Origin of the sequence: Paraburkholderia sp. GAS334 (genome assembly GCF_050436625.1) — a bacterium.
GTDB lineage: Bacteria > Pseudomonadota > Gammaproteobacteria > Burkholderiales > Burkholderiaceae > Paraburkholderia.
Map to the genome: position 1 here is coordinate 1 of NZ_JBNDMO010000010.1, position 230,686 is coordinate 230,686.

195 protein-coding genes, 7 tRNA genes and 1 pseudogene (1 of these 203 cut by a window edge) are annotated in these 230,686 nt (G+C 62.8%); 71 read left to right on the forward strand and 132 right to left on the reverse strand.

The features are described 5' to 3' along the window. Positions 1 to 210: 210 nt before the first annotated feature. A pseudogene (locus tag P3T21_RS19240) lies at positions 211 to 663 on the forward strand (IS6 family transposase); the annotation flags it as partial. A 232-nt stretch (positions 664 to 895) separates the two neighbouring features. On the opposite strand, the gene P3T21_RS19245 reads toward P3T21_RS19240, so the two are convergent. Further along, entirely contained in the window at positions 896 to 1,687 is a 792-nt protein-coding gene (locus P3T21_RS19245; RefSeq protein ID WP_429257542.1) for a FadR/GntR family transcriptional regulator, read from the reverse strand. Positions 1,688 to 1,897: 210 nt separating this feature from the next. Between P3T21_RS19245 and P3T21_RS19250 the strand changes: the two genes are divergently transcribed. The 13 genes from P3T21_RS19250 (at position 1,898) to P3T21_RS19310 (ending at position 17,136) form a co-directional block, all read left to right on the forward strand. Continuing rightward, the gene (locus P3T21_RS19250) at positions 1,898 to 2,365 is read left to right on the forward strand and encodes an acyl-CoA thioesterase (RefSeq protein ID WP_429257543.1); all 468 of its coding nucleotides are present in this window, start codon (positions 1,898 to 1,900) and stop codon (positions 2,363 to 2,365) included. Between the two features lie 59 nt (positions 2,366 to 2,424). Next, positions 2,425 to 3,750: an MFS transporter gene (locus P3T21_RS19255; protein WP_429257544.1), complete on the forward strand. Its 1,326-nt coding sequence runs from the start codon at positions 2,425 to 2,427 to the stop codon at positions 3,748 to 3,750. Positions 3,751 to 3,900: 150 nt separating this feature from the next. After that, positions 3,901 to 5,610 (forward strand): alkyl sulfatase dimerization domain-containing protein, encoded by a 1,710-nt coding sequence (locus tag P3T21_RS19260; protein WP_429257545.1) that lies wholly within the window; start codon positions 3,901 to 3,903, stop codon positions 5,608 to 5,610. Between the two features lie 11 nt (positions 5,611 to 5,621). Further along, positions 5,622 to 6,089 carry an SDR family NAD(P)-dependent oxidoreductase gene (locus P3T21_RS19265; RefSeq protein WP_429257546.1) on the forward strand — a complete coding sequence of 156 codons (468 nt, stop codon included), beginning with the start codon at positions 5,622 to 5,624 and terminating at the stop codon, positions 6,087 to 6,089. Positions 6,090 to 6,291: 202 nt separating this feature from the next. Continuing rightward, positions 6,292 to 8,019 carry an alkyl sulfatase dimerization domain-containing protein gene (locus P3T21_RS19270; RefSeq protein WP_429257547.1) on the forward strand — a complete coding sequence of 576 codons (1,728 nt, stop codon included), beginning with the start codon at positions 6,292 to 6,294 and terminating at the stop codon, positions 8,017 to 8,019. A 29-nt stretch (positions 8,020 to 8,048) separates the two neighbouring features. Beyond that, positions 8,049 to 8,960 carry an alpha/beta fold hydrolase gene (locus P3T21_RS19275; RefSeq protein WP_429257548.1) on the forward strand — a complete coding sequence of 304 codons (912 nt, stop codon included), beginning with the start codon at positions 8,049 to 8,051 and terminating at the stop codon, positions 8,958 to 8,960. 248 nt (positions 8,961 to 9,208) lie between these two features. Continuing rightward, a complete protein-coding gene (locus P3T21_RS19280) occupies positions 9,209 to 10,033 on the forward strand; it encodes an SDR family NAD(P)-dependent oxidoreductase (RefSeq protein WP_429257549.1) in 825 nt (274 codons plus the stop codon). 43 nt (positions 10,034 to 10,076) lie between these two features. Further along, positions 10,077 to 12,263: an alpha-ketoacid dehydrogenase subunit alpha/beta gene (locus P3T21_RS19285; RefSeq protein ID WP_429257550.1), complete on the forward strand. Its 2,187-nt coding sequence runs from the start codon at positions 10,077 to 10,079 to the stop codon at positions 12,261 to 12,263. A gap of 50 nt (positions 12,264 to 12,313) precedes the next feature. Continuing rightward, a complete protein-coding gene (locus tag P3T21_RS19290) occupies positions 12,314 to 12,802 on the forward strand; it encodes a VOC family protein (RefSeq protein WP_429257551.1) in 489 nt (162 codons plus the stop codon). Between the two features lies 1 nt (position 12,803). Continuing rightward, the gene (locus tag P3T21_RS19295) at positions 12,804 to 14,060 is read left to right on the forward strand and encodes a pyruvate dehydrogenase complex dihydrolipoamide acetyltransferase (RefSeq protein ID WP_429257552.1); all 1,257 of its coding nucleotides are present in this window, start codon (positions 12,804 to 12,806) and stop codon (positions 14,058 to 14,060) included. A 10-nt stretch (positions 14,061 to 14,070) separates the two neighbouring features. Continuing rightward, positions 14,071 to 15,471, forward strand: a complete 1,401-nt coding sequence (lpdA, locus tag P3T21_RS19300) for a dihydrolipoyl dehydrogenase (protein ID WP_429257553.1) — start codon at positions 14,071 to 14,073, stop codon at positions 15,469 to 15,471. A gap of 41 nt (positions 15,472 to 15,512) precedes the next feature. Then, complete coding sequence (locus P3T21_RS19305; RefSeq protein WP_429257554.1) at positions 15,513 to 16,253, forward strand: SDR family NAD(P)-dependent oxidoreductase; 741 nt, start codon at positions 15,513 to 15,515, stop codon at positions 16,251 to 16,253. Between the two features lie 49 nt (positions 16,254 to 16,302). After that, the gene (locus P3T21_RS19310) at positions 16,303 to 17,136 is read left to right on the forward strand and encodes a shikimate dehydrogenase family protein (protein WP_429257555.1); all 834 of its coding nucleotides are present in this window, start codon (positions 16,303 to 16,305) and stop codon (positions 17,134 to 17,136) included. 275 nt (positions 17,137 to 17,411) lie between these two features. Here the strand turns inward: P3T21_RS19310 and guaA are convergent, their stop codons facing one another. From guaA to guaB, 3 genes are all read right to left on the reverse strand, one after another. Beyond that, positions 17,412 to 18,995, reverse strand: coding sequence for a glutamine-hydrolyzing GMP synthase (guaA, locus tag P3T21_RS19315; protein WP_429257556.1), 1,584 nt, complete (start codon positions 18,993 to 18,995; stop codon positions 17,412 to 17,414). A gap of 209 nt (positions 18,996 to 19,204) precedes the next feature. Next, positions 19,205 to 19,969, reverse strand: a complete 765-nt coding sequence (locus P3T21_RS19320) for a hypothetical protein (RefSeq protein WP_429257557.1) — start codon at positions 19,967 to 19,969, stop codon at positions 19,205 to 19,207. 14 nt (positions 19,970 to 19,983) lie between these two features. Further along, the gene (gene guaB, locus P3T21_RS19325) at positions 19,984 to 21,444 is read right to left on the reverse strand and encodes an IMP dehydrogenase (RefSeq protein ID WP_429257558.1); all 1,461 of its coding nucleotides are present in this window, start codon (positions 21,442 to 21,444) and stop codon (positions 19,984 to 19,986) included. Between the two features lie 327 nt (positions 21,445 to 21,771). Here guaB and P3T21_RS19330 point away from each other — a divergent pair, with 327 nt between their 5' ends. Further along, on the forward strand, positions 21,772 to 22,746 hold the full coding sequence (locus tag P3T21_RS19330) for a DMT family transporter (protein ID WP_429257559.1): 975 nt from the start codon (positions 21,772 to 21,774) through the stop codon (positions 22,744 to 22,746). 84 nt (positions 22,747 to 22,830) lie between these two features. On the opposite strand, the gene P3T21_RS19335 is transcribed toward P3T21_RS19330, so the two are convergent. Continuing rightward, positions 22,831 to 23,154 (reverse strand): RnfH family protein, encoded by a 324-nt coding sequence (locus P3T21_RS19335; protein ID WP_429257790.1) that lies wholly within the window; start codon positions 23,152 to 23,154, stop codon positions 22,831 to 22,833. A gap of 5 nt (positions 23,155 to 23,159) precedes the next feature. Beyond that, entirely contained in the window at positions 23,160 to 23,597 is a 438-nt protein-coding gene (locus P3T21_RS19340) for a type II toxin-antitoxin system RatA family toxin (protein ID WP_429257560.1), read from the reverse strand. Between the two features lie 100 nt (positions 23,598 to 23,697). Here P3T21_RS19340 and smpB point away from each other — a divergent pair, with 100 nt between their 5' ends. Continuing rightward, a complete protein-coding gene (gene smpB, locus P3T21_RS19345) occupies positions 23,698 to 24,144 on the forward strand; it encodes an SsrA-binding protein SmpB (protein WP_429257561.1) in 447 nt (148 codons plus the stop codon). A 67-nt stretch (positions 24,145 to 24,211) separates the two neighbouring features. Here the strand turns inward: smpB and P3T21_RS19350 are convergent, their stop codons facing one another. The 3 genes from P3T21_RS19350 to ppsA all read right to left on the reverse strand — a co-directional run bounded on the left by P3T21_RS19350 (position 24,212) and on the right by ppsA (position 28,125). Continuing rightward, complete coding sequence (locus P3T21_RS19350; RefSeq protein WP_429257562.1) at positions 24,212 to 25,147, reverse strand: SPFH domain-containing protein; 936 nt, start codon at positions 25,145 to 25,147, stop codon at positions 24,212 to 24,214. A 41-nt stretch (positions 25,148 to 25,188) separates the two neighbouring features. After that, the gene (locus P3T21_RS19355) at positions 25,189 to 25,632 is read right to left on the reverse strand and encodes an NfeD family protein (protein WP_429257563.1); all 444 of its coding nucleotides are present in this window, start codon (positions 25,630 to 25,632) and stop codon (positions 25,189 to 25,191) included. An 87-nt stretch (positions 25,633 to 25,719) separates the two neighbouring features. After that, complete coding sequence (gene ppsA, locus P3T21_RS19360; protein WP_429257564.1) at positions 25,720 to 28,125, reverse strand: phosphoenolpyruvate synthase; 2,406 nt, start codon at positions 28,123 to 28,125, stop codon at positions 25,720 to 25,722. A gap of 490 nt (positions 28,126 to 28,615) precedes the next feature. On the opposite strand from ppsA, the gene ppsR reads away from it, so the two are divergent. Continuing rightward, on the forward strand, positions 28,616 to 29,431 hold the full coding sequence (gene ppsR, locus P3T21_RS19365) for a posphoenolpyruvate synthetase regulatory kinase/phosphorylase PpsR (RefSeq protein ID WP_429257565.1): 816 nt from the start codon (positions 28,616 to 28,618) through the stop codon (positions 29,429 to 29,431). Between the two features lie 33 nt (positions 29,432 to 29,464). Here the strand turns inward: ppsR and P3T21_RS19370 are convergent, their stop codons facing one another. The 16 genes from P3T21_RS19370 to rpsB all read right to left on the reverse strand — a co-directional run bounded on the left by P3T21_RS19370 (position 29,465) and on the right by rpsB (position 45,489). Further along, entirely contained in the window at positions 29,465 to 30,247 is a 783-nt protein-coding gene (locus tag P3T21_RS19370; protein WP_429257566.1) for a TrmH family RNA methyltransferase, read from the reverse strand. A gap of 53 nt (positions 30,248 to 30,300) precedes the next feature. Next, on the reverse strand, positions 30,301 to 31,077 hold the full coding sequence (gene rnhB, locus P3T21_RS19375) for a ribonuclease HII (protein ID WP_429257567.1): 777 nt from the start codon (positions 31,075 to 31,077) through the stop codon (positions 30,301 to 30,303). Then, positions 31,074 to 32,243: a lipid-A-disaccharide synthase gene (lpxB, locus tag P3T21_RS19380; RefSeq protein ID WP_429257568.1), complete on the reverse strand. Its 1,170-nt coding sequence runs from the start codon at positions 32,241 to 32,243 to the stop codon at positions 31,074 to 31,076. Before lpxB ends, rnhB begins: the two co-directional genes overlap by 4 nt. A 3-nt stretch (positions 32,244 to 32,246) precedes the next feature. Then, the gene (gene lpxA / locus P3T21_RS19385) at positions 32,247 to 33,035 is read right to left on the reverse strand and encodes an acyl-ACP--UDP-N-acetylglucosamine O-acyltransferase (protein WP_429257569.1); all 789 of its coding nucleotides are present in this window, start codon (positions 33,033 to 33,035) and stop codon (positions 32,247 to 32,249) included. A 48-nt stretch (positions 33,036 to 33,083) separates the two neighbouring features. Beyond that, complete coding sequence (gene fabZ / locus P3T21_RS19390; RefSeq protein ID WP_429257570.1) at positions 33,084 to 33,548, reverse strand: 3-hydroxyacyl-ACP dehydratase FabZ; 465 nt, start codon at positions 33,546 to 33,548, stop codon at positions 33,084 to 33,086. 201 nt (positions 33,549 to 33,749) lie between these two features. Next, the gene (gene lpxD / locus P3T21_RS19395; RefSeq protein WP_429257571.1) at positions 33,750 to 34,826 is read right to left on the reverse strand and encodes a UDP-3-O-(3-hydroxymyristoyl)glucosamine N-acyltransferase; all 1,077 of its coding nucleotides are present in this window, start codon (positions 34,824 to 34,826) and stop codon (positions 33,750 to 33,752) included. A gap of 20 nt (positions 34,827 to 34,846) precedes the next feature. Next, positions 34,847 to 35,377, reverse strand: coding sequence for an OmpH family outer membrane protein (locus tag P3T21_RS19400; RefSeq protein WP_429257791.1), 531 nt, complete (start codon positions 35,375 to 35,377; stop codon positions 34,847 to 34,849). Positions 35,378 to 35,418: 41 nt separating this feature from the next. Then, positions 35,419 to 37,731, reverse strand: a complete 2,313-nt coding sequence (bamA, locus tag P3T21_RS19405; protein ID WP_429257572.1) for an outer membrane protein assembly factor BamA — start codon at positions 37,729 to 37,731, stop codon at positions 35,419 to 35,421. A 67-nt stretch (positions 37,732 to 37,798) separates the two neighbouring features. Continuing rightward, entirely contained in the window at positions 37,799 to 39,187 is a 1,389-nt protein-coding gene (gene rseP, locus P3T21_RS19410; RefSeq protein ID WP_429257573.1) for an RIP metalloprotease RseP, read from the reverse strand. Positions 39,188 to 39,194: 7 nt separating this feature from the next. Next, a complete protein-coding gene (locus tag P3T21_RS19415) occupies positions 39,195 to 40,397 on the reverse strand; it encodes a 1-deoxy-D-xylulose-5-phosphate reductoisomerase (RefSeq protein WP_429257574.1) in 1,203 nt (400 codons plus the stop codon). Positions 40,398 to 40,407: 10 nt separating this feature from the next. Beyond that, positions 40,408 to 41,229, reverse strand: a complete 822-nt coding sequence (locus P3T21_RS19420) for a phosphatidate cytidylyltransferase (RefSeq protein ID WP_429257575.1) — start codon at positions 41,227 to 41,229, stop codon at positions 40,408 to 40,410. Next, positions 41,223 to 42,005, reverse strand: coding sequence for a polyprenyl diphosphate synthase (gene uppS, locus P3T21_RS19425; protein WP_429257576.1), 783 nt, complete (start codon positions 42,003 to 42,005; stop codon positions 41,223 to 41,225). The genes P3T21_RS19420 and uppS overlap by 7 nt, the downstream gene beginning before the upstream one ends. A gap of 63 nt (positions 42,006 to 42,068) precedes the next feature. Beyond that, a complete protein-coding gene (frr, locus tag P3T21_RS19430) occupies positions 42,069 to 42,629 on the reverse strand; it encodes a ribosome recycling factor (protein WP_429257577.1) in 561 nt (186 codons plus the stop codon). Between the two features lie 97 nt (positions 42,630 to 42,726). Continuing rightward, positions 42,727 to 43,440 (reverse strand): UMP kinase, encoded by a 714-nt coding sequence (gene pyrH / locus P3T21_RS19435; RefSeq protein WP_429257578.1) that lies wholly within the window; start codon positions 43,438 to 43,440, stop codon positions 42,727 to 42,729. 222 nt (positions 43,441 to 43,662) lie between these two features. Next, a complete protein-coding gene (tsf, locus tag P3T21_RS19440; RefSeq protein WP_429257579.1) occupies positions 43,663 to 44,544 on the reverse strand; it encodes a translation elongation factor Ts in 882 nt (293 codons plus the stop codon). Between the two features lie 192 nt (positions 44,545 to 44,736). After that, complete coding sequence (gene rpsB, locus P3T21_RS19445) at positions 44,737 to 45,489, reverse strand: 30S ribosomal protein S2 (RefSeq protein ID WP_429257580.1); 753 nt, start codon at positions 45,487 to 45,489, stop codon at positions 44,737 to 44,739. 414 nt (positions 45,490 to 45,903) lie between these two features. Here rpsB and map point away from each other — a divergent pair, with 414 nt between their 5' ends. Genes map through P3T21_RS19460 form a run of 3 tightly spaced genes read left to right on the forward strand, consistent with a single transcriptional unit; the run spans position 45,904 to position 51,103 of the window. Continuing rightward, the gene (map, locus tag P3T21_RS19450; protein ID WP_429257581.1) at positions 45,904 to 46,713 is read left to right on the forward strand and encodes a type I methionyl aminopeptidase; all 810 of its coding nucleotides are present in this window, start codon (positions 45,904 to 45,906) and stop codon (positions 46,711 to 46,713) included. A gap of 31 nt (positions 46,714 to 46,744) precedes the next feature. Beyond that, positions 46,745 to 49,321 carry a [protein-PII] uridylyltransferase gene (locus P3T21_RS19455; RefSeq protein ID WP_429257582.1) on the forward strand — a complete coding sequence of 859 codons (2,577 nt, stop codon included), beginning with the start codon at positions 46,745 to 46,747 and terminating at the stop codon, positions 49,319 to 49,321. A gap of 6 nt (positions 49,322 to 49,327) precedes the next feature. Then, entirely contained in the window at positions 49,328 to 51,103 is a 1,776-nt protein-coding gene (locus P3T21_RS19460) for a pseudouridine synthase (RefSeq protein WP_429257583.1), read from the forward strand. A 121-nt stretch (positions 51,104 to 51,224) separates the two neighbouring features. Here P3T21_RS19460 and def read toward each other — a convergent pair whose 3' ends face one another. From def to P3T21_RS19485, 5 genes are all read right to left on the reverse strand, one after another. After that, entirely contained in the window at positions 51,225 to 51,758 is a 534-nt protein-coding gene (gene def / locus P3T21_RS19465) for a peptide deformylase (protein ID WP_429257584.1), read from the reverse strand. Further along, positions 51,755 to 53,806: an NAD-dependent DNA ligase LigA gene (gene ligA, locus P3T21_RS19470; protein ID WP_429257585.1), complete on the reverse strand. Its 2,052-nt coding sequence runs from the start codon at positions 53,804 to 53,806 to the stop codon at positions 51,755 to 51,757. Before ligA ends, def begins: the two co-directional genes overlap by 4 nt. Positions 53,807 to 54,249: 443 nt before the next feature. Next, a complete protein-coding gene (locus P3T21_RS19475) occupies positions 54,250 to 55,494 on the reverse strand; it encodes a cell division protein ZipA C-terminal FtsZ-binding domain-containing protein (protein ID WP_429257586.1) in 1,245 nt (414 codons plus the stop codon). A 117-nt stretch (positions 55,495 to 55,611) separates the two neighbouring features. Beyond that, the gene (gene smc, locus P3T21_RS19480; RefSeq protein WP_429257587.1) at positions 55,612 to 59,130 is read right to left on the reverse strand and encodes a chromosome segregation protein SMC; all 3,519 of its coding nucleotides are present in this window, start codon (positions 59,128 to 59,130) and stop codon (positions 55,612 to 55,614) included. A gap of 147 nt (positions 59,131 to 59,277) precedes the next feature. After that, positions 59,278 to 60,231, reverse strand: coding sequence for a DMT family transporter (locus tag P3T21_RS19485; protein WP_429257588.1), 954 nt, complete (start codon positions 60,229 to 60,231; stop codon positions 59,278 to 59,280). A gap of 290 nt (positions 60,232 to 60,521) precedes the next feature. On the opposite strand from P3T21_RS19485, the gene dapC reads away from it, so the two are divergent. From dapC to cls, 6 genes are all read left to right on the forward strand, one after another. Then, complete coding sequence (gene dapC, locus P3T21_RS19490; RefSeq protein ID WP_429257589.1) at positions 60,522 to 61,739, forward strand: succinyldiaminopimelate transaminase; 1,218 nt, start codon at positions 60,522 to 60,524, stop codon at positions 61,737 to 61,739. Between the two features lie 68 nt (positions 61,740 to 61,807). Next, positions 61,808 to 62,635: a 2,3,4,5-tetrahydropyridine-2,6-dicarboxylate N-succinyltransferase gene (gene dapD, locus P3T21_RS19495; protein ID WP_429257590.1), complete on the forward strand. Its 828-nt coding sequence runs from the start codon at positions 61,808 to 61,810 to the stop codon at positions 62,633 to 62,635. Further along, complete coding sequence (locus P3T21_RS19500) at positions 62,635 to 63,000, forward strand: ArsC family reductase (RefSeq protein ID WP_429257591.1); 366 nt, start codon at positions 62,635 to 62,637, stop codon at positions 62,998 to 63,000. Before dapD ends, P3T21_RS19500 begins: the two co-directional genes overlap by 1 nt. Positions 63,001 to 63,101: 101 nt before the next feature. After that, positions 63,102 to 64,241 carry a succinyl-diaminopimelate desuccinylase gene (gene dapE / locus P3T21_RS19505; protein ID WP_429257592.1) on the forward strand — a complete coding sequence of 380 codons (1,140 nt, stop codon included), beginning with the start codon at positions 63,102 to 63,104 and terminating at the stop codon, positions 64,239 to 64,241. 13 nt (positions 64,242 to 64,254) lie between these two features. Next, entirely contained in the window at positions 64,255 to 65,139 is an 885-nt protein-coding gene (prmB, locus tag P3T21_RS19510; RefSeq protein WP_429257593.1) for a 50S ribosomal protein L3 N(5)-glutamine methyltransferase, read from the forward strand. A 168-nt stretch (positions 65,140 to 65,307) separates the two neighbouring features. Further along, positions 65,308 to 66,756 (forward strand): cardiolipin synthase, encoded by a 1,449-nt coding sequence (gene cls / locus P3T21_RS19515; RefSeq protein WP_429257594.1) that lies wholly within the window; start codon positions 65,308 to 65,310, stop codon positions 66,754 to 66,756. 84 nt (positions 66,757 to 66,840) lie between these two features. Here cls and P3T21_RS19520 read toward each other — a convergent pair whose 3' ends face one another. Then, complete coding sequence (locus P3T21_RS19520) at positions 66,841 to 67,320, reverse strand: glutathione peroxidase (RefSeq protein WP_429257595.1); 480 nt, start codon at positions 67,318 to 67,320, stop codon at positions 66,841 to 66,843. Positions 67,321 to 67,442: 122 nt separating this feature from the next. Here P3T21_RS19520 and P3T21_RS19525 point away from each other — a divergent pair, with 122 nt between their 5' ends. Together P3T21_RS19525 and P3T21_RS19530 are read left to right on the forward strand one after the other, a co-directional pair. Next, on the forward strand, positions 67,443 to 69,383 hold the full coding sequence (locus tag P3T21_RS19525; RefSeq protein ID WP_429257596.1) for an ATP-binding cassette domain-containing protein: 1,941 nt from the start codon (positions 67,443 to 67,445) through the stop codon (positions 69,381 to 69,383). A 63-nt stretch (positions 69,384 to 69,446) separates the two neighbouring features. Then, a complete protein-coding gene (locus P3T21_RS19530) occupies positions 69,447 to 70,484 on the forward strand; it encodes a CaiB/BaiF CoA transferase family protein (RefSeq protein WP_429257792.1) in 1,038 nt (345 codons plus the stop codon). Positions 70,485 to 70,528: 44 nt separating this feature from the next. Here the strand turns inward: P3T21_RS19530 and P3T21_RS19535 are convergent, their stop codons facing one another. From P3T21_RS19535 to alr, 3 genes are all read right to left on the reverse strand, one after another. After that, complete coding sequence (locus tag P3T21_RS19535; RefSeq protein WP_429257597.1) at positions 70,529 to 70,795, reverse strand: DUF2866 domain-containing protein; 267 nt, start codon at positions 70,793 to 70,795, stop codon at positions 70,529 to 70,531. Positions 70,796 to 70,939: 144 nt separating this feature from the next. Next, complete coding sequence (radA, locus tag P3T21_RS19540; protein ID WP_429257598.1) at positions 70,940 to 72,316, reverse strand: DNA repair protein RadA; 1,377 nt, start codon at positions 72,314 to 72,316, stop codon at positions 70,940 to 70,942. A 48-nt stretch (positions 72,317 to 72,364) separates the two neighbouring features. After that, a complete protein-coding gene (alr, locus tag P3T21_RS19545) occupies positions 72,365 to 73,435 on the reverse strand; it encodes an alanine racemase (protein WP_429257599.1) in 1,071 nt (356 codons plus the stop codon). Positions 73,436 to 73,653: 218 nt separating this feature from the next. On the opposite strand from alr, the gene lplT (P3T21_RS19550) reads away from it, so the two are divergent. Next, a complete protein-coding gene (lplT, locus tag P3T21_RS19550; RefSeq protein ID WP_429257600.1) occupies positions 73,654 to 74,961 on the forward strand; it encodes a lysophospholipid transporter LplT in 1,308 nt (435 codons plus the stop codon). Between the two features lie 82 nt (positions 74,962 to 75,043). Next, positions 75,044 to 75,850: a bifunctional hydroxymethylpyrimidine kinase/phosphomethylpyrimidine kinase gene (gene thiD / locus P3T21_RS19555; protein ID WP_429257601.1), complete on the forward strand. Its 807-nt coding sequence runs from the start codon at positions 75,044 to 75,046 to the stop codon at positions 75,848 to 75,850. Between the two features lie 163 nt (positions 75,851 to 76,013). Here thiD and P3T21_RS19560 read toward each other — a convergent pair whose 3' ends face one another. From P3T21_RS19560 to tsaB, 4 genes are read right to left on the reverse strand one after another with little or no spacing between them, the layout of a single operon-like run. Then, complete coding sequence (locus P3T21_RS19560) at positions 76,014 to 77,000, reverse strand: DUF1853 family protein (RefSeq protein ID WP_429257602.1); 987 nt, start codon at positions 76,998 to 77,000, stop codon at positions 76,014 to 76,016. After that, a complete protein-coding gene (locus P3T21_RS19565) occupies positions 77,000 to 77,908 on the reverse strand; it encodes a uracil-DNA glycosylase (protein ID WP_429257603.1) in 909 nt (302 codons plus the stop codon). The genes P3T21_RS19560 and P3T21_RS19565 overlap by 1 nt, the downstream gene beginning before the upstream one ends. Further along, positions 77,895 to 78,389, reverse strand: a complete 495-nt coding sequence (gene rimI, locus P3T21_RS19570) for a ribosomal protein S18-alanine N-acetyltransferase (protein ID WP_429257604.1) — start codon at positions 78,387 to 78,389, stop codon at positions 77,895 to 77,897. The genes P3T21_RS19565 and rimI overlap by 14 nt, the downstream gene beginning before the upstream one ends. Next, a complete protein-coding gene (gene tsaB / locus P3T21_RS19575) occupies positions 78,386 to 79,249 on the reverse strand; it encodes a tRNA (adenosine(37)-N6)-threonylcarbamoyltransferase complex dimerization subunit type 1 TsaB (RefSeq protein WP_429257605.1) in 864 nt (287 codons plus the stop codon). Before tsaB ends, rimI begins: the two co-directional genes overlap by 4 nt. 168 nt (positions 79,250 to 79,417) lie before the next feature. Between tsaB and P3T21_RS19580 the strand changes: the two genes are divergently transcribed. The 3 genes from P3T21_RS19580 (at position 79,418) to aceA (ending at position 83,426) form a co-directional block, all read left to right on the forward strand. Then, positions 79,418 to 79,687 carry an acyl-CoA-binding protein gene (locus P3T21_RS19580; protein ID WP_429257606.1) on the forward strand — a complete coding sequence of 90 codons (270 nt, stop codon included), beginning with the start codon at positions 79,418 to 79,420 and terminating at the stop codon, positions 79,685 to 79,687. Positions 79,688 to 80,087: 400 nt separating this feature from the next. After that, positions 80,088 to 81,683, forward strand: a complete 1,596-nt coding sequence (locus tag P3T21_RS19585; RefSeq protein WP_429257607.1) for a DEAD/DEAH box helicase — start codon at positions 80,088 to 80,090, stop codon at positions 81,681 to 81,683. Between the two features lie 438 nt (positions 81,684 to 82,121). Continuing rightward, positions 82,122 to 83,426, forward strand: a complete 1,305-nt coding sequence (aceA, locus tag P3T21_RS19590) for an isocitrate lyase (protein WP_429257608.1) — start codon at positions 82,122 to 82,124, stop codon at positions 83,424 to 83,426. Positions 83,427 to 83,704: 278 nt separating this feature from the next. Here the strand turns inward: aceA and P3T21_RS19595 are convergent, their stop codons facing one another. Together P3T21_RS19595 and P3T21_RS19600 are read right to left on the reverse strand one after the other, a co-directional pair. Beyond that, complete coding sequence (locus tag P3T21_RS19595; RefSeq protein WP_429257793.1) at positions 83,705 to 84,139, reverse strand: universal stress protein; 435 nt, start codon at positions 84,137 to 84,139, stop codon at positions 83,705 to 83,707. Positions 84,140 to 84,323: 184 nt separating this feature from the next. After that, a complete protein-coding gene (locus P3T21_RS19600) occupies positions 84,324 to 85,226 on the reverse strand; it encodes a LysR family transcriptional regulator (protein WP_429257609.1) in 903 nt (300 codons plus the stop codon). Between the two features lie 151 nt (positions 85,227 to 85,377). Between P3T21_RS19600 and P3T21_RS19605 the strand changes: the two genes are divergently transcribed. After that, positions 85,378 to 86,187, forward strand: a complete 810-nt coding sequence (locus tag P3T21_RS19605) for a haloacid dehalogenase type II (RefSeq protein WP_429257610.1) — start codon at positions 85,378 to 85,380, stop codon at positions 86,185 to 86,187. Positions 86,188 to 86,243: 56 nt separating this feature from the next. Further along, a complete protein-coding gene (gene aceB, locus P3T21_RS19610; RefSeq protein ID WP_429257611.1) occupies positions 86,244 to 87,848 on the forward strand; it encodes a malate synthase A in 1,605 nt (534 codons plus the stop codon). 244 nt (positions 87,849 to 88,092) lie between these two features. Here aceB and P3T21_RS19615 read toward each other — a convergent pair whose 3' ends face one another. After that, complete coding sequence (locus P3T21_RS19615; protein ID WP_429257612.1) at positions 88,093 to 88,494, reverse strand: gamma-glutamylcyclotransferase family protein; 402 nt, start codon at positions 88,492 to 88,494, stop codon at positions 88,093 to 88,095. Between the two features lie 18 nt (positions 88,495 to 88,512). Further along, a complete protein-coding gene (gene rraA, locus P3T21_RS19620) occupies positions 88,513 to 89,007 on the reverse strand; it encodes a ribonuclease E activity regulator RraA (RefSeq protein ID WP_429257613.1) in 495 nt (164 codons plus the stop codon). Positions 89,008 to 89,171: 164 nt separating this feature from the next. On the opposite strand from rraA, the gene P3T21_RS19625 reads away from it, so the two are divergent. Then, positions 89,172 to 90,065: an AraC family transcriptional regulator gene (locus P3T21_RS19625; protein WP_429257614.1), complete on the forward strand. Its 894-nt coding sequence runs from the start codon at positions 89,172 to 89,174 to the stop codon at positions 90,063 to 90,065. Between the two features lie 22 nt (positions 90,066 to 90,087). Here P3T21_RS19625 and P3T21_RS19630 read toward each other — a convergent pair whose 3' ends face one another. The 7 genes from P3T21_RS19630 to gltX form a co-directional block, all read right to left on the reverse strand. Continuing rightward, positions 90,088 to 90,555 (reverse strand): GNAT family N-acetyltransferase, encoded by a 468-nt coding sequence (locus tag P3T21_RS19630; RefSeq protein ID WP_429257615.1) that lies wholly within the window; start codon positions 90,553 to 90,555, stop codon positions 90,088 to 90,090. A gap of 207 nt (positions 90,556 to 90,762) precedes the next feature. Further along, positions 90,763 to 90,839: transfer RNA gene (locus P3T21_RS19635), tRNA-Asp, on the reverse strand. A gap of 80 nt (positions 90,840 to 90,919) precedes the next feature. Next, positions 90,920 to 90,995 (reverse strand) — tRNA-Glu (locus tag P3T21_RS19640). A 60-nt stretch (positions 90,996 to 91,055) separates the two neighbouring features. Continuing rightward, positions 91,056 to 91,132: transfer RNA gene (locus tag P3T21_RS19645), tRNA-Asp, on the reverse strand. Between the two features lie 80 nt (positions 91,133 to 91,212). Then, positions 91,213 to 91,288, reverse strand: a tRNA-Glu gene (locus P3T21_RS19650). A gap of 152 nt (positions 91,289 to 91,440) precedes the next feature. Next, positions 91,441 to 91,516, reverse strand: a tRNA-Ala gene (locus tag P3T21_RS19655). Positions 91,517 to 91,647: 131 nt separating this feature from the next. Beyond that, on the reverse strand, positions 91,648 to 93,057 hold the full coding sequence (gene gltX / locus P3T21_RS19660) for a glutamate--tRNA ligase (protein WP_429257616.1): 1,410 nt from the start codon (positions 93,055 to 93,057) through the stop codon (positions 91,648 to 91,650). A gap of 395 nt (positions 93,058 to 93,452) precedes the next feature. On the opposite strand from gltX, the gene P3T21_RS19665 reads away from it, so the two are divergent. Then, positions 93,453 to 94,442: a patatin-like phospholipase family protein gene (locus P3T21_RS19665; RefSeq protein ID WP_429257617.1), complete on the forward strand. Its 990-nt coding sequence runs from the start codon at positions 93,453 to 93,455 to the stop codon at positions 94,440 to 94,442. A 91-nt stretch (positions 94,443 to 94,533) separates the two neighbouring features. Here P3T21_RS19665 and P3T21_RS19670 read toward each other — a convergent pair whose 3' ends face one another. From P3T21_RS19670 to P3T21_RS19690, 5 genes are all read right to left on the reverse strand, one after another. Beyond that, positions 94,534 to 95,202, reverse strand: a complete 669-nt coding sequence (locus tag P3T21_RS19670; RefSeq protein ID WP_429257618.1) for a C40 family peptidase — start codon at positions 95,200 to 95,202, stop codon at positions 94,534 to 94,536. A gap of 125 nt (positions 95,203 to 95,327) precedes the next feature. After that, entirely contained in the window at positions 95,328 to 96,959 is a 1,632-nt protein-coding gene (locus P3T21_RS19675; protein WP_429257619.1) for an ABC transporter ATP-binding protein, read from the reverse strand. Further along, a complete protein-coding gene (locus P3T21_RS19680) occupies positions 96,956 to 98,050 on the reverse strand; it encodes an ABC transporter permease (protein ID WP_429257620.1) in 1,095 nt (364 codons plus the stop codon). Before P3T21_RS19680 ends, P3T21_RS19675 begins: the two co-directional genes overlap by 4 nt. A 1-nt stretch (position 98,051) precedes the next feature. After that, positions 98,052 to 99,089, reverse strand: coding sequence for a microcin C ABC transporter permease YejB (locus tag P3T21_RS19685; RefSeq protein ID WP_429257621.1), 1,038 nt, complete (start codon positions 99,087 to 99,089; stop codon positions 98,052 to 98,054). Positions 99,090 to 99,182: 93 nt separating this feature from the next. Next, the gene (locus tag P3T21_RS19690) at positions 99,183 to 100,994 is read right to left on the reverse strand and encodes an extracellular solute-binding protein (RefSeq protein ID WP_429257622.1); all 1,812 of its coding nucleotides are present in this window, start codon (positions 100,992 to 100,994) and stop codon (positions 99,183 to 99,185) included. A 308-nt stretch (positions 100,995 to 101,302) separates the two neighbouring features. Between P3T21_RS19690 and fabI the strand changes: the two genes are divergently transcribed. After that, positions 101,303 to 102,094, forward strand: a complete 792-nt coding sequence (fabI, locus tag P3T21_RS19695) for an enoyl-ACP reductase FabI (protein WP_429257623.1) — start codon at positions 101,303 to 101,305, stop codon at positions 102,092 to 102,094. 133 nt (positions 102,095 to 102,227) lie between these two features. Here the strand turns inward: fabI and P3T21_RS19700 are convergent, their stop codons facing one another. The 8 genes from P3T21_RS19700 to cysS form a co-directional block, all read right to left on the reverse strand. Beyond that, positions 102,228 to 102,593: a hypothetical protein gene (locus tag P3T21_RS19700; RefSeq protein ID WP_429257624.1), complete on the reverse strand. Its 366-nt coding sequence runs from the start codon at positions 102,591 to 102,593 to the stop codon at positions 102,228 to 102,230. 240 nt (positions 102,594 to 102,833) lie between these two features. Further along, a complete protein-coding gene (locus P3T21_RS19705; protein WP_429257625.1) occupies positions 102,834 to 103,013 on the reverse strand; it encodes a DUF2934 domain-containing protein in 180 nt (59 codons plus the stop codon). Between the two features lie 206 nt (positions 103,014 to 103,219). Further along, positions 103,220 to 103,313 (reverse strand) — tRNA-Ser (locus P3T21_RS19710). 214 nt (positions 103,314 to 103,527) lie between these two features. Beyond that, positions 103,528 to 104,778: an aspartate kinase gene (locus tag P3T21_RS19715; RefSeq protein ID WP_429257626.1), complete on the reverse strand. Its 1,251-nt coding sequence runs from the start codon at positions 104,776 to 104,778 to the stop codon at positions 103,528 to 103,530. Between the two features lie 372 nt (positions 104,779 to 105,150). Further along, entirely contained in the window at positions 105,151 to 106,578 is a 1,428-nt protein-coding gene (gene tilS / locus P3T21_RS19720) for a tRNA lysidine(34) synthetase TilS (RefSeq protein WP_429257627.1), read from the reverse strand. A 40-nt stretch (positions 106,579 to 106,618) separates the two neighbouring features. Then, a complete protein-coding gene (locus P3T21_RS19725) occupies positions 106,619 to 107,590 on the reverse strand; it encodes an acetyl-CoA carboxylase carboxyltransferase subunit alpha (protein WP_090530526.1) in 972 nt (323 codons plus the stop codon). A 106-nt stretch (positions 107,591 to 107,696) separates the two neighbouring features. Next, a complete protein-coding gene (locus P3T21_RS19730) occupies positions 107,697 to 108,746 on the reverse strand; it encodes a DNA-3-methyladenine glycosylase family protein (RefSeq protein ID WP_429257628.1) in 1,050 nt (349 codons plus the stop codon). 47 nt (positions 108,747 to 108,793) lie between these two features. Further along, the gene (gene cysS / locus P3T21_RS19735; protein WP_429257629.1) at positions 108,794 to 110,191 is read right to left on the reverse strand and encodes a cysteine--tRNA ligase; all 1,398 of its coding nucleotides are present in this window, start codon (positions 110,189 to 110,191) and stop codon (positions 108,794 to 108,796) included. 241 nt (positions 110,192 to 110,432) lie between these two features. Here cysS and P3T21_RS19740 point away from each other — a divergent pair, with 241 nt between their 5' ends. The 4 genes from P3T21_RS19740 to P3T21_RS19755 all read left to right on the forward strand — a co-directional run bounded on the left by P3T21_RS19740 (position 110,433) and on the right by P3T21_RS19755 (position 113,253). Beyond that, positions 110,433 to 111,143, forward strand: coding sequence for a tetratricopeptide repeat protein (locus P3T21_RS19740; RefSeq protein ID WP_429257630.1), 711 nt, complete (start codon positions 110,433 to 110,435; stop codon positions 111,141 to 111,143). Positions 111,144 to 111,185: 42 nt separating this feature from the next. Continuing rightward, positions 111,186 to 111,773: a peptidylprolyl isomerase gene (locus tag P3T21_RS19745; RefSeq protein WP_429257631.1), complete on the forward strand. Its 588-nt coding sequence runs from the start codon at positions 111,186 to 111,188 to the stop codon at positions 111,771 to 111,773. A 93-nt stretch (positions 111,774 to 111,866) separates the two neighbouring features. Beyond that, complete coding sequence (locus P3T21_RS19750; protein WP_429257632.1) at positions 111,867 to 112,361, forward strand: peptidylprolyl isomerase; 495 nt, start codon at positions 111,867 to 111,869, stop codon at positions 112,359 to 112,361. Between the two features lie 82 nt (positions 112,362 to 112,443). Continuing rightward, positions 112,444 to 113,253, forward strand: a complete 810-nt coding sequence (locus P3T21_RS19755) for a UDP-2,3-diacylglucosamine diphosphatase (RefSeq protein WP_429257633.1) — start codon at positions 112,444 to 112,446, stop codon at positions 113,251 to 113,253. Between the two features lie 57 nt (positions 113,254 to 113,310). Here P3T21_RS19755 and cysE read toward each other — a convergent pair whose 3' ends face one another. Both cysE and P3T21_RS19765 read right to left on the reverse strand, forming a co-directional pair. Continuing rightward, complete coding sequence (gene cysE, locus P3T21_RS19760) at positions 113,311 to 114,102, reverse strand: serine O-acetyltransferase (protein ID WP_429257634.1); 792 nt, start codon at positions 114,100 to 114,102, stop codon at positions 113,311 to 113,313. Positions 114,103 to 114,319: 217 nt separating this feature from the next. Then, the gene (locus tag P3T21_RS19765; protein WP_429257794.1) at positions 114,320 to 115,138 is read right to left on the reverse strand and encodes an RNA methyltransferase; all 819 of its coding nucleotides are present in this window, start codon (positions 115,136 to 115,138) and stop codon (positions 114,320 to 114,322) included. 305 nt (positions 115,139 to 115,443) lie between these two features. On the opposite strand from P3T21_RS19765, the gene P3T21_RS19770 reads away from it, so the two are divergent. The 4 genes from P3T21_RS19770 to P3T21_RS19785 all read left to right on the forward strand — a co-directional run bounded on the left by P3T21_RS19770 (position 115,444) and on the right by P3T21_RS19785 (position 121,724). Then, positions 115,444 to 116,247: an inositol monophosphatase family protein gene (locus P3T21_RS19770; protein ID WP_429257635.1), complete on the forward strand. Its 804-nt coding sequence runs from the start codon at positions 115,444 to 115,446 to the stop codon at positions 116,245 to 116,247. Positions 116,248 to 116,341: 94 nt separating this feature from the next. Beyond that, entirely contained in the window at positions 116,342 to 117,640 is a 1,299-nt protein-coding gene (gene lplT / locus P3T21_RS19775) for a lysophospholipid transporter LplT (protein WP_429257636.1), read from the forward strand. Positions 117,641 to 117,751: 111 nt separating this feature from the next. Then, positions 117,752 to 120,421: a DNA mismatch repair protein MutS gene (mutS, locus tag P3T21_RS19780; RefSeq protein WP_429257637.1), complete on the forward strand. Its 2,670-nt coding sequence runs from the start codon at positions 117,752 to 117,754 to the stop codon at positions 120,419 to 120,421. Then, positions 120,408 to 121,724: a hypothetical protein gene (locus P3T21_RS19785; RefSeq protein ID WP_429257638.1), complete on the forward strand. Its 1,317-nt coding sequence runs from the start codon at positions 120,408 to 120,410 to the stop codon at positions 121,722 to 121,724. The genes mutS and P3T21_RS19785 overlap by 14 nt, the downstream gene beginning before the upstream one ends. Here the strand turns inward: P3T21_RS19785 and P3T21_RS19790 are convergent. Then, positions 121,704 to 122,246, reverse strand: a complete 543-nt coding sequence (locus P3T21_RS19790) for an FKBP-type peptidyl-prolyl cis-trans isomerase (RefSeq protein WP_429257639.1) — start codon at positions 122,244 to 122,246, stop codon at positions 121,704 to 121,706. The two genes, P3T21_RS19785 and P3T21_RS19790, sit on opposite strands and share 21 nt — an antisense overlap. Positions 122,247 to 122,278: 32 nt before the next feature. On the opposite strand from P3T21_RS19790, the gene P3T21_RS19795 reads away from it, so the two are divergent. After that, positions 122,279 to 123,508: a JmjC domain-containing protein gene (locus P3T21_RS19795; protein ID WP_429257640.1), complete on the forward strand. Its 1,230-nt coding sequence runs from the start codon at positions 122,279 to 122,281 to the stop codon at positions 123,506 to 123,508. 229 nt (positions 123,509 to 123,737) lie between these two features. Beyond that, entirely contained in the window at positions 123,738 to 124,019 is a 282-nt protein-coding gene (locus P3T21_RS19800; RefSeq protein WP_429257641.1) for a hypothetical protein, read from the forward strand. 196 nt (positions 124,020 to 124,215) lie between these two features. Here the strand turns inward: P3T21_RS19800 and P3T21_RS19805 are convergent, their stop codons facing one another. The 3 genes from P3T21_RS19805 to P3T21_RS19815 all read right to left on the reverse strand — a co-directional run bounded on the left by P3T21_RS19805 (position 124,216) and on the right by P3T21_RS19815 (position 127,848). Further along, positions 124,216 to 126,471: an ATP-dependent DNA helicase gene (locus P3T21_RS19805; protein WP_429257642.1), complete on the reverse strand. Its 2,256-nt coding sequence runs from the start codon at positions 126,469 to 126,471 to the stop codon at positions 124,216 to 124,218. Positions 126,472 to 126,534: 63 nt separating this feature from the next. Continuing rightward, the gene (locus tag P3T21_RS19810; RefSeq protein ID WP_429257643.1) at positions 126,535 to 126,753 is read right to left on the reverse strand and encodes a DUF465 domain-containing protein; all 219 of its coding nucleotides are present in this window, start codon (positions 126,751 to 126,753) and stop codon (positions 126,535 to 126,537) included. Between the two features lie 78 nt (positions 126,754 to 126,831). Next, positions 126,832 to 127,848 carry a hypothetical protein gene (locus tag P3T21_RS19815; RefSeq protein ID WP_429257644.1) on the reverse strand — a complete coding sequence of 339 codons (1,017 nt, stop codon included), beginning with the start codon at positions 127,846 to 127,848 and terminating at the stop codon, positions 126,832 to 126,834. A 306-nt stretch (positions 127,849 to 128,154) separates the two neighbouring features. Between P3T21_RS19815 and P3T21_RS19820 the strand changes: the two genes are divergently transcribed. Next, a complete protein-coding gene (locus tag P3T21_RS19820; protein ID WP_429257645.1) occupies positions 128,155 to 130,500 on the forward strand; it encodes a Tex family protein in 2,346 nt (781 codons plus the stop codon). A 143-nt stretch (positions 130,501 to 130,643) separates the two neighbouring features. Here P3T21_RS19820 and P3T21_RS19825 read toward each other — a convergent pair whose 3' ends face one another. From P3T21_RS19825 to ndk, 17 genes are all read right to left on the reverse strand, one after another. Next, positions 130,644 to 132,530, reverse strand: a complete 1,887-nt coding sequence (locus P3T21_RS19825) for a potassium transporter Kup (RefSeq protein ID WP_429257646.1) — start codon at positions 132,528 to 132,530, stop codon at positions 130,644 to 130,646. Positions 132,531 to 132,817: 287 nt separating this feature from the next. Continuing rightward, positions 132,818 to 133,405, reverse strand: coding sequence for a phosphoribosyltransferase (locus P3T21_RS19830; RefSeq protein WP_429257647.1), 588 nt, complete (start codon positions 133,403 to 133,405; stop codon positions 132,818 to 132,820). A 3-nt stretch (positions 133,406 to 133,408) separates the two neighbouring features. After that, on the reverse strand, positions 133,409 to 134,755 hold the full coding sequence (locus P3T21_RS19835; RefSeq protein WP_429257648.1) for an adenylosuccinate synthase: 1,347 nt from the start codon (positions 134,753 to 134,755) through the stop codon (positions 133,409 to 133,411). Positions 134,756 to 134,901: 146 nt separating this feature from the next. Further along, positions 134,902 to 136,053 carry an ATP phosphoribosyltransferase regulatory subunit gene (locus tag P3T21_RS19840; RefSeq protein WP_429257649.1) on the reverse strand — a complete coding sequence of 384 codons (1,152 nt, stop codon included), beginning with the start codon at positions 136,051 to 136,053 and terminating at the stop codon, positions 134,902 to 134,904. Positions 136,054 to 136,268: 215 nt separating this feature from the next. Further along, positions 136,269 to 136,460, reverse strand: a complete 192-nt coding sequence (locus tag P3T21_RS19845; protein WP_228977878.1) for a DUF2065 domain-containing protein — start codon at positions 136,458 to 136,460, stop codon at positions 136,269 to 136,271. A 46-nt stretch (positions 136,461 to 136,506) separates the two neighbouring features. Beyond that, the gene (gene hflC, locus P3T21_RS19850; protein WP_429257650.1) at positions 136,507 to 137,412 is read right to left on the reverse strand and encodes a protease modulator HflC; all 906 of its coding nucleotides are present in this window, start codon (positions 137,410 to 137,412) and stop codon (positions 136,507 to 136,509) included. Positions 137,413 to 137,423: 11 nt separating this feature from the next. Beyond that, positions 137,424 to 138,818 carry an FtsH protease activity modulator HflK gene (gene hflK / locus P3T21_RS19855; RefSeq protein WP_429257651.1) on the reverse strand — a complete coding sequence of 465 codons (1,395 nt, stop codon included), beginning with the start codon at positions 138,816 to 138,818 and terminating at the stop codon, positions 137,424 to 137,426. 49 nt (positions 138,819 to 138,867) lie between these two features. Next, the gene (hflX, locus tag P3T21_RS19860; protein WP_429257652.1) at positions 138,868 to 140,082 is read right to left on the reverse strand and encodes a GTPase HflX; all 1,215 of its coding nucleotides are present in this window, start codon (positions 140,080 to 140,082) and stop codon (positions 138,868 to 138,870) included. Positions 140,083 to 140,113: 31 nt separating this feature from the next. Continuing rightward, the gene (hfq, locus tag P3T21_RS19865; RefSeq protein ID WP_006051315.1) at positions 140,114 to 140,350 is read right to left on the reverse strand and encodes an RNA chaperone Hfq; all 237 of its coding nucleotides are present in this window, start codon (positions 140,348 to 140,350) and stop codon (positions 140,114 to 140,116) included. A gap of 142 nt (positions 140,351 to 140,492) precedes the next feature. Next, entirely contained in the window at positions 140,493 to 141,830 is a 1,338-nt protein-coding gene (der, locus tag P3T21_RS19870; RefSeq protein WP_429257653.1) for a ribosome biogenesis GTPase Der, read from the reverse strand. A 454-nt stretch (positions 141,831 to 142,284) separates the two neighbouring features. Beyond that, positions 142,285 to 143,430, reverse strand: a complete 1,146-nt coding sequence (gene bamB / locus P3T21_RS19875; protein WP_429257654.1) for an outer membrane protein assembly factor BamB — start codon at positions 143,428 to 143,430, stop codon at positions 142,285 to 142,287. 63 nt (positions 143,431 to 143,493) lie between these two features. After that, positions 143,494 to 144,123 (reverse strand): tetratricopeptide repeat protein, encoded by a 630-nt coding sequence (locus P3T21_RS19880; protein WP_429257655.1) that lies wholly within the window; start codon positions 144,121 to 144,123, stop codon positions 143,494 to 143,496. Positions 144,124 to 144,189: 66 nt separating this feature from the next. After that, a complete protein-coding gene (gene hisS / locus P3T21_RS19885; protein WP_429257656.1) occupies positions 144,190 to 145,530 on the reverse strand; it encodes a histidine--tRNA ligase in 1,341 nt (446 codons plus the stop codon). 33 nt (positions 145,531 to 145,563) lie between these two features. Further along, positions 145,564 to 146,880 carry a flavodoxin-dependent (E)-4-hydroxy-3-methylbut-2-enyl-diphosphate synthase gene (gene ispG / locus P3T21_RS19890; RefSeq protein WP_429257657.1) on the reverse strand — a complete coding sequence of 439 codons (1,317 nt, stop codon included), beginning with the start codon at positions 146,878 to 146,880 and terminating at the stop codon, positions 145,564 to 145,566. An 81-nt stretch (positions 146,881 to 146,961) separates the two neighbouring features. Beyond that, entirely contained in the window at positions 146,962 to 148,041 is a 1,080-nt protein-coding gene (locus P3T21_RS19895; RefSeq protein ID WP_429257658.1) for a helix-turn-helix domain-containing protein, read from the reverse strand. A gap of 183 nt (positions 148,042 to 148,224) precedes the next feature. Further along, positions 148,225 to 149,376, reverse strand: coding sequence for a 23S rRNA (adenine(2503)-C(2))-methyltransferase RlmN (gene rlmN, locus P3T21_RS19900; RefSeq protein WP_429257659.1), 1,152 nt, complete (start codon positions 149,374 to 149,376; stop codon positions 148,225 to 148,227). Positions 149,377 to 149,495: 119 nt separating this feature from the next. Next, positions 149,496 to 149,921: a nucleoside-diphosphate kinase gene (gene ndk / locus P3T21_RS19905; protein WP_429257660.1), complete on the reverse strand. Its 426-nt coding sequence runs from the start codon at positions 149,919 to 149,921 to the stop codon at positions 149,496 to 149,498. Positions 149,922 to 150,187: 266 nt separating this feature from the next. Between ndk and P3T21_RS19910 the strand changes: the two genes are divergently transcribed. Next, positions 150,188 to 150,883: a Bax inhibitor-1/YccA family protein gene (locus P3T21_RS19910; protein WP_429257661.1), complete on the forward strand. Its 696-nt coding sequence runs from the start codon at positions 150,188 to 150,190 to the stop codon at positions 150,881 to 150,883. A gap of 177 nt (positions 150,884 to 151,060) precedes the next feature. On the opposite strand, the gene P3T21_RS19915 is transcribed toward P3T21_RS19910, so the two are convergent. The 10 genes from P3T21_RS19915 to P3T21_RS19960 all read right to left on the reverse strand — a co-directional run bounded on the left by P3T21_RS19915 (position 151,061) and on the right by P3T21_RS19960 (position 160,245). Continuing rightward, the gene (locus P3T21_RS19915) at positions 151,061 to 151,834 is read right to left on the reverse strand and encodes an MBL fold metallo-hydrolase (RefSeq protein ID WP_429257662.1); all 774 of its coding nucleotides are present in this window, start codon (positions 151,832 to 151,834) and stop codon (positions 151,061 to 151,063) included. 7 nt (positions 151,835 to 151,841) lie between these two features. After that, positions 151,842 to 152,981 (reverse strand): outer membrane protein assembly factor BamC, encoded by a 1,140-nt coding sequence (gene bamC / locus P3T21_RS19920; RefSeq protein WP_429257663.1) that lies wholly within the window; start codon positions 152,979 to 152,981, stop codon positions 151,842 to 151,844. Positions 152,982 to 153,082: 101 nt separating this feature from the next. Next, positions 153,083 to 153,988, reverse strand: coding sequence for a 4-hydroxy-tetrahydrodipicolinate synthase (gene dapA, locus P3T21_RS19925; RefSeq protein WP_429257664.1), 906 nt, complete (start codon positions 153,986 to 153,988; stop codon positions 153,083 to 153,085). 42 nt (positions 153,989 to 154,030) lie between these two features. Continuing rightward, positions 154,031 to 154,633, reverse strand: a complete 603-nt coding sequence (locus P3T21_RS19930; RefSeq protein ID WP_429257665.1) for a class I SAM-dependent methyltransferase — start codon at positions 154,631 to 154,633, stop codon at positions 154,031 to 154,033. Between the two features lie 14 nt (positions 154,634 to 154,647). Continuing rightward, on the reverse strand, positions 154,648 to 155,850 hold the full coding sequence (locus P3T21_RS19935) for a tryptophan--tRNA ligase (protein ID WP_429257666.1): 1,203 nt from the start codon (positions 155,848 to 155,850) through the stop codon (positions 154,648 to 154,650). 7 nt (positions 155,851 to 155,857) lie between these two features. Further along, positions 155,858 to 156,520 (reverse strand): site-2 protease family protein, encoded by a 663-nt coding sequence (locus P3T21_RS19940; RefSeq protein ID WP_429257667.1) that lies wholly within the window; start codon positions 156,518 to 156,520, stop codon positions 155,858 to 155,860. 57 nt (positions 156,521 to 156,577) lie between these two features. Then, positions 156,578 to 157,213: an L-threonylcarbamoyladenylate synthase gene (locus P3T21_RS19945; RefSeq protein WP_429257668.1), complete on the reverse strand. Its 636-nt coding sequence runs from the start codon at positions 157,211 to 157,213 to the stop codon at positions 156,578 to 156,580. Between the two features lie 78 nt (positions 157,214 to 157,291). Continuing rightward, positions 157,292 to 158,122 (reverse strand): 3',5'-nucleoside bisphosphate phosphatase, encoded by an 831-nt coding sequence (locus tag P3T21_RS19950; RefSeq protein ID WP_429257795.1) that lies wholly within the window; start codon positions 158,120 to 158,122, stop codon positions 157,292 to 157,294. A gap of 90 nt (positions 158,123 to 158,212) precedes the next feature. Further along, positions 158,213 to 159,097 carry an alpha/beta fold hydrolase gene (locus P3T21_RS19955; RefSeq protein ID WP_429257669.1) on the reverse strand — a complete coding sequence of 295 codons (885 nt, stop codon included), beginning with the start codon at positions 159,095 to 159,097 and terminating at the stop codon, positions 158,213 to 158,215. 281 nt (positions 159,098 to 159,378) lie between these two features. Next, complete coding sequence (locus tag P3T21_RS19960; protein ID WP_429257670.1) at positions 159,379 to 160,245, reverse strand: ferritin-like domain-containing protein; 867 nt, start codon at positions 160,243 to 160,245, stop codon at positions 159,379 to 159,381. 170 nt (positions 160,246 to 160,415) lie between these two features. On the opposite strand from P3T21_RS19960, the gene P3T21_RS19965 reads away from it, so the two are divergent. The 3 genes from P3T21_RS19965 (at position 160,416) to P3T21_RS19975 (ending at position 162,512) form a co-directional block, all read left to right on the forward strand. Then, the gene (locus tag P3T21_RS19965) at positions 160,416 to 160,940 is read left to right on the forward strand and encodes a gamma carbonic anhydrase family protein (protein WP_429257671.1); all 525 of its coding nucleotides are present in this window, start codon (positions 160,416 to 160,418) and stop codon (positions 160,938 to 160,940) included. A 61-nt stretch (positions 160,941 to 161,001) separates the two neighbouring features. Further along, positions 161,002 to 161,952, forward strand: coding sequence for an Hsp33 family molecular chaperone HslO (hslO, locus tag P3T21_RS19970; protein ID WP_429257672.1), 951 nt, complete (start codon positions 161,002 to 161,004; stop codon positions 161,950 to 161,952). A 191-nt stretch (positions 161,953 to 162,143) separates the two neighbouring features. Continuing rightward, positions 162,144 to 162,512 carry a hypothetical protein gene (locus tag P3T21_RS19975; protein WP_429257673.1) on the forward strand — a complete coding sequence of 123 codons (369 nt, stop codon included), beginning with the start codon at positions 162,144 to 162,146 and terminating at the stop codon, positions 162,510 to 162,512. 111 nt (positions 162,513 to 162,623) lie between these two features. Here P3T21_RS19975 and ftsB read toward each other — a convergent pair whose 3' ends face one another. The 9 genes from ftsB to P3T21_RS20020 form a co-directional block, all read right to left on the reverse strand. Continuing rightward, entirely contained in the window at positions 162,624 to 163,055 is a 432-nt protein-coding gene (gene ftsB / locus P3T21_RS19980; protein ID WP_429257674.1) for a cell division protein FtsB, read from the reverse strand. 120 nt (positions 163,056 to 163,175) lie between these two features. Then, on the reverse strand, positions 163,176 to 164,459 hold the full coding sequence (eno, locus tag P3T21_RS19985) for a phosphopyruvate hydratase (protein WP_429257675.1): 1,284 nt from the start codon (positions 164,457 to 164,459) through the stop codon (positions 163,176 to 163,178). A gap of 138 nt (positions 164,460 to 164,597) precedes the next feature. After that, the gene (kdsA, locus tag P3T21_RS19990; protein WP_429257676.1) at positions 164,598 to 165,452 is read right to left on the reverse strand and encodes a 3-deoxy-8-phosphooctulonate synthase; all 855 of its coding nucleotides are present in this window, start codon (positions 165,450 to 165,452) and stop codon (positions 164,598 to 164,600) included. Continuing rightward, positions 165,449 to 167,110 carry a CTP synthase gene (locus tag P3T21_RS19995; protein ID WP_429257677.1) on the reverse strand — a complete coding sequence of 554 codons (1,662 nt, stop codon included), beginning with the start codon at positions 167,108 to 167,110 and terminating at the stop codon, positions 165,449 to 165,451. Before P3T21_RS19995 ends, kdsA begins: the two co-directional genes overlap by 4 nt. Before the next feature lie 176 nt (positions 167,111 to 167,286). Continuing rightward, positions 167,287 to 168,090: an alpha/beta fold hydrolase gene (locus P3T21_RS20000; protein WP_429257678.1), complete on the reverse strand. Its 804-nt coding sequence runs from the start codon at positions 168,088 to 168,090 to the stop codon at positions 167,287 to 167,289. A 121-nt stretch (positions 168,091 to 168,211) separates the two neighbouring features. Continuing rightward, positions 168,212 to 170,740 carry a DNA internalization-related competence protein ComEC/Rec2 gene (locus P3T21_RS20005; protein ID WP_429257679.1) on the reverse strand — a complete coding sequence of 843 codons (2,529 nt, stop codon included), beginning with the start codon at positions 170,738 to 170,740 and terminating at the stop codon, positions 168,212 to 168,214. An 87-nt stretch (positions 170,741 to 170,827) separates the two neighbouring features. Then, positions 170,828 to 171,616 carry a TatD family hydrolase gene (locus tag P3T21_RS20010; RefSeq protein ID WP_429257680.1) on the reverse strand — a complete coding sequence of 263 codons (789 nt, stop codon included), beginning with the start codon at positions 171,614 to 171,616 and terminating at the stop codon, positions 170,828 to 170,830. A 31-nt stretch (positions 171,617 to 171,647) separates the two neighbouring features. Continuing rightward, positions 171,648 to 172,397, reverse strand: a complete 750-nt coding sequence (gene lolD / locus P3T21_RS20015; RefSeq protein ID WP_429257681.1) for a lipoprotein-releasing ABC transporter ATP-binding protein LolD — start codon at positions 172,395 to 172,397, stop codon at positions 171,648 to 171,650. Further along, positions 172,390 to 173,643 (reverse strand): lipoprotein-releasing ABC transporter permease subunit, encoded by a 1,254-nt coding sequence (locus P3T21_RS20020; RefSeq protein WP_429257682.1) that lies wholly within the window; start codon positions 173,641 to 173,643, stop codon positions 172,390 to 172,392. The genes lolD and P3T21_RS20020 overlap by 8 nt, the downstream gene beginning before the upstream one ends. Before the next feature lie 255 nt (positions 173,644 to 173,898). Between P3T21_RS20020 and P3T21_RS20025 the strand changes: the two genes are divergently transcribed. The 5 genes from P3T21_RS20025 (at position 173,899) to P3T21_RS20045 (ending at position 180,680) form a co-directional block, all read left to right on the forward strand. Beyond that, a complete protein-coding gene (locus P3T21_RS20025; RefSeq protein ID WP_429257683.1) occupies positions 173,899 to 175,008 on the forward strand; it encodes a regulator in 1,110 nt (369 codons plus the stop codon). Positions 175,009 to 175,036: 28 nt separating this feature from the next. After that, on the forward strand, positions 175,037 to 176,734 hold the full coding sequence (recJ, locus tag P3T21_RS20030) for a single-stranded-DNA-specific exonuclease RecJ (RefSeq protein ID WP_429257684.1): 1,698 nt from the start codon (positions 175,037 to 175,039) through the stop codon (positions 176,732 to 176,734). Positions 176,735 to 176,906: 172 nt separating this feature from the next. Then, positions 176,907 to 178,011 (forward strand): peptide chain release factor 2 gene (prfB, locus tag P3T21_RS20035; protein ID WP_429257685.1). Its coding sequence is split into 2 segments (ribosomal slippage): positions 176,907 to 176,987 and positions 176,989 to 178,011, totalling 1,104 coding nucleotides; the frame shifts between segments, so codons are not numbered across the junction. Positions 178,012 to 178,171: 160 nt separating this feature from the next. Then, on the forward strand, positions 178,172 to 179,701 hold the full coding sequence (lysS, locus tag P3T21_RS20040; RefSeq protein ID WP_429257686.1) for a lysine--tRNA ligase: 1,530 nt from the start codon (positions 178,172 to 178,174) through the stop codon (positions 179,699 to 179,701). 265 nt (positions 179,702 to 179,966) lie between these two features. Beyond that, positions 179,967 to 180,680: a glycine zipper 2TM domain-containing protein gene (locus P3T21_RS20045; RefSeq protein ID WP_429257687.1), complete on the forward strand. Its 714-nt coding sequence runs from the start codon at positions 179,967 to 179,969 to the stop codon at positions 180,678 to 180,680. A gap of 120 nt (positions 180,681 to 180,800) precedes the next feature. Here P3T21_RS20045 and iscX read toward each other — a convergent pair whose 3' ends face one another. From iscX to P3T21_RS20095, 10 genes are all read right to left on the reverse strand, one after another. Next, positions 180,801 to 180,998: a Fe-S cluster assembly protein IscX gene (gene iscX / locus P3T21_RS20050; RefSeq protein ID WP_429257688.1), complete on the reverse strand. Its 198-nt coding sequence runs from the start codon at positions 180,996 to 180,998 to the stop codon at positions 180,801 to 180,803. Between the two features lie 15 nt (positions 180,999 to 181,013). Then, the gene (gene fdx / locus P3T21_RS20055; protein WP_429257689.1) at positions 181,014 to 181,355 is read right to left on the reverse strand and encodes an ISC system 2Fe-2S type ferredoxin; all 342 of its coding nucleotides are present in this window, start codon (positions 181,353 to 181,355) and stop codon (positions 181,014 to 181,016) included. 116 nt (positions 181,356 to 181,471) lie between these two features. Then, positions 181,472 to 183,343 (reverse strand): Fe-S protein assembly chaperone HscA, encoded by a 1,872-nt coding sequence (gene hscA, locus P3T21_RS20060; RefSeq protein ID WP_429257690.1) that lies wholly within the window; start codon positions 183,341 to 183,343, stop codon positions 181,472 to 181,474. A gap of 100 nt (positions 183,344 to 183,443) precedes the next feature. Continuing rightward, positions 183,444 to 183,971, reverse strand: a complete 528-nt coding sequence (hscB, locus tag P3T21_RS20065; RefSeq protein WP_429257691.1) for a Fe-S protein assembly co-chaperone HscB — start codon at positions 183,969 to 183,971, stop codon at positions 183,444 to 183,446. 151 nt (positions 183,972 to 184,122) lie between these two features. Further along, positions 184,123 to 184,446 carry an iron-sulfur cluster assembly protein IscA gene (gene iscA / locus P3T21_RS20070; RefSeq protein ID WP_429257692.1) on the reverse strand — a complete coding sequence of 108 codons (324 nt, stop codon included), beginning with the start codon at positions 184,444 to 184,446 and terminating at the stop codon, positions 184,123 to 184,125. A 173-nt stretch (positions 184,447 to 184,619) separates the two neighbouring features. After that, positions 184,620 to 185,036, reverse strand: a complete 417-nt coding sequence (gene iscU / locus P3T21_RS20075) for a Fe-S cluster assembly scaffold IscU (RefSeq protein ID WP_429257693.1) — start codon at positions 185,034 to 185,036, stop codon at positions 184,620 to 184,622. A 76-nt stretch (positions 185,037 to 185,112) separates the two neighbouring features. Further along, positions 185,113 to 186,336: an IscS subfamily cysteine desulfurase gene (locus P3T21_RS20080; RefSeq protein WP_429257694.1), complete on the reverse strand. Its 1,224-nt coding sequence runs from the start codon at positions 186,334 to 186,336 to the stop codon at positions 185,113 to 185,115. 92 nt (positions 186,337 to 186,428) lie between these two features. Further along, complete coding sequence (gene iscR / locus P3T21_RS20085; protein WP_429257695.1) at positions 186,429 to 186,956, reverse strand: Fe-S cluster assembly transcriptional regulator IscR; 528 nt, start codon at positions 186,954 to 186,956, stop codon at positions 186,429 to 186,431. A gap of 128 nt (positions 186,957 to 187,084) precedes the next feature. Then, complete coding sequence (locus P3T21_RS20090) at positions 187,085 to 187,567, reverse strand: low molecular weight protein-tyrosine-phosphatase (RefSeq protein ID WP_429257696.1); 483 nt, start codon at positions 187,565 to 187,567, stop codon at positions 187,085 to 187,087. A gap of 105 nt (positions 187,568 to 187,672) precedes the next feature. Then, positions 187,673 to 187,915 (reverse strand): hypothetical protein, encoded by a 243-nt coding sequence (locus P3T21_RS20095; RefSeq protein WP_429257697.1) that lies wholly within the window; start codon positions 187,913 to 187,915, stop codon positions 187,673 to 187,675. Between the two features lie 63 nt (positions 187,916 to 187,978). Here P3T21_RS20095 and P3T21_RS20100 point away from each other — a divergent pair, with 63 nt between their 5' ends. Together P3T21_RS20100 and P3T21_RS20105 are read left to right on the forward strand one after the other, a co-directional pair. After that, positions 187,979 to 188,179, forward strand: a complete 201-nt coding sequence (locus tag P3T21_RS20100; RefSeq protein WP_429257698.1) for a hypothetical protein — start codon at positions 187,979 to 187,981, stop codon at positions 188,177 to 188,179. Next, entirely contained in the window at positions 188,176 to 188,763 is a 588-nt protein-coding gene (locus P3T21_RS20105; protein WP_429257699.1) for a hypothetical protein, read from the forward strand. Before P3T21_RS20100 ends, P3T21_RS20105 begins: the two co-directional genes overlap by 4 nt. A 127-nt stretch (positions 188,764 to 188,890) precedes the next feature. Here the strand turns inward: P3T21_RS20105 and P3T21_RS20110 are convergent, their stop codons facing one another. Then, a complete protein-coding gene (locus P3T21_RS20110) occupies positions 188,891 to 190,303 on the reverse strand; it encodes a lactate utilization protein B (RefSeq protein ID WP_429257700.1) in 1,413 nt (470 codons plus the stop codon). Between the two features lie 75 nt (positions 190,304 to 190,378). Then, positions 190,379 to 191,101 (reverse strand): (Fe-S)-binding protein, encoded by a 723-nt coding sequence (locus P3T21_RS20115; protein ID WP_429257701.1) that lies wholly within the window; start codon positions 191,099 to 191,101, stop codon positions 190,379 to 190,381. A 191-nt stretch (positions 191,102 to 191,292) separates the two neighbouring features. Between P3T21_RS20115 and P3T21_RS20120 the strand changes: the two genes are divergently transcribed. After that, the gene (locus P3T21_RS20120; RefSeq protein WP_429257702.1) at positions 191,293 to 192,099 is read left to right on the forward strand and encodes an IclR family transcriptional regulator; all 807 of its coding nucleotides are present in this window, start codon (positions 191,293 to 191,295) and stop codon (positions 192,097 to 192,099) included. Positions 192,100 to 192,211: 112 nt separating this feature from the next. On the opposite strand, the gene pbpG is transcribed toward P3T21_RS20120, so the two are convergent. Further along, positions 192,212 to 193,354, reverse strand: a complete 1,143-nt coding sequence (gene pbpG / locus P3T21_RS20125) for a D-alanyl-D-alanine endopeptidase (protein ID WP_429257703.1) — start codon at positions 193,352 to 193,354, stop codon at positions 192,212 to 192,214. 777 nt (positions 193,355 to 194,131) lie between these two features. Here pbpG and P3T21_RS20130 point away from each other — a divergent pair. Then, entirely contained in the window at positions 194,132 to 194,707 is a 576-nt protein-coding gene (locus P3T21_RS20130) for a phasin family protein (RefSeq protein WP_429257704.1), read from the forward strand. 283 nt (positions 194,708 to 194,990) lie between these two features. Here the strand turns inward: P3T21_RS20130 and lpdA (P3T21_RS20135) are convergent, their stop codons facing one another. The 3 genes from lpdA (P3T21_RS20135) to aceE form a co-directional block, all read right to left on the reverse strand. After that, positions 194,991 to 196,769, reverse strand: coding sequence for a dihydrolipoyl dehydrogenase (lpdA, locus tag P3T21_RS20135; RefSeq protein WP_429257705.1), 1,779 nt, complete (start codon positions 196,767 to 196,769; stop codon positions 194,991 to 194,993). A gap of 286 nt (positions 196,770 to 197,055) precedes the next feature. Further along, the gene (gene aceF, locus P3T21_RS20140; protein WP_429257706.1) at positions 197,056 to 198,714 is read right to left on the reverse strand and encodes a dihydrolipoyllysine-residue acetyltransferase; all 1,659 of its coding nucleotides are present in this window, start codon (positions 198,712 to 198,714) and stop codon (positions 197,056 to 197,058) included. 79 nt (positions 198,715 to 198,793) lie between these two features. Then, positions 198,794 to 201,490 (reverse strand): pyruvate dehydrogenase (acetyl-transferring), homodimeric type, encoded by a 2,697-nt coding sequence (gene aceE, locus P3T21_RS20145; RefSeq protein WP_429257707.1) that lies wholly within the window; start codon positions 201,488 to 201,490, stop codon positions 198,794 to 198,796. A 275-nt stretch (positions 201,491 to 201,765) separates the two neighbouring features. Here aceE and fixL point away from each other — a divergent pair, with 275 nt between their 5' ends. The 6 genes from fixL (at position 201,766) to P3T21_RS20175 (ending at position 211,107) form a co-directional block, all read left to right on the forward strand. After that, positions 201,766 to 204,279, forward strand: a complete 2,514-nt coding sequence (gene fixL / locus P3T21_RS20150) for an oxygen sensor histidine kinase FixL (protein WP_429257708.1) — start codon at positions 201,766 to 201,768, stop codon at positions 204,277 to 204,279. Further along, entirely contained in the window at positions 204,276 to 204,920 is a 645-nt protein-coding gene (gene fixJ / locus P3T21_RS20155) for an oxygen response regulator transcription factor FixJ (protein ID WP_429257709.1), read from the forward strand. Before fixL ends, fixJ begins: the two co-directional genes overlap by 4 nt. A gap of 536 nt (positions 204,921 to 205,456) precedes the next feature. Beyond that, positions 205,457 to 206,821: a DUF3300 domain-containing protein gene (locus P3T21_RS20160; RefSeq protein ID WP_429257710.1), complete on the forward strand. Its 1,365-nt coding sequence runs from the start codon at positions 205,457 to 205,459 to the stop codon at positions 206,819 to 206,821. Positions 206,822 to 206,842: 21 nt separating this feature from the next. Further along, on the forward strand, positions 206,843 to 207,796 hold the full coding sequence (locus tag P3T21_RS20165; RefSeq protein ID WP_429257711.1) for a DUF2950 domain-containing protein: 954 nt from the start codon (positions 206,843 to 206,845) through the stop codon (positions 207,794 to 207,796). A 170-nt stretch (positions 207,797 to 207,966) separates the two neighbouring features. Next, positions 207,967 to 208,830: a bifunctional methylenetetrahydrofolate dehydrogenase/methenyltetrahydrofolate cyclohydrolase FolD gene (gene folD / locus P3T21_RS20170; protein WP_429257712.1), complete on the forward strand. Its 864-nt coding sequence runs from the start codon at positions 207,967 to 207,969 to the stop codon at positions 208,828 to 208,830. 159 nt (positions 208,831 to 208,989) lie between these two features. Next, positions 208,990 to 211,107, forward strand: coding sequence for a M3 family metallopeptidase (locus P3T21_RS20175; protein WP_429257713.1), 2,118 nt, complete (start codon positions 208,990 to 208,992; stop codon positions 211,105 to 211,107). A gap of 121 nt (positions 211,108 to 211,228) precedes the next feature. Here P3T21_RS20175 and P3T21_RS20180 read toward each other — a convergent pair whose 3' ends face one another. From P3T21_RS20180 to P3T21_RS20190, 3 genes are all read right to left on the reverse strand, one after another. Continuing rightward, the gene (locus P3T21_RS20180; protein WP_429257714.1) at positions 211,229 to 212,515 is read right to left on the reverse strand and encodes an amidohydrolase family protein; all 1,287 of its coding nucleotides are present in this window, start codon (positions 212,513 to 212,515) and stop codon (positions 211,229 to 211,231) included. A gap of 353 nt (positions 212,516 to 212,868) precedes the next feature. After that, positions 212,869 to 212,945: transfer RNA gene (locus tag P3T21_RS20185), tRNA-Met, on the reverse strand. Positions 212,946 to 213,013: 68 nt separating this feature from the next. Next, entirely contained in the window at positions 213,014 to 213,301 is a 288-nt protein-coding gene (locus tag P3T21_RS20190; protein ID WP_429257715.1) for a hypothetical protein, read from the reverse strand. 185 nt (positions 213,302 to 213,486) lie between these two features. On the opposite strand from P3T21_RS20190, the gene xth reads away from it, so the two are divergent. Then, positions 213,487 to 214,263, forward strand: coding sequence for an exodeoxyribonuclease III (gene xth, locus P3T21_RS20195; RefSeq protein ID WP_429257716.1), 777 nt, complete (start codon positions 213,487 to 213,489; stop codon positions 214,261 to 214,263). Positions 214,264 to 214,342: 79 nt separating this feature from the next. On the opposite strand, the gene P3T21_RS20200 is transcribed toward xth, so the two are convergent. The 4 genes from P3T21_RS20200 to glnA all read right to left on the reverse strand — a co-directional run bounded on the left by P3T21_RS20200 (position 214,343) and on the right by glnA (position 220,938). Continuing rightward, positions 214,343 to 216,418 (reverse strand): prolyl oligopeptidase family serine peptidase, encoded by a 2,076-nt coding sequence (locus P3T21_RS20200; RefSeq protein ID WP_429257717.1) that lies wholly within the window; start codon positions 216,416 to 216,418, stop codon positions 214,343 to 214,345. A gap of 180 nt (positions 216,419 to 216,598) precedes the next feature. Then, positions 216,599 to 218,110 (reverse strand): nitrogen regulation protein NR(I), encoded by a 1,512-nt coding sequence (gene ntrC, locus P3T21_RS20205; RefSeq protein WP_429257718.1) that lies wholly within the window; start codon positions 218,108 to 218,110, stop codon positions 216,599 to 216,601. A gap of 76 nt (positions 218,111 to 218,186) precedes the next feature. Then, entirely contained in the window at positions 218,187 to 219,326 is a 1,140-nt protein-coding gene (glnL, locus tag P3T21_RS20210) for a nitrogen regulation protein NR(II) (protein WP_429257719.1), read from the reverse strand. A gap of 196 nt (positions 219,327 to 219,522) precedes the next feature. Continuing rightward, positions 219,523 to 220,938: a type I glutamate--ammonia ligase gene (glnA, locus tag P3T21_RS20215; protein WP_429257720.1), complete on the reverse strand. Its 1,416-nt coding sequence runs from the start codon at positions 220,936 to 220,938 to the stop codon at positions 219,523 to 219,525. Positions 220,939 to 221,378: 440 nt separating this feature from the next. Here glnA and P3T21_RS20220 point away from each other — a divergent pair, with 440 nt between their 5' ends. After that, positions 221,379 to 221,843, forward strand: coding sequence for a rhodanese-like domain-containing protein (locus P3T21_RS20220; protein WP_429257721.1), 465 nt, complete (start codon positions 221,379 to 221,381; stop codon positions 221,841 to 221,843). 67 nt (positions 221,844 to 221,910) lie between these two features. On the opposite strand, the gene P3T21_RS20225 is transcribed toward P3T21_RS20220, so the two are convergent. The 4 genes from P3T21_RS20225 to P3T21_RS20240 all read right to left on the reverse strand — a co-directional run bounded on the left by P3T21_RS20225 (position 221,911) and on the right by P3T21_RS20240 (position 225,971). Further along, positions 221,911 to 222,741 carry a competence/damage-inducible protein A gene (locus P3T21_RS20225; protein WP_429257722.1) on the reverse strand — a complete coding sequence of 277 codons (831 nt, stop codon included), beginning with the start codon at positions 222,739 to 222,741 and terminating at the stop codon, positions 221,911 to 221,913. 25 nt (positions 222,742 to 222,766) lie between these two features. Then, positions 222,767 to 223,597 (reverse strand): EI24 domain-containing protein, encoded by an 831-nt coding sequence (locus P3T21_RS20230; protein WP_429257723.1) that lies wholly within the window; start codon positions 223,595 to 223,597, stop codon positions 222,767 to 222,769. A gap of 264 nt (positions 223,598 to 223,861) precedes the next feature. Further along, entirely contained in the window at positions 223,862 to 224,860 is a 999-nt protein-coding gene (locus P3T21_RS20235) for a sterol desaturase family protein (RefSeq protein ID WP_429257724.1), read from the reverse strand. Between the two features lie 97 nt (positions 224,861 to 224,957). After that, positions 224,958 to 225,971, reverse strand: a complete 1,014-nt coding sequence (locus P3T21_RS20240) for a beta-propeller fold lactonase family protein (RefSeq protein ID WP_429257725.1) — start codon at positions 225,969 to 225,971, stop codon at positions 224,958 to 224,960. Positions 225,972 to 226,765: 794 nt separating this feature from the next. Here P3T21_RS20240 and P3T21_RS20245 point away from each other — a divergent pair. Further along, entirely contained in the window at positions 226,766 to 229,204 is a 2,439-nt protein-coding gene (locus P3T21_RS20245; protein WP_429257726.1) for a YadA family autotransporter adhesin, read from the forward strand. A gap of 37 nt (positions 229,205 to 229,241) precedes the next feature. On the opposite strand, the gene hrpA is transcribed toward P3T21_RS20245, so the two are convergent. Next, positions 229,242 to 230,686, reverse strand: the 3' end of a protein-coding gene (gene hrpA, locus P3T21_RS20250; RefSeq protein ID WP_429257727.1) for an ATP-dependent RNA helicase HrpA. The gene runs 3,082 nt beyond the window's last position; 1,445 of the gene's 4,527 nt are visible here — the last part of the coding sequence; the start codon falls outside the window, past its right edge; its stop codon occupies positions 229,242 to 229,244.

The window sequence follows — 230,686 nt, forward strand, 5'->3', positions numbered from 1 at the left end:
GCGATTCACCTGGCGAACCCCCATGGAAAATCCGTACATATTGCGCGATGAGACACGCCGCACCATCGAGTCGCGCTACGCTGATGTTGCCTTTGCTATGAGCGACACCTCAATGGAGAGCCGGATGCGCTGAGAGGTGCACGTCCGGTTCGGGGAGGAGAAACAGGGAAATAGTTCGACTACGCCCTGTTTCTTACTCCACTGAAGATTCGTGGCAAATGGGTTTATCTGTACCGGGCGGTGGATCGAGTCGGCCAGACGGTGGACTTCATGCTCAGGGCAAAGCGCGACGTGAGCGCTGCCAAAGCCTTTTTCAGAAAGGCGATCAAATATCAGGGCCAGCCGCCAGAGACGATCACGCTCGATGGTTATGCTGCCTCGCATCGGGCGGTGCGTGAGATGAAGGCCGATGGCCTGCTGCCTGAGGATACGAAGGTCCGGTCCTCGAAGTACCTGAACAACTTGGTCGAACAGGACCATCGAAACATCAAGTCCAGAACGAACGTGATGCTCGGCTTCAAACGGTTCAGGAGCGCCGCGACCACGATTGCCGGCATCGAGTTGATGCACCGAATTCGCAAGGGGCAGTTCAACCTCTCCATTCCCGGGCCCAAAGATGCCGTTGTGCCTGCCGTCTGGAATGCTGTCCTATCTGATCGATAAGGCATCCGTAACTATAGGAAACTTTTCGGCCAATCCACCTATTTGCACCAGAGCCGGCGCTGGCGAGGTTCAATGCTAGCTGCCGAAAACCCCATGCTTTTTAACAATCCCGAAACCTGACCGCAATTCAGCTGTCGACTGGTCATTCAACGCAGCGCGTGACGGGTGGCACAATGCGCGCGGCGTGCCCCGATGTGCCCCGCAAAGGAGATCAGACTCGTCGCGCCGCCCATCATCCCTTCAGATATATCTTGAGCCGCTTTGCCGAGTTGCGCAGATGCGTCTCGGCGGCTAGACCGGCTTGTTCGGCATCGCTGGCGCTGATCGCCTCGAAGATCTGCTTATGCTCCTGCTGCACTGCCTCGATGAGGTGCGCATGCTGGCTCTTCGTGTTGTTGCGCGCCTGCCGGATCAGACGCCGCGCGCCATGTTCGAGATGTTCGCTCAGCGCCTGAAAATGCGGGTTGTGCGTGGCGTCGACGATGGCCTGATGGAAGGCGAAATCCTCTTCGTCGCCGAGGCGATCGTTGGCGATTTCATACTCCATGCCGATCAGCGCGCGGCGAATCCGCTTCAGATCGTCTGCGGTGCGCCGCATTGCCGCGAAACGCGTGGCCGCCACCTCGACGGTAATCAGCAACTCCATCACCATCGTGAGCGAATCCTTCTCGCCAAGTTCGACTTCCTGCATCCGGAATGCCTGGCGCTGGCTGCCATCGGTCACGTAGACGCCGCTGCCCGCCTTCGATGTGACGAGCCCTTCGGATTTCAGTTTCGAGAGCGCTTCGCGCACGACAGCCCGACTCACGGAAAACTGCTCGCCCAGGAGCCGCTCGCTCGGCAGACGATCGCCCGCGGTGAATTCCTTTGCGCGGATCGCCTGTGCGAGGTGCGCGGCAATCTCATCGGGCAAATGCTGCGGCCCGCCAGGGCTGGCCGCCCCGGCGGACGTTTTGCCGCGCACCTCACGTGGAGTGGTTCGCGCCTGGAGCGCTTTGTACCTGGTAGTGGGTTCCGCAGACATGTCGATCCGGTTCCTGAATTGGCCTTACAGGCGAATCTAGCATATTTCGCGCATCTCACGCCGGGTTAAGTCGCATTGACACTTCGAAACTCGTCCCTTAGTATCCAAACCTGTCAGACCAGTTATGTTTTCTGACATACCAGTTTCAAAGCAAGAAGGCGCCTCGCGATGCCGACGCGCCAGTATCGAATCCGTCTCTGTGGAAAAGTCATGAACATGCTGAACGCCGAGCTGGTCGAGTTGCACGGCATTGAACCCGGCTGGCGCTTCGGCCTGTCGTTCGACGTGCGCTGGAGCGAACTGGATGCCTTCGCGCACGTCAGCCATCGCAGTTATTTCACGTGGTGTGAGGAAGCGCGCAATGCCTACTTCGCGTCGCTCGGCGAACCGGCATTTTCCGTCGATGCCGCCGGACCGGTTTTGAAAGACGTCGGCTTCACCTACGAGCGTTCGCTGGATCAGAGTAGCCAGGTTGTCGTGACCGCGCGTGTCGCATGGGTGCGCAACACCAGCTTCCGCATGGAGTTCGCCGCGTGGAGCCGTGAACTCGTCGGACGGGGCCACGCCATCTGCATCTGGATGCGCAACTCGACCGGCGAACTCGTCGCGCTGCCGGACGACCTGCGCTGTCGAATTGCGCAGCGTGACGAGCCCCAGGATCTGCGTGGCGTGAAGTAGCGCCCCCGAGTGTGCCCGAGCGAGGCAACCGCAAGAGCGCCAGAACAACGAGAGACACCATGACTCCCTCCCCTGACTACCAGCCGCGCGACGCCTGGTTGATCGCAGCCTTGTTGACGGGCCTCGCCCTCATCAACTTCCTGGACAAGATCGTGCTGGGCATGCTGGCAGTGCCACTGATGGCCGAGTTCAATCTGTCTGCGTCCGAATTCGGCGTGATTGCCGGCAGTTTTTTCTGGTTGTTCTCCACGTCGAGCGTGCTTGTCGGTTTTCTTTCGACCCGCGTTCCCACGCGCTGGCTCCTCCTCGCGATGGCGCTCAGCTGGTCGCTTCTACAACTCCCGCTGGCCTTTGCCGCTGTCACGTTCACCATTCTTATTTGCCGCGTCGTGCTTGGCGCGGCAGAGGGTCCGGCCTCCGCGCTCTCGATGCACGAACTCTTCAAGTGGTTCCCCGACGAGAAGCGCAACCTGCCGGTGGCCATCTTGAACCAGGGCGGGGCGTTGGGTCTCGTGCTCTCGGGCCTGCTGATTCCCCCGGTTACGCAGCACTTGGGCTGGCGCATGAACTTCATGCTGCTGGGCGTCATCGGCGCTCTCTGGAGCGTGCTTTGGCTGCTTTTTGGCAAAGAGTCCCGTCCCGAGGCGCACACGGTCCAGCGCGACGGTCTGCAAACCGCCCTGAAGATCGGCGCGGATCAGTCCGCACGGTTGCCGTATCGCACGATACTCGGCTCTCCCGCGGTTCTGCTCGTCTTCCTGCTCGGATTCGCGACGTACTGGACGACGGGTCTCGTTCTCACCTGGCTGCCTGCCTATCTGCAGAAAGGCCTCGGGTTCGACGCCGTGACCGCCGGCCGGATGTTTTCGATGACCGTGATGTTCACAACGCCCTATACGATCGCCCTCAGCTGGTTTTCTCAGCGCCTGCAGTCGCACGGGGCATCGACGCGGCTCGCACGCGTCCAGGTCATCAACGCGACATTTCTCGCTGGTGGCGCACTATTGATCACGCTGACACTCGTCGATCTCCAGCCCACGGCGAAGGTGTTGCTGTTCGCTCTGGCCAATGCGCTCCCCTCGATCTGTTTCGCGCTCGCCCCTGCGATCCTTGCCGAGCTGGTGCCGGCCGGCCAGCGTGGTGCGATCATGTCCATCTATACGGCGCTCGCCAGTTCGGCCGGAGCGATTGCGCCGGCCGTGATGGGCCGGCTCGTTCAGGCAAGTGGCAACTCCAGCGCGCACGGGTATGAGACCGGCTTCGTCATTGGTGGAGCATTGCTGATCGCCGCCGCCCTCGCCAGCGCACGCTACCTGCATCCCGAGCGTGCCCGCCTCGCTATGGCGCGCCCGCCGCTTTCGGGACCGCTCGAACATCTTCAGTGACGGCTCGCCATTGCCGATGACCTGCCCGCCGTTATGTACACGCGTAAGCATCCATTAATCGAAAGAAGCCTGCCAAGAGCAACAGATATGAACGATCACCCAGCTTCCTCCCCGGCCGACCGCCCGCTCGAACGCGAGGCGAGGTACCCCATGCCAGAACGTGAATTGATGTATATGGGTGCTTCCGTGCGTCTGGTGCACGCCGAAAACGGTGCCGTCGTCAACCGCGCGGTGCTGGATAACGCGAGGCTCGTCAAGCATCAGGATGCCACGCCCTACCTTTTGACCGACGGCGTCTGGGTCTTGCCGGGCACTTCATTGAACGCCGCCGTGATCGAAGGCCCCGACGGACTGATCGTGTGGGAGACCGGTGAGAACGTCGAGCATGGGAGGCGCTACCGGGAACTGGTCCGCCGCATCAGTTCCAAGCCGATCAAGGCCGTCATCTACAGCCATACCCACTATACGTTGGGCACGACTGCACTCATCGAGGGCGAAGAGGACGTGATGGTGATCGGCCACCCGAAGCTCAACGAGAACATGCAGGTGGCCGCGCTCGGCTCTTACTTTCCCGAGGTCGAACCGCTGCAACGTGCGCGCGCCGTCCAGCACGCCCAGATTTTTCTGCCCGAAGAGGGGGAGGATGCGAGGCACGGCTTCAGCGTCGAACTCGGTGAGAGCGGCTTCGTCCCGGTGAATAAGCCGGTGCGGCATGGCGAAGCGTTGACCGTCGCGGGCGTACGCCTGCAGTTCTTCACCGAGGGCGGCTCCGATACCGACGACTGCATCACCGTCTGGCTGCCCGACCACAAAGTGGCGCTGAACAATATCCTGTGGCCCTGGCAACCGAACTTCTATACCCCGCGTGGCGCGAAGTTCCGCGATCCGCGCATCTGGTCCGAAGCGCTGCGGCACATCCTGGCGCTGCAACCAGAGCACCTGATCAGTCAGCACGGCCGGTCCCTGAGCGGGAAGGAAGCGATCGAGCGCACGCTGCGCAACTACCTCGACTTCACCCACCTCGTACTCGATCAGACCTTGCGCGGCATCCTGCAAGGCAAGAGCCCGGAAGAGTTGCGCAGCTTCATCCAACTGCCCCGCCATCTGGCGGCGGAGCCGTGGCTGTTCGAATCGTACGGTCGCCTGGACTGGCATGCCCCGTACATCATGAACCACGCGGTGGGCTGGTGGGACGGGGACGCCGCGACGCTCGTCAAGCTGCCTCCGCAGGAGATCGCCGGGCGGATGGTGCCGCTGCTCGGCGGGCGCGACAAGGTGCTCGCCGCTGTGCGCGAAGCGCAACGCACCGGCGAGCTCGCCTGGGCGCTCGAACTGCTCAACTATCTGTTCCGACTCACGCCCACCGATACCGTAATCCGTCAACTCAAGGCCGATCTGCTGCGTGAGAGCGCATACGCTTGCACGACCAGCATTACGCGCGGCTTCATGTTGAGCCAGGCCCTTGCGCTGGAAGGCAAGGTCAAGCTGCCACGCGTCGTGCCACCCACACCGCAGCAGGTTGGCGCGGACCCCGTGACGTTCGTCAACCAGTTACGTGTGCGTGTCGACCCCGTCAAGGCGCAGGATACCGATGGGGTCATGCGCTTCGATTTCTCCGATGGCGCGAGGAAATCGGTGGCGCTTCATTTGCGTCGCGGGGTGGTCGAATTCGTCGAGCAACCGGCACACCACTACCGCCAGGCGGACTTCGTTCTCCAACTCGATGGACAGGCCTTCGCCGCGCTCTTTCTCGGACTGGACTCGCTGGAAGCACTGGTGGATCGGCGAGCGGCTTTGCTCACCGGCGACAAGGCAAGCGCGTCCGCGTTCCTGGCGTTGTTCGATCCGTTGCGGCCTTGACGCGAGCGTCGATGTCGTCATCGCCAACGCCGGTGTCGCCTTCGCGCGCATCGATATCGAAAGCTGCGACCCGGAACGATGGAAACGGCCCGCGGAAGTCAACCTCTTCGGTGCCTTTCATACCACGCGCCGCGCCCCCCCATTTGCGCAAGCGAGGCGGCGGCAAGATCGTGATGACCGGCTCCGGCTCGCGCTTTCGTCCCCATCCCGGCGGGTCCGCCTATTCGACTTCGAAGCTCGCCTTGTGGATGCTCACCCAGACGTTGGCCATGGAGCTTCAGGACGCCAACTTCAGCGTCAACGAGTTGATCCCGGGCCCGGTCAAAACCGCCATGACAGGCTTCGGGGAAACCCAGTTCCCCACGGGCGAGTGGATCAAGGACCCGGAAGATGTAGTGCCGCTCGCGATGTTTCTGGCCACGCGGCCCCTCGTGGGACCCACCGCGCAAAGCTTCAGCCTGATGCGCCGGGCCCGGTGAAGGGGCCGATGCCGTGCGCCAAGACACGTAGACGGGCCACGGTGCCCCGATTGCCCACGGACGAGAGCAAAGCGGATATCGCCTTCGTTTGCCGGTCCGATCCTGATACTGAACGAGGAAATTGAGTATGAAAGCACGCCAGCCGGTGCACCCTTCATCGGGACTCGCATCTTCCGCCTCCACTTCGTCGACGGACGAGCCCGTGCTGCCGTTCTACCGTGGCGGTCAGGACCATAACAAAGCCACCGCGCCGAACGGCGCGATCGTCAACGCCGACTTCATGCGTCACGTTTCGGCGGCGCGGCGCGGCGTCCAGGTGATCAACGTGCGCCCGGGCATCCACGTGATCCTCGGCTACCACAGCGTCAACTGTATCGTCGTGGAAGGCGCAAGCGGCTTGATCGTGATCGAAACCGGCACCAGGTTCGGCCATGGCCGCGACCTGCGCCAGCTCATCCGAGGCTTCAGCGACAATCCGGTCAAAGCGGTCATCTATTCGCACCATCACTACATCGGAGGCGCGGCCGGCCTGCTCGACGGCGAGACAATCGAGGACCTCGCGGTCTTCGCCCATCCGCTAATGGAGCAACTGGCCGCTACGACCGCCGATCTGCTCGGCCCGATGCAATTGCGCCGCATCGGCATCCAGTTTGGCGCCTACCTGCCGGACGAAGGCTCCGATGCGCGCGTCGGTGAAGGCGACAAATCCTTTGTCGAGCCACATCTGAACGCCGCAGCGCCATTGAAGGTGACGCACGCCGTCGCCGACAAGGAAGTCGTGACCGTGGATGGCGTGAAGATCCGCTTTCACCACATCATCGGCGACACCCGCGACTCGCTCGCCATCGAATTCCCCGATCTCGACGCGGTGGTGGCGAACTCGGCGCTCGGGCCGGTGGCCTATCCGCTCTATACGCTGCGCGGTGACTTCTTCCGAACACCGGACGAACTGGTCGCCGCCCTCGATCTCTTGCGCAACCTCGACCACACCTATGTCATCCCGGTGCACGGCGCCCCTTACACCGATAAGGCGTCGGCCCAGGCCGCCCTCACCGCGCATCGCGACGCGTACGCGTTCATCTGGAACCAGAGCGTGCGCGCGATCAATCAGGGGATGACCCCCGACGAGATGGTCGCCAGCATCCACCTTCCCGAGCATCTGGCGAGCAATCCCCTGCTGTTCCCGGGCTATATCGACTGGGAATACGCGATTCGCGGTGTCTATCGCGGCGTGGTGGGCTGGTATAGCGAGGACGGCGCCGATCTCCATCCGCCGGCGCCAGCGGAACTGGGAGAAGTGCTAGTCGAGGGCTTTGGCGGGGCAGCCGCGTTCCTCGCACGCGGACGCACGGCGATGCATGAACGCAAGTACAACCTGGCCGCGAAGCTGATGAGCCTGCTGCTGGCCACCGAACCCGGCAATCGGGACGCGCGTCAGATGAAGGCCGACGCGTTGCGCGCGATGGCCCAGGGCACCCGTACCGGCATCCAGACCCGCAACTTCATGCTCACCGAGGCGCTACATCTCGAGGACAAGACCGACTGGCGCCGTATTTCACCGAAGTCGTTCTTCGGCGCGCAGACGGTGGAAACGCTGTCGAAGAAGCCGCCGCAGGATCAGATCAAGCTGCTCGAAGTGAGCGTCGATCCGCAAGCGGCCGCAGGCGTGCGTATGAGCGTCGGATTCCACTTTCCCGGCCATGGCGAGTGCGGACTGCTGCTACGCGCCGGTGTCGCCGAGTACCGTAGCGAGGCGCCCCGCGAGGCGTCGCTCGAACTGACTCTGAACGTGCGCGCCATGTCGCAATTGACGCTGCGCCAGATCAGCCTGAGCGAGGCGGTGGCTAACGGCGACATTCAGGTCAACGGCGACGCGGGTGCGATATCGGTGCTGGAGAAAGTCCTGGCACTGGCAGCGCGCCAAAGCTGAGGGCGTCACGCGACATACGAGGATCGAACATGTCATCGAATATCGAACATCACTACGTGACGCTCAACGGGTACACCGCGCACTACGCAAGCTGCGGCGACCCGGGCCAGCCGCTTCTGCTCTTCGTGCACGGGTTTCCCGAAAACTGGCTCGCGTGGCACGGCATGCTCCAGTCGTTCGGCGAGCACTACCATGCAGTCGCACTGGACACGCGCGGCATCAACGAGTCGAGCGGCCCGGACGAGGTGCGCGGGTATCGCGCCGGACAGATAGTGAGTGACCTGGCTGCGCTGCTCGATCATCTGGAACGGGAGAAGTGCATCCTTATCGGCCACGACTGGGGCGGTGCGATCGCCTGCGCGTTTGCGGTCGCGCATCCGCAGCGACTCCATGGCCTCGTCATGATCAACGCCGTGCATCCGGGCGCATACCGGCGCGAGCTGGCCGAAAACGCCGCGCAACAGGCAGCCAGCGTCTACATGAACTTTTTCATCAGCGAAGAAGCGGAAGCGCAGGTCTGCGCCAACGACCATGCTTACCTGCGCGCGATGTTCGCCGAACGCGCCGATGCCGTGCCCTCATGGTTCGACGCGGCACTCCAGCAGGAGTACCAGCGCGCATGGTCGAGGCCGGGTTCGATCCGCGCCGGGCTTGCGTACTATCGCGCCTCGCCGCTGCACCCGGCGAGCGGCGACGACCCCGGTGCGCAAGCCGTGGTGTTCGACGATGCCGCACTGACCGTGCGGGTACCCACGCTCGTGATCTGGGGCGAGCAAGACCGCTTTCTGCTGACCGGCTGCCTGAACGGCTTGCATCGGTACATTCCCGATCTGCACATCGAAAGGATCGCCGACGCCAGTCACTGGGTGATCCACGAGCAGGAAGCGCGCGTCACGCAACTGGTCGCGCACTTCGTGAAGCAGCGTCTGGCCTCATCCTGAGCGCGCTTTCGGCTGCGTGGGCGCGCACTGCCCACACGCGCCCAGCAAACCGCCCATAAAACCCGGAGCGATTCATTCGCGGCGTTGACGGCCGCCAGTCGTTCACATTATAGTTAACCTGTCAGACCGCTTTTATTTTTGGTCGTGCCACTTTAGAGCTCATCGCACCACCGTTTTATGGCCCAGACAGTCCCCATGTTCCGTTCGCCTTCGGCGACGCGTTAGTCATCCTGATTGAGATTAACTGCATGAACCTCTCCTCTCCTATTGCATCTGAGGCCGCACAAGCCTTCGCGCCCGCGCGCTACAGCGGCATCGCCGGCAAGGCCGTGCTCAACACGGGCGGCGCGAGCGGCATCGGCCGGGCGATGGCGCATGGCTTCGCCCGCCACGGCGCGCGTTTGATGCTGCTCGATCTCGACGCAACCGGGCTCGCCGCGACCAAGGCGGAACTGCAGGCCGCCTACCCGAGCGTCGAAGTGGAAGTCGTCACAGCATCGATCACCGACCCGGCCGCCGTGGAACAGGCCTGCGCCGACACCGAGGCCCGCTTCGGTCGCATCGACATCCTGCTCAACAACGCAGGGATCTCGATGAACAAGCCGTCGCTGGAACTCACACCGGACGAGTGGCGCCGCGCGATCGACATCGACCTGTCGGGCGTCTTCTACTGCGCGCAGGCAGCGGGCCGCCGCATGGTACGGCAGGGGGGCGGCGCCATCGTGAGCACCGCGTCGATGTGGGGCCTCGCCTCGTCGGCCCGGCGCGTCGCCTACTGCGCCGCCAAGGCCGGCGTCGTGTCGCTCACCCGCTCGCTCGCAGCGGAATGGGCCGAACACAACATCCGCGTCAACGCGGTGTGCCCTGGCTACACGAGCACCGCATTGGTGGAATCCCTGCTGGCCCGCAACGCAATCGACGGCGAAGCGCTGCTCGCGCGCACGCCGCTGCGGCGCTTCGGCACGCCGGACGAAATGGCCGAAGTGGCCCTCTTCCTCTCATCTGATTCCGCCGCGTTCATCACGGGCCACGCACTGGTGTCCGACGGCGGCTGGACCGCCGACGGTTTCTAAACACGCGGCCTCGCGAATACGACTCGCAGTCAAGGATTTCCACATGTCTGAACGTAGACCCCTGCGTCCCACCGCCGAATGGGTGGAACTGCATGCCACCGACGCCGACTGGGCGCGCGCCGATCCCGCGCTGCTCGGCACGCTGCTCAGCCACATGCATCTGATCCGCGGCTTCGAGGAGGCGGTCCTCGAACTCGCCGCCGAGGGCCTGGTGCACGGGCCGGCGCACTCGAGCATCGGCCAGGAGGGCGGAGCGGCCGGCTCGATCGTGCCGCTCACCGCCGCCGACCAGGTCAACGGCTCGCACCGCGGCCATCATCAGTTCATCTCCAAGGCCCTAGGTTATCTGGCGCCGGCGGGCATCGATCCGCGCGCGCCCCTCGCGCCGGCGATCCAGGCGTTGTTGCAGCGTACTCTGGCGGAGATCCTCGGCCTCGCACAGGGTTTTTGCAAAGGCCGTGGCGGTTCGATGCACCTGCAATGGGCCGAAGCCGGCGCCCTCGGCACCAACGCAATCGTGGGCGGCGGCGTGCCGATGGCCGCCGGCGCCGCATGGGCGCATCGCCACGCGGGCACCGACGCCGTCGCCATCACCTATTTCGGCGATGGCGCGGTCAACATCGGCTCGGTCCTCGAGACGATGAACCTCGCTGCAACATGGAAGCTGCCGCTGTGCTTCTTCATCGAAAATAACCGCTACGCGGTCTCCACCACGGTGGAGGAATCGACCGCCGAAGCGCGCCTGTCGGCGCGCGGCATGGCCTTCAATATCCCGAGCTGGAAAGTGGACGGCATGGACCCGCTCGCGGTCTATCTGGTCACGCAGGAAGCGCTCGCGCATATGCGCGCGGGCGGCGGGCCGACGATCATCGAGGCGGACGTCTATCGTTTCTTCCATCAGAACGGCCCTTTCCCCGGGAGCGCCTTCGGCTATCGCAGCAAGGAGGAAGAGCAGCACTGGCGCAGCCGTGATCCGATCGACCTGATCGCGCGCCGCATGGAGGCCCGCAAGCTCATCGGCGCCGACGAGGTCGCCGCACTGCGCGAGCGCGTCAAGCAAGCGATGCGCGAAGCCATGGCGTCGCTGACCGAAAGCGATCCGGGCCGGCCCGGCAAGCGGCGCATCCGTCCGGAACTGTGGCCGAGCCCTGACTTCTGCGACGTCGGCATCCGCAGCGAGCTGTGCGAACTGGACGGCCTGCGCCACGAGGAAGAGGCTGGCTTCACCGGCCAGCTGGCCGAGCGCAAGTTCATCGACGTCGTGGCCGACCTCATGCACCGGCGGATGGAGACCGACCCGTCGGTGGTCGTGATGGGCGAGGACGTGCACCGCCTCAAGGGCGGCACCAATGGTGCGACACGCGGTTTGCGTGACGCCTTCCCCGGGCGGGTGCTCGGTACGCCGATCAGCGAGAACGCGTTCGTCGGCCTCGGCGGCGGCCTCGCGCTCGATGGTCGCTACAAGCCCGTCGTGGAGTTCATGTACCCGGACTTCATGTGGGTGGCCGCGGACCAGGTCTTCAACCAGATCGGCAAGGTCCGTCATATGTTCGGCGGCGAGAGCGATGTGCCGCTGGTGCTGCGCACCAAGGTGGCGATGGGCACGGGCTACGGCTCCCAGCACTCGATGGACCCGGCTGGCATTTTCGCGACCTGCCCCGGCTGGCGCATCGTCGCGCCTTCCACGCCGTTCGACTATGTCGGCCTGATGAACACGGCGCTTGCCTGCAAGGACCCCGTGCTCGTGATTGAGCATGTGGACCTGTACAACGCGTCGGGCACGGCCCCCATCGAAGATTTCGACTATTACCTGCCAGTGGGCAAGGCCGCGGTGCGCCGCAGCGGCGGCGAGCTGACGGTGCTCACCTACCTGTCGATGGTCGGCCACACGCTCGAAGCCGTGGAGCAGACCGGGATCGACGCGGAGGTGATCGACCTGCGCTGGCTCGATCGGGCAAGCCTCGATTGGGAGACGATCGGTCAGAGCCTGAAGAAAACCAACAATGTGCTGATCGTCGAGCAAGGCGCGCGGGGCACGTCGTATGGAGGCTGGCTCGCCGATGAAATCCAGCGCCGCTATTTCGACTGGCTCGATCAGCCAGTGCAGCGGGTCACGGGTGCGCAAGCCGCGCCCAGCATCTCGAAGGTACTGGAGCGCGCCGCCGCCGCGCGCACCCAGGAAGTGGCCGATGCCCTGCGTCACGTAATGCGCGACAAGGGCGCGGCTTGAAGAGCCGAGGCCAACGCTATCCAACCGATTGAGCTGAATAAGGAATCCTCATGACGCTGAACATGACCGCTCCTCTGGAGGTCGGCATCGCCGTGTGCGATCTCGCGCACATGCGGCGCTTTTACGAGCAGGTACTGGGCTTCGCATTCGTCAGCGAAATCACCGTGCCCGCCGCCAGGGCCCAGCAAGCGGCCATGAATGAAACCGGCTACACCGTCGTGCGCCTGCAGACCGCCTGGGGCGAGCGCGTCAAGCTGCTCGCCCCGTTGCGGCCGCCAGCGCCGCAAGCCACGCCGGCGTATATCCTGGACAAGGCGAACGCCACCTATCTGACCTTCATCGTCGACGACATCGAGGCGGTAGTCGACAGGCTTCACGGAGCCGGCGTGACCTTCCTCACCGGCACCGGGCGCGTGGAGATCCGCCCCGGCACCTTTCTCGCGTTCTGCCTCGATCCTGAAGGCAACGTGCTCGAGATCGTCCAGTACGCCGATATCGCGGCGTATCGCCCCGAGCTTCAGCAGCCGAGGAGCGCCTGACATGCCGATCCTCTTGCGCATGCCAGAAGTGGCCGCCAGCGCGACCGAAGCCACGCTGCAAGCGTGGACTCGCAATGAGGGCGACTCGATTGCCGTAGGCGACTGTATCGCTGAAATCGAAACCGACAAAGCCGTGGTCGAACTGAACGCGGAGAGCGCAGGGGTACTGGGCCGCTGCCTGATCGCCGCCGGGCAGACCGTCGAGGTCGGCGCGCCGATCGGTGTGCTGCTCGTGAACGGCGACACCAGCATCGACGTGGATGCGCTCGTCGCCGGCGCGAAAGGCCCTCGGCAACCGCCCGAGCCGAGCGCCACGGCGCTGGCGAGCGCGCCTTCGCTCCCGCTCGACGTCACAGCGGAGGGCGCCGTCGGCACGCAACCGGAACGCCTCTTCGCAAGCCCGCTCGCGCGACGCCTCGCTGGCGAACGCGGCGTCGAACTGGCGCGTCTGGCTGGCAGCGGCCCCAAAGGCCGCATCGTCAAGCGGGACGTCGAGGCAGCTGCAACCTCGCCGGTTTTAGCAACCGCCGCCACGTCGAGCGCGGCCCACGAGGCCACGCAGCCAGCCCAAGCCACCGGAGTGTTTGTCGAAGTCCCTCACAGCGCGATGCGCCGCACGATCGCTCGCCGCCTGAGCGAAAGCAAGGCCACGATCCCCCATTTCTACCTCACGGCGAACTGCCGCATGGAGCGCGTGCTCGCGTTGCGCGCGGAAATCAACGCTCACGCCACGCACAAGATTTCGCTCAACGACTTCATCGTGCGTGCCGTGGCGCTCGCCTTGCGCGAAGTACCGAAAGCCAATGTCGGCTGGACGGACGCGGCGATGCGCCAGTACACGCAGGCCGACATCGCGGTGGCGGTCTCCACGGAGGCCGGCCTGATCACCCCGATCGTGCGGGCGGCCGACCAGAAGCCGCTGTCCGGGATCAGCGCCGAGATCGCCGACCTCGCTGCGCGTGCGCGTGCCGCACGCCTGCGCCCCGACGAATACCAGGGAGGCAGCTTCAGCGTCAGCAATCTCGGCATGTACGGCGTCGCAGAGTTCTCCGCGATCATCAACCCTCCGCAGGCCGCGATCCTCGCGGTCGGCGCCGTCCAGGCGATGCCGGTGGCGCAGGACGGGGCGATCCACGTGGGCCAGGTCATGCGCTGCACGCTGTCGGTCGACCACCGTGCGATCGACGGCGCGCTCGCCGCGCAGTGGCTCGCCGCCTTCACGCGCCTCGTGGAAAACCCGCTAACCATGCTGATCTAGGGACCAGGACGTGACGCTCTCCTCTTTTGATCTGATCGTCGTCGGGGGTGGCCCTGGCGGCTACGTCGCTGCGATCCGCGCCGCCCAGCTCGGCATGAAGACCGCGCTGGTCGAGAAAGCGCAGCTGGGCGGCGTCTGCCTGAACTGGGGCTGCATTCCAACCAAGGCGCTGCTGCGTTCGGCCGACGTACTGAGGATGGTCAAGCATGCGGCGGCCTTCGGCGTGCGCACGGCGGCACCCAGCGCCGACCTGCCCGCGATGGTGGCCCGTTCGCGCGCGGTCGCCGCGCAACTGAACAAGGGCGTCGCGCACCTGATGAAAAAGAACGGCGTGACCGTGTTCGACGGGCACGCCCGGCTCGCCGGCCATGGCAGGCTGAACATCGCCGGGCCCAACGGCGAGGTGACCCGCCTGTCGTGCGCCAACATCCTGCTCGCGACTGGCGCGCGGGCGCGTCATTTGTCGATGTTCCCCGTTGACGGCGAGACAGTCTGGACCTACCGAGAAGCACTTGCCCCGCCGCTGGTGCCCAAAAGGATGCTGATTGTCGGCGCGGGTGCCATCGGCGTCGAGTTCGCGAGCTTCTACCATGCGATCGGCGTCGCCGTGACGCTGGTCGAGATGGCCGAGCGCATCCTCCCCGCGGAAGACGCCGACATTTCCGCGCAAGTCGCGACGAGCCTCGGCGGCGAAGGCATCGTCATGCACACTGCGAGCGGTATCCGGCGCGCGCAGCACACGGCATCCGGCTGGGAGATCGAACTGCAAGGCGACCAGTCCGCGAGCACGACGCTCGAGGCCGACGTCGTGCTGGTTGCGGCCGGCATCGTTGGCAATGTCGAGGACCTGGGTCTCAAGCACACCACGGTCAAGGTCGAGAACACCCATATCGTCACCGACAGCTTCGGCCGCACCGGCGAACCGGGCGTATATGCGATCGGCGATGTCGCCGGGCCGCCGTGGCTCGCGCACAAGGCGAGCCACGAGGGCGTGATCTGCGTCGAGCAGATCGCCGGCTTGCGGCCGCACGCGCTCGATCCAGCGCGCATCCCCGCGTGCACCTACAGCCATCCGCAGGTGGCGAGCGTGGGACTCACCGAAGCGCAAGCGAGGACGCGCCGGCATCAGGTGAAGGTCGGCAAGTTTCCGTTGGTCGGCAACGGCAAGGCGATCGCGATGGGCGCCACGGCGGGGCTGGTCAAGGTCGTGTTCGACGCGGGCAGCGGCGAGCTGCTCGGCGCGCACATGGTGGGCGAAGAGGTCACCGAGATGATTCAGGGCTATGCGATCGCGCGAACGCTGGAGACCACCGAGGCCGACCTGATGGCCGCCATCCTGCCGCACCCCACAATCTCCGAGGCGATGCACGAAGCCGTGCTTGCGGCCTATGGACGCGCGCTGCACATTTGAGCAAGCGCAGCGCACCCGCACCAGACTTCACGGAACCAGCGATGTATAACTTCGAGCAACGCACGCTGCTTCTCACAGGCGCGAATGGCGGCATCGGCCGCGAGACGGCGAGGCTTTTCTTCGCACATGGCGCAAATCTGGTCCTCGCGGACCGCGACGCGACGGGCCTCGCAGGCTTCGCCCCCGAACTCGATCCGGACGGCGCACGTATCGTCACACTGGGCATGGACGCGGCCAGCCCGGACGACTGCGCACACGCTGTGGCGCTTGCGCAGGAACGCTTCGGCGGCATCGATTTCCTCGTGCCATGCGCCGGCCTCTATCAAGACCAGCCTGCTGCGGGAATGACCGACACGCAATGGCGAGACACGCTCGCCCTCAATCTGGATGGCGTGTTCTATCTGGTGCGACGAGCCCTGCCTGCGTTGCGGGAGAACAGCGCCGTCGTCAACCTCACCTCGGTGGCAGCGCACCGCGGCGCTTACTCGAATGCACACTATTCCGCTTCGAAGGGCGGCCTGCTCAGCTTGACCCGCTCGCTCGCGCGCGAACTCAGTCCGCGCACCCGCGTGAATGCGGTATCGCCCGGCATCATCGAAACTCCGATGACCGCCGCGCTCATCCAGAAGCGCGGTGCCGATTCGATTGAGCAGACGCCGATGAAGCGCCTCGGTCATCCGCGTGAAATCGCCACTGCGATCGGCTTCCTGTGCAGCGATGCCGCCAGCTTCGTGACCGGCGAAGTGCTGCACGTCAACGGCGGTCTGTACATCGCGGGTTGATGGCATTGCCCTTTCTGACCGCCACCCCTGAACTATTCGACACTCCGCTATGCAGATAGACGGCAACACCCAGCTGGTCGGTATCATCGCCTCGCCGATCGCCCACGTGCGCACCCCGCAGCTATTCAACGCCTGCGTGGCGCGGCAAGGCTTGAACGCCATCTGTGTGCCGCTCCACGTGGATGCCGCCGAACTATCCGTGTTTCTCGCGGGCGCCAAAGCGGCGCGCAACCTGCGAGGACTGGTGGTGACGATCCCGCACAAGGAAGCCGTGCTCAAGGCTTGTGGCGAGTTGAGCGAAACGGCCCGGCTGGTGGGCTCCGTCAACGCGATGCGCTTTGACCGGGAAAAAGGCCATTGGGTTGGCGCGAATTTTGATGGCGATGGCTTTGTCGCCGGCTTGCACGAGCGCGGTCACGTGCTCGCCGGCAAACGCGTCCTGCAAGTCGGCGCGGGCGGTGCGGGCAAGTCGATGGCCTACGCGATTGCGCGCGAGCAACCGGCGGAACTCGTGATCCACAACCGGTCGGCCGACAAGGCAGCGGAACTCGCCGCGCAATTGAAAAAGGCCTGCCCCAGCGTGTCGATTCGCAGCGGCGACAGCGATCCCGCCGGATTCGATGTCGTCGTCAATGCGACCGCCCTCGGATTGCGCGACGCCGATACAATGCCGGTGCCGACGGAGCAGCTGAGTCCGGGGACGCTGGTGTGCGAGGTGGTGGTCCGCGACGGCGATACGGACTTGCTGAAGGCTGCGCGCGAGCGCGATTGCCTTCTGCATCAAGGGCAATGGATGCTGTATGGTCAAATTGTCGAGATCGCACGGTTCATGGGCGTGCCGCTCGAGCCTCGGCACGTTGAGCGCATGCTTGGCCCTTTTTGATGCGTCGGGACGCCACCTTGTTCCTGGTGCCGCAAGCGTTAAAATGCGAAATGGTTTCTTCGCGCCGGTGAACCCGACGCTTGATTTGCGAGTGGACGCTTGCGAAATAAAGCGCTATCAAGCCGTAGCTGAAATGTCGGTACCGTCACCGATACCGACATTTCCACCAGGCATTGTCCGGATCACAGCAGACCACACCGGACAATAACCTCATGTTTTTAAACGGAAAAACATGGAAAACCGGACCTCCCGGAACGACTTGGGAGCAGTCTAAATCATTCCCACTCGATCGTCGCAGGCGGCTTGCCGGAAATATCGTAGACGACGCGGTTGATACCGCGCACTTCGTTGATGATCCGGTTCGACACATGCCCCAGAAGTTCATGCGGCAGATGCGCCCAGTGCGCCGTCATGAAATCGAGCGTCTGCACCGCGCGCAGCGCGACGACGTATTCGTAAGTCCGCCCGTCGCCCATCACACCGACGCTTTTCACCGGCAGGAACACTGCGAACGCCTGGCTCGTCAGGTCGTACCATGACTTGCCGGTTTCCTTGTCGATGAACGTGCGCAGCGTTTCAATGAAAATCGCATCCGCGCGACGCAACAGGTCCGCAAAATCACGACGCACTTCGCCGAGAATCCGCACGCCCAGGCCCGGACCCGGGAATGGATGGCGATACACCATCGAGGGCGGCAGGCCGAGTTTCACGCCGAGTTCGCGCACTTCGTCCTTAAAAAGTTCGCGCAGCGGCTCAAGCAGCTTCAGGTTCAGTGTTTCCGGCAGGCCACCCACGTTATGGTGGCTCTTGATCGTGTGCGCGGCTTTCTTGCCCTTGCCTGCCGACTCGATCACGTCGGGATAGATCGTGCCCTGCGCGAGCCATTTCGCGTCGGTGAGCTTGCCGGCTTCCGCCTGGAACACCTCGACGAATTCCGCGCCGATGATCTTGCGCTTCGCTTCCGGATCGGTCACACCGGCGAGCTTCGACAGGAACGCCTCGCTCGCGTCGACGTGAATCACCTTCACGCCGAGGTGATCAGCGAACGTCGCCATCACCTGCTCCGCTTCATTGAGACGCAAGAGACCGTGATCAACGAACACGCAGGTCAGCTGGTCGCCGATCGCGCGATGCAGCAGAGCCGCAGCCACCGACGAATCCACGCCGCCTGACAGGCCCAGAATCACGTGTTCGTTGCCGACCAGCTCGCGAATCTTTTCGACGGCTTCGTCGACGTAATGGCCCATTTCCCAGTCCGGCTTCGCGCCGCAGATGCCGAGCACGAAGCGCTCGAGCATCGCCCGACCCTGCACCGTATGCGTGACTTCCGGGTGCCATTGCAGGCCGTAGAAATGACGCGCTTCGTCGGCCATCGCGGCCACCGGGCACGATTCGGTCGATGCCATCAGCTTGAAACCCGGCGGCATTTCCAGCACCTTGTCGCCGTGGCTCATCCACACCTTCAGCATGCCGTGGCCTTCCGCCGTGCGGAAATCCTCAATGCCCTCAAGGAGAGTCGTGTGGCTGCGCGCGCGCACCTCGGCATAACCGAATTCGCGCAGATGGCCGCTGTCGACCTTGCCGCCGAGCTGTTCGGCCATTGTCTGCATGCCGTAACAGATGCCGAGCACCGGCACGCCGAGGTCGAACACAGCCTGCGGCGCACGCGGCGTGTCTTCATCGACAACCGAGTTCGGGCCACCCGACAGGATCACGCCCTTCGGCGCGAATTCGCGGATGAATTCGTCGCTGACGTCGTACGGATGGATTTCCGATAGCACGTGTGCCTCGCGGATGCGTCGTGCGATCAGTTGGGTGACTTGCGAACCGAAGTCGAGGATCAGGATCTTGTCATGCATGGCAGCGGACTGAATCAAAAGTGAACGGATACGGAACGCCGCACCGGGGTGTTATCCGGTACGGCTGTGAATTCATTGCCAGCCGTTGACCTGGGCCCGATAAACCGGCGCAGGTCATGGCTAAAAGACGTGATAAGGCAGGTGGTACGGCGTGCGGGACAGACAGACGCAATCCGGGAGCGTGTGCAGGTGGCGGCAGCGTCCGCGAATCAGCCATGGAAGGGCGGACGCGGCGCGCCAGGCGCATCGGCCGCAGCATCGCGGGCTTCGTCGCGAGATACGTCGTGGTCAGTCACCGTGCGGGTTTCGACCGTCCGCGTTTCAGCGGTCACGACGCCCGGTTGATGCGCTGCCGTGAAATCCGGCTCGACCGGCAGGCCCGTTGCAGAACTGACCGGACTCACCGGACGCGCCGCCGGCATCACCGGCTCGGTCTGATAAACGCGTGGCTCACCTTCTACGCCGCGATTCAGCTCGCGATCCGTTTCACGTCCCTTCCCGGCCCGTTTGTCGGCGAGTTTATCCGCGAGTTTCTGCTCACGTTCAGCGACCACGACCTCGGCCACGCGCGCCCGCTCCCGCCGACGCACCACGCGCGCGAGACGCACGCCACCAAGACCGATGACCACCAGCACCACGGCGACCGCTGCGGCCACCAGCTGACCGAACGCAGTCAGCGAAGGCTTATGCAGACCGATCAGCCAGACCAGCATCAGCACACCGGTCAGCCAGTTGACGTGCCCGATGACCCGGGCGACTGTGCGCGTCATGCCGCCATCGACCGCGGCGTGAAACGCGAGCCACGCCAGCCCGAGCAGCCCAAGGCCAAAAGCCTGCCCGACGAGTGCAGGATCGACCTGCACCAGTTGCAGCGCGTTGTACAGCGACGTCCACGGCGTGAGCAGAAACAGCAGCCCAAACGCCAGCAGCAACAACGCATCGATCACGAGTACAGCGCGCAGCAATGGCTTCATCGGCGTCTGGTCCTTTAGTCCACGTGGTAGTTGGGCGCTTCCTTCGTGATCTGGACATCATGCACGTGCGACTCGCGCATGCCCGCTGCGGTGATCTGGACGAACTCGGCCTTTTCATGCAGTTCGTCGATCGTCTTGCAGCCGCAGTAGCCCATGCTGGCGCGCACGCCACCGATCAGCTGGAACAGGATTGCGTTGACCGAACCCTTGTACGCGACGCGCCCTTCGATGCCTTCCGGCACGAGCTTGTCGATGTTCGCGGAGTTGTCCTGGAAGTAACGGTCTGCAGCGCCGTCCTTCATCGCGCCGACCGAGCCCATGCCGCGGTACGACTTGTACTGACGGCCTTGATACAGGAACACGTCGCCCGGCGATTCTTCGGTGCCGGCGAGCATGCTGCCCATCATGACCGCATCCGCGCCCGCTGCGAGCGCCTTGCTGACGTCGCCCGAAAAGCGCACGCCGCCGTCCGAGATGACCGGCACGCCCGAGCCACGCAGTGCGTCGGAGACGTTTGCGACTGCCGTGATCTGCGGCACGCCCACACCGGCGACGATCCGCGTCGTGCAGATCGAGCCCGGGCCGATGCCGACCTTGACGCCGTCCGCGCCGTATTCGACGAGCGCCTTCGCGGCTTCGGCGGTAGCGATATTGCCGCCGATCACTTCAACGTGCGGGAAATTCTTCTTGACCCAGCGCACGCGCTCGAGCACGCCCTTGCTGTGACCGTGCGCCGTATCGACGACGATGACGTCGACGCCTGCCGCGACCAGCAGCTGCACGCGCTCTTCGTTATCTGCGCCGACGCCGACGGCCGCGCCCGCGCGCAGCTTGCCGTGTTCGTCCTTACACGCGTCCGGGTGTTCGGTCTGCTTCGTGATGTCCTTGACGGTCATCAGGCCGCGCAGTTCGAACGAATCGTTGATGACCAGCACGCGCTCCAGGCGGTGGCTGTGCATCAGCGCCTTCGCTTCGGCGAGCGGCGTGCCTTCCTTGACGGTGACGAGGCGATCACGCGGCGTCATGATCGTACGGACCGGTTCGTCGAGACGGGTTTCGAAACGCAGGTCGCGATTCGTGACGATGCCGATCAGTTGTGCGCCTTCGACGACGGGAAAGCCCGAAATGCCGTGCTGTTGCGACAGCGCGATCACATCGCGCACTTTCATCTGCGGCGGAACCGTAATCGGATCGCGCACGACGCCCGACTCGAAACGCTTGACCTTGGCGACTTCGCGCGCCTGTTCGGCCGGCGTGAGATTCTTGTGAATGATGCCGACGCCACCCATCTGCGCCATTGCAATGGCAAGACGGGCTTCGGTGACCGTGTCCATGGCGGCGGACACGAGCGGCATATTCACGGAGATATTGCGGGTCAGCCGGGTTTTGAGGCTGGTGTCGCGCGGCAGAACGTCAGAGAAAGCCGGGACGAGGAGCACGTCATCGAACGTGAGTGCTTTTTGGATCAGACGCATGGCAAATCCTATGGGCGCAAAAGCGAATTATACGCGATACCTCCCTGGTTTTCACTGCGCGAACAGCAGCTTAGCGAATTTTCGGTGAATTTTTCTGGCTTTGCTGGCCTCTGAATTTCGGTTCGCGGTTCGGCTCAGGTTCGATCCGGTTTCGTTTGCTCGTTCGGCTACACCGGGCTGGATCCGGTGCCCTGCCCGGCGTGTACGAGGCGCCTTTGAGCCTTTCGCGCGGCATTCGCCCGGCCGGAGTGCAGGATCGAACAAGACGCCGACCCACCTTGCCGTGTTAACCTGCGCGCCTTTATAGCATTTTGGTTCGAGGTAGTAATGCGGCGCGGTGTGGCATATGGCGTGATGGCCGGAGCGTTATGGGGCGTGGTTTTTCTCGCGCCACGGCTTCTCGCGGATTTTTCCCCGCTTCTCCTTGGCGCGGGCCGCTACGTGATGTACGGCGTCGTGTCCGTGCTGGCGGCACTGCCTTCGGCGCGCTCGCTGCTGCGCCGCCTGACGCGCGAGGACCTGCGCGCGCTCGTCACGCTTGCCCTCGCCGGCAATATCCTCTATTACGTGCTGCTGGCGAGCGCCGTGCACATGGTCGGCGTGGCGCCGTCGTCGCTAATCGTCGGCGTGCTGCCCGTCACGGTCACGCTGCTTGGCCGGCGCGATCACGGCGCCGTACCGCTCACGCGCCTGGTACTGCCGCTGGCGATGGTCGTCGCGGGCATCGCGTGCATCAATATCGATGTATTCACCGTCGATGGCGGCGGCGCCACAAGCGTGACGACCAAAGTCGCCGGCCTCGTCTGCGCGGCTGGCGCGCTCGCGTGCTGGACGTGGTTCGCCGTCGAAAACACCCGCTATCTGCGACGCAATCCGCATTTCAGCGGCAACGAGTGGTCGGTGCTGTGGGGCGTGGTCACGGGCGCGCTCGCCGCGATCATGTGGGGCGTGATTGCCGTGCTGCCCGCGGGCGTAGCGCCGGCACCCGTTGCAGATGCCCGCTGGCATCTGTTCTGGACAGTCAACCTCGTGCTGGCGATCGGCGCGTCGTGGCTGGGCAACGGGCTGTGGAACGCAGCGTCGAAGCGGCTGCCGCTCACGTTGTCCGGTCAGATGATCGTGTTCGAGACGCTGTTCGCGCTGCTCTATGGTTTCATCTACGACCACCGGATGCCCCGTCCGCTCGAGATGGCCGCCATTGCACTACTCGTGGCCGGCGTCAGCTGGTCGGTGCGTCAGCACGCCAGTGATGACCCAGACGAGACGCCGATCGAAGAAAAGGCGCAGGTCTCGGCGCACTGAGCGCACAGCACACGAAGCCACGTTGAGCGCGGCGACGACGCAGGATCACAATACGGACAACCGAAGAAGGGGAAAAAAACTGACCTACCGCGAGTCCTTGTTCTGCCACCTGCGCCCTTCGATCGAGCCCGCCTTGCGGGTTTTCTGCACGCGCCGCTGACGCGCTTCCTTAGGATCGACGATCAACGGCCGGTAGATCTCCACGCGGTCGTGTTGGGCCAGGACGGTGTCGAGCGGCTTCACCTTGCCGAACACGCCAGTCTTCAGCGCTGCAAGATCGATCTCCGGATGCCGCTGGAGGATGCCGCTCGCGTCAATGGCCTGCTGCAGCGTCGCGCCTTCCGGCAATTCGACGGCAATCAGCGTCTGCGTATCGGGCAGCGCGTAGCAGACTTCGATCGACAGCATCGCGCTCATGCCTTACCGTAGCGCTGGTCAGCGCGCTTCACGAACGACTCGACGAACGTGTTCGCGATATGACTGAACACCGGTCCGATGATTTTCTCGATGATAATGCTCGAGAATTCGTAGTGCAGCGCGAATTCGATCTTGCAGGCGTCCACGCGCAGCGGCGTGAACCGCCAGAAGCCGGTGAACTTCCTGAACGGGCCGTCCGCGAACTCCATATCAATCCGCGTGGGGCGTTGCTGGGTATTGTGGGTGGCGAAATGCTGCTTGATGCCCTTGAAATTGATGTCGATTTTCGCCTCCATCCCGTTCTCGTCCTGACGTCGGATTTCGACACCGCCGCACCACGGGAGGAAATTGGGGTAATCGGCCACGTCGGTGACGAGGTCAAACATCTGTTCCGCCGAATGGCGGATCAACACGGTTTTCTGGACATCTGCCATAAATTGCGCGACAAGTGGCAACGGTGGAAAAGCGCTGCGGGCTTTCCTTGCCCCGCTTTGCTAAAATCGTGATTTTAAACGAGTTGGGCACTTTCCATTCATGAGCATCATCGACAACAGAAAAGCCTTCTTCGACTATTTCATCGAAGAGCGCTACGAAGCGGGGCTCGTGCTCGAAGGATGGGAGGTCAAGTCGCTGCGCGCGGGGCGCGGCCAGATCAAGGAAGGTTACGTCGTGATCCGTAACGGCGAACTCTTTCTGATCGGTGCGCACATCAGCCCGCTGCCGGAAGCTTCGACCCATATCCACCCGGATCCGGTCCGCACACGCAAGCTGCTGCTGCACAGCGAAGAGATCAGCAAACTGATCGGCAAGGTCGAGCAGCGTGGCTATACGCTCGTGCCGCTGAACTTCCATTACAAGGGCGGCCGCGTGAAGTGCGAGATTGGCCTCGCGAAGGGCAAGAAGATGCACGACAAGCGCGACGTCGAGAAGAAGCGCGACTGGGAACGCGAAAAGGCACGTTTGATGCGCACGCCGACCTGATGGCGTCTGCCTTCCGATGAAAAAACCCGCAGGAGTCTGCGGGTTTTTTATTTCGGTGCGCCTTCGGTCAACGGGTTTCGCCTGCCGCCGCCTTCCCGCGGTTCACGATCGTCAGCGCCGAGGCGATCATCGTGCTCATGTCCGCCAGGTTACCCGGCACGATCAGCGTGTTGCCCTGCTTGGCCAGATTGCCGAACGCGTTCACATACTGTTCGGCCACTTTCAGGTTCACCGCTTCCATGCCGCCATTCGACTGGATCGCCGCCGCGATCTTCTGAATGGCCTGCGCGTTCGCTTCGGCCACCGCCAGAATCGCCGCGGCCTGACCCTGCGCCTGGTTGATCGCCGCCTGCCGCTCGCCCTCCGAGCGCTGGATCGCCGCTTCACGACCGCCCGACGCGATATTGATCTGCTCCTGCTTGCGCCCTTCCGATGCCGCGATCAACGCGCGCTTTTCGCGCTCGGCGGTGATCTGCGCCTGCATTGCGTGGAGAATCTCCTTGGGCGGCGTCAGGTCCTTGATCTCGTAACGCAGCACCTTCACGCCCCAGTTCGCCGCGGCCTGATCGAGCGACGATACGATACTGTGGTTGATGAAATCGCGCTCTTCGAACGTCTTGTCGAGTTCCAGCTTGCCGATCACCGAACGCAGCGTGGTCTGCGACAGCTGTGTGATCGCGAATACGAAGTTGCTCGATCCGTACGACGCCTTCATCGGATCGGTCACCTGGAAATACAGCACGCCGTCGACCTGCAACTGGGTGTTGTCGCGCGTGATACAGACCTGGCTCGGCACTTCGAGCGGAATTTCCTTGAGGATGTGCTTGTACGCGATGCGGTCGATGAACGGCACGACGATGCTCATGCCGGGCGTGAGCGTCGCGTGATAGCGGCCGAGCCGTTCGAGCACCCAGGCGTGCTGCTGCGGCACGATCTTGATGGTTTGTGCGGCGATCACGATGACGATCACCAGCACGATTGCCCCGACAATAGTCAAATCCATCTGCTCACTCCTTATGGTTATTCGATGCGCTGTCCGCGCTTTCAGGCCCCCACAGCCTGCTTCCTTGCTGCCACGATCAGACAGCTTCCGCGTAACGCGGTGACCTCGTAGAGCCGCGCGTCTTCGGGTTCGCCGGGCGCCAGTTCGACGTCCCAGTCCGCGCCGCGGTAGCTGATCCGCGCACGCCGGTCGTGCCAGTCCGACACACTGAGCGTGGCGCCGATGTCCAGGTTGACGTCGGGATTGCGCAATGCGTCCTTGCGCACCCGCCGGCCGAAGCGCGAGCGGCGCAGCAGGATCACTGCCGCGAGTGCAACCGCCGCCGCCAGCGCGAGTTGCAGATCGATATTCGCGCCGGCCCAGCGCGCCAGACCCGCCGCGACAAACCCCAGCGCGACCATCAGCATGTAGAAGGTGCCACTGAACAACTCCAGCACGACGAGCACCCCCGCACCCACCCACCAGAACAGCCCACCTGTTGCCACGTCGACCTCCAGAAAGCAAAACACCCCGGATATACCGGGGTGTTTATAGCACGAACCTGATGCGTTATTCCGCGCCTTGACGCTTGTTTACTTCGCCGACGATTTCGCCAGCGCCTGCCACGTCTCGATGACGGTATCCGGGTTCAGCGAAATCGACGCAATGCCTTCGTCCGTCAGCCATTGCGCGAAGTCCGGGTGATCCGACGGGCCCTGACCGCAGATGCCGACGTACTTGTTCAGACGCAGACACGTTTCGATCGCACGCTTCAGCATGAACTTGACCGCCGGGTCGCGTTCGTCGAAATCGACGGCCAGCAGTTCCATGCCGGAGTCGCGGTCGAGGCCGAGCGTCAGCTGCGTCAAGTCGTTCGAACCGATCGAGAAACCGTCGAAGAATTGCAGGAATTCTTCAGCGAGGATCGCGTTCGACGGCACTTCACACATCATGATCAGACGCAGGCCCTTTTCGCCGCGCTTCAGGCCGAACTTCGACAGCAGCCCGACCACACGTTCCGCCTGCTTCAGCGTCCGCACGAACGGCACCATGATCTCGACGTTGTCGAGGCCCATTTCTTCGCGCACCTTCTTCAGCGCGATGCATTCCATCTGGAACGCTTCGGCGAAATCATCCGCGATGTAACGCGACGCGCCACGGAAACCCAGCATCGGGTTTTCTTCGTCCGGCTCGTAACGCGAACCGCCGATCAGCTTCTTGTACTCATTCGACTTGAAGTCCGACAGACGCACGATCACGGGCTTCGGATAGAACGCAGCTGCGATCGTCGCGATGCCTTCGGTCAGCTTGTCGACGTAGAACGCGCGCGGCGAAGCATGGCCGCGTGCGACGCTTTCCACGGCCTTCTTCAGATCCTGATCGATGTTCGGATACTCGAGGATCGCCTTCGGATGCACGCCGATGTTGTTGTTGATGATGAACTCGAGGCGAGCGAGACCCACGCCTGCGTTCGGCAACTGCGAGAAGTCGAACGCGAGTTGCGGGTTACCGACGTTCATCATGATCTTGACCGGAATCTCGGGCAGTTCGCCGCGCTGGATTTCGGTCACTTCGGTTTCGAGCAAACCGTCGTAAATCTTGCCTTCGTCGCCTTCCGCGCACGATACCGTGACGAGCGCGCCTTCCTTCAGGACGTCGGTTGCGTCGCCGCAGCCCACGACTGCCGGCACGCCGAGTTCACGCGCGATGATCGCCGCGTGGCACGTACGGCCGCCACGGTTCGTGACGATTGCCGATGCACGCTTCATCACCGGTTCCCAGTTCGGGTCGGTCATGTCGGCGACGAGCACATCGCCCGGCTGCACCCGTTCCATTTCCGACGGATCGTGAATCACGCGCACCGGACCCGCGCCGATCTTCTGACCGATCGCACGGCCGGTTGCGATGACCTGCGACTGGCCCTTCAGCTTGAAGCGCTGCTCGACCTTGCCCGCTGCCTGGCTCTTCACCGTTTCCGGACGCGCCTGCAGAATGAATATCTTGCCGTCGCGACCGTCCTTGCCCCACTCGATGTCCATCGGACGCTGGTAGTGCTTCTCGATGATGACCGCGTACTTCGCGAGTTCGATCACGTCTTCGTCGGTGATCGAGAAGCGGTTGCGCTGCTCGTGCGACACGTCGACGGTCTTCACGCGACCCTGTTCGCCAGCCTTCGTGAATTCCATCTTGATCAGCTTCGAGCCGATCGAGCGACGGATGATCGGGTACCTGCCTTGCGCGAGCGTGGTCTTGAAGACGTAGAACTCGTCCGGATTCACGGCGCCCTGCACGACCGTTTCACCGAGGCCGTAGCTCGACGTGATGAACACGGCATCCTTGAAGCCCGATTCGGTATCGAGCGTGAACATCACGCCCGCTGCGCCGACGTCCGAGCGCACCATGCGCTGCACACCCGCCGACAACGCGACTTCAGCGTGCGTGAAACCCTTGTGGACACGATAGGAAATAGCGCGGTCGTTATACAGCGACGCGAACACGTGCTTCATGCGATCGAGCACGTCGTCGATGCCGACTACGTTGAGGTAGCTTTCCTGCTGACCGGCGAACGATGCGTCCGGCAGATCCTCTGCCGTCGCCGACGAGCGGACGGCGAACGAAAGCTCTTCAGGCGAGCTGTTCTGGAGCGTGTCGAAGCCTGCGCGGATTTCCTGTTCGAGACGCGGCTGCATCGGCGCATCGACGATCCATTGACGGATCTCCTTGCCCGCTTCAGCAAGTGCCTTCACGTCGTCGACGTCGAGCGTCTCCAGACGTTTCGCAATGCGTTCGGTGAGATTGTTGTGATGCAGGAAATCGCGGAACGCGAGCGCCGTCGTGGCGAAACCGGTCGGCACGCGCACGCCTGCTTCAGCGAGCTGACTGATCATCTCGCCGAGCGAGGCGTTCTTACCGCCCACAATCTCCACATCGGTCATCCGCAACTGCTCGAACGGAACTACATACGCCAGATCCTTTGTGACGTTAACTGCGTTAGTCATACAAGCCCCTAAGTGTGAAAGAAATTCACGGCTGTGCAAGTGGGCTCTGACGCGGCCGCTCATAAGAAGCGGTGACGCGTCTTGCACAACCTGTTGGAGAAACAATCGCACAGCGCATTCATCTGCGGGGCCGCTCGCGGATGAAACGCGAGGAAGCAGAAGATTCACCGAACTTGACGGCATTCAACGTGTAATACGGACGAAAAGCCCGGCATCAACGCGGATTGCCTGCAATTGCTTATCCAACAGGTTGCCGCTATTCTACCGTGCCGACTCCCGAAATGTGACAGTCGGCAGAGAATTGCGCCTCGAACCGCGTCCCGGTCTGTCGGGCGGGCCTTTACGAGGTCTGCGCCGTCCGGCGGAACGCATTTTGTGGCCACACGGCGCGCTGCTTCGACGCCGCCGCGAGCCTTGAATCGCGCGCGGTGAAACATGCGGCGATGTTTCTTTCGAGCGTGTTTTTCCGCTCACGTTCCCTGCTCCTCCGATGCCGCCCACCGTATTCATCGTCTCCGACGGTACCGGGATCACTGCCGAAACCTTCGCGCATTCGATCCTCTCCCAGTTCGACCAGAAATTCCGTCTGGTCCGCGTGCCTTTTGTCGATTCGACGGAAAAGGCATACGCCACGCTCGAAAAGATCAACGAAGCCGGTCAGCACGAAGGCCGGCGGCCGATCGTGTTCACGACGCTCGTCGATAGCCCTTCGAACAACATCGTGAAGGACTGTAACGCGCTCGTGCTCGACATGTTCCAGACCTTCATCGAGCCGCTCGAACAGGAACTGGAACTGAAGTCGAGCCATGCGATGGGCCGGGGGCACCAGAACGCCGACACCGAGGAGTACAAGAACCGGATCGAGGCGATCAACTTCTCGCTCGCGCACGATGACGGCCAGTCGAACCGCAATCTCGCGGACGCCGATGTGATCCTGGTCGGCGTATCACGCAGCGGCAAGACGCCGACGAGCCTCTATCTCGCGATGCAATACGGCGTGAAGGCGGCGAACTATCCGCTGATTCCCGAGGACTTCGAACGCGGCAAGCTGCCGACGCCGTTGCTTGAGCATCGTCAGAAAATGTTCGGGTTGTCGATCGATCCGCAGCGACTGTCGGAGATCCGTAACGAGCGGCGGCCGGGCAGCAAATACGCTGCGCTCGAGAATTGCCGCTACGAGATCAATGAAGCGTCAGCGATGATGCGGCGTGAAGGAATCAAGTGGCTGTCGTCGACGCACAAGTCGATCGAAGAAATCGCAACGACGATCCTGCAGGAAATCAAGCTCGACCGTTCGTCGTATTGACGCTGAAGCGTGTAGCGCGCTTCGACCCGAAGATCAGGCGCCGCGCTGCTGGCGGCACTGCTCGAAGAGACACACGGCGGCTGCGGCCGCCACATTCAGCGATTCCATGCCGCCTGGTTGCGGAATCGTCACCCGATGCGTGACCGCATCACGCCACGCCTGCGACACACCCGCGCCTTCGTTGCCGAATACCCATGCATGCGGGCCGGACAGGTCGCAATCGTAAATCGCCCGCGCGCCATGCGAATCGGTGATCGTCACTGGTATGTCGAGCCGACCGATCAGCGCCTCTGCTTCGACGTCTTCGTGAATCTCCAGCAGAAAATGTGCGCCCATTCCCGAGCGCAGCACTTTCGACGACCATGCGTAAGCCGTCCCCGGCGCGCAAAACACGTGCGACACGCCCGCGGCCGCCGCACTACGCAGGATCGATCCGACGTTGCCCGCATCCTGCACGCCATCGAGTACGACGCAGGTCTGCGTGACCTTGTCCGGCAGCGGCGCATCGAGCTTTTCGACCAGCAGCAGAATCCCCACGCCGTGCACGACGCTCGACAGTTGCCCGAACAGCGCATCCGGCAGCGTGATGACGCGATGCCCGTCGATCCGCGAGACGATCGCCTGCGCTTCCTCGTGACGCAGCGCGCCTTCGGTGACGATGCACGTCTCCGGCTGACCCGCAACATCGAGATACGCGCTCGCCAGGTGGAAACCTTCGAGTAACGCGTGCGCGCTGCGCCGCTGCTGGTGCGTCGAGCCGGCCAGCGCTTTCAGTCGTTTGTAGAGCGGGTTGTCCCGCGACGTGATGGCTTTCACAGGTGGCGAAGAAGGTTCAGGTGGTCAGAACGCCGGTCCGGCGCTGGAGCGCTTCAGAATGCGGGTGCACCGTCGCCGAATGCATTACCGGCGCCGTCATCCAGCGCGCCTTCGAATGCGTCGTCGCGCAGGGCTGGCAAGACAACCGGCACCTTCCCCGGCAATGTGACCGGCATACCCAGCCGCGCATGCGCCTCGCGCACCGGCGCAAACGAGCGCCGATGATGCTCGCACGGCCCGTGTTCGAGCAGCGCCGCCAGATGCTGCGGCGTGCCGTAGCCCGAATGCGCATCGAAGCCGTAGACGGGATACGTCTGATGCAGTTCGAGCAGCATGCGATCACGCGTGACCTTTGCCAGAATCGACGCAGCCGAGATGCTTTTCACCAGCGCATCGCCGCCGACAATCGCCTCGCTGCGAATGCTCAGCACCGGACAGCGATTGCCGTCGATCTTCACGAGCGTAGGCGTGACGGCGAGCCCTTCGACAGCGCGCTTCATCGCGAGCATCGTGGCGTGCAGGATGTTGAGCGTGTCGATTTCCTCGACCGACGCCGACGCGATGCAGAACGCCAGCGCGCGGTCGACGATCTTGTCGTACAGCTCCTCGCGCTTTTTCGCGGTGAGCGCCTTTGAATCGTCGAGACCGCGAATCATGGGCTTCGCCGGATCGAAAATGACCGCCGCCGCGACAACCGGACCGGCCAGCGGGCCACGCCCGGCTTCATCGACACCGCACACGATCTCGACGTCTGAATCGAAGTTCAGACCGGCCTGGATCGCCGCTGAGCCATCAGCAACGTTACGGCGCGGCGTGCGGGCGGCGTTCACCGCCGCCCCTTGCGGGTTTCGATGATGCCCGTTACCACTTCCGCGGCGCGCTGGGCCGTATTCTGCTTCAGCACGTGATGCATTTCCGTGAAAATTTCCGTGAGCGTACGGCGATTGGCTGCGTCGTTCAGCTGCGTCAGCGTGGCGTCGGCCAGCGCTTCAGGCGTCGCGAAATGCTGGAGAATTTCCGGCACCACGAAACGCCCCGCCAGAATGTTCGGCAAGCCGATGTACGGCAGATAACCCTGCCGCCGCATGATCTGGCCCGTCAACCAGGGCACCTTGTACGAGATCACCATCGGCTTTTTCAGCAGCGCGGCTTCCAGCGTCACGGTGCCGCTCTTGACGAGAATCGCGTCGGCGGCGGTCATCGCAGTTTGCGACTGGCCGTCGGTGATCGTCAAGGCGAGACCCGGATGCGCTTCGGCGAGCGGCTTCAGCAGTTCGCGCAGCGCGGGCGTGGCCGCCGGCATCACGAAGCGCACGCCGGGTTCGCGCTGCTGCATCAACGCCATCGCGTCGAAGAACGTCGGCCCGATCAGTGCGATTTCCGAGCGCCGGCTGCCTGGCAGCACGGCGATCACCGGGCCGCTTTCCGGCAGACCGAGCGTGCGGCGCGCCCCCAACGTATCGGGCACGAGCGGAATTTCGTCGGCCAGCGGATGACCGACGTAGGACGCGGCGACGCCCGCCTTCTCAAGCAGCGCCGTCTCGAACGGGAACACGCACAACATGTGATCGACCGCTTTCGCGATCTTCTTGATGCGGCCGCCGCGCCACGCCCAGATCGACGGACACACAAAGTGAATCGTCGGAATACCCGCGTCGCGCAGCGGATGTTCGAGTCCGAAATTGAAATCGGGAGCGTCGACGCCAATGAACGCGTCCGGCGGATCGGCCAGCAGCTGACGCTTCAGTTCATTGCGGATGCCGAGAATTTCGGGGATGTGCCTGAGCGCTTCGACGTAACCGCGCACGGTCAGCTTTTCCATCGGCCAGTGCGCGTCGAAACCCGTCGCGATCATGCGCGGGCCGCCGATGCCGTAATACTGCGTGGATTCGGGCAGACGGCTCGACAGGCCCTCGAGCAGCGATGCCGCGAGCAGATCGCCCGACGGCTCGCCGGCCACCATTGCAAGCCGCAGCGGGCGGGGTTGCAGCGCCATCGGCTAGCGGATGATGCCGCGCTGCGACGCTTCGACGAAGGCGACCAGCGCCTGCACCGGAGCATCGCCGTCGCCGCCGGCGGTCGCGAGTTCGCGCAACTGCACCTTCGCTTCTTCCAGCGACAGGCCGTTCTTGTACAGCACACGATAGGCCGAGCGCAGCGCCGAGATCGCGTCCACCGAAAAGCCCCGGCGACGCAGCCCTTCGACATTGATGCCGTGCGGCTCCGCCTTGTTGCCGGCGGCGATCACGAACGGCGGAACGTCCTGCACGAGAGCCGACGCGCCGCCGAGCATCGAATGCGCGCCGATGCGCACGAACTGGTGCACGCCCGACATGCCGCCGATGATCGCGTGGTCCCCGATCGTCACGTGACCGGCCATCTGCGCGTTGCTCGACAGAATGACGTTGCTGCCCACGCGGCAATCGTGGCCGATGTGCACGTACGCCATGATCCAGTTGTCGTCGCCAAGCGACGTGACGCCCGCGTCCTGCACCGTGCCGGTGTGGATCGTCGTGAACTCGCGGATCATGTTGCGATTGCCGATCTCGAGCCGGGTCGGCTCGTCCTTGTACTTCATGTCCTGCGGACGACCACCGACCGATGCAAAATGACCGATGCGGTTGTCCTCGCCGATCGTCGTGTGACCTTCGATCACGCTGTGCGAACCGACCGTGGTCCGTGCGCCGATCGTGACGTGTGCGCCGACGATGGCATACGGTCCGATTTCGACTGACTCGTCGAGCTGTGCGCCCGGCTCGATGATCGCAGTAGGATGAATCCTGCTCATGCGCCCTCGCTTGTGATTCGTTGCGTTGTCCGGATGCTGCGCGGCGTATTACTGGCCATCGTCCGTCGTGCGGACTGCGCACATCAGATCGGCTTCCGCCGCGACCTGACCATCCACCTCGGCGCGCGCCTTGAACTTCCAGATGCCGCGCATATGCCGCTCGAACGTGACGTTCAGGATCAGCTGGTCGCCCGGTTCGACCACGCGCTTGAAGCGGGCGTTATCAATACCGACGAAGAGATACAGCGTGTTGTCCGGATCGTGCGGCTCTTCCGCGAACGTCAGGAGCGCGGCCGTCTGGGCGAGCGCTTCCAGGATCAGCACGCCGGGCATGACCGGGCGCTTCGGAAAGTGGCCCATGAAATACGGCTCGTTGATCGACACGTTCTTCAACGCCTTGATGCGCTTGTGCGGCTCGAGTTCGAGCACCCGATCGACGAGCAGGATCGGATAGCGATGCGGCAGCAGCGTGAGAATCTTGTGGATGTCGAGATTGATTTTTTCGGTGCTCATGGTGTTTCTGCTCACGCGTAGGTGGCGCGATGATGACTGCGGGTGCTTGCGCAGGCAGGTTGATAACGCGTGCGGCCGTCGTTTTATGTGACCTGGCGGCGTCTCCCACCGCCGGGGCACGTCAACGGCGCTTACGCCGTGCTCGTACTATTTATGCTGCTTCTGTTCTTTGTACTGCCTGGCCCTTTGGCCGTTGCCTCGTCAAACCTTGTCGCCGGATGCGTTACCGGCAGCTGCTTCCAGCGCCTTGATACGATCCCGCAACTTGTCGATATTGCGCAGCAGTGCCGCGCTCTTGTTCCACGAGGCATGATCGACCGCCGGAAACGCGCTCGTGTACATGCCGGGCTTCAACAACGATTTCGATACGCCGGATTGCGCCGTGACGATCACATAATCGGCGAGCGTCACGTGACCGGCAATGCCCACGGCGCCACCGATCATGCAATGGCGCCCGATGGTCGTGCTGCCGGCGATGCCCGCACAGCCCGCGATGACCGTGTACGCGCCGACCTTACAGTTATGGCCGATCTGGACGAGATTGTCGATCTTCACGCACTCTTCGATGATCGTATCGGCCATTGCGCCGCGGTCGATCGTCGTATTTGCGCCGATTTCGACGTCCGGTCCGATCGACACGCCGCCGACCTGCGGAATCTTGACCCAGCTGCCTGTGCGCTCGTCGCCGTCGCCAGTGAAATCGGGGGCGAAACCGAAACCATCGGAACCGATCACGGCGCCGGCATGGATGATCACGCGCGGACCGATCCGGCAACCATAGTAGACGGACACGTTCGGGTAAAGATGCGTGCCGTCGCCGATCTGCGTGCCGCGGCCGATTACCACGTTCGCATCGAGCTGCACGTTCTCGCCGATCACGGCACCCGCTTCCACCGTCACATTCGGACCGATGACGGCGCTCGCCGCGACCTTCGCCGAAGGATCGATCGTGGCGCTGGCATGCACGCCCGGCGCGCGCTTCGGCGCCGCGAGGTCGATGAACGCCTGGGCGATGCGCGCGAAGTAAGCGTAAGGGTTGGGCGTGACGATGAAGTTACGGTTCGAATCCGGAGCGAGCTTCGCGAGGTCGTCGGCGTTGATCAGTACGGCGCCCGCGCGGGTCGTTTCGACCTGCGACAGATACTTCGGGTTCGCGAGGAACGCCAGCTGTTCCGGACCAGCCTGATCGAGCGGCGCGAGACTGCCGACGCGATGCGCCGGGTCGCCGACTACCGTGCCGCCGAACTGCCGGGCGATGTCCTCGAGCGTAAATGCCATGCGTGCACTGCTCCTGCTGTTCAGTTGGCGCTGTTCGACGCCGCGAGCGCCTTCAGCACCTGATCGGTGATATCGATACGCGGGCTGACATACACCGCTTCCTGCACGATCAGGTCGTAATGCTGCGCCTCGGCGATCTGCTTGATCACCTTGTTCGCGCGATCCAGCACCGCCGCCAGTTCCTCGTTACGGCGCTGGTTCAGGTCTTCGCGGAATTCACGCTGCTTGCGCTGGAAATCGGTGTCGAGCTGGGACAGATCGCGCTGCTTCTGCGCGCGATCCGCCGGCGACAGCGATGAACCATTCTTGTCGAGCGAATCGGACATCGACTTCAGACGCGCCGCCATGTCCTGCAGATCCTTGTCCCGCTTCGCAAACTCGGCCTCGAGCTTGGTCTGCGCCGCCTTCGCAGCCGTGGACTCGCGCAGGATGCGGTCGGAATTGACCGCCGCGATCCTGGCTTCCTGCGCGTGCGCCGCGGCGCTCACGCCCAGCGTCGTTGCCAGCGCCAGCGCGCACATCACACGTTTCGAAAACATACCGGTTAGCAAAGTCATCCTCTCGATACTGTAAGTGATCCCGGACTGTGCGATCAGAATGCCGTCCCGATCTGGAACTGGAACTTCTGGTACTGGTCGCCGGTGTGCTTCACGAGCGGGAAACCCAGGCTCAGCTTGAGCGGCCCGATCGGCGAAATCCACGCGAGACCGACACCGTAGCCGTAACGCAGGCCGTTCGCGCCGGTCGAGGTAGCGGCGGTACTCGCGTCCGCCCAGACGTTACCCGCATCGAGGAACGTGAACACGCGCAACGTACGGTCGTAGCCGGTGCCCGGCAACGGGAACGTAAGCTCGATGTTGCCGACAATCATCTTCGAACCGCCGATCGGGTCGTTCGTTGTGGCGTCGCGCGGACCCAGCGAGCTCGGCTCATAGCCACGCACCGAACCGATACCGCCGGCGTAGTAGTTCTTGAAAATCGGGTACGGCTTGCCTTGAAGACCGTTACCGTAGCCGCCCTGGAAGTTAAGGCCAAGCACGAAGCCGCGCGAGAACGAGTAATAATACTGCGCCTGGAGATCTGCCTTGTAATACGTCGTACCGCCGATCGGCGTGCCATATTCAGCATTCGCCTGCGTGAAGTAACCACGGCTCGGCACGAGCGCGCTATCCCGCGCGTCGCGCGACCAGCCGACAGTAAGCGGCACGTTGTTCGATACGCGACCGAACTCCTGAACGTACAGCTTGTACGAAGCCGGCGTGTTTTGATCGACGTCGAGCGTATTCTGTTCGAGGCCCGCGCCGAAGTAGACCGTATCCACTTCCGAGAACGGGATACCGAACTTCAGGTCGCCGCCCATCGTGACAATCTTGAAGCTCGAATCCGTCGAATAATACAGCGGCTCGTACGTACGGTAGTAGACGTCGGTGATGCGCTTGATGCCGTCGACCGTGAAGTACGGATCGACCTGCGTCACCGTCAACGTACGGTACGATTTCGCCGTATTCACGTTGACCGAGAGACTCGTACCGGAACCGAACACGTTGTCCTGTGAGACACCCGCCGACAGCACGACCTTGTCGGTCGACGAGAAACCCGCGCCCAGCGTGATCGCGCCGGTCGGCTTTTCGGCCACCTTGACGTCGACGTCCACCTGGTCAGGCGTGCCTTCTACCGGGGTCGTCGTGACGTCCACATCGGTGAAGTAGCCGAGACGGTTGACCCGGTCTTTCGACAGCGCGAGGCGGTTCGAATCGAACCACGAGCTTTCGAGCTGGCGCATTTCGCGACGGACGACTTCATCCCGCGTACGCGTGTTGCCTACCACATTAATACGGCGCACATACACGCGGCGGCTCGGATCGACCTGCAGCGTGAGGTCGACCGTGTGATGTTCCTGGTCGATCTGCGGCAGCGCGTTCACGGTCGCGAACGCGTAGCCGTACTCGCCGAGCTTGTCGACGATCGCCTTTGTGGTGGCCTGCAGCTTTTCAGCCGAGAAACGGTCGCCAGCCTTGATCTTGATGAGCTTGGTGAGCTCAGCTTCGCGATCCAGCAGATTGCCCGCGAGCTTGATGCTCGAGATCTTGTACGGCTCGCCTTCGTGCAACGCGACCGTCAGGTACATGTCCTTCTTGTCCGGCGAGATCGACACCTGCGTCGACTCGATGCTGAACTCGAGATAACCGCGATTCAGGTAGTACGAGCGGACATTTTCGAGGTCGCCAGTGAGCTTTTCCTTCGCGTACAGATCGTTCTTCGTGTACCAGGAGAACCAGTTCGGCGTGGACAGCTGCATTTCATCGCGCAGCGTGCCCGTGCTGAACGCCTTGTTGCCGATGAAGTTGATCTGGCGGATCTTCGCGCTCGGACCTTCGACCACCGAGAACAGCACCGCAACGCGGTTGCGGTCGATCGGCGTGATCGTCGTGGTGACTTCGGCGGCGTAGAAGCCGCGCGTCAGGTACTGACGTTTCAGTTCCTGCTCGGCCTTGTCGACGAGCGCCTTGTCGTAATAACGGCCCTGCGACAGCCCGACCGCGCGCAGCGCCTTCGCCAGGTTGTCCTTTTCGAATTCGTGAATGCCGGAGAAATCGATCGTGCCGATGGCCGGACGTTCGATGACCTGCACGATGACAACGTTGCCTTCGGTGGCAATCTTCACGTCGTTGAAGAAGCCCGTTGCGTAGAGCGCGCGGATGGCTTCGGAAGCCTTGTCGTCACTGAACGTATCGCCCTGCTTGATCGGCAGATACGAAAACACGGTACCGGGTTCGACGCGCTGCAACCCCTCGATCCGAATGTCCTGCACCACGAAAGGTGTCGTCGCGTGAGCCACCAGCCCATGCGCGGCAAATGCCGCGGCTACAACTGTCTTTGGAACAAAGCGATGAGGTTTAAACAACGTGCTTCCCCAGTGTGTATAGCTGCATCAGGTCGGGCGGTCGCCATCGTGAACGCCACCAGACACTTTAAAAATGGATTAAACGAGCAAGATCGTTGAAGAGCGCGATCGCCGATAGTGCGACGATGCAAACCAGCCCCGCTCTCTGCAAAACAAGCTGCCAGCGATCGGATACGGCTTTGCCGGTAACAGCTTCAACCAAATAATATAACAGATGACCCCCATCCAATACCGGAATTGGTAAGAGGTTTAACACTCCGAGACTGATACTGACGAGCGCGAGGAACGATAAAAACGCGGACGGACCAAGGCGCGCGCTCTTTCCGGCGTAGTCCGCGATGGTCACGGGACCGGACAGGTTCTTGAGCGATGCCTCACCTGTAATCATCCGGCCGAACATGCGAAGCGAGTAAACCGCGATATCCCACGTACGGTGTGCACCGAGCTGGACGCTCTCAATCGGACCATAACGGACATCGACCGACGGCACCTGGGTCGCGAGCGCCGCGCCAATCCGGCCGATATTCTGGCCGCTTGCGTCATCGCGCGTCATCACCGGCACGATGCTGAGGTCCTGACGCGCGCCCGGCTCTTTGCCCTGCGCGCCACGCTCGATCTGCAGCGTAATCGACCTGCCCGCATGCGACTTCACGTAAGCAATGAAAGCTGTCGCGCTGTCGACCGGCTTGCCGTCCACCGCACGTACCCGGTCGCCCGCGACGAGACCCGCATTCTGCGCCGCGCTGCCCGGCTCGATGGCGGCCACCGACAACGTGCCACCGCCCGGCTCGAAACCGAGCCGCGTCATGAAATCGTCGTCGATATCGCGATCGGAGACGCCGCGCAGGTCCAGCGCGAAATCAAACGTGCCACGGCTGTCTTTCGCGCCGAGCACGACGCGCCGGTGATCGAACGCCGCGCCCAGCAGCTTCCAGCGCAGATCGGACCACGAACGGACCGGTTCGGTCTCGCTACCGTTTTCATCGCGGATCAAGACGACGGTTTCGCCGCCGTCAAAGCCCGCGCGCGCGGCCGGCGTATTCGCGGCCGGCGCTGCGACAATCGCCGACGGCTCGGTCACACCGCTCGCGAACACGGCCGCGAACAGTACGATGGCCAGCAGGAAATTCGCGACCGGGCCCGCGACGACGATTGCAAACCGTTTCGCGACCGATTGCTGGTTGAACGCGTGCGGCAGTTCCTCGGCGGAAATCGTCGCGCCTTCCTCGCGCTCGTCGAGCATCTTCACGTAGCCGCCGAGCGGCAACGCGGCAATGGTCCATTCGGTCCCGGTCTTCTTGCTGACCCACTGAACGAGCGGTTTGCCGAAGCCGATCGAAAACCGCAGCACCTTCACGCCGCACATCCGCGCGACGCTGTAGTGGCCGTATTCATGCACGACAACGAGCACGCCAATCGCGACAGCGAAGGCAACCAGTTCGATCAGCAGGTTCATGAACGCCTCACTGGACGGCGCGTTCCGGGCGGGCGCCCGCAGGCAGACGGTCGATAAAGGCCGTGGCCGCCCGGCGCGCGGCTGCGTCGGCTTCGATCACGTCATCGAGGGCGGCAGCGCTGCGGTTCGGCAACGCATTCAGCACCGAGTCGACCACCTGCGCGATGGCCATGAAGCCGATACGGCGCGACAGGAACGCATCAACGGCAATCTCGTTCGCCGCATTCAGCGCCGCGCTTGCGATGCCGCCTTCAGCCAGCGCCTTCATCGCGAGCGCGAGACAGGGAAAACGCGCGTAATCCGCCTTCTCGAACGACAGCGAGGCGACCTGTAAGAGATCGAGTTGCGCGACGCCCGAATCGACACGATCCGGGAACGCCAGTGCGTACGCGATCGGCGTGCGCATGTCGGGGTTGCCGAGTTGCGCGAGCACTGAACCGTCCGCATACGAAACCATCGAATGGATCACGCTCTGCGGATGAATCAGCACCTCGATGCGTTCGCCCGGCAGATTGAACAGCCAGTGCGCCTCGATGACTTCGAGGCCCTTGTTCATCATCGTCGCCGAATCGACCGAGATCTTGCGGCCCATGACCCAGTTCGGATGCGCGCAGGCTTCGTCGGGCGTGACGTCGACGAGCGTCGACGGTTCGCGCGTCCGGAACGGGCCGCCCGACGCGGTCAGGATGATCTTCGACACACCGCCATGCAGCGCGGCTTCGCGCGGCAGGCACTGGAAAACCGCGTTGTGTTCGCTGTCGACCGGCAGCAGGATCGCGCCGTTGTCTCGCACGGCGTCCATGAAAATCGCGCCGGACATCACGAGCGCTTCCTTGTTCGCGAGCAGGATGCGCTTGCCGGCGCGCGCCGCGGCGAGGCTGGGCGCGAGGCCCGCCGCACCGACGATCGCCGCGACAACGGTATCGCAATGCTCGCTCTTCGACACGTCGACGAGCGCCTGTTGGCCATACGCGACTTCGGTCTTGCAACCCGCTTCGCGCAGCTTCGTGGCGACCTGCGCGGCGGTTGCCGCATCGCCGACGACAGCCACGTCAGGCTTGAAGCGCAGACACTGTTCGACGAGCTTGTCGCCGTTGCGGTGCGCAGTCAGCGCGTAGACGGAGAAACGCTCGGGATGACGCGCGACGACATCAAGCGTGCTGTCTCCAATCGAGCCCGTGGAACCGAGCAGAGTTAATCGTTTTTGCATGTCTCTTTCTCTAGCCGAGCAGCAGCATCGCAAGCGGCAGCACCGGCAATAACGCGTCGATGCGGTCGAGGACGCCACCGTGTCCCGGCAACAGACCACTGGAATCTTTCACGCCGGCCTGGCGCTTCAGCATCGACTCGAACAGGTCGCCGACGACGCTGAATACAACCAGCACAGTCAGCGCGATGAGCGCGCGTGGGGCGCCGAGGCGCTCCAGCAGCGCCGAATACAGGGTCGGCTCGAACGCATAGGTGGCAACGGCCACGATGGCCACGACCAGCACGGCGATCCAGCCTCCAACCGCGCCTTCCCAGGTCTTGCCCGGGCTGATGGCAGGCGCGAGTTTGTGCCTGCCGAATGCCTTACCCGAGAAGTATGCGCCGATATCGGCCAGCCATACCACTAGCAGCAGGGACAGCACGAACGGCACGCCAGCCATGCGGGCCGCGACGAGCGCATGCCAGCACGCGACGAATACCAGCAGGCCCGCAATCAGCAGGAAACCGCGCCAGGCACCCTGCGCGAGCGTCGGCTTTCTCAGCAACACGAACGGCCCGACCAGCACCCAGAACACCGACGCCGCCTGAAACAGCGGCCGGTATTGCTCGACGCCGGTGCCAGGCTTCGTGCTCGCGACCAGCACCGCGGCCGCTATCAGCGCATAAACGACCGGCCCGGCGCCGCCCAGCTTGAGCAAACGCGCCCATTCCCACGCGGCAAAGACCACGACGAACGCGATCAGCGCGCCAAACGCGCCCACCGGTGCAAACAAGGTGACCGGCAGAAAGACAGCCAGCAGGACGATCGCCGTGATGACACGGGTTTTTAGCATGGAAGCGAATCGACGTTCTGCGATTGCGGTTCGAGCTGCGCGCTCGTGCGGCCGAAGCGGCGCTCACGCTCCGCATAGGATTCGATGGCGTGACCGAGCGCGTCCGCGTCGAAATCCGGCCAGTAGGTATCGGTGAAATAGAACTCGGTGTACGCGAGTTGCCACAGCAGGAAGTTGCTGATGCGCTGCTCGCCGCCGGTACGGATGAAGAGATCCGGCTCGGGCGCGTAGGCCATCGCCAGATGTTCGGCGAAGGCTTCTTCGGTGACCTCGACGGGACGGCCCGCCGCGACCGACTGGTCGACCAGCTTGCGGGTGGCCTGCATGATGTCCCAGCGGCCGCCGTAGTTGGCGGCAATAGTCAGCGTCAGGCGGGTATTTCGGGCGGTTTTGGTTTCCGCGCGACGGATCAGGTCCTGGATCCGCGTATCGAACATCGCCAGGTCGCCGACTACGCGCAGCCGGATGCCATTCGCGTGCAGCTTGCCGATTTCGCGCTCCAGCGCCGTCACGAAGAGGCGCATCAGGAACGACACCTCGTCGTTCGGACGACGCCAGTTTTCCGAGCTGAACGCGAACAGCGTCAGATATTCGACGCCGCGCCGTGCACACGCCTCGACGGCGGCCCGCACCGCGTCGACGCCGCGCGTATGGCCCGCCACACGCGGCAGCCGGCGCTGCGTCGCCCAACGGCCATTGCCGTCCATGATGATCGCGATATGTCGCGGCACCGCCGCGACATCAGGCACGCGAACGGTAGAGCTGGTATAGGTCATGGCCGTCGGGACAGTGACTGCAAAAATGAAGTGAAACCGTGAAGGTTCTGGAGCCGGACGGCTTCAGACCGTCATGATCTCGGCTTCCTTGGTCGTCACGAGCTTGTCGATTTCCGCGACGAACCGGTCCGTCAGCTTCTGGACTTCGTCACCGGCACGACGCTCGTCGTCTTCGGAGATCTCCTTGTCTTTCACGAGCTTCTTCAGTTGCTCGTTCGCGTCACGGCGCAGGTTGCGCACCGCGATCTTGGCCGTTTCGGCTTCGCTCTTGACGACCTTCGTCAACTCGCGGCGGCGCTCTTCGGTCAGCGCGGGCATCGGGACGCGGATCACATCGCCCTGCGTGGCCGGGTTCAGGCCCAGGTCGGATTCGCGGATCGCCTTTTCGACGACCTGCACCATCTTCTTTTCCCAAGGCTGGACGCCGATTGTGCGTGCGTCGATCAGCGTCAGGTTCGCGACCTGCGAGATCGGCACCGGCGAGCCGTAGTAATCGACCTGGATGTGATCCAGAAGACCCGTGTGGGCACGGCCCGTACGGATTTTCGACAGATCGTTCTTGAACGCTTCGATCGAACGCTGCATCTTCTGATCAGCGCCCTTCTTGATGTCAGCCACAGACATGATTAAACCTCCGAACCTTTAAATCGGTGCAGGCGGGTCAGCGCGCATGAGCGGCGACCTGGGCCCGCGTTCAAGCCCACGTTACGTGGAAGGGAGTTTACACGTGGACGAGCGTGCCTTCGTCCTCGCCTTGTACGATGCGCTTGAGCGCGCCCGGCTTGACGATCGAAAACACGCGGATCGGCAGCTTCTGGTCGCGGCACAGCGCAAAAGCCGTCGCGTCCATCACCTGCAGATTGCGGCCGATCGCCTCGTCGAAGCTGATGGTGGTGTAGCGCGTCGCCGTGGCATCCTTCTTCGGATCGGCCGAATAGACGCCATCGACCTTGGTGGCCTTCAGCACGACTTCCGCGCCGATTTCGGACCCGCGCAGCGCGGCGGCGGTGTCCGTCGTGAAGAACGGGTTGCCGGTGCCGGCCGCGAAAATCACGACCTTGCCTTCTTCCAGTTGACGAATGGCGCGCGGGCGGATGTACGGCTCGACCACCTGATCCATGCGCAGCGCGGACTGCACGCGCGCCTCGATACCGGCGTGACGCATCGCGTCCTGAAGCGCCAGCGCGTTCATCATCGTAGCGAGCATACCCATATAGTCTGCCGTCGCGCGGTCCATACCGGCCGCGCCACCTGCCACACCACGGAAAATATTGCCGCCGCCGATCACCACCGCCAATTGCGTGCCGAGCCGGACTACCTCGGCCACGTCCGCCACCATTCTTTCGATCGTCAGGCGGTTGATGCCGAAAGCATCGTCGCCCATGAGAGCTTCGCCGGAGAGTTTGAGGAGGACGCGTTTATAGGCAGTGGGCATAGAGGTATCCGGATCGCGCTGAAGAGGACGACAACAACTTGGAACTGTAGGGGCGAAATGCTGATTCGGGCAAGCGTCGCCAAATTATCGGGCCCGAAGGCCCGACCCGGGCGGCCGTCGCGCGGGGATCAACCCGCGCAACAGCCCGCGTTTAACCGCGTGGCGCTGCCGGCCGCGGCAGGGTCTTGCCCTGCCGCGGGTCCAACGGTATTGCGATAATACTTATTGCTGCTTTGCAGCAGCGACTTGCGCGGCCACTTCAGCGGCGAAGTCGTCCTGCTTCTTTTCGATGCCTTCGCCGACCACGAACAGCGCGAATTTCTGCACGCTCGTGTTCGCTGCCTTCAGCATCTGCTCGATCGTCTGCTTGTCGTTCTTAACGAACGGCTGGTTCAGCAGCGACACTTCCTTCAGATACTTCTGCACGCTACCGTCGACCATCTTCGCGATGATTTCAGCCGGCTTGCCCGATTCGGCGGCCTTCTGTTCAGCGATGCTGCGTTCCTTGGCAATCAGGTCAGCCGGCACTTCGTCCGACGACAGCGAGACCGGCTTCATGGCCGCGATGTGCATCGCGACGTCCTTGCCGACCTGCTCTTCCGCGCCGGTGTACTCGACCAGCACGCCAATGCGCGTGCCGTGGAGGTACGCTGCCAGCTTGTTCGACGTTTCGAAGCGCACGAAACGGCGGATCGACAGGTTTTCACCGATCTTGCCGACCAGCGCCAGACGCACCGCGTCGACCGTCGAGCCTTCCAGCGGCAGGGCTGACAGGGCTGCGACGTCAGCCGGGTTTTGCGTGGCGACCAGTTGAGCAACGGTGTTCGAGAAAGCCAGGAAGTCGTCGTTCTTCGAAACGAAGTCGGTTTCGCAGTTCAGTTCGACGATCGCGCCTGCGGTGCCGCCGATGAACGAAGCGATCACGCCTTCAGCCGTCACGCGCGATGCTGCCTTGCTGGCCTTGTTGCCGAGCTTCACGCGCAGCAGTTCTTCCGCGCGGGCCATGTCGCCTTCAGCTTCCGTCAGGGCCTTCTTGCATTCCATCATCGGCGCGTCGGTCTTCGCGCGCAGTTCTGCAACCATGCTTGCGGTAATTGCCGCCATCATTCGCTCCTTGAGTCTGTCTTTCACACGCCGCCCGCACTTCGATGCCGGCGGCAAGAATTCGTTTCCGCTGCGGCGCGAAATTTTTGCCGCGCCGCGTTCCGGGCTTCATTCCCGGACTGCACTCTTTGTCGCGACTTAAAAAAAGGGGGCCTGTAGAAAGCCCCCTTTTTTGCCGGACACGGGGCAGCCTTACGCTTCCGGGTTGACCTCGACGAACTCGTCGCCGTCACCGCCACGGGCAGCCTGCACGACTTCGTTGACCGCGTTAGCACGGCCTTCGAGGATCGCGTCAGCCACGCCTGCCGTGTACAGAGCGACTGCCTTGCTGGCGTCGTCGTTACCCGGGATCACGTAGTCGATGCCTTCCGGCGAGTGGTTTGTGTCGACCACGGCGATGACCGGCACGCCAAGCTTGTTCGCTTCGGTGACAGCAATCTTGTGGTAGCCGACGTCGACGACGAAAATCGCGTCCGGAATGCCGCCCATGTCCTTCACGCCGCCGATCGACTTTTGCAGCTTCTGGATTTCGCGTTCAAACAGAAGCGCTTCTTTCTTGCTCATGCGCTCGGTCTCGCCCGATTCAACGGCCGCTTCCATGTCCTTCAGGCGCTTGATCGATACTTTCAGCGTCTTGAAGTTGGTCAGCATGCCGCCGAGCCAGCGCGCGTTGACGTAAGGCATGCCAGCGCGTTGTGCCTCTTCGGCGATCGTGTCGCGCGATTGACGCTTCGTGCCGACAAACAGGATCGTGCCGCGGTTCGCTGCCAGTTGACGCACATACTTCAGTGCGTCGTTGTACATCGGCAGCGTCTTTTCGAGGTTGATAATGTGAATCTTGTTGCGATGACCGAAAATGAAGGGGGCCATCTTCGGGTTCCAGAAGCGCGTCTGGTGACCAAAGTGGACACCGGCTTCCAGCATTTGACGCATGGTAACTGCCATGAAAATCTCCGCGAGGGTTAGGGTCTTAAGCCGGCTGCCGTATCCGCTGCGCCGCCCCCGCCATCTGCGAGAACCTGACGCCGCGAACACCCTGGGTGCGCCGGCTTGCGAGTCTGCTGCTTTTGCTTCGCTTTTGCTTCTTTTACTGCTCTCTATAGGTCGCTCGGGCGGACAACATAACCCTGAACGACTTAGCCAAAGATTATAGCACGCGACTATCGGCCGACTCAACCCGCGTGGTTGCCCGGAAAACGCATGGGCGGTTGCACCTTTAATCAACGACTCGCCGTCGCCACCGCGCCCGCCAGAAGCCACCGATACCTGGCCGGATGGCTGAAGCCCTGTCGCAAAAGGCAGCGGCAGGCCCCATATGGTGCGATAATCCCGAAATAAATCGCATTTCAGGCCCGACTCATGGCTATTACGCTCAAAAACGAAGACGATATCGCGCAGATGCGCATCGCCGGCAAGCTCGCAAGCGAGGTCCTCGACTACATCACGCCTTACGTCAAGGCAGGCGTCACGACGGGCGAGCTCGATCGCCTGTGCCACGAATACATGCTGAATGAACAGGGCACGATCCCGGCGCCCCTCAACTATCAGCCGCCCGGCTATCCGCCTTATCCGAAAGCCACATGCATTTCGGTCAATGACGTGATCTGTCACGGCATTCCAGGCGAAAAGACGCTCAAGAACGGCGATGCGCTCAATATCGACGTGACCGTCATCAAGAATGGCTATTTTGGCGACACGAGCCGGATGTTCATTGTCGGCGAAGGCTCGATTCTGGCGAAACGGCTCGTGCAGACCACGTTCGAATGCATGTGGCTCGGCATCGAGCAGGTTCGCCCAGGCGCGCATCTCGGCGATATCGGCCACGCGATCCAGCGGCATGCCGAGGCGCAGGGCTACAGCGTCGTGCGGGAATACTGCGGCCACGGCATCGGCCAGGTTTTTCATGACGATCCCCAGATCCTGCACTACGGCCGCCCCGGCACCGGCATCGAGCTGCAGAAAGGTATGATCTTCACGATCGAGCCGATGATCAACGCCGGCCGCCGCGACATTCGCACGATGCCCGACCAGTGGACCGTGAAGACGAAAGATCGCAGCCTGTCGGCGCAGTGGGAACACACGATACTGGTTACCGATACCGGTTACGAAGTGCTGACGGTCTCCGCCGGAACGCCTGCTCGCCCTGCGCTCGCCGCCACCACCGCCTGAGCGGTCCTTCGATCTCCTGCCCCGGTTGCCCATGAGTGTTCCAGCTGTCGCGCTAACCCATGCCTCGTCGCTGAGAGCGGATTACAAGGTGGCAAAAGCCTCATTACTGGAACGTTTCCGGTCAGCGACCAACGTCGACTCGCTGATGCGTGCGCTCACGCGCCTCACGGACAGCGCGCTCGTCGGCGCGTGGAATGCCTGTGAGCTGCCGGAATCGCTCGCGCTTGTCGCGGTCGGCGGCTTTGGACGCGGCGAACTGGCGCCGCACTCGGATATCGACATCCTCGTCCTCCTTCCCGACGAGCCTCTGCTGCATCTGGAATCACGCATCGAGCGCTTTATCGGTCTTGCGTGGGATCTGGGCCTGGAACTCGGCAGCAGCGTGCGCACGGTCTCGCAATGCATCGACGAAGCCGCGAACGACGTCACGGTGCGCACGGCGCTGCTCGAAGCGCGTCGGATCACCGGCAGCGCCCCGCTCTTCGAGCAGTTCGCGCAGCGTTATCGCAATGCACTCGATCCGCGCGCGTTCTTCCAGGCAAAAGTGCTGGAGATGCGTCAGCGTCACGCCCGCTTCCAGGACACCCCGTACGCGCTCGAACCGAACATCAAGGAAAGCCCCGGCGGGCTGCGCGATCTGCAATTGATCCTGTGGATCACGCAGGCGGCACAGTTCGGCAGCAGCTGGCGCGAACTCGACGCGCGCGGGCTGATCACCGAGCGCGAAGCGCGTGAACTGCGCCGCAACGAAGGTTTTCTGAAGACGCTGCGCGCCCGGCTGCACATGATCGCCGGCCGTCGCCAGGACATTCTGGTGTTCGACCTGCAGAATCCAGTCGCCGAAAGCTTCGGCTACAAGGCGACTGCTACAAAGCGCGCCAGCGAGCAGTTGATGCGCCGCTACTACTGGGCCGCGAAGGCCGTCACGCAGCTGGCGACGATCCTGATCCAGAACATCGAAGCGCAGCTTTTCCCTAACACGAGCAACGTTACGCGGGTATTGTCCGATCGCTTCGTCGAGAAACAGGGCATGCTCGAGATCGCATCCGACGACGTCTTTGAGCGCGAGCCGAATGCGATCCTTGAAGCCTTTTTGCTGTATGAGGAAACGCCTGGCGTGAAGGGCCTGTCCGCGCGGACACTCCGCGCGCTCTACAACGCCCGCGACGTGATGGACCAGCACTGGCGGCGCGATCCCGAAAACCGGCGTCTCTTCCTCGACATCCTGAAGCAGCCGGCCGGCGTGACGCATGCGCTGCGTCTGATGAACCAGACCAGCGTGCTCGGACGCTACCTGCTGAACTTCCGCCGTATCGTCGGGCAGATGCAGCACGACCTGTATCACGTCTATACGGTCGACCAGCACATCCTGATGGTGCTGCGCAATCTGCGTCGCTTCTCCGTCGCCGAGCATGCGCACGAATATCCGTTCTGCAGCCAGCTGATCGCAAATTTCGAGCGGCCGTACGTGCTCTACGTGGCGGCGCTGTTCCACGATATCGCGAAGGGCCGCGGCGGCGACCATTCGACGCTCGGCATGGCCGATGCGCGCCGCTTCTGTCGCGACCACGGCATCGCGGGCGACGACGGTGAACTCATCGTGTGGCTGGTCCAGCATCACCTGACAATGAGTCAGGTCGCGCAGAAGCAGGACACGAGCGATCCGGAAGTGATCAAGCAGTTCGCCGGACTGGTCGGTTCGGAACGATGGTTGACAGCGCTTTATCTGCTGACGGTCTCCGATATTCGGGGCACGAGTCCGAAGGTCTGGAACGCGTGGAAAGGCAAGCTGCTGGAGGACCTGTATCGTGCGACGCTTGCCGTGCTCGGCGGCGCGCGTCCGGATGCGCATTCAGAACTGAAGTCGCGGCAGGAGCAGGCGCTCGCGCTGCTGCGCCTGGAAACTGTTCCGGAAAACGCCCAGCGGGCGCTGTGGGACCAGCTCGACGTCGGCTACTTCCTGCGTCATGACGCCGCCGACATCGCCTGGCAAACGCGTGTGCTGCACCGGCATGTCGAGACACCCACGCCGATCGTCCGCGCCCGGCCATCGCCGATCGGCGAAGGGCTACAGGTGCTCGTGTATGTGAAGGACCGCCCTGACCTGTTCGCCGCGATCTGCGCATACTTCGACCGCAATGCACTGTCGGTGCTGGATTCGCGGGTCAGTACGACGCGCCACGGGTACGCGCTGGACAACTTCCTCGTCGCACATACCGAGGAAGACGTGCATTATCGCGATATTGCCAATCTGGTGGAGCAGCAGCTGAGCGCCCGCCTGTCGGGTGAAGGGCCCTTGCTGCCGGAACCGTCGAAGGGACGTCTTTCGCGTCTGTCGCGGACCTTCCCTGTTACGCCGCGCGTCGACCTTCGGGCCGACGAGCGCGGCCAGTACTACATCCTGTCCGTGTCGGCGAACGACCGGCCAGGCCTTCTTTATTCGATCGCGCGCGTGCTGGCGGAACATCGGGTCGGCGTCCATGCGGCGCGGATCAATACGCTCGGCGAACGCGTCGAGGACGTGTTCCTGCTGGACGGCCATGGCCTCTCGGACAACCGCCTGCAAATCCAGGTCGAGACCGAACTGCTGCGCGCGATTGCAGTGTGAGATTTCATGCGAGTCAAACTGACAGCCAAGCACCCGCGGCCGGCCACTGCCGACCGGGCCCCCGTTCGTTCCGGCAGCGCCGCGGCGCGTAGCAAATCGAAGCCGGTCGGACCCAAGCCGACATCCATGCTAGGTAAGCGCGGCAAGGATGACGCAGGCGGTGGCGCGCGTCGTGGCGGGCCGCCATCGGAAGGCGCCGCGAAGCGTCCTTTTGCCGGAGCGGGCGCGGCCGGCGGTAAGCGCGCACCGGGCGCCGGAGGGCGGCCTTCTGCGGGTGCGCGGCCAGCGCGACCGGAGGGCGCGGCAACGCGCGAACGATCGGGCAGCGGCGAGCGTAGCGAACGGCGACCTGCAGGCGACCGTCCGCCGCGTCGTGAGGGCTCTGCTGGCGCACCGCGGCGTGCTGACGGTGATCGTCCGGCTCGCTCGTTCGACGCGGGGCGTGAACGTGGAGAACGTGCACCGCGTCGGGCTGAAGGTGACCGCACGGGTGGTGAGCGTGCGCCGCGCCGTTTCGAGGGCGACCGCCCAGCACGCGCACCGCGCGAAGAAGGCGCGCGCCGGCCCTACGGCGCCGCGCCGCGTCGTACCGATGACTCGAAGCGTCCGTTCTCTGCCCGCCCGACCCGTACGGCGGACGCCGGAGGAGCGCGTGACGACCGTCCGCCGCGTCGCGATCGGGACGATACTCGCGAACGCACCGACACCGCGCGCCCACGCTTCGGAGCCGACCGTGGCGCGCCCGGTGCACGACGCGATTCCGATCGTCCAGCACGCCGGGACGCGGCTAGCCGCTCCGGCGGCGAACGCCCCGCATTCCCGAAAGAACGCAATGGGACTACGGATCGCGGCCAGCGCGGCGAGCGGACTTTCGCGAAGCCGGTAAAAGGCGGCTTCACCGACCGCTCGGAGCGCCCGGCGCGCGAAGACCGGCCGGCACGCCGCGCGACATCCGGTGAAGCCAGACCGCCGCGTGCCGCCGAACCGCGCGCTCACGCGACAGAACATCATCACGACGATCAGCCGGGCTCGCTGCGTCTGTCGAAACGCATGTCGGAACTCGGTTTGTGTTCGCGACGCGAAGCCGACGAGTGGATCGAAAAAGGCTGGGTGATTGTGGACGGCATCAGGATCGACACGCTCGGCACAAAGGTGCGCCCCGAGCAGCACATCGAGATTGATCCGGCCGCTCAGGCCGCGCAGGCGAAACAGGTGACGATTCTGCTGCACAAGCCGGTCGGTTTTGTCTCAGGTCAGGCTGAGGACGGCTATCTGCCGGCCGTCACGCTTGTCACACCTGATAACCACTGGGACGGCGACCGCTCCGGCATTCGCTTTTCAGCGACGCAGCTGCGCGCGCTCGCACCCGCCGGACGTCTCGACATCGACTCCACCGGCCTGCTGGTGCTGACGCAGGATGGCCGCATCGCCAAGCAGCTGATCGGCGAAAACTCGGATATCGACAAGGAGTATCTGGTGCGTGTGACTTACGGCGACCAGACGACCGACATTGATCAAAACTTCCCGCCGGAAAGTCTCGCGAAGTTGCGTCACGGCCTGTCGCTGGACGACGTCCCGCTCAAGCCCGCAATGGTCAGCTGGCAAAACGGCGAGCAACTGCGGTTTGTTCTGCGCGAAGGCAAGAAACGGCAGATCCGGCGCATGTGCGAACTGGTGGGCCTCGACGTCGTCGGATTGAAGCGCGTGAGAATGGGCCGTGTACAGCTCGGCGCATTGCCGCAGGGCCAATGGCGCTATCTGGACGCTGAAGAGTCGTTCTGAACGGCGAAACAGTGTGAGAACGCCCGCCGTTGCACGGTAAGTCCGACACGCAAAAACGCCCGCAATCTGAACTGCGGGCGTTTTTTATTGTGCTTCACGTCCCGTTCCCGGCGACGGGAGCTCACTCGTCGCTGCCTGGATCGAGCTCGGGAAACAGCACCTCGGTGAAACCAAACTTCGAGAAGTCGGTAATCCGCATCGGATAGAGTTTGCCAATCAGATGGTCGCATTCGTGCTGAACGACGCGCGCGTGAAAGCCTTCCGCGACGCGGTCGATCGGTTTGCCGAACTGATCGAAACCCTGATACCGGATCATCGAGAACCGGCTCACGGCGCCGCGCAGCCCCGGCACAGACAGACAACCTTCCCAGCCCTCTTCCATGTCCTGCGACACCGGCGCAATAGTCGGATTGATCAGCACCGTTTCCGGCACGGAGGGCGCGTCCGGGTAACGTTCGTTATGCCCGAAACCGAAGATCACAACCTGCAGATCGATGCCAATCTGCGGTGCGGCGAGCCCGGCGCCGTTCGCATCGTGCATCGTGTCGAACATGTCCTTCACGAGGACGTGCAGGTCGGGGGTGTTGAAACGATCGACTGGTGCGGCGATGCGAAGAAGACGTGGATCGCCCATCTTGAGGATTTCACGGATCATGTCGAGTGCCCCTCCAGGAGCTTGCGCATACCATCTTCGTCGAGTACAGGAACGCCGAGTTCCTCTGCCTTCGCGAGCTTGCTACCCGCCTCGGCGCCGGCGACCACGTAGTCAGTCTTCTTCGATACCGAGCCGGCCACTTTCGCGCCAGCCGCCTCCAGCATTTCTTTCGCCTCGTCGCGTGCAAGCGTGGGCAGCGTGCCCGTCAGCACGACGGTCTTGCCGGCCAGCACGCCCTGCGGCGCCTTCGGCGCCGGCGGCCCTTCCGGCCACGTGACCCGCCCCGGTGCGCGCAACTGGTCGATTACCGTTCTGTTGTGCTCTTCGGCAAAGAACTGATGAAGCGCATCGGCGACCACCGGGCCGACGTCGTTGACCTCGAGCAGTTCATCGACCGAGGCGTTCATGATCGGATCGAGCGAGCCAAAATGCTTCGCCAGATCCTTCGCGGTCGATTCGCCGACGTGCCGGATTCCCAGCGCATAGATAAAACGGGTGAGCGTGGTGTGCCTCGCTTTCTCCAGCGAATCCAGCAGGTTTTGCGCGGACTTGTCGGCGAAGCGGTCAAGCGCGGCCAGGGTCGAGAAACCCAGACCGAACAGATCAGCGGGCGTGCGAACCAGATTCTGCTCAACAAGCTGATCGATGATCTTTTCACCCAGGCCGTCGATATCCAGTGCACGGCGTTGAGCGAAGTGCCACAGCGCCTGCTTTCGCTGAGCCGGACAGAAGAGGCCGCCCGTACAGCGCGCAATCGCTTCGTCCGGCAGACGCTCGATCGCGGAACCGCAGACAGGGCAATGCGTCGGCATCACAAATTCGCGTGCATCGGGCGGCCGCCGGTCGACCAGCGCGCTCACGACTTCGGGGATCACGTCGCCCGCGCGGCGCACGATGACGGTATCGCCGATCCGGATGTCCTTGCGGCGCACCTCGTCTTCGTTGTGCAACGTCGCGTTGGTCACCGTCGCGCCGCCAACGAAAACCGGCTCCAGTCGGGCAACCGGTGTAATGGCGCCCGTGCGTCCGACCTGCACATCGATAGCCACGAGTTTCGTCAGCGCTTCCTGCGCCGGGAACTTGTGCGCGAGCGCGAAGCGTGGCGCCCGCGACACGAAGCCGAGCCGATCCTGCTCATCGCGATTGTTGACCTTGTAGACGACGCCGTCGATGTCGTACGGCAGACCGTCCCGCTTCTCTCCGACAGCGCGAAAGAACGCCAGCAATCCCTCGACGCCTTTGACCACAGCCCGCTCTCCGTTGACGGGCAGGCCGAGTTCGCTATACCAGTCGAGAAGCGCGCTGTGCGTCGCGGGCATTTCGACGCCTTCAAGTACACCAATTCCGTACGCGAAGAATGACAGCGGGCGTTGTGCAGTGATTTTTGGGTCGAGCTGACGCAGGCTGCCGGCCGCGGCGTTTCGCGGATTCGCGAACTCGCGTTGCTCCGCTTCCCGCTGCCGCGCATTCAGCCGTTCAAAGTCGCGGCGAAACATCAGCACCTCCCCACGCACGTCCAGTACCGCCGGAACGCGTTTGCCCTTCAGCGTGAGGGGAATCGAGCGGACGGTGCGAATGTTTTCGGTGACGTCCTCGCCGGTTTCGCCGTCTCCACGCGTCGACGCCTGCACAAAGCGGCCTTCGACATATCGCAGCGAAATGGCAAGACCGTCGAACTTGAGTTCGCACGCGTAATCGACAGGTGCCTTGCCGAGCGTGTCGGACACACGCTTGTCGAACGCGACAATGTCTTCATCCGCAAAGCCGTTGTTCAGCGACAGCATAGGCATTGAATGCACAACGGGTTCGAAGCCACGCGCGACCTCGCCGCCGACACGCTGCGTTGGCGAATCGGGCGTGACCAGATCCGGATGATCAGACTCGACCTGCTGCAACGCCTTGAAGAGCCGATCGTATTCGGCGTCCGGCAGGTCTGGCTGGTCGAGCACATAGTACGCATGGTTCGCGCGTTCAAGTTCGGCGCGCAACCATGTGGCCCGCTCGGCCGGCGAAGTGGTTGCGGGATCAGGGGCGGAAGTTCGAGCCATGCTGGGGAAGGGTTCTCAGAATAATCTCAGACGCCAGATTATCGCAGGAAGCGTCCGTCGTGGCATCGTCCGAATGGCCGGCTTTGTGCATATGCAGCAGCCACCCTCGCCGTCCTCCTGGCCGCTCGGCTAACGTGCACTCCGCTGCGTTGACAGGTGCACCGCGCAATGCGAATTTGATGACCGCAGCACTATCTCGCGCCAGACGCCTGGCGCATCGATTGCGGGAGAAGTCGTGTCTATTCAGGTAGCGCGAGCGGCAATCCCCGCAAGGCAATGGCGCACCACGGTTTCCACGGACAGGACGGCGCCGTGATTGCCGCGATCAAGGCATGGATCAGCGGAGCGACATGGCCGAAGGAGGTAAAGTGACGAACAGACCGCTGCTGCGCGACCCGTCAACGGTATCGCGCAGCAGGGTAAAGAAACGGCTTGCCGGGAAATTACTGGCTGAAGAGACGTCGTGTGGCTGCGGAGCCCGCCGGAATACCCGCCTGTTCAAGCCGGGCATACAGCGTCATCAACTGCTTCTCGATTGCGAGCAGCGCGCTTTCCGGCAGCGGACGGCGCTGATCGTCGACGACCCGCGCGCCGATACGCTCGGACAGCGATTTCGCGTAATCGCACATCAGGCGGAACGGCAGGATGTCCTCGTCGGCGACAGGCACGTCGAGCACCAGCGTGATCATCTGGCCGCCCTTGTACGTGAGGTCGTCGCGCAGGAAATTCGTGTCGCCGAACTGAAGCATGAACACCGGGCTCTGCTTCGAATCGAGCTTGACGAAACGCGTGCCGTCGCGCGACAGCAGCAGGCCATCCTGCGAAGCCACGGCCTGCACGTAGTTCGCGGACCACGGCGCGCCGTCGGACATCACGTTGATCGACAGTTGCGCGTCGCACTGCGCGGCGAAACCATCGAGCTCGCGCGCCATTGCGACCGTTTCGAGCATGTCGGGGAATTCCGGCGAAGCGTCGATCGCGTCTGCAAACTGCTGCACGCCCGTCACGAATTCCGAGAACTCCAGTTCGTTGAGCGGGCCACTGCGATTCGCCAGCTGTGCCGCCGCGCGCAGTTCCTCGTAGCGGGCGCCACTTTGCAACAACTCCCACGCGCCGCCGCCCTCAGGCTTGCCTTCGATGTGTACCGGCTTGCTGCCCGCGCGTCGCAGACGCTGGGCGAGCGGAATCACCTTGTCGCCAGCAACGGGGCCGGCAGGACGGATCGGCACGATGCAATCGATGCGACGATCCACGATGGCCGGCGGAGCCGACGAAATCGTCGTGGCAGCCGGAAGAATCGGCTCGACGGGTTCCCGTCCGGCAGCGCCAGAGGTGTCCGCATCGCCCGGTTCAGGGTAGCCGTTCGGCGTCGTTGCTTCAGCCTGGATGTCGACCGGGGTGTCGAGCGGCGCTACGCCCGCTCCACCAAAACTCGGTTCGACGCGGGATGCCGACGCCGCGTCAGCCGAATCGCCGAGCGAGGGCTCACGGCGTGTGGTCGAGCGTGCGGGTTCGATGAACGGGCTCTGTTCCTGTTCGTCGTCGCGCGCGATGTTTTCGGTGGCTTCGGTCGGCATGGATCGCGGCATCCGGCGGCGCACCTTCGCGCCCTGCCACGCGTTGTAGACCACCACTCCCCCGACCACCACGGCGCCAGCGCCGATCAAACCGAGTGTCAACTCGTCCATGCATGCTCCATCAGCAATTCTTTTATCTGCGATGCAGCCAGCCGCGCCTGCCCCGCGCGGCCAGAAGCCGCTGCGTGGCGTGCAGGCGCGCGCCGCCTGCTCGAATCATTCTTCTGGTCAAACAATATTCTGTGCAAAGCCCGCGGCCGATTCCATGTCGACCGCGACGATCCGCGACACGCCCTGCTCCTGCATGGTCACACCGATCAGTTGCTGCGCCATTTCCATCGCGATCTTGTTGTGCGAGATGAAGAGGAACTGCGTCTTGGCCGACATTGCGCGCACCAGGTTCGCGAAGCGTTCGGTGTTCGCGTCGTCGAGCGGCGCGTCCACTTCGTCCAGCAGACAGAACGGCGCCGGGTTCAGCTGGAACATCGCGAACACGAGCGCCGTGGCCGTCAGCGCCTTTTCACCCCCCGACAGCAGATGAATGGTCGAATTCTTCTTGCCTGGCGGTTGCGCCATCACCTGGACACCCGCGTCGAGAATTTCGTCGCCCGTCATGATGAGCTTCGCCTGACCGCCACCGAACAGACGCGGGAACAGCTCGCCGAAGTGTCTGTTGACTTCGTCGAACGTGCCCTGCAGCAGCGTGCGGGTTTCCTGGTCGATCTTGCGGATCGCGTCTTCGAGCGTTTCGATCGCGTTGTTCAGGTCGGCCGACTGCGCGTCGAGGAACGTCTTGCGTTCGCTCGCCGCCTTCAGTTCATCGAGCGCGGCCATGTTCACCGGCCCGAGCGCCGTGATTGCATTGTTCAGGCGAGTGACTTCGCCCTGCAGATACGACGGCTTCATGTCCGGCGTGAGCTTCGCCTGCAACTCGGCTTCGTCGACGCCCGCCGCAGCAAGCTGTTCGACGAACTGCTCGCCGTTCAGGCGCGCCGCCTGTTCCTTCAACTGCAGCTCGGTGATGCGGTCGCGCAGCGGTTGCAATGCACGCTCTGCGGTCAGACGGGTTTCGTCGGCCGCACGCAGTTTCGCGGTCAGGTCGTCGAGTTCGAGACGTGCAGCGTGCAGCGATTCCTCCTTCACTGCGCGCACTTCGAGCGCGCCCTGGAGGCCGGTGTGCGCCGTCTGCTCGTTGATCGTTTCCAGTTCGGCGCGTGCATCTTCAAGCGATGCCGCGACGCGCTCGCTCTGTTCGTGCGCAACCTGGATGCTGCGTTTCAACTCATCGATGCGGTTCGCCATGTTGCGCGCGGCGAAGCGCGCGTCGGTGGCGGCGCGGTCGAGATCGCGCGATTGCGCGCGTGCGACAGTCAGTGCTTCGTCAAGCGCTTCGAACGCAAGCTGGTTGTCTTCGAAACGTGCCTGCAGTTCGGCCAGCTGCGTATCGTGACGTTCGAAATTCGCTTCAGACTCGCCACGCAACGCACGCTGCTCTTCGATCTGCGCGGTGATTTCTTCCAGTTCCTCGCGGATCTGCGTGCTGCGCTGCGTGTAGCGCTCGTGCGCCTGCGTCAGCTTGAGCACATCCATCTGCAAGGCGTGCACGCGCTGCGTCGCGCGCTCGGCCTGCGAGCGCACGTCGGACAGCGTCTGCGATGCCTGCGTATGCGCGGCTTCTGCGCGGATCGCGGCAGCCCTGGCTTCGTCGGCGAGAAGCGCCTGCGCTCGCACCTGACGCGTCAGGTTTTCGATTTCCTGTTGACGGGCCAGCATGCCGGCCTGTTCGGAATCGGCCGCGTAGAGTTGCACGCCGACCCGTGTCACCACGTGCCCGGCCTTGACGACAAACGTGCCGCCTGCCGGCAATTGCGAGCGCATGGCCAGCGCCTGTGCGAGGTCGTCTGCAACGAACGCCTGACCGAGCCAGTCGTTGAGCACCGCGCGCAAACCTGCATCGTCGATACGGACGAGCGACAGCAGCGGGCGCAACGTCGCCGGCACGTCGGCCGGCTGACCGGCGAGAGGCGGTGCGTAGAACGCGAGCTTGGCCGGCGGCGCATCGGTCGCGAATGCCTTGACCCAGTCGAGATTCGATACTTCGAGCGCGGCCAGGCGTTCACGCAACACCGATTCGAGCGCCGTTTCCCAGCCCGCCTCGACGTGCAGTTTCTTCCACAGACGCGGCAATGCACTCAACTCGTGTTTGTCGAGCCAGGGCTGGATCTTGCCCTCGGTCTGCACATTCTCCTGAAGCTGCTTCAGCGCAGAAAGCCGCGCTTCGAGCTGGTGAATCTGCGCGCTTTCCGCCTGCACGCGCTCCTGCGCAGCACGACGTTCGCCATCGAGACGCGGCAACGTTTCCTGCGCATCCGCATGACGTGCCTGCGCTTCGCTCAGGATTTCCTCGTGTTCGGCAAGCTGCATGCGCTGCTCTTCGAGCTGCGCCTCGTCCGGCGCGTCAAGGCCGCCCGCTTCCTGCTTCAGGCGCTCATGACGCTGCTGCAGCTGCTGCAACTGCTGGTCGGCATTGCGTTGATGTGCGGCTTCGAGCTTCAACGCCTGCTCGGTCTGCGCGATGCCGCCGCGCTCTTCGTTCAGCTGCGTCTGCGCATCGCGCCAGCGGGCTTCGAGCGCCGGCATTGCGTCGTGTTTCGCGGCCGCTTCGTCTTCCGCGACTGCGGCCTTTTCTTCCGCGACCGCCAGCTGTTCTTCCGCGTCTTCGAGGTCGCCCTGCGCTTTCTCAGCCTGCGACTGCCACTGCTCGCGCTGCGCGGTCAGCGCAGCGATCTGCGCCTGGACGCGGTTGCGCGATTCGACGATGAAGCGGATTTCCGCTTCGAGACGGCTGACTTCGGCGTTCGCCTCGTAGAGCGCGCCTTGCGCGCCCTGCATCGCATCGCTGGCGGAGTAATGCGCGACGCGCAGCGTTTCCAGTTGCGCTTCGACTTCGCGCAGCTTCGCGGTGTGGGCTTCGAGATCGATCTGGGCCTGCTCGATAGCGCGCTGCTGGCGTTCCTGCTCGCTGCCAGCCTCGTTCTTGCGCAACAGCCACAGCAGGCGCTGCTTCTCTTCGCCGTCGGCCTGCAATTCCTTGAACTTCGTTGCGACAACCGCCTGTGCTTCGAGCTTTTCGAGGTTCGAGCCCAGTTCGCGGACGATGTCCTCAACACGCGTCAGATTCTCGCGCGTGTCATGCAAACGGCTTTCCGTCTCGCGGCGGCGTTCCTTGTACTTCGACACGCCCGCGGCTTCTTCGAGGAACACACGCAACTCTTCGGGCTTCGCCTCGATGATCCGCGCGATCATGCCCTGCCCGATGATCGCGTACGCACGCGGACCGAGCCCGGTGCCGAGGAAGATGTCCTGGATGTCGCGCCGGCGGGCCGGCAGATTGTTGATGTAGTAGCTCGATGTACCGTCGCGCGTCAGCACACGCTTGACGGCGATCTCGGCATACTGACCCCACTGCCCGGCGGCACGGCCGTCGGCATTGTCGAAGATGAGTTCGACACTGGCGCGGCTACCCGGCTTGCGCGCCGTCGAGCCGTTGAAGATCACGTCCTGCATCGATTCGCCGCGCAGTTCGGAGGCGCGCGATTCGCCGAGCACCCAGCGCACGGCATCGATGATGTTGGATTTGCCGCAACCGTTCGGACCCACCACGCCAACGAGCTGGCCTGGAACCTGGAAATGCGTGGGGTCGACGAATGATTTGAAGCCAGCGAGTTTGATCGAGGTCAGACGCACGGCGATATCGCTGATTGAAAAGGGAAAATTGAATCGGACCGCCCGGCTCCCGGCACCATCTGCGAACATCGCGAAACGGTACGCGGGACCTCCGCGGTACTCGCGCCGAAGGCACGCGGTCAAGCGCGCCCCGGCAGGCAGAGGCAATCATACCATCGCGCGTTCTCGATCCTGGCGGTCCTGGTCTGGGTGCGGGCCGATTTCGGGCTTTGCCTTCGTGCGATGCACCCAGCTCGAGAGCGCAGAGGCCAGCACGATGCATGCACCGCCTGCCCATTCGCGCGGACCGGGCGTCTCGCCAGCGAAGAGCCATGCCGATAGCGCCGTAATCACGATCTCAAACAGCATGATGATCGACGCGCGGTTAGCCGGTACGCGCGACAAGCCGTATTGCACGAGCATATTGTTGGACCCGAGCACGAAGCCCAGACCGAGCACGAGCAAAGCGGCCGTGGCCAGATGCGAGCCCGCAGGCGGCGCGGGCATCGCTTCAAAAAACGACGCGAACGAACTGAATATCGCCGCGCCGCCGAAGATCGTCGCCGTCCGCATCTCCGGCTTCATGTCGGGGAGCACGCGGCTTGCCTTCAGGATCAGCACGTTGCTCATCGCGAAGCCCATGCCGCCAGCCAGCCCTGCCCATTCGGCCAGGTTGCCCGGTACTGGAATGCCAAGTTGCGGCGACCACAGCATCATCATTGCGCCCGCCAGCGACAGCGCGGCCAGCGCCGCCCCTGACCACGTCAGCCGTTCGTGCAGGATGAAATGCGCGAAGAGCGCAGTCCACGCGGGTGTGAGATAGAACAGCAGCAGCACGCGCATGACTTCGCCGTGGATCGAGCCCCATACGAAGCCGAGGTTCGTCACACCCGCCGCAAGCGCCAGTGCGGGGAGCAGCCAGTGCCACTTGATGGTCGCGATCGCGCGACGGCGCAAAATCAGCACGAAGAGACACCCGGCGCCGCTCGTCAGGGCGCTTGCCGCCGTGCCGGTCACGCCAAGCGCGGCCAGCATGCGCAGCGGATACCAGATCAGGCCCCAGACCGATGCGCCCATCATGATCGCGAGCGTCGGCCAGCCGTTGCGAAGCCAGTTATTCATCGTCCGTTACCCAACGTGGTGCCTGCCGCGCCCGTCCAGCCGGCCCGCCTTCCGTCGATCCGCCTTTCGCCGAACCGCCTTTCACTGTTTACCGCTCGCATCCCGCCTCCTGTCTGGCCCGGCCGCCAGGGCTTCCGCCCTGCTGCCCGCCGCGCGCCGTGGGCCCGGAGCCTCTGTGGCACGCTATAATCCAATGCTCGCCGCCGGTCGCTACTTCCCGCTGCCCAGGATGTCGCCGCGCGCCGCCTTCATCTGTGTTTGTCCGTCTTCGATCAGGCTCGATCCGCCCAGTGAACCCGCTACTCGACTCCCTCCAGCCCTATCCGTTCGAAAAGCTGCGTGCGCTTTTCAAGGACGTCACGCCGCCCGCCAGTCTCGTCCATATCAGCTTCGGCATCGGCGAGCCCAAACATCCGACGCCTGCGCTGATCCGCGATGCTGTCATCGAATCGCTCGGCGGCCTGGCGTCGTACCCGGCGACGCTCGGTTCGGAAGCGCTGCGCGAGTCGATCGCGCGCTGGGTCACCCAGCGCTACAGCCTGCCCGCAGTCAATCCGCTGACTGAGGTGCTACCCGTCGCCGGCTCGCGCGAGGCGCTCTTCGCGCTTGCGCAGACCGTGATCGATCCGTCGAAAAAGGTCGATGGCAAGCCTGCGATCGTACTCTGTCCGAACCCGTTCTATCAAATCTATGAGGGCGCGGCGCTGCTGGCCGGCGCGCAGCCGTACTTCGCGAACAGCGATCCGGCGCGCAACTTTGCTTGCGATTACGCAGCGATTCCTGAAGATATCTGGGCGCGCACGCAGCTGCTGTACGTGTGCTCGCCGGGCAATCCGACAGGCGCGGTGCTGACGCTCGACGACTGGCGGGAACTGTTCGCGCTGTCGGACCTTTACGGCTTCGTGATCGCGTCCGACGAATGCTATTCGGAGATCTATTTCGACGAAGCGACGCCGCCACTGGGCGGTCTCGAAGCTGCGCACAGGCTGGGCCGCGGTTTTGAGCGTCTGGTCATGCTTTCGAGCCTGTCGAAGCGCTCGAACGTGCCGGGCATGCGCTCGGGCTTCGTCGCGGGCGACGCCGCCATCCTGAAGCAGTTCCTTCTGTACCGGACGTACCACGGCACGGCGCTCTCGACGGTCTACCAGACGGCCAGCATTGCCGCGTGGAACGACGAGGCGCACGTGCGCGAAAACCGCGCGAAGTACGTGCAGAAGTTCTCGACCGTGACGCCGATGCTCGCCGATGTGCTCGAAGTGCGCCTGCCGGACGCCGCGTTCTACCTGTGGGCCGACGTATCGCGCACTGGCCTTTCGGATACTGACTTCGCCCAGCGCCTGTACGCCGACTATAATGTGACCGTTCTGCCCGGATCGTTCCTGGCGCGCACCGCGCAAGGCACGAACCCCGGCCGCAATTTCGTGCGCCTCGCGCTCGTCGCCGGCGTCGACGAATGCACGGAAGGCGCACAGCGGATCGTCGACTTTTGCCGTTCACTGGCGCGATAACGCGTCGAAAACCGCTACACGCCGGCGCCGCCCTCTCCACCGACTTCAACTCTTCAGAAATCACGAACATGTCGCAACAACTTCAGCAGATCATCGATAACGCCTGGGAAAACCGCGCCGGGCTGTCACCGAAGGCCGCGCCCGCCGAAGTGCGTGAAGCCGTCTCGCACGCCATCGAGCAGCTCGATAAGGGCACGCTGCGCGTCGCCGAAAAGAAGGATGGCGACTGGACCGTCAATCAATGGCTGAAGAAAGCGGTGCTGCTGTCGTTCCGCCTGGAAGACAACGTGCCGCAACCGGCCGGCGGATACTCGCAGTTCTACGACAAGGTGCCGTCGAAGTTCGCGAACTACACCGCTGAAGATTTCGCTGCCGGCGGCTTTCGCGTCGTGCCGCCCGCCATCGCGCGCCGCGGCTCGTTCATCGCGAAGAACGTCGTGTTGATGCCGTCGTACGTGAACATCGGCGCTTATGTCGACGAAGGCACGATGGTCGATACGTGGGCCACCGTCGGCTCATGCGCGCAGATCGGCAAGAATGTGCACCTGTCGGGCGGCGTTGGCATCGGCGGCGTGCTGGAGCCGCTTCAGGCAAACCCGGTCATCATCGAAGACAACTGCTTTATCGGCGCGCGCTCGGAAGTCGTGGAAGGCGTGATCGTCGAAGAGAACTCAGTGATCTCGATGGGCGTGTACCTCGGCCAGAGCACGAAGATTTATGACCGCGAAACCGGCGAAGTCACGTATGGCCGCATTCCGGCGGGCTCGGTGGTCGTGGCGGGCAACCTGCCTTCGAAAGACGGTTCGCACAGCCTCTACTGCGCCGTGATCGTCAAGAAAGTCGACGCAAAGACGCGCGCGAAGGTCGGCCTCAACGAGCTGCTGCGAGGCGATTGATGGCTCGCGCCAACAAGACCGTCGTCTACGGCATCCCGAACTGCGACACCGTGAAGAAAGCCCGCGTGTGGCTGGAAGAACATAGCGTCGAGTTCGAGTTTCACGACTTCAAGAAAGCGGGCGTTACGGCGCCGCTCGTGCAGGACTGGCTGAAGGACGTGTCGCTCGACACGTTGCTGAACCGTCGCGGCACGACGTGGCGCGCGCTGTCGGACAGCATGAAGGCGGCTGCCGATACCGAAGCCGGTGCGATCGCGTTGATGATCCACAAGCCGTCGGTGATCAGGCGGCCGGTGGTGGTCGTGAACGGACGGGTCAAGACACTCGGCTTTTCAGAGGAACAGTACGAGACGCTGTTTGGCTAGTCGTCGGCGCGGCTGACCGACATCCACGTCATCGTTCTGCAAAAGATTGTTGCCGGCGTGCGCGCCGGCATTTTTTCATCTCAGGTGGTTAGTACCCAAACATGTCCGGCACACTTGCCCTTACTGAACAGTTGATCGCGCGCGCATCCGTCACGCCCGACGACCAGCATTGCCAGAACCTGCTGATCGGGCGCCTGTCGGCGATCGGCTTCGTCTGCGAGACGATCGAATCGCACGGCGTCACGAACCTGTGGGCCGTGAAACGCGGCATCGACGGCACCGATGGCAAACTGCTCGCCTTCGCCGGCCACACGGATGTCGTGCCGACCGGCCCGCTGGAACAATGGACGTCGCTGCCGTTCGAGCCGACGCATCGCGACGGCAAGCTGTACGGTCGCGGCGCCGCCGACATGAAAACGTCGATCGCCGGTTTCGTGGTGGCGAGCGAGGAATTCGTCGCGGCGCATCCGGAACATCGCGGATCGATCGCCTTCCTCATCACGAGCGACGAGGAAGGTCCGGCCACCGACGGCACGATCAAGGTCGTCGAAGCGCTGCAGGCGCGGGGCGAGCGGATGGACTACTGCATCGTCGGCGAACCGACGTCGAGCGAAACGCTCGGCGACATGGTCAAGAATGGCCGGCGTGGCTCGATGTCCGGCAAGCTCGTTGTGAAAGGCGTGCAGGGCCACATTGCCTATCCGCATCTGGCGAAGAATCCGGTGCACCTGCTCGCGCCCGCGCTGGCCGAACTGGTCGCCGAGCGCTGGGACGACGGCAACGAGTATTTCCCGCCCACTACGTGGCAGGTATCGAACATCCACAGTGGCACGGGCGCAAGCAACGTGATCCCAGGTCATGCCGACGTGCTGTTCAACTTCCGCTTTTCGACGGCAAGCACGGTCGAGGGATTGCAGCGCCGCGTGCACGCGATTCTCGATAAACACGGGCTCGAATACGACCTGAAGTGGACCGTCAGCGGCCTGCCGTTCCTTACGCCGCGCGGTGATCTCTCGAACGCACTGGCAAAGGCGATCAGCGACGAAACCGGCGTCACCACCGAACTGTCGACGACAGGCGGTACGTCCGACGGCCGTTTCATCGCGCGCATCTGCGAACAGGTTGTCGAATTCGGACCGCCGAACGGCAGCATCCACAAGATCGACGAACACATCGAAGTTGCATTCATCGAACCGCTCAAAAACGTGTATCGCCGTGTGCTCGAACAACTAGTCGCCTGACCAGGGACCCAACATGACGCTTCCGTTTTCCACTGTCCGCGACCTGCTGCGTTTCGCGGTCTCGCGCTTCAATCAGGCCGAACTCTCGTTCGGGCATGGGTCCGCCAATGCCTATGACGAAGCCGCCTATCTGATCCTGCACTCGCTGCATCTGCCGCTCGATCTGCTCGATCCGTTTCTGGACGCGAAGCTGACCACGCCCGAGATCGAGACGATTCTGCGCGTAATCGAAAGGCGCGCCACCGAACGCGTGCCGGCCGCGTACATCACGCAGGAAGCGTGGATGCACGGGTTCCGCTTTCACGTCGACGAGCGTGTGATCGTGCCGCGCTCGTTTATCGGCGAGCTGCTGCAGGACGGTCTGCAACCGTACGTCGACGATCCCGAGCAGGTTGGCGCCGTGCTCGAGTTGTGCACGGGATCGGCGAGCCTCGCGATCCTGGCCGCCCACGCGTTTCCGAATGCGGACATCGATGCCGTCGACCTGTCCGGCCCGGCGCTCGAAGTCGCGACGAAGAACGTGCAGGAGTATGAGCTTGACGACCGCATCGCGCTCTTCGAAGGCGATCTGTTCGCGCCGTTGCCCGAGCGTCGCTATGACGTGATCATCACGAATCCCCCGTATGTGAACGCGGAGTCGATGGCGTCACTGCCCGCCGAGTACAAACACGAACCCGAGATGGCGCTTGCAGGCGGTGTCGACGGCATGGACATTGTCCGTCGCATCATCACCGAGGCGCGCAACTGGCTCACCGATGAAGGCGTACTCGTCGTCGAAATCGGCAACGAGCGGGCGAACGTCGAAGCAGCGTTTGGCGGCCTGGATCTCGTGTGGCTGTCGACGAGCGCCGGCGACGACAACGTGTTCCTGATCCAGGCATCCGATCTTCCGTCCTGACGATCTTGCTTTAGACCTGCGATACGGTCGGTCGCCCGCCCCCTTTGCGACCGGCCGGAGTCAAAACGAATGCAACGAACCCGACCAGCTATCGGCCGGGTTCGGTAAGATGGCGGGATTACCCTCGACGCTGCGCCTCACGCGCCACCGGGAATATTTCGGACGCTTATGCAATTCGACCTGCTTCACGTCGGCAGTCTGGTCGCCCTCGCTCACGTGCTGGGCGTGATCGCCGCGTGCCACGCCATTCTCTATACCCGCACCTCGCAGGGCGCGATTGCCTGGGCAGTATCGCTCGTGGCGATGCCTTATTTCACACTGGTGCCTTACCTGTTTCTTGGCCGCAGCAAATTCCGTGGCTATGCGGACGCACGCCGGCTCGAAAACGAATCGCTTCGCACGCTCGCCCATCCACCCGCATGGGATACGCGGGCCTCTTCAGGCGGACGGCCCACCGATGAACTCGGCCATCGAGTGATCCGTTCGTTGACGCGTCTCGGGGGCATGCCGTTTCTGCCGGGCAACACGGTCCGCACACTCGTGAACGGCGAAGCGACGTTCGCTGCGATCCTCGAGGCGATCGAAGGCGCGCAGAGATATGTGATCGTTCAGTTCTTCATCGTGCGCGCCGACGCGCTCGGTGAAATGCTGAAAGACGCCCTGCTCGCAAAGGCCGCGCAAGGCGTACGTATCTACTTTCTCTACGACAGCATTGGCAGTTTCGATCTGCCGCATCGGTATACATCGGAGTTGCGTGCCGGTGGAGTCGAGGTGCATCCGTTCGCGACAAACCGGAAATTCGTCAACCGCTTCCAGCTCAATTTCCGGAACCACCGGAAGATCGTGGTCGTCGACGGTGAGTGCGCGTTTGTTGGCGGACACAATGTGGGTGTCGAGTATCTCGGAGGCCATCCGCCGCTCTCCCCCTGGCGCGATACGCATATCGAGGTACGCGGGCCGGCGGTCGCGAGCATCCAGTTCGTGTTCACCGAAGACTGGTACTGGGCGACGCAGCAGCTTCCCGACTTCGACTTGCCCTCGATCGACGCCATCAGCGCCACCGACGAAGGCATGCACTGCCTCGTCATCCCGAGCGGCCCCGCCGACAGGCAGGAAACCTGCTCGCTCTTTTTCGTCGAGGCGATCAACGCGGCGCAGGAGCGCATCTGGATCACCACGCCGTATCTCGTTCCGGACGAAGCGGTGTTCGCCGCGTTGCGACTTGCGGCCATGCGCGGCGTCGACGTAAGGATCCTGATCCCTTGCCGGCGCGACCATATCGTCGTCTTCGAGGCGTCGAAGCTGTACGCGTACGACGCCGTAAGGGCTGGCGTGCGGATCTTCCGCTATCGGCCGGGCTTTCTCCACCAGAAGGTCGTGCTGATCGACAGCGTCGCGGCGGCGGTGGGCAGTGCGAACCTGGATAACCGCTCGTTCCGGTTGAACTTCGAGATCATGGTGATGACGGTCGACCGCAGGTTCGCGGCCGAAGTCGAAGTCATGCTGATGAGAGACTTCCAGAATTCGTTCGAGATCAACCGGGACGAATACCGAAAGGCTCCCGCACTCCGCCGGGTCGCCATGCATGTGGCGAGACTGTTCTCGCCAGTGCTGTAGCTTCGCGCGGTTCCGAAGCGGCGCGTCAAGGCGCCGGCCGGCAAACGGATACCTCGACGCGCCGCAGCGGAGCGCCACAAAGGCCTAAAGCGCTTTCTCGATATCGTCAGTGATCGATTCAGGCTTCGTCAACGGCGCATAGCGTTTCAGAACCGTACCGTCGCGCCCGACCAGAAACTTGGTGAAATTCCACTTGATGGCTTCGAGCCCCAGGAGACCAGGCGCTTCGCCGGTCAGATACTTGTAGAGCGGATGTGCATCTGCGCCGTTCACGTCGATCTTGTCGAACATCTGGAACGACACGCCGTAGTTCTTTTCGCAGAAGGTACCGATCTGGGCGGCATCGCCCGGCTCCTGTTTACCAAACTGGTTGCACGGGAAGCCCAACACCTCGAGCCCGCGCGAGGCGTACTCATCCTGCAGTTTCTGCAGCCCGGCATACTGCGGCGTGAACCCGCACTCGCTGGCCGTGTTGACGATCAGCAATACCTTGCCCTGATAGCGGTCCAGCCCGATTGTGTCGCCACCGAGCGTACGCGCGGAAAACGTGTAGATCGAAGTCATGTGCTCTCCCCGGAAAGCACTCAGTCTAAGCTAAATGCTCTTTCGCGACATCTGGCCGAACGGCCGATGCCTCCATTTTCCCGCGCGGTCTAGAATAGCGTTTTTTCCCAGCCGGCCATCCTGTGATTCGCTTCAACCAGTTCACCCTCGCGCGCGGCACCAAGCCGCTTTTTGAACAGACCTCGTTCACCCTTAACCCCGGCGAGAAAGCGGGGCTCGTGGGTGCAAATGGCGCGGGCAAATCCACGCTGTTTGCCGTGCTGCGCGGCGAACTGCACGCGGACGGCGGCGATTTCTCGATGCCGCCTTCGTGGCAGATTGCACATGTCGCACAGGAAACGCCGGCAGCAGACAAAACCGCCCTCGCCTACACACTCGATGGTGACGCAGCATTGCGCGAGATTGAAGCGCGCATCGCCGCGGCCTCGGCCGCCCATGACGGCGCCGCCGAAGGCGAAGCGCACGCAGCCTTTGCCGACGCCGACGGCTACACCGCGCCCGCCCGTGCAGAAGCGCTACTGCTCGGCCTCGGCTTCACGCTCGAACAGACGCGCGAGCAGGTCGGCAGCTTCTCCGGCGGCTGGCGGATGCGTCTGAATCTTGCACAGGCGCTCATGTGCCGTTCCGATCTGCTGCTGCTCGACGAACCGACGAACCACCTGGACCTCGATGCGATCGTGTGGCTCGAAGACTGGCTGCACCGTTATCCAGGCACGCTGATCGTGATTTCGCACGATCGCGAGTTTCTGGATTCCGTCTGCAACGTCACGCTGCATCTGGAACAACAGCAGATCAAGCGCTACGGCGGCAATTACTCGCAGTTCGAAATCCTGCGGGCACAGCAGCTCGCGTTGCAGCAGAGCGCATATGAGAAGCAGCAGAAAACCGTCGAACATCTCCAGAGCTACATCAACCGTTTCAAGGCGCAGGCCACCAAGGCGCGCCAGGCCCAGAGCCGGGTGAAGGCGCTCGAAAGAATGGAGCTGATCGCGCCGGCGCACGCGTCGTCGCCATTTACGTTCGAGTTCCGCACGCCCGATTCGGCGCCGAACCCGATGATGGTGATGGAGGACGTCCGCTGCGGTTACCGCACCGAAGAGAACACCGAGATCCCGATCGTCCAGCATGTGAAGTTGTCGATCCAGAACGGTCAGCGCATCGGTCTGCTCGGCGCAAACGGTCAGGGCAAGTCGACGCTCATCAAGACGCTTGCCGGCACGCTCGAGGCGCTGGGTGGGCACGTGCGCGAAGGCAAAGGCCTGCGCATCGGCTACTTCGCGCAGCACCAGCTGGAAACGCTCCGGCCAGACGATTCGCCATTGCGGCATCTCGCCCGGCTCGCACCCGATACGCGCGAACAGGAACTGCGCGACTTCCTTGGCGGTTTTAATTTTTCCGGCGATATGGCGACGGCCGCGATCGCGCCGTTTTCAGGCGGTGAAAAGGCGCGCCTCGCCCTTGCGCTGATCATCTGGCAAAAGCCCAACCTGCTGCTGCTCGACGAACCGACGAACCACCTTGACCTCGAAACGCGTCACGCGCTGACCATGGCGCTCGCGCAGTTCGAGGGCACGCTGATCCTCGTCTCGCACGATCGCCACCTGCTGCGCGCCACCACCGATCAGTTCATGCTTGTCGCGAAGCATCGGTTGCAACCGTTCGACGGCGATCTGGACGACTATCGCGACTGGCTACTGCAGCACGCCGCCGACCAGCGCGCCGCCGCGAAAGCCAGCAATGGCGCAGGCAGTACTGAATCTGCCGCGGATTCGGCCGTTAACCGTAAGGAGCAGCGCCGTCTTGAAGCGGAAACACGGCAAAAGCTTTCACATCTGAAAAAGCCGCTGCAGTCGCGCATTACGAAGATCGAAAAGGAAATGGATATGCTGAACACGGAAAAAGCGACGCTCGACGCGCTCGTCGCCGATCCAGCCAGCTATGAGCCTGAGCAGAAACCAAAACTGACGGATGCGATCCGTCGTCAGGCGGAAGTCACTACACGCCTCGAAACGCTCGAAGCCGAATGGCTCGAAAAGCACGAGGAACTCGAACAAATCGGCTAGCGGCGCTCAGACTGAGACCGCGCCGGCATCGATGAGAGGTTGGCCTTGTCGTCTCCCCCTGCATTGAAAGGCTTGCGCGTACTCGACCTGACGCGCCTGTTACCCGGTCCCGTGGCGACACTGCGGCTCGCCGAACTGGGCGCGGACGTCCTCAAGATCGAATCGCCCGGCGCCGGCGACTACACGCGCACGATGATGCAAAGCACTGCCGACCGGCTCGCGGGCCGACCCGGCGCGTTCTACCGGATCATCAATCGCGGCAAGCGCGAAACGCGGCTCGATCTGAAATCGGAAGCTGGCCGCAACGTGCTGCGCGCGCTGGCTCAGGAAGCCGACGTGCTGGTCGAGAGTTTCCGGCCGGGTGTGATGGACCGGCTCGGCGTCGGCTATGACCTGTTGCGTGTGGAGAATCCAAAACTCGTCTATTGCGCGATTACAGGTTACGGCTCGGATGGCCCATTCGCGACCTTTGCCGGTCACGATCTGAATTACATCGCGTATGCCGGCGTGCTCGACCAGCTCGCTGCCCGGGACGGCACGCCGATCATGCCAAATTTCCAGATCGCCGACCTGCTCGGTGGCGCGCTCTCTGCCGTCACGCAGATGCTCGCGGCCTTGTGGCACGTCGCGCGGGGCGGTAACGGCCGCTTTATCGATGTGTCGATGACGCATGCGTCGCACGCAAATAACGTCGTCGCCCAGGTCGCGCTGGCCAATGAAGGCGAAGGCCCACGTGCGGGCGGCGGCCTGCTGAACGGCGGTGTGCCCTGCTACAACCTGTATCGCACGCGCGATGGCCGCTGGCTCGCCATTGGCGCGCTCGAACTGAAGTTCTGGGAAACCCTGTGCGCGGCACTCGGCCGCCGTGACTGGGCCGACCGGCACTGGAGCCTCGGCCAGGCCATCGGTGGCCCGGACGCCATCGCGTTGACGCAGGAACTGGCCGCGATCATCGCGAGCCAGACACTGGATGACTGGATTGCGCTGCTGGAACCGCTCGACTGTTGCGTCTCGCCTGTGCTGACGCCGGCTGAAGCGGCGCGGCACCCGCTCTTCAATCCGGATTTCGCGATGCAACAGGAAAGCGCGGACGATCTATAACGCCCGCAACGCAAAAAGCGACAGCCGCTTGCGTATGCCCACCCTCATCGTCGCGGCAAGGTCTGCCGTGGCTCACGCTCATCGTCGATCAACACATGCTTGCGCCCTTCGACGTGGCGTTCGATGGTGGCGCGCACTTCGTCAGCGGTGACATCTTCCGCGACGACGCGCCGCGAGATCGTTCCGGTGGTATCGACCCACTCGACAATACGGCAGCCGCGGCCGCCCCAGGGTTGCCGGATCGGCTCCGACACACGGCAGCCGCGCAGGTTCATGAGACGCTCGGCCGAGGATTCATGAGACTGTTTCAAGACGCGTTCCTTTTCCGCCCGTGACGGACTGCTAACTCAGGCAGGATAAGGAAAACCCATGTCCACCGGGTTACAGGCGATGTAGAGACTTTTACCGCTGATTACGCGACAAAAGTGCCCGATCAGCGCCGGTGGTCAGAACAGTCAATCCAGGTCGCGCGCCTGGTCGATCGCCTGGTCGATCCGTTCGACGGCAATGACGCGCAGGCCGTCGATCGGCTGTTTCGGCGCATTCGCTTTCGGGATCACGGCGATCGAAAAACCGAGTTTGGCGGCTTCCTTCAGCCTGTCCTGGCCGCGCGGCGACGGCCGGATTTCGCCCGCCAGTCCCACTTCGCCGAACACGAACAAGCCCTTCGGTAGCGGCTTGTTGCGCAGCGACGACTGGATTGCAAGCAGCACTGCAAGGTCGGCAGCCGGCTCGGTAATCTTCACGCCGCCCACCGCGTTCAGGAACACGTCCTGGTCAAAACATGCGATGCCTGCATGCCTGTGCAGCACGGCCAGTAGCAGTGCGAGACGGTTCTGTTCCAGCCCCACCGCAAGCCGCCGGGGATTGGGCACATGCGCTGTATCCACCAGCGCCTGAATTTCGACGAGCAATGGCCGCGAGCCTTCCTGCGTCACCAGCACGCAGGAACCGGGGACCGTCTGCTCATGCTGCGACAGAAACAGTGCCGACGGATTCGACACGCCACGCAGGCCTCGCTCGGTCATCGCGAATACGCCCAGCTCGTTCACCGCACCGAAGCGGTTCTTGAAGGCGCGCACGAGGCGAAACGACGAATGCGTATCGCCCTCGAAGTACAGCACCGTATCGACGATGTGTTCAAGCACGCGTGGTCCGGCCAGATTGCCTTCCTTCGTCACGTGCCCGACCATGATAATCGCCGTGCCCGACTGCTTCGCGACGCGCGTCAGCTGGGCGGCGCATTCGCGAACCTGCGCAACCGAGCCCGGCGCCGACGTCAGTGCGTCGGAATAGATGGTCTGGATCGAGTCAATAACAGCGACGTCGGGCCGCTCGGCCTCGATCGTCGCCTGGATTTTTTCGAGCTGGATCTCGGCGAGCAGTTTGAGCTCACCCGCCTTCGACTGCGGATCGAGCAGCGCAAGCCGTTGCGCACGCAGCGCGATCTGCGCGGCGGATTCTTCGCCGCTAATATAGAGCGCGCGCCGCTCGCTCGCGATTTCCCCAAGCGACTGCAGCAACAGCGTCGATTTACCGATACCCGGGTCGCCGCCGATCAACACGACGCCGCCGGCCACCAGCCCGCCGCCCAGCACGCGATCGAATTCGCTGACGCCTGTCGAGAAACGCGGCACGTCGGACGCTTCAATATCTGCGAGGCGTTGCACCGGCGCGTTCTTCGCCAGCGACTGGAAGCGGTTCGCCGAAGCCGACTCGGCAATCGTCTCGACCAGTGTGTTCCACGCACCGCACGCCGGGCACTGCCCTTGCCACTTGGGCGCCTGCCCGCCGCACTCGGTGCAGGTGTACAACGTCTTCTGTTTAGCCACGCGCCCTTCCTGTTACTGCGATTTCTGATTGATTGTGTCTGCGGACGCTTATTCGGCACGCACCGGCACGCGCGGCGCGACGGCGCACATCAGCTCATAACCGATCGTGCCGCACGCCCGCGCGACGTCGTCGATCGGCAGCGCCGGGCCCCACAGTTCGACGCGCGAACCGACTCCAGCAGTCGGACACGGTGTGAGATCGACGGTGATCATGTCCATCGAAACGCGCCCGACAAGCCGCGTCAGTACCCCATCGACGATGACCGGCGTACCTTCGGGCGCCGTGCGCGGATAGCCGTCCGCATAGCCGCAGGCGATCACGCCGATGCGCATCGGCCCGCGCGCCGCGAACGTCGAGCCGTAGCCGACCGTCTCGCCTTCGGCGACCATCTGCGTGGCGATCAGTTCGGAGGCGAGCGTCATCGCCGGCTGCAACCCCGTGCCTTCGATATCGGACGTCACGCCCGACGGCGATGCACCGTACAGAATGATGCCGGGCCGCACCCAGTCAAAATGCGCTGCCGGATGCCACAGGGTCGCCGCCGAATTGGACAGGCTGCGCGCGCCGGCGATACCTTCCGCACCGCGCTCGAACGCTTCCATCTGGTACGCGATGCCACGCTCGCTGTCAGCATCCGAAAAATGGGTCATCAGCGTGATCTGGCCGATGCCCTGGCAGGCGCGCGCCCGCTCCCACGCGGCCCGGTAGCGTTCCGGCGTGTAACCGAGCCGGTTCATGCCGCTATTCATCTTGAGCTGGATATTGACCGGCTTCGACAGACGCGCCATTTCCAGCATCCGCATCTGTTCATCCGAATGCAGCGCCGTGGTGAGGCTGTAGCGGTCAATGACGTCGATATCCGTCGAACGGAAGAAGCCTTCGAGCAGCAGGATCGGACCCGCCCAGCCAAGTTCACGCAACTTCACGGCTTCTTCGAGGTCAAGTAATCCGAAGCCGTCAGTTGCACGCAGACCAGGGAACGCCCGGGAGAGCCCGTGGCCATAGGCATTGGCCTTGACGACGGCCCAGATGCGGGATTTCGGCGCGTAGCGGCGGACGACGGCGAGGTTGTTGGCGAGGGCGGAGGTATGAATAGTGGCTGAGAGCGGGCGCGGCATAGGATATTTTCGTAAAGACGCTTGCGAATCAGGAGCTTACAGTGCGTTTTCAACGCGCTGGAGGCCGCCAGACGGTGCGATCAAGGATTCTGCTAGTCTGAATGCACCTATTTTCATGATATAAAGCCGTGCGCACAACCCATTTCGAACGGCATAAGCCCGGACGCATTGCACACGGCCGGGGCGGACAGACCGCAGCGAGGACAGCATCGCATCAGATGAAAAAAGGTTTTTACACAATCATGGCCGCGCAGTTTTTTTCGTCGCTGGCCGACAATGCGCTTCTGATTGCTGCTATCGCGCTGCTGAAAGACCTTCACGCTCCGAACTGGATGACGCCGCTGCTCAAGCTGTTCTTTGTGCTGTCATACGTCGTTCTTGCTGCTTTCGTCGGCGCTTTCGCCGATTCGCGACCCAAGGGTCACGTGATGTTCGTCACGAATACGATCAAGGTGCTCGGCTGCATCGCGATGCTGATCGGCGCGCATCCGCTGATTGCCTATGGCATCGTGGGCTTCGGCGCCGCAGCCTACTCGCCGGCCAAGTACGGCATCCTCACTGAACTGTTACCGCCCGAGCGGCTCGTCGCGGCGAATGGCTGGATCGAAGGCACGACCGTCGGCTCGATCATTCTCGGCACGGTGCTGGGTGGCGCGCTGATCAGCCCGCACATCGCGGCGCCCATCCTCCGGCATCACATTCCCACGATCAACACGCCCGCTGAAGCCGCGATGCTCGTGATCATGGTGTTCTATGTGATCGCCGCGCTCTTCAATCTGCGCATTCCCGACACCGGCGCCCGCTATCCGAAACAGGAACGCGGCCCGATCAAACTCGTCACCGATTTCGCCGACTGCTTTCTGGTGCTGTGGCGTGACAAGCTCGGCCAGATCTCGCTCGCGGTCACGACGCTCTTCTGGGGCGCAGGCGCGACGCTGCAGTTCATCGTGTTGAAGTGGGCGGAAGTGTCACTTGGCATGTCGCTGTCTGAAGGCGCGATCCTGCAGGCCATCGTCGCGGTCGGCGTGGCAGCGGGCGCGATGATCGCGGCCGCGAAGGTGCCGCTCAGAAAGTCACTGTCGGTGCTGCCGGTAGGCATCATGATGGGCATCGCCGTGATGCTGATGGCGTTCTATACGAAGACGATGTTTCCGGCGCACTGGGGCATTTATTTCGGCAGGATGCACGTGCCGGGCTATCTGCTGATTGCGTATCTGTTCCTGATGGTCGTCGGCGGCCTGTCGGGCTTTTTCGTCGTGCCGATGAATGCGCTGCTTCAGCATCGCGGGCACGTGCTGCTGTCGGCGGGTCACTCGATTGCCGTGCAGAACTTCAACGAGAACCTGTCGGTGCTCGTGATGCTGTGCCTGTACGCCGTGCTGGTGTGGCTCGATGTGCCGGTGTCGGCTGTGATCGTGCTGTTCGGCACGTTCGTCTGCCTGATGATGTGGTTTGTGATGCGGCGACATCAGGCTAACCAGCGCGCGTTCGACTCCGTCGCGCTGATCGGCGAAGTGAAGCACTGAGGACAGGTGGCGCGCCGCTCGCGCGCCAGCCTTCCATCGGGTCCGACCGCACGCGCATCTCCCCCTTTCCGCACGCTTTCCCATGACTCAATCCATACCCAACGTCCTGACGATCGCCGGCTCCGATTCAGGCGGCGGCGCTGGCATTCAGGCCGACCTCAAGGCGTTCTCGGCACTCGGCGCGTACGGCGCGAGCGTGATCACCGCGCTCACGGCCCAGAACACGCGCGGCGTCACGGCGATCCACACGCCTGACCCTGCGTTCGTCACCGCGCAACTCGACGCCGTGTTCGACGATATCCGCATCGACGCCGTCAAGATCGGCATGCTGGCCAACGCACAGATTGCGCGCGCTGTGGCCGAGGCATTGCGTCGTCATCGTCCGAAGTACGTCGTGCTCGATACCGTGATGATTTCAAAGAGCAATCACGCGCTGCTGGCGCCGGATGCCGTCGCGGCAGTACGTGATGAACTGTTGCCGCTGGCCGATCTGCTGACGCCCAACCTGCCCGAAGCGGCCGCCCTGCTCGGCGAAGCCGCTGCCACCGACGAAACCGCGATGGTCCGCCAGGGCGAAGCGCTGCGTGCGCTTGGCGCGCGTGCGGTGCTGATGAAAGGCGGCCACCTCGCCTCGTCCGACAGCCCGGACTGGCTGGTTCAGGAAAGCGGCACACTGCGGCTCGGCGGCCCGCGCGTGCCGGTGAAAAATACGCACGGGACCGGCTGCACGTTGTCGTCGGCGATCGCGGCGCTGATTCCGCAGCGTAGCGATCTGGCCAGCGCAGTCGCCGAGGCGAAGCTGTACCTGACCGGCGCGCTCGAACAGAGCGACCGGCTGGACGTCGGTAGCGGCGTCGGGCCGGTGCATCATTTTTATCGGTGGTGGTAAAGGCGGCGTTCACGTCGCCAACGAAAGTCACTGAAGCGCGACATTGACCGCAGGGGTTAAGAACGGCGATGCCTTGTGTCGGCGAACCCGCGGACGGAGTCCTTAAGTGGCGAATTTCGGTGGCTGGTTTGAGACCGGCGCCGCTACGCACCGGCCGCCCCGATCACTGACGCGCGAACGCCTGACCGCGTCGCGGCCAGTCGTCGGGAACGACAAAGCCGCGTGACTGCTCGATCCACCGCCCCGCCTCATCGAGCGCGAATGCCGCAACCATCGTTGGACCGGTTTGCCGTTCGAACTGGGTAAACAGCGTGGCGGCATCGACGAACGCCGTTTCCGGCGACGCCCCACGCGCCTCATAACGGCGCGGCGCCAGCCATTCGAGACGCGGCAACACCTTCCACGCATCCGCCTGGGTTGCCGCGAACGCCGGCCAGTCCGCACGGGTCGACCACCAGCCGCGCGCGTGGGCGGGATCGATCTGCGGCGCTTCGTGACGCGAACCGGCATCGCTGTCCGTGACGCCGTAGAACAACCATCCCTTGATGAACATCTGCGGTTCCCATGGACCGCGATGCCCGAGTGTCACAAATTCTTCGCGCGCGCTGAGCGGCAGTTGATGATCGAGGAGATGCGACAGCTTCAGATCGAAGCGATCCTGCAGATTCGGCCCAACGTAATCCGCCAGTTCCGAGCGACCGTCACCGGCATGCAGATAGCACTTCACCGCGAGCTCCCAATGCAGCCGCCGACCGCTCGCCGTTTCCACCAGAAAATCGCATTCGCCGAGCGTCACGCCCGCGCGCCTCAAGGCGATGTTCGCCGCGACGAGCCGCGCCGCCGGTCCATGTTGAAGAAACCAGCCGAGCAGACACTCCGCGTACCGGCCGAGTCGCGTGATCCGCGACGCGGCGATGTGTCGATGCAGGCTTTCCGGCGCGGCATCGAGTGCGCACAGCCAGTCGATCGTAGCGGTTTCCTCGGCGGCCGTTTCGAAGAGGCGCGCGAGCATGCCTGCAGGTGGTTGCGCGCGCAACAGATCCGGGCTGAAGAGAAGCCAGGCGAGATCGCGTACGACGGCGTCGCGCAGCAGGTCGAGCCGCGCGGCAGGCGCTGCGGCATCCGCCACGGGCCCGACGGCGGCATTCATCAGCGGGACGGCGCGCCGGCCGCTTTCTGCCACGTATCGCGCGCGAGGCACAGGTCGGCCCACGCTTTCGCCTTGTCCGGCAGGCTGCGCAGCAGATACGCCGGGTGATAGGTGACGATGACCGGCACACCTTCGTACTCGTGCACGCGACCGCGCAGCGACGAAATGCTTGCCTCGGTCTTCAGCAGACTCTGCGCGGCAAAGCGGCCAAGCGCGACGATGACCTTCGGTTTGACGAGTGACACCTGACGTTGCAGATACGGCTCGCAGCGCGCCACCTCGTCAGGCTCGGGATTGCGATTGCCGGGCGGCCGGCACTTGATCACGTTGGCGATATAGACGTTGGTGTCGCGCGCGAGCGTCAGCGAACGCAGCATGTTGTCCAGCAGCTTGCCCGCCTGGCCGACAAACGGTTCGCCGAGGCGATCTTCGTTTTCGCCTGGCGCTTCGCCAATCAGCATCCAGTCGGCGTTACGGTCACCGACGCCGAATACCGTATTCGTGCGCTTTTCGCACAGGCGGCAGCGCTCGCAGGCAGCGACGCGCGCACTCAGCGTATCCCAGTCGAGGGTGGCGATCGACGGTTCGGTGGCGGTGCCGTTGTCGACATCGGCGACGATGGTTTTCGCCCGGGCGCGGGCCGGTGGTTCAGCGGGAACGTCGTCCAGCCACGCGGGTTCTTCGTCCGGCGCGGAAGGCCGTTGCTGATGCAACGTAACGCTGACCTCGCGCCCCGACTGCGGTTGCGATCGCAACGACGTATCGACTGCCTGTGCGACGGCGTCGACCGTTTTGACGGCATCGATCGCATCGACGGCGTCGATCGCTTCAACCGCCGGCCGCACCCCGCGTCGCACCCACGTCGGCGCGAGGCCGAGTTCTTCCAGCGCCGATTCAGAGAACGCCATCTGCGCCCTCCCTTGCAAACGAAAAACGCATCACGATGGCGTCCTCCCGGCTGCGATGTCGCGCCGGATAATAGTTCTTGCGCCGTCCGATCGATGAGAACCCAAAATGCTCATAAAGACGGATGGCACGGTGATTGGACGGCCGCACTTCCAGCAGCAGCCCGTCGAGTTTCTCGGTGCGCGTGATACGTACCGCTTCGCGCAGCAGCGTCAGGCCGGCGCCCGCGCCCTGCGACGCAGGCGCGACGCACAGATTCAGCAGATGCATTTCGTCCACTACCGGCATCAGCACGCAATACCCGATAAGTGTGCCCGTAACGTGGCGCAGGCAGATGCCCAAATAGCCGTTGCGCAACGAGTCCGCGAAATTGCCGCGGCTCCACGGAAACTCGTAGGCGAGTTTCTCGATCGCGGCGACCTCGTCCAGATCGCCTTCTGTCATCGGCGATACGTAGCGGTCGGCGAGCAGCACGCCGCTCATTGCGCGCCCTCACCTTGCGCCGGCTGGGCGGACTGAGCGGATTCAGCGGGCTGTACCGGTTGAGCGGACTGGGCCGGCTGGCCAGTCGGCGATCCGTGCTGCGCGGTCTTCGCGGCCATGCGCTCGGCCGTGGTCTGCGCAACCTTGTCGCGGATGTATTCAGGCGCGGCCTGATCGGCCGGCACCGTGCGGCCCGCGCGATACGCGCGCAGCGCGACCATCGCGACCGGCATCGCGTGCGGCAATGCTTCGGCATCGATCACCCGCGCGCGCGCCGCCGCCACGAGGCGCTCGCCGAACGCCGCGGCGGCATTGCCTGCCAATGTAAAGGGTGCGTCAGGAACCGCAGTTTTGTCAGGCGCGTCGAGCGAGGCTGGATGGACCGTGCGCCACTCACACTGCCCGGCGTCCCACGCGTAATCGGCCCAGTAGACTTCGTCCATACGGGCGTCGAGCGCAGCCAGCACCCGGATCGTCGACGGATCGCGCAGCCGCGCGCTTTCGGCGCACGCGAGCAGTGTACCGACCGGCACCACCGGAATATCGAGGCCGAACGCAAGCCCCTGAGCGACGCCAGTCGCAGTGCGCAGGCCAGTGAACGAACCGGGGCCGGCGCCGAACGCAATGGCGTCACAGTCGGCGAGCGCGAGGCCCGCTTCATCGAAAAGTTCGCGGATCGCCGGCAACAGGCGCGTACTGGACACCGCGCCCGTCGCTTCGTGACGCACCCATACGCGCGGCAACTCGACAGTCGGGTTGACAGGCGAAGCGTCGGCGTCCACATCGGGACCGGCGGACAAAAGCGCGACCGAGCAGAATTCGGTCGACGTATCAAGGGCAAGCAGCACGATTCGAGTCATGACCGCTATTGTAATGCGGCGCCCCGCGTTGCCGGGACGCGAACCGCATCGGCATCGTCGCGGGCGTCGAGTCGATAGCTCGCGCCGTTTGGAAGAATCGCTCCAGCCATTTGCCCGGCGACGCTTGATATGATCACCGGCCGATCTCGAAAAGCATGGAGAACAACTATGAGCGACATCAACGCACTGTTCGCGCAGGCCCAGCAAGACGTGAAGCAACTGCCGGAGCGCCCGGGCAACCTGACGCTGCTGCGTCTGTACGCGTTGTTCAAGCAGGCCACCGACGGCGACGTTCACGGCGACAAGCCCGGTTTCACCGACATCGTCGGTAAATACAAGTACGACGCATGGAAGGCGCTCAAGGGCACCGCACAGGACGCAGCGAAACAGCAATATGTCGAACTGGTCGAATCGCTGAAGAGCGGCGCATCAGCTTGAGATAGCCAAGGGCGCCGTCCCATCCATCCGCCGCCGGCAATTCCGGGATAGTGGCGCAGTGCAGCAAAACCCTATATAATGCGCCTGCGCTTCACTGCTTTGCCCGGTTTTCATTCCGGCCGTTGCTGCGCAGCGCCTCGTAGCGTTTTGCTCCAATCCAGTTTAGAACCTGTCCCCTCCTGCCAGCAGGCCCTCTTTCCGGGCCGTCAAGTACCAGGCTGGCGACAATGCCAATATCGGCTTGTCGCATCCGATACAGCTTCTAACGAAAAGCTCGCCTTCATTGTTGCGAGCTGCCCCCGTTTTTCGATTTGCTCGCTGCTTCTTTGCTCGCTGAATCCGACGACTTGGGTATGCCGATTGGCGCCGACGTTTCACTTCCCGTGTTTCAAGGATTCTCATGACTTCGAGCAATACCCCCAGCCCGTTGAACGCCATCGCCGATCAAGCCCTCGGTCTCGATACGCCTGCCGCCATCGCCACGTCTGACGTCGCGATCGAAGCCGCCGCTGTCGAAGCAGGCGCGCCGACCGGTCCGACGTTCGCGTCGCTTGGCCTGTCGCCGGAAATCGTCTCCGCGCTGACGGCCGCCGGCTATTCGTCGCCGACGCCGGTGCAGCAGCGTGCCATTCCTGCAGCTATCGCTGGCCGCGACCTGATGGTGTCGAGCCCGACCGGCTCCGGCAAGACGGCAGCCTTCATGCTGCCGGCCATCGAGCGTTTCGCCCAGTTGCAAAAGACCCAGGCTGCGCAGCCGCGTAACGCAGGCTCCGGCCCGGATCGCAGCGTGCGCCGTCCGCAACCGGTTGCCCGTCCGAGCCTGCTGGTTCTGACGCCGACCCGCGAACTCGCGATGCAGGTCACCACCGCCGCGTCGACGTACGGCAAGCACCTTAAGCGTCTGCGCACCGTCAGCATTCTGGGCGGCGTGGCGTACGGCCAGCAGCTGATGCTGCTCGCCAAGAACCCCGAAATTCTCGTCGCAACGCCGGGCCGTCTGCTGGACCACCTGGAACGCGGCCGTATTGACCTGTCGCAACTGCAGATCCTCGTCCTCGACGAAGCCGATCGCATGCTCGACATGGGCTTTATCGAAGACATCGAAACGATCGTCAAGGCGACACCCACATCGCGTCAAACGATGCTGTTCTCGGCCACGCTCGACGGCAAGATCGGTTCGCTGATCGGCCGCCTGCTGAAGGATCCGGAACGCATCGAAATCGTCCAGCGCATGGAACAGCGTACGAACATTGCGCAGACCGTGCATTACGTCGATGACCGCGATCACAAGGATCGCCTGCTCGACCATCTGCTGCGCGACTCCGGCCTAGACCAGGCCATCGTGTTCACGGCAACGAAGAACGAAGCGGACCAGCTGGCTGGCCGTCTCGCCGACGCCGGTTTCGAATCGGCCGCGCTGCATGGCGATCTGCCGCAGGGCGCGCGTAACCGCACGATCAAGGCATTGCGCGATCGCAAGGTACGTGTCCTCGTGGCAACGGATGTGGCTGCTCGCGGCATCGACATTCCGGGCATCACGCACGTGTTCAACTACGATCTGCCGAAGTTCGCTGAAGACTACGTGCACCGTATCGGCCGTACTGGCCGTGCTGGTCGCTCGGGTATCGCAGTCAGCCTCGTGCATCACGCCGAACAGGGCGCGCTGAAGCGCATCGAGCGTTTCGTGCGTACCCCGCTGCCGGTCAACGTCGTTGAAGGCTTCGAGCCGCGCAAATCGGCTCCGTCGGGCAATGGCCGTCCGGGTTTCGGCGGCCGTGGCCGTCCGGGTGGTGGCAACGGCGGTGGCCGTCGCTTCGGTAGCGGCACTGGCGCCGGCAAGCCGGCTGGCAACGGCGGCGGCGCTCGCACGGGCGGCGGCGGCTGGGCAGGCAAGTCGGCAGGCGGCGGTTCGCGTGAAGGCTACGGCGGCTCGCGTGACGGCGGCTATGGCGCCCGTCGCAGCGACGGTCCGCGTACGGCGCGTCGCGGCAGCTAAACAGTCACAGACGGCAGGGTCTGCGGTGTATGCAGACCCCGAAGCTGTGTCTATATCGATGCAAGCGGCCCCGTGCCGTATCAGGTATCAAGGAAAACCGGTGCTCATGCACCGGTTTTTTTTCGCCCTCTCGCCGCATCTTCGAAATTTCACAATGTGGAAAAATTTTTTGCGTCGTAAAAAATCGTGTTGCGTGGCACAACATAAGCTGTTGCAACAGGGGAAATTGCGTTTCTCATTGTGAAATAAAACAAATATACCATTGATTTATAACAATAAAAAATCTCAAGCAAAGCTGAGATCATGGCTGTTGCACCTGGCTCGATTTGCCTAGACTCTTATATAAGACTTCACGAAACGGAGCAGCCGGAAAGCCCGAATCGCAGGAGACACGAGTCAACTGATCCACCCTATTACGGCAAATCAAAGGAGCACACCATGTCACGTCAACAACAGGCTCAACAACTTCAACAGCAATGGGACACCGATCCGCGCTGGAAGGGCATCAAGCGGACGTATTCCGCTGAAGACGTGGTGCGTCTGCGCGGCTCCGTGCCTGTCGAGCACACGCTCGCGAAGCGCGGCGCAGAAAAGCTGTGGGAATCCATCCACAACGAGCCGTTCGTCAATGCACTCGGCGCGCTGACCGGCAATCAGGCCATGCAGCAGGTGAAGGCCGGCCTGAAGGCAATCTATCTGTCGGGCTGGCAGGTGGCCGGCGACGCGAACGTTGCGGGCGAAATGTATCCCGATCAGTCGCTGTACCCGGCGAACTCAGTGCCGCTCGTCGTGAAGCGCATCAACAACACGCTGACGCGTGCCGACCAGATCCAGTGGTCAGAAGGCAAGAACCCGGGTGACGAAGGCTATATCGACTACTTCGCACCGATCGTCGCTGATGCGGAAGCCGGTTTCGGCGGCGTGCTGAACGCGTTCGAACTGATGAAGTCGATGATCGAAGCCGGCGCCGCAGGCGTCCACTTCGAAGACCAGCTGGCCTCGGTGAAGAAATGCGGCCACATGGGCGGCAAGGTGCTCGTGCCGACGCGCGAAAACATCGCGAAGCTGACGGCTGCGCGTCTCGCGGCTGATGTCTCCGGCACTCCGACCATCCTGCTTGCCCGCACGGACGCGGAAGCGGCTGACCTCGTGACGTCGGACATCGACGACAACGACAAGCCGTTCCTGACCGGCGAGCGCACGATCGAAGGCTTCTACCGCACGAAGCCGGGCATCGAACAGGCAATTTCGCGTGGCCTCGCCTACGCACCGTACGCCGACATGATCTGGTGCGAAACCGGCAAGCCGGATCTCGAGTTCGCGAAGAAATTCGCTGAAGCGATCCACAAGCAGTTCCCGGACAAGCTGCTGTCGTACAACTGCTCGCCGTCGTTCAACTGGAAGAAGAACCTCGACGATGCGACGATCGCGAAGTTCCAGAAGGAACTCGGCGCGATGGGCTACAAGTTCCAGTTCATCACGCTCGCCGGCTTCCACGCGCTGAACTACTCGATGTTCAACCTCGCACACGGCTATGCCCGCACGCAGATGAGCGCCTTCGTCGAAATGCAGCAGGCTGAATTCGCGGCAGCCGAAAAGGGCTTCACCGCGGTGAAGCACCAGCGCGAAGTCGGCACCGGCTACTTCGACGCTGTGACGCAAACCGTCGAGCGCGATGCGTCGACGACGGCCCTGCACGGCTCGACGGAAGACGAGCAGTTCTTCGACAAGAAGGTCGCCTGATCCGGCTAACCGTGGACTGATTGCGGCCCGAACGGCACGACAGGCAAAACAGGGAGAAACGGCCCCGCAGAGGGCCGTCACGAAAGGAAGCCCGGCTGCCAGTCACACACCGGCGGCTGGAATGGCACCTGCGAGGAGTTTCGGCACGGCATCCCGTGCTGGGAACTGACACAACGCGCGTCGGCTACCCGCCGGCGCGTTTTTCCTTGCCTGTCCTGAACGCGCCGCACCGGTCCCGGTCACGCGGCTGACGCCAGGGTGGAAGGTGGTCCGCAAGCCTAGCGGTAGACGATCACCGGAATTTTCGTATGGGTGAGGACACGCTGGGTCTCGCTGCCGATCAGCAGACTGCCGAGCCCGCGCCTGCCGTGCGATGCCATGAAGATGACGTCGCAGCCGCCCCGCTCCGCCGCCTCGATGATGCCGAGGTACGGTGACGGATGAACACTGGTCTCACTGGAGCAGTCGACGCCTGCTTCGAGCGCCGCCTGTTCGACCTCCCGCAGATGCAGGCGCGCTTCGCGTTCGCTGCGCTCCTGAAAATCGACGGGCGGCTCGATCACGACCTCGGAAAACGGTGAGTAGGGATATTGCGGCAGACACGCGTATGCCGTGACGCGTGCACCGACGGCTCTCGCGAGATCGATTGCACCGTCGATGGCCATTTTCGACAGATCTGAACCATCGGTCGGAACAAGGATGTGCTTGAACATCGTGCCCTCCGTCGTCAGCTGTGACATTCCGGCAGGTCCGGGGGATGCAGGACGTGTGCAGTTCGTCTGGCAACGCGCGGCGCCTCGAATCGATTGTAGTGCGCAGAAATCAGCAACACGGCCCGCGTGCGGGTCTGTCCGCATATCGGAAACCCGCGCGAGCCTCGTGGGCCGTGGCTTTGCGCTAGCCCCAATAGCCTGGATGACTGTACGTATGTTTCAGGAAGTCGAGAAAAAGCCGCACACGCAGCGGCAGATGGCGACGCTGCGGAAACACGGCGTGTATGCCGATGGGCGGGGCCGCGAACTCGTCGAGCACCGCGACGAGGCGTCCGGCCGCGATGTCCGTTCCGACTTCCCACCAGGAGCGCCAGGCAAGCCCGTAGCCTTCGAGACACCACTCATGCAGCACCGCGCCGTCCGAACACTCCATCGTGCCGGAGACCCTGATCGATACGGTTTTATCGCCCTGCTGGAACATCCAGCCGCGCTGCTGGTTCGCGCTTGCGCCCAGCGCGAGGCAGTTGTGACGAGCGAGTTCGGCGAGCGTCTGCGGCGCGCCGCGACGCGCCAGATAAGCCGGCGAAGCGACGACGACGCGCCGGTTGTCGCCCAGCCGCAGCGACACCAGCGACGAATCGGGCAGTTCGCCGAGCCGCACCGCGCAGTCGAACCCTTCGTTGACCAGATCGACCATCCGGTCCGAGAGATCGAGCGTGATCGATACATCGGGATGCGCCACCGTGAAAGCCGGTACGAGCGGCGCGACGTGACGTCGCCCGAAGCCCGCCGGCGCCGACACGCGCAGATGCCCGCTTGCCTTCACGCCGCCCGCCGACACGCTCGCCTCCGCGTTCTGCATGTCGTGAATGACGCGCTGGCAGTCTTCGAGAAACGCAGAGCCTTCGAACGTCAGCGTGATTTTCCGTGTCGTGCGCACAAGCAGTTTCACGCCGAGACGCTCTTCGAGCGCATCGATGCGGCGTCCGATGATGGCTGGCGCGACGCCTTCGGCCTGCGCAGCCGACGACAGGCTGCCCCGCGTCGCGACGGCGATGAAAGTTTCGATCTGCTTGAAACGGTCCATGGCGAGTGGGCGCGTCGCGTGGACGCTGAAAATGGCATTGAGCGCCAGATTAGGTATATGAAAGTAAAAGATCAAGTGATGTTTATGGTCTTTTTAAGCGCAAGACATCACTAATAGAATCCGTCTTGACCTCTGACTGGAGCGCACGGCAATGTCGGCCACAACGACACTCTTCCCCAAAGCAGTGATTTTCGACGCGTACGGCACGCTTTTCGACGTGCATTCGGTCGTCGCTGCCGCAGAGCAGATGTTCCCCGGCCACGGCGATGCACTTTCGCTGCTGTGGCGTCAAAAGCAGATCGAATACACGCAGTTGCGTACGCTGTCGGATATCGGCGGTGCGCGCTACGAACCGTTCTGGACCATCACGCTCGACGCATTGCGCTTCTCCGCGCGCAAGCTCGGCCTCACGCTGAACACGGCCGCCGAAAAGCGCCTGATGGACGAATACGCGTGCCTCTCCGCCTTCCCCGACGCCGTGCCGGCGCTGCGCCAGTTGCGCGACCGTAAAGCCAGCGGCACCGATGGTGTGGCCGGCGAGCGCATCGGCCTGGCTATTCTGTCGAACGGCAACCCGCAGATGCTCGATATCGCCATCAAGAGCGCGGGAATGACCGGCCTCTTCGATCACGTGCTGTCGGTCGACGCGGTGCGCGCCTACAAGCCTGCGCCGGCCGCCTACGCACTCGGCACGGCCGCCTTTGGCGCGACGCCGCGCGAGATCGTGTTCGTGTCGTCGAACGGCTGGGACGCGGCCGGCGCGACGTGGTTCGGCTACACCACTTTCTGGATCAACCGTGCGCACGGGCCGACCGAGGAACTCGGCGTCAGCCCGCATGGCACCGGCGCAAGTCTTGCCGATCTGTCCGCGTTTCTGGACACCCTTTCGCTTTCGCCGCCCGACAAAAGTTCAGGCCGCACGCGCCGCAGCCCTGGTGCCACGCGGAATGAACGGCATTGAACGGGCATGCAACACCTCATCGCAATTTCATAATCTGACCGACCAAGGGAGAAACCATGACGAATACATCGTCGTTGTCGTTGCAACTGCCGCAGGGCATGCGGATCACCGCTGAAATCAAGCCGGGCTTCGAATCGATTCTCACGCCCGACGCGCTGGACCTCGTTGCGAATCTGCATCGCGTGTTCGAGCCACGTCGCCAGCAACTGTTGAAGGTGCGCGCCGAACGCACGAAGCGCCTCGACGCCGGCGAGCGGCCCGACTTCCTCGCTGAAACGCAGCACATCCGCGACAGCGACTGGAAGGTTGCAGCGCTGCCGAAGGATCTCGAATGCCGTCGCGTCGAGATCACCGGGCCGGTGGAACGCAAGATGATCATCAACGCGCTGAATTCGGGCGCGGATTCGTACATGACGGACTTCGAGGATTCGAACGCGCCGAGCTGGGACAACCTGATCACCGGGCATCTCAACCTGAAAGACGCAGTGCGCAAAACGATCTCGCTCGAGCAGAACGGCAAGTCGTACCGTCTCAACGACAAGGTCGCGACGCTGATCGTGCGTCCGCGCGGATGGCATCTCGACGAGAAGCATGTGACGGTCGACGGCCAGCGCGTGTCCGGCGGCATCTTCGATTTCGCGCTGTTCCTGTTCCATAACGCGAAGGAACTGGTGGCACGCGGCTCGGGTCCGTACTTCTATCTGCCGAAGCTGGAGAGCCACATTGAAGCGCGTCTGTGGAACGACATCTTCGTCGCGGCTCAGGAAGCGGTTGGCATTCCACGCGGCACGATTCGCGCGACAGTGTTGATCGAGACGATTCTCGCGGCGTTCGAAATGGATGAGATCCTGTACGAACTTCGCGAGCACAGCTCGGGCCTGAACGCGGGCCGTTGGGACTACATCTTCTCGGCGATCAAGAAGTTCAAGAACGACAAGGACTTCTGTCTGGCGGACCGTTCGCAGATCACGATGACCGTACCGTTCATGCGCGCTTACGCCTTGCAGCTGCTCAAGACATGCCATCGTCGTAACGCACCCGCGATCGGCGGCATGAGCGCGCTGATCCCGATCAAGAATGACCCCGCCGCCAACGACAAGGCGATGGGCGGTGTGCGTTCCGACAAGGCGCGCGACGCTGGCGACGGTTACGACGGCGGCTGGGTCGCTCACCCGGGTCTCGTGCCCATCGCAATGGAAGAGTTCGTCAAGGTGCTGGGCGACAAACCGAACCAGATCGGCAAACAGCGTGAAGACGTGCAGGTTACCGCGAAGGACCTGACCGACTTCCGTCCGGAAGCGCCAATCACCGAAGCCGGTCTGCGCAACAACATCAACGTCGGCATTCACTATCTGGGCTCGTGGCTCGCTGGCAATGGCTGCGTGCCGATCCATAACCTGATGGAAGATGCGGCGACTGCCGAGATCTCGCGCTCGCAGGTGTGGCAATGGATCCGTTCGCCGAAGGGCAAGCTTGACGACGATCGCAAGGTCACCGCCGCGCTGGTGCGCGACCTGATCAGACAGGAACTCGACAAGGTCAGGACCGCGGTAGGCGGCGACACGAAGCCGTACGAACGCGCGGCAGAAATCTTCGAACAGATGTCGACCTCGGAGAGCTTCACCGAGTTTCTGACACTGCCGCTGTACGAGGAGATCTGATGCTGCCGCGTTCGTGTGATCGCGAGCCCGCGTGAGCGCTTCGCCGCAGGTTTAGCGCGGTTCCAGCGTGTGACGTAACGGCCCAACAGGTCAAGGCTTGTTGGGCCGTTACGCTTTATCCGCTGGCGCCGGTCGCTACGGAGGACGGATCCGTTGCGGTGGCGGCAGTGGCTGCGCCTGTTACCACGTCGACGAAAACCCGATGGACCCGCTGACGGTCATGCATCCGCAAGCGAGCTTCACCCTATCGCCCGCGACGATGCGCGACCCAGTCACCCGACGCAATCTCCTTCAGCCCGACCACCGCCTCTTTCATAACCGGATAAAAGCGGCACGCGACCGCCACGCCGTCGACCTCGATCGTGGCGTCACGTCCGCGAAACAGCCCTTCGACACCCGGATATACCTGTTCGATTTCATCGAGCACAGCCACAAGTTCGTCGTCGATTTCGTAGACGTCGCCCAGGACAGGCACACCCCGATCATCCACAACAAGGCCCGGATACGAGCCGAAATCGTATAGCCAGCCCTTCACCGCCGCCGTGCCGAGCAGGGTGGGCGGCGCGATATCGTGACGTGCGGCTGCCGCGCTGATGTCGTTGACTTCGCCCGCCCGGAGCGTGCCGTAGACAAATACGTTCTGCATGCCTTCTTCCTCTTCCGGTCAGTTCAATGGCGCGGTTGCAACCAGCACGCCATCGATATCTGCATAGACCCATTCGCCCGGACGCACGACCGATCCCGGCAGACGTACCGGCACGTCGCGCTCACCGCCACCGCGCTTCTGACTTCGTTGTGGATGCGTCGCGAGCGCAGCGATGCCTATATTGCATTCGTTCAGTTCGAGCGTATCTCGCACACAGCCATTCACGACGATGCCCGCCCAACCATTTTTTTCGGCAATCTGGCCGAGGTTGCCGCCGACGAGCGCGCATCGCAGACTGCCCCCACCATCCACGACCAGCACGCGCCCTGCACCCTTTTCTTCAAGCGTGGTGCGTACAAGCGTGTTGTCTTCGAACAGCTTCAACGTCACGGCTTCGCCGCTAAACGAACCCGTGCGGCCCCACAAACGAAACACAGGCTCGAGTACGCGAAGTGTGCCTGCGGCCAGCTGGTCCTCATTGGCGTCGCACAGGTCTGCAGTTGCGAAGGTCATCGATGTCTCCAGAGAAATGAATCGGATGACATGCATTATGCCCCGCAAGAATTTCGGGCAACCCTCGGCCGTCTGGCTAACGCTGCATGACACCCGCGCCGAAGTCCACGCAACGCCCCTACAATGGCATCACACCTTGCATCCGGTTGCGATCCTGCTTCTCCATGAACCTGCCCATTGCCACACCGAAATCGACGCGCGTCGATTTCGCCGACATACCACCGGAATTCGCGCCGACGCCCACACATCCGATCCGCGTCCGGTCGCGGCCGATGCCCGCTGGCGTGCGCGTTGCGCGTCATACGCACGCATGGGCGCAAGTCGCGTATGCGTCACGCGGCGTATTGCGGATCACAACGTCAGGTACGACCTGGATGGTGCCGCCATCGCGCGCGATCTGGGTACCGCCTTACGTCACTCACGAGGTCGTTATCGTCGAGGATGCCTTTCTGCGCACGCTCTACGTGAACGAGTCAGTCGTGCCGCCGGGGCTCGATACGTGCCGTGTGGTCGAGGTGTCGGGGCTACTGCGTGAGGTCATCGCCGCGCTCGATACGGCTGGATTGTCTGTGGCACGCGAGCGGCTACTCGGCTCGCTGGCGCTTGATGAACTGACGCGCTCGGAACCGTTGCCCCTCTCGGTGCCGATGCCAGCTGAGAAACGACTCAGGGCGCTGTGCGAAGCCGTCATCGCCGACCCGGCCAATACGGATTCTCTGGAAGGCTGGGCATCGACCGTGGGCGCCAGCACGCGCACCATCGCGCGTCTGTTTCGACAGGAACTCGGTGTGAGTTTTTCGCAATGGCGTCAGCAGGCCGTTCTCGCGCGTGCGATCCCGTTGCTGAGTCAGGGACGGCCGCTTTCGCAGGTCGCCCAGGAACTGGGCTATCAAAGCCAGAGTGCGTTTTCTGCGATGTTCCGGCGCGCGTTTGGCGAGAGCCCACGTGCGTTCATCGAACGTGGCGCCGAGCATCGCGAGGGCAAACACAGCGAGGATGAAGACGAGAGCAATCTGCTCGTGGACGAGCACGACACGCATCGCGGCCAGCTGAAATAGCGGCACGCTGGTATCGAAGGTATCAGACGCGGCGTGCCATATGCCGGATCGCCCCAAGCTGCGCGAGACGCGGCCCGGCGAGACGGAAGCCCATTCGTTGATAAAGCCGCGCGGCCGGGTTGTCGACGAAAACGCGCAGCTGCAACTCCCTCAGCCCGCGCGCTCGCGCCCACCGGTGCGACATGTTCAGCAGGTATGTGCCGGCACCCTGCCGACGATGTCCTTCGGCGATCTGCACGTCGCGGATATGCAGCGAGTCGCCTTCTTCGGTGACCCGCAGAACGCCGATCCCTTCGCCATCCACTTCGAGGATGAAATTCTCCGACTCGCGCCAGCTAGCGAGAAACAGATCGCCGCGCCACACCAGATGGTGTCGCTTGTAGTAGCCGCCCATGTTGTTGCGCGTGAGCGCTTCTGCAAACTCGAAGTCATCCATGCTGGCTTCGCGCAACAGGAAGGCAGGCGACAAAACTTCGGTCGGGTCGAGCATGGCGCATCGGACGGGGTGATGACCCACAAAGGTAAGACAGGCGGCGTGCGCTGGCAAGGGCGGTTTGCCCGATGCGGCCCGGTGAGGACTGTGGGCCGGCCGGGAAAGCGCCAATGGAAGCCGCGGCTAAGGTGGCGACAGGAGTCGGCGAAAGCCGGCGACGAAAAAGAAAAAGCCCGCTGAAAATTCAGCGGGCTTTCCTTGATCTGGCGGAGCGGACGGGACTCGAACCCGCGACCCCCGGCGTGACAGGCCGGTATTCTAACCAACTGAACTACCGCTCCAGTTTTCTGCATCGTGGCTTGTGAGCGTTGGTTATCTCTCTCAAGCTGCATCGCCGGCATGTTATGGCGCTGCTGATGTCTGGCGTCCCCTAGGGGATTCGAACCCCTGTACTCACCGTGAAAGGGTGATGTCCTAGGCCTCTAGACGAAGGGGACAACGTACGCTTACACCTTTAATGAAAAAGCCCGCTCAAGCGCACCTGAACGGGCTTTGTCTGGCGGAGTGGACGGGACTCGAACCCGCGACCCCCGGCGTGACAGGCCGGTATTCTAACCAACTGAACTACCACTCCATTTACTGCATCGTGGCCCGCGAGCGATAGCTAAATCTCTGCAAGCGACATCGCTTTAACTACGAAGCGACGCTGATGTCTGGCGTCCCCTAGGGGATTCGAACCCCTGTACTCACCGTGAAAGGGTGATGTCCTAGGCCTCTAGACGAAGGGGACATAATCTTTTCAGATTCTGTCTTGTTCTCGCTGCTAATTAACGTCAACGTTTCGTTAACAGCGAAGAACGCCATTCTAACTGCCATACTGCCGTTTGTGAAGTCTTTTTTGCTACAACCACTGCGTTCGCGAAAGACTTCAACCTGCTCTGATGGTGGAGGTAAGCGGGATCGAACCGCTGACCTCTTGCATGCCATGCAAGCGCTCTCCCAGCTGAGCTATACCCCCTTGCAGAACAGAAGCGAGATTGTAGATAGCGAATCCCGTTTTGTAAATACCCTGTGAGTCATCGCATGCGACTTTTTTCGAAGCCGCATGCGTGCGTGCACATGTTCGTTCGTTCAGGCCACGCTGATCGTTCAGGCGAGTGCGTTCTCGATGCGACTCACAACGACATCACGACCGAACAGCATCAGCACGCTGTCGATCGAAGGTGTGTGCGTCGTGCCAGCGACGAGCAGACGTACCGGCATCGCGAGCTGCGGCATCTTCAGCTTGTGTGCGCCGAGCGTGGCCTTCAGCGCAGCGGCGATGCCCTCCTTCGTCCACTCCGCGCTCTTCAACGCGCTGACCAGATCGGCAAGCGCGGGACGCACTGCGTCGGTCACGTGTTGCGCAACGGCTTCGGGTTCCGGAGCCGGCTCACGGTAGAACATCGCAGCGTTCCCGGCGATCTCCTTGACGGTCGACGCACGGTCTTTCAGCAAACCCACCACAGCCGTCAGATCGGCGCCGCTGGCAAGCGCCGCGTCATCGATACCCAGCGCGGCAAAGAACGGCTTTGCGAGACCCGCAAGACGCGCGTTGTCGGCTTCCTTGATGTAGTGGGCGTTCAGCCAGCTGAGCTTGTCGTGGTCGTACTGTGCCGGCGATTTGCCCAGATGCTCGAGGTCGAACCATTCGACAAATTGTTCCCGCGAGAAAATTTCCGCGTCGCCGTGCGACCAGCCGAGCCGCGCGAGATAGTTGAGCACGGCCTCAGGCAGGTAACCGGCATCGCGATAGCCCATCACGCTCATCGCGCCATGCCGCTTGCTCATCTTTTCGCCCTGCTCGTTGAGCACGGTCGGCAGGTGAGCATAGACCGGCGGCTCTGCGCCGAGTGCGCGCAGGATGTTGATCTGACGCGGCGTGTTATTCACGTGATCGTCGCCGCGAATCACGTGCGTGATGCGCATGTCGATATCGTCGACGACCACGCAGAAGTTGTACGTCGGCGTGCCGTCCGGACGCGCGATCACGAGATCGTCCAGTTCTTCGTTCGAGATCTCGATGCGCCCCTTCACCGCGTCGTCCCAGGCGACCGTGCCCGTCAGCGGATTGCGAAAGCGCAGCACCGGCTCGACGCCTGCAGGCGGCGTCGGCAGCACCTTGCCCGGTTCCGGGCGCCACGTGCCGTCGTAACGCGGCTTCTCGCCCGCGACGCGCTGGCGTTCGCGCAGCGCGTCGAGCTCTTCCGTGGACATGTAGCACGGGTACACGAGGTCCTTCTCCGCCATCTGCTTCAGCACTTCGCGATAACGGTCCATGCGCTGCATCTGGTAGAACGGACCTTCGTCGTAATCGAGGCCGAGCCACTCCATCCCTTCGAGGATCGCGTCGACAGATTCGGACGTCGATCGTTCGAGGTCGGTGTCCTCGATCCGCAGCACGAACGCGCCTTTCTTGTTGCGGGCGAACGCCCACGGATACAGCGCGGAACGGATGTTCCCCAGATGGATGAAGCCAGTGGGACTCGGTGCGAAGCGGGTACGAACGGGTGTGGTCATATGCGGTTACTCGAAGGCAGGCGCCGACGCGCGGACATCGTCGCGGTGACGCGCGAAAGCGGAACGCGTCCATGCGGCGCATGCAGTGTGCAACGCGGCGCGTGGACTCGAATGACAAATGCGAGACGGCGATTATACCCGTCGGCTGCTGCTTCCCGCGCCGCGCTGGCTTGCGCGAGGCGGGAATCGCGGGGCATTGCCGCGCAACGCTACCAGGCGGGATTGCCACACGCCGTAACCGCGCGGCGATCGCGCTTTGCTTTATGATGTGCGCGCGCCGCCGTTCCGTTCGCGGCGCGGTGCGATCGCCACGGGCGCTCGTGTACGCATGATCGCTGCGTCCTGTCGCGAGATGCCCGGATCCGGGTCGCGCAACGCAGCCGCTGGAGAAATCGTTGAAGCCGTCATCCCCTCGCCTGAGCCGCCGCACCTTTTCACTTGCCGCGGCATCCGCCGTCCTTACCGCGTGCACGACTACGCCTGCGACGACGAACACGGCCGGCAGCAAATCCGGCGCCGGCGCGTCGACCGACAACCCGATCGCGACCAATCCGCCGCCTGTCGCCAAACCGCCGCGACCCGTTCGAGTCGGCATTGCACTCGGCGGCGGCGCTGCGCGCGGCTTCGCGCACATCGGCGTGATCAAGGCGCTTGAAGCGCGCAACATCCAGGTTGACCTGGTGTGCGGCACGAGCGCGGGCTCGGTGGTGGGTGCGCTGTACGCGTCGGGCATGACCGGTATCGACATGAACCGGCTGGCGTTGAAGATGGACGAAGCGTCGATCAGCGACTGGGCGATGCCGTTTCGCACGCGCGGCCTTCTGCAGGGCATCGCGCTGCAGAACTACCTGAACGCGACGCTCAACAATCGACCGATCGAAAAGATGGTGAAGCCGCTCGGCGTCGTCGCGACCGATCTGAAAACCGGTCAGCCGATCCTGTTCCAGCGCGGCAACACGGGCATTGCCGTGCGCGCATCGTGCAGCGTGCCATCGGTGTTCGAGCCGGTGAAGATCGGTGGACATGAATACGTCGACGGCGGTCTGGTGAGCCCGGTGCCGGCGTCATTCGCCCGCAAAATGGGTGCGGACTTCGTGATCGCAGTCGATATCTCCGCGCGCCCGGAAACGGCCCTCACGGCCAGCTCGTTCGACGTGCTGATGCAGACATTCACGATCATGGGCCAGACGATCAAGGCCTACGAACTCGAAAAATACGCCGACATTGTGATCCGCCCGAATCTCGCCGCGATGAACAGCAGCGATTTCAGCCAGCGCAACGCGGCGATTCTTGCCGGCGAGGAAGCGGTCGCGAAGATCATGCCAGAGTTGCAACGCAGGCTCGCAGCCGGACCGACCGGTCGTCTGACGGCTGGCGCGCCTTGATTTCAGCCGTCGGTTCGCGCCAGAAGTAAAAAAGCCCGCTTCTTTCGAAGCGGGCTTTTTCGTACCTGCAAGGTGCAACCCGTAGCGCCGATCAGTTGCCGCCGATGGTGGCGTTCACGCGCGTACGCAGGTCCTGCTGTTCCGTGAACGATGTCTCGATACGACGGGCGCCCGTGAAACGTTTTTCCCAGTAGCCATCATCCAGATCGTCGACGCGGATGGTGCTGCCGGTGGAAGGCGAATGCACGAACTTGTTGTCGCCGATGTAGATGCCCACATGCGACGCCGCCCGACGCATTGTGTTGAAGAACACGAGATCGCCCGGCTTCAGTTCGCTCATGCGTACTTTTTCGCCGACGCGGCTCATTTCTTCCGCGCGACGCGGCAGCGCCATGCCAAGCGTGTCCTGGAACACGTAGCGGACGAAGCCGCTGCAATCCAGTCCCGAATCGGGCGTATTGCCGCCCCAGCGGTAGCGCACGCCAATCATGTTAAGCGCGCCCACCACGACGTCGCCAGCCTTGCCGGCCATGCCGGAAAGAAACGACCGTGCGCCGCTATCGCTGGACGATGCGGCGCTCTGGTTTTGCGAATTGGGGGAGGACAGCGAATTCGATCCATTCTGGATCGAAAATGTGGCGTTCTGGTTAATACTGCTTACTTCGTCGGCGAACGCGCCGGGAGCTGCAGCCATCATGACGCCGATGAACATCCCGGCGACGACGCGCGCACAAGCCTGGGTTAGAGATCGGTGCTGCATCGGTCGGTAGTTTTTGCCTAAAAATCAGTGGGATACGGAAAGTTTTGACGATACTAGCCAGTAAGTATTTATCTGTCAAAACAAATAGAAAAATACAATCGAGACACGCACCCAATTGGTGAATGTTAGGTAGCGAACGAAGCTTTCAGCAGCTTTCGCGTGTAAGGGTGATCTGGCGCAGCAAAAATTTTCTCCACATCCCCGGACTCGACGATAGAACCGTTCTGCATCACCGCGACCCGATGCGCCATCGCGCCGATCACCGCCAGGTCGTGACTGATAAAAACGAAGCCGAGGTTGTACTTTTTTTGCAACCCGGCGAGTAGCTTGAGCACCTGCTGCTGGATCGATACGTCCAGCGCGCTGGTCGGCTCATCGAGGATCAGCAGACGCGGCTCCAGCACCAGCGCACGCGCGATAGCGATCCGCTGTCGTTGCCCGCCGGAGAATTCGTGCGGATAGCGCTGCAGAACCGTCCGGTCGAGGCCAACCTCACGCAGCACCGAAACGACCTTTTCGCGCCGGCCCTGCGCACCCAGCTGCGGCCGATGGAGCGCCAGGCCTTCGCCGACGATCCGCTCGATGGTCTGTCGCGGAGAAAGCGAACTGAACGGGTCCTGAAAGACAACCTGCATGTTCGAGCGCAGCGTGGTCTGTTCCTGCCCCCGATACGTCTTGAGCGCCCTGCCCTGGAAATCGATTTCTCCCGCCGCCGTCCGCTGGAGACCGAGGAGCGCCATCGCGAGCGTGGATTTTCCTGACCCCGATTCGCCGACGATCCCGAGGGTTTCGCCTTGCCTCACGGACACATCCGCGTCAGCAACCGCGCGGAATCGTCCCGAACCGAACCAGCCACGCACGCCCGGCAGCTTCGTGCGGAAATCGACCGAAACATCGCGCGCCTCGAGGATGACCGGGGCAATCGGCATGACCGGCATCACGGTCCGCTCCGGGCGGCTTTGCAGCAGGCGTTGCGTATACGGATGTTTCGGCGACGCGAACAGCTGTTCAACCGGCCCGCTTTCGACGAGCACGCCGTTCTCCATCACCGCCACACGTTGCGCGAAGTGACGCACCAGATTCAGGTCGTGCGTGATCAGCAGCACGGCCATGCCGCGCTTCTCCGCTTCGTCGCGCTGCAGTTCGAGCAGTAGTTCGACGATCTGCGCACGGATCGTGACGTCGAGCGCGGTGGTCGGCTCATCGGCGAGCAGCAGCCGCGGCCGGCACGACAGCGCCATCGCGATCATCGCGCGCTGCCGCTGGCCGCCCGACAGTTGATGCGGATAGCTGTTGACGCGCTTCTCCGGCTCCGCGATACCCGTGCGTGCCAGCAGCGCGACAGTCCGCTTACGCGCTTCGAGCGGCGACACGCCGTCGTGCAGCACGATCGTCTCCGCGATCTGGTCACCGATCGTGTAGAGCGGATTGAGCGCTGTCATCGGCTCCTGGAAGATCATCGCGATGTCGGAGCCGCGCAGGCCGCGCATCTCGCGTTCGCTCTGCGTCAGCAGTTCCTCGCCGTTGAAGCGGATCGAGCCGCTCACCTGCGCGTCGCTGAGCAGACGCAGGATCGACAGTGCCGTCACGCTCTTGCCCGAACCCGATTCGCCGACAAGCGCAACGCGCTCGCCGCGCTCGATGGCAAGCGTCACGTCGTTGACCGCGACCGTGTCGCCGAAAGTGACGCGCAGGTGATCGAGCGCGAGCAGCGGCCCTGCGAACGGCGGAGTCGTCGGATTGTTCGCGCCGCTCACTGGTTGCCTCCGGCACGCATGGCATCGGCGATGCGGGTGTCGAGTGCGTTGCGCAGCGCGTCGCCCATGAAGGTGAGCAGGAGCAGCGTCGCGACGAGCACGCCGAACGTCGACAGCGAGATCCACCACGCGTCGAGATTGGCCTTACCCTGCGCGAGCAGTTCACCAAGACTGGGCGTCGGCGATGGCACGCCGAGGCCGAGGAAATCGAGGCTAGTCAGCGCGAGAATCGAGCCGCTCATGCGAAACGGCAGAAACGTGATGACCGGCGTGAGACTGTTCGGCAGCGCGTGACGCCAGATGATCTGCCAGTTCGACAGACCCATCGCCCGCGCCGCGCGCACATAGTCCTGTTGCCGATTGCGCAGAAACTCCGCACGCACGTAGTCCGACAGGCCGATCCAGCCGAACAGCGACAGCAGCACGATCAGCAGGATGAAGCCAGGCTCGAAGATCGACGCGAAGATGATCAGCAGATACAGCTCCGGCATCGCACTCCATATCTCGATCAAACGTTGGCCGAAGATGTCGGTCCGTCCGCCGAAATATCCCTGTATCGCACCCGTGAAAATGCCGATCACCGTACCGATGAACGTCAACACCAGCGCAAACTCGACGGATACACGAAAGCCGTACAGCAGCCGCGCGAACAGATCGCGGCCGCGATCATCGGTGCCGAGCCAGTTGTCGCGCGAAGGCGGCGCAGGATTCGGCACCTTCGAGAAATAGTTGAGCGTGTCGTAGTAATACGGATTCGGCGGATAGATCGCAAAGTTGCCAGGCGTGTCGAAGCGATGTTTGATGTACGGATCGAGGTAATCCGCGGGCGTCGGAAAGTCGCCACCGAATGTGGTTTCCGGATATGTCTCGAACAGCGGAAAATACAGATGCCCTTCGTAGCGCACGACGACCGGCTTGTCGTTCGACCACAGCGGCCCGGCAAGACTCGCCGCAAACGCGACGAAGAAAATGATCAGGCTCCAGTAGCCGAGACGCTGCTGCCTGAAGCGCTGCCAGATACGTCGCGTCGGCGATGGCGACACGAACGCGCGAACCGTCTCGGTGCGGGTGTTTGGAACGGCCTGGCTCAAGTCAGCGCTCCAGTTGCTCGAATTGAATACGGGGATCGACCCAGACGTAGCACAGGTCGGAAATCAGCCTGGTCGCAAGACCGATCAGCGTAAAGAGATACAGCGTGCCAAGCACGACCGGATAGTCGCGACGCACAACCGATTCGTACGACAGCAACCCGAGACCGTCGAGCGAAAACAGCGTCTCGATCAGCAGGCTGCCCGTGAAGAACGCGCCGATGAACGCACCGGGAAAACCGACGATCAACGGCAGCAGCGCGTTGCGAAATATATGCTTCCACAACACGCGCCGCTCGGAGAGGCCCTTCGCGCGCGCGGTCAGCACGTATTGCTTGCGGATCTCGTCGAGGAACGCGTTTTTCGTCAGCATCGTGATGACCGCGAAGCTGCCGATCACAGAAGCAAAAATCGGCAGCGTGATGTGCCAGAGATAATCGACGATCTTGCCGCCGACACTCAGTTGCGCCCAGTTATCGGACGTGAGATTGCGCAACGGAAAGAGTTGCAGGAACGAGCCGCCGCCAAACAGCACGAGCAGCAGCACGCCCAGCACGAAGCCAGGAATCGCATAACCGACCAGCACCAGCAGGCTCGTCGCGACATCGAAGCGCGAACCGTTGCGCACCGCTTTCGCGATGCCGAGCGGTATCGATATGAGATAGGTCAGGAAGAAGGTCCAGAGGCCAATGCTGATCGACACCGGCAGCTTCGAGACGATCAGTGACCAAACGCTTTGATGACGAAAATAGCTTTGTCCAAGATCAAAGCGCGCGAAGCGTTTGAGCATCAGCACATAGCGTTCGAGCGGCGGTTTATCGAAGCCGTAGAGCGCCTTGAGTTGCGCGATCTGCTGTGCGTCGACGCCCGAATGCGCGCGCAGGCCGAACGGCGCGCCCTGCTCCGCGCCCTTGCGCAGATCGTGAACGGCCTGTTCGACCGGGCCGCCCGGCACGAACTGGATCACGACGAACGTCAGCGTCAGCACGCCGAGCAGCGTCGGGATCATCAACAGCAGACGTTTGAGGATGTAACTCCACATGAGCGGTGGTCCGGTGCGCGGTCTAAAGCAACTGAAAGCGTGCTGCGATGCTGACGGGTGCGGCAGTTGATCGATCGGGTGCGATGTGGAACATCACGGCTTCGGCACGAACCACCACATCGAGGTGATCCATTCGTTTGCCGAATAGTACAGCGGCAGCGTCTTCGGCCATGCCATGCCGCGCCGAAAAGCCACGCGGTGCGTCGCGCTGTACCAATGCGGCACAACATAGTAACCATGCATCAGCACGCGGTCGAGCGCGTGCGTGGCGTCGACCAGCTGCTCACGTGTCTGCGCCTGGATCAGCGCACTCAGGATCGAATCGACGGCCGGCGACTTCAGGCCGATGTAGTTGCCCGAGCCCGTTTCGCCTGCCGCCTTGCTGCCGAAACGGTCGATCTGTTCGGAGCCGGGCACCTGCACGTCGGGCAAACGGATCGTCGTGGCGTCGAAATCGAACGCGTCGAGACGCTTCTGATACAGCGCGAAATCGACCACGCGAAAGCGCGCAACGATGCCAAGCTTGCTCAGATTGCGTACGAAAGTCGCGACAATCGGCTCCATCGACGCAGCCGCGCCCGAATCGTCGAGAATCTCGAATTCGAACGGCTCGCCCTTCGCGTTACGCAACGCGCCGTCGCGATAGGTCCAGCCCGCGGCGGTAAGCAGCGCGCGCGCCTGCAAGAGATTCGCGCGCAGCGAGCCAGGTGGATCAGTATCGGGTTGCTTCGGCGGTGGCCCGAATACGGTGGGGTCGAGTTTCGCGCGCCACGGGTTCAGCAACGCGAGTTCGCCGGCGGACGGCAGACCCTTCGCCTGCAGATCGGTATTCGCGAAGAAGCTGTCGATCCGTTTGTACTGGCTGTAAAAGAGTTGCCGGTTCAGCCACTGAAAGTCGAGCGCAAGATCAAGCGCCTTTCGCACGCGCACATCCTGAAACAGCGGCCTTCGCTGATTCAGGATAAAGCCCTGCATGCCCGTGCCGTTGTGCTGCGGAAACTCGAGCTTGATCAGTTCGCCGCTGTCGAACTTCTTGCCGACGTCCCGGCGCACCCAGCTCCGCGCGACGTATTCGACAAACGCGTCGTACTCGCCGGCCTTGAAGGCTTCGCGTCGCGCAATTTCATCGGAATACAGCTTGTACGTGATGCGCTCGAAGTTGAACGTACCGACGCGCACAGGCAATGCGGCCCCCCAGTAATCCGGATCGCGACGATAGGTGATATTGCGGCCGTTATCGTAATGCTCGATCAGGTACGGCCCGCTGCCGACCGGTTCCTCGAATGCAATCTGGTCGAACGCAACGTGGCTACCGTCCGGCTTCGCGCCCCACTTGCGCGAAAAGACCGGAACGCCGCCCGCGATCAACGGCAACTCGCGATTGCGCTGACGGAACTCGAAGCGGATCGTCTTCGGGTCGACGACAACCGCACGTGTAATCTCCGCGAAGAACGCAGCGAACTGCGGCGCGGCCTTCGGGCTTTTCAGCGTGTCGAACGAATACTTGACGTCGTCTGCCGTCACCGGATCACCGTTCGAGAAATGCGCGCGCGGATTGATGTGGAACGTCGTCGACATGCCATCAGGCGCGATGTTGACATCGTCCGCCAGCAAGCCGTAGGCGGACGCGACTTCGTCGGAACTGCCTGTCATCAGGCTCTCGAACATGACGCCGAGGCCGGGTGCCGAATTGCCGCGCAGCGTGAACGGGTTGAACTTGTCGAAGCTCGTCAGACGGTCCGGATTCGCGAGCACCAGCGTGCCGCCTCTGGGTGCATCTGGATTCACGTAGTCAAAGTGTTTGAAGTCAGCCGGATACTTCGGCTCGCCGTACTGCGCAATCGCGTACACCGCATGAGCCGGCTGCGTTGCCAGCATCGCGCCAGAACCGCACGCCACGGCCATCGAACACACCGCCACCGAACGCGGAATCGCCTTGACGCTGAGACGCGATAACGTGCGAATTACGGCATGCCATCCAGCACGAAACGGGTGCGGCCATCGCGAGCCAGTTGGCAAGCCAGTCGTCATAGGGGCCTTATTGGTCAGGGGACAGTTGCAATGTGAGAGAATTCTACCCAATAAACCCGCGCGAACCGTACGTCTGGCCACGTCATGGCCATTCGGCCAGGGCTAACCCAGGTCCAACTCATGTCAACCCCGGTCAAAACCCGGTCGAACGTCACGGCGCGCAGACTTCATCTGGAGATTTCATGGGCTTTCTCGCTGGTAAACGAATCCTGCTGACCGGCCTGCTGTCGAACCGTTCCATTGCGTACGGTATCGCGCAGGCGTGCAAACGTGAAGGCGCCGAACTCGCCTTCACGTATGTCGGCGACCGCTTCAAGGACCGCATCACCGAATTCGCCGCCGAGTTCGGCAGCAACCTGATCTTCCCGTGCGATGTCGCTGACGACGCACAGATCGACGCCCTCTTCGTCTCGCTGAAAGAGCACTGGGGCAGCCTCGATGGCCTCGTCCATTCGATCGGCTTTGCACCGCGCGAAGCCATTGCTGGCGACTTCCTCGACGGCATGACGCGCGAAAACTTCCGCATCGCGCACGACATTTCCGCCTATAGCTTCCCGGCGCTCGCGAAAGCTGCGCTGCCGATGCTGTCGAACGATGCGGCGCTGCTCACGCTCAGCTATCTCGGCGCGGAAAAGGCGATCCCGAACTACAACACGATGGGTCTGGCGAAGGCTTCGCTCGAAGCGAGCGTGCGTTATCTGGCGGTTTCGCTCGGCGGCAAGGGCATTCGCGTGAACGGAATTTCGGCGGGCCCGATCAAGACGCTCGCGGCGAGCGGCATCAAGGGCTTCGGCAAGATTCTCGAATTCGTCGAAAACAACGCACCGCTCAAGCGTAACGTGACGATCGAACAGGTCGGCAATACGGCAGCGTTCCTGCTGTCCGATCTCGCAGGCGGCGTGACTGCGGAGATCGTGCACGTCGACAGCGGGTTCAGCGAGGTCGTCGGCGGCATGGCCGGTATCGGCGAATAACCCGCGCGGGCTTCAGTATTGCCCGCCGGAGACGACGCGACGACGGCGTGATCGCAGCGGTTGAAGCGATCGCCGCCGCAATGAAAAAGCCGCCCAGCAGGGCGGCTTTTTCGTTCCAAACTTCACGACACGCTTAGTGCCAGCCATTGTGGCGGCCGTTGTCATGATGATCATGGTCACGGTCATCACGATCGTAACCACGGCCCGGATGACGACGATACCAGTCATCGCGGTCCCAATAGCGACGGCCATCATAGTAACGGTCACCGTGCCAGCCAATCACGATCGCCGGAGCGCCGTACACGGGTACGCCATACACCGGCGCAGGCTGATAGACGACGGGCGGCGGCGGAGGCGGCACGTAGATCGGCGCCGGCGCAACGTAGACAGGAGCCGGAATGCCGATGTTGACACCCACGTTCACGCCTGCCATCGCAACGCCTGACGCCCCGACCGCCAGCGCACCGATCAACAACGAAACAACACTAGCCGACTTCATGTATTCACCTTTGGCAAGTTGATTTTGTTGGCCGGAATATAACTTAAGGTGGCCGCTCGCGTATTTCAACTTTGTAATAACTGATGCACAACATCGCATCCTGACTCACTCCGTTACGTGTGGTTACACGGGTGGCAGATTTGCAAAGCTTTCACAGACGGAAAAGAGGCGCTGCACTCAGGCGAAAGCTGGAAGTCGATCCGCGCCCGCTTACTTCTACGTTTGGTCCAGTCGATAGCGTCAGGTCTTTCCATCCGGATCAGCGCCGCTTTCCAGCGACTTGCCCTCGCCGTTTTCGATCTGGATTTCGCTGCGGGCCTGCTCCCAGTATTCGTCTGGTGTGCCTTTGGGATCAGGTGCGTTTTCCCAGAGATGATAGGCGCGTGTCCGAATCCGCTCTTCGATTGAAGTGTTGTCCATGACGTGACCTCCGTTGGTTCGCGAGAGGCCATGCCAGCACGGCATGCACTCGTCGCATTTCAAACGTTTCGTTTCGACCAGGTCATTAGAGCAATCGGCATGCCGCGATGTGCGCGCCGTAAAAACGTGGATATGACGTGCAAAAAGCGCGTCGAAAAACAAAAACCCCGTAAGTCCGAGAACTTACGGGGTTTCGCCGCCATCGCTGGCGGAGACGGAGGGATTCGAACCCTCGATCCAGGTTTTGGCCCAGATGCTCCCTTAGCAGGGGAGTGCCTTCGACCTCTCGGCCACGTCTCCCAAACTTTCGCTCGCGCAGGGAGTCAGCGCGACGAAGCCAAGATAATAGCGGGTTCACGGAACGTGGTCAATTTCTAAGACACATTTTTTGTGCCAGTTCGTGATTGACGCGTGAATTCAACTCAAACTCACTCTCGCTCATGCACCCGCCATGCATTCGCAGACGATGCAGCGAGCCCTCGATGAATCCTCACATCGAGCTCGCCGCAGATATTCACGCCTGATCGAGTTCGAATGCCTTATGCAGCGCGCGCACGGCGAGCTCCATGTACTTCTCGTCGATGAGCACCGAGATCTTGATTTCCGACGTCGAAATCATCTGGATGTTGATGCCCTCTTCCGACAGCGTGCGGAACATCGTGCTCGCGATACCGACATGCGAACGCATGCCGACGCCAACCACCGAGACTTTCGACACCTTCGGATCGCCCAGCACCTGCTCGGCGTTCACATGACCCTTCACCTGGCCCGTGAGAATGTCCATTGCGCGTTGATAGTCGCCGCGACCCACTGTGAACGTGAACGCCGTCTTGCCCTCAACGCTCTGGTTCTGGATGATCATGTCGACGTCGATATTCGCGTCCGCCACCGGGCCGAGGATCTGATACGCGATGCCCGGCTTGTCCGGAACACCCATCACGGCGATACGTGCTTCGTCGCGCTGGAACGCGATTCCCGAGATGACTGCTTTTTCCATGGTCTCGTCTTCTTCAAAAGTAATCAGGGTGCCCGAGCTCATTTCCGCTTCGAGCGGGATCATTGGATCCGTCAGGCTCGACAGCACACGCGTCTTCACCTGATATTTGCCGGCGAATTCCACCGAGCGGATCTGCAGCACCTTCGAGCCGAGGCTGGCCATTTCCAGCATTTCTTCGAACGTCACGCGATCGAGGCGGCGTGCCTCTTCAACCACGCGCGGATCGGTCGTGTAGACGCCGTCGACGTCCGTGTAGATCAGACATTCATCGGCTTTCAGCGCCGCGGCCACAGCAACCGCCGACGTATCCGAACCGCCGCGGCCGAGCGTCGTAATATGGCCTTCCGGATCGATGCCCTGGAAGCCCGTGATCACAACGACCTTGCCGGCGTCGAGGTCGCGCAGCACGCGCTCGCCGTCGATGTCGCTGATGCGCGCTTTCGTGAACGCGCTATCCGTTTTGACCGGCACTTGCCAGCCGGCGTAGCTGACCGCGTCGACGCCTGCCTCGTGCAGCGCGATCGACAGAAGACCGACGCTGACCTGCTCGCCGGTAGACGCGATCATGTCGAGTTCGCGCGGGCTCGGCTGGGCGGAAAGTTCTTTCGCGAGACCGATCAGACGGTTCGTTTCGCCGGACATCGCCGACGGCACGACGACCATCTTGTGGCCGGCCTTATGCCATTTGGCGACGCGCTTCGCGACGTTCCTGATGCGCTCGACTGAGCCCATCGAAGTGCCGCCGTATTTATGTACGATGAGTGCCATTGTCGTTCTGAACTGAAGTGGTGACCGCGCTGGGCGCGCTGGAGACGACCGCACACGAGGCAACGTTCAGGAATGACGATGAGGTGTGGCGGCGTAGATGCAGCGCGCGTGCAGCACGCGCGGGGTTTGCCCTTTATTTGCCCTTTATTTGCCCGTAACAGACGGTTGCGAGCGGGGTGCGCCTGGCAACCGGTCCGGACATGACCGGGATTACGATAAAAACACGGCACAATCTCGCCGGGCAAACATGTAAACCTACCCGATCGGGCACAAAAAGACAAGCCAAAATCCCATAATGGGAAGGCCCAAACGGTTGTGCACAAAGGACTTGCGCGCTATTTCAGGGCAGTCGCGGGGCTTGCGAACGCCCGCTCAGGCGACCAGCAGGTCCGGACGCCAGTCGAGACGAAAATGTCGGGACGCGTTGGCGCGCGCCTTGTCCGAAGTGACTGGGGCCGTCTCGCGGTTGACGCCGAGCAACGGCACAAAGAGCAGATCGTCACCACTGAAAACAAGTGGCACATCGCGCTTCCATGCCGGTACACCGCGTTCCTGAAAGACATTTTTCAGTGTTCGGCTCGGCCCGTTCGCATCGATACGCATGCGCTCGCCACCGCTGCGCGCGCGTGCTGCCAGCGGCGCACGCGTGAGCGTGGATTCAGAAATAGCGTCAGGATCATCCGCCTCAACTTCAGCGAACACGAACGTGCCGCGCCATTGGGGCAGACGCCAGATCGACTCGCCACGCCACGTGAGTTCGCTGGCAGGCCGCGCGTCAAGCACGGTTTCATCGGCCGGATCGGCGCTGTCGCCAGCTTCCCAGAAGATTTCGTCGCGATAACTGCGCAGAGACTGGCCCGCGTGATCGACGCGCATGCCGTGATCGTCGCTCACTTCGCTAAGCTGGCGCAGCGCGTCGGTGAGACGCGCCGTCGATGCCGCCGGCAAACCGAGCGTGCGCATCCAGTAGCGCAGGAGATTGAGTGCGCGTTCATCGTCAAGCGCAAGCAATGCGTCGCGTGACAGGGCACGCCCCGCGTCGCGCGCGGCCTGCTGGATATCGATGCGCGCGAGGTCGTCGAGCAGACGCTGCGCGGCTGCGGCATGCGTCGCCGTGCGCGAGAGCGCGTCGCGAAAACCCGGAAAATGGACCGCCAGTTGTGGCAGCACTTCATGACGCAACGCGTTGCGTGCGTAGCGCGTATCCGCGTTCGATTCGTCGTCGATCCAGCTCAGGTCGCGTGCATGCGCATACTGTTCCAGTTGCGCACGCAGCACGTGGAGCAGCGGCCTTGCTCGCACGACCTGCGTACCCGGCGCCAGCCGCTCGGGCGCCATCGCGGCCAGGCCGGCAAGCCCTGCCCCGCGCAGCAGTTGAAGCAGCACCGTCTCAGCCTGATCGTCCGCATGCTGCGCGAGCCACAGCGCGTGAACGCCGTGCTCCCCGCACATCGCATCGAGCGCGCGATAGCGTGCATCGCGCGCGGCGGCTTCGATGCTCACGCCTGCTTCACGCGATACGTCGACATGTCGCGCCTCGAACGCAACACCCCGCTCGCGCGCGAACGCCTCGCATTGCGCGAGCCATTCGTCCGCGTGCTGGCTCAAGCCGTGGTGAATATGCAGCGCAACACAACGCTTCGCGCCGCCGGTGCGCACGGCCGCATCGAGCAGCGACGTCGAATCGAGTCCGCCGCTGAACGCCACGGCGACACGCGCATCGGAAGGCAGCGACGCAAACGCCGCGCCGACCGCATCGAGAACGAGGCGGTCGGCGGGATTTTCAGTGGGGGAATTCACGGTAGAAAGGCGCGATGCGCCCTTGAGAACGGACGCCGGCTTATGCGCCGGGCGTCGTTTCCTTGAACTTGCCGTAGGCCATCAGGCGCTCGAAACGGCGTTGCTTCAGGTCCTGAATGCTCATGCCCTGGAACTGACGCAGCGAATCGGCCAGCGCACGACGCAGCATCGCAGCCATACCCTTCGGATCGCGATGCGCACCGCCGAGCGGCTCGTTGACGATCTTGTCGATGAGACCCAGCGCCTTCAGACGATGCGCGGTCAAACCCAGCGCTTCGGCGGCTTCCGGCGCCTTCGCCGCGCTCTTCCACAGAATCGACGCGCAGCCTTCCGGTGAAATCACCGAATAGGTCGAGAACTGCAGCATCAGCACGCTGTCGCCGACGGCAATCGCGAGCGCGCCGCCCGAACCGCCTTCACCGATGATCGTCGCGATGATCGGCGTCTTCAGTTCGGCCATCACGTACAGATTGCGGCCGATCGCTTCCGACTGGCCGCGCTCTTCCGCGCCGATGCCCGGATAGGCACCCGGCGTATCGATGAACGTGAAAATGGGCAGACCGAATTTCTCGGCGAGGCGCATGAAGCGCTCGGCCTTGCGATAGCCTTCCGGACGCGGCATGCCGAAGTTACGCAGTGCGCGCTCCTTCGTGTCACGGCCCTTCTGGTGGCCGATCACCATGCACGGCTGGCCATTGAAACGCGCCAGACCGCCGACGATCGACAGGTCGTCCGCATAGTTGCGGTCGCCGTGAAGCTCGTGGAAATCGGTGAAGAGTTCGCTGACGTAATCGAACGTGTACGGACGCTGCGGATGACGCGCGATCTGCGAGACCTGCCATGGGCTCAGGTTCGCATAGAGATCTTTGGTGAGCTGCTGGCTCTTCTTCGACAGCCGCTCGATCTCTTCCGAAATATCGACGGCCGAATCGTCCTGCACGAAGCGCAATTCTTCGATCTTCGCTTCGAGTTCAGCGATCGGCTGTTCGAAATCCAGAAACGTGGTCTTCATTGGTTGTAATCCTTGGACTTACCGGCAGCGCGTATTCTAACCGCGCTCGGCAATGTCAAAACCCTGTCGCAACTATCAATTATAAGATATCGATAGTTGCGAATTGTTACGCTCTTTCTTGATAGTCGACCGGTAACGGATCGAGACTACGCCACATATACCAGGTTGCGACGGTGCGCCAAGGCTCCCAGTTTGCCGCGACTTCGCGTGCTTCGCTGCGCGTCACCGGCTCGCCGCTGAAGTAGTTCACGCTGATCGCGCGAATCAGGCCGAGGTCGTCGAGTGGCAGGACGTCCGGACGCGACAGGTTGAAGATGAGGAACATCTCTGCCGTCCAGCGTCCGATGCCACGAATCTGCGTCAATTCGGCGATCACGGCTTCGTCTTCCATCGACTCCCACTTGCCCACGTGCAGCGCGCCCGACACAAAGTGTTGCGCCAGATCAAGCACGTACTCGGATTTGCGCTTCGACAGGCCGCACGCCATCAGCTTTTCCTGACCGAGCTTGATGAACTGCTGCGGCACGAGCTTCGGACACGCCGTCTCGACGCGCTGCCAGACCGCCTGCGCGGCCGCCACGGAAATCTGCTGGCCGACTACCGAACGTGCGAGCGTCACGAACGGATCGCCGCGGCTCAACAGATGCACCGGACCGAACTTCGGAATCAGCTTCTTGAGAATACGATCGCGCTTGACGAGATCGGCGCATGCGCGGTCCCAGTACGGTGGACGCGTCACGGCCGGCGCCAGCCCGCCGATCTGCACAGGCACGGCAACTTCGGTCGACGTCGACGCACGGGTTTTGCGCACGACTTCGCCATCATGCAGCGTGTCGCGTGCGAGTTCCTGCACGTCGCCGGCGAGTTCCGGCGGCAACTCGCCATTGCCCCTCACGCGCGACTTGCGCACGGGCTTCGCCACCTTGTGCTGCTTATGCGATGCACCGTTCAGCGCGCGCTTGCCCGCCACCTTCGCGGACAACCCGGTGGACGCCTTCGCCAGCACTTTCGTCGCTGCCGTTCCAACGCTGCCTGCCGCGGTTGCAGCCTTCAGCGAGGGTTTTACGTTACTGCGTGCGCGCGTCGTTTTCACTGCGGCTGTCGCGCTTGTTTGAGACGCGGCTCGTTTAGCCGGCGTCTTCGTGGCCGTTGCCATCCTGCCTCCTGCCTGGCGAGTCGATCAGAGGGATGTTCGGGGCGCGCTCACACGCGGCGCCACTCGGTCAACCCGCCCGGTTTGTCTTCAAGTGCAATACCGGCTTCGAGCAATTCGGCCCGGATCCGGTCTGCTTCGGCATAATCTTTCGCCTGCTTGGCGGCGACCCGTGCTGCGATCTTCGCTTCGATCTCAACGGCATCGAGTGCGCCTTCGTTCGCAGTGCCTGCAGCCTGCTGCAAATAAGCACGCGGCTCGCGACCGAGGAGGCCCAGCAGACCTCCGAGCGCACGCAATTGTCGTGCGAGCGCCGCGTCGCGGGTACGGTTAACTTCGCTGGCCAGTTCGAACAGCACCGACACCGCGACTGGCGTGTTGAAGTCGTCGTTCATCGCGGTCTGGAAACGTTGCGCGTGCGCTTCGTTCCAGTCGAGCGGAGCATCGTCCGGCGTGACGTCCTTCAATGCGGTGTAGAGACGCGTGAGCGCACTACGTGCATCGTCGATGTGCGTATCGCTGTAGTTCAGCGGCGAACGGTAATGCGCGCGCGCGATGAAAAAGCGTACGACTTCGGCATCGTATAGCGCAAGCACTTCGCGGATCGTAAAGAAATTGCCGAGCGACTTCGACATCTTCTCATTGTCGATCTGCACGTAGCCGTTGTGCATCCAGTAATTGACAAACGTTTGCCCTGACGCACCTTCGCTCTGCGCGAGTTCGTTTTCATGGTGCGGAAACTGCAGGTCCTGGCCGCCGCCATGAATGTCGAAATGTTCGCGGAGCAGGCTGCAGCTCATCGCCGAGCATTCAATATGCCAACCGGGCCGGCCGCGACCGTACTTCGAATCCCAGCCGGTATCGGCGGGCTCGTCCGGCTTCGACTGTTTCCACAATACGAAGTCGAGCGGATCCTGCTTCGCGTCGTTCGCCGCGACGCGTTCACCCGCGCGCAGGTCTTCGATCGACTTGCCCGACAGCTTTCCGTAGTTCGCAAACTTGCGCACTGCGTAGTTCACGTCGCCGTCGGTTGCCTGGTACGCGTAGCCGTTCGCTTCGAGTTTCTCGATCATGCCGAGCATCTGCGGAATGAAATCGGTGGCACGCGGTTCGATATCGGGCCGCGCAATGCCGAGCGCGTCCGCGTCTTCATGCAACGCGGCGATAAAGCGGTCGGTCAGCGACTTGATTGTCTCGCCGTTTTCGACCGCGCGTCGAATGATCTTGTCATCGATATCGGTGATGTTGCGTACATACGTGACCTGATAACCCAGTGTACGCAACCAGCGCTGGACGATATCGAAGACCACCATCACGCGCGCATGACCGACGTGACAGTAGTCGTAAACGGTCATCCCGCAGACGTACATCCGCACGATGCCCGCTTCACGCGGCACGAAAGATTGCTTGTCACGCGCGAGCGTGTTGTAGATGCGCAGAGATTCCATAGAGACGATGCGTGGGCCGAAAGAAATCCGCATTGTGTTACGTGCATGCTGCGCCCGCTGCCTCACGACTCAGACGGACACGACAAAGACAGCAGGCAGCAAACCGGTGCATTTAATGCTGCGGTCAGGCTGCATTCAAGGCGGAGACGACCACGAGTGGCGAAAAGACAGTCTGTGGTTCGACGGAACGCGCAGACCTTTTGTTAGAATGGGTCGGAGTATAACACCCAGACCTGAGCCTATGAAACCTTCCAGCGGCCGCGCGCGACGCGCTGCGACCCTCGCCGCGACAGCCTTTTGCGGCGTCGCCTTCATGGTATTGGCGGGTCCCGCCGCGCACGCGCAGGTGAAAGCCGTCGCGGACGGCACGCCGCAGATCGACGCGTCGATCGCGCAGAAAGACTGGGCCGGCGCACTGAAGCAGCTCGACGCGCGCATCGCGTCGAACCCGCGTGACGCGCAGGCGAAGTTCAAGCGCGCCACGGTGCTCGCGCGCCTGAACCGCGACGACGATGCGATCACGGCGTTCACCGAGCTCACGGAAATGTATCCGGAACTGCCCGAGCCGTATAACAACCTCGCCGCGCTATACGCGAAAGAAGGCCGCTATCCGGAAGCCCGTGCCGCGCTCGAAACCGCAACACGCGTCAATCCGAACTACGGCCTCGCTTACGAAAACCTCGGCGACCTGTACCTGCGGCTCGCCGCCGAATCGTACAGGCGCGCGCAGGGCATCGGTCACGCGAGCAGCACGACGCAGCAGCGTCTCGCCGACATCCAGAAAATCGTTTCGCCGCCGCCCGGCGGCAACAAGCCAGCGCGCAAAAGTGCGGCAGCGGTAGACGACTACACCGCGCGCGCCACGACGAATGTGACGGGGAGCCCGAGCTTCCTGTTCGGCGGCCCGACCGGCTCGCTGGCGGTTCCGCCGTACGTCGCGCCGTCGCAATAGGCGCGCTTTCGCCATCCCGTTTTTTCCACCCTGAGGATTTACATGAAATGGTTGATGCTGGCGCTCGGCAGCGCCGCCCTCATCGCGAACGCACCCGCTTTTGCACAAACGGGTTCACAGGCGCAGGCCGCGCACCCGTCCGTCCTCTTCAAGACATCGGAAGGCGACATTCGCGTCGAGCTGTATCCTGAGAAGGCGCCGAAGACCGTCGCGAACTTCCTCGACTACGTGAAGTCCGGCCAGTACAGCGGCACGATTTTTCATCGCGTGATTCCTGGTTTCATGATCCAGGGCGGCGGCTACACGACGAGCTTCGCCGAAAAGCCCACACGCGCGCCGATTCCGCTTGAAAGCCGTAACGGCCTGAAGAATGCTGTGGGTACGCTCTCGATGGCGCGCACGAGTGATCCGAATTCGGCGACGGCGCAGTTCTTCATCAACACGGTGGATAACGCCGGCCTCGACTATCCGAATCCGGACGGCAACGGCTACGCCGTCTTCGGCAAGGTCACGTCGGGTATGGACGTCGTGAAGAAGATCGAAGGCGCACCGACCACGACGCGCGGCCCGATGGCCGACGTGCCGCAGAAGCAGGTCGTGATCGAGTCGGCGACTGTCGTCAGCAAATAAGCGGGTAACACAGACCCACTGGAACACCTCCGCGCGGAGCGGCCTGTGCGCCGTCTGCGCCCTCCACTCACCTGTCAGTCAAAGGATCTCATCATGGTCGAACTGCATACGAACCACGGCATCATCAAGATCGAACTGGATGCCGAAAAGGCGCCGAAGTCGGTTGAGAACTTCCTCAACTACGTGAAGGCTGGTCATTACGACAACACGGTGTTCCACCGCGTGATCGATGGCTTCATGATCCAGGGCGGCGGTTTCGAGCCGGGCATGAAGCAGAAGCCGACCGAAGCACCGATCACGAACGAAGCGAACAACGGTCTGAAGAACGTCAAGGGCTCGGTTGCCATGGCGCGCACGAACGATCCGCACTCGGCTACCGCCCAGTTCTTCATCAACGTGAACGACAACGACTTCCTGAACCACACGTCGCCGACGCCGCAGGGCTGGGGCTACGCGGTGTTCGGCAAGGTGGTCGAAGGTCTCGACGTGCTCGATACCATCCGCAAGGTGAAGACGGGTTCGAAGGGCTTCCATCAGGACGTGCCGGTCGACGACGTGATCATCGAAAAGGCTGTGGTTGCCGAGTAATACCGGCACATCACACAGATAGGAGAGGCGGCCTCAAAGGCTGCCTCTCCCGACATAACGCAGGACATCTCAGGCACCTTCGATGCTGCAAGAAACGCCGCTGCGAAGCGTCGCTGCGGGCGTGCCTGGCGAGGGCAAACGCCCGCACGCCGCGCGCCCGTTTTTTTTCATCTCCGATCTTCATCTGAGTGAGGCGATTCCGCGCACGGTCGCCGCGTTCGAGCATTTCATCCGCGTGACGGCCGACCACGCCGATTCGGTTTTTATTCTCGGCGATCTGTTCGAGTACTGGATCGGCGACGACATGCTCGTCGAGCCTGATAGCGATCCTTTCGCCGCACGGATGGCAGCGTTAATGCATACGTTGTCGGAGCGCGGCATCGCGCTCTACATCATGCATGGCAACCGCGATTTTCTGCTTGGCAAGCGCTTCATGAAAGCGGCGGGCGCGATCTGGCTGCCCGATCCGTTTGTGATCACCGCGTTCGGCACGCGCATCGCGCTCGCGCACGGCGACAGATTGTGTACGGCCGATCGCGGCTACCAGCTGTTCCGCCGCTTCGCCCGCAATCGCGCGGCACAGGCGCTGTTTCTCGCGTGGCCGTTCAGCTGGCGTCGAAAGCTCGCGGAACGGATGCGTTCAGCAAGCGAGGCAGGACGTTCGCGGCCCGTCTCGCCGAAATACGACGCGACGCCCAAAGGCGTCGCTGCGCTGTTTCGAAAGACCCGCACGGCAACGATCATTCACGGCCATACGCACCGCCCCGCCACGCACACCGACCCCGGAGGCACGCGCTGGGTTCTGCCCGACTGGGAACTGGATCACGGCCCGCGACGCGGTGGCTATCTGCGCATCGATTCGGAAGGGTTCAAGCTGCTGCCGCTGGATTGACCCAGACGTCGCGTTCGCACGCACGTGCACGCGTGCGCACGCACGCAACGCTGGATATCAACTTTGCTCAACCTTCCCTTCGATCGCTGCCGACAGGCGGCGCAGATCGATCAGCGCCGCATCCGCACCGTTCAATGCTTCAAGACTCGCGCCGAGCCGCTCCAGTGCCGCGACGATTTCGTCGATGCGCTGCGTCTGCGTGGCCGCGTGATCGATCAGGCCGTGAATCGCGAGTGAGACGGGGTCGTCCGCATTGGGCGTGATGCCATATGCGCAAAAGGCACTGCGCGCAGATGAAGGCTTCGCTTCGTTCACACTCGCTCTGGACGAAGCAGCCGGCACGATCACGCGCGCCGGATTGCCGACCGCTGTGCCGCCGGCAGGCACCGGTTTGACGACGACCGCATTCGAGCCGATCTTGGCGTCAGCGCCAATCGTGAAGCCGCCAAGCACTTTCGCGCCCGCGCCGACGATCACGCCGCGCTCCAACGTCGGATGCCGCTTCGCGCCGCGCGTGAGCGACGTGCCGCCGAGCGTCACGCCCTGGTAGATCGTGCAGTCGTCGCCGATTTCGGCTGTCTCGCCGACCACGACGCCCATGCCATGGTCGATGAACACGCGCCGGCCGACGGTCGCGCCCGGATGGATTTCAATGCCGGTCAGGAAGCGCGCGACCTGCGAGACGAAGCGCGCGAGCCAGCGGCGCTTCGCCAGCCAGAAGGCGTGCGCGACCCGGTGCAGCACGAGGGCGTGGAGGCCCGGATAACACGTGAGGACTTCCCAGGCGCTGCGGGCGGCGGGATCGCGCTCGCGGATCGTGGCGATGTCTTCGCGAAGTCTTTTGAACATGGCAGTCAGGCTGACGTGGGGGTGAGGCATCGTTACCGGTGGCGGCATTGCCGGCCAACGGGCATTGAGCGGTCGGCCATGAATCCAGCCTGACCGCTTTGCTTATGACGTTTTCAGCGATTGTAGGGGGATTGCGCAAACGCTGCTGGAAGCCCGCGTTCGCGGCAAGGTCGTTGGTTCTGGCGATTTTTGCAAAGCGGCGAACGCCGCTTCGAGGCTACTTCCCGGGCGGCTTTACTTTCAGCAGGATGTGTTTGGCGATGCCGCGCACGATGTTGACCTCTTCCCGCTCCAGCCCGGAACGGGCGAAGAGCCGCCGCAGACGCGACATCAGCTTCTTCGGATTGACCGGATCGAGAAAGTCGAGCGCGATCAGCGCGTTTTCCAGATGCACGTACATGCGTTCGATTTCGTCGCTGGCCGCGCGCGCCGAAGCGTTCAAATCTGCACCATCCCTCACGCCGCTGTCAGCGGCTTCCAGGTAGGCCATCCGCAATTCGTACGACAGCACCTGAATCGCCTGCGCGAGATTGAGCGAGCTGTACGCGGGGTTGGCCGGAATATGCGCGAGCACGCTGCAGCGCTCGACGTCCTCGTTCGACAGACCCGTGCGCTCGTTACCGAACACGAGCGCGATTTCGCCATGCGCCGCATGCTCGCGCGCCTGCGCCGCGGCCGCGCGCGGCGTAAGCTGCGGCGGACCGTATTCGCGGGCGCGCGCCGTCAGGGCGATCGACCACTGCACGCCATTCAGCGCGTCGGCGAGCGAGGGCACGACATGTGCCGATGCGAGCACGTCGTCGGCGCCGCTGGCCATCGCGATCGCTTCCGGGTCGCTCTGCACATGGGCGACGCGTGGCGCAACCAGCACCAGCCGCGAAAACCCCATCGTTTTCACGGCACGCGCCGCGGCGCCGACGTTGCCAGGATGGCTCGGCTCGACGAGCACGAAGCGCGTCGACGTAAAACCACCGCGCACGGGCCCGGCGCTATCGGCGGACAGATCGCGGGAAGACGACAACGAGGGGTGCTGGATTTCGGCCACGGATGACAATCGACGAACTGGAGAACCCCTATGGTAGCGCCAACCACCTCGTACGAACCGGCTTTCGGACGGCTTCGCCGGGCGTTGTGGCGCGCGGTGGCTGCCGGATCGGGCCAGACTCGGGTAAAATCACGAAATTCGCGCCGTCTTGAACGTTTCCTGAACGTGCGCCCCGCTCTTCTTCAATTCGTCTCCGTCGACGGAACGCGTGTTTGATCACTTCAAAGCGAACGTTCCGGTTGTTTACAGCTATTACCGGACTGCCGCCGCGGCCGTCCGGCACAAGGATTCCGCTCATGCATCCCATGCTCAACATCGCTGTCAAGGCCGCCCGTCGCGGCGGACAGATCATCAACCGCGCGTCGCTCGATCTGGATCTCGTTCAGGTCAGCAAGAAGCAGCACAACGATTTCGTGACGGAGGTCGACAAGGCGTCGGAAGCGGCGATCATCGATACGCTGAAGACCGCCTACCCCGATCACGCGATCCTCGCCGAAGAATCCGGCAAGTCCGACAACGAGTCGGAATACCAGTGGATCATCGATCCGCTCGACGGCACCACGAACTTCATCCACGGCTTCCAGTACTACTGCGTGTCGATCGCGCTCGCGCACAGGGGCATCGTGACGCAGGCTGTCGTCTATGACCCGACCCGCAACGACCTCTTCACCGCCTCGCGCGGCCGTGGCGCGTTCCTGAACGACCGCCGCATCCGCGTCGGCCGCCGCGACCGTCTGGCCGATGGCCTGATCGGCACGGGCTTTCCGTTCCGCGAAAAAGAGGGCCTCGAAGCGTATAACCGCCTCTTCACCGAAATGACGAATGCGTGCGCCGGCCTGCGCCGTCCGGGCGCCGCTGCGCTCGATCTGGCGAACGTTGCCGCGGGTCGCCTCGACGGCTTCTTCGAACAGGGCATCAACGCGTGGGACGTGGCGGCAGGCAGCCTGCTCGTCACCGAAGCGGGCGGCCTTGTCGGCAACTACACCGGCGATTCGGAATTCCTGCACGTCGGCGAAATCGTCGTGGGCAACCCGAAGATGTATGCGCAGATGGTGCCGATTCTCGGCAAGTACAGCCGCACGAAGCAGCAAGCGGCCTGATGCACGAACGGAAAAGCGGCTTCGGCCGCTTTTTTGTTATGGCGTCGTCGTTGGTCCATCTTTACGCAGCCTGTCGCGCACTCCGGTCCGCTTCATGAAAAAAGGTTTCTACACGATCATTGCGGCACAGTTTGTGTCGTCGCTGGCGGATAACGCGTTGCTGATCGCGGCGATCGCGATCCTGACTGTCATCCAGTCGCCCGCGTGGATCACACCGCTGCTGCAGATCTTCTTCACGATTTCGTACGTGCTGCTCGCGCCCTTCGTCGGTGCATTCGCCGATGCGCTGCAAAAACGCCACGTGATGTTCGTCTCAAACGCGCTGAAGGCTGCAGGCTGCCTGATGATGATCGCGGGCGTCCACCCGATGATCGCGTACGGCGTGGTCGGCTTCGGCGCAGCGGCCTATTCGCCGGCCAAATACGGCATCCTGACCGAACTGCTGCCGGCAGAAAAGCTTGTCGCTGCGAACGCGTGGCTCGAATCGGCTACCGTGCTGTCGACGATTGTCGGCACGATGGTCGGCGGTGCGCTGATCAGCACGCTGGCGACGAAGTTCGTCGCCCACGCGCATCTGCCGATGGTCCACAGCGCCGCCGATCTTGCGATGCTCGCTGTCATGCTGACGTATGCGGCCGCGGCGGTGATCAACATCGCGATTCCCGATACCGGCGCGCGTTACCCGAACCGGCTCACCGAGCCGAAGAAGCTGGTTGGCGATTTCGCGAACAGCTTCAACGTGCTGTGGGCCGACAGGCTCGCGCAGATCGCGCTGTGGGTGACGACGCTGATGTGGGGCGGCGCCGTCACGTTGCAGCTACTCGTGCTCAAATGGGCTGACGTGAACCTCGGGCTGTCGCTACCGAAGGCAGCCGTCATGCAGGGCGTGACGGGCCTCGGGATTGCAGTGGGCGCCGCGGCGGCCGCGGCGTGGGTTCCGTTGCGCGGCTCGTTGCGCGTACTGCCGGTCGGCATCGTGACGGGCGCGGTGGCGATTGCCATGGCGTTCTACAGCAAGGGACTTTTCCCGGCGGGCATGGGCATCAGGATCGGCCCGTTCGTCGCGCCTGTCTATATCGTGCTCGCCTATCCGCTGATGATTCTGCTCGGCGCACTGTCGGGTTTTTTCATCGTGCCGATGAACGCGATCCTGCAGCACCGCGGCGCGACGCTGCTGAGCGCCGGACACTCGATCGCGGTGCAGAATTTCAACCAGAATCTGGCCGTACTGCTGATGCTCGGTGCGTATGCCGTGATGCTGACGGCGAAGATTCCGGTGCAATGGATCATCGTCGTGTTCGGCACATTTGTTACGTTCATGATGTGGCTCGCCAAACGGCGCAGCGCCGTGAATGCGCGCAAGGTGGATATGCGGGCGCTGGTCGAGGAATGACGCCCGACGCGGGTTGCCCGCTTTCTCGCGGAAGACTGGCCATCCGGCCAGGTTCACACGCGACGCAGGCGGGTTAAACTCACGCCCTGAACACCAAGGCACGACATCAGGATGGGCACTCCAATCGCAACTCCCAACGACACCGCCGCACAACACACGCCGATGATGCAGCAATATCTGCGCATCAAAAGCGAACATCCGGGCACGCTTGTGTTCTACCGGATGGGCGACTTCTATGAGCTCTTTTTCGAAGACGCGGAAAAGGCCGCGCGTCTGCTCGACCTCACGCTGACACAGCGTGGCGCGTCGGCGGGTAATCCGATCAAGATGGCCGGCGTGCCACATCACGCCGTCGAGCAGTATCTGGCGAAGCTCGTGAAGCTTGGCGAATCGGTGGCGATCTGCGAACAGATCGGCGATCCGGCCACGTCGAAGGGTCCGGTCGAACGCAAGGTCATGCGCGTCGTGACGCCCGGCACGTTGACCGATGCGGCGCTGCTGTCAGACAAGAGCGACGTGTATCTGCTCGCGATGTGTGTCGGACATAACCGTCGCGGCGTCGCGACGAGTGTGGGGCTTGCGTGGCTGAATCTGGCGAGCGGCGCGTTGCGCCTGGCCGAAGTCGCGCCCGATCAGGTGGCGGCCGCGCTGGAGCGCATCCGCCCCGCCGAGATTCTCGTGGCCGATACGCCGGCGGACGTGAACGGCGTTTCTCCCTCGCCCGGCTCGGGCGCCGTCACGCGCGTGCCTGCGTGGCATTTCGACGTATCGTCGGGCAGGCAGCGTCTGTGCGATCAGTTGAACGTCGCGAGCCTCGACGGCTTCGGCGCGCATTCACTTGCAAGCGCGTGCGGCGCGGCTGGCGCGCTGCTGCTTTACGCGGCGGCGACCCAGGGTCAGCAGTTGCGTCACGTGCGCAGTCTGAAGGTCGAATCCGAGTCGGAATATATCGGTCTCGATCCGGCCACGCGACGCAACCTCGAATTGACTGAAACGCTGCGCGGCACCGAGTCGCCGACGCTATGTTCGCTGCTCGATACGTGCTGCACGACGATGGGTAGCCGGCTGCTGCGTCACTGGCTGCATCATCCGCCGCGTGATGCCGCGATTGCCCAGGCGCGCCAGCAGGCCATCGGCGCGCTGCTCGACGCGCCTGCCGGCGCGAGTCTCGACTCACTCCGCACGGCGCTGCGGCAGATTTCCGATATCGAACGGATCACGGGGCGTCTGGCGTTGCTGTCGGCGCGTCCGCGCGATCTGTCGAGCCTGCGTGACACGTTTATCGCCCTGCCAGAATTGCGCAGGCAGATCGCGCCGCTGGCTGCCGCCTCGGATTCGCTCGCGCACATTGACCTGTCGCTCGAGCCACCCATGGATTGCGTCGAACTGTTGACGCGTGCGGTCGCGCCCGAGCCGGCCGCGATGGTGCGCGATGGCGGTGTGATCGCACGCGGCTATGATGCGGATCTCGACGAGTTACGTGACATCTCCGAGAACTGCGGCCAGTTCCTGATCGACCTTGAAACGCGGGAACGCGCGCGTACCGGTATTGCGAACCTGCGCGTCGAGTACAACAAGGTTCATGGCTTCTATATCGAAGTCACGCGCGGCCAGACGGACAAGGTGCCCGACGACTATCGCCGCCGCCAGACACTGAAGAACGCCGAGCGCTACATCACGCCCGAACTGAAGACGTTCGAAGACAAGGCGTTGTCCGCACAGGAACGTGCGCTCGCGCGCGAAAAGTCGCTGTATGACGCGCTGCTCCAGTCGCTGCTGCCGTTTATCGCGGATTGCCAGCGCGTCGCCTCTGCGCTGGCGGAGCTGGATCTGCTCGCCGCATTCGCGGAACGCGCACGCGCGCTCGACTGGGTCGCACCGACGTTCTCCGAAGGCGCGGGCATCGAAATCGAGCAAGGTCGCCATCCGGTGGTCGAGGCGCAGGTCGAGCAGTTCATCGCCAACGACTGCGCGTTGTCACACGAGCGCAAGCTGCTGCTGATCACCGGCCCGAACATGGGCGGTAAATCGACGTTCATGCGTCAGACTGCGCTCATCGCGCTGATGGCTTATGTCGGCAGCTATGTGCCGGCGCGGCGCGCGCGATTCGGTCCGATCGACCGCATCTTCACGCGTATTGGCGCAGCCGACGACCTCGCGGGCGGCCGTTCGACGTTCATGGTCGAAATGACAGAAGCAGCCGCGATCCTGAACGACGCGACACCGCAAAGTCTCGTGCTGATGGATGAAATCGGGCGTGGCACATCGACCTTCGACGGCCTCGCACTCGCATGGGCCATCGCGCGGCATCTGCTCGCGCACAATGGTTGCCACACGCTCTTCGCGACCCACTACTTCGAACTCACGCAACTGCCCGCCGAGTTCCCGCAGGCGGCGAACGTACATCTTTCGGCAGTGGAACACGGGCACGGCATCGTGTTCCTGCATGCGGTCGAGGAAGGTCCCGCTAACCAGAGCTACGGCCTGCAGGTCGCGCAACTGGCCGGCGTGCCGTCGGCCGTGATCCGCGCGGCACGCCGGCATCTGGCGCATCTGGAGCAGCAGTCGGTGGCCCAGGGCACGCCGCAACTCGATCTCTTCGCCGCGCCTCTGCTGCTGGAGGATGCGGAAGACGAGCCAGACGTCGAGCACGCTCCGCCCACGCACGCCGCAATCGAAAAACTCCGTTCGATCGACGTTGACGGACTGAGTGCGCGCGACGCGCTGCAGCTGCTCTACGAACTGCAACACCTGGCCGACGCGCCGGATGCAGACCGTTGAGCGTACGTGGCATCTGCCCTTCCCGCGCGATGCACGCGCGGCGCTAGCCATCGCGCTGGCATGCAGCGTGATCTTCTGCGCCCTGCCAGCAGCCGCGCATGCGGCGGGCTCACGCTATGCCTTCGCGGTTGTCAGCGGGACGCTGGAGAGCCCGGCCGATGAGGCACCGACGCAGCGTCTGCTGGACGCCATCGGCCGCGACAGCGGCGTGTCGTTCGTCGTCTATGACGGCAATCTGAAAGGCGCAAAGGAAACGTGCAGCGATTCGCTCTACGAGCGGCGGCATACATTGCTCGAAGCGGCGCGTCCGGCGCTCGTGTTCGTCGCCGGCCAGCACGACTGGGCCAACTGCGGCACGGCGCAGGCCGGCGGCTACGATCCCGTCGAACGGCTGGATCTGCTACGGCAGACCTTGTTCGCAGACGCGTCGTCGATGGGCCAGAACCCGATTCCGCTCACGCGCGAAAGCGAGGTCTCGCGCTTTCGTCCGTATCGGGAGAACGTGCGCTGGCAGGTGGAAGATACGGTGTTTCTCGCGCTCAACGTGCCGTCGCCGAACAACCACTATCTGAACGCCGGCGGCCGTAATGGCGAATTCGAAGACCGTGTGATTGCCAATGCATTCTGGCTCGAACATGCGGCCGAATTTGCGAAGCGGCGCGACGCGCGCGCGATTGTTGTTTTCATCCAGGGCGATCCGGATCCCGAACGTTACGAGCGCCCCGACCGCTTCGCATGGCTGCGCTTCACGCGTAACCAGCGTCGCGACGGCTATCTCGAACTCAAACGCAGCCTCGTGAAACTGGCGCAGACATTCCGCGGCCCGGTTCTCGTCATTCATCACGATGACGAGAGCGTGGCTGCCGGATTCCAGATCGATCAACCTTTGCGCAACGACAAGGGCGTGCAGGTGACGAATCTCACCCGCATCGCCTTCGCGCCGCGAGACCGGTTGAATCAGTGGATTGAAATCGATGCTGACACGGCGCGGCGACCGCCGTTCCGTGTGAGCGTGCGAGAGGTGCCGAAGAACATGCCGCTGCCGTCCGTGGCACCGTCGAATGTACATGAGGAGCCGGCGCCATCGATGCCGGAAATTCCATCACTGCCGCCTGAGCCCGACCTGCCGCCGGCGATGCCGATACCAGCGCCCGGCAGCGGGGGAAATATGGGCAACCCCGCGGGTAATCCAGCCGGCAATGCAGCAGGCAATCCAGCAGGAAGCCCGGCTAACCCTGGCAGCCCGAACAATCTGCCCGCTTCCCCCGGCGCGCCTGCAGGCTCAGTGCAGCGTGGGCCCTGATTTGTCTTCTTCTTCGTCGTCATCGTCCTCGTCAAGGACTTCGAGGCCGTCCGCGCCGTGCGCGTGCTCGTGCTGGATTTCGTCCTCGGTGGCTTCACGCACTTCCTTGACGGTCAGTGCAAAGCGCAGCGCCATGCCGGCGAGCGGATGGTTGCCGTCGAGCACGACCTTGTCTCCGGCCACGTCCGTCACGGTGTAGATCAGCGAATCGAGATCTTCGTCGCCCTCTTCCGGCGTGCCTTCGAACTGCATGCCGACTTCGAGCGGCTCGGGAAAGCGATCACGCGGCTCGATCTTCACGAGATCGGGATCGTACTCGCCGAACGCGTCCACCGGCTCGAGCTGAACCTGGGTTTCGAAGCCCGCCTCATGGCTATCGAGCGCTTCCTCGATCTTGGGGAACGTGCCATCATAGCCGCCGTGCAGATAGACCATCGGCTCGTCGCTTTCCTCAATCAGATTGCCCTGCGCATCCGACAGCTTGTAAGCGACCGACACGACGGTGTTCTTTGCGATTTTCATTCGATTCTCCAGAATACAACTCACATTATACGATGCCCAAGCGGCCCCTTGACCACCCGCCAGGCACGGCTTCGGGCCGGAACCTTTCACCGGTTCTGCCGCCCCTGCCCGACACGCCAACGCCGCTCCTCGGCAATCTCACGCCGTCGCAATTCATGCGCCGGTACTGGCAGAAGGAGCCCCTGCTGATCCGTCAGGCCATTCCGGATATCGAGCCACCGCTTTCGCGCGACGCGCTGTTCGAACTCGCCGATCAGGACGACGTCGAAGCGCGCTTGATCACGCACTTTCGCAACAGGTGGCAACTCGAGCACGGTCCGTTCGCGCCCGACGAACTGCCGCCCGTCAAACAACGCGCGTGGACGCTGCTCGTGCAGGGCGTCGACCTGCACGACGACCGTGCCCGCGCGCTGCTCGACCGGTTCCGCTTCGTACCGGACGCGCGCCTCGATGACCTGATGATCTCGTACGCCACAGATGGCGGCGGCGTCGGCGCTCATTTCGATTCCTATGACGTTTTCCTGTTGCAGGTTCACGGCAAGCGCCGCTGGCGGTTCGGCGCGCAGCGCGACCTTTCGTTGCGTCCGGGATTGCCGCTGAAGGTATTACAGCACTTCGAACCCGACGAGGAATGGGTGCTGGAGCCCGGCGACATGCTGTACCTGCCTCCGCACATCGCTCACGACGGTATCGCGGAAGGCGAATGCATGACCTGCTCGATCGGCTTTCGGGCGCCGTCCACGCAGGAGCTGACGGGCCAGTTTCTTTACCATCTGGCCGAACGTGGCGAGGCAGAGGATGCTGCCCGCGAGCTCTATCGCGATCCGAAACAGCCGGCCGTCGTCCATCCTGCCGAATTGCCGGCGGCGCTCGTCGAACGGGTTGGCGCGATCCTTGCAGAAGTGTCATGGAATGAGCGTGACATCTCCACCTTCCTCGGTACTTATCTGAGCGAGCCGAAACCGAACGTCGTATTCGATCCACCCGCGCGGCCATTGACAGAGACGCGATTTATCGAGCGTGCATCGAAAAGTGGCATCCGGCTCGATCGCAAGTCGATCCTGTTGTATGACGCCCGTTTTTACTTCCTGAATGGGGAAGAAAACAGGCTTGCAGGCGTCAAAAAGTGGCTGATTGAACTCGCAGACACACGTTTCATGAGTGCGAAACGCTTTGTAACACTCTCCGACGATTCGTCGGTGACAGCACTGCTACACGAGTGGTATTGTGCGGGCTGGATACAGGTAGGCGAGCTTGCCTAGGTCCGTCTACGTGTAATACCGTACCGATAAAATTTGTATGAGAAAGACAACGTATTGACCCCGGATTTATCGACGGTCGATACGAAAGTGCATATAATTTCCGCCCAAGCCGTAGGGAAGATTCACGCTCATGAAGTGCGTCTCCACCAGCGGCCCAGGTTGGTGTTGGAGCACATTACCGGTAATATTTTGCGCTGTTGCTTACCTTTAACCATAAAAGGACGTGATCATGAAGAAATCCCTCCTCGTAGCATCCCTGTTGGCAGCTGTGGCACTGGCTGCATGCAACAAGAGCAGCGATCAGGCAGCTGCCCCGGCTAGCGACGCTGCTGCTGCTTCGGCTCCGGCCGCTGCAGCTTCGGACGCAGGCGCTGCTGCTTCGGGTGCTGCTGCTGCTGCGAGCGACGCTGCTGCTTCGGCTTCGACGGCTGCATCGGATGCAGGCGCTGCTGCTTCGGACGCAGGCGCTGCTGCTTCGGCAGCTGCTCCGGCTTCGGGCGCAAGCCAGTAAGCTGTAGTGAAGGGTTCGCCTCTGGGCGAATACCGCATCGGGAGGTCTACCCGACTTCCCGCGCGGTAAAGCAAAACGCCACGGATTTACATCCGTGGCGTTTTGCTTTGGTGGACCCGCTTTTGCAGTCCATCGCATGGTTTGCCGATCGAAAAGACGCGTCACTCGAACGCGCCCCGCACTCATGCGTCGCGCATCAGTTCGACGGAGAAACCTCTTCCGCGAAAAACTCGCGTACGACTTCAATCTCGCGCGTGCGTTTGAACGGCGGCAGGCTCTGCCAGATGCGCCGGCCGTACGGTTTGTCGACCAGTCGTGTGTCGCAGATCATCAGCACGCCACGATCGGTTTCCGCGCGAATCAGACGTCCCGCGCCCTGCTTCAGCGTGATCACCGCCTGAGGCAACTGGTGAACCGCAAACGGACTCAGTCCCTTCTTCGTCAACGCATCGAGACGCGCCGACAGCACAGGGTCATCCGGTGGCGCGAATGGCAGTTTGTCGATGACTACCAGCGACAGCGCATCGCCTCGCACGTCCACGCCTTCCCAGAAGCTCTGGCTGCCCACGAGTATCGCGTTGCCATACGAACGGAAGCGCTCCAGCAATTCCGTACGGCTCGCATCGCCCTGCACAAGCAGCGGATAGTTCCAGCCGCGCGATTCGATCGTGTCACGCAGTTTTGTGGCGATGCGATCGACCGCGCGCAATGTCGTACACAGCATGAACACGCCGCCGCCGGAGGCTTCGATCGCAGGTAGCGCGGCATCGAAGACGGCATCGGTGAAAGCGGGCGAGGAAGGCTGCGGCAGATTGCGCGGCACATACAGCAGACCTTGTGTGGCGTAATCGAACGGGCTCGGCAACGTCATCGAACGGCGCGCGTTGAGACCCATCTGCGCAGCGTAGTGCGTGAAGTCGCCGCGCACCGACAACGTCGCCGATGTGAAGATCCAGGCGCGCGGCACACCGGCGCGCTGCTTCGCAAAAATCGGCGCAACCGACAACGGCGTTTCGTGCAACTGCACCGTGTGCGAGAACACCTCGATCCAGCGGACTTTTTCGTTCGGATCGGTTGCGTCTTTCGACTTGTCGTCGCTGGCCGCTTCGCGTTCGACGTCGGTCGGCGGTGTTGTCCAGCCGGCGAGTATGCCCTGAAGCTCGCGCGCGCGACGCAGACACGCACCAATCGATTCGGCCCGTTCCGCATGACCCGCGAGCGATGTCGCCAGCGCGTCGAGTTCCGTTTCAAGTGCTTCGAGCGCGGCGAAAAGCGGATGATCGTCGGGCAGTTGTCCGATCGACATCCGCACCGAGTCTTCCCTGAACGCGAGACGCACATCGCGCGCCGCGCGTTCGAGCGCGCCGCCGAGCTTTACCCATTCGACGGCGTCGCGCGCATGGCCGAGACCTTCGGCCACGGAATCGCGCGCGAGTTCGAGGAACTGCGCGGTCGATAACGTCTCGCCGAAGAACAGCGTTGCCGTTTCGGGCAGTTGATGCGCCTCGTCGAAGATGATCGTGTTCGCCGTCGGCAGCAGTTCGGCCATGCCGGTGTCGCGCAACATGATGTCCGCGAAGAACAGATGGTGATTCACGACGACGATATCGGCCTGCTGCGCCTCGCGACGCGCCTGCATCACAAAGCAGTCCTTGTAGTGCGGACACTCCTGACCAAGACAGTTTTCGCGCGTCGACGTCACCATCGACCACACCTGCGCTGTTTCCGGCACGCTCGCGAGTTCGGCTTTGTCACCGGTGCGCGTGATCTTCGCGAACCGGACGATGTCCTGCAGATACGACGTTTCCTGCCGCGAAGGCAGACGGCCGTTGTCGGCCGTACGTTGCAGGTAGTAGTGGCACAGGTAGTTCGCGCGACCCTTCAGCATCGCGACCGACACAGGCACCGCGAGCGCGTCGCGCACGGTCGGGATATCGCGCTGGAACAGCTGGTCCTGCAGGTGCTTCGTGCCGGTCGAGACGATGACCTTGCCGCCCCACAGCATCGCAGGCACGAGGTACGCGTAGGTCTTGCCGGTACCCGTGCCCGCTTCGACGATCAACGTGTTCTCGCTGCCATCGGTCGCACTGTCCGCGTCCGGCGATTTCGACGCATCCACAGCGGCTGACGTTTCTGCAGTCGAAGCAGTGCCCTGCAGACGCCGCGCGGGACGCTTCTGCGCCTCGAACATCGCGGGTTCCGGGAGCGCCTTGCCCGAGGCTTCCATCGCGGCCGCGACGGCACGCGCCATCTCGATCTGCGAGGCACGCGAACGATAGCCGTCGATCTGCCGCGCGAGCAGGCCGTCAGCGGCAAAGATATCGTCGAGCTGGGTGACGCGCTTCGGGGTCAGCGCAGCCGCAACGGCGCCGTCTGCAGCGCGCTTATCGCGCGGCGCGGATGCGTCGTCGCCCGCAGGCGGACGGGATGAAGAAACAGACGGTGAATTCAAGGCAAGCGATTCCTGCAAAATCCGGTGCGCGCGGGGCGACCCGGCGCCTGCCAGGTCGCGATCTCACGCGCGCGCGTCCGGTTCCAGCTGCAACTGCAGCAGAATGATGGTGTCTTTGACCTTGAGCTTGCGCTTTTTCAGGCGTTTTATCTCGAAGTCGTCGATGCCGGGATCCTCCGACACCCTGTCGATCAGGCGATCAAGACCACTGTGCTCCGATTCCAGCTGCAGAATGCGGTCGCGAAGAGTATTCGCGTTGATGACGTGCTGATGATCGCGCATGCTCGCCCCTCCTCCGAAGTGGCGAGGGCTGCCTCGTGCAGCCGCTGCGCCTGAGGTTGCTGTCCGGCTTAAAACGCGTTACTGGTTCTGTTGCTGCTGTTGCTGCAACTGCTGCTGCTTTAACTGATCCTGCTGTTCCTGCTGCGCCTTTTGCTGCGCTTTCTCGGCGGCCTGCTTCTGGCGGGCCTCGACGTCCGCCTTGTGCTGCGCGGCGTCGATCTGCTTCTGGTTGTAACGCTGCTGGTTCTCGGTCCGCTCCTGCGCCTTCTGGGCACCCTGCTGACGCGCCTCGTCGAGCTTGCGCTGGTAATCGGACTGCTTCGAATCGTAAGCCTTCTGGTTCGCCGTCGCATCGGTCGCCGCGTTCGCCCCGGCGGTACCCCGCTGCGCCTGATCGATGGCGTGCTGTTGCTGCTTGCCCTGATACGCCTTTGCGTTCGCGGCGCGTTGCGGCGCTTCTGCGTTGCGCTGCGCCTGATCGATCGCGTGTTGCTGCTGCTTTGCCTGGAACGCCTGCTCGTTCGCGGCACGTTGCGGCGCTTCGGCATTGCGCTGCGCCTGATCGACGGCGTGCTGGCGCTGCTTGTCGTCGAATGCCTGGGCGTTGCGGGCTTCGTCCGCGGCGCGCTGCGGCGCTTCCGCTTCGTCCTGCGCGCGCTTGATCGCGGCCTGCTCATCGCGTACGCGCGCGCGTTCGACGCGCTGTTCGTCATCGAGCGCGAGCTGCTGCTTGCGGATATCCGTCGCGACTTCGCGCATCGCGTCGCGCGCCTTGCCGAGACAGTGATTCACAAAGAACGTGCTATAGCAGTTGTGCTGCGCAACCGCGTACTTGTAGTTGTTCTCGTCGGAACGACTATTGAGGACCTTCTGACGCGCTTCGAAATCGTTGCCGCTGACGTCCGGCGCTGTCGACGACACGGCCCGCGCTCCCGAAGCACCCGACGCTGCATCAGCACGGGCCGGCGCTGTGGGCGCATTCTGCGCATACGCCGGCACGGCGACGGCAAACGCGGCTACAAACGCGACGGCAGCAGCACAGGCGCCGAGCGCGCCCGACCATGAAGCCGAAAGCGAACCCGGACGCGAATTCAAGGACGAACCGGAATGCCGGCCGGCGTGTCTATCGCCAGACGGACCAGAAAAACGACCGCTAGACAGACCCGGAAACGGGCCAACCGGCGCACGAACGCGCGGGTCGCGAGGCACAACAAACGGGAAACGGGAGGTCGGCAACGTCGTAGATGGGCAACGGAACATGCCCGAAATTCTATCACCCCACGCCTGAGCGCTCGGGCATTTATGGCAAAATGCCCCGCGTCAGCAACCGGTCGCCGCGGGTCCGCCCGACGCGGCACTTCAGGCGGCCCTGATCGAAACCCGCAGGAACACGCACACCTTATGACGGAAACCGTAGCACTCAAGATCGTACAGCGCATCGCCACCGAACTCGCCGTCCAGCCACGCCAGGTCGCGGCCGCGGTGCAACTTCTCGATGAAGGATCGACTGTTCCGTTTATCGCTCGTTACCGGAAGGAAGTGACTGGCAATCTCGACGATACGCAGCTGCGTAACCTCGAAGAACGGCTCCTGTATCTGCGCGAACTCGAAGAGCGGCGCGCGACGATCATCGCCAGCATCGACGAACAGGGCAAGCTCACCGACGAGCTGCGCACCGCGATCGAAGCCGCCGACAGCAAGCAGGTGCTCGAAGACCTGTATCTGCCCTACAAGCCGAAGCGCCGCACGCGCGCGCAGATCGCCCGCGAAGCCGGCCTCGAGCCGCTCGCGCAGGCGCTGCTCGCCGATCCGACGCTCGATCCGCAAGCCGAAGCCGCTGCGTACGTCGATGCCGAAAAGGGCGTCGCCGACGTGAAGGCCGCGCTCGACGGCGCGCGCGACATCCTCTCGGAACAGTTCGGCGAAACCGCTGAAGTGCTCGGCAAGCTGCGCGATTACCTGTTCAATCAGGGCGTGGTGTCGTCGAAGGTCGTCGAGGGCAAGGAGAACGCGGAAGAAGAGAAATTCCGCGATTACTACGACTATTCGGAAACGATCCGCACGGTGCCGTCGCATCGCGCGCTCGCGCTCTTCCGCGGCCGCAACGCCGGCGTGCTGATGATCAAGCTGGGTCTCGGCGAAGAACTCGACGCGCAGGTGCCGCATCCCGGCGAAGCGATGATCGCGCGTCACTTCGGTATCGCGAACCAGAACCGCGCAGCCGACAAATGGCTCGCCGATGTGTGCCGCTGGTGCTGGCGCGTAAAGGTACAGCCGCACATCGAAAACGAACTGCTGACGAATCTGCGCGACGAAGCCGAGCACGAAGCCATTCGCGTGTTCGCACGCAACCTGAAGGATCTGCTGCTGGCCGCACCGGCCGGCCCGAAGGCTGTGATCGGCCTCGATCCGGGTCTGCGCACGGGCGTGAAGGTCGCGGTGGTCGATCGTACCGGCAAGGTGCTCGCGACCGACACGATCTACCCGCACGAGCCGCGTCGCGACTGGGACGGCTCGCTCGCAAAGCTCGCGCGCATCTGCGCGCAGACGCAGGCCGAACTGATCAGCATCGGCAACGGCACGGCGTCGCGCGAAACGGACAAGCTCGCGAGCGAACTGATCTCACGTCACCCGGAATTCAAGTTGCAGAAGATCGTGGTGTCGGAAGCGGGTGCTTCGGTGTATTCGGCGTCCGAACTCGCGGCGAAGGAATTCCCGGACATGGACGTGTCGCTGCGCGGCGCGGTGTCGATCGCGCGACGTCTGCAGGATCCGCTCGCGGAGCTCGTGAAGATCGAACCGAAGGCCATCGGCGTCGGTCAGTATCAGCACGACGTGAACCAGCGCGAACTCGCGCGTTCGCTCGATGCAGTCGTCGAGGATTGCGTGAACGCCGTGGGGGTCGATGCGAATACGGCTTCGGTCGCACTGCTCGCGCGCGTGTCGGGGTTGAACGCGACGCTCGCGCGCAACATCGTCGACTATCGCGATACGAATGGTCCGTTCCCGTCGCGCGAACACCTGCGCAAGGTGCCGCGTCTTGGCGACAAGACGTTCGAACAGGCCGCGGGTTTTCTGCGTATCAACGGCGGCGAGAATCCGCTCGACCGCTCTTCAGTGCACCCGGAAGCGTATCCGCTCGTCGAACGGATGCTCGCGAAGATCAGCAAACACGTCGGCGACGTGCTCGGCAATCGCGAAGCGCTGTCGGGCCTTTCGCCGACTGAATTCGTCGACGATCGCTTTGGTCTTCCGACCGTGCGCGACATCCTCTCCGAGCTTGAAAAGCCGGGCCGCGATCCGCGTCCCGAGTTCAAGACGGCGACATTCCGCGATGGCGTCGAGAAGGTCTCCGACCTCGTGCCGGGCATGGTGCTCGAAGGCGTCGTGACGAACGTCGCGGCGTTCGGTGCGTTCATCGATATCGGCGTGCATCAGGACGGCCTCGTGCACGTGTCGGCGATGTCGACGAAGTTCATCAAGGATCCGCACGAAGTCGTCAAGGCCGGCCAGGTCGTGAAGGTGAAGGTGCAGGAAGTCGACGTGAAGCGCCAGCGTATCTCGCTGACGATGCGTCTCGACGACGACTTCGCGGCCAGCTCCGCACCGCGTAGCGGCGGCCAGCAGGATCGCGGTACGGGTCGTCCGGGCGGCACCGGCGGCGGACGTGGACAACAACAGCAACGCGCGCGCGATGCGGAACCGGCCGGCGCAATGGCCGCTGCGTTCGCGAAGCTGAAGCGTTGATGCCCGGACGCTGGGCACGAGGCACGGTAACGGCAACACGCGTCGCCGTTGCCGCGAAATAAAAAAAGCCCACGCAGTGCGTGGGCTTTTTTGCGCGCCCGCTTTCCCAGCAGCGAAGCGACCGCACGGCGATCAAGCCGTGCTCAGATCTCGATCTTCGTCCCGAGCTCGACAACACGATTCGCCGGAATGCTGAAGAAATCGGTCGGCTTGGCCGCGTTCTGATGCATCCACGCGAATACACGCTCGCGCCATACAGACATGCCCGGCAACTGCGTCGGCACGACCGTTTCCCGCGCGAGGAAGAACGACGTGTCCATCATCTCGAACGTCATGTCGTGTGTGCGGCCGACGTCGAGCAGCACGGCCTTCACGTCCGGCGTTTCGTTGAAGCCGTACGCGGCCTTCACGAGATACAGGCCACCGTCGAGATCCTTCACAGTCACGCGCTCCTCGTCGTTCACGTACGGAATGTCGCGCGTCACGAAGGTCAGGAAAATCGTGCGCTCGTGCAGCACCTTGTTGTGCTTCAGGTTGTGCAGCAGACTCACCGGAACGAGCGTGTCGCTGCCCGTCAGATAGATCGCCGTGCCCGACACGCGATGCGGCGGATGCGCGAGCAGACCCTGCAGGAACGGCATTAACGGAATACCGTCGGCGGCAGTGCGCTCCTTGACGATCATGCGGCCCTTGAACCACGTCATCAGCAGGAAGAACAGCAGCGCGCCGATGCAGAGCGGCAGCCAGCCACCCTCCTCGACCTTCAGCAGATTCGCGCCGAAGAAACCGAGATCGACGGTCATGAAGACCCCGATGATCAACGCGACCAGCAGCCTGTTCCAGTTCCACACCTTCACCATCACGACGCACGCGAGCACGGTCGTGATGACCATCGTCGCCGTCACTGCGATACCGTACGCGGCCGCAAGGTTGTCCGAACTCTTGAAGCTGATCACGATGCACAGGATGATGAACAGCAGCATCCAGTTCACGACCGGCACGTAGATCTGGCCAATCGCCAGTTCCGACGTATGCAGGATCTTCATGCGTGGCACGTAGCCGAGCTGGATCGCCTGGCTCGTCAGCGAGTACGCACCCGAAATCACGGCCTGCGAGGCAATGACAGTGGCGACCGTCGAAAGGATCACGAGCGGCAACAGGGCCCAGTCGGGCGCAAGCAGGAAGAACGGGTTTTCGATCGCTTTCGGATCGTGCATCAGCAGCGCGCCCTGGCCGAAATAGTTCAGCACGAGCGACGGCATCACGAGCACATACCAGGCCACACGGATCGGCTGCGCGCCGAAGTGGCCCATGTCGGCATAGAGCGCTTCCGCGCCGGTCAGCACCAGCACGACCGAGCCGAGCACGACATACGCCTGCAGCACGTGCGCCGACATGAACGAGACCGCGTAATACGGATTGAGCGCCGCGATAACGCCCGGCGACTGCACAATGTGCATCAGACCAAGCACCGCGATCGTCACGAACCACAGCACCATGATCGGTCCGAACAGACGCCCGACGAGGGCTGTGCCGTGCCGCTGGATCCAGAACAGCAGGATGAGGATGGCGATCGTGAGCGGCATCACGAGATGCGACAGCTTCGGTGCCGCGATCTGCAGGCCTTCGACCGCTGACATCACCGAGATCGCCGGTGTGATCACCGCGTCGCCGTAGAACATGCACGCGCCGAAGATGCCCAGCATCATCAGCATGCCGGCCGCCCTGCTCGTGTGATCGAACGATCTTAACGAGAGCGCCATCAGGGCCAGCACACCGCCCTCACCGTTATTGTCGGCGCGCATCACAAACAGCACGTACTTGATGCCGACGACGATCACAATCGCCCAGAACAGCAGTGAGATGACGCCAAGAATGGACGCGTCGGTGAGCGGAATCCCATGTGACGGGGAGAACGCTTCCTTGAGCGAATACAACGGGCTCGTGCCGATGTCGCCGAAGACCACACCGATCGCAGCGATAGCGAGAGAAGGCAAAGGCTGCCTGCTCCCGTGGTTGGTATTTGTCATAAACGCGGAAAATCCGTTCCTGATCGGAAAAGCGAGCGCTATTCTAAACTGGCCGTCGAGACCGACCGGCCGGCATGTTGCGGATACGCCACGAGGACCGTCCGCGCAGTGTAGCATCGCCCTAAAGGCGCGTCTGTCGTACCTGAATGACTTTCGGGCACGTCGCGCACGTCGCCGCACAATGATGACGGATCATCGCCGCAGGCCTCGGCCGCGCAAAAAAAACGGAGCCCTTGCAGGCTCCGTTTTTTATGCGACACACCATGCAGTGATCGCACGCATTGTCATCATGCCCTCGACCACGCATCCTGCGCGGTTCCGCGCTTGATCCAGGCACCGAGATTGTGCGGACGAACCGTATCCCACTCCTCAAACGGTTGATGGATCCACGGATTGGTGGGCAGGTACTGCACGTGATAATCCGGCGTCACCTTTGAGCAGCCCTTGTACCAGAGCACCGCCGAACGTACCGCGGTGATGGCCGGGTAACGTTCCTTCAGATGCTGCTGCACACGTGCCAGCGTCACGCCGGAGTCGACCAGATCGTCGACCAGCAGCACGTTGCCCGACAGTTCACCCCGCGTCATCGTAATGTATTGCGCGATATCAAGCTCGCCCTGCTCGGTGCCAGCCGCTTCGCGATACGAACTTGTCGCGAGAATCGCGAGCGGCAGATCGTAAATACGCGACAGCTGGTCGCCAACGCGCAGACCACCGCGCGCAAGACACAGAATCTTGTCGAACTTCCAGCCGGACTCATGCACAGCGAGCGCCAGCAGCTCGATGAGCCGGTGGTACTCGTCCCAGCCGACCCAAAGATTCTTTTCGTCGTTGCGCGGATCTTTCATCGCAATCATGGGCACACCCTGCGTCATGACTTAAACCTTGAACGGATGACGAAGGAGAATGGTTTCGTCACGGTCCGGGCCCGTGGACACCATGTCGATCGGCACGCCGGCCACTTCCTGCACACGCGTGAGATACGCTTGCGCGTTGGCAGGCAGCTTGTTCCAGTCGGTGATGCCGATGGTGCTTTCCTTCCAGCCGCCGAACGTTTCGTACACCGGCTCGCAACGCGCGACTTCCGATGCGCCACGCGGCAGGATGTCAGCGTCCTTGCCGTCGAGCTTGTAGCCGACGCAGAGTTTGACTTCGTCGAGGCCGTCGAGCACGTCGAGCTTCGTGATGCAGAGGCCCGATACGCCGTTGATCTGGATCGAGCGACGCAGCGCAGCAGCGTCGAGCCAGCCGGTACGACGCGGACGACCCGTGACCGAACCAAATTCCTTGCCGACCGTGGCCAGCGTCAAACCGATCTGTTCCTGACGGTTGGCGTTGTCGGCGTCGTAAAGTTCGCTCGGGAACGGGCCCGAACCGACGCGCGTGCAATACGCCTTCGTGATGCCCAGAATGTAGTTCAGCTTTTGCGGGCCGACACCTGCGCCCGCCGTGGCCGCACCGGCCACGCAGTTGCTCGACGTGACGAACGGATAGGTGCCGTGATCGATGTCGAGCAGCGTACCTTGCGCACCTTCGAACAGCAGGTTGTGGCCAGCGTGATTTTCGTCGTACAGACGACGCGATACGTCCGTCACCATCGGCTTCAGACGGTCGGCATAGCTCAGCATCATGTCCAGCGTCTGCTGGAAATCGACCGCAGCCGCGCCGAGGTACTGCGTCAGCACGAAGTTGTGGAAATCGAGGTTTTCGCGCAGGCGTTCAGCGAAGGCTTCCGGTTCGAAGAGGTCCTGCACGCGCAGACCGCGGCGCGCGACCTTGTCTTCATAGGCCGGGCCGATGCCGCGACCGGTCGTGCCGATCTTGCTCGCGCCGCGACGCGCTTCGCGCGCCTGGTCGATGGCGATGTGATACGGCAGGATCAGGGTGGTGGCTTCGGAAATGAACAGGCGCTTTTGAACGTCGACGCCAGCGGCCTCGAGTTCGCCGATTTCCTTGAACAGCGCTTCCGGCGACAACACGACGCCATTACCGATGTAGCACGCGACGCCGGGATGCATGATGCCCGACGGAATCAGACGCAAGATGGTTTTCTTGCCGCCGATGATGAGCGTGTGACCGGCATTGTGACCGCCCTGGAAGCGAACGACGCCTTGAGCGTGGTCCGTCAGCCAGTCGACGATCTTGCCCTTGCCCTCATCACCCCACTGGGTTCCCACGACGACGACGTTACGCCCGGGGTTCACATTCACTGCGCTGGCAGACATGTTGTTTCGTAAGCTGGTTAAAAACGTATTCTACCGATATTCGCGGAAGGTTCCGGATTTTTTCCGTTTCCGCTCAATGGTGTGGACGTTATTCTGGGTGTTTTGAATAAGGCACGACGGCATGCCGCGCCCTGCTTTTCCGGCGCTCAGGAACGTGTTTCGACGACCCACGCACCGTTGCGTTCGACCAGCACGCGATCGCACGCGAACTCATCGAGATCGTGATCGTGGCCAGGCAGCGCCTGGATCACCACTTCACCGGCGTCGCGCAGCGCAGCGACGCTCGTACGCAACGCTTCGTCGTGCTGCCACGGCGCGAGGATCGCACTGCTGCGCGCCTCGACGGGCGAAATCCGCGCCACTTCACGCAGATCGAGCGAAAAGCCCGTCGCGGACCGCGCACGACCGTACGCTTCACCGACCTTGTCGTAACGGCCGCCGCGCGCCACCGCGTTCGGCACACCGTCCACGTACGCCGAGAACATCACGCCGCTGTGGTACGCGTAGCCGCGCAGGTCGGCCAGATCGATCATTACTTCCGCGCCGTCGACCTGCGCGGCGAGGAACGCCAGGTCGTCCAGCGCGCGGGCGATTTCCGGTGTGTCGGGCAGACGCGCGCGCGCTTCGGTCAGCACCGAGGCGTCGCCGTAGAGCGTCGGCAGGACGCGCAATGCGTCGCGCGTTGCGGGCGTCAGGTTCGCCGTCAGTTCGTCCAGACGCGGCACGTCCTTGCCCGCGAGCGCTTCGTACAGCGCTTCACCCTGCGCGACTGCGCTCGGTTCGTTCGCGATCAACGCAGAGAGCACGCCCGCGTGGCACAGATCGAGTCGCACCTTCGTGAGACCCGCGAGGTGCAGCGCGTCGAGCATCAGTTGCTGGATTTCCAGATCCGCTTCGAGGCCGGCGTGGCCGTAAATTTCCCCGCCGATCTGGATCTGTTCACGCGTCGCGTGCAGGCCACGGGGACGCGTATGCAGCACGTTGCCGGCGTAGCACAGGCGCGTCACGCCCTGACGGTTCAGCAGATGCGCGTCGATACGCGCAACCTGAGGCGTGATGTCTGCGCGCAGTCCAAGCGTACGACCCGACATCTGGTCGACGAGCTTGAACGTTCGCAGGTTCAGGTCGCTGCCACCGCTCGTCAGCAGCGACTCGAGATACTCGAGCATCGGCGGCATGACCATTTCGTAACCATACGCACGAAAACGGTCCAGCAACCGGCGGCGCAATTCTTCGATCTTGCGGGCCTCCGACGGCAGCACGTCGGCAATATTCTCGGGAAGTAACCAGGTCGACATCGATACAGTCCTACGACGTTGAACACGGCGCCTGGGCGCGCCGGTATATGACGGTGAATGGCGGAAAGCGTGTCCGCCAGGCCGGATTTCCGCGATCTGCGGGCCACGGCGCCGGGGTTCCTGCTCAGGTTGCGATCGCATCGCGCCCAGTGTGCACCCGGTTCGCGACCACGTCGTATCCGTGGCCGAAACCTTGTGCTGCGATCACGTCGCAATCACGTCGCAATCAGCAACAGAACAAGCCCGAGCACCATCACGATCAGGCCGCCGATGCGCACCTGATGCACCGGGCGCTCCGCAATTCTACGAAACGTGTCGCGCCAGGCGCTCGGGAACACAAAGGGAAACATGCCCTCGATGATCAGCATCAGGGCGATCGCGAGCAATAACGAGCCGGCTATATCCATTCGAATGACGGCGCCGCGGCGCGAGACGCGCGCGACGCTCCGGTAATCAGTGTTTGCGGGCGGGCGCAGCAGCAGCGTCCGGCGACGTGCCGCCCGTCGGGCTGCGCATGAAGCGGAAGAACTCGCTGCCTGGATCGACTACGATCACGTCGTTCGGCTTGAAGCTGTTCCGGTACGCCTGCATGCTCTGGTAAAACTCATAGAACTGCGGGTCGCGACCAAACGCGTCAGCGGCAATCGACGCAGCCTTGCCATCGCCCTCGCCCTTGATCGTCTGCGCTTCCTTGTAGGCATCCGCGACAAGGCCCTGCTGCTGTCGGGCTGCGTCTGCCTTGATCTGGTCGGCTTCGGCCGCGCCCTTCGCGCGTTCTTCGTTCGCGACCTGCTCGCGCGCGGCAGTCATGCGCTTGTAGACGGAATCCGTCATGGCCGCCGGGAAGTCGACGCGCGTCATCTGCACGTCGATCACGTCGATGCCGAGCGGAGCCGCGGCCTTCTGCATGGCTGTACGTGCCTGGGTGGCGATGTCCTGCTGCTTCGCGAGCGCATCGGCCAGCGTGTACTTCGCGAAGACACCGCCGAGCGCGTCGCGCGACATCGTCGCCAGCCGTTCCGGCAGACCCTGCGCGTCACCCCTGGTGTCGGCGAAGAGCCTGAGCGGATCGGCCACGCGATAGCGGATCACGGGGTTCACGAGGATGTCGATCTTGTCCGACGTCACGTAGCGATCGGCATCCGGTGCATCGACGGACTGGATGCGCGTGTCGACCAGCGTCGCCGTCTGCAACGGCGGCGGAAGCTTCACATGCAGGCCGGGACCGACGAGCACGGGCGCGGTATCGCCATGTGCGGACACGACAGCCATATGACGCTGATCGACGACATAGACCATCGACGAAGCGGCAAACAACACGATCACAACTGCAACGACGAGCGCAATGATTCGGTTCATGTTCGCGCTCCTTATTGCAGTTCGTCGTCGCGACCGCGACTACGGAACGAATCGCGCGAACGGAATGCGTCGCTGGCTGCGGCGGCCTGGCTTGCGCCGCTCGCCGGAGCGGCTGCGGCGCCGGAGGCCGGGATCGGAGCAACAGTCGCCGCGGCTGCGCCGCTGGCGCCCTGCGGCGTAGCTGACGATGCGCCGGAACCGGACTGCGCACCGCCCGCTGTCGCGTCAGCGGCCCGCTGACGGGTCTGTTCGACGAGCTTGTCGAGCGGCAGATACAGCACGTTATTCGCCGACTTGCTGTCGACGAAAACCTTCGTCGTATTCGAGTAGATGTGCTGCATGGTGTCCAGGTACATGCGCTCGCGGATCACCGCGGGCGCCTTCGAGTACTGCGCGTAGACCTGCTTGAAGCGCTCGGCGTCACCTTCCGCCTGCGCGACGACACGGTCGCTATAGGTTTTCGCGTCATCGATCATGCGGGCCGCGTCGGCCTGGGCACGCGGCAACAGATTGTTTGCATAAGTCTGCGCGTCGGCTTTCACACGCTCGCGATCCTGACGCGCCTTCGCGGCATCGTCGAACGCGGATTGAACCTGCTCCGGCGGCGCCACGCCCTGGATCGTCACGCCAGTGACGGCAAGACCCGTGTGGAATTCGTCGAGCGAGCGCTGGATGGAATCGGTGAGTTGCAGACGGATTGCTTCGCGATCCTGATAGAGGATGTCGTCCGTGCTGCGGGCGCCGACCAGTTCGCGCACCGCGGCCTGTGCGGCCTGCGTCACGGTCTGATCAGGATCGACGCTGCGGAACAGATAGTCGGTCGGCTTCCTCACCTGGTATTGCACCGAGAAACGCACGTCGACGATATCGCCGTCATGCGTCAGCATCGACGCATCCTTCACGTTGGGCGTACGCACAACGTTGTTGCGGCCGATTTCCACCGACCGCGCCTGCCCGACGTTGACCATCTCATGGGATTCGAACGGATACGGCAGGCGCCAGTGAGCACCCTGACCCGCCGTGTAGCGATACTCGCCGAACTGCGACACGACGCCAGCCTGGCCGTCCTGCACGACGAATACGCCGCTGCCGAGCCAGATCGCGATCAGCACGCCGATGACGATGCCCACGCCGATGCGTGCGCCACGGCCGTTATCCGGCCGGCGTTCGCTACCGCCCGTGCCCTTGCCTTTGCGGCCGAACACGCCCGACAGGCGCCGGTTGAATTCACGCCACATCTCGTCGAGATCAGGTGGGCTTTCGCCGTCCTTGCCGTTCGGTGGACGCTTCGGCTCGTTGGGACGTTGCTTGTCGCCATTGCCGTCTCCCCGGCCCCAGCGCGGATCGTTCATCGAGAAAATGGCGCGCAGGCGCAGCCAGGTACTACGCTCGTTGTAATCGTTCACCTGTGTTCGTTCACCAGAGTAGACAGCCGGTCAATGCAATTGGAACGGGTCAGTGCCCGAGTTCTGGGACCTTGCGGTCGTCGGTTGGTGCCGCTCGCCGGTCTTCTTCCGGCAATGGACGCTCTACGTCGGAAAGATATTCGGCGGTCGCGATTTCAGCGATGGCAGCGCGCAGTGTGTCCAGCCCCTGCCCTGTGCGCGCGCTCAAAAAGACGCGCGAAATATTACCATACTCATCCCGCTCGACCGTGTCGCCGCGGGCCGCCAGCTCAGGCACGGCGTCGATCTTGTTGAAGACCAGCACCTGCCGGATCGCGTCCGCGCCGATCTCGTGCAGCACGACGTTCACCTGGTCGATCTGATCGAGCCGCACGGCGCTCGACGCATCGACGACATGCAACAGCAGATCGGCGTGAATGGTTTCTTCGAGCGTCGCGCGAAAAGCGGCCACCAGCTGGTGAGGCAGTTCGCGGATGAATCCAACCGTATCCGACACCACCACCTGACCGACTTCGTCGCCAAGATACACGCGGCGTGAAGTGGTATCGAGCGTCGCGAACAGCTGGTCGGCCGCGTAGGCCTGCGCCTTTGTCAGCGCGTTGAAGAGCGTGGACTTGCCCGCGTTCGTATAGCCGACGAGCGACACCGACATCGTGCGATTGCGCTCGCGCTGCCGGCGCTGCGTGCCATGCTGACGACGCAGCTTTTCGAGCCGCGACTTGAGCGCCTTGATACGTTCACCGATCAGCCGGCGGTCGGTTTCAAGCTGCGTTTCACCCGGACCACGCAGACCAATACCCCCTTTCTGACGCTCGAGGTGGGTCCACGCGCGGATCAGCCGCGTCGCGAGATATTGCAGTTGCGCGAGTTCGACCTGCAGCTTGCCTTCATGGCTGCGGGCGCGTTGCGCGAAGATGTCGAGGATCAGGCTCGTCCGGTCGACCACGCGCCTGTTAAGCATCTGCTCCAGATTGCGCTGCTGTGCGGGTGCGAGGGCGTGATTGAAGATGACGATTTCGATGTCATTCGCCTCACACGCAAGACGCAGTTCTTCGGCCTTGCCGCTGCCGACAAACATCTTCGCGTCAGGGGCGGACCGACGTCCGGTGAGGGTGACCAAGGGATTCGCGCCCGCGCTTTGCGCGAGCAGACTGAGTTCTTCGAGACTGGCTTCGAAATCGATCTTTCCGAAGTCGATACCGACAAGCGCTGCGTTGGTCAAATTGGAGGGTATCAAAATGAAGCGGCCGGGAGAGATCGCCAACGGGCGACGCTACGCCGGCCGCGACGAGGGGTTAGGACTGTTCAGAATCCGGGTGGAAATTCACCGGACGGGCCGGCACGACTGTCGAGATTGCGTGCTTGTAGACCATCTGGGTAACCGTATTCCGGAGCAACACGACGTACTGGTCGAACGATTCGATGTTCCCTTGAAGCTTGATGCCGTTGACCAGATAGATCGAGACCGGCACGTGCTCTTTTCGCAGTGCGTTCAAAAACGGGTCTTGTAACAATTGCCCTTTGTTGCTCATAGCAAACTCCGTATTTTTTTGCAGGTTGACTGAATTGACGACGAAGAAAAAGAAATCCGCCGTCAACCGCTACACTATAGCCGATTTTTGTTTTTGCGCGAGCAGCCTGGCCATCCGGCCAAACCCAGCACACACGCGGGTTTCAGCCTTTATCCGCGTAAGGGTTCGTCGACGAACGGAACTCTATGCGCAATGGAGTCCCGGTCAGCGCGAAAGTTTCCCTGAAGCGGTTTTCGAGGTAGCGTTTATACGTTTCGGTGATCGCGTCGAGCGCGTTGCCGTGAATCACGATGATCGGCGGGTTCTGTCCACCCTGGTGCGCGTAGCGCAACTTCGGACGCACCGGTCCACGACGTCGCGGCTGCTGGAACTCGACCGCGTCGATCAGCGCGCGGGTCAGCTTCGGCGTCGGCAGCTTCGCCATGGCGGCGGCGTAGGCGTCGTCGACTGAGCGCATCAGTTGACCAATGCCGGTCTTTTCCGCAGCCGAAATGAAATGAAATTTCGCGAAGTCGAGGAATTTTAGCTTGCGCTCCAGATCCGCTTTCGTGCGCTCACGCACATGCGAATCGAGTCCATCCCACTTGTTCACGCCGACCACCAGCGCACGACCCTGCTCGACGACGAAGCCGGCAATGTGCGCGTCCTGCTCCGAAATGTCCTGGCGCGCGTCGAGCAGCAGGATCACCACGTTGGCGTCCGAGATCGACTGCAGCGTCTTCACCACCGAAAACTTCTCGATCGCCTCGAACACCTTGCCGCGACGGCGCAGGCCGGCCGTGTCGATCAGCGTGTAGTTTTTGCCCTGCCGCTCGAAGTCGACGTAGATCGAATCGCGCGTGGTGCCGGGCATGTCGAACGCGATCACGCGCTCTTCGCCGACGAGCGTGTTGATGAGCGTCGACTTGCCAACGTTTGGACGCCCGACAATGGCGATCTTGACGCCACGCGCTTCCTTGTCGCCGTCCTCTTCTTCCGGATGACCTGCGTACGCGACGCCCAGCGCCTCGTTGATCATTTCCGTGACGCCGTCGCCATGCGCGGCCGAAATCGCACGCGGATCGCCGAGACCCAGCTCGTAGAAATCCGCCGCGACCGCGCTGTACTTCATCCCTTCGGCTTTATTGACGACGAGGAAAATCGGCCGGCCGGTCTTGCGCAGGTAGTCGGCAATCGACTTGTCCTGCGGCGCGAGGCCGTTACGACCGTCGACGATGAACACGACGACGTCCGACTCTTCCACCGCCTGGCGCGTCTGGCGCGCCATCTCGTGCAGGATGCCGTCCTTCGCGACCGGCTCGAAGCCGCCGGTATCGACGACCAGATACGGCCGCTCGCCGGTACGCCCTTCGCCATAGTGACGGTCACGCGTGAGCCCTGGCAGATCGGCGACGAGCGCATCACGCGAACGCGTGAGACGGTTGAACAGCGTGGATTTCCCCACATTGGGGCGCCCAACGAGGGCAATAACGGGTTTCATCAGATGTTGTTCACAGTGAAACGCAAGGTCGAGACACTCGACGGGCCGTGCGGCGACGCCAGATGGCTGCCTGTCGGCTGCGTTTGACAAAAATTATCACGAAATCGGTCACGCCCGGATGCGAACCATAGATGCATGTCCCGGCGGACGAAGAATTGGCTGGCTGGCGCGGCCTGCACCACGTGTGTACGGCGTGCGTGTGGCCTTAAGCGTCTGCAGATCCAGCTTTGCGGACGGCGCTTGAAACGGGACGTCGCATCTCGCGACGGGCGCGCACCCACCGCGCCACCCTCGTACTACCTTTTTGTTCGACCGCCGGACCAGCCAGGCCGGCAGCCTGTATCTCTCTATTCACTACACTGTCCTGGCACCAATGGCGCCACGCCAGAAATACGTGCGGCCGGCGAAGCCGGCCAGCACGACGATCCGATCGAACGAAGCCGCTCGCGAGCGATCAGCGCGGACGGAAACCGTACAGGTCGCCGTCATGCGTTTGCACGACAAGCGTGTCACCGGCAAGCACCGGAGCGGCGGTAATCGCGCTGCCGTCGGTCTTCATGCGTGCGACGAATGTGCCGTCGTCACGCGACAGGAAGTGCACGTAGCCTTCGAAATCGCCGACCACGGCAGCGTGTCCGAGCAGGAACGGCACACCGACGTCGCGACTTTTCAGCTTGTCGTTGCTCCACAGCGGACGACCGGTCGTGGAGTCAAACGCCTGCATGACCGCCCAGTCGTCGCCCGCGACGACGACGCTTTCATCTTCCGCGAGACCGCTCGTGCTCGAGAACTTCTTCTCCCATACCGCGCGGCCCGAATTTGCGTCGAAACAGCCAATCTGCCCCTGGAACGTCACAGCGCACGTCTGGGCACCAACAAGCGCCGGCGGACCGGTCACGTCGTTGATCCGCTCGACTTCCGTCACGCCCTTCGGATACGACACCGGCGTTTGCCAGAACGCATCGCCCGTCTGCACGTTGATCGCAGCGAACGCACCGCCCGGGAAGCCAGCCAGCACCGCCTGGTCGCCTGCGAACGTCATGCCCGACGACACACGCAGGTTGAGCGGCACAGCGCGGTTGCGGTAGTTCCACTTCTGCTCGCCCGTCTGCGCGTTGAACGCGGTGATCTGGCCGTCTACGGTCCGCACCACGACGAGGCCATTGCCGACGAGCGGCGGCGAAATGATTTCGCCCGGCGCCGTGCCTTTCCACAACAGCTTGCCGTCCGGCCCGAGTACGAAGACGCCGCCCTTCAGCGCGCCGACGGCCGTCAGATTGCCGTCGCTACCCACGCCGGCTGACAGATCATCGTCGAGCTTCGTACGCCAGAGGTCCTTGCCAGTTTGCGCATCGATCTTCGCGACCGAACCGTTTGCGCCCGCGGCATACACAGCGTTACCGACGGCGACCGGCGAGAACAGATAGCGACCGGCCTTGCCGACGCTCGTCTTCCACGTTTGCTGCACGTCGAGCACAGGCTTGAACTCGGTGAGCGGCGTCGGCACGCGGCGCTCGTCTTTCGTGGATGAGCAAGCCGCCATCGTGAGGACGGTCATCGCACAGGCAACGGGCACAGCGTAACGTTTCAGCAAATTCATCGGTAGACGAAGTATTTATCGAGGATTTATCAAATGGAACCGGTTGAACGCGCAATGCGCAGATCAACCGCCGAGCGCGTCCAGCTTGAACTGGATCAGCTGACGCGTCGACGTGTCGTTCTTCGACAGCGTGTCGAGTGCAAGCTTGTAAGCAGCGCGCGCATCGTCGCGCTTACCCTGCGCCGCGAGCAGATCGCCGCGGCCATCCGCCACGACACCCTTGAAGGCGTCTGACTGCGGTTCGGCCAGCAACGCAAGCCCTGCATCATAGGCCTTCTCGTCGAGCAGCAACGAAGCGAGGCGCAATTTTGCGATCTGCTTGAACTCGTCGTCCTTCGCGTGATCAGCAGCCCATTGCAACTGGGCCTTCGCAGCCGGTTCGTCGCCGGCCGTGTAGAGCGCCTTCGCCGCGCCAAGCGCCGTCATCTGCGCATAGGCTGTGCCGCCGAACTTGTCTTCCATGTCGGCAGCGACACGGGTGATCTTCGCCTTGTCGCCGGAAGCGAGCGACTGCTGGACCTGGTCGTACAGCACAGCGGCTTCAGCCGCCTGGCGACGCTGCCAGAAATTCCATCCGTTCCACGCCGCAGCGGCAACGAGTACTACCAGCACGATCCATGTGGTTGCATTGCCCCACTGCGACCACCATGCCTTTACGCTTTCAATCGATTCTTGTTCGTCGTGGTAACTCATCGCGAGGCGATTCCTTCTTCCTTGATACCTTGTCTTACTTCGAAATGCGTGCAGCGCACTGCGCGATCAGTCGTCGCCGTCATCGGCGGATGCAACCATCGCATTGATTAGAAATTCGGTCAAGTCTTCGGCCGGCACGTTCTGCTGTTCGCTCTTCCCGCCTTCCGCGCCGACATGGCGCAGCGGTTTTACGCCGACCGTGCCGTTCGCGATCTCATCTTCACCGAGGATCACCGCGAATGCCGCACCGCTTGCATCCGCACGTTTCATCTGCGACTTGAAGCTCGCGGACTGGCCGTCCGGGCTGCAATGCAGAATGACGTCGAGGCCCGTATCGCGCAGACGCTCGCCGATGATGAACGCCTGCTCGCGCGCCGCGTCACCCTGATGCACGAGGTAGACGTCGCAACCTTCGTCTTCAGGGACGAGCTTATCTTCCTTCAGCAGCTCAAGAATGCGCTCGATCCCCATTGCCCAGCCGCACGCTGCCGTGGGCTTGCCGCCAAGCTGTTCGATCAGCGGATCGTAACGGCCGCCGGCCGCGACCGTGCCCTGCGCGCCGAGCTTGTCGGTGACCCATTCGAACACGGTCAGATTGTAATAATCGAGACCCCGCACCAGACGCGGATTGATCTTGAACGGGATGTTGTTCGCTTTCAGGATGCGCTGCAGCCCTTCGAAATGCGCGAGCGATTCTTCGCCCAGAAAGTCGATCAGCTTCGGCGCGTTCTGCGCGACTTCCTGCAGCGCCGGATTCTTCGTGTCGAGCACGCGCAGCGGGTTCGTGTAGAGACGACGCTTAGCGTCTTCGTCGAGCACGTCCATGTGCTTCTCGAGATACGCGATCAGTTCGACGCGATGCGCGGCGCGCTCTTCAGCGAGACCCAGTGAGTTGATTTCGAGCTTGATGCCCATGAGTCCGAGATCGTCCCACAGACGCTGGCACATCATGATGATTTCCGCGTCCGTATCCGGACCAGCGAAACCCAGCGCCTCGACGCCGACCTGATGGAACTGGCGATAGCGGCCGCGCTGCGGACGCTCGTGACGGAACATCGGACCGATGTACCACAACCGCTTCGGGCCGTCGTACAACATGTTGTGCTCGATCGAAGCACGCACAACTGCGGCCGTGTTTTCCGGACGCATCGTCAGGTTCTCGCCGTTCAACGCGTCGGTGAAGCTGTACATTTCTTTCTCGACGATATCGGTGACTTCACCGATACCGCGCGTGAACAGCTGTGTATGCTCGACGATCGGCGTGCGGATATTCTGGTATCCGTACGAACGCAGCATCGACTTCACAGTCGATTCAAAAAATTCCCACAGCCCGGCTTCCTGCGGAAGGATGTCGTTCATGCCCTTCACACCGGACAGCTTCTCGAGCTTCTTCTTCTGTTCAGTCATCTGTGTTCGATTTGACGATCTTGATTGAGCGGTTTAGTTGGCAACTTCGGCACGGCCGTAAGTGCGCTCGACGTAGTCGCTCACGATTTGCTGGAATTCTTCCGCGATGCGCTCGCCGCGCAGCGTCTTGACCTTCTCGCCGTCGATGAACACCGGTGCCGCAGGGTTCTCACCGGAACCCGGCAGGCTGATGCCGATGTTTGCCTGCTTCGACTCACCCGGGCCATTCACGATGCAGCCCATCACCGCGACGTGCATCTTTTCGACGCCAGGATATTGATCGCGCCACACCGGCATCTGCGTGCGCAGATAGGTCTGGATCTGCGACGCGAGTTCCTGGAACAGCGTGCTGGTCGTGCGACCGCATCCCGGGCACGCGATGACCATTGGCGTGAACGAGCGCAGGCCCATTGTCTGCAGGATTTCCTGACCGACGATCACTTCGCCCGTACGCGATGCGCCTGGTTCTGGCGTCAGCGAAATACGGATCGTGTCGCCAATGCCCTGCTGCAGCAGCACCGACAAAGCGGCCGTCGAAGCAACGATGCCCTTCGAGCCCATGCCCGCTTCGGTCAAACCGAGGTGCAGCGCAAATTCGCAACGACGCGCGAGTTCACGATACACCGCGATCAGATCCTGCACGCCACTGACCTTGCACGACAGAATGATCTTGTTACGGCTCAAACCGAGCTCAACCGCGCGTTCGGCCGAACCAATCGCCGACTGGATCAGCGCTTCGTACATCACGCTTTGCGCTTCCCAAGGTGTGGAACGCGCAGCGTTTTCGTCCATCATTTTCGCGAGCAGATCCTGGTCGAGACTGCCCCAGTTGACGCCGATTCGCACCGGCTTGTCATACTGGATCGCGGCTTCGATCATCTGCGCGAACTGTGTGTCGCGCTTCGCGCCATGACCGACGTTGCCCGGGTTGATCCGGTACTTCGACAACGACTCGGCGCATGCCGGGTAGTCACGCAGCAGCAGGTGCCCGTTGTAATGAAAATCGCCGACGAGCGGCACGGTGACGCCCATCCGGTCGAGTTGCTCGCGGACGGCCGGCACGGCGGCGGCCGCTTCGGGCGTGTTGACCGTGATGCGCACGAGTTCCGAACCGGCCTGCGCAAGTTCCTTGATCTGGATAGCCGTACCGATCGCGTCAGCGGTATCGGTATTGGTCATCGACTGCACGCGCACGGGCGAGTCGCCACCGATCGTGACGATCTGGCCGCCCCAGCGCACGTCAACGGCATGCGACGAACGGCGCGGCGCGTGTCCGCCGAAAACCGGCTCGGACGAAATGATCTGACTGCTGGAAAGGGATTGAGCTTCGGAGTGCATCGAAAGACCCATTTACACCGCAGGCATCGCGCACAAGACACGACGCCAGAATTGAAAAAGCGCCGCGGCTAACCTGCCGCGACGCGTACCCTGTCAAGGCAATGCGAAGCGAGCCACATTGCCCTTCGCTGATGCATATTTGCCCGGATCGACCGCCTGGCCGTCCAGCGAAATCGAATCCAGACCTGCCTTGTTGCCGACCGTGACCTTAAACGGCGCTTCGCCGGCAATTTCCTTCGATTCACCCGCGCGGACGAGGCCCGAGAAGACTTCCTTGCCGTCCTTCTGCCGCACGCTGAACCAGCTGTCCTGTGTCACCTTGATTCCGACTGTCGCCTGACCTCCAACCGGCGGCGGAGCTTCCGCTGCGGACGCCTGCGGCGCACTGGCTGCCTGCGCCACGACGGCGGCCTTCGGCGCCAGTGCCGGCGCCGGTACGACCGATGACGCCGGTGCAGCGCCGGTTGCCAGCGGAGCTGGCATCGGAGTCGCCTGCGACGCGCTCCCGTCGGTTGCGACCTGAGCGTCAGACGCCGGAGCCGCCTCCTGGTCTGCCACCGTGGCCGACGCGGCAGCCTGATCCTGAGCAACGGCGCCCGATGCACCCGTTGCGCCGCCTGCCGCGCTATTCGCGCCGGCCTTCAGACGTGCCAGCCACGCCGACGATTCGCCGCCATTCGTGTGCCACATTGCAAGCGCGATTACCGCCACGACCACAGCGGCAACGCCCCATAACCACGAACGTGACTTCGGCGCGCTGTTGCCCAGCGAAAGCGATACACGACCCCGTGGCAGGTCGCGCCCAGACGAAGCCGGCATCGACAGGTCCGGCTCGGGTACGCCTTTGACACGTCGCAATGCCTGACTGAACGGCGCGGGATCGGTGCCGAGCATCTTTGCGTAGCTGCGCACCACGCCGAGCGCGAATGTCGTGTCGGGCAACTGGCTGACGTCGCCGCTCTCGAGGGCGCGCAACTTGGCCGGCGAAACCTTGAGGCGCGAAGACACGTCTTCGACCGACCAGCCCTTCGACTCGCGAAGCTGGGTCAATCGCGCCCCGACTGCCGCAAGCGATTCCAGCCCGGGCTGCGCCGCAGCCGGTGCGACGGCCGGTGCTAAACGGCCTGCGTTCGTCTCTGTTTCATGCGGCTGCGGGTGCTGCGGCTCACTCATCCCAAATCCTTTCGCGTCGATTCTTTTTCACTCTTGCGATCCGTCCCCGCCTTTTAGGCACCGGTTCAGATTCGCAGACCGTTTATAACAAAATGCGCGGCGTTCTGCGCCGCTTCCGATCGATTTTGCAAACTTTCTTTTCAGTTCACCCGACGTCTGGAGGTCACGAAGACCTTGCAATGCTCATATCGCGCGAACCTCGATCACTTTCGCCGCCTTCCCGGTGCGTTCGGCAAGACGGGTGCGGTCCTTGACCGCACCAGCCAGCTGACCGCAGGCAGCATCGATATCGTCGCCACGAGTTTTGCGCACTGTGGTGACGACCCCTGCGTCCATCAGCACCTGCGCAAACCGTTTGATCTGCTCCTGCTTCGAGCGCAGAAGGCCCGATTCCGGAAACGGATTGAACGGAATCAGGTTGAACTTGCACGGCACGTCGCGCGTGACAGCAAGCAGCTCCCTTGCGTGCTGTTCGGTGTCGTTCACACCATCCAGCATGCAATATTCAAAAGTAATGAAATCGCGTGGCGCGACCTTCAGATAGCGCTGACATGCGGCCATCAGTTCGCGCAGCGGATACTTCTTGTTCAACGGCACCAGCTCGTCGCGCAACGCGTCATTCGGCGCGTGCAACGAGACAGCAAGTGCCACGGGCAGATCTGCGCCAAGACGGTCCATCATCGGCACGACGCCGGAGGTTGACAGCGTCACGCGACGGCGCGAAAGGCCGTACGCATTGTCGTCCAGCATCAGACGCATGGCCGGCACGACGGCATCATAGTTGAGCAACGGCTCGCCCATGCCCATCATCACGACGTTCGTGACGACGCGCTCGCCCTTGCCTTCGCCGCCCACAGCGCGCCCCCCGGCTGTGCCGAGCGACGTACGCAGCGCAAATTCAGCCATGCGTAGCTGGCCGATGATTTCGCCGGTGGTGAGATTGCGGGAAAAACCCTGTTTGCCGGTGGAACAGAAACGGCAGTTGACCGCGCATCCCGCCTGCGACGACACGCACAGCGTACCGCGAGTCTCTTCCGGAATAAACACGGTTTCAACCGCGTTGCCGTTACCGACGTCGATCAGCCACTTGCGTGTGCCGTCGGTGGAAATGTGGTCGCTGGTGATGTCAGGCATCGAAATCGCGGCACGCCCCTTGAGCTTTTCGCGCAGGGACTTGGCGAGATCAGTCATACCATCGAAGTCGGCAGCGTTGTACTGGTGAATCCAGCGCTGCAACTGTTTGGCGCGAAACGGCTTTTCGCCGAGGCTGTCGCAATACGCGACGAGCCCCTGTGCGTCGAGATCGAGAAGGTTGACGGTTGGACTGCTCGTCATATCGAATCCTGCCATATCAGTGCGAAACTACGTTCATGCAACAAGCCACATGAACGCCGTACCGTTCGCGCCCGTTCCTGCTGCTTCTACCTTACTACCTGGCCAGTCGTTTACGTGGATTAACGCGAGTAGACGTTGACTGCCGGGAAGAAGAATGCGATTTCGACGGCGGCCGTTTCGGCTGCGTCCGAACCGTGAACTGCGTTCGCGTCGATGCTGTCTGCGAAATCGGCGCGGATCGTGCCCTTCTCAGCCTTCTTCGGATCCGTTGCGCCCATCAGGTCGCGATGCTTCAGGACAGCGTTTTCGCCTTCCAGGACCTGCACTACCACCGGGCCCGAGATCATGAAGTCGACGAGGTCCTTGAAGAACGGACGTGCGGCGTGCACAGCGTAGAACTTCTCAGCGTCAGCGCGCGACAGATGAATCATGCGCGAAGCGGCAATCTTGAGACCAGCGTTTTCGAAACGGCTGTAGATCTGACCGATCACGTTCTTTGCCACTGCGTCCGGCTTGATAATCGACAGGGTGCGTTCGAGCGCCATAAAAACTCCAGAAAATTAAGAGGTTACAGATTCAAATGAATCCGCTATTGTAGCATGTTCCGTTGTATGATTGCGATTGAACCCTTACAGCACTGAAAGACTCTAACAAAGCGTCCGGAACCTCACAATCCGCCATTCGGCCAGGTATTGAAACTTGCCCCTGTCGGGGTAATCTTGGGGGCGTACGGATCAACGGCAGGCGCCATCAAAGCCAGCCGGGACTGCACAACCACTGCGCAACAATGCGTCTGACGCAAGGAGAAACCATGAATTCGCCCTACAATTTCGGCCGCACCGGAACGATTAGCACGGTCGAAACCCGCAACCGCGTACTACGGAACACCTACTGGCTGCTCGCGTTGTCCATGGTTCCGACGGTCCTCGGCGCCTGGGTGGGTGTCGCGACCGGGTTTTCGCTGTTTGCCGCCACCAGCCCGGCCATGAGCCTGCTGGCATTCTTCGCGATCGCCTTTGGCTTCATGTTCGCGATCGAGAAGACGAAGAACAGCAGCGCGGGCGTGTTCGTGCTGCTCGGCTTCACGTTCTTCATGGGCCTGATGCTGTCACGGCTCCTGAGCTTCATCCTCGGATTCTCGAACGGTCCGTCGCTGATCATGCTCGCGTTCGGTGGCACCGGTGTGATCTTCGCCGCGATGGCGACGGTCGCTACGGTCAGCAAGCGTGATTTTTCGGGTCTCGGTAAATGGCTCTTCGTGGGCGTGATCGTGCTGCTGCTGGCAATGGTCGCGAACATGTTCCTGCAACTGCCGGCGTTGATGCTTACGGTTTCCGTGCTTGCGATCGTGATTTTCTCGGCCTACATGCTGTTTGACGTGCAGCGCGTGGTCAACGGCGGCGAGACGAACTACATTTCGGCGACGCTCGCGATCTATCTGGACCTGTACAACGTATTCACCAACCTGCTCGCGCTGCTTGGCATCTTTGGCGGCAACCGCAACTGATCGCCGGACGGGAGCATCGGCGGCGGCGAACTTGGTGCCGCCTCAGCCGTCGCATCCCGCGGCATCGGTGGGAATCGCTCCATCAGCCGACCGAAGCAAAAAACGCCCATGACGTTTCGTCATGGGCGTTTTTGTTTCTGCGCGCCTTTTTCGAGCCCGCCGTGCTTCAGGCAAAACTCACAGACTCAGCCAGTCGAATCCGCCGTCCTGCGATGCGACCTGCACGTCGGTCGCCGCGGCGCCAAGCACTGCAGCCATCGCCGCCTGCGCCAGTTCCGGCGAATTGTTCTGCTGGCTCAGATGCGCTGCGACCAGAAAACGCAATTTCGTGCGATCGAGCGAAGCGAGGATCTCAGCTGCAGCATCGTTGTTCAGATGCCCGTGGTTGCCGCCAATGCGCGCCTTGAGCGATGGCGGATAGCAGCTCGCCGCCAGCATCCGCACGTCGTGGTTACATTCGAGCACCAGCGCGTCGCAGCCACTCAGAACGGCGCTAATGTGTGGCGTCGAGGTGCCGACATCCGTCAGCACGCCAAGCCGGCCCGCGCCATCCGAGAAAACGAACTGCAGTGGCTCACGCGCATCATGCGGCACCGTGTACGGCAGCACGCTGAGGTCGCCGATCGCAACCGCCTCGTCGCCCCATAACACGTGCAGATCGACGTCGGCTTCGTCAGCGCCGACTGCGCGCGCCGTCCCCCAGCTCATGTGTAACGGAATCGACCACTTGCGGGCCAGCGCCAGCGCGCTGCCGATATGGTCGCCGTGTTCGTGGGTAATCAGAATGGCGTCGAGGCTGTCGATGCCGAAGCCGAGACGCGCAAGGCGCCGTTCGACTTCTTTTGCTGAAAAGCCGCAGTCGAGCAGCACACGCGTCGTCGTCGTTCCGCATTGGGCTTCGACGACCAGCGCGTTGCCTTCGCTGCCGCTTCCCAGGCTGGCGAACCGCACGGTTCGCCTAGTTCAGCTGTGCATGCAGCAGCGACACGATGCGCTGCGCGTCCGACGATGTATCCACCTGGCCGTTCGCGTCGAGCACCGCAACCTGCGTCAGCGAATCGCCCTTGGAGCGCACGTTCACGAGGAATTCCTGCCCCGGTTTCTTCGCGGTGCTACCGCTGAAGAAGAGCTTGCCGAACAGGCCTTCCTTCTTCAGTTCCTGCATCGAATCCGCGTAGCGCACGTAGTAAATGCCCTTCTCGCGGTCACGGTTGTCGACAGTGAAGTTGGTGCGATCGAGCGCCAGACCCACGCGCAGCCATGCACGGTCGAACGATTCCGGCAGATCGAGCGTCGCACCGCCAGCGGTCGTGTCGATCTTCACAGGTGCCGTCGCCGGACGCGCATCAGTCAGCAGCTGCTTTGCCTGCGCATCGGTGAGGCCGAATTTCTCCATCAGCTTCGCGAGGAACAGCGCTTCGAGCGACGGGTCACGCGGACGCTCTTCCCAACGCGATGACGTTTTGTCCTGCCCCGTCAGCATTTCTTCCATCTGGCTGTGCGTGATCGAGATATCGGTCGTGTCAGCACCGCCACGCGACACCAGCGTCCGGAAACGGTCGCGCGTGCCCGACGAGTAGGCGAAGTCGACGACCTTGCCAATCGTGCGACGGAACCAGTCGTCCGGAATATTCGCGCGGTTTTCGGCCCAGTCGGTCGACATGATGCCGGTAGCAGGCGCATCGGTCGTCAGCGAGAAGCCGTTTTCCTGCCAGAATTCCTGCAACTGCGGCCAGAGCTGGTCCGGCGTGCGGCCATCGACCACGAGCCAGCGGCGATCGCCGTCACGCTCGATGTGCATGCCGAACGGATCCTGCGCACTCGGCACGCCTTCCGTCCTGTTGCCCGCCGGCGTCACCGCGCGCTGCGGCGCGCCGCCCAATGCAGCGTCGACCGGCGGCGCCACGTAACGCTGGTCGACCTTCGCGGTCGACAGGTCGCTCGGCACGGCGAGCGGCGGCGCACTGCCCGCGACCTTGTAGTTCACCTTGTCGGACGAAAACCAGTCGTTCAGCGTGTCGCAGCCTGCGAGCGTACTGAGGGCAAGCGCCAGCGCCGCCATGCGGGTTGCGTGGAGGGAAAGTGCAGAACGTTTCATGAAGTCCTTCGTGATGCTGGAACGTGTTGCCTGGTTCAGTGCCGGGAACGTGGGCGATTTCGACGTCGGTTAATGGGAATGCCGGTCATGCTGGGCTGGGATCAGCCCAGCAGACCTGACTCGCGCAGCGCGGCACGCACAACATCGTGGTAGCGCGCGTCGAGCGGCGTCAACGGCAGACGGATGCCGCCCTGAACGCGGCCAAGTTGCTGCAGCGCCCACTTCGCTGGAATCGGATTCGATTCGATGAAGAGGTTCTTGTGCAGCGAAAGCAGTTTCAGATGGATTTCACGCGCGGTCTTTGCGTCGGCCGCGAGCGCGGCGCGGCACAGTTCGGCCATCAGACGCGGTGCGATATTGGCCGTCACGGAAATATTGCCGTGGCCGCCCAGCAGCATCAGCGCGATTGCAGTCGGATCGTCGCCGCTGTAGATGCCGAAATGTGCCGGCGCCGCCTTGATCAGGTGCGCGGCGCGATCGATGCTGCCAGTCGCTTCCTTCACGCCGACAATCCCCGGCACCTGCGCGAGACGCAGGATCGTTTCGTTCGACATGTCCGCGACCGTACGGCCCGGCACGTTGTACAGGATCACGGGCAGATCGACGGTTTCCGCGATCTTCGAGAAATGGCGGAAGATGCCTTCCTGCGTCGGCTTGTTGTAATACGGCACGACCTGCAGCGAGGCGTCGGCACCGACTTTCTTCGCCTGCTCGGTGAGTTCGATGGCTTCGGTGGTGGAGTTGCCGCCCGAGCCCGCGATCACCGGAATGCGTCCGGCGACGTGCTCGACCGCGGTCTTGACCATCAGCACGTGTTCTTCGACCGATAGCGTGGCCGATTCGCCGCTCGTTCCGACGACGACGAGACCGTTCGTGCCTTCTTCGATGTGCCAGTCGATCAGTTTGCGGAACGCTGGCAGATCGAGGCTGCCGTCTTCGAGCATCGGAGTGATGATTGCGGGAATGCTGCCGCGAATCTGAATGCCGTCTTGATTGCCGTTAGTCATGAAACGCCATGAATTAGATCAGTAAACCGCGATTGTAGCGGATTAGCCGGCCAGATCGTAACGCGGCGGGGGTAGAGCTTCTTTCCCGTCGACCGGACGATCCGCCTCCAGAACCGCGCAGATCCGCTGGACGTAAGCCGGACGCGGCTGCGCGAGAAAACCATCCTGATACGCAACCACGCGCAGACGCCCGCGAACGGCGTCGAGCAGTTCACCAGGCGCGAGCAGAAACGCCGGTCGCGAAGGCTTGCCGACGGTTTCGTTGCCCTGCGCGAAAGTCTCGTAAATCAGGACGCCCGCTGGCGCAAGCGCGTCCAGCAGGCGGGGAAACAGCGGGCGATACAGATAGTTCGTGACGACAACCGCTGCGAATTTCGTATCCGCCGGAAGCGGCCACGGCCCGTCTTCGATGTCGGCCGTGAGCGTAGTCACACGCGGCTCATCGCGCAGCGTGGCGAGTGCGTCCGCGTCGCAGTCGAGCGCGGTGACCGGATGGCCGTGCGCCGCAAACCAGCGGGCGTGCCGCCCCTCGCCCGAGGCAACATCGAGTACCGCGCCACCGGCCGTCACGAGATGCGTCCAGCGACGCACCCAGCGTGACGCCTCAGCGAGCGTCGAATGTGTCGAAGAAGCGTGATCGCCCATGCGCAACGTCGCGATCAGTTGTACGACAGGCCCATCGCCTCGCGCACATCGCGCATCGTCTCCGTCGCAAAACGGCGCGCCTTGTCGCAACCATCGGCGACGATCGCGCGCAGGAGCGACGGGTCGTCCATGTACTTCTGCGCGCGCTCGAGCATCGGCTGCTGTTCGCGCAAAATGCCTTCGATCACCGGCTGCTTGCACTCGAGACAGCCGATGCCGGCCGAGCGGCAACCCTTCTGCACCCATTCGTGCGTGGTCTCGTCGGTGTAGACCTGGTGCAGTTGCCATACCGGGCACTTGTCCGGATCGCCCGGATCAGTGCGACGCACACGCGCCGGGTCGGTCGGCATCGTGCGGACTTTCTTCGTGATCGTTTCGGCGTCTTCGCGCAGACCGATCGTGTTGCCGTACGACTTCGACATCTTCTGGCCGTCGAGGCCCGGCATCCGCGACGCTTCCGTCAGCATGGCCTGCGGCTCGACCAGAATGATCTTGCGCGAACCCTCGAGATAACCGAAGAGGCGCTCGCGGTCGCTCATCGACAGGCTCTGCGATTCCTGCAACATCGCGCGCGCCTGTTCGAGCGCTTCGTCGTCGCCCTCCTGCTGATACGCGACGCGCAGTTCGTGATACAGCTTCGAACGCTTGCCGCCGAGCTTCTTCGCGGCTTCGTTGGCCTTCTCCTCGAAGCCCGGCTCGCGGCCGTACAGATAGTTGAAACGGCGCGCAATTTCGCGCGTCATTTCGACGTGAGGCACCTGATCTTCGCCGACGGGCACCAGCGAGCCGCGATACAACAGAATGTCGGCCGCCATCAAAACCGGATAGCCGAGGAAGCCGTATGTGGACAAGTCCTTGTCCTTCAGCTTCTCCATCTGTTCCTTGTAGGTCGGCACGCGCTCAAGCCAGCCGAGCGGCGTGCTCATGCCGAGCAGCAGCGCCAGTTCCGCGTGCTCGGGCACCCTGCTCTGGATGAAGAGCGTGGCCTGCGCCGGATCGATGCCCGAAGCGAGCCAGTCGATCAGCACTTCCCAGACGCTCGTTTCGATGACCTCGGGCGTTTCGTAATGCGTCGTCAGCGCGTGCCAGTCGACGACACAGAAAAAGCACGGGTATTCGGACTGCAGCCGCACCCAGTTTTTCAGCACGCCGTGATAGTGGCCGAGGTGCAGCGACCCGGTGGGCCGCATGCCGGAGAAGATACGGTCTGGGAACATGGTTGTATTAGAGAAGCGAAGCGAGAGGAGTCAGGATAGCCGTCACAGCGTCGTAACCGAGGTTGACGAGCGGGCGCAGCCAGAATTTCGTCAGGGTGCCCGTCATCACGAGCGCCATCACAATGAAAAAACCATAGGGCTCGATGCGCGACAACGCGATCGACTGCCGCGCCGGCAACAGCGCAGTCAGCACACGACCGCCGTCGAGCGGCGGCAACGGGAACAGATTCAGCACGCCGAGCACAAGATTGATACCGACGCCGGCGCCCGCCATCCGCGTGAAGAACGGCTCGTCGACGTTCATCGCCGCAAGCGCAACCCCGATCACGCCCCACACGAGCGCCTGCACGAAATTGCACATCGGCCCGGCGAGCGCGACCCACAGGCTGCCCCAGCGCGGATTGCGCAGGTTGCCGAACGCAACCGGCACCGGCTTTGCGTAGCCGAACATGAACGCGCCGCTCGTCGCGAAGTACAGCAGCAGCGGAATCGCGATGGTGCCGAGCGGATCGATGTGCCGCATTGGATTGAAGGAAACGCGGCCGAGCACGTACGCCGTGTTGTCGCCGAGCATGCGCGCGACGTAGCCATGCGCGGCCTCGTGCAGCGTGATGGCGAAAATCACCGGCAACGCGTACACGACGATGGTCTGTATCAGGGAAGAATCCATAACTCGCTATTGTATCAATGCGGGAAGCCGCAACCGGTGGCTTTCGATGCCGGCTGCTTACGCGGGTTGTTCCAGACCAAATGGCTGAAGGCTGCCGCGGCCAGGACGGACGAGTACGGGTTCAGCGCCGGTCAGATCGATCACCGTCGACGGTTCGCACGGACACGCGCCGCCGTCGATCACCAGGTCGATCTGTTTTTCGAGGCGCGCACGGATTTCCTCCGGATCATTCAGCGGTTGGGTTTCACCCGGCATGATTAACGTCGAACCGAGCAATGGCTCACCGAGTTCTTCGAGAATCGCGAGCGTAATTGCGTGATCGGGCACACGCAGGCCGATTGTCTTGCGCGACGGGTGCGACAGACGGCGCGGCACTTCCTTCGTCGCCTGCAACACGAACACGTACGGCCCCGGCGTCACCGACTTGATCAAGCGGTACTGCCGGTTATCGACCATCGCGAAATTGGCCAGCTCCGACAGATCGCGCACCAGCAGCGACAGCAACTGCTTCTCGTCGAGACCGCGAATGCGCCGGATACGCTCGACCGCGTCCTTGTCGTCGAGGCGGCACGCGAGCGCGTAACTCGAATCGGTCGGCAGCGCGACGACACCGCCGTCGTTGATGATCTGCGCGGCCTGCTTGATGAGGCGCAGCTGCGGATTATCGGGATGAAGCCGAAAGAATTGAGACATGGTGAGTGATCAGGATAACTGGAAGTCGCGCTCAGCCCGCGACAGCCTGCGCGCACCGCGCGACGCAACTGCAGCGCGTCACAGCCAGCGTTCCCAGACGGGCGTGAGATCGGAAGGAAGCGGCGGCAGGCTGCCGAAGTCGACACGGCCTTCGCCGGCTGCGTGGAAGTCCGAGCCACGCGACGCCTCGAAGCCGAAACGGCGTGCGACGTCGGCGTATTCGCGGTACTGGTCTGGCGTGTGACTGCCAGTGACGACTTCGATCGCCTTACCGCCAAGATCGATGAATTCGCCGAAAAACGCGTCGAACTCCACCGGCGTGTACGCGTAACGCCCCGGATGCGCGACGACCGCCTCGCCGCCGGCAGTCTTGATCCATTGCACGGCGTCAGCCAGTTTTGCCCAGCGATGCGACACATAGCCCGGTTTGCCGTCGCCGAGAAAGCGCGTGAAGACGTCCTGCGTCGATTCGGCGTAACCGCCTTCCACCATGTATCGCGCGAAATGGGTCCGCGAAATCATGTCGGGGTTCGACACATAGCGCAGCGCGCCAGCGTACGCGTCAGGAATACCGAGCGTCGCCAGCCGTTCGCCGATCGCTTCGGCACGCGCCGCGCGACCGTTACGCGTGCGGGCCAGGCCTTCCAGCAGCACGGCGTTTTCCGGATCGACATGCAGACCGACGATGTGCACCGTTCGCGATGCCCACGTCACCGAAATCTCGACGCCGCTCAGGTACTGCATGCCGAGCGCCGTCGCCGCTGCGCGCGCCTCCGCCTGACCACCCACCTCGTCGTGATCGGTCAGCGCCCACAGCGTCACGCCGCCCGCTTGCGCGCGGCGCGCAACGTCGGCCGGCGCAAACTGGCCGTCGGAAACCGTGGAATGGCAGTGCAGATCGGCGTTCATCGTTGCCTTGAAAAGATTCAGCAACCATTTTACTGCAATGCAGTAGTTCGTCGCACCAATCCCCCAGCATCCGACCTTATGCGCAAAAATTTATGCGCAAAATCCCTCGATCAGCACGGCGACCTGCTCCGGCTGGTCGTGATGGATCATGTGACCGGCATCGTCGATGATCTTTTCGCGCCAGTCCGGGAATGCCTGAAAGCGCGCCTTGAACTCGCTGAGCGGCGTTTCGCCTGCGATCTGCGCGAGCGTTGGCGAGGCGGCCGCTTCGACGTGCAGCACCTTCGCCCGTACGTTGCGCCAGACGGCCATCACTTCGTCGAGGCGATACTGCAGCGGCCCGCGCATCTTGTGCGCCGGATCGGCGAGCAGCGTAAAACGGCCGTCATCGCCCTGCTTCGACCAGTGCTGCGCGAGAAAACGGGCCCGCAGCGGCTCGAGGCGCGCGTTCGTGCGGATCAGACGCGCGGCGACGTCGTCGAGCGTCGCGTAGCTTTTCAGCGTGGGGGGCTCCTTCAGTTCGTCGAGCCAGGTCCGCAGCCGGCGCGGCCACTGTTCCGCGCGTGACGCCCCGAGCCCAAAGCCTTCGAGATCCACCACGCGGCGCACGCGCTCCGGCCGGGCGCCTGCATACAGGCAGACGACGTTCGCGCCCATGCTGTGGCCGACAAGATTGACCTCGCCGGACGGCGCGTAATGATCGAGCAGCGCGTCGAGGTCCGAGATGTATTCCTGAAACCAGTAGTTTCCGCCACCATGCGCCGCCACCGGCCAGTCAGACAGACCAAAGCCGCGCGCATCGGGCGCGATCACCTGCCAGTCGCCGCCCAGTGCGTCGACGACGAACTGGAACGAAGCGGCGACGTCCATCCAGCCATGCAGCATGAAAAGCGCAGGCGCATCCGGGTTGCCCCAGCGTCGCACGTGCAGGCGCACACCGCGCACGGAGACGAAGTCGGACTGGGAGGTGTTCATGGGTAATTCCGCAAAAAAGAATGGTCGTTCGATTATAACGAGATAGTCGACCATCGAGGCGATGTCGCGCGGCGCGCAGGTGCGAAATCTAGCGGTCGGTCGACTAATCAGGTGCGAGTCGATGTGACTCTTTCGGACCTCCGTGGCGCTTCTGATGTAGTAGATCAAATGCAGTCAATTTAACTACTCGCCGAAGTTATAAAGCGTGTCCCGCCTTTTCGTATCCGCAACACGCGGAGTCGATTCAATGCCCTGCGGGATCGTGTGCATCCACCAGGCGTTCAATCCGCGTCCGGCGCCTGTCCTGCTTCCAGCCCGGCCAGCGCGGCGAGTTCCGCCTCGTCAAAACCGGCATCGCGCCGCGCTTCGAAATTGAACGGTCCGCGCAATCTGGGCGCGTGATACAGGTCGGCCAGACGTGTGTAGGTCACATACGGATCGAGCGCGAGCTGATCGCACAGAAACCGGAACCAGCGGTTCCCGATCAGCACGTGGCCGATTTCGTCGCGCAGGATGACGTCGAGGATCGCTGCCGACGTGTGATCACCCGCCTGTTGCAACCTGGCGCGAATCGGCGGGGACGCATCCAGCCCGCGTGCCTCGAGCGTGCGTGGCACGAGCGCCATGCGCGCGAGCACGTCGTCGCGGGTGCGGTCGCACATGTCCCACAGGCCGTTGTGCGCGGGAAAATCGCCGTACGCGTGGCCAAATTCGGCCAGCCGCGCGCTCAGCAGCGAGAAATGGTGCGCTTCTTCCGATGCGACCTTCAACCAGTCGAGATAGAACGCAGCCGGCATCCCGGCGAAACGCCAGACTGCGTCGAGCGCGAGGTTGATCGCGTTGAATTCGATATGCGCGAGCGCATGCAGCAACACCGCGCGCCCTTCCGGCGACTGCATGCTGCGTCGCCCCAGCCGACGCGGCTCCACGAGTTCAGGCCGCTCCGGCCGGCCCGGCAGACCGTCCGGTTCATCGATCACCCGCGCGGGCAGGCAATGCAGGTGGCCGTCGCGGGCGCGCGTGTACAGATCGCGCGTCGCCCGCGCCTTTGTCGCGGGATCGCGCTCGCGCAGCACGCCAAGCGCCTCGCTGCGCAGGCAGGCGTCCGCAAACGAGGATGGCGAGAACGAAGAAACGGCTGGGTTCATCATGGGCAGCAAAGCGGCAAAAAACGGGAATCGTCTGACAGGAACGGGACCGCGCGAGGCGCGCCTCGTGTGCAGCCGTTTAGAATACGCGATTCGACCATGAAGCGCGCCCGACGCGCTGCCGTCGCGCCCCACGTCAGCGGTGCGATGCCCGACGCAGAGGAAACACTGTGGCAATCTACAAACTTGGCGATGCAGCACCCACCATCCACGAAAGCGTGTTCGTCGCGGACACCGCGACCATCATCGGCAAGGTCGCCATCGACGAAAATGCGAGCGTCTGGTTCGGCGCCACGATCCGCGGCGATAACGACCAGATTTCGATCGGCGCGGGCAGCAATATCCAGGAAAACGCGGTGCTCCACACCGATCCCGGCTTCCCGATGACGATCGAAGCCAATGTCACGATCGGCCATCAGGTGATGCTGCACGGCTGCACGATCAAGGAAGGTGCGCTGATCGGAATTCAGGCGGTGGTCTTGAATGGAGCGGTAATCGGCCGCAACTGTCTGGTTGGCGCGGGCGCCGTCGTGACCGAAGGCAAAGTTTTTCCCGACAATTCGCTGATTCTGGGCGCGCCGGCGAAAGTCGTGCGCGAACTGACGGAAGCGGACATCGCAAACTTGCGGCGCGCCGCGGAAAGCTACGTGGAACGCAGGGATTATTTCAAGGCGCAACTCGTGCGCATCGGCTGAGCCGGAGTGCGCGGTGCACAGGCGCAGTTCAGGAACAGCGCCATTCGACCGAGGAAAAGTTGTGAACGACCAGTTGCAAAAATTCATGTTCAGCGCGGCGCCGGTGCGTGGCGAGATCGTTTCGCTGCGCAATACGTGGCAGGAAGTACTGACACGTCGCAAGTACCCGGCACCGGTGCGCAACGTGCTCGGCGAAATGATGGCCGCGTGCGCGCTGCTGTCGGCGAATCTGAAGTTCGACGGCACGCTCGTCATGCAGATTTTCGGCGACGGACCGGTCCAGATGCTGGTCGTGCAATGCAGCTCGGATCTGTCGATGCGTGCCACGGCCAAGTTTTCCGGCGATGTCGCCAGCACGATCGGCGACGACACGTCGCTCATCGAACTGCTGAACGCGGGCGGCAACGGCCGCTGCGTGATCACGCTCGATCCGCGCGACAAGCAGCCCGGCCAGCAGCCGTATCAGAGTATCGTGCCGCTGAACGGTGTGGACGGACCGCTGAAGTCGATGGTCGAAGTGCTCGAACACTATATGCACCATTCCGAGCAGCTTGACACGCGCCTGTGGCTCGCCGCGAATTCGGAACGCGCCGTCGGCATGCTGCTGCAGAAGCTGCCAGGCGACGGTGGCATCGTGCCGCATCCAGGCGAACTCGACGCGGACACGTGGGAACGCGTATGCACGCTCGGCGGCACGCTATCCAACGACGAACTGTTGAAAGAAGAACCCGACACCGTCTTCAGGCGTCTGTTCTGGCAGGAAAACGTCCAGCATTTCAAGCCGACGCCGGCGCGCTTCGAATGCAGCTGCTCGCGCGGCAAGGTTGGCGCGATGCTGAAAATGCTCGGCCGCGAGGAAGTCGACGGCGTGCTCGAAGAACGTGGACACGTTGAGATCCACTGCGAGTTCTGTAATCAGCGGTACGAATTCGACCCCGTCGACGTGGCGCAACTTTTTCTTGTCAGCGGGCTCTCAGAAGGAGTGATGCCGGCGGCGGGTCAACGCCACTAAACGCCGCCGCGCCGCGTCACCGCGTTACATATCGCTAGCTGAATCTGAAACGCGCCGCCTTCCTGGTCAAGTATGGATGGCGGCGTCTTATGGCTCACATTTGCGTTCAACCCTGCGTTGAACCCAGGTTGAACATTGGCGGCGCCACTTTTACACGGACTATTCCGGGCGTCCTGCCGATGGAGGCTGACATGAAACCCTCGCTGATTCGTTCCGTCCGGATTTTTGTGGCGCTATCCGTCGTCGCTGGCAGTGCCGCGTTGACCGGCTGCGTCATGGACCCGCCCGGCCCTTCCCCGATCTACAGTCGCCTGCCGGCCGACCAGTCGGGCGTATCGGCGACCGCCCAACCCTTGACGCCAGAAGAACGCGCCCGCTACGACGCGATCGACCGGCAGGTGCTCGCGGAGCAAAACCAGTCGATGGCCGCTGAGGCTGCAGCAGAGGCGTGGTCACGGTACTACACGCCGCCCGTGAGCGTCTACGGCAGTTACTACAGCGGCGGATGGGGGCATGGCTGGGGTTCGGGCGTGGGCTTCGGAACGGGCTGGGGCTGGTAACCTGACGCGCCCGGAAACGCATCCGTCAGCCGTAAAAAAGCCGCCCGATGGGCGGCTTTTTCGTGGTTGAAACCTGAGACGAAGTCGACTACGGTCTTTCCAGGCCGCACATCAACCTGCGCCCTTCTGTTTCGGATCCTTCTTCGCGGCGTGCTTCTTGTCCGGCTTCGCGCGCGATTCCGGATTCGGCACCACATGCAGCGGCGCGGCCGACACTTCACCACGTGTCGACGTCGTTGCCGAAGGCGTGGTGGCAGCAGGCAACGGCGCGTTCGGCGACACGAACTGCACAAACACTTCGCCGTCCTTCACCATGCCCATTTCGTAACGCGCGCGCTCTTCGACAGCCGCCGTGCCGTTCTGCAGATCGTGCACTTCGCCATCGATACGCTCGTTACGCAGTTTTGCGTCCGCGTTCTTCTTTTGCTGGAGCGCAAGCTGCTCCTGCAGTTCGTGCACGCGCAGCCAGCCACCATGCCCCCACCAGAGCGGGTACTGGATCAGCGCCAGCAGGACGATCAAAACGACAGTAACAAGCCGCATGAAGAGAGCACAAATAATACGCGCCGCCCTGCGCTATACGCAGGGCGGCGGGCTGATCCAGAAACGAAGTGTGACCGGTTCAAAGGTCGAATTCGCGCTCAGAGCACAATCGTCGCGCGATTAGCGCAGATTGTAGAACGCCGACTTGCCCGGGTAGCTGGCGATATCGCCGAGATCTTCTTCGATACGCAGCAACTGGTTGTACTTCGAGATGCGATCCGAACGCGACAGCGAGCCCGTCTTGATCTGACCGGCGTTCAGGCCAACTGCGATATCGGCGATCGTCGAATCTTCGGTTTCGCCCGAGCGGTGCGAGATCACAGCCGTGTAGCCAGCGCGCTTCGCCATTTCGATGGCCGCGAAGGTTTCCGTCAGCGTACCGATCTGGTTGATCTTGATCAGGATCGAGTTCGCGATGCCCTTCTCGATGCCTTCCTTCAGGATGCGTGTGTTCGTCACGAACAGATCGTCGCCGACCAGCTGGATCTTGCTGCCGAGCTTGTCTGTAAGAATCTTCCAGCCTTCCCAGTCGCTTTCGTGCATGCCGTCTTCGATCGACACGATCGGGAACTTGTCGGCGAGCGCGCCGAGGTAGTCCGCAAATTCCGTCGACGACAGTTGCAGGCCTTCGCCGGCCAGCTGGTACTTGCCGTCGTGGTAGAACTCGCTCGCTGCGCAGTCGAGCGCGAGCAGCACGTCTTCGCCCGCGCGATAGCCGGCCTTTTCAATGGCTTGCAGGATCGTCGACAGGCATTCGTCGTTGCTGCCGAAGTTCGGCGCGAAGCCGCCTTCATCACCCACTGCCGTGCTCATACCGCGGTCGCTCAGAATCTTCTTCAGCGCGTGGAACACTTCAGCGCCGCAACGCAATGCTTCACGGAACGTCGGCTGGCTGACCGGCACGATCATGAATTCCTGGATGTCCAGGCTGTTGTTCGCATGCGCGCCACCGTTGACGATGTTCATCATCGGCACCGGCAGTTGCATCGCGCCCGAGCCGCCGAAATAGCGGTACAGCGGCAGGCCGGCTTCTTCAGCCGCGGCCTTCGCGACGGCCATCGAAACGGCCAGCATCGCGTTCGCGCCGAGGCGCGACTTGTTGTCGGTGCCGTCGAGTTCGAGCAGCGTCTTGTCGAGGAAAGCCTGTTCCGATGCGTCGAGGCCCATGATCGCTTCGGAGATTTCGGTGTTGATGTGCTCGACGGCCTTCAACACGCCCTTGCCGCCGTAGCGGCCTGTTTCGCCGTCGCGCAGCTCGATGGCTTCGCGCGAACCCGTCGATGCGCCCGACGGCACTGCCGCGCGGCCCATCGTGCCCGATTCGAGCAACACGTCGCATTCGACGGTGGGGTTGCCTCGCGAATCGAGAATCTCGCGACCGATGATATCTACGATAGCACTCATGGTTTCCTCAAGAAATGACGTTGGATTCTGACGGCGAAACTGCATCCGTTGCGCAGAAAATCCGCTCGCGCCCGGATGCTTTCGACGACCATTCGACCTGCTCGCAGCGCGCCGGCTGACACGCCGTGAGCGACTGCATTAGTTGAAATCGCTTTCGAGGAACGGCGCGCGCTTGACGGCCTGATCGAGCGTCAGCAGCGTCTCGAGCAGATCGGCCATGCGATGCAACGGCACAGCGTTCGGGCCGTCCGACTTTGCCTGTGCCGGATTCGGATGCGTTTCCATGAAGAGACCGGCGACGCCCGTTGCAACCGCCGCACGTGCCAGCACCGGCACGAATTCGCGCTGGCCGCCAGAACTCGTGCCCTGTCCGCCCGGCAACTGCACCGAGTGAGTCGCGTCGAATACGACCGGCGCGTTGGTTTCGCGCATGATCGCGAGCGAGCGCATGTCCGAAACCAGGTTGTTATAACCAAATGACACGCCGCGTTCGCAGGCCATGAAGCGGTCTTCCGACAGGCCGGCTTCGCGTGCTGCGTCGCGCGCCTTGTCGATCACGTTCTTCATGTCGTGCGGCGCGAGAAACTGGCCCTTCTTGATGTTGACCGGTTTGCCCGAACGCGCGCACGCGTGGATGAAATCGGTCTGACGGCACAGGAACGCCGGCGTCTGCAGCACGTCCACGACCGACGCGACCTGCTCGATCTCGTGTTCGCTGTGGACGTCGGTGAGCACCGGCAGCCCGAGCTGCTTCTTCACTTCCGACAGGATGCGCAGACCTTCGTCCATGCCCAGACCGCGGAACGACTTGCCGCTGCTGCGATTGGCCTTGTCATACGACGATTTGTAGATGAACGGAATGTTCAGCTTCGCGCAGATTTCCTTGAGCTTGCCGGCGGTGTCGATCGTCATCTGTTCGGATTCGACGACACACGTGCCCGCGATCAGGAAAAACGGCTTGTCGAGGCCGATTTCGAAGTCGCCCAGTTTCATGCTTTCTCCTCGACGCCCGCCAGATGATGCACGAGCGCGGCTTCGACGAATGACTTGAAGAGCGGATGTCCATCACGCGGCGTGGACGTGAATTCCGGGTGGAATTGAACGCCGACGAACCACGGGTGCATGTCGCGCGGCAGTTCCATCATTTCCGGCAGATCTTCGCTCGGGGTACGGGCGCTGATGATAAGGCCGCCGGCTTCGAGCTGGGGCACGAAGCGGTTATTGACTTCATAACGGTGACGGTGACGTTCGTTCACGTCCTTGCCGTAGATCTCCGAGGCCATCGTGCCCGGCTTGATCGGGCAACGTTGCGAACCGAGCCGCATCGTGCCGCCGAGGTCCGACTCTTCGTCGCGCTTCTCGACCTTGCCTTCACGGTCGTACCACTCGGTGATCAGCGCGACCACGCGGTTCTCTGTGGCCTGGTCGAACTCGGTGCTGTTCGCGTTCTTCAGACCGACCACGTCGCGCGCGAATTCGATCACGGCCAGCTGCATGCCGAGGCAGATGCCGAGGTACGGCACCTTCGCTTCGCGTGCGTAGCGAATTGCCTTGATCTTGCCTTCGGTGCCACGACGGCCGAAGCCGCCCGGCACGAGCACCGCGTCGAGATGCCTGAGGCTCTCGACACCGTCGGCCTCGACTTCTTCCGAATCGATGTACTCGATGTTGACCTTCGTCGACGTGTGGATCGACGCATGGCGCAGCGCTTCGATCAGCGACTTGTACGACTCGGTCAGATCGACATACTTGCCGACCATGCCGATCGTGACTTCGTGTTTCGGGTGTTCGAGCTTCTCGACCAGATCCGACCACATCGACAGATCGGCCGGCTTCGGCGACAGCTTCAGCTCGTTGCAGACGATCTCGTCCATGCCCTGGTCGTGCAGCATCTGTGGAATCTTGTAGATGCTGTCGGCGTCCCACACGGAAATGACGGCGTCTTCCGGCACGTTCGAGAACATCGAGATCTTCGCGCGTTCGTCGTCCGGAATGGGACGGTCGGCACGGCACAGCAGCACGTGCGGCGAGATGCCGATTTCACGGAGCTTCTGCACGCTATGCTGCGTCGGCTTGGTTTTCAGTTCGCCGGCGGTGGCGACCCACGGCACGAGCGTCAGGTGCACGAAGCACGCGCTGTTGCGGCCCATGCGCAGGCTCATCTGGCGCGCGGCCTCGAGGAACGGCAGCGATTCGATGTCGCCTACGGTGCCACCCACTTCGACGATCGCGACGTCCGGCTCGCCGCACGTCGCGGAAGCCGCGCCGCGTTCGACAAACGCCTGGATCTCATTCGTGATGTGCGGGATGACCTGCACCGTCTTGCCCAGATAATCGCCGCGGCGTTCCTTGCGGATCACCGACTCGTAAATCTGGCCCGTGGTGAAGTTATTGGCCTTGCGCATCTTCGTGCTGATGAAGCGCTCATAGTGGCCGAGGTCAAGGTCAGTCTCCGCCCCATCTTCCGTCACGAACACTTCGCCGTGTTGAAACGGGCTCATCGTGCCGGGGTCGACATTGATGTAGGGATCGAGCTTGAGGAGGGTGACTTTGAGACCGCGCGATTCGAGGATCGCGGCGAGGGAAGCGGCGGCAATACCCTTGCCGAGGGAAGAAACTACGCCGCCGGTGACGAAAACATATTTGGTCATCGCTGGATGCTCGCGGGAAAAACGGATTATACCGTAAAGCAGGGTCTCAACCCAGCAATATGCGACGACGCTGGCCCGATCCCGCACCGTTTTCCATTGCCCTCGCCGCTTCGCCACCCGGGCAGATCTGTTCGGATGCCGCCGGCGTGAACCTTGCCGTCAGCTACGCCGCGCGCTCACGTGCGGCGCTCCAGTTCGTGAAGCATCCGCTGCAACGCACGCGCGGTTTCGAGCGGCCTTTCCATTGGATACAGATGGCTGCCCTCGATCCATTCGAGGCGATCGCCTGCCACGCGGCGGGTCGCATCGAGACCGACCTGGCGGATCTCCCTCGAACGCGTGCCCGCGATGAAACCGACCGGCACCTGCACGCCATGTGCGAGCCGCGCGCCAAGCGTATGCGGCAAGGTGCGATAGATCAGGTATTCGGTGCGACGGTCGAACGCGAGCGTGCGGCCACCATCTGCGGAAGTCTGCGGAATGCCGAAGTCGACGTAGTCGGACAGGACGCGCTCGTCCCAGCGCGCGAACGCCGGCTTCGAATGAAAGTGGCGCCAGGTTTCGTCGCGACTGGCCCAGTGCGTGCGGCGCGTACGCGTCGCGGCGGCGGGTGAAAGTTTCTCGTCAAGGCCTGTCCATTGCGACACGCGCAGCATGCTACTCCGCCATCCGGCAATCACCGGCGAATCGAGCATCACGACACCCTTCACCCACTGCGGCTTTTTCAGCGCGGCCATCAGCGACAGATAGCCACCGAGCGAATGGCCGACGAGCCATACCGGCTGCTCATAGCGCCGGCCGATGTCGGCAAGCAGCTCTTCGACGAGATGCGGCCAGTCGCGCGTCACCGGAAAGTGCGCATCGTGACCGATGCGCTCGATGAAGCGCAGTTCGTAGCCGTCCGCGAGCTCGGCGAAGATCGTCCGGTACGTCGACGCGGGAAATCCGTTCGCGTGCGAGAAGTGGATGATGTTTTTCAAACGACGTCGTCTCCTGTTTTTGCTTTTTACCGGTCTGCGTTCCGGGGCGCCGCGCGTGCTGCCTGTACTCTTTCTGCTGTTTATACTTCGGGTTTGGAGCGTACCGCGGATGAACCGCCCTTCATCGATCCATCCAGTAGCGACGATGTGTATCGCGGTACCGCTCGAGCGAAAGCCCTGGGCCCGCGGCTTCGATCCGCACCGCGCCATCGGCATCGCTGCGCGCCAGTTCAGTGTGACGCGCCAGATACCGCGAAAAGACACCCGGATGCGGATGGTGAAACCGGTTGCGATAGCCTACCTGAAATACCGAGACAAGCGGATCGATAGAGTCGAGGAACGGCTCAGTCGACGATGTCTTGCTGCCGTGATGCGGCACCAGCAGCACCTGCGCGTGCAGTGCATCGGGATCGCGCCCGAGCAGGATGCGCTCGACGGGCGCTTCGATGTCGGCGGCGAGCAGCGCGACTAAAGGGTGGCCCGGCTGACGTTGTTGCATCGCGGGCCCGCTCCCGCTCGAACCGGCGCCCTCGCCTGCCGTGCTGACGCGCAGCACGCAGCAATGCGCATTCGGCTTGCCTTGCAGTGGGCCGGGGTCCGGCCAGAGCACGGCGAAATCGACACCGTCCCAGCGCCAGTGCTGGCCAGCCGCGCATGACACAGTATCGGCATTCGCAGCGTGCGCGTCCGCCCAGAGCGGATTCGTCGGCGCCAACGCCGCCAGCAGTTGCCGCACCTTGACGCCAGCAAGCACAGCCGGCGCTCCGCCGGAGTGATCCGAATCCGCGTGGCTGATCATCAGGGTATCGAGCATGTTCACGCCGTTTGCGTAGAGGTATGGCACGACGATGCGCTCGCCCGCGTGCGTCGACTCCGGTCCTGGTCCGGCATCGAACAGCAGTGTGTGATGCGCGGTCTCGATGAGAATCGACGAGCCCTGCCCAATATCCAGCGCGGTCAGCCGGAACGCGCCCGCTGGCGGCCCCGACGGCGACGGAAGGAGCAAGGGAAGCCATGTGATTGGCGCGGCCCAACGCAACGGCCAGCCGCGCGGCGCGAGGCTCCACGCGACACCCACCGCCGCCGCGGCCAGCGCCCAGGAGCCCGGCTGCGGGAGCCGCCAGATCGCCCACGAGATACCCGAGAGCATGTGCAGCCCGGCGACGAGCAGATCAAGCAGCGCGTGTGCACCGCGAAAGGCCCACGCGTCGAGCGGCCCCGGCAATACGACGCCAGCGAGCACGGCCGGCGTCACGAACAGACTGACCCACGGAATCGCGAACGCATTCGCCAGCGGCCCGACAAGCGGAATCTGCGCGAACCAGTAGACGGTCAGTGGCGCGAGGGCCACCGTGACCGCGAACTGCACATGCGCGCCGCTCGCGATGCGCTCCTTGATGCCCAGCAGCCGTCGCAGACACGCCCCCCGAAACCGTGCAAGACGTGTCGCGTCAGGTTCAGGATCGCGCCGCTCGTGATCCTGCACGCGCAAGCGTCCAGACATCGCAAACAGGATCGCGGCCACCGCGCAGAACGACAGCCAGAAACCCGCCGACACGACCGCCCACGGATCGATCAGCAGGACGAGCCCGAGCGCCCACGCGAGCACCAGCGAAGGCGCGACGCTTCGTCCGCTGATCGACGCCAGCGCCACCACAGCCAGCATCCATAGCGCCCGCTGCGCGGGCACATTGAATCCTGCCAGCGCGGCATGACCGGCCGCGAAGAGCGCGCCCGTCGCCAGCGAGATTTTCTGCGCGGGAATCCATAGCGGCCAGTTACGCCCGATAAAGCACGAGCGACGCCACAGTCCGCCTGCGAACCACGCGGCGATCCCCGCTATGAACCCGATATGCAGACCCGATATCGCAACGAGATGGCTGGTGCCGGTGTTGCGCATGAGAAGCCAGTCGGCTTCGCTGACCGCGTCCTGTGCGCCGACCGCCAGTGCGATGACAATGCCGCGATGAGGCGCGTCTGCGAGCGCCGTGTCGATCCGCGCCCGCACCGCCGCGCGCCAGCGATCGATCGCGGCTCCCGCGCCACCTGCTGTGCCGGGCAATCGCATGGCCGCCGATGGCGCGGTGACGTAACCCGTCGCGCGTATGTCTCTCGCCAGCAGCGATGCTTCGGCATCGCGAACGCCGAAGTTCCCATTGCCATGCGCCCGCTTCAGACGCACGGTCAAACGCCAGCGTGCGCCTGGCTCGAGCACGGGTAGTGGTGTTCCTTCGACCATCCACGACAACTGGAGCGTGCGCGGAAACATGGCGATGTTCGTGTCGTTCGATTCGACGGTGAAGAGAAAGCGCGCGCTGTCTGCATCCGTAGCGGGCAAGCCCTTGATGGATCCCTGCACGACAACATTCCGACCTTCCCACTCAACGGGAAGCGCCCGCGCCAGCCGTACCTCGGCTCGCCACGCCGCGTAGCCGAACCCGACGCACGTAGCCACCATCCAGACCGAGCTCCACACGACTGCCGACCGAAGACGAAACCGAAACTGCACGCAACGCGAGAACGCGCCGGCGACAACCGCTGCAACGCAAGCAACCACCAGAATCAGCAACCAGCCGCCCCAACCCGGCAACGCCGCCTGTTGCTGCAACCACACCACGCCCAAAGCAAATCCACACCACACTGCCCGCATCCGGCCTCCTCGACTGAAGCCGGGCGCGTGCATCGGACGCAAGAGCGCCGGACGCGAGTTCCGCCCGGCGGGAACCATCAGAGTGAATTATGCGGAGGAAAGTGCGAGTCGCGGCAGCGCCGCGTGAGCGTTAGCCGTTGTGCCAAGTGCAAGCTCGTTTTCGCTGATACCACGCAGTTCGGCCAGACTCGCGCCAATGCGGGGAATCTGGTCCGGCGTGTTGCGTTCCCTGTACAGCCAGGAAGGAGGAATATCGGGCGCATCGGTCTCGACGACGATCGCATCTAGCGGCAGTTGCTGCGCGAGCCGGCGGATCTGCAGCGAGCGTTCGAAGGTCACATTGCCGCCGAAGCCGAGATGCATGCCGTGATCGATGAACGCCTGCGCCTGCTGGAAGCTGCCATTGAACGCGTGCGCGATGCCTCGATGCACCGAGTGGCGCCGCAGGCCCTTCAGCACCTGATCCTGCGACTTGCGCACATGGCAGATCACCGGCAGATCGAACTCGTACGCGAGCTTCAGCTGGCCGTTATAGAAGAACTGCTGGCGTTCGTCATCGAGGCCCGGCACAAAAAAATCGAGGCCGATTTCACCGAGACCGACGAACAGTGGATCGTCAAGGCTCGCTTCGATTTCCATCCGCAGCACTTCGAGATCGGATTCCTGGGCACGCGGCGTGAACATCGGATGAATGCCAAGCGCATATGCACCGCCTTTGACGCGATGCGCGAGTTCACGCACCGTCGCGAAGTTCTCACGCGCGACGCCCGGAATCACGATGCGCGCCACGCCCGCCCCGTGCGCCGCCGAAGCAACGGCGTCACGGTCCGCATCGAACTCCGATGCGTCGAGATGGCAGTGCGTATCGATCCACATGCGCGCGCCTTTCGTCGTGAATCCAGAACAGTTACACAGGAACCGACGGCTCTTCGTACAGCACACCGTCGCGCAGACGCATCGTCCGGTCGCAGCGCGCTGCAAGATCCGGATCGTGCGTGACGATCACGAAGCTCGTCTCCATCGTCTGCGACAGTTCGAGCATCAGGTTGAACACTGTATCCGCCGTGCCGCCGTCGAGGTTGCCAGTGGGTTCGTCGGCGAGTACGCAGGCCGGTTTTGTGACCAGCGCGCGCGCAATCGCGACGCGTTGGCGCTCGCCGCCCGACAGCTCGCCCGGACGATGCTTCGCCCGATGCGCCATGCCGACACGCTCCAGCACGGCGAGCGCTTCATGCCGCGCGGCTTCGGTCGTCATGCGACGGATGCGCAGCGGCATCGCGACGTTGTCGAGCGCGGAAAACTCCGGCAGTAGATGGTGAAACTGATAGACGAAACCGAGCGCGCGATTACGCAGATCGTTGCGCTCGCGCTCGGAGAGTTTCGTGAACGGCTTGCCCATCACGGACACGTGACCGGCAGTTGGATCGTCGAGGCCGCCGAGCACATGCAGCAGCGTACTCTTGCCCGAACCGGACGCGCCGACGATCGCCAGCTTCTCGCCGCGACGCACGGAAAGCTGCGTATTGTTCAGCACCTGAACGTTCAGGCCGCCCTGCACGAAGGCCTTCGAGATGCCGGTCGCTTCCAGCACATAAGGATAGGGAGCGCTTTCGCCGGACATATCGGACATCACTTGAGAGACAGGACGGTCATTCATAACGCAGCGCCTCCGCCGGACGCACCTTCGCGCCACGCCAGCTCGGATACAGCGTCGCGAGCGCCGACAGCACGAACGCGATCACGCCGATGCGGATCACGTCGGCCGGCACCAGTTCGGACGGCAGTTCGCTGATGAAGTACACGGACGGCGGCAGGAACTGCACGCCGAGCGCATGTTCGATCATCGGCACGAGCCACGGAATGCTCCACGCGATCAGACAGCCGAGCGCAACGCCCGTCGCCGTACCGATGAAGCCGATCGTCACGCCCTGCACGACGAAGATCTTCATGATCGAGCCGGGCTGCGCGCCGAGCGTGCGCAGGATCGCGATGTCGGCCTGCTTGTTGGTGACCGTCATCACCAGCGACGACACCAGATTGAACGCCGCCACCGCAATGATCAGCGTGAGGATGATGAACATCATGCGTTTTTCGATCTGCACGGCGGAGAACCAGGTCTTGTTCTGCTGCGTCCAGTCGCGGATATACAGGTCGCCCGACAGCGTGCGCGCCAGTTCATGCGCGACCTGCGGCGCGCGCTGCATATCCTTCAAACGCAGGCGCACGCCCGTCGGCGCGGGCAGCCGGAACAGCGCCTCTGCGTCGCGGATGTTGATCAGCGCGAGCGTGCTGTCGTATTCATAATGTCCCGACTCGAACACGCCGACCACCGTGAACTGCTTCAGCCTCGGCAGCATGCCGGCGGGCGTGATCGTGCCTTCGGGCGCGACGAGCGTAATCTTGTCGCCGGTGCGCACGCCGAGATTGGTTGCGAGATCGCCGCCGAGCACAATGCCGAAGTCGCCCGGCACCAGATCGGTCAGCTTGCCGGCCCGCATTTCCTTGCCGATGTCCGACACTTCCGGTTCCAGCGCAGGCTCCACCCCGCGCAGCGCGACTCCGCTCACGGCGTCCTGACGCGTCAGCAGCGCCTGTGCCTCGACATACGGCGCCGCGCCGGTCACTTCCTTGTTGAGCCGCGCTTCTTTCGCCGTCAACTGCCAGTCCGGCATCGAGCCGGTTGGCGAGAAAATTTCGACGTGAGCGAGCACCGACAGCATGCGGTCGCGCACTTCCTTCTGGAAGCCGTTCATGACCGACAACACGACGATCAGCGCCGCGACGCCGAGTGCAATGCCCGACATCGACACAAGCGCGATGAACGAGATGAAGCCGTTGCCGGTCGTGCGCTTGCCGGCGCGCGTGTAGCGCCAGCCAATCTGCCATTCGTAGGGAAATTTCAAGCGAATCCTTTTCTGTATTGCTTCGACTTCTTTTCAGCGTGTGCTGGCCAAACCGTCGCGCTGCGCCACTTCTTTCATTGCTTCAGTAGCGGCAGTGTGCTTTAGCAGGGTCCGGACGCTGTGAACGTTGGGTCCGCGAGGCATGGGTTTGGTTCCGCCGGGCGCCTTCCGCCCCGCTTCGTCCGGCCTCGTCTGGTTCCGTCCGGCGGGCCAGGCCGCTCACTGTCGTCAATCAACCGCGAAGTTTGCCATACAATGCCGGGCATCATGCACGCCACCCGCCTCCACCTCCTGTTGCCCTTCGCGCTGCCTTCGGCCGCCGATGCTTCCACCGCGTTATACAGCCTCGCGATTCCCGCACTGGACAAGCTCGTGGCGCGTGCGACGCTGGTCGAGCGCGTGATCGGAGAAGATTTCCAGCGCACGCTGCCGCACGAACGCTGGGTAGCACGCCAGTTCGGCGCCGTTTCGTCTACCCAGCCCGCCGCCGACGAAGCGCCCCTCGCGCCGTACATGCTGCGCGCCGACGGCGGCGAACCCGGTCACGCGACGTGGGCGTGCATCGAGCCGGTCCACGTACGCATCGCGCACGATCACCTCGTGCTGATCGATCCCGAAGCGCTCGATCTCCAGGACGACGAAGCGGCCACACTGCTCGCGGTTGCCCGTCCGCTGATCGAAGAGCTGGGCGTGCGCATCGAGGCGCCCAGACCGACGCGCTGGTATCTGTCGAGCGACAGGTTCGGCTCGCTCGCGGGCGCGTCGCCGCTCCGCGCGAGCGGCCGCAACATCGAAATCTGGCTGCCGCACGAGGCGCACACCGGCGAGCGTTCGCGCGCGTGGATGAAGCTGCAAAATGAAGTGCAGATGGCCTGGTTCGAGCATCCGGTCAACGAAGCGCGCGAGGCGCGCGGCCTGCCCGCCGTCAACTCAATCTGGTTTCACGCGCAGGGCGCGGCGCAACCGGTGAAGAGTCCGTTTGCACGTGTGATGTCGAATGCGGCGGCGACGCGTGGGCTGGCCTTGACCGCCGGCGTCGAGGCGAGCGCGCCACCGGCTTCGTTCGCCGGATTCGCCGAACTCGCCGCCGTCGCCGCAAACGCGCCCGAAGCCGTCACCCTGGTCGAAATCGATCCGTTTTCCTCGCCCTACATCGAGCAGGACTGGGCACGCTGGAACGACGCGTTCGCCGCGCTCGAAGCCGACTGGCTCGCGCCTGCGCTGGAAGCATTGCAATCCGGCCGCCTCGGCGAACTCGGGCTGACGCTCTGCGGCGACACCGGCTCGGTGACGTTGACGATCACCCGCGGCGACCTGCGCAAATTCTGGCGGCGGCGCGTGTTCGCCTCGCTCTTCATCGAATGATTCACCGTATTTCTTCCGGCCTCACTGCATGACACGAATCGTTACGCGCGCCTGTTCTCCCGCCGATGCCGAAGCGCTGATCCGCCACGGCCTGCACCCTGTTCTGGCGCGCCTGTACGCGTCGCGCGGCGTGTGCATGCCCGACGAGATCGAAACCGGCCTCGCACGCCTTGTGCCGCCCGCCGCGCTGAAAGGCTGTGAAGACGCGGCCGCCCTGCTCGCGGATTCGATCGAAGGCAAACGCCGGATGCTCGTCGTCGCCGACTACGACTGCGATGGCGCGACCGCCTGCGCCGTCGCCGTGCGCGGCCTGCGGATGTTCGGCGCGCAGATCGATTATCTGGTGCCGAACCGCTTCGAATATGGCTATGGCCTGACGCCGGAAATCGTCGCGCTGGCGGCACAACGCAAGCCCGATCTGCTGATTACCGTCGATAACGGCATCGCGAGCGTCGATGGGGTGGAGGCGGCGAATGCGCTCGGCATCGACGTGCTCGTCACCGACCACCATTTGCCCGGCGACGACCTGCCGGCCGCGCGCGCGATCGTCAATCCGAACCAGCCGGGCTGCACGTTCCCGAGCAAGTGCATCGCGGGCGTCGGCGTCATGTTTTACGTGCTGCTCGCGCTGCGCGCCGAGCTACGCCGTCGCGGCGCGTTCGGCGACGCGTGTCCGGAGCCGCGTCTCGACGGCCTGCTCGATCTCGTCGCGCTCGGCACGGTCGCCGACGTCGTGAAGCTCGACGGCAATAACCGCGTGCTGGTCGCGCAGGGCTTGCAGCGCATCCGCAAAGGCAAGATGCAGCCGGGCATTGCCGCCCTCTTCCGCGCCGCCGCTCGCGACGCGCGCGCGGCGTCCGGCTTCGATCTCGGCTTTGCACTCGGGCCGCGGCTGAATGCGGCGGGCCGTCTGTCGGACATGTCGCTCGGCATCGAGTGCCTGACCACCGATGACATCGGCCGCGCGTGGGAACTCGCGCAGCAACTCGACACAATGAACCGCGAACGACGCGAAATCGAAGCCGGCATGCAGCAGCAGGCGCTCGCCGACCTGTCCGCGATCGACCCGACCGGCGCGACGACGATCACGCTCTTCAACGAGACGTGGCATCAGGGCGTGATCGGCATCGTCGCCGGACGGCTGAAGGAAAAATTCCACCGGCCGTCATTCACGTTCGCGCTCGCCGACGACAGCGGCACGCTCGTCAAAGGCTCGGGCCGCTCGATTCCGGGCTTCCATCTGCGTGACGCGCTCGATCTGATCTCGAAGCGCGAGCCGGGACTGATCAGCAAATTCGGCGGCCACGCGATGGCAGCCGGCCTGACGATCGCTACCGCCGACGTGCCGCGCTTCACGGCCGCGTTCGAAGCGGTCGGCCGCGAATGGCTGAACGAAAATGCACTCGCCCGCGTCGTCGAAACCGATGGCGATCTGGAAGATGCTTATTTCACGCCGCAATTCGTCGAGATGATCGACGCCGCCGTCTGGGGCCAGGGCTTTCCGGCGCCGGTTTTCTCGGGCGAATTCGAGGTCGCATCGCAGGCGCTCGTGAAGGACAAGCATCTGAAGCTGCAACTCCTGCGCGGCCGGCAACGCTTCAACGCGATCTGGTTCAACCACACCGAGACGCTGCCCGCCCGCACGACGGTCGCGTATCGTCTGTCGAGCGATACATGGAATGGCGTGTCGCGCGTGCAGCTGATCGTCGAACACGCGTTGAGCTGAGTCCGGTAAGGGACGCCCCACGCCCCGCTGCGCTTTCACGTCGAAAGACGGAAAAACGCCCCAAACTACGTAAAAAGCGCCCGAAAACCCGTGCCGGATCACGTATCAGCGCCCGGCGGGTAGCGCCAATCGGCTATAATTTCCCCTTTTTACGAAGCCACATAAGATCGACATGGAAGCGGAACGTCTCAACGCGATCGAAGCCTCTCTGGCAGACCTGCGCCACCGCGCGGACGAGCTACGGGGGTATCTTTGACTACGACGACAAGGCGCGTCGTCTGATCGAAGTCAACCGGGAACTCGAAGATCCCGACGTCTGGAACGACTCGAAGCACGCCCAGGCGCTCGGCCGGGAAAAGAAACTCCTCGATGACGTCGTTGGCAAACTGACGGCGCTGGACACCGACCTGCGCGACACGCAGGATCTCTTCGAAATGGCTCGCGAGGAAGGCGACGAAGAAACGCTCGTCTCCTGCGAAACCGACGCGGCTTCGATCGAACAGCGCGTCGCCGACATGGAATTCCGCCGGATGTTCTCGAACCCGGCCGATCCGAACAACGCATTCCTCGACATCCAGGCCGGCGCCGGCGGCACCGAAGCGTGCGACTGGGCCGCCATGCTGCTGCGCCAGTACCTCCGTTACTGCGAGCGTAAGGGCTTCAAGACCGAGGTGCTGGAGGAAACCGAAGGCGACGTTGCCGGCATCAAGAACGCGACGATCAAGATCGAAGGCGAATACGCGTACGGCTTCCTGCGCACGGAAACCGGCGTGCACCGGCTGGTCCGCAAGTCGCCGTTCGATTCGTCGGGCGGCCGCCATACGTCGTTCACTTCCGTGTTCGTGTACCCGGAAGTCGACGATTCGATTGAAGTCGATATCAACCCGGCCGATCTGCGCATCGACACGTACCGTGCGTCGGGCGCGGGCGGTCAGCACATCAACAAGACCGACTCCGCCGTGCGGATCACGCACATGCCGTCGGGCATCGTCGTGCAGTGCCAGAACGACCGCTCGCAGCACCGCAACCGCGCCGAAGCGATGGCGATGCTGAAATCGCGTCTCTACGAAGCGGAAATCCGCAAGCGTCAGGCCGAGCAGGACAAGCTCGAAGCCGGCAAGACCGATGTGGGCTGGGGACACCAGATCCGTTCGTACGTGCTCGACAACAGCCGTATCAAGGATCTGCGCACCAACGTCGAAATCAGCAATACCAAGAGCGTGCTCGACGGCGACCTCGACCCGTTCATCAGCGCGAGCCTGAAACAGGGCGTGTAAGCATCGACGGCGCGGCAGCACTTGCCGCGCCGCATCGTTTTCGATGCGGCGATCCATCTGCTGCCCAGTTCGCCGCCTGGTTCGCCGCTACAGCACCAGACGCCCTTGCAGTCACGAAGCCCGTCAGCATCATCCGAGCCACCCAGAATACCGAACCATCATGACCGAACCGACCCAGACGACGAACGCCGTGCCTGAGATCGATGACAACCAGATCATCGCCGAGCGCCGCGAAAAGCTGCGCGCGCTGCGCGAACAGGGCGTCGCCTATCCGAACGATTTCCGTCCGACTCACCACGCCGCCACGCTGCAATCGGAATACGCCGATACCGACAAGGAAACGCTCGAAGCGAATCCGCTTCAGGTCGCCCTCGCCGGCCGCATGATGTTGAAACGCGTGATGGGCAAGGCCAGCTTCGCGACGGTGAAGGACGGCTCGGGCCTGATCCAGTTCTTCATCACGCCGGCCGACGTCGGCGAGCAAACGTACGAAGCGTTCAAGAAGTGGGACCTGGGCGACATCGTCGCCGCGCGCGGCGTGCTGTTCCGCACGAACAAGGGCGAGCTGTCGGTGCGTTGCACGGAACTGCGTCTGCTGTCGAAGGCGCTGCGTCCGCTGCCGGACAAGTTCCACGGTCTCGCCGACCAGGAAATGCGCTATCGCCAGCGTTACGTCGATCTGATCGTCACGCCGGAAGCGCGCAAGACGTTCGTCGCACGCACGAAGGCCGTGTCGTCGATCCGCCGTTTCATGTCGGACGCGAACTTCATGGAAGTCGAAACGCCGATGCTGCATCCGATCCCGGGTGGCGCGACGGCGAAGCCGTTCGTCACGCATCACAACGCGCTGGATATGCAGATGTTCATGCGTATCGCGCCTGAGCTGTACCTGAAGCGGCTGATCGTCGGCGGCTTTGAGCGCGTGTTTGAGATCAACCGCAATTTCCGGAACGAAGGCGTGTCGCCGCGTCACAACCCGGAATTCACGATGATGGAGTTCTACGCCGCGTACACGGATTACACGTGGCTGATGGACTTCACCGAACAGCTGATCCGCCAGACTGCGGTCGACTCGCTCGGCACGGCGACGATCACGTATCAGGGCCGCGAACTCGATCTGGCGAAGCCGTTCCATCGTCTGACGATCACGCAGGCGATCCAGAAGTTCGCGCCGCAATACACCGACGCGCACCTCGCGGACAGCGCCTTCCTGCGCACGGAACTGAAGAAGTTCGGCGTCGACGCGTCGCAGCCGCAGTTCCTGAACGCAGGCACGGGTTCGCTGCAACTCGCGTTGTTCGAAGAGACCGCCGAATCGCAGTTGTGGGAGCCGACCTTCATCATCGATTACCCGATCGAAGTGTCGCCGCTTGCGCGCGCGTCGGACAAGGTCGAAGGCATTACTGAGCGCTTCGAGCTGTTCATCACGGGCCGCGAGATCGCCAACGGCTTCTCCGAATTGAACGATCCGGAAGATCAGGCCGCGCGCTTCAAGAAGCAGGTCGAACAGAAAGACGCCGGTGACGAGGAAGCCATGTTCTACGACGCGGACTACATTCGCGCACTGGAATACGGCATGCCTCCCACGGGCGGCTGCGGTATCGGTATCGACCGTCTCGTGATGCTGCTTACCGACAGCCCGAGCATCCGCGACGTCATTCTCTTTCCGCATCTGCGGCGCGAAGACTGATCGATTTTGTTCGTGCGAGGCGCCCGGTGCAACGCCGGGCGCGTCTGGCGGTTTGTAACTATCGGTAAAATCTGCGCGCCCTGCGCTGCGCTGTCAGCAGTCAATTCCTTCCCCGTGTCGCCAGAACTCCGATCTGCCAGATGCCCATCGCACGGCGTCGGACTGCAATTTCGGATATGGTTACAACTTGAAACCTTAGGGCGCTCGAATTGTCGGACACTTTGGTTCAACAAAACTGTCGACTCTGCCCAGACGGAGGTCACACATGGACAATCCCAACACGCAACCCACGCAAAAAAGCGGTCTCCACCCGCTGGTCGCAACGGCCGCGGGTGCCGTTATCATCGCGGCACTGGCCGCCACGGCGGCGGTGACGGGCGTCTTCCCGAAGGCTGGCGGCAACAACGCGCAGACCGATCAATCGCAGGCTGCCCAGGTCGGCACGCAGCCGCCGGTCGTCGATTCCGCGCAGCCCGCCAATCCGGCCAACTATGCGCAGCAGCCGCAGCAGCAACAGGCCGTCCAGCAGCAGCAGGCTCAGGCACAGCAGCAACCGGCCCCGCAAGCGCCTCCGGCGCCGGCTCCGACCCAACAGCCGCAGTACGCGCAGCAGCCCGCCCAGCAGGCGCCTGCACAGCCTGCGTACTGTCAGAGCTGCGGCACGGTCGAAGCCATTTCAGCAGTCAAGACCGAAGGTCACGGCACGGGTATTGGCGCGGTCGGTGGCGCAGTGGCAGGCGGTGTCGTCGGTAACCAGTTCGGCAGCGGCAATGGCCGGACGGCGATGACGGTCCTCGGTGCACTCGGCGGTGGTCTCGCCGGTAACTCGGTAGAAAAGCATCTGCGCAGCACCACCAGCTATTCGGTCCGCGTGCACATGGAAAACGGCAAGACGCGCTATTTCACCTATCACGATGCGCCGCCGTTCCAGCAAGGCCAGCGCGTCCGTGTTGAAAACGGCACGCTTGTCGCGGGTTAAGCCTTCTGCGCGCCGGGCGTTCGTCGTCCGGCTTTAAACTCCGCCAGAAGCGAAAAAGGCGATTCCAGTGGAATCGCCTTTTTTTCGTCCGGTCGTTGCGAACGGAACAGCACTCAACGCTCAATAATCCGCATCTTCGATCCATGCGGCCTGGATCGCTTCGAGGATTTTCTCGTTCGAGCGGTTGGGATCGTCATCGAACCCTTCCAGTTCCATCACCCAGCGGTGCAGATCGGTGAAACGCACCGTTTGTGGATCGACGGCCTGATGCTTGTCCGTCAAGGCCATCGCGATTTCCTGCGTGTCGGTCCATTTCATGGCTGCTGCCTCCTCTCAGTGATTTTCCTTCGCGTGATTGATCGAGTAACGCGGAATCTCGACGACGAGGTCCTGGCCGGCCGGCATCACCGCCTGGCACGACAGCCGCGATTCGGGCTCGAGACCCCACGCCTTGTCCAGCAGATCGTCCTCATCTTCTTCCGACGGCACGAGCGCGTTGAAGCCTTCACGCACGAGCACATGACACGTCGTGCAGGCGCACGATTTTTCGCACGCGTGCTCGATTTCGATGCCGTGTTCGAGCAGATTGTCGCAGATGCTCTTGCCCGGCACAGCTTCGATCACCGCGCCCTCCGGGCACAGTTCAACGTGAGGCAGTACAACGATTTGAGGCATACGTTTTCCGTTCGTTCTCTGGGCACGCCGCCGTCAATGAGGCTTCATGCCATTTTACCGGTGACGCGCGTCTTTTTGACGTCGACGCGCGTCACATCATTCAGGGTTAAAGCGGTTTAGATCTCGTCGAGCTTGCGGCCCGCCAGCGCACGGCGAATGCCCTTGTTCATACGGCGTGCGGCGAACTCGTCGGTGCCTTCGGCGAGCGCTTTGGTCGCGGCTTCGACGGCATCGACATCGTCGCCCTGTGCCACGCCGCGCAGCGCGGTGAGCAGCGTGTCGAGCTGGGCGCGTTCATCGTCGTCGAGCAGTTCACTGTCGGCGGCCAGCGCGGCGTCGGTCGCTTCGACGAGGCGTTGCGCTTCGACCTGCGCCTCGCGCAGCGCGCGGGCGCGCATATCGACTTCGGCGGTCTTGAAGCTGTCTTCGAGCATGCGCGCGACTTCGTCGTCAGCGAGACCGTACGACGGCTTCACCACCACCGAAGCTTCCACGCCCGAATGCTGTTCACGCGCGAACACCGACAGCAGGCCGTCCGCGTCCACCTGATACGTCACGCGGATGCGCGCCGCGCCAGCGGCCATCGGCGGAATGCCGCGCAGCTCGAAGCGCGCGAGCGAGCGGCAATCGCTCACCAGTTCGCGTTCGCCCTGCACAACGTGAATCGCCATCGCCGTCTGGCCATCCTTGAACGTCGTGAAATCCTGCGCGCGCGCGACCGGAATCGTCGAATTGCGCGGGATGATCTTTTCCGTCAATCCTCCCATTGTCTCGACGCCGAGCGACAGCGGAATGACGTCGAGCAGCAGCCAGTCGTCGCCGTCAGCGCTGCGGTTGCCGGCCAGCAGATCGGCCTGGATTGCCGCGCCGAGCGCGACGACCTGATCGGGATCGAGATTGATCAGCGGCGGCTGGCCGAAGAACGTCTCGACCGCGCGGCGAATCACCGGCATGCGCGTCGCGCCGCCGACCAGCACCACGCCCTTGATATCGGCGGGTGTGACTTTGGCGTCGCGCAATGCCTTCTTCGTCGGACCCAGCGTGCGTTGTACGAGGTCTTTCGTGATGGTGTCGAAGGTGGCTTCGTCGATCGTCAGATCGAGCTTCGCGCCGTTCGACAGCGTGGTTTCGAGCTTCGCGTTCGGCGCACTGGACAGCGCTTCCTTCGTCACGCGGACGTTGTCGAGCAGCAGACGGACGTCTTCCGCCGTCAGCGTCTGCGGCGCGATGCCAGCCTGTGCAAGCACGTGACGATACAGCGCGTGGTCGAAATCGTCGCCGCCGAGCGCGGAATCGCCGCCCGCTGCGAGCACCTCGAACACGCCCCTGGTGAGCTTCAGAATCGACAGATCGAACGTCCCGCCGCCGAGGTCGTACACGGCGTACAACCCCTCCGAACCGTTATCGAGCCCGTAGGCGATCGCCGCAGCCGTCGGCTCATTCAGCAGACGCAGCACGTTCAGGCCAGCCAGACGCGCCGCGTCTTTCGTCGCCTGACGCTGCGCTTCGTCGAAATAGGCCGGCACCGTGATCACGGCACCGACGAGTTCGTCGCCGAGCGAATCTTCGGCGCGCTGACGCAGCGTCGCAAGAATTTCCGCCGACACTTCGACCGGGCTCTTCACGCCATCGATCGTACGAATCTGCACCATGCCGGGCGCGTCGACGAAGTCGTAAGGCGCGTTTTCGGCACCTTCCACTTCGCTTTTGCCGCGACCCATGAAGCGCTTCACCGACACGATCGTGTTACGCGGATCGCTCGCCGCCTCGGCCTTCGCCGTGTGGCCAATCCGGCGACCGCCCTTTTCCAGATATCGCACCACGGACGGCAGCAGCATGTGGCCGTCTTCGTCGGGCAGCACGTCAGGCACGCCGCTACGCACCGCAGCGACGAGCGAATTCGTGGTGCCGAGATCGATGCCGACAGCGAGACGCCGCTGGTGCGGCGCGGGCGCCATGCCGGGTTCGGAGATTTGCAGTAAAGCCATCTGTGATCTTCTTCGTGGAAACGTTCGAACCGTTAATGAGTGGTTCGAGTGGTTCGAGTGATTCGAGTGATTCGCGGCAAACGCGACCGGAAGCGTTGTATCAATTATCGAGCTTCTCGATCTGCACGGCGATTTCCGATGCGACCCGCTCGATAAACATCAGCTGACGCACCGCTTCGCCGGCCGCCTGGTTCGCGCCGCTGTCGAGCAGCGCGCCGAGCTTCGTGAAGCGCACACGCTCTTCGTCGCGTAGTTCGGCAAGCAGCGCGTCGAGCGCATCCACATTCTTCGCGGCGGCCGCATCTTCGGTGCCTTCGCGCCATTCCATCTGCTGCATCAGGAACGCGGGTTCCATCGCGGTGTTGTTTTCCGCGCCAACGTCGATCCCGCGCAGCGAAAGCAGATAGGTAGCGCGTTTCAGCGGATCGCGCAGCGTCTGGTACGCCTCGTTGGTGCGCGTCGCCCACTGCATCGCGATGCGCTTTTGCGCGTCGCCAGCGGCGGCAAAGCGGTCGGGATGAACCTGCGCCTGGACGGTGCGATAGGCGTGATCGAGCGTACTGGCGTCGATCGAGTATTGCGCCGGCAAGTTGAACAGGTCGAAGTGGCTGTCGGTCAGCGAGGCCATCGGATTACATCGTCCGTTGATGAGGGGCGTTGAATGTACGCTGGAAGTGCACCGGAAAACAGGCGGCGAAAGTACAGGAAGCAATGCGTGAGAAGCATGCCGGGAAATTAAAAAGGCGGCCCGCGCCGCCTTTTTCCCGCATCGCGCGGCCTTACACGCGGAACGATTCGCCGCAGCCGCACTCGTCCTTCACGTTCGGGTTGTTGAACTTGAAGCCTTCGTTCAACCCTTCACGTGCGAAGTCGAGTTCCGTGCCGTCGATATAGGCAAGGCTTTTGGGGTCGACGATGACCTTCACGCCGTTGCATTCGAACACTTCGTCTTCGGCCGCGAGTTCGTCCACGTACTCGAGCTTGTAGGCAAGACCCGAGCATCCGGTCGTGCGCACACCGACGCGCAGGCCGACACCCTTGCCGCGCCGCGTCAGGTATTTCTGGACGTGCTGTGCTGCCTTTTCGGTCAACGTAATTGCCATAGCGTTTCTCATTGCGCGGGCCCGGGTATCATCCCGCGCCCTGCGACCCTGCCTGCATCCAATATCGCTCATGCCGGGCAGTTCCATTACGCGTTGCCGCGCTTTTCAGACCGCCCGCTGCCTGCTATCCACTGTGGACCCGCTGGCTGCGAATCCGTCGCTACGAATCGCGCTTAAGCAGCGTGCTGCTTTTCGCCCGCTTCTGCGGTAGCGCCATGACGCTGCTTGTAGTCGGCGACCGCTGCCTTGATCGCGTCTTCCGCGAGGATCGAGCAGTGGATCTTCACCGGCGGCAGCGCCAGTTCTTCGGCGATCTGCGTGTTCTTGATCGTCATTGCCTGGTCAAGCGTCTTGCCCTTCACCCATTCGGTGACGAGCGAACTCGATGCAATCGCCGAACCGCAGCCATACGTCTTGAACTTTGCGTCTTCGATGATGCCGTCCGCGCCCACGCGGATCTGCAGCTTCATCACGTCGCCGCAGGCCGGCGCGCCGACCATGCCGGTGCCGACTGCATCGTCGTCTTTCGCGAACGAACCGACGTTGCGCGGGTTTTCGTAGTGGTCCAGAACCTTGTCGCTATAAGCCATGATGTCACTCCTTGATTCGTTTCAAACTGCGTTCGATGTCGATGTCGATGTCGACGCTGATGTCAATGCAGGCGCGTCAGTGCGCGGCCCACTGGATGGTCGAAATATCGATACCGTCCTGATGCATTTCCCACAGCGGCGACAGGTCGCGCAGCTTGGCAATCTTGCTCTTCAACAGGTTGATCACGTAGTCGACGTCCTGCTCCGTCGTGAAACGGCCGACCGTGAAGCGGATCGAGCTGTGCGCCAGTTCGTCGTTGCGACCCAGCGCCCGCAGCACATACGACGGTTCCAGCGAAGCCGACGTGCACGCCGAACCCGACGACACCGCAACGTCCTTAACCGCCATGATCAGCGACTCACCTTCGACAAAGTTGAAGCTGATGTTCAGGTTGTGCGGGACACGCTTTTCCATGTCGCCGTTCACATACGTTTCTTCGATGTCCGACAGACCGCGCAGCAGACGGTCGCGCAGCATGCGGATGCGCTCGTTTTCCGTCGCCATTTCTTCGCGTGCGATACGGAACGCTTCGCCCATGCCGACGATCTGGTGCGTGGCCAGCGTGCCCGAACGCATACCGCGCTCGTGACCGCCGCCGTGCATCTGCGCTTCGATACGGATGCGCGGCTTGCGGCGGACATACAGCGCGCCGATGCCCTTCGGACCGTACGTCTTGTGCGCCGAGAACGACATCAGGTCGACCTTCAGCTTTTGCAGGTCGATGGTGATCTTGCCCGTGGCCTGCGCCGCGTCGACGTGGAAAATAATGCCTTTTTCGCGGCAGATTTCGCCCAGCGTCTCGATGTCCTGCACGACGCCGATTTCGTTGTTCACCGACATGACCGATACCAGGATCGTATCCGGGCGCAGCGCGGCCTTGAACACGTCGAGGTCGATCAGGCCGTCGTCCTTCACGTTCAGATACGTGACTTCGAAGCCTTCACGTTCGAGTTCGCGACAGGTATCGAGCACAGCCTTGTGCTCGGTCTTCACCGTGATGATGTGCTTGCCCTTGCTCTTGTAGAAGTGCGCGGCGCCCTTGATCGCGAGGTTGTCCGATTCTGTTGCGCCCGACGTCCAGATGATTTCGCGCGGGTCGGCATTCACGAGTGCGGCGACGTTTTCGCGCGCTTCCTCGACCGCACGTTCCGCGTCCCAGCCATATGAGTGACTGCGCGATGCCGGGTTGCCGAACTGCTCACGCAGATACGGAATCATCTTGTCCACCACGCGCGGATCGACCGGCGTCGTCGCGCTGTAATCCATGTAAATGGGCAGGTGGGGAATGTCGTTATTCATCAATCGCTCCGGGAAATCTATGTGCTGGCTCTGTCTCTGGCTCTGGACCCGAGGGCTTTCTGTCGTGCCCTTCGCTCCTGCGCGTGCAAGTGTCAACCGGCCAGGTTGAAAACGGAATTCGGTCCTTTCGGCGTGACGCGCGTGGTTTCAACGACGGGCGCTTCGCTGCGCCGGTCGCGGATCACCGCGGGCGCACCTTCGCGCGAACGCTGCTGGTCGACGAGGTCTTTTAGCGACACCGAATCGAGATACTCGACCATCTTCTGGTTGAGCGTCGACCACAGTTCGTGCGTCATGCAGTGACCATCGTGCTGTTTGGTGCCTTCGCAGGTGCCCTTGCCACCGCACTGGGTGGCATCGAGCGGTTCGTCGACGGCAATGATGATGTCCGCAACGGTCACCGCCTCAGCGCGACGCGCGAGGTTGTATCCGCCGCCCGGCCCGCGAACGGACTCGACGATCTCATGGCGACGCAGCTTGCCAAACAGCTGCTCGAGGTAGGACAGGGAAATGTGCTGGCGCTGGCTGATACCCGCAAGCGTCACCGGGCCCTGCTCCTGGCGCAGTGCCAGGTCAATCATCGCCGTGACGGCGAAACGGCCTTTCGTGGTGAGTCTCATGATGTATTGGGGATACCGCAATTCTCGACAAGTTTGGTCAAGTATAAATACATGACGGATTTAGTCAAGTATCCCTATCCCCGTTCCGGTTATCTAACAGATAGAAGACTGCGCGATCAGCGGCGCCGTCAGGTGGTTAATTGGGGACGCAGCGCCGCGATCAGTCCACGACACGCCGCCTCACACTGGTCCAGCACCTGCTCGAAGCCCGCATCGCCGCCAAAATACGGGTCGGCGACCTCGCGCCCGTTGGCTGCGGGTGCAAATTCCATCAGCAGCCGGATCTTGTCGCGCTGCGCCGGCGGGCAGACCGCCTTCAGCGCGGCGACATTCGCGTCGTCCATCGCGATCAGCAGATCGAAGCGCTCGAAATCGACCGGGCCAATCTGTCGGCCGCGTAACGCCGACAGGTCGTAGCCGCGCTGACCGGCCGCGTGTTGCGCCCGCCGGTCGGGCGAAGCGCCGATATGCCAGTCGCCGGTACCGGCCGAGTCGATCAGGATGTGATCCGACAGCCTTGCTTCCTCGACCTGATGCCGCATCACCCCTTCCGCCGTCGGCGAGCGACAGATATTCCCGAGACAGATAAAGCAGATGGAGATCGTTTTCACCAGATCGGTCCGGAGCGTAAGGCAATCAAAGAGCCGCGATCCGCAGCGAAGTCGTGATTATACAAAGGCCGGCAAAACCACGTTTGCCACGGCCCCAAACCTTGTTTACAGGGTTGCCGAAACCGCCGGCAGAACGGAGGCGTCGCGCAGGCTTTTCGCGGGCATGCTGGCGTCATCGCCGACAAGTCCGTACGATACGGCCCGCGCCAGTTCGGCGGTGAGCTGGCCAGCGGCGAGCGGCGTCTGCGTCGCGCGCGAAGCAGCTTCGCTACAGACGTGGACGTAAGCGGCGGCGGCAAGCGGCAGGACGATGGCGAGTGGCCAGTACATCGATATTGTCTTTTTCATGATGCGTTCCTTGATTTGAAGGCGGGTGAGCTCGTGACCCACTTTGCCCATTCGAAATTGTAGATGGGGACGCAATCAGGAAAAACCCACCCTCGCGAGAAACAGCGTTGTCCTGCAGGAAACAGTGCGCAGGTCAAACGTGCCTTTCACGCGATCTGCGGACGCGACTCCCGCGAGCGGATGAAAGAAATCCTTACAAAATCGAACAATGCAGATATGACAAGCCCTGTAAAAAACTGTCTTACTGCAATGAAAGGCTTTTGAGTTACCTCCCCATGAAACGCATCGCATTGATAGCTGGCCTTGCTGCTGCAACGGCCCTTGCCGGTTGTGCCGTCTATCCGGATGGCACGCCGGCCTACGGCGGCGGCTACGACACCTACGACGGCTACGGTCAGGGCTATCCGGCCGAGGGATATGGTTATGGAGCGCCTCCGCCACAGGCCAACGTGTACCTCGGCTTCGGCGGTTACTCCGGACCGGGATATTACGACCGGGACTACTACGATCGAGACTACAACCGCGGCTACTACGGTCACGGCCGACCGCCGCCCCCGCCGCCTCAGAGTGGTGGCCGACCGGGTGGTGGCGGCCCGCCTCCGCCTCAGGCCGGTGGTGGCCGGCCGGGTGGTGGCGGCCCGCCCCCGCCTCAGGCCGGTGGTGGCCGGCCGGGCGGCGGCGGCCCGCCCCAGGCCGGTGGGCCGAATGGCGGTGGCTGGGGGGGTGACCATGGCGGCGGCCGTCCTCCTCCGCAGGGTGGGAACGGAGGCAATGGCGGCAACGGTCGCGGATCCAGCCGCACCGCGGAAACAACCAACGGCCCGGACTGGCGGGGGCCCCGTCATTGAGCGTGTTGCGCGGGTGACGCGCCTCAGGGCCAGAGCCTGGAGAGACAGCCGTTGCAAAGGCCAGAAACATGAACGGCGCGGTTTCAGGACCGCGCCGTTCATGTTTTCTACGCCTGCAACCGATCCATCAGCCGATATGACTGCGCTGCGCCGCGTACAACTCACGGAAAGTCCGCCCGACAGGCGCGGGCATATCACGCGTATTGGTCCAGCCGGAACCGAGCGGCAGACGCGCGATGGCGCGCTTCTGCCCGCCCATCCTTTCCAGCACGCGCACGGCGAGTTTCGTGACGAGCGCATAGGCGCTGGGGTGTAGCGCGAAATAACCCCACACCGCGAGCCCGAGCCGCTCCTGCCACGGCCGCAAGTGGCGCTCCATCTGCTTCTCCCGAAGCTTGCGCAACAGGTCGGAAATCGGAATGCCGACGGGACACACGCTATTGCATTCGCCACATAGCGTGGCCGCCTGCGGCAGATCGATCGCCTTGTCGATACCGACATAGGCCGGTGTCAGCACCGACCCCATCGGCCCTGGATACACCCAGCCATATGCGTGGCCGCCGACCTTCTGGTACACCGGGCAGTGATTCATGCAGGCGCCGCAACGGATACACCGCAACATCTCCTGAAAGTCACCGCCGATCAGCCCGGTGCGCCCACCGTCGACCAGCACCACATACATATGCTCTGGCCCATCCTGATCGCCGGCACCGCGTGGGCCGGTCAGCACGGAGAAGTAGTTCGACGTCGCCTGCCCCGTCGCCGAACGCGGCAGAAGGCGCATGGCGGTCGCCAGATCCTCCAGCGTCGGCAGGATCTTTTCGATGCCTGTCACAGCGACATGAACGCGCGGCATCACCGTGCACATGCCTTCGTTGCCTTCGTTGGTCACCAGCGCGACGGAACCCGTTTCTGCGATCAGAAAGTTGCCGCCCGTCACGCCCATATCGGCGGTCATGAAATGCGGGCGCAGCATCTCGCGGGCCTCGCGCGTCATATCAGGTATTTCGGTCAGACGCGGCCGCTGATGCACTTTCGCGAAGAGATCCGCGATCTCATCCTTATCCTTGTGGACGACCGGCGCGATGATGTGGCTCGGCGCCTCGTTGTCATTGATCTGCAGAATGTATTCGCCGAGATCGGTCTCGACCGACTGCACGCCCATTTCGCCGAGCACCGCGTTCAGACGCATTTCCTCGGTGACCATCGACTTCGTCTTGATCACCTTTTTCACGCTGTGCTCACGTGCGATGTCCGCGATCAGACGCGCCGCGGCTTGCGTTGTCTCGGCATACAGGACCGTAACGCCGCGCCGGGTCGCCTCGCGCTCGAACGTCTCGAGCCAGACGTCGAGGTTCTCGAGCGCGCGGTTGCGGAGCGCCTTCAGCGCATCGCGCGTCGCGGGAAAGTCGATCCCGGTGATCGCGGCGGCGCGGGCCGAAACGAACTTCGTCGACAGTTTGGTGAGATTCTGTTGCAGACGCTGGTCGGCGAGTTTCTGGCCGGCGCGCGCCTTGAACTGCATCGATTGAACCTGCATGGCGACCCTGGAATCCGGTAAATGACTGGCTATGACACCCACACTGTGCAGCAAGTGGTCTGGTTCACGCAAAGATCAGGCGTCGCCGGCCAGCACCTGCGCGATATGCAGCACGCGCGTGGTCGTATCGCCCGTACGGCGCAGGCGCCCTTCTATATTGAGCATGCAGCCGAGATCGCCGAGCACGACGGCTTCGGTTCCGCTCGCGTGGATGTTCGCGCATTTCTCATCCACGATGGCCGTGGAGATGTTGCCGTATTTCACCGCGAATGTTCCCCCAAAGCCGCAGCAGCGCTCGCAGTCCTTCATTTCGTTGACCGGCACGCCGACCTGCGCGAGCAGCGCGCGCGGCTGTTCCTTGACGCCCAGTTCGCGCAGTCCGGAACACGAATCGTGGTACGTCACCGGGCCTTCGAATTCGCCCGGCGTCAATCTGACATTCGCGACACTGACGAGGAACTCGGTCAGTTCGAATACTCTCGGCTGCACACGCGCGTAGCGGCCCATCAACTCAGGATCGTCGCGAAAAAGGTCGCCATAATGCGCGCGAATCATGCCGCCGCACGAACCCGACGGCACGACGACGTAATCGAACTGCTCGAATTCACGGAGCGTCTTCTCCGCGAGATCGCGCGCAATGCGACGCTCGCCCGAGTTGTACGCAGGCTGCCCGCAACAGGTCTGTGCCGGCGGCACCACGACCTCGAAACCCGCCTTCTCGATCAGCTTGATGACCGAGAAGCCGATCTCCGGCCGGATCAGGTCAATCAGGCACGTGACGAACAAACCGACTCGCATAGGCGCTCCTTCGGGAAAACGTCCCCGATTATCCGCTGTCTGGCGTGTAAAACCAACGCCACTGGCCATTCGGACAAGATTCGGAGCGATTCGAGTCCGCCCTCGAGTCTGTCTCGAATGGCGTTCGCTTTTTTCACTATACGAGATACAATCAATTTTTCGCTGTTTGACGCGTCAACTGATTTCTCCCCATGAGCGACACGAACCCGGATCCCAAGACATCGATCCAGGTGATCGAGCGCATGATGCGCCTGCTGGACGCCCTTGCTGCGCATAGCGACCCGGTCAGCCTGAAAGAGCTCGCGCAACGCACCGAGCTGCACCCTTCTACTGCCCACCGTATCCTGAACGACATGGTGACGTGCCGTCTCGTCGACCGTTCCGATCCAGGCACGTACCGGCTCGGCATGCGTCTTCTCGAGCTCGGCAACCTGGTGAAGGCGCGCCTTTCGGTTCGCGACGCCGCGTTGACGCCGATGCGCGAACTGCATCGTTCGACCGGACAAACCGTGAACCTGTCGGTGCGCCAGGGCGACGAGATCGTCTATATCGAGCGGGCCTATTCCGAACGGTCGGGTATGCAGGTGGTCCGCGCGATTGGCGGCCGCGCGCCGCTGCATCTGACTTCGGTCGGCAAGCTCTTTCTCGCCGCCGACGAATCCACCCGCGTGCGCGCCTACGCCACGCGCACCGGCTTGTCCGGCCATACGCAGAACAGCATCACCGATCTGGCCAAGCTCGAACGTGAGTTGCTCAATGTGCGCCAGCAGTCGTGTGCACGCGATAACGAGGAGCTGGAGCTCGGTGTGCGCTGCATCGCGGCTGGGATTTACGACGACACGGGTCGTCTCGTCGCAGGGCTTTCCCTGTCCGCGCCGGCGGATCGTCTGCAGGACTCGTGGCTCGGGCAGTTGAGCCAGACTGCGCTGGTGATTTCGGAGTCGCTCGGCTACCGGCCGCAGCCGCAACCGGGCGGCGCACAGGCACAGCACGCCTGACCTTTCGGATCCAGTCTGATCCCGGCCCGGACGAACCGGCAGCGCCAATGAAAAGCCCCGCAGATGCGGGGCCTTTTTACGACCTTGCCAACCCGGGAAGAGAACGACGCAATCAGGTGCCCGCGCCGCCGGCGTCCGCGCTGGTGATATGCGCTTCGCCGCCGTTATCGATCCAGGTCCGCAGACGCGTTGCGTCCGCAAAACGCGAATACTTGCCCGACGAATCGAGCAGCACCATGATCATCGGACGGCCATTGATGGTGGCCTGCATCACGAGGCACTCGCCGGCTTCATTGATGAAGCCCGTTTTCTGCAGACCGATATCCCATGACGGGTTACGTACCAGCGCGTTCGTGCTGTTGTACGCGAGCGACCGCTTGCCGGTGAACACCTCGTAGCTGCGATCGGTCGAGAAGTGACGGATCATCGGGTATTGATACGCTGCGTTCACCATCTTCACGAGGTCACGTGCGCTCGACACGTTCTGGCTCGTAAGGCCGGTCGAGTTCTCGAAGTGCGTGTCGTTCATGCCCAGCGCCTTCGCCTTGGCATTCATCGCAGCGAGGAAAGCCGGACGACCGCCCGGGATGTAACGCGACAGCGCCGCCGCCGCGCGGTTCTCCGACGCCATCAGCGCGATGTGCAGCATGTCTTCACGCGACAGCACGGAACCGACCGCCAGACGCGAGCGCGTGTTCTTCTCGTAATCGCGATCTTCGTCCGTAACTTCGATCTGCTCGGTCATCGGCGCTTTCGAATCGAGCACCACCATCGCGGTCATCAGCTTCGTGATCGACGCGATCGGCACGACGGCGCGCGAGTTCTTGTCGAACAGCGGCTCGGACGAATTCTGGTCGACCACATACGCGACGCTCGAACGGAGCATCAGCGCGTCGGGGGTTTCGTGCAGACCGAATGCCTGACCGACGGTTTGCTGGCGCGGCTCGAAAGCCACCTGACGCACGCCCGAATGATGGCGACCGTTCATCGAGTACGAAACGCGCCGCTTCTTCGACGTGGCGCGCGGCGCGTCATCATCAGGTTTCGCGGCGACGACGGTCGCAGCCGTTTTTCTGGATTTGGTCGCTTTTGCCGGTTTGGCAGGCGCGGTGTCGGTGGCAGTGGCTGACGCGGCAAACGCGTCAGCAGGCACAGCGAACGCCGCCGTGATGACCAGCGAGGCGGCCACCGAGAGAGCGGTGCTGATAGCCGCGCCGTGGATCACTTTTAGCGACGAAAACATGTCGGTTTTCATTGGTGTTCTATATGGAGCGGCAAGAGTTGTCCGCAAGTGTAGTAAAACCACGAAAAATTAGCAATATTAAGCACTTAAAGGCCCTCCTTAAACCGGCTTGTCAGGTCCGATTGTAGAAAGCCAATAAATATGGCGCGTCCGATCAAGAAAAATGATCGGACGCGCCAGACAGTCTGTTGTGACGCGCGGCGCCCGGGATCCGTGCCCTTCTACCAGCATAACGGCAATTCCGCAGCAAGCTTGATGAGGGGAAACACGGCCCGCGCGGCGACGCGGCGCGGACGCCCGCATAAGCCAAGGATTTGCCCTTACTCCACGCGAGGCGTGGCGACTCGCGCACCGCCGCATTTTTGTTAAGCGCGCGCTGTAAAAACCGGCGCCGCGCGTTCGACCGCAATGATCTTTTAACGTTCCGTGACAGATTTCGGTTTACCGCAGGGTCAGCGATTTTGCCATCGATTGTCAGTCTTTGCTGACCGCCGCCCGGCCGCCCGCAGCCTGCCTGACAGCGTTACCGGACGCACCGCCACGGTGCAAGTGATTTTCTGACGGCTTCACACGAATGTCATACGCACTTCATAACCTTTTGTTTTATCGAGAAATTCTCGATATTGTGCAGCGCACAAAAAACGCTTGACTTTCGAGATGGCTGTCCTAAAATGGGAACCATTGCTGCGACGCACAAAAGACTGTTGCCAGTGCGTGTCGACAGCTTTGCCGGTTGTATTAACCCAACGCGGTCCGCGTTTAGACGGACCGCTTTCCAGGAGCGTAAACATGACCCTGCTGACCCCTGAGCAATTCGCCGCAGCACAAAAGGCCAACCTCGAAACGCTGTTCGGCCTCACCGCCAAGGCTTTTGAAGGCGTGGAAAAGCTCGTCGAACTGAACCTGCAAGTCGTGAAATCGACGCTTGCAGAAAGCCAGGAAAATGCACAACGGGCGCTGTCGGTGAAGGATGCGCAGGAACTCCTCGCACTGCAAGCCAGCCTCGCCCAGCCGGTCGCCGAAAAGGCACTGTCGTATGGCCGTCACGTGTATGAAATCGCCTCGGCTACGCAGGCTGAATTTGCCCGCGTCGCAGAAGCCCAGTATGAAGAACAGAACCGCAAGGTGCAGTCGCTCGTCGAAAACGTCGCGAAGAACGCACCGGCTGGTTCGGAAACCGCCGTCGCCGTGATCAAGTCGGCCATCACCGCCGCCAACACGACGTACGAAACGGTTCACAAGGCAACGAAGCAGGCTGTCGAAATCGCTGAAAGCAACTTCAATGCAGCCGCTACGGCCGCATCGAAGGCTGCCTCGCAAGCTGCAGCGCAGGCATCGCGTACGACCAAGAAGGCGACTGTCTAAGGTTTTACTGGACGTCGGCAGCCTGTAGTACCTTGGGCGAATAGATCGAGGTAGTCGATCAAGCTGGTGTATCACGCAACAGCGCCCGGCAGCCCGCCGTGTTCCACGGTGGGCTGCCGGGCCCGACGCTCCGATACGTTCGAACAGTGCGTATCGTTTCCCCGGCCACCGCCGGGTTTTTTTTGGGGCGCCGGTATTGCCGCGGACCTTGAACAGCCGAAAAAAACGGCGCGCCCCGTAAAGGGCGCGCCGTTTTTCTTTGGCCTGACAAGACCGCGAAACGTTACTTCTTTTTCTGTGGCGGCAAATCCGTACAGACGCCTTCATACAATTCAGCCGCCATACCGATCGACTCGCCGAGCGTCGGATGCGGATGGATCGTCTTGCCGATATCCGCTGCGTCCGCGCCCATTTCGATCGCGAGGCACACTTCGCTGATCAGGTCGCCGGCGTTCAGCCCGACGATCCCGCCGCCGATCACGCGATGCGTTTCATGGTCGAAGATCAGCTTCGTAAAGCCTTCGTCGCGACCGTTGGCAATCGCGCGGCCCGATGCGGCCCACGGGAACACCGCCTTGCCGTACTTAATGCCTTCGGCCTTGCACTGGTCTTCGGTCTTGCCGGCCCACGCCACTTCCGGATCGGTGAACGCGACGGACGGAATCTGCAGCGCGTCGAAGTACGCCTTTTCGCCGTGCGCGGCTTCGGCTGCGACATGACCTTCGTGCACAGCCTTGTGCGCGAGCATCGGCTGGCAGGCAATGTCGCCGATCGCGAAGATGTGTGGCACGTTGGTGCGCATCTGCTTGTCGACTTCGATGAAGCCGCGATCCGTCACGGCAACACCGGCGTTTTCTGCGCCGATCTTCCTGCCGTTCGGGCTGCGGCCTACCGCGACGAGCACGAGGTCGTAGCGCTGCGGTTCAGCCGGTGCCTGCTCGCCTTCGAACGAAACGTAGATGCCATCGTCCTTCGCAACGGCCGCCGTTGTTTTCGTCTTCAGCATCAGGCTGGCGAAGCGCTTGCCGCTGTACTTCTCCCAGACCTTCACGAGATCGCGGTCGGCGCCCAGCATCAGGCCGTCGAGCATTTCAACGACGTCGATCTGCGAACCGAGCGCCGCGTACACCGTCGCCATTTCGAGGCCGATGATGCCGCCACCGATCACGAGCATGCGCTGCGGAATCTGCGTCAGTTCGAGCGCGCCGGTTGAGTCGATCACGCGCGGATCTTCCGGGATGAACGGCAGCTTCATCGCCTGCGAGCCGGCAGCAATAATGGCGTGCTTGAACCTGACGACCTTCTTGCCGCTGTCGGTCTGCACTTCCATGTGATGCGGATCGACGAACGCGCCGACGCCGGTCACGACTTCGACCTTGCGCATCTTCGCCATGCCGGCGAGACCGCCGGTCAGCTTCTTGACGACGCCTGACTTGAAGTCACGCAGCTTGTCGAGATCGATCTGCGGCTTGCCGAACGTGATGCCGTGCGCACTGAGCGCTTCGGCTTCGTCGAGGACGAGCGCCGTGTGCAGCAGCGCCTTCGACGGGATGCAGCCGACGTTCAGACACACGCCGCCAAGCGTTGCATAGCGTTCGACGAGCACCGTCTTCATGCCGAGATCGGCCGAGCGGAACGCGGCGGAATAGCCGCCAGGACCCGAGCCGAGCACGAGCATGTCGCACTCGATGTCGGCGTTGCCGGAGAAGCTGCCAGCCTGTGGCGCGGCGGCGGGCGCGGCGGCGGGTTTGGCGGCTGCAGGAGCCGCGACTTTCTCAGGTTCTCTGGCGGCCTCTTTAGGCGCTTCTTTAGCCGAACCGGCGTCGGCCGATTCGACGATAGCGATGACGGTACCCTGGGAGACCTTGTCACCGGCTTTGACCTTGACTTCCTTGACGGTGCCGGCGGTATCGCTGGGCACCTCGATGGAAGCCTTGTCGGATTCGAGCGTCATGAGTGCCTGCTCGACCTCGATGGTGTCGCCGGGCTTGATATTGACTTCGATGACATCGACGTCCTTGAAATCGCCGATGTCCGGCACCTTCACTTCGACGAGACTCATTAGTGTCCCCTTCTCTTATTGACCGTGTTGACGAAGGAAAACCTGCCGGCTTACTGCGCGAAAGGTGCGACAACATGAGCGAGACACCCTTTGCCGTCCGCCCAAGGACGCGCCTTTCTTTTGCCTGCTTTTCTTTGGAAGACGCCCCGAAGGAAGTCCCATGGGACAAAGAAAAGCAGGTGCTGCCCCGCACAGGGGCGACGCTAGCAGACCGGCAAGAAAGCAGGTTTAGCGAGAGACGTGGATCACAGATGGACCAGACCCACGTCGCGCTCCAGCGTCAAAATCAAAGAATCACACGCCGAAAATCGGCAAGAACCGCAGCGAGATACGCATTAAACCGGGCGGCTTCGGCGCCATCGATGACCCGATGGTCGTACGACAGCGACAGCGGCAACGTCAGCCGCGGAACAAACTGCTTCCCATCCCAGACCGGCTTCATCGCACCGCGCGACAACCCAAGAATCGCGACTTCAGGCGCGTTGATGATGGGCGTGAAATTCGTCCCACCAATCCCGCCCAACGACGAAATCGAGAAGCAGCCGCCTTGCATCTGATCCGGCTTCAGCTTGCCTTCACGCGCGGCCTTCGACAGATCGGCCATTTCCTTCGCGATATCGACGAGACCCTTCTTGTCCGCATCGCGGATCACGGGCACGACGAGACCATTCGGCGTATCGGCAGCAAAACCGACGTTGTAATACTGCTTGAAGACGAGGTTATCGCCATCGATGCTTGCGTTGAACGTCGGGAATTTCTTCAGCGCGTAGACGACGGCCTTGATCACGAACGCCAGCATCGTGAACTTCACGCCAGCCTTTTCGTGTTCCTTGTTCAGTTGCACGCGCAGCGCTTCGAGCTCGGTGATATCCGCTTCGTCGTTGTTCGTGACGTGCGGAATCATGACCCAGTTGCGATGCAGGTTCGCGCCCGAAATCTTCTTGATGCGCGACAGCGGCTTCGGATCGATCGGACCGAACTTCGCGAAATCGACCTTCGGCCACGGCAGCAGGTTCAGCTCGCCCCCGCCTGCGGCAGCCGGCGCACCCGCCGCCGGCGCAGCGCGCTGGCCGGTCATCACGCCCTTCACGAACGCGGTGACGTCGTCCTGCGTGATACGTCCCTTCGGGCCCGTACCCTGCACACGCCCAACCTCGACGCCCAGTTCGCGCGCGAACTTGCGCACCGAAGGCGACGCGTGGCTCGCGCGCACGCCGCCTTCGCCAGCCTGAATGACCGGTGCCTGAGCGAGCACAGACGGCGAAGCCGGTGCCGGCGCGGGCGCCTGCGGCGCATCGGACGGCTTCTCGATTTCCTGTTTCGGCGCAGTCGCAGCCGGTGCGGCCGCGGCGCCACCTTCCGTCTCGAGCAGCACGATCACCGAGCCTTCCGACACGTTGTCGCCTACCTTGACCTTCACTTCCTTCACGATACCGGCCGCGGTGCTCGGCACGTCCATCGTCGCCTTGTCGGATTCCAGCGTGACGAGCGACTGTTCCTTCTCGACGCGATCGCCGACCTTGACCGCGACTTCGATGACAGGGATGTCCTTGTAATCACCGATGTCCGGGACCTTCACTTCCTGCACGCCACCACCTGAAGCGGCCGGCGCCGGCGCGGCAGCCCTGGAGGCCGCCGGTGCCGCGGCCGGCGCAGCTTCCTTCGCCGGCGCAGGCTTCTCAGCCGCCTTCGCACCGCCGCCTCCAGCGTCTTCGAGCACGACGATCAGTGTGCCTTCGGACACGTTGTCGCCGACCTTGACCCTCACTTCCTTGACGACGCCGGCGGCCGAGCTCGGCACATCCATCGTTGCCTTGTCGGATTCGAGCGTGACGAGCGACTGCTCCTTTTCGACGGTGTCACCCGCCTTCACCAGCACCTCGATCACAGGAATGTCCTTGTAATCGCCGATGTCCGGCACCTTGACTTCGATCGCTTGACTCATTGTTAGTGTCTCCTGGGCCGCGCACGCTTCCCCGCCCTTCAGGCCGGAAAGCGCACGGATGGCACTCGGGGGCGATGCCTTAGACGGTCATCGGGTTGGGTTTAGCGGGATCAAGGTTGTATTTCTTGAGGGCATCGGCCACAACCTTGCGCTCAATCGTACCCTCATCGGCGAGCGCATTCAGCGCAGCGACGGTGACCCAGTAGCGGTCGATTTCGAAGAAGTGACGCAGCTTCTCACGCGTATCCGAACGGCCGAAGCCATCGGTACCGAGCACGACGAAGCGCTGCGGCACGAAGGCGCGGATCTGTTCGGTCAGCGCGCGGATGTAGTCGGTCGAAGCGATGACCGGGCCCGGCGCATCCTTCAGCAGCTTCTCGACGTGCGAGACCTTCTTCTCTTCGGTCGGATGCAGCAGGTTCCAGCGCTGGACTTCGTGGCCTTCGCGCGCGAGTTCGGTGAAGCTCGGTACGCTCCACAGGTCGGCCGCGACGCCCCAGTCGTTCTTCAGCAGGTCGGCAGCAGCGATCACTTCGTTGAAGATCGTGCCTGCGCCCATCAGCTGAACGCGCGGCGCCTTTTTGTCGGCTTCGGCCTTCCTGAAGGAGTACATGCCCTTGATGATGTCGGCCGCTACAGCATCGCCCTGCGGAATCGCAGGATGCTCGTAGTTTTCGTTCATCACGGTGATGTAGTAGTACACGTCTTCCTGGTCCTGCACCATGCGGCGCAGACCGTCCTGCATGATGACCGCCAGTTCGTAACCGAACGTCGGGTCATAGCTCACGCAGTTCGGCACCGAAGCCGCCCACATCAGCGAGTGACCGTCTTCGTGCTGCAGACCTTCGCCGTTGAGCGTCGTGCGGCCAGCCGTGCCGCCCAGCAGGAAGCCGCGTGCGCGCATGTCGCCCGCTGCCCACGCCAGATCGCCGATCCGCTGGAAGCCGAACATCGAATAGAAGATGTAGAACGGGATCATGATCTCGCCGTGCGTCGAGTACGACGTCGCGGCTGCGATCCAGTCACACATCCCGCCTGCCTCGTTGATCCCTTCCTGCAGGATCTGGCCGGTTTCCGATTCACGGTAGAACATCAGCTGGTCGGAATCTTCCGGCACGTACTTCTGGCCGTCCTGATTCCAGATACCGATCTGACGGAAGAGACCTTCCATACCGAACGTACGCGATTCGTCCGGCACGATCGGCACGACGCGTTTGCCCAGCGCCTTGTCCTTCAGCAGGATGTTCAGGATCCGCACGAACGCCATCGTCGTGGAGATCTCGCGGCCTTCGCCCGTGCCCTTCAAGAGCGGCTCGAACACGTTCAGTTCCGGCACCGGCAGCGATTCGGCCTTCTGACGACGCGCCGGCAGGTAACCGCCCAGGTCCTGGCGGCGGCTGCGCATGTACTCGAGTTCCTTCGAGCCTTCCTCGAACTTGAGGTACGGCACGTTGACGAGTTCGTCGTCGGCGATCGGCAGACGGAACTGGTCGCGGAATTTCTTCAGCTGGTCCACCTGCATCTTCTTCTGCTGGTGGGTGATGTTCATCGCCTGGCCGGCTTCGCCCATCCCGTAGCCCTTGATCGTCTTCGCGAGGATGACGGTCGGATGGCCCTTCGAATTCGACGCTTCGTGGAATGCCGCGTAGATCTTGTGCGGATCGTGGCCGCCACGGTTCAGGTTCCAGATGTCTTCATCGGACCAGTCGGCAACCAGCGCCTTCAGTTCCGGCGTGTTGAAGAAATGCTCGCGAACGTACGCGCCCGATTCCGACTTGTACGTCTGATATTCGCCGTCGACGACGTCCATCATCCGGCGCATCAGTATGCCCGACTTGTCGCGCTGGAAGAGCGCATCCCAGCGGCTGCCCCAGATGACCTTGATGACATTCCAGCCGGCGCCACGGAATTCGCTTTCGAGTTCCTGGATGATCTTGCCGTTGCCGCGCACCGGGCCGTCGAGACGCTGCAGGTTGCAGTTGATCACGAACACCAGGTTGTCGAGACGTTCGCGGCCGGCCATGCCAATCGCGCCGAGCGATTCCGGTTCATCGGTTTCGCCGTCGCCGAGGAATGCCCACACCTTGCGACCGTCGGTCTTCGCCACGCCGCGCGCCTGCAGGTACTTCATGAAGCGCGCCTGATAGATCGCCATGATCGGGCCGAGGCCCATCGAGACGGTCGGGAACTGCCAGAAATCCGGCATCAGCCATGGGTGCGGGTAGGACGAGATGCCCTCGCCGCCCACTTCCTGACGGAAGTTATCGAGCTGGTTCTCAGTCAGACGGCCGAGCAGGAACGCGCGCGAGTACACACCCGGCGACGAATGGCCCTGCACGAAGATGAGATCACCACCGTGTTGATCAGACGGCGCGCGCCAGAAATGGTTGTAGCCCACGTCATACAGCGTGGCAGCCGATGCGAACGACGCGATATGGCCGCCGACGTTCGTATGCTTGCCCGCACGCAGCACCATCGCGATGGCGTTCCAGCGCGTGTACGAGCGGATGCGGTGTTCGAGATCCTGGTCGCCCGGGATCTGCACCTGGTTTCCGACGGGGATCGTGTTGATGTACGGAGTGTTTGCCGAGAACGGCAGATGTTCGCCGTGCACACGGGCGAATTCGATCTGTTTTTCGATCAGATAGTGAGCGCGGTCCGGACCGACCGCAGAAATCACGCCATCCAGCGCTTCCAGCCATTCGCCGGTTTCCTGGGGATCGTCGTCTTTTTCGGCGGCGACATATTTCATCACTTCGTCGGGTACAGCGGACATGCTCGTCTCCTGAATATAAGGAACGCTCTTTGAACAGACGACGCGGACGAAGCCCGACCGCGGCAGCTTTCCGGCGATTGTAATAAGGCGTCAGACCTCTCTGCAACTAAAATTTCGAATTGCGAGATCATTTCTCATAATGCGGAAAATTGTTGCGACGCACACTGAATTCACTGGCTTGTCGCGGATACGTCGGCTAGTTTGCTCCGATTAGAGCCAGTTTCGACCGTTTTTTGCGTGATTTCGCGAAGACGCGCTGCGCTACAATGCCACGCATGTTGACCGAACGCCTTTTCGCACGCTCGGCGCGACCGTCCGGCTCGCCGGCGGACACGCCGCCGTCCCGCTGGCACCATGGACCATGGTGGTCGAACTCCTATTTGCTGACGCCGCTGCTCTCGATCCTGGTGTTTCTGGTCGTCATGAGCCTGATCCTCTGGAGTCTCAACCGCCGCGAGCAGCAGACCCAGGAAGACACGCTCTACCGTAACGTGGCGTGGGCGCAGCAGCAGATCCGGCTTTCCATGACGGGTGCGCAGGAACAGGTGCAGGCGCTGGCACGCGATCTCGCCGCCGGCCACGCCGATCCGCATTCGTTCCAGGTGTCTACCACGGACATCATGCAGGGGCATCCCGAAATCCTCTACATGAACTGGTACACGAGCCAGCAGCAGCCGCGCTGGCCCAATACCGCGCTGCCGGTGTTCGGACAGCGTCTCGCCAAACCCAGCGACAACCAGATGGACGAGGCCGTGAAGGCCGCCTTCGCCGAAGCGCGCGACACGCGCCGCCAGGTCTATTCGCCGCTGATCTACGACGATCTTGGCAACGGCTACATCACATTGCAGACGCCGGTGTTCCGTGAACGGGAGTTTCTCGGCACGATCGCCGGGGTGTTTTCAGTCGAAGGCATCCTCAAGCACGACATCCCGCCTGAGCTCTCCGCGAAGTACAAGATCTCGATCATCGATGTGAACAACCGCGAGCTGGCCACGACGTCGACGCGTCCGCGCCTGCCGCGCGACGCGTTCTACGACCTGCCGCTCGATCCGCCCGGCCAGGGCGTCTCGGTGCGCGTGTACGCGTATCCGCAGATGACCAACTTCACGAACAACACGCTCGTCTGGCTCGTCGCCGGGCTGTCGTGTTTCGTGCTGTGGAGCCTGTGGAGCCTGTGGAAGCACACGCGCCAGCGCTTCGAGGCACAGCAGGCGCTGTACGCCGAAGCGTTCTTCCGTCGCGCGATGGAAAACTCGGTGCTGATCGGTATGCGCGTGCTCGACATGCACGGCCGCATCACGCACGTGAACCCGGCGTTCTGCCGCATGACCGGCTGGGACGAAAGCGACCTCAACGGCAAGACCGCGCCCTTCCCGTACTGGCCGCGCGACGCCTATCCAGAAATGCAGCGTCAGCTCGATATGACGCTGCGTGGCAAGGCGCCGTCGTCCGGATTCGAGCTGCGCGTGCGGCGCAAGGACGGCTCGCTGTTCCACGCGCGGCTCTATGTATCACCGCTGATCGACAGCTCAGGTCGCCAGACGGGCTGGATGTCGTCGATGACCGACATCACCGAACCGAAACGCGCCCGTGAAGAACTCGCGGCCGCGCACGAGCGCTTCACGACCGTGCTCGAAAGCCTCGACGCCGCCGTGTCCGTGCTCGCCGCCGACGAAGCCGAACTGCTGTTCGCGAACCGCTACTACCGGCATCTGTTCGGCATCCGTCCAGACGGCCATCTGGAACTGGCGGGCGCGGGTTTCGACAACGCGCAGGCTTCGTCGGATTCGATCGACATGGTCGATGCCTACGCCGGCCTGCCCGCCGCCGCGCTGACCGAAAGCACCGCCGATGCACAGGAAGTCTATGTGCAAGGCATCCAGAAGTGGTTCGAAGTGCGGCGCCAGTACATTCAGTGGGTGGACGGCCATCTCGCGCAGATGCAGATCGCGACCGACATCACGACACGCAAGCAGGCGCAGGAACTCGCGCGCCAGCAGGACGAGAAACTGCAATTCACGAGCCGGCTGATGACGATGGGCGAAATGGCGTCGTCGCTCGCTCACGAACTGAACCAGCCGCTCGCCGCCATCAATAACTATTGCTCAGGAACCGTAGCACTGGTTAAATCTGGTCGGACAACTCCCGACAACCTTTTACCTGTTCTGGAAAAGACAGCGCAACAGGCTGTGCGGGCCGGCATGATCATCAAGCGGATTCGCGAGTTCGTGAAGCGCAGCGAGCCGAAGCGCCAGGCAACGCGCGTCTCGGACATCGTCGCGGATGCGGTCGGTCTGGCCGAAATCGAGGCGCGCAAGCGCCGGATCCGGATCATCACCGACATGCGTTCGCGGCTGCCCGTGATCTACGTCGATCCGGTACTGATCGAACAGGTGCTCGTGAACCTGCTGAAGAACGCCGCCGAAGCGATGCATGATGCACGACCGAACGCCGTCGATCCGGTGATCCGCGTTGTCGTCCGGATGGAGAACGGCTTTGTCAGTATCAGCGTCGTCGATCAGGGTCCGGGCGTCGATGAAGGGACAGCCGAGCGCCTCTTTGAACCGTTTTACAGTACGAAGTCCGATGGCATGGGAATGGGGCTCAACATCTGCCGTTCCATTATCGAATCCCATCGCGGCCGCCTGTGGGTGGTGAACAACGTCGAATCTGACGGCCACATCACAGGTGCTACGTTCCATTGCAGTCTGCCTATTGGAGAGCCCGACGGCCCGAGCAACGGCGGGTCAGAGGCGCCGACACCACAAACCGTTACGGGAGAGACATGAACACCCCAGTCACCACACAGGAAACCGTCTTTGTCGTCGACGATGACGAGGCCGTGCGAGATTCACTGCGCTGGCTGCTGGAGGCGAACGGTTATCGCGTGCAGTGCTTCTCCAGCGCGGAGCAGTTCGTCGACGCCTACCAGCCCGCCCAGCACGCGGGCCAGATCGCGTGCCTGATTCTCGACGTGCGGATGCAGGGCATGAGCGGTCTCGAGTTGCAGGAACGCCTGATCGCCGACAACGCGTCGCTGCCGATCATCTTCGTCACGGGTCACGGCGACGTGCCGATGGCTGTGTCGACGATGAAAAAAGGCGCGATGGACTTCATCGAAAAACCGTTCGACGAAGCCGAACTGCGCAAGCTGGTCGAGCGCATGCTCGACAAGGCGCGCAGCGAAAGCAGCAGCGTCCAGCAGCAACGCGCAGCGGCCGAACGTCTCGGCAAGCTGACGGCGCGTGAACATCAGGTGCTGGAGCGGATCATCGCCGGCCGCCTGAACAAGCAGATCGCCGACGACCTCGGCATCAGCATCAAGACCGTCGAAGCGCACCGCGCGAACATCATGGAAAAGCTTAACGTCAATACGGTCGCCGACCTGTTGCGACTCGCACTGTCGAACAAGCCGCAACAAGCGCAGTAACGCCCGCCTCATCACCATGCTGGCCGGACCCAAACGGTCCGGTCAGCATGCGTTTCCCCAACGCCCCGCCGGCGTACCTGTGCATCGTCGTTCCGGTGCAGGATTGCAAGTACTTCTATTGATCACGCCTGGGACCCGCGTCGCGCATGCGATGGCATGACTCACAGGGACATTGTTTCGTGCATCGGCGCAATGCGTTCAATAGTGCACAAAACGTGAATCGTAACGTTTCATCATAGACATTGACAGCCCTTGCTTTGCCCCTTAATTTAGGTATCACCGCATATCAGGAACGTGCAGATGCCCGATGATCGCGAGTCCGAGATTTCATGCACGTCACACGCGATATGGCAACGGGCGGCAGTTCATGCATCGCGCAAGACCCACCTCGCGGACATGACGGAACCCATGCACCCGCACCTCGCCGGGTTATCGATCTCGCTTGCCACCAGCTTCTTCAATTCCTTGCGCGATGGCACTGCAGCATTCGCTGCGGGCAGTCCATGCGCGCATCACGCAGCCGGGAGGACTTCATCGTGAAACGATCCGGAGCACACAAGCCACGTGTGCTGCTTCTCTGTGCCGCGCTCGCTGGCGCGCCGCTGTTCATCGGCGTCGCTACGCCCACCGTTGCCTATGCGCAAAGCCCCGCGAAGGTTTCGAACCAGCAGCTGGACTCGCTGACCGCGCCCATTGCGCTCTACCCGGACGCCCTGCTCGCGCAGGTGCTGATGGCCGCCACATTCCCGCAGGACGTAGAAGCCGCCGCAGCCTGGTCGAAGTCGAATCCGAACCTCAAGGGCGACGATGCCGTGAAGGCGGTCGCGCCGCAACCGTGGGACCCGAGCGTGCAATCGCTTGTCGCGTTCCCTCAGGTGCTCGCCACGATGGCGTCGAAGCCGGACTGGGTCACGCAACTCGGCAACGCATTTCTCGCCCAGCCGAACGACGTGATGGACTCCGTGCAGCGGCTGCGCAAGCAGGCGCAGCAGGCAGGCAACCTGAAATCGAGCGAACAGCAAAAGGTGGTCGTCGAACAGAGCACGATCCAGATCGTGCCGGCGAATCCGCAGGTCGTGTACGTGCCGACCTATAACCCCACGGTCGTCTACGGAGCGTGGCCCTATCCCGCGTATCCGCCCGTGTATGTTCCACCGCCGCCCGGCTATGCGATCGCGACCGGCCTCGCCGCGGGCCTTGCGTTCGGCGCCGGCGTCGCGGTCGCGAACTCGCTGTGGGGCGGGTTCAACTGGAACAATCACAGCGTCAACATTAACGTCAACCAGTACAACAACATCAACGTCAACAGGCAGCTCAACGTCAATAGCAGCACGACGAACTGGAATCGCAACGCCAACGTCAACCGCAACACCAATGTCAGCAACAATCTGAGCAGCACGCAGCGCGATGCCTACCGTGGACGCGACAACAGCAGCGCGCGTGCGCAGGCGCAGCAGACGTTGCAGAATCGTACCGGCCAGAACATGAGCGGCACGGCCAGCCAGCGCGTGCAGGGCATCCAGCAGGGCGGTGCAAATGCCAATAACGTGCGCAACAACGCGCAGAACGTGAACCGCGACAACGCGCTGCGCGGTGCCGGCAACGGCAGTGCCGCGCAGCAGGACGCACAACGCGGGCAAGCGAGCCGCCAGTCGCAGGCAAGCGCGGGCGGCGGATTGGGGTCAGGCGGCGGCGGTCAGCAACGCAGCGGTGGATTCGGCGCCGGTGGCGGCGGTCAACAGGCCAGCGGCAGGCCCGGCGCAGGCGGCGGTCAACAGGCCAGCGGTGGGCTCGGCGCAGGCGGCGGCGGTCAACAGCGCGGCGGCGGACTGGGTGGCGGCGGTGGTGGCGGACTGGGCGGTGGCGGCGGCGGTCAGCGCCACTTTGGCCGTCAACGTTGAACGATCACAAAGGAGCCGCTAATGATTCGCTTTCCTGCACTTCGCGCACGCCGCGTCCGCGCCGTAGCGCTCGCCATCACACTCAGCACTGTCGGCACGGCGGGCACGTTGCTCGCGGTGCTGGTCCTGTTGCTCGGCACCACGGCCGCCCACGCGCAGGTCGTTTATCCGACACCTGATGCCGCTGCCAACGCATTTGCCGATGCACTCTCCCGCAACGATCACGATGCGATGAAGCGTGTACTCGGCAACGATTTCACGCGTTTCATCCCGACGAAAGATATAGGCGAAGACGATATCTATGCGTTTCTCGGCGAATGGTCGCAGGGACACCAGATCGTCAACGATCCGGCGCCGCTTAACGGGCACCCCAGCGCGCATCTCGGGGTCGGCACAAGCGGCTGGACCTTGCCCATTCCGCTCGTGCAGACTTCGCACGGCTGGCGTTTCGATCCTGTCGCCGCCGGGGACGAAATCCTGACGCGCCGCATCGGCCGCAACGAACGCGCGGCGATGATGACTTCGCTTGCCTATCTCGATGCGCAGAACGACTACAACAAGCTGACCCAGCACTATGCCCAGCACATCGTCAGCACGCCAGGCCAGCGCGACGGCCTGTACTGGCCTACTGCGCCAGGCGAAGCGGAAAGCCCGCTCGGTCCACTCGCGGCAGCGATGCCGCACGGCGCCACCGTGACGAAGGAGGGTTATCACGGTTATCACTATCGGATTCTGACCGCGCAGGGCGCACACGCAAAAGGTGGCGCGCAGAACTATGTGCAGGACGGCACGCTGACGAAGGGTTTTGGCCTCGTCGCGTGGCCAGTCGAATATGGCAAGACGGGTGTGATGAGCTTCATCGTCAACCAGGACGGCCAGCTGTATCAGAAGAACCTCGGCCCGCAGACGACGCGCGCCGCAGCGTCGGTCAAGTCGTTCGATCCTGATCCGTCCTGGCAGGCAGTCCAGCCCTGAGCGTCCAGTCCGGCGGGCCTCGACGGTATAATGTGAGACTTCGCAGCGGCGCAGATCCTGCGCCGCGCGCTTTTTGTCACGTCGCCTGTACGTGCCCGAAAGCGTTACGACGCGCACACGTCTCACGCATCGCGCGCCGCGCATCCCGAACTGCCCACTCTCGACCGACCATGACAGCCACCCTCATCGACGGCAACGCCCTCTCCCGTACTCTTCGCGCCGACGTCGCCACGCGCGCTGCCGCCCTCTCCGCCCGTGGTCATCAACCGGGTCTTGCTGTTGTGCTCGTCGGCGACAATCCCGCGAGCGAAGTCTATGTGCGCAACAAGGTGAAGGCGTGCCAGGACAATGGCCTCTTCTCTTCGTATGACCGCTATCCGGCATCGCTGTCCGAAGCGGATCTGCTGGCGCGCATCGACGAACTGAACCACGATCCGAAGATTCACGGCATCCTGGTCCAGTTGCCGCTCCCGCCGCATATCGACAGCCATAAGGTCATCGAAGCGATCGCGCCGGAGAAGGACGTCGACGGCTTTCACGTCGCCAACGCGGGCGCGCTGATGACCGGCAAGCCGCTGTTCCGTCCGTGCACGCCTTATGGCGTGATGAAAATGTTCGAAGCGCACGGCATCGCGTTGAAGGGCGCGGAAGCGGTGGTCATCGGCCGCTCGAATATCGTCGGCAAACCGATGGCGCTGCTGCTGCTCGAAGCGGGCGCGACCGTCACGATCTGTCACAGCAAGACACGCGATCTCGCTCTTCACACGCGCAACGCCGACGTGGTTGTCGCGGCAACAGGTATGCGCAACATCCTGACGGCGGATATGGTGAAACCGGGCGCAGCCGTCATCGACGTCGGCATGAATCGCGATGAGACCGGCAAGTTGTGCGGTGACGTCGATTTCGCGGGCGTCAAGGAAGTGGCCGGCTACATCACGCCGGTGCCAGGCGGCGTAGGTCCGATGACGATCACGATGCTGCTCGTCAACACGATCGAAGCCGCTGAGCGCGCTGCAAACGCAAACGCCGCGTAAAACGTGAACTGCGCCGGGCGGCTCAACTTCTGATAATTTGCTTCCTGACGGTTGGAAACGGCGTCTCCCGCCCCAATAACCTGATTGACGGGCGCGGGACGCGTTGCCGCGCACGCCCGCGCGTTGCCCCTTTTTGATCCGCGACAGACAGGAAGCCTTATGTCATCTACGTCAGCCACCACCCGCCCGAACGCGGACAATCCGCTCCTCGATTTCACCGATCTGCCGCGCTTTGGCGAAATCCGCCCCGAACACGTCACGCCTGCCCTCGATGTATTGCTCGCCGACGCGAATGCTGCCGTCGAACGCGCGAGCGCGCCTGTCACGCCGGCTTCGTGGGCCGACGTCGTCGAGCCCGTCGAACGCGCGACCGAACCGCTGTCGCGAGCCTGGGGCGTGATCGGCCATCTGAACGCGGTTGCCGATACGCCGGAACTGCGTGCCGTCTACGGCGAAAATCTGCCGCGCGTGACCGAGTTCTGGTCGAGCGTCGGCCAGAATCTCGCGCTCTACGAGAAGTACAAGGCGCTCAACGCCAGCGCCGACTTCGCCTCGCTGACAGGCGAGCGCAAAAAAATTCTCGGCAACGCGTTGCGCGATTTCCGTCTGTCGGGCGCCGAGTTGCCGGAAGACCAGAAGCCGCGTTTTGCAGAATTGCAGGAGCGTCAGGCCGGGCTCTCGAAATCGTTCTCCGATCACGTGCTCGACGCGACGAATGCGTACGCCTATATCGCAACAACAGAAGCGGAACTGGCCGGCCTGCCGGATGACGTCGTCGAAGGCGCGCGCGAAGCGGCGCAACGTGACAGCAAGGAAGGCTGGAAATTCACGCTGCACTTCCCGTCGTATTTCCCGGTGATGCAGTACTCGGAAAACCGTGCGATGCGCGAGACGATGTATCGCGCGTATGCAACCCGTGCGTCGGAACTGGGTGCCGCGTACGGCAACGGCAAAGCCGAGTGGGACAACACCGCGGTCCTCGCCGAAGAACTGAAAGTACGCGAAGAAGAAGCGAAGATGCTCGGCTTCATGAACTTCGCTGAAGTATCGCTGGCGCCAAAGATGGCCGAATCGCCCGCCCAGGTGATGACGTTCCTCGAAGATCTGGCGACGCGTGCGCGTCCGCATGCGGAGCAGGACTGGAAGGAACTGCGCGAATTCGCTGCAAGCGAACTCGGCCTCGCCGACATCCAGCCCTGGGATATGACCTTTGCCGGCGAACGCCTGCGTCAGAAGCGCTATTCGTTCTCTGAAAACGAAGTCAAACAGTACTTCCCGGAAGACGCCGTGTTGAAAGGCCTTTTCAAGGTCACAGAGACGCTCTTCGGCGTGCGCATCCGTCGCGACGAAGCTGCGACGTGGCATCCGGACGTGCGTTTTTTCCGTGTGGAGAATCAGGACGGTGCGCTCGTCGCGCAGTTCTATCTCGATCTGTACGCGCGCGAAGGCAAGCGCGGCGGCGCATGGATGGACGATGCGCGTACGCGTCGCAAGCGCGCCGAAGGCGGCGTGCAGACGCCCGTCGCGTATCTCACGTGCAACTTCTCGGCGCCGGTGGGTGGCAAGCCAGCATGCTTCACGCACGATGAGGTGATCACGTTGTTCCACGAGTTCGGGCACGGGCTGCACCACATGCTGACACGCGTCGACGAACTGGGCGTGTCCGGCATCAACGGCGTCGAATGGGACGCGGTCGAATTGCCGTCGCAGTTCATGGAAAACTTCTGCTGGGAGTGGGACGTGCTAAGCGACATGACCTCGCATGTCGAGACCGCTGCCCCGCTACCGCGCCCGCTGTACGACAAGATGCTTGCCGCGAAGAATTTCCAGAGCGGCCTCGGCACATTGCGGCAGATCGTGTTCTCGATGTTCGATATGTCGCTGCATGTGGACTTCGATCCATCCGGAGAGAAAAGCGCGAACGATCTTGCACGTGAGATCAATGAGCGTTTCCATGTGATTCCGCAGGCGTCGTTCTCGCGCTGGCCGAATACGTTCAGCCACATCTTCGCGGGTGGGTACGCCGCGGGCTACTACAGCTACAAGTGGGCGGAAGTGTTGTCCGCCGACGCGTACGCCGCATTCGAAGAAGCCGCGCAGGCGAAGCATGGCAGCGTGCTCGATGTGGCAACCGGCACGCGCTATCGCAAGGAGATTCTCGAAGTGGGCGGCAGCCGGCCTGCAATGGAATCGTTCAAGGCGTTCCGTGGCCGCGAGCCGAATATCGATGCGTTGCTGCGTCATAACGGCATGACGCCTGGCGCTGCGCATTCATAGCGCTGGGTGCCCGATGCCGCAGTGCGTGGTGCTGTGCGCGCCGCCCGCGGCAAGCCACGTGATGTAAAAGAGGCCGGTGATTGCTCACGCAATCACCGGCTTTTCTTTGTTCCGCGGGCGCCTAGCGATGCAGCCTGAAATCGACCGTGGAAGGTCGTCCTTCCAGTGTGAGCGTCGCTTGCGCAGCCGGTGCACGGCTGACTACCTTGCCACGCCGGATCACCGCGAGCCGCGCCGCTCGCAGACGGATCGCCTCGGCCGGATCGCGCGCGTCGAGCATGACCAGATTCGCCTCGCAGCCGGGTTCGATGCCATAGCCTTCCAGACCGAGAATACGCGCCGCGTTGACCGTGACCGCATCGAAGCACGCGCGTATGCCATCCTGGCTGGTCATCTGCGCGACGTGCAGGCCCATATGCGCGACTTCGAGCATGTCGCCAGAACCGAGGCCATACCACGGGTCCATCACACAGTCGTGCCCGAACGCGACATTGATGCCCGCGGCCAGCATCTCCGGCACGCGCGTCATGCCCCGACGCTTCGGATACGTGTCACTGCGGCCCTGCAGGGTGATGTTGATCAACGGATTGGCGATCGCCGCGACGCCCGCTTCGCGCATCAATGGCAGCAGCTTGCTGACGTAGTAGTTGTCCATCGAATGCATCGACGTCAGGTGCGAGCCGGTGACGCGCCCATGCAACCCCAGACGATGTGACTGCGCCGCCAGGGTTTCGATATGACGCGACATCGGATCGTCCGATTCATCGCAATGCATATCGACGCGCAGCCCCTGCTCCGCCGCGTATTCGCACAGGATGCGCACGGACTCCGCGCCATCGGCCATTGTCCGCTCGAAGTGCGGGATACCGCCGACTACATCGACGCCCATCGATATCGCGCGCTTGAGGTTATCGAACGCGCCCGGACTGCGTAGCACGCCGTCCTGCGGGAACGCGACCAGTTGCATGTCCAGATACGACGCGACGCGACGCTTCACTTCGAGCAGCGCTTCGACAGCGAGAAGCCGCGAATCGCAGATGTCGACGTGCGTACGAATAGCCAGCAGCCCGCGTGCGACGGCCCAGTCGCAATATTGCAGCGCGCGCTCGATCAACGCCTCCTGCGTCAGCTGCGGCTTGAGCTCGCCCCAGAGCGCGATGCCCTCCAGCAGGGTGCCCGACGCGTTCACGCGCGGCAAACCGTACGACAGCGTCGCGTCCATATGGAAATGCGAATCGACGAAAGGCGGCGTAACGAGCGATCCCGCTGCGTCGATCTCCTCGGACGCGGTGGCAGCGAGACGTGGCTCTACGGCGAGAATACGACCGGCTTCGATGCCGATATCGACGGGCTCATGGCGCCCCGGGGTATGGCCCGGCAGGACGGCACGGCGAATGATCAGGTCCATCAGCGGCTCCTTTGATTGCCTTCGATTCTATCGACGTCAGAAAGCGTAGGGAACCCGTTTACCCATCTGGACAAGGTCGCCGCTGCTGCAGAACGCGGCGACATCTGGAGCGACTTGGGGACGATATATCGGCCAGACAGTGAAGATGAAGGAACCAGCGTTCAGGTTCTTCAGGATCACCCGGACGTGAGCTGATTGAACGGATTGTGGCGACGCATTGCGTCAATGCGTTCGTTGACCCGCAATGGCCAGAAAACGCCGAAAACAAAAAAACCCGCCGATGCGGGTTTTTGCTGGCGACAGCATCGCCGGACTTGCGCGGCACGTTGAACAAGAAAGCAACGAAGCCTTGTTGGTTGCGGGGGTAGGATTTGAACCTACGACCTTCGGGTTATGAGCCCGACGAGCTGCCAGACTGCTCCACCCCGCGTCAGAGGAAGCGAATTGTACTGGCGCACCCACAGCGCGTCAAACATTCATGCAAATTATTTTGCGTGCTCACAGATCGGCGACCGTTGCGCCTTCGATCTTTCCATCGATGATGTCCGCGCCGTATTGACTTGCGCTGCGCTTCGCCACGCCGAAATCCGAAAACGTCGATTGTCGGGAGAGACGAAATACGCGGCTCGCCTTCGATCCGCTGATCGCGCCCGGCCGGCACACGCGCACTGCGACGTCGTAACCTTCCGCGTTTTTCTTGTGTCCATCGAACTTGTTGAATTCCCGCGAAAAAACGAGGGGATGCACTTCGAAGTCCTTGTAGATGACCGGATAAAAGTCAGCCATGATGCGCCCCTGAAACATGTATGTCGCCCCACTATACGCCGCGCGGCGAAGCGTCCCGGGAATTATTTACCCTGGTGAGGCGCGTCCTTCAGTGCGCCAGGGCGAACGCGTGCCGGACAGCATCCAGGCGCACTCCGCGTTCATGTAAACTCCCGTTCTATCGCGCCCGCTCTCTCCGACACCGAATGAAAATCGCCACCTGGAATGTGAACTCGCTGAAGGTTCGCCAGCAGCATGTGACCGACTGGCTCGAACAGAGTCAGACCGATGTGCTGTGTCTGCAGGAACTTAAGCTGCCCGATGAGAAATTCCCACGCGCCGAGCTCGAAGCCAAAGGGTATCGAAGCTGGTTCGCCGGTCAGAAAACCTATAACGGCGTCGGCATTCTGGTGCGCCAGGGCCTCGTCGTCGATGAGGCCTCGATCGTGCGCAACATTCCCGGCTTCGATGACCCGCAGCAACGCGTGATCGCCGCGACGATCGAAGGCGTACGCATCATCTCGGCGTATTTCCCGAACGGCCAGGCGCCGGGCACGGACAAGTTCGCCTACAAGCTGCGCTGGCTCGACGCATTGCACACCTGGATTGACAGCGAACTCGCGCAGCATCCGCACCTCGCGCTGCTGGGCGACTACAACATCGCGCCCGAAGATCGCGATGTGCACGATCCGAAGGCGTGGGAAGGACAGAACCTCGTCTCACCGGAAGAGCGTGCGCAGTTCGTGCGTCTCGTCGAACTGGGTCTCATCGATGCTTTCCGGAAGTTCGAGCATCCGGAAAAAACCTTCACGTGGTGGGACTACCGGATGCTGGCCTTCCGTCGCAATGCGGGCATGCGGATCGACCATATCCTGCTGTCGAAATCGCTGGCCGACAAATGCACACTGTGCGATGTCGATCGCGTTCCGCGCAAATGGGACCAGCCGTCGGACCACGCGCCGGTTGTCGCGCAGATCGACTGAATGCGCTCTTTTAGTCTGGCTGACCCGCGACTGACGCTGCGAACACGCGCCCGCCCAACGTCAGCCACCCGGTGACGTGTTATCCCAGCTGCGACCACAGAAAACCGAACACCATCGCATCGTAAGCGGCACGCTCCAGCGCATCGGAGCCCGAGCCGTGTCCGCCATCGGTGTTCTCCCAGTACCACACATCCTCATGTCCCGACGCCTGCATGCGCGCCACCATCTTGCGCGCGTGCCCCGGGTGCACACGATCGTCGCTCGTCGAGGTCGTGAACAGAACCGACGGGTATTTCGCGCCAGCCGACACGCGGTGATACGGTGAATACGCAGCCAGCGCACGTGCTTCCTGCGGATCATCCGGGTCGCCGTATTCGTCCATCCACGACGCGCCCGCGTGCAGCAGGTGATACCGCTGCATATCGAGTAACGGGACCTCACACACCACCGCGCCAAAAAGCTCGGGACGCTGCGTCATGCACGCGGCGACCAGCAGCCCGCCGTTGCTGCCGCCCTGAATGCCGAGTTGCGCGGCGGTTGTGACGCCATCGCCGATCAAAGTCTCAGCGACTGCGATGAAATCGTCGAACGCGCGTTGACGATGCTCGCGCTGCGCAGCCAGATGCCACTGTGTACCGTACTCGCCGCCACCGCGGATATGCGCGACCACATAGATGCCGCCCTGCTCCAGCCAGCCGATGCCCGGGCTGACCAGATAGTCCGGCGTCAGCGGGACAGCGAAGCCACCGTAACCCGTCAGCAGGCACGGACTCGCAACGGACGTCGATGCATCGAGAATGCTGCGCGCGCCGACGATCGTGTATGGCACACGCGTGCCGTCCTTCGATTGCGCGTGACCGCGCTTCACCATCAGCGGCGCTGCGTCGAACTGGGTGGGCCAACGGTCCAGCACGGTCCACGCTGACAGGTCCTCCTGAGCGAGATCGGCGAGACAGTATTCGGGCGGCTGCAGATAATCGTCGACATCGACATAGACCTCGTCGTTAAGCGTGGCCTCGATCGGTGAAACGTCCACCTGCGACGTTTCGCGTGACGGGAACGTCCGCGACGCCCAGTGCCAGTCGCCTTCGGCTGATTGCAACGGTTGCCAGAGCAGCGTGCGACTCTCCACGTCATCGAGATACGAGACGATCAGCGTGCTGAGCGTATGCGTCCACTCGCACGCGGACGTGAGCGGCGTCGGCGTGAAGAGCGGCATGAAATGCCGGCTGCCGGCCAGGAACGCCGTCTCCCGGATCGCGAGCAAGGCGCCGCCGGCGTAGAGGCCGCTATCGCACTGCCAGTCGAGACGCGGCTCGAGCAGCAACCACCCATGCCAGCCACCGACCGAAATATGCGACGGCACGTCATAGCGCCGCCACACGCCATTCGCATCGGGCCAGTACGTGTGCGAATCGAAGAAGTCGACATCGCGCACCGCTGAGTGACGCTTCTCCACAGGATCGTAGTGCGCCTCCACGCCGATGTCGTCGAATTCGCCGGCGAACACAACGGGGGCGTCCTCGAGCGCCGTAGCGCGCGTCCAGCGACGCACCTCGCGCGGATAACCCGAGCGCGTGAGCGTCGCATCGCCGTTGTCCCAGCCCACATACAGCGTGTCCCGGTCGATCCACGATGCCGTGTGCTTGCCGGCCACCGCGATGGAAAAACCGTCATCCACGAAGCGCTGGTTATCGATGTCGAACTCGCGCACGATCGTCGCGTCCGAGCCGCCCGGCGACAACGCGATCAGTGCCCGGTCGCCGTCCGGATACAGGATGTCGATATCGGCGCAGACCCACGGCGTGGCCTCGGCCTCGCCGAGCGCATCGAAGTCGAGCAGGTTCTGCCATTGCGGCGCGCCATTGCGCCAGCTTGTCCACGATGTGCGACGCCAGAGACCCTTCGGATTGCGGTCATCCTGCCAGAAGTCGTACGCCCAGTCCTTCCATCGGCTCGGAATAACCGGCCGCTCGCGTGGCAGATACGCACTCGCGAGACGCTGCGTAAGCGCGTCGAAGCCATCGCCGCTGCGCCATTCGGCGCGTGCGCGCGTGTTCTGCCCGCCAACCCACGCAAGCGAAGCAGGATCGTGAAGATCTTCGAGGTGGAGAAACGGATCGGGACTGCGAGGCCAGGAGCGTGCTGCGGGCATAGTGAGCTGTCGGAAGAGGACCAGTACGGATTATGCCCTGACGCCGGGCAGCGCCGCGACCTGGCCGTTCGACACAGGAAGCCGGCCACGCGGAATTCTGTGGTGAATAGCAAAAAGGGTCGCCCACACGCTGCGATGCGGGTGGACGACCCTTGCTGTGTTTCTTCGATGCAGAAACTGCTATTCGAGATTCAATTCCTGAATCTTGCGCGTAATCGTGTTCCGGCCGATCCCCAGACGCTCGGCCGCTTCGACCTTGCGTCCACGCGTGAAATCGAGCGCCTCGCGAATCACGGCGGCTTCGAAACGACGCGATAGTTCGTCCATCACATCGGCCGAATTCTCGCGCAGCATACGCGCCACTTCAGTTCGCAATCCGCTTTCCCACACGCTGACGGGCGTGGTCGTCGGCGCGCCAGGCGCTGTGGACATCGGCGACGGCGCCGACGTGCCGTTCGTGCCAGCAGTGGCCAGCGCGTTGCCTGACGCGTCAGCGGCCATACCCGCGCCGGCAACGATATCCGCGCTACCGGCCGCCGACGGCACGAGATCCGGCGGCAGATCCTTGATCTCGATCGTCTGGGCCGGCGCCATGACAGTCAGCCAGTTGGCCAGGTTTTCAAGCTGCCGGACGTTACCGGCAAACGTGAGCGACGCCAGATACGCAAGCGCCTCGTCTGACACGCGTTTCGGCTCGACACCCAGATCGCGCGCACTCTTCTGCAGGAAGTGACGCGTGAGCAGCGGAATGTCCTCGCTACGTTCGCGTAACGCCGGCAGACGCAACCGGATCACGTTGAGGCGGTGATACAGATCCTCGCGGAACAGACCCTGACGGACACGCGATTCGAGATTCTGGTGCGTCGCTGCAATGACCCGAACGTTCGCGCGCAGCGGATTGTGGCCGCCCACGCGATAGAACTGGCCATCCGACAGCACACGCAACAGACGTGTTTGCAGATCGAACGGCATATCGCCGATTTCATCGAGGAACAGCGTGCCGTTCTCGGCCTGCTCAAAACGACCTTGCCGCATCGCCTGAGCACCGGTGAATGCGCCGCGCTCGTGACCGAACAGTTCGGATTCCAGCAGGTCCTTCGGAATCGCCGCCGTGTTCAGCGCGATGAACGGACCATTCGCGCGCGGGCTATGACGGTGCAGCGCGCGTGCAACAAGCTCCTTACCGGTGCCTGATTCGCCGGTGATGAGCACGGTTGCCGCAGAATGGGACAGACGGCCGATCGCGCGAAACATGTCTTGCATCGCCGGTGCCTGGCCGAGCATTTCCGGTGCATCAGCGAGGCGGTCATCCCACGTCTGCTCGCCACGCATGCTTTCGTCGACAGCACGGCGGATCAGCTCGACCGCCTTGTCGACGTCGAACGGCTTGGCCAGATACTCGAACGCGCCGCCCTGAAATGCGGCAACCGCGCTATCCAGGTCGGAGAACGCCGTCATGATGATGACGGGCAGACCCGGTACGCGTTCGCGGACGGTTTGCAACAGCTCGAGGCCTGAGCCGCCTGGCATCCGGATGTCGGACACCAGCACCTGCGGGCTGTCGTGATCCAGCGCGCCCGCCGCCTCGCGCACGTTCGCGAAGCTGCGCGTCGCGAAATTTTCTCGTGCGAGGGCTTTTTCGAGCACCCAGCGGATCGATTGATCGTCGTCTACTATCCAGATCGGCTTCATATGGTCGTTCAGAAGTCTTGAGGTGCGTCAGCGTGTGTGGTGCTGTTCGATGGGTTGCCCAGTGGTAACCGGGTAATCACTCAAGCGGCAGCAGGATCTGAAACTCGGTGTGTCCCGGCCGGCTTTCCACTTCGATCAAACCGTCGTGTTGTTGCACGAACGTCTGCGCGAGCGTCAGGCCAAGACCGCTTCCATCCTCACGCCCCGAAACGAGCGGATAGAAGATGCGGTCCCGGATATCCTCGGGAATCCCAGGACCGTTGTCGATGATATGCAAGTCCAATGCCAGCTTACAAAGACGTTTCGCGATCGTGAGTTTGCGGGCCACGCGGGTGCGCAGTTCGATACGCGCATCGCCTTGTGAAATGCGTTCGCGCAACGCTTCGGCAGCGTTGCGCACGATGTTGAGCAGCGCCTGGATCAACTGCTCCTTGTCGCCGCGCAGATCGGGCACGCTCACGTCGTAGTCGCGCTCGATCGTGAGGCCGCGCGGAAACTCCGCGAGGATGACGGCGCGCACACGCTCACATACTTCATGAATGTTCACGTCACCCACGATGTGCGGATGACGGTGCGGTTCGAGCAACCGGTCGACAAGCGTCTGCAGCCGGTCCGATTCCTTGATCACAACCTGCGTGTATTCGCGCAATTCGTCGCGCTCACGCGCACTCAGTTCGAACTCGAGCAGTTGCGCCGCGCCGCGAATGCCGCCAAGCGGGTTCTTGATCTCGTGGGCCAGGTTGCGGATCAACTGCTTGTTGACCGCAGTCAGATCCTGGATGCGTTCCTCACGGTCGGTGCGCAGATGTCGTTCGTTCTCGAAGATTTCGAGCAGGACGTAGTCCGGCACAATCTCGAGAAAGCCGACGATCGCATGCACATGCAGCGGTTCGTGCCCGGGCCGTTCGAGCACGGTATCGAGGTGAGTCGCGTGAAAACGGTGTTCGGCGATCGCGGCGATCGTCATCAGCAACTCGTCCGCGTTCGAAAAAATGTCCGGCCACGCCATCTGCGTGAGTTGCCGGCGTGACAGATCGAGCATCGACTCCGCGGAAGGATTCGCGAACACGACGCGCAACGTGCGCTTCTCCAGCACAAGCACAACCGTCGGCAATGCCTCGAATCCCGGCAGCAAACCGGAGTCGACAAGCTGGGCGTCGCTCGACAGCGGTTCGGCGTGCCCTTTCCTTGCCTTGATCAGATTCTTCAGATCCATCTTGTATCAATCTGGTCGGTATGAAACGGTGATGAGGCGAACACGGCTAACCCTGGTGCAGCAACAACGTTCCTTCTGGTCCGGCAACGCTGTGCGAAAGCTCAACAAAAAAGGGACGGCGCCGCCGTCCCTTCGTGACCGATCGCGAACGTTCGGACGCGCGCTTCGCCTTCCTCCGGCGAAGCGCCATCACCACTTACAGCGAGTAGTACATTTCGAATTCGATCGGGTGCGTGGTCATGCGGACGCGTTGCAGCTCGCCTTCCTTCAGTTCCAGATACGCATCCAGCATCGAATCCGTGAACACGCCACCGCGCGTCAGGAACTCGCGATCCTTGTCGAGCGCGTCCAGCGCCTGATCGAGGCCGGCACACACGGTCGGGATCTTTGCATCCTCTTCCGGCGGCAGGTCGTACAGGTTCTTGTCGGCTGCTTCGCCCGGATGGATCTTGTTCTGAACGCCGTCGAGACCGGCCATCATCAGCGCCGAGAACAGGAGGTACGGGTTCGCCATCGGGTCCGGGAAACGCGTTTCGATACGACGGCCCTTCGGGTTCGACACGTGCGGAATGCGGATCGAGGCCGAACGGTTTTTCGCCGAGTAAGCGAGCTTCACCGGTGCTTCGAAGTGCGGCACGAGGCGCTTGTACGAGTTCGTCGTCGGGTTCGAGATGCCGTTCAGTGCACGGGCGTGCTTGATGATGCCGCCGATGTAGAACAGCGCGAATTCCGACAGGCCCGCGTAGCCGTTACCCGCGAACAGGTTCTGGCCGTCCTTCCAGATCGACTGGTGAACGTGCATGCCCGAACCGTTGTCGCCGACGACAGGCTTCGGCATGAACGTCGCCGTCTTGCCATACGTATGCGCAACGTTGTGGACGATGTACTTCAGTTGCTGCGTCCAGTCGGCGCGCTGCACCAGCGTCGAGAACTTCGTGCCGATTTCATTCTGGCCCATGCCCCCGACTTCGTGGTGGTGCACTTCGACCGGAATGCCGATCTGTTCGAGCAGCAGACACATTTCCGAGCGAATGTCCTGGAACGAGTCGACCGGCGCGACCGGGAAATAGCCGCCCTTCGTGCCCGGACGGTGGCCCGTGTTGCCGCCTTCGAATTCCTTGCCCGACGACCACGGTGCTTCTTCCGAGCCGATCTTCACGAAGCAGCCCGACATGTCCGTATTCCACTGGACCGAGTCGAAAATGAAGAATTCCGGCTCCGGACCGAAGAAGGCCGTGTCGCCAAGACCGGTGCTCTTCAGGTACGCTTCGGCGCGCTTGGCGAGCGAGCGCGGATCGCGTTCGTAGCCCTTGCCGTCCGACGGTTCGACGACGTCGCAGGTCATGACGAGGGTCGACTCTTCGTAGAACGGGTCGATGAAGGCCGTGTCGGCGTCCGGGACGAGCAGCATGTCCGAGGCTTCGATGCCCTTCCAGCCGGCGATCGAAGAACCGTCGAACGCATGGCCGCTTTCGAATTTGTCTTCGCCAAATGCCGACACCGGCACCGAAACGTGCTGCTCCTTGCCGCGCGTGTCGGTGAAACGGAAGTCGACAAACTTGACGTCCTCGTCCTTGACGAGTTGCATGACGTCGGCCACGGATTTACTCATAACCTATTCTCCTGATTAACGAATTCGGCGGATTCTGCCGCCGCCCAAATCTAGCTGACCCGCCACCGCACGTCTATCCGATCTGCAAGATCAGACGAAAAAAACTACGGTCGAATCGATCGGGCCGTATAAAGCAGCTTCCGTGCCAACATGCGCCAGCCTGGCGCAAAAGCCTTCCGTTACGCGCACTTACGGGGAATCCTTACACCCGGCGTCGCGCAATTCGCGACATATCTCGCGAGGGTTAGCACCAACATAGTGCGAGTCATCGTGGAAAATCAATGCGTTGTTCCATTTTGGTGCTTGCGATCCCGCTTGCACCCTCATGAAGCATAGCAGTCGCACCCTGCCTTGTGCATCGACCGAATGGCCGGGTACGCGCGAGTGACTGACACGCTAGAATGATCTTTTGGTTGCCAGCACGAAGGAGATTTGCCGTCATGAGTACGCTCGAACAGTTGTACGCGCAGGCCGGGAAGCGGCGTATCGAAAACCAGTTGCCATACGCAGGGGCGCTTTCGCCTGCCGAGGCATTCGAGCTTCTCCAACTCGACCCGCGCACACGCCTCGTTGACGTTCGGACCCGCGCGGAACTCGATTGGGTTGGACGGCCGCTGATTGGCGACGGCCAGTACGTCCATGTTGAATGGACGCGTTATCCGGGGGGCGTACCGAACCCGGAATTTCTCGATCAGCTGGGCAACGCGGCGTCGCCGGATACGCCGGTACTGTTCCTGTGCCGTAGCGCCGCCCGCTCAAAGCTTGCCGCGATCGCCGCAACCCAGGCGGGTTTCACGCAGGCGTTTGACCTGCTGGAAGGTTTCGAAGGGGACAAGGACGGCCAGGGGCACCGGAAAACGGTCTCGGGCTGGTGCTTCCGGGGTCTGCCGTGGATCGGCGCGTAAAGCGTGTTCGCTTTCACGTGGCCGTCCGGCTGTCGGCGAGCGTCAGCGGCGTGAGGTCCCGGTTCGTTTAGCCCCGCGGTTTCGCCTGCGTGGCATCGGGTTCAACGATGTCGCCGCCAAGCAGATGAACGCCTTCCCGCAGCTTCACGAATGCTGCGGCGACCGCCTCAGGCTCGCCTTTCACGCCCAGATCAATGTGACGGCGGGCATAGATACCGCCGCGCTCCGCATCGCCGACGCTCGGCAGACTGAAGACGCGCACGCCCGGAAAGTCATGTTCGATCTTTTCCATCAACGGCGTGAGCGTCGATTCGGGCAGTTCGAATACAAGCAGTGACTTTTCCGCGTGCGGCATGGCGTGGTGCAGATGCGCGTACTTCGTGTCCAGCACCCATTCGATCATGGGCCACGCCATTACCGGGAAACCCGGCACGAAGTGGTGATCCCCGACTGAAAAGCCCGGAATCTTGTTGTAGCCATTTGGAATGATCGACGCGCCGCGTGGGAACGTACCCATGTTCAGACGATGGCGGTTCTCCGGCGAACCAAGGTCGGGCGGCGCGCCGGACGCATCGACGTGCATGTCACGAATGCGCTCCTGGATCAGCTTTGCTGCTTCGGCGTGCAGTTCGAGCGGCACGCCGAGTGCTGCGGCGGCGCATTGGCGCGTGTGATCGTCAGGCGTCGCGCCGATGCCGCCGGTCGAGAACACGACGTCGCCCGAGGCGAACGAACGGCGCAACGTTCTCGTGATGCGCTCCGGGTCGTCGCCGATGTATTCCGCCCAGGCAAGCGAGAGCCCGCGGTCGGTCAAAAGCTGGATGACTTTCGGCAGATGCTTGTCAGTACGTCTGCCAGACAGGATTTCGTCGCCGATGATGATGACGCCAAATGCCATTGCCGCCTCTTCCTGAAAAATGAGTTCAGTAGGGAACCGTCACTGCCGTGCGCGCGCCGTGCTCTTCAGCGCGCATGCGCTGCAACGCGCGCAGGCAGTAATAGCCGAACCACAACGCCGAAAAGACCAGGATGAACGCATAGATCCAGATAGTCGCCGCCGTCACGACCGGGAACAACACGATTAGCCAGACCGACGACGCCCAGAGCAGCGTCGGAAGCGAACCCAGCAGACCGCTCGCGACACCGATCAGCAACAGCGGCAGCCGGTGTCGCCGAACCAGCGCGCGACGCTCCTCACTGGTCGCGTGTAGCGCGAGTGCGTCATACGTCATCACGCGATACGTGAGCCAGCCCCACAACAGAGGCGGAATCAGCGCGAAGAATGGCGGGATGAGCCACAGCGGCAGCGTCACCACCAGCAGAACGAGACAGACGAGCGTTGTCCATAGCGCATGGATCAGACTACCGTACCACGTTCCGCCGCGACGCATCTCCAGGCTGCTGAACTGCCGGACAGACAGATGACGGATCACGGCCGGCATCGACAGTGTCGCGATCAGCAGCAGCACGGTCACGACAATCAGTGGAATCGCGAGCGCGATCACGATGAAGGGCGCAATCACCGCATGCAGCGACGAAAACCCGAGCCAGTCGAACAGGCTGTAGAGCGTCGTGGTGAACGGCCAGCTTTCGAGCCACACGCGGGTGGCGTCGGTCAGCGCCTGCCACGAAAACCAGAGGATGACGCCCCAGACGATCGCCGCCGCCGCGAACGGCAAGAAGGTCAGCCAGAGCATGCGCGGATGGAGCGCGCTGGAGAGTGCGCGCCCGAACGAGCGCAACAGGTCATTCATGCGAGCCAGTGCCGGTGAATGAAGCGGTGAATAGGCAAAAAACGGGGCAACGAACGGGGCGAAACAGTGGATGAACCGAAATTGCGATCTGCGTGAGACAAACGCGACCACGCTAGCCACCGCCATCGCCGGAGAAACTGCAGACAGGATAAACCAGGGACCACGCCACCGGTATTTCTCGCTGCGGTGGCGCGCGATGACAGAAGCGTTAGTGCCAGCGTTGACAGAAGCACGTACAGCAAACGAAGCGCACGAGCTGCCGGCTCAGACGGCCGCGGTATCGTTGCCCTGCTCGCGGCGACCCGGCGCGAGCCGCCGGGTAATGCGTACGAGCGCGAGCCAGTGTTGTGCCCAGAAGCCTTCGCCGTATTGACGACCGTCGAGCTGGTCCTGAATACCGGTCGGCTCCATGTCGCGGCTCCACGACGCGGTTCGGAACAGCAGATCCCACCACGGGAACAGCACACCGAAATTGCAGCCGTAATTCGTGCCCTCATGGCCGTAGCGCATTGCATGATGCCGGCGATGGAACGTCGGGCTGACGAGCAGCCGTTCGCCCAGCCAGCCCAGGTACATCCGGATATTGGCGTGCTGCACGCTCTGCGCGAGATTCGTAATCGCGACGAGCACCACGAACTGCGACGGCGGCACGCCGATCACCAGTGCGATGACCGCGAAAAAACACGCCTGCAGCAGATCGTCAAGCAGATGGTTACGGTCGTCAGACCAGAGCGACATCTGGCGCTGGCTGTGATGAACCGCGTGCAGTTCCCACCAGAGCCCGAAGCGATGTTGGCCGCGGTGATACCAGTAACCCGCAAAGTCGAGCACGATCAGGTACATCAGGAACGTAACGAGCGGTTGCGTGGTGACGCCGGGCCACAAGTTGTCGAAATCGATATTTGCGACATCGTGCAGCCTCAACCAGCCCTGCACGCCATCGAAGAACGGTTGCAGCGAGAAGAAGAAAAACAGGTTCAGGATGCCGAGCTTCGCAATCCACGTGTAAATCACGTCGACGCGCACCGCCTTGCGGTTTTCCCATTGCTCGACGGGGCGCAGCGCCTCGAGGGGCCGGAGCACCGCGTACATGGCGAGCACCTCGAGCACGCCGACTATCAACCAGTAGAGGCTGTCATAGGTGTCCTCGTCGTAGTCCATCAGATCGAAGCGGAACAGCAGCGGCTGCACGACATCGACGTACAGCAGCGTCTGCACTGCAGAGACGAAACTATCGAGAGTCGAAAAAATCAGGTGGAACATGGTGCCCGCTGTGCTTCAACAAGGTGCTTCGACATAACGCTTCGCCACAGTGCCTCGCGACGCGCGGCCGGAGCCGCACCCGCGTGGCCTATGTGAACTAAGCGCCGTTCGGCGCCGTCACCGGCGCGCGATCGAAGAAATAGATGCCGTGCGGCGAACGGCCGACAGCGATCGTCTGGATCAGCTTGCGCGTTGACAGATCAATGACGCCGATGTGCTTCGCGAAGCGGAACGTTACCCACAGATAGCGTTTGTCGGCCGAAAGTTCCATATCGTCCGGGCCGGGCATCAGGCCCGTGATGTCGCCGACATTCGTCAGCGTGTCTTCATCAATGATGCTGATGGTGCTCGCCACGCGATTCGACACCGCGACGTGCTTGCCGTCAGCGAGCGAGCGGAAGTTGTGCGCGCCCTTGCCCGTCGGAATCGTCTTTACGATTTTCTGGTTTTTCCAGTCCACCACCGCGACGTAATCGGCACCTGTCATGCCGACTAGCAGATATTTCTCGCCCGGCGTCATCCAGAGGCCGGCAGGCACCTTGCCAACCTTCATCTTCCATTTGACCTGCTGCGTATCGAGATCGACCGCGGCCAGTTCGCCCGATACCTGCAGCGTGACGAACACCGTCTTGCTGTCACTCGTGAACGCCATGTGGCTCGGCATCACCGCGAGCGGCAGACGGCTCGCAAGCGCCATGTTGTGGCCGTCGTAGTGATAGATGTCAAGCCGGTCGAGCCGCAGACCCGTGGTGACCATCCATTTGTGATCTGGCGAGAAACCGATCTGATAAGGATCTTCGATGCCCTCAACCCAGCGCTGCACCTTGCCCGATTTCGGATCGACGAACATCAGGTTGTTCGAGACCGAATTGGCGACGATCAGCGACGAATTGTCCGGCGTCGCCATCAAATGGTGCGGTTCCTTGCCCGTGGGGATGGTGCTGACAACCTGATGGGTTGTTTCATCGATCAGGCTGAGCGTGGCCTCGCCGGAATTGAGCACGATCACATTGTTTGCGTGCGCCAGCGGAGAGAAAAAGCCTGCTGCGGCAACCAGCGCCGCGCCCGCTGCCAGCGCGCCAGTCAGACGGGAGAGAAAAAAATTGCGCATGAAAACTCACATCGGAGAACGAGCGTCATTGTAGAACGTTTGCCAGTACGCGCGGTTGACGCAGGTCGAGCTTTCGCAGCAAAAAATCGGGGGCGGTGGCGCACGCTTGGCGGGCGGCTGGCGCGATTGGGAAGCCGGAATCGTCGTAGATTTTGCCGGGGGATCGCGCTCAGTGAATGTGTGAATCCTATTTTTTGAGTTTTCGCCCGAGAAAATAAGAGCCATCCGCATTATCAAAAATAGACTCCTAATTATTAAAGAGTAAATCCATTTACATTTAACGTTTCGGGGAAATATCCGAAACCATCCTATGCCGATTAGCCATCGAGAATTTAAGAGTTAACTCATACCTGCCAAATCTGTCGACCGGGAAAATCAGATCAAATCATTTTCCCGCAACGATCCCGTGAACCGATCAGTGAGAAATCGACGCGTCGCGCCGCTTCTTCCGAGGTTTTCTCATGTGCGCTGAAACAGTAAGCAGCCGTGGGAACTCTTTTCCTGGCGTGCAAAGGAAAGCTGAAGAGCACGGATTCGATTCAAAAACACGCTCATTGATACAGATCGCGGCGCTAACATGGCAGAGTATTTTAGGAATGCACTCATTTAACACACCCCTGTCCAACGAAAATCTTGCCCCCTCAGGCACGCGCCTTACAGCTGATTCGCGTCAGTTGCGAGCAGAGCTTTCCATCCGGTTAATCACGGTCGCGCTAATCACAATGACTGGCTTGCCATCGGTGTGTGCGGCTGGGTCCGGTACCGGGCACCCAACGGCACCGCAAGCCGGACAGATGGACGCACCAGCAAGCCCGTTTGTGACCGTTGCAGCCGCCAGCGACGCCCAGCCCTACTTCAAGGCCGACGGCATCGATGACGGTTCCGATAACGCCGTCGCCGCCGCCGGCTCCAAAAGCGTCGCTGCCGGCGCGAACGCGCGCGCCACCGGCACCGCCGCTGTCGCAATCGGGAACACCGCAAGCGCTGCCAGCGCGGATTCGGTCGGCATCGGCGACGGCGCCAGCGCGGCGGGCACGGGAGCCATTGCGATCGGCGGCAATGCGCGCGCCAGCGGGCTTGGCGCGTCTGCGATCGGCAAGGACGCGAGCGCCAGCGGCAACGGCGCGTTCGCAGCGGGCTACCAGGCAAAAGCCGTGGATCTCGCCACAGCCGCCGGCATCTACGCGACCGCGACCGGTTCCCGCGGCACCGCTATCGGCGCGGCGGCAAACGCCAGCGGCACGTCGTCGGTGGCGCTCGGCAATGGCGCCCAGGCTACGCGCACGAACAGCGTCGCGCTCGGCACCGACTCCACGACGTATGCGAATCTGGCCGCGCTGGCGTTCACGCCGGTCGGCGCCAGCCTGATGATCAAGGCCGCCACCGCGGCCGGCGAAGTCTCCGTTGGCGCCGCTAGCGCGGAGCGGCGTATCACCAACGTCGCTGCCGGCGCCGGCGACACCGACGCTGTCAATCTCAGCCAGTTAAAGGCGCTCGATAGCAAGGTCGACGGCGCCGTGTTCTATGATCGCAACGCGGACGGATCCGTCAACCGCAACAGCTTCACACTCGGAGGCGACCCGGTGAACGGCGGAACGGTGATTCACAACGTCGCGGACGGCGTCGACGCCCACGACGCGGTCAACGTCGGCCAGTTGAAAGTTGTCGACGACAGGCTCGACGCCCTCGCTGGCAGCGATTCGCTGCATTACTTCAAAGCCGACGGCACCCGTGACGGCTTGGATGACGCCAGCGCCGCAACCGGCACGCACGCTGTCGCAGCGGGCGCCGCCGCGTCGGCTGGGGGCCTCGATGCCACAGCGGTCGGACACGGCGCGGATGCGCCGGGGGACGGTTCCAGCGCGTTCGGCGCGTTCGCCAACGCCGTTGGCTCCGGCGCAACGGCTATCGGCGCTTTCGCGCGCGCAGCCGGTGCCAACGCGACCGCAATCGGCACCGGCGCGAACGCCTCAGGCGTGTCGTCGCTGGCGCTCGGCAACGGCACGCAAGCCATGCGCGACAACAGCATCGCCATCGGCAGCGGCGCACGAGCCACATTTGACAACAGCATCGCGCTCGGCGCCGGATCGGCGACTGTCTTCGGTGCGCGGAGTGGGTATTTCGCGTTCGCACTCTCCGCGCCTCAACATTCGTCGGGAGAGGTCAATGTCGGCAATCGCACGATAAGTGGCGTCGCAGCGGGCGCGGACGATCAGGACGCCGTCAACGTCGCGCAGTTGAAGGCGGTGAGCGGCAAGGCAGATCAGACGGCGAGCCGGGTCGAGGGTGCGGTCACCGACGACGCAAACCCGGATGCCACCGTCAACCGTGACAGCATCACACTTGCTGGCAGCGCTGCGAACGGAGGCACAATCATCCATAACGTCGCTGACGGGACGGATCCGCACGACGCGGTCAATGTCGGCCAGCTGAATGCCGCGGTCGGCGACGCGATCAGCCACGTCGCAGTGAACACCGCGAATCCGCTCTTCAGCGCCGACGGTGATCGCGATACCGAGGCAGCGCAGTCAGCTGGAACACACTCCATCGCGGCCGGCGCAAACGCCCGGGCGAGTGCTAACGGCGCGACGGCATTCGGCGCGGGTGCCGTCGCCAGCGGCAACAACGGGATCGCGCTTGGCGCCGGGGCGAGCGCGAGCGCGAACAACGCCGCCGCATTCGGCGCCAACGCTGTCGCAGGCGGCACCAATGCGATCGCACTCGGCGTCAACTCAGTCGCCAGCGGCAACAACGCGGTCGCGCTTGGCGCCGGGGCGAGCGCGAGCGCCGACAACGCGGTCGCGCTCGGCCAGAGTTCGGTTGCGGATCGTGCGAATACGGTTTCGGTCGGCTCGGCAGGTCAGGAGCGGCAGATCGCGCACGTGGCGCCCGGCGTTCAGGGAACGGATGCGGTCAATCTGAACCAGTTGACCCAGAGCATGAGCGGCGCCGTCAACCAGGCGAATAGCTACACCGACGATCAGGTGCGATCCAGTCGCCGCGATGCATACGGTGGCACAGCATCCGCTCTGGCGGTTGCCGGACTGCCTCAGGCGGTGCTGCCCGGTCGCGGCATGGTGGCGGCCGCGGCCGGCACTTATGGCGGTCAGTCCGCCATTGCGCTCGGGGTGTCGCAACTCTCCGAAACGGGTAAATGGGCGTACAAGGTTCAAGGCACGACCAGTTCACGCGGTGAATTCGGCGCGTCGATCGGCGCAGGCATGCACTGGTAGCGCAATACGCCAACGCCGTGAATACGCACTCCTTCACTTAACGCTGCATCGATTCCCACACCTTATGCAGGCGCTTCACCGAAACGGGCATTGGCGTTCGCAGTTCCTGCGCGAAGAGCGAAATCCGCAGTTCCTCGAGCAGCCAGCGGAATTCCGTCAGCCTTGAATCCATCACGCCGCCACGCTGCGCGATAGCGCGCTGATAGTGCTGCAACAGAGGCTGGAATTCGGCGAACTGTCGCGCGTCACGGGTCGGGTCGGCCTTCAGCTTGTCGATGCGCAACGCGATGCCTTTCAGGTAACGCGGGAAATGTGCAAGCTGCACATAAGGCGTATCGACGACGAAGCGTTTCCCGACCAGCGCATCCAGCTGGCTCTGCATGTCCGCGTACGCTGCTGTGAACGACTTCGCCTGAACGAGCTTTTTCGTGACTGCGGCGTACTCGCCCAGAACCTGTCCGATGAGCCGTGCGATTTCCTGCGCGAGCAGCGTCAGGCGACCGCGTCCTTCGTCGCGACGCGTATGGAAGCTGCCGTCGTCGTCGGGCAGCGGATCTTGCAGGCACGCGCGATCCAGTGCGGTGTCGACCAGCTGATCGCGCAATTCTTCCTGCGTGCCACGCGGCATGAACTGCATCGACATTTCGCGCAGACCCGGGAGGTTCTTCTCCAGATATTTGATCGGTTCGCGCAACTGCAACGCAAAAAGACGACGCAACCCCGCGCGATGGATCCGCGCGGCTTCTTCGGGCGAGTCGAACACTTCGACGTCACAATGCGTCGTGCGATCGACCAGCGCCGGGTAGCCGAATAACGTCTGGCCACCACGGCGGATTTCGAGCAGCTCAGGGAGCTTGCCGAAGTTCCACGTCGTAAGGTTTTCGTACAGCGCGGTGGCCGCGGTTCCGCTCGCCGACGTTTGAGGTGCAGTCCCACCCTGCCCGCGCGCGCCGCTCTTCGCAGACGCAGTTGCGGACCCAGCATCGGCCGCCCCTGTCCGCGAATCGGATGAAAGCGCCGCAGCGCTACTGGAAGCCGCATTCGACAATCCGGCCGCTCCACCCAGCGCCGCACCCGCCGCGATCTTCTGGAAATGCTGCTGAGCCTGGCCGCCGAGTTCCGCGCGCAACTGCGCGAGATTGCGACCCATCGCGAGCTGCCGGCCATGCTCGTCGATGACCTTGAAGTTCATGAAGAGATGCGGCGGCAGCGTCTCCAGCTTGAAGTCGGACTGTTTCATCGCGACCTGCGTCGCTTCGCGAACATCCGCGATCAGCGCTTCGAGCAGACCGCCCGCGCCGAAACGCGGACCACGCGTGCGCTCGACAAAACCTGCCGCGTATTCCGGTAGCGGCACGCAATGGCGACGCAGTTTCTGCGGCAGCGATTTCAGCAGCAGTTGCGTCTTCTCTTTCAACATGCCCGGGACGAGCCACTCGCATCGACGCGCATCGACCTGATTGAGCGCGTAGAGCGGCACCG

What these genes read in the sequence shown, in the direction of transcription:
- P3T21_RS19245 (WP_429257542.1), bottom strand. Translation starts at nt 1,687, where the DNA reads ATGTCTGCGGAACCCACTACCAGGTACAAAGCGCTCCAGGCGCGAACC.
- P3T21_RS19250 (WP_429257543.1), top strand. Translation starts at nt 1,898, where the DNA reads ATGAACATGCTGAACGCCGAGCTGGTCGAGTTGCACGGCATTGAACCC.
- P3T21_RS19255 (WP_429257544.1), top strand. Translation starts at nt 2,425, where the DNA reads ATGACTCCCTCCCCTGACTACCAGCCGCGCGACGCCTGGTTGATCGCA.
- P3T21_RS19260 (WP_429257545.1), top strand. Translation starts at nt 3,901, where the DNA reads ATGCCAGAACGTGAATTGATGTATATGGGTGCTTCCGTGCGTCTGGTG.
- P3T21_RS19265 (WP_429257546.1), top strand. Translation starts at nt 5,622, where the DNA reads ATGTCGTCATCGCCAACGCCGGTGTCGCCTTCGCGCGCATCGATATCG.
- P3T21_RS19275 (WP_429257548.1), top strand. Translation starts at nt 8,049, where the DNA reads ATGTCATCGAATATCGAACATCACTACGTGACGCTCAACGGGTACACC.
- P3T21_RS19280 (WP_429257549.1), top strand. Translation starts at nt 9,209, where the DNA reads ATGAACCTCTCCTCTCCTATTGCATCTGAGGCCGCACAAGCCTTCGCG.
- P3T21_RS19285 (WP_429257550.1), top strand. Translation starts at nt 10,077, where the DNA reads ATGTCTGAACGTAGACCCCTGCGTCCCACCGCCGAATGGGTGGAACTG.
- P3T21_RS19290 (WP_429257551.1), top strand. Translation starts at nt 12,314, where the DNA reads ATGACGCTGAACATGACCGCTCCTCTGGAGGTCGGCATCGCCGTGTGC.
- P3T21_RS19295 (WP_429257552.1), top strand. Translation starts at nt 12,804, where the DNA reads ATGCCGATCCTCTTGCGCATGCCAGAAGTGGCCGCCAGCGCGACCGAA.
- P3T21_RS19305 (WP_429257554.1), top strand. Translation starts at nt 15,513, where the DNA reads ATGTATAACTTCGAGCAACGCACGCTGCTTCTCACAGGCGCGAATGGC.
- P3T21_RS19310 (WP_429257555.1), top strand. Translation starts at nt 16,303, where the DNA reads ATGCAGATAGACGGCAACACCCAGCTGGTCGGTATCATCGCCTCGCCG.
- guaA (WP_429257556.1), bottom strand. Translation starts at nt 18,995, where the DNA reads ATGCATGACAAGATCCTGATCCTCGACTTCGGTTCGCAAGTCACCCAA.
- P3T21_RS19320 (WP_429257557.1), bottom strand. Translation starts at nt 19,969, where the DNA reads ATGAAGCCATTGCTGCGCGCTGTACTCGTGATCGATGCGTTGTTGCTG.
- guaB (WP_429257558.1), bottom strand. Translation starts at nt 21,444, where the DNA reads ATGCGTCTGATCCAAAAAGCACTCACGTTCGATGACGTGCTCCTCGTC.
- P3T21_RS19330 (WP_429257559.1), top strand. Translation starts at nt 21,772, where the DNA reads ATGCGGCGCGGTGTGGCATATGGCGTGATGGCCGGAGCGTTATGGGGC.
- P3T21_RS19335 (WP_429257790.1), bottom strand. Translation starts at nt 23,154, where the DNA reads ATGCTGTCGATCGAAGTCTGCTACGCGCTGCCCGATACGCAGACGCTG.
- P3T21_RS19340 (WP_429257560.1), bottom strand. Translation starts at nt 23,597, where the DNA reads ATGGCAGATGTCCAGAAAACCGTGTTGATCCGCCATTCGGCGGAACAG.
- smpB (WP_429257561.1), top strand. Translation starts at nt 23,698, where the DNA reads ATGAGCATCATCGACAACAGAAAAGCCTTCTTCGACTATTTCATCGAA.
- P3T21_RS19350 (WP_429257562.1), bottom strand. Translation starts at nt 25,147, where the DNA reads ATGGATTTGACTATTGTCGGGGCAATCGTGCTGGTGATCGTCATCGTG.
- ppsA (WP_429257564.1), bottom strand. Translation starts at nt 28,125, where the DNA reads ATGACTAACGCAGTTAACGTCACAAAGGATCTGGCGTATGTAGTTCCG.
- ppsR (WP_429257565.1), top strand. Translation starts at nt 28,616, where the DNA reads ATGCCGCCCACCGTATTCATCGTCTCCGACGGTACCGGGATCACTGCC.
- lpxB (WP_429257568.1), bottom strand. Translation starts at nt 32,243, where the DNA reads ATGGCGCTGCAACCCCGCCCGCTGCGGCTTGCAATGGTGGCCGGCGAG.
- lpxA (WP_429257569.1), bottom strand. Translation starts at nt 33,035, where the DNA reads ATGAGCAGGATTCATCCTACTGCGATCATCGAGCCGGGCGCACAGCTC.
- fabZ (WP_429257570.1), bottom strand. Translation starts at nt 33,548, where the DNA reads ATGAGCACCGAAAAAATCAATCTCGACATCCACAAGATTCTCACGCTG.
- lpxD (WP_429257571.1), bottom strand. Translation starts at nt 34,826, where the DNA reads ATGGCATTTACGCTCGAGGACATCGCCCGGCAGTTCGGCGGCACGGTA.
- rseP (WP_429257573.1), bottom strand. Translation starts at nt 39,187, where the DNA reads ATGAACCTGCTGATCGAACTGGTTGCCTTCGCTGTCGCGATTGGCGTG.
- P3T21_RS19415 (WP_429257574.1), bottom strand. Translation starts at nt 40,397, where the DNA reads ATGCAAAAACGATTAACTCTGCTCGGTTCCACGGGCTCGATTGGAGAC.
- P3T21_RS19420 (WP_429257575.1), bottom strand. Translation starts at nt 41,229, where the DNA reads ATGCTAAAAACCCGTGTCATCACGGCGATCGTCCTGCTGGCTGTCTTT.
- uppS (WP_429257576.1), bottom strand. Translation starts at nt 42,005, where the DNA reads ATGACCTATACCAGCTCTACCGTTCGCGTGCCTGATGTCGCGGCGGTG.
- frr (WP_429257577.1), bottom strand. Translation starts at nt 42,629, where the DNA reads ATGTCTGTGGCTGACATCAAGAAGGGCGCTGATCAGAAGATGCAGCGT.
- pyrH (WP_429257578.1), bottom strand. Translation starts at nt 43,440, where the DNA reads ATGCCCACTGCCTATAAACGCGTCCTCCTCAAACTCTCCGGCGAAGCT.
- tsf (WP_429257579.1), bottom strand. Translation starts at nt 44,544, where the DNA reads ATGGCGGCAATTACCGCAAGCATGGTTGCAGAACTGCGCGCGAAGACC.
- rpsB (WP_429257580.1), bottom strand. Translation starts at nt 45,489, where the DNA reads ATGGCAGTTACCATGCGTCAAATGCTGGAAGCCGGTGTCCACTTTGGT.
- map (WP_429257581.1), top strand. Translation starts at nt 45,904, where the DNA reads ATGGCTATTACGCTCAAAAACGAAGACGATATCGCGCAGATGCGCATC.
- P3T21_RS19455 (WP_429257582.1), top strand. Translation starts at nt 46,745, where the DNA reads ATGAGTGTTCCAGCTGTCGCGCTAACCCATGCCTCGTCGCTGAGAGCG.
- P3T21_RS19460 (WP_429257583.1), top strand. Translation starts at nt 49,328, where the DNA reads ATGCGAGTCAAACTGACAGCCAAGCACCCGCGGCCGGCCACTGCCGAC.
- def (WP_429257584.1), bottom strand. Translation starts at nt 51,758, where the DNA reads ATGATCCGTGAAATCCTCAAGATGGGCGATCCACGTCTTCTTCGCATC.
- ligA (WP_429257585.1), bottom strand. Translation starts at nt 53,806, where the DNA reads ATGGCTCGAACTTCCGCCCCTGATCCCGCAACCACTTCGCCGGCCGAG.
- P3T21_RS19475 (WP_429257586.1), bottom strand. Translation starts at nt 55,494, where the DNA reads ATGGACGAGTTGACACTCGGTTTGATCGGCGCTGGCGCCGTGGTGGTC.
- P3T21_RS19485 (WP_429257588.1), bottom strand. Translation starts at nt 60,231, where the DNA reads ATGAATAACTGGCTTCGCAACGGCTGGCCGACGCTCGCGATCATGATG.
- dapD (WP_429257590.1), top strand. Translation starts at nt 61,808, where the DNA reads ATGTCGCAACAACTTCAGCAGATCATCGATAACGCCTGGGAAAACCGC.
- P3T21_RS19500 (WP_429257591.1), top strand. Translation starts at nt 62,635, where the DNA reads ATGGCTCGCGCCAACAAGACCGTCGTCTACGGCATCCCGAACTGCGAC.
- dapE (WP_429257592.1), top strand. Translation starts at nt 63,102, where the DNA reads ATGTCCGGCACACTTGCCCTTACTGAACAGTTGATCGCGCGCGCATCC.
- prmB (WP_429257593.1), top strand. Translation starts at nt 64,255, where the DNA reads ATGACGCTTCCGTTTTCCACTGTCCGCGACCTGCTGCGTTTCGCGGTC.
- cls (WP_429257594.1), top strand. Translation starts at nt 65,308, where the DNA reads ATGCAATTCGACCTGCTTCACGTCGGCAGTCTGGTCGCCCTCGCTCAC.
- P3T21_RS19520 (WP_429257595.1), bottom strand. Translation starts at nt 67,320, where the DNA reads ATGACTTCGATCTACACGTTTTCCGCGCGTACGCTCGGTGGCGACACA.
- alr (WP_429257599.1), bottom strand. Translation starts at nt 73,435, where the DNA reads ATGCCGCGCCCGCTCTCAGCCACTATTCATACCTCCGCCCTCGCCAAC.
- lplT (WP_429257600.1), top strand. Translation starts at nt 73,654, where the DNA reads ATGAAAAAAGGTTTTTACACAATCATGGCCGCGCAGTTTTTTTCGTCG.
- thiD (WP_429257601.1), top strand. Translation starts at nt 75,044, where the DNA reads ATGACTCAATCCATACCCAACGTCCTGACGATCGCCGGCTCCGATTCA.
- P3T21_RS19560 (WP_429257602.1), bottom strand. Translation starts at nt 77,000, where the DNA reads ATGAATGCCGCCGTCGGGCCCGTGGCGGATGCCGCAGCGCCTGCCGCG.
- P3T21_RS19565 (WP_429257603.1), bottom strand. Translation starts at nt 77,908, where the DNA reads ATGGCGTTCTCTGAATCGGCGCTGGAAGAACTCGGCCTCGCGCCGACG.
- rimI (WP_429257604.1), bottom strand. Translation starts at nt 78,389, where the DNA reads ATGAGCGGCGTGCTGCTCGCCGACCGCTACGTATCGCCGATGACAGAA.
- tsaB (WP_429257605.1), bottom strand. Translation starts at nt 79,249, where the DNA reads ATGACTCGAATCGTGCTGCTTGCCCTTGATACGTCGACCGAATTCTGC.
- P3T21_RS19580 (WP_429257606.1), top strand. Translation starts at nt 79,418, where the DNA reads ATGAGCGACATCAACGCACTGTTCGCGCAGGCCCAGCAAGACGTGAAG.
- P3T21_RS19585 (WP_429257607.1), top strand. Translation starts at nt 80,088, where the DNA reads ATGACTTCGAGCAATACCCCCAGCCCGTTGAACGCCATCGCCGATCAA.
- aceA (WP_429257608.1), top strand. Translation starts at nt 82,122, where the DNA reads ATGTCACGTCAACAACAGGCTCAACAACTTCAACAGCAATGGGACACC.
- P3T21_RS19595 (WP_429257793.1), bottom strand. Translation starts at nt 84,139, where the DNA reads ATGTTCAAGCACATCCTTGTTCCGACCGATGGTTCAGATCTGTCGAAA.
- P3T21_RS19600 (WP_429257609.1), bottom strand. Translation starts at nt 85,226, where the DNA reads ATGGACCGTTTCAAGCAGATCGAAACTTTCATCGCCGTCGCGACGCGG.
- P3T21_RS19605 (WP_429257610.1), top strand. Translation starts at nt 85,378, where the DNA reads ATGTCGGCCACAACGACACTCTTCCCCAAAGCAGTGATTTTCGACGCG.
- aceB (WP_429257611.1), top strand. Translation starts at nt 86,244, where the DNA reads ATGACGAATACATCGTCGTTGTCGTTGCAACTGCCGCAGGGCATGCGG.
- P3T21_RS19615 (WP_429257612.1), bottom strand. Translation starts at nt 88,494, where the DNA reads ATGCAGAACGTATTTGTCTACGGCACGCTCCGGGCGGGCGAAGTCAAC.
- rraA (WP_429257613.1), bottom strand. Translation starts at nt 89,007, where the DNA reads ATGACCTTCGCAACTGCAGACCTGTGCGACGCCAATGAGGACCAGCTG.
- P3T21_RS19625 (WP_429257614.1), top strand. Translation starts at nt 89,172, where the DNA reads ATGAACCTGCCCATTGCCACACCGAAATCGACGCGCGTCGATTTCGCC.
- P3T21_RS19630 (WP_429257615.1), bottom strand. Translation starts at nt 90,555, where the DNA reads ATGCTCGACCCGACCGAAGTTTTGTCGCCTGCCTTCCTGTTGCGCGAA.
- gltX (WP_429257616.1), bottom strand. Translation starts at nt 93,057, where the DNA reads ATGACCACACCCGTTCGTACCCGCTTCGCACCGAGTCCCACTGGCTTC.
- P3T21_RS19670 (WP_429257618.1), bottom strand. Translation starts at nt 95,202, where the DNA reads ATGCAGCACCGATCTCTAACCCAGGCTTGTGCGCGCGTCGTCGCCGGG.
- P3T21_RS19685 (WP_429257621.1), bottom strand. Translation starts at nt 99,089, where the DNA reads ATGTGGAGTTACATCCTCAAACGTCTGCTGTTGATGATCCCGACGCTG.
- P3T21_RS19690 (WP_429257622.1), bottom strand. Translation starts at nt 100,994, where the DNA reads ATGGCCGTGGCGTGCGGTTCTGGCGCGATGCTGGCAACGCAGCCGGCT.
- fabI (WP_429257623.1), top strand. Translation starts at nt 101,303, where the DNA reads ATGGGCTTTCTCGCTGGTAAACGAATCCTGCTGACCGGCCTGCTGTCG.
- P3T21_RS19700 (WP_429257624.1), bottom strand. Translation starts at nt 102,593, where the DNA reads ATGAAGTCGGCTAGTGTTGTTTCGTTGTTGATCGGTGCGCTGGCGGTC.
- P3T21_RS19705 (WP_429257625.1), bottom strand. Translation starts at nt 103,013, where the DNA reads ATGGACAACACTTCAATCGAAGAGCGGATTCGGACACGCGCCTATCAT.
- P3T21_RS19715 (WP_429257626.1), bottom strand. Translation starts at nt 104,778, where the DNA reads ATGGCACTCATCGTACATAAATACGGCGGCACTTCGATGGGCTCAGTC.
- P3T21_RS19725 (WP_090530526.1), bottom strand. Translation starts at nt 107,590, where the DNA reads ATGAAGACCACGTTTCTGGATTTCGAACAGCCGATCGCTGAACTCGAA.
- P3T21_RS19730 (WP_429257628.1), bottom strand. Translation starts at nt 108,746, where the DNA reads ATGGCAACGGCCACGAAGACGCCGGCTAAACGAGCCGCGTCTCAAACA.
- cysS (WP_429257629.1), bottom strand. Translation starts at nt 110,191, where the DNA reads ATGGAATCTCTGCGCATCTACAACACGCTCGCGCGTGACAAGCAATCT.
- P3T21_RS19740 (WP_429257630.1), top strand. Translation starts at nt 110,433, where the DNA reads ATGAAACCTTCCAGCGGCCGCGCGCGACGCGCTGCGACCCTCGCCGCG.
- P3T21_RS19745 (WP_429257631.1), top strand. Translation starts at nt 111,186, where the DNA reads ATGAAATGGTTGATGCTGGCGCTCGGCAGCGCCGCCCTCATCGCGAAC.
- P3T21_RS19750 (WP_429257632.1), top strand. Translation starts at nt 111,867, where the DNA reads ATGGTCGAACTGCATACGAACCACGGCATCATCAAGATCGAACTGGAT.
- P3T21_RS19755 (WP_429257633.1), top strand. Translation starts at nt 112,444, where the DNA reads ATGCTGCAAGAAACGCCGCTGCGAAGCGTCGCTGCGGGCGTGCCTGGC.
- cysE (WP_429257634.1), bottom strand. Translation starts at nt 114,102, where the DNA reads ATGTTCAAAAGACTTCGCGAAGACATCGCCACGATCCGCGAGCGCGAT.
- P3T21_RS19770 (WP_429257635.1), top strand. Translation starts at nt 115,444, where the DNA reads ATGCATCCCATGCTCAACATCGCTGTCAAGGCCGCCCGTCGCGGCGGA.
- lplT (WP_429257636.1), top strand. Translation starts at nt 116,342, where the DNA reads ATGAAAAAAGGTTTCTACACGATCATTGCGGCACAGTTTGTGTCGTCG.
- mutS (WP_429257637.1), top strand. Translation starts at nt 117,752, where the DNA reads ATGGGCACTCCAATCGCAACTCCCAACGACACCGCCGCACAACACACG.
- P3T21_RS19785 (WP_429257638.1), top strand. Translation starts at nt 120,408, where the DNA reads ATGCAGACCGTTGAGCGTACGTGGCATCTGCCCTTCCCGCGCGATGCA.
- P3T21_RS19790 (WP_429257639.1), bottom strand. Translation starts at nt 122,246, where the DNA reads ATGAAAATCGCAAAGAACACCGTCGTGTCGGTCGCTTACAAGCTGTCG.
- P3T21_RS19795 (WP_429257640.1), top strand. Translation starts at nt 122,279, where the DNA reads ATGCCCAAGCGGCCCCTTGACCACCCGCCAGGCACGGCTTCGGGCCGG.
- P3T21_RS19800 (WP_429257641.1), top strand. Translation starts at nt 123,738, where the DNA reads ATGAAGAAATCCCTCCTCGTAGCATCCCTGTTGGCAGCTGTGGCACTG.
- P3T21_RS19810 (WP_429257643.1), bottom strand. Translation starts at nt 126,753, where the DNA reads ATGCGCGATCATCAGCACGTCATCAACGCGAATACTCTTCGCGACCGC.
- P3T21_RS19820 (WP_429257645.1), top strand. Translation starts at nt 128,155, where the DNA reads ATGACGGAAACCGTAGCACTCAAGATCGTACAGCGCATCGCCACCGAA.
- P3T21_RS19825 (WP_429257646.1), bottom strand. Translation starts at nt 132,530, where the DNA reads ATGACAAATACCAACCACGGGAGCAGGCAGCCTTTGCCTTCTCTCGCT.
- P3T21_RS19830 (WP_429257647.1), bottom strand. Translation starts at nt 133,405, where the DNA reads ATGACGCAGGGTGTGCCCATGATTGCGATGAAAGATCCGCGCAACGAC.
- P3T21_RS19835 (WP_429257648.1), bottom strand. Translation starts at nt 134,755, where the DNA reads ATGTCTGCCAGCGCAGTGAATGTGAACCCCGGGCGTAACGTCGTCGTC.
- P3T21_RS19840 (WP_429257649.1), bottom strand. Translation starts at nt 136,053, where the DNA reads ATGTCGACCTGGTTACTTCCCGAGAATATTGCCGACGTGCTGCCGTCG.
- P3T21_RS19845 (WP_228977878.1), bottom strand. Translation starts at nt 136,460, where the DNA reads ATGGATATAGCCGGCTCGTTATTGCTCGCGATCGCCCTGATGCTGATC.
- hflC (WP_429257650.1), bottom strand. Translation starts at nt 137,412, where the DNA reads ATGAACCGAATCATTGCGCTCGTCGTTGCAGTTGTGATCGTGTTGTTT.
- hfq (WP_006051315.1), bottom strand. Translation starts at nt 140,350, where the DNA reads ATGAGCAACAAAGGGCAATTGTTACAAGACCCGTTTTTGAACGCACTG.
- der (WP_429257653.1), bottom strand. Translation starts at nt 141,830, where the DNA reads ATGAAACCCGTTATTGCCCTCGTTGGGCGCCCCAATGTGGGGAAATCC.
- bamB (WP_429257654.1), bottom strand. Translation starts at nt 143,430, where the DNA reads ATGAATTTGCTGAAACGTTACGCTGTGCCCGTTGCCTGTGCGATGACC.
- P3T21_RS19880 (WP_429257655.1), bottom strand. Translation starts at nt 144,123, where the DNA reads ATGAGTTACCACGACGAACAAGAATCGATTGAAAGCGTAAAGGCATGG.
- hisS (WP_429257656.1), bottom strand. Translation starts at nt 145,530, where the DNA reads ATGACTGAACAGAAGAAGAAGCTCGAGAAGCTGTCCGGTGTGAAGGGC.
- ispG (WP_429257657.1), bottom strand. Translation starts at nt 146,880, where the DNA reads ATGGGTCTTTCGATGCACTCCGAAGCTCAATCCCTTTCCAGCAGTCAG.
- P3T21_RS19895 (WP_429257658.1), bottom strand. Translation starts at nt 148,041, where the DNA reads ATGAGTGAGCCGCAGCACCCGCAGCCGCATGAAACAGAGACGAACGCA.
- rlmN (WP_429257659.1), bottom strand. Translation starts at nt 149,376, where the DNA reads ATGACGAGCAGTCCAACCGTCAACCTTCTCGATCTCGACGCACAGGGG.
- ndk (WP_429257660.1), bottom strand. Translation starts at nt 149,921, where the DNA reads ATGGCGCTCGAACGCACCCTGTCGATTATCAAGCCGGACGCAGTGGCA.
- P3T21_RS19910 (WP_429257661.1), top strand. Translation starts at nt 150,188, where the DNA reads ATGAATTCGCCCTACAATTTCGGCCGCACCGGAACGATTAGCACGGTC.
- bamC (WP_429257663.1), bottom strand. Translation starts at nt 152,981, where the DNA reads ATGAAACGTTCTGCACTTTCCCTCCACGCAACCCGCATGGCGGCGCTG.
- dapA (WP_429257664.1), bottom strand. Translation starts at nt 153,988, where the DNA reads ATGACTAACGGCAATCAAGACGGCATTCAGATTCGCGGCAGCATTCCC.
- P3T21_RS19930 (WP_429257665.1), bottom strand. Translation starts at nt 154,633, where the DNA reads ATGGGCGATCACGCTTCTTCGACACATTCGACGCTCGCTGAGGCGTCA.
- P3T21_RS19935 (WP_429257666.1), bottom strand. Translation starts at nt 155,850, where the DNA reads ATGTTCCCAGACCGTATCTTCTCCGGCATGCGGCCCACCGGGTCGCTG.
- P3T21_RS19940 (WP_429257667.1), bottom strand. Translation starts at nt 156,520, where the DNA reads ATGGATTCTTCCCTGATACAGACCATCGTCGTGTACGCGTTGCCGGTG.
- P3T21_RS19945 (WP_429257668.1), bottom strand. Translation starts at nt 157,213, where the DNA reads ATGTCTCAATTCTTTCGGCTTCATCCCGATAATCCGCAGCTGCGCCTC.
- P3T21_RS19950 (WP_429257795.1), bottom strand. Translation starts at nt 158,122, where the DNA reads ATGAACGCCGATCTGCACTGCCATTCCACGGTTTCCGACGGCCAGTTT.
- P3T21_RS19955 (WP_429257669.1), bottom strand. Translation starts at nt 159,097, where the DNA reads ATGAACACCTCCCAGTCCGACTTCGTCTCCGTGCGCGGTGTGCGCCTG.
- P3T21_RS19960 (WP_429257670.1), bottom strand. Translation starts at nt 160,245, where the DNA reads ATGAACCCAGCCGTTTCTTCGTTCTCGCCATCCTCGTTTGCGGACGCC.
- P3T21_RS19975 (WP_429257673.1), top strand. Translation starts at nt 162,144, where the DNA reads ATGAAACCCTCGCTGATTCGTTCCGTCCGGATTTTTGTGGCGCTATCC.
- ftsB (WP_429257674.1), bottom strand. Translation starts at nt 163,055, where the DNA reads ATGCGGCTTGTTACTGTCGTTTTGATCGTCCTGCTGGCGCTGATCCAG.
- eno (WP_429257675.1), bottom strand. Translation starts at nt 164,459, where the DNA reads ATGAGTGCTATCGTAGATATCATCGGTCGCGAGATTCTCGATTCGCGA.
- kdsA (WP_429257676.1), bottom strand. Translation starts at nt 165,452, where the DNA reads ATGAAACTGGGCGACTTCGAAATCGGCCTCGACAAGCCGTTTTTCCTG.
- P3T21_RS19995 (WP_429257677.1), bottom strand. Translation starts at nt 167,110, where the DNA reads ATGACCAAATATGTTTTCGTCACCGGCGGCGTAGTTTCTTCCCTCGGC.
- P3T21_RS20005 (WP_429257679.1), bottom strand. Translation starts at nt 170,740, where the DNA reads ATGCGGGCAGTGTGGTGTGGATTTGCTTTGGGCGTGGTGTGGTTGCAG.
- P3T21_RS20010 (WP_429257680.1), bottom strand. Translation starts at nt 171,616, where the DNA reads ATGTGGATCGATACGCACTGCCATCTCGACGCATCGGAGTTCGATGCG.
- lolD (WP_429257681.1), bottom strand. Translation starts at nt 172,397, where the DNA reads ATGAATGACCGTCCTGTCTCTCAAGTGATGTCCGATATGTCCGGCGAA.
- P3T21_RS20025 (WP_429257683.1), top strand. Translation starts at nt 173,899, where the DNA reads ATGCCGGGCATCATGCACGCCACCCGCCTCCACCTCCTGTTGCCCTTC.
- recJ (WP_429257684.1), top strand. Translation starts at nt 175,037, where the DNA reads ATGACACGAATCGTTACGCGCGCCTGTTCTCCCGCCGATGCCGAAGCG.
- lysS (WP_429257686.1), top strand. Translation starts at nt 178,172, where the DNA reads ATGACCGAACCGACCCAGACGACGAACGCCGTGCCTGAGATCGATGAC.
- P3T21_RS20045 (WP_429257687.1), top strand. Translation starts at nt 179,967, where the DNA reads ATGGACAATCCCAACACGCAACCCACGCAAAAAAGCGGTCTCCACCCG.
- iscX (WP_429257688.1), bottom strand. Translation starts at nt 180,998, where the DNA reads ATGAAATGGACCGACACGCAGGAAATCGCGATGGCCTTGACGGACAAG.
- fdx (WP_429257689.1), bottom strand. Translation starts at nt 181,355, where the DNA reads ATGCCTCAAATCGTTGTACTGCCTCACGTTGAACTGTGCCCGGAGGGC.
- hscA (WP_429257690.1), bottom strand. Translation starts at nt 183,343, where the DNA reads ATGGCTTTACTGCAAATCTCCGAACCCGGCATGGCGCCCGCGCCGCAC.
- hscB (WP_429257691.1), bottom strand. Translation starts at nt 183,971, where the DNA reads ATGGCCTCGCTGACCGACAGCCACTTCGACCTGTTCAACTTGCCGGCG.
- iscA (WP_429257692.1), bottom strand. Translation starts at nt 184,446, where the DNA reads ATGGCAATTACGTTGACCGAAAAGGCAGCACAGCACGTCCAGAAATAC.
- iscU (WP_429257693.1), bottom strand. Translation starts at nt 185,036, where the DNA reads ATGGCTTATAGCGACAAGGTTCTGGACCACTACGAAAACCCGCGCAAC.
- P3T21_RS20080 (WP_429257694.1), bottom strand. Translation starts at nt 186,336, where the DNA reads ATGAATAACGACATTCCCCACCTGCCCATTTACATGGATTACAGCGCG.
- iscR (WP_429257695.1), bottom strand. Translation starts at nt 186,956, where the DNA reads ATGAGACTCACCACGAAAGGCCGTTTCGCCGTCACGGCGATGATTGAC.
- P3T21_RS20095 (WP_429257697.1), bottom strand. Translation starts at nt 187,915, where the DNA reads ATGAAAAAGACAATATCGATGTACTGGCCACTCGCCATCGTCCTGCCG.
- P3T21_RS20100 (WP_429257698.1), top strand. Translation starts at nt 187,979, where the DNA reads ATGGGGACGCAATCAGGAAAAACCCACCCTCGCGAGAAACAGCGTTGT.
- P3T21_RS20110 (WP_429257700.1), bottom strand. Translation starts at nt 190,303, where the DNA reads ATGCAGGTTCAATCGATGCAGTTCAAGGCGCGCGCCGGCCAGAAACTC.
- P3T21_RS20115 (WP_429257701.1), bottom strand. Translation starts at nt 191,101, where the DNA reads ATGCGAGTCGGTTTGTTCGTCACGTGCCTGATTGACCTGATCCGGCCG.
- P3T21_RS20120 (WP_429257702.1), top strand. Translation starts at nt 191,293, where the DNA reads ATGAGCGACACGAACCCGGATCCCAAGACATCGATCCAGGTGATCGAG.
- pbpG (WP_429257703.1), bottom strand. Translation starts at nt 193,354, where the DNA reads ATGAAAACCGACATGTTTTCGTCGCTAAAAGTGATCCACGGCGCGGCT.
- P3T21_RS20130 (WP_429257704.1), top strand. Translation starts at nt 194,132, where the DNA reads ATGACCCTGCTGACCCCTGAGCAATTCGCCGCAGCACAAAAGGCCAAC.
- lpdA (WP_429257705.1), bottom strand. Translation starts at nt 196,769, where the DNA reads ATGAGTCTCGTCGAAGTGAAGGTGCCGGACATCGGCGATTTCAAGGAC.
- aceF (WP_429257706.1), bottom strand. Translation starts at nt 198,714, where the DNA reads ATGAGTCAAGCGATCGAAGTCAAGGTGCCGGACATCGGCGATTACAAG.
- aceE (WP_429257707.1), bottom strand. Translation starts at nt 201,490, where the DNA reads ATGTCCGCTGTACCCGACGAAGTGATGAAATATGTCGCCGCCGAAAAA.
- fixL (WP_429257708.1), top strand. Translation starts at nt 201,766, where the DNA reads ATGTTGACCGAACGCCTTTTCGCACGCTCGGCGCGACCGTCCGGCTCG.
- fixJ (WP_429257709.1), top strand. Translation starts at nt 204,276, where the DNA reads ATGAACACCCCAGTCACCACACAGGAAACCGTCTTTGTCGTCGACGAT.
- P3T21_RS20165 (WP_429257711.1), top strand. Translation starts at nt 206,843, where the DNA reads ATGATTCGCTTTCCTGCACTTCGCGCACGCCGCGTCCGCGCCGTAGCG.
- folD (WP_429257712.1), top strand. Translation starts at nt 207,967, where the DNA reads ATGACAGCCACCCTCATCGACGGCAACGCCCTCTCCCGTACTCTTCGC.
- P3T21_RS20175 (WP_429257713.1), top strand. Translation starts at nt 208,990, where the DNA reads ATGTCATCTACGTCAGCCACCACCCGCCCGAACGCGGACAATCCGCTC.
- P3T21_RS20180 (WP_429257714.1), bottom strand. Translation starts at nt 212,515, where the DNA reads ATGGACCTGATCATTCGCCGTGCCGTCCTGCCGGGCCATACCCCGGGG.
- P3T21_RS20190 (WP_429257715.1), bottom strand. Translation starts at nt 213,301, where the DNA reads ATGGCTGACTTTTATCCGGTCATCTACAAGGACTTCGAAGTGCATCCC.
- xth (WP_429257716.1), top strand. Translation starts at nt 213,487, where the DNA reads ATGAAAATCGCCACCTGGAATGTGAACTCGCTGAAGGTTCGCCAGCAG.
- P3T21_RS20200 (WP_429257717.1), bottom strand. Translation starts at nt 216,418, where the DNA reads ATGCCCGCAGCACGCTCCTGGCCTCGCAGTCCCGATCCGTTTCTCCAC.
- ntrC (WP_429257718.1), bottom strand. Translation starts at nt 218,110, where the DNA reads ATGAAGCCGATCTGGATAGTAGACGACGATCAATCGATCCGCTGGGTG.
- glnL (WP_429257719.1), bottom strand. Translation starts at nt 219,326, where the DNA reads ATGGATCTGAAGAATCTGATCAAGGCAAGGAAAGGGCACGCCGAACCG.
- glnA (WP_429257720.1), bottom strand. Translation starts at nt 220,938, where the DNA reads ATGAGTAAATCCGTGGCCGACGTCATGCAACTCGTCAAGGACGAGGAC.
- P3T21_RS20220 (WP_429257721.1), top strand. Translation starts at nt 221,379, where the DNA reads ATGAGTACGCTCGAACAGTTGTACGCGCAGGCCGGGAAGCGGCGTATC.
- P3T21_RS20225 (WP_429257722.1), bottom strand. Translation starts at nt 222,741, where the DNA reads ATGGCATTTGGCGTCATCATCATCGGCGACGAAATCCTGTCTGGCAGA.
- P3T21_RS20230 (WP_429257723.1), bottom strand. Translation starts at nt 223,597, where the DNA reads ATGAATGACCTGTTGCGCTCGTTCGGGCGCGCACTCTCCAGCGCGCTC.
- P3T21_RS20235 (WP_429257724.1), bottom strand. Translation starts at nt 224,860, where the DNA reads ATGTTCCACCTGATTTTTTCGACTCTCGATAGTTTCGTCTCTGCAGTG.
- P3T21_RS20240 (WP_429257725.1), bottom strand. Translation starts at nt 225,971, where the DNA reads ATGCGCAATTTTTTTCTCTCCCGTCTGACTGGCGCGCTGGCAGCGGGC.
- P3T21_RS20245 (WP_429257726.1), top strand. Translation starts at nt 226,766, where the DNA reads ATGGACGCACCAGCAAGCCCGTTTGTGACCGTTGCAGCCGCCAGCGAC.